Source organism: Bradyrhizobium sp. UFLA05-125 (assembly GCF_059803515.1).
Genome location: NZ_JBANBJ010000007.1, coordinates 1 through 199,473, shown reverse-complemented (window position 1 = coordinate 199,473; position 199,473 = coordinate 1). Strand labels below are relative to the sequence as shown.

The 199,473-nt window shown below is 58.0% G+C and carries 153 protein-coding genes, 25 pseudogenes and 1 riboswitch; of the genes and pseudogenes, 73 read left to right on the top strand and 105 right to left on the bottom strand.

Going from position 1 to position 199,473, the window contains the following annotated elements; translation table 11 throughout:
• Positions 1-581 (top strand): annotated as a pseudogene (locus SO156_RS10705) (IS110 family RNA-guided transposase); the annotation flags it as partial.
• A gap of 255 nt (positions 582-836) precedes the next feature.
• On the opposite strand, the pseudogene SO156_RS10700 reads toward SO156_RS10705, so the two are convergent.
• From SO156_RS10700 to SO156_RS10680, 5 genes and pseudogenes are all read right to left on the bottom strand, one after another.
• A pseudogene (locus tag SO156_RS10700) lies at positions 837-1,271 on the bottom strand (DDE-type integrase/transposase/recombinase); the annotation flags it as partial.
• 131 nt (positions 1,272-1,402) lie between these two features.
• Positions 1,403-2,728 carry a CapA family protein gene (locus tag SO156_RS10695; protein WP_498534759.1) on the bottom strand — a complete coding sequence of 442 codons (1,326 nt, stop codon included), beginning with the start codon at positions 2,726-2,728 and terminating at the stop codon, positions 1,403-1,405.
• A gap of 403 nt (positions 2,729-3,131) precedes the next feature.
• Positions 3,132-4,793: a GMC family oxidoreductase gene (locus SO156_RS10690; RefSeq protein ID WP_498534758.1), complete on the bottom strand. Its 1,662-nt coding sequence runs from the start codon at positions 4,791-4,793 to the stop codon at positions 3,132-3,134.
• A gap of 2 nt (positions 4,794-4,795) precedes the next feature.
• Positions 4,796-6,220, bottom strand: coding sequence for an aldehyde dehydrogenase family protein (locus SO156_RS10685; protein WP_498534757.1), 1,425 nt, complete (start codon positions 6,218-6,220; stop codon positions 4,796-4,798).
• A gap of 511 nt (positions 6,221-6,731) precedes the next feature.
• Positions 6,732-7,793: an ABC transporter substrate-binding protein gene (locus SO156_RS10680; RefSeq protein ID WP_498534756.1), complete on the bottom strand. Its 1,062-nt coding sequence runs from the start codon at positions 7,791-7,793 to the stop codon at positions 6,732-6,734.
• A gap of 335 nt (positions 7,794-8,128) precedes the next feature.
• On the opposite strand from SO156_RS10680, the pseudogene SO156_RS10675 reads away from it, so the two are divergent.
• The 6 genes and pseudogenes from SO156_RS10675 to SO156_RS10650 all read left to right on the top strand — a co-directional run.
• A pseudogene (locus tag SO156_RS10675) lies at positions 8,129-8,328 on the top strand (GntR family transcriptional regulator); the annotation flags it as partial.
• Positions 8,329-8,679: 351 nt separating this feature from the next.
• Complete coding sequence (locus SO156_RS10670) at positions 8,680-9,411, top strand: site-specific integrase (protein WP_498534755.1); 732 nt, start codon at positions 8,680-8,682, stop codon at positions 9,409-9,411.
• On the top strand, positions 9,411-9,875 hold the full coding sequence (locus SO156_RS10665) for a tyrosine-type recombinase/integrase (protein ID WP_498534754.1): 465 nt from the start codon (positions 9,411-9,413) through the stop codon (positions 9,873-9,875). The genes SO156_RS10670 and SO156_RS10665 overlap by 1 nt, the downstream gene beginning before the upstream one ends.
• A gap of 34 nt (positions 9,876-9,909) precedes the next feature.
• Complete coding sequence (locus SO156_RS10660) at positions 9,910-10,359, top strand: hypothetical protein (RefSeq protein ID WP_498534753.1); 450 nt, start codon at positions 9,910-9,912, stop codon at positions 10,357-10,359.
• Positions 10,298-10,831 (top strand): tyrosine-type recombinase/integrase, encoded by a 534-nt coding sequence (locus SO156_RS10655; protein WP_498534752.1) that lies wholly within the window; start codon positions 10,298-10,300, stop codon positions 10,829-10,831. The genes SO156_RS10660 and SO156_RS10655 overlap by 62 nt, the downstream gene beginning before the upstream one ends.
• Positions 10,828-11,772: pseudogene (locus tag SO156_RS10650) on the top strand (tyrosine-type recombinase/integrase). Before SO156_RS10655 ends, SO156_RS10650 begins: the two are co-directional and overlap by 4 nt.
• A gap of 577 nt (positions 11,773-12,349) precedes the next feature.
• Here the strand turns inward: SO156_RS10650 and tnpB (SO156_RS10645) are convergent.
• The 3 genes and pseudogenes from tnpB (SO156_RS10645) to SO156_RS10635 all read right to left on the bottom strand — a co-directional run.
• A complete protein-coding gene (gene tnpB, locus SO156_RS10645; protein WP_498534771.1) occupies positions 12,350-12,439 on the bottom strand; it encodes an IS66 family insertion sequence element accessory protein TnpB in 90 nt (29 codons plus the stop codon).
• 69 nt (positions 12,440-12,508) lie between these two features.
• A pseudogene (locus tag SO156_RS10640) lies at positions 12,509-12,968 on the bottom strand (transposase); the annotation flags it as partial.
• Between the two features lie 90 nt (positions 12,969-13,058).
• A pseudogene (locus tag SO156_RS10635) lies at positions 13,059-13,193 on the bottom strand (integrase core domain-containing protein); the annotation flags it as partial.
• A gap of 75 nt (positions 13,194-13,268) precedes the next feature.
• Here SO156_RS10635 and SO156_RS10630 point away from each other — a divergent pair.
• Positions 13,269-14,290, top strand: a pseudogene (locus tag SO156_RS10630) (IS110 family RNA-guided transposase).
• Between the two features lie 257 nt (positions 14,291-14,547).
• On the opposite strand, the pseudogene SO156_RS10625 reads toward SO156_RS10630, so the two are convergent.
• The 6 genes and pseudogenes from SO156_RS10625 to SO156_RS10600 all read right to left on the bottom strand — a co-directional run.
• Positions 14,548-15,455: pseudogene (locus tag SO156_RS10625) on the bottom strand (IS3 family transposase); the annotation flags it as partial.
• The gene (locus tag SO156_RS10620) at positions 15,452-15,889 is read right to left on the bottom strand and encodes an aminopeptidase P family N-terminal domain-containing protein (protein WP_498534770.1); all 438 of its coding nucleotides are present in this window, start codon (positions 15,887-15,889) and stop codon (positions 15,452-15,454) included. The gene SO156_RS10620 and the pseudogene SO156_RS10625, both read right to left, overlap by 4 nt.
• Positions 15,890-16,020: 131 nt before the next feature.
• On the bottom strand, positions 16,021-17,607 hold the full coding sequence (locus SO156_RS10615; protein ID WP_498534751.1) for a S10 family peptidase: 1,587 nt from the start codon (positions 17,605-17,607) through the stop codon (positions 16,021-16,023).
• Between the two features lie 142 nt (positions 17,608-17,749).
• Positions 17,750-19,297 carry an AMP-binding protein gene (locus tag SO156_RS10610; RefSeq protein ID WP_498534750.1) on the bottom strand — a complete coding sequence of 516 codons (1,548 nt, stop codon included), beginning with the start codon at positions 19,295-19,297 and terminating at the stop codon, positions 17,750-17,752.
• A 7-nt stretch (positions 19,298-19,304) separates the two neighbouring features.
• Positions 19,305-20,075, bottom strand: coding sequence for an enoyl-CoA hydratase/isomerase family protein (locus SO156_RS10605; protein ID WP_498534749.1), 771 nt, complete (start codon positions 20,073-20,075; stop codon positions 19,305-19,307).
• Positions 20,076-20,907: 832 nt separating this feature from the next.
• A complete protein-coding gene (locus SO156_RS10600; RefSeq protein WP_498534748.1) occupies positions 20,908-21,963 on the bottom strand; it encodes an ABC transporter substrate-binding protein in 1,056 nt (351 codons plus the stop codon).
• A gap of 592 nt (positions 21,964-22,555) precedes the next feature.
• Between SO156_RS10600 and SO156_RS10595 the strand changes: the two genes are divergently transcribed.
• Complete coding sequence (locus SO156_RS10595; protein ID WP_498534747.1) at positions 22,556-22,891, top strand: hypothetical protein; 336 nt, start codon at positions 22,556-22,558, stop codon at positions 22,889-22,891.
• Between the two features lie 1,191 nt (positions 22,892-24,082).
• Here the strand turns inward: SO156_RS10595 and SO156_RS10590 are convergent.
• The 8 genes and pseudogenes from SO156_RS10590 to SO156_RS10555 form a co-directional block, all read right to left on the bottom strand.
• On the bottom strand, positions 24,083-25,087 hold the full coding sequence (locus SO156_RS10590) for a LysR family transcriptional regulator (RefSeq protein WP_498534746.1): 1,005 nt from the start codon (positions 25,085-25,087) through the stop codon (positions 24,083-24,085).
• Between the two features lie 512 nt (positions 25,088-25,599).
• A pseudogene (locus tag SO156_RS10585) lies at positions 25,600-27,313 on the bottom strand (MFS transporter).
• A 104-nt stretch (positions 27,314-27,417) separates the two neighbouring features.
• Positions 27,418-28,431 carry a saccharopine dehydrogenase NADP-binding domain-containing protein gene (locus tag SO156_RS10580; protein WP_498534745.1) on the bottom strand — a complete coding sequence of 338 codons (1,014 nt, stop codon included), beginning with the start codon at positions 28,429-28,431 and terminating at the stop codon, positions 27,418-27,420.
• Positions 28,413-29,207 (bottom strand): enoyl-CoA hydratase/isomerase family protein, encoded by a 795-nt coding sequence (locus SO156_RS10575; protein ID WP_498534744.1) that lies wholly within the window; start codon positions 29,205-29,207, stop codon positions 28,413-28,415. The genes SO156_RS10580 and SO156_RS10575 overlap by 19 nt, the downstream gene beginning before the upstream one ends.
• 11 nt (positions 29,208-29,218) lie before the next feature.
• A complete protein-coding gene (locus tag SO156_RS10570) occupies positions 29,219-29,599 on the bottom strand; it encodes a hypothetical protein (protein WP_498534743.1) in 381 nt (126 codons plus the stop codon).
• Positions 29,600-29,710: 111 nt separating this feature from the next.
• Complete coding sequence (locus tag SO156_RS10565) at positions 29,711-30,811, bottom strand: ABC transporter ATP-binding protein (protein ID WP_498534742.1); 1,101 nt, start codon at positions 30,809-30,811, stop codon at positions 29,711-29,713.
• A gap of 154 nt (positions 30,812-30,965) precedes the next feature.
• A complete protein-coding gene (locus tag SO156_RS10560; RefSeq protein ID WP_498534741.1) occupies positions 30,966-31,778 on the bottom strand; it encodes an ABC transporter permease in 813 nt (270 codons plus the stop codon).
• A gap of 11 nt (positions 31,779-31,789) precedes the next feature.
• Positions 31,790-32,614, bottom strand: a complete 825-nt coding sequence (locus SO156_RS10555; protein ID WP_498534740.1) for an ABC transporter permease — start codon at positions 32,612-32,614, stop codon at positions 31,790-31,792.
• A gap of 1,249 nt (positions 32,615-33,863) precedes the next feature.
• On the opposite strand from SO156_RS10555, the gene SO156_RS10550 reads away from it, so the two are divergent.
• The 4 genes and pseudogenes from SO156_RS10550 to SO156_RS10535 form a co-directional block, all read left to right on the top strand.
• Positions 33,864-35,369, top strand: a complete 1,506-nt coding sequence (locus SO156_RS10550) for an amidase (RefSeq protein WP_498534739.1) — start codon at positions 33,864-33,866, stop codon at positions 35,367-35,369.
• A gap of 580 nt (positions 35,370-35,949) precedes the next feature.
• Entirely contained in the window at positions 35,950-36,171 is a 222-nt protein-coding gene (locus SO156_RS10545; protein WP_498534738.1) for a helix-turn-helix domain-containing protein, read from the top strand.
• Positions 36,138-36,215: pseudogene (locus tag SO156_RS10540) on the top strand (hypothetical protein); the annotation flags it as partial. The gene SO156_RS10545 and the pseudogene SO156_RS10540, both read left to right, overlap by 34 nt.
• Positions 36,216-36,242: 27 nt before the next feature.
• Positions 36,243-36,400: pseudogene (locus SO156_RS10535) on the top strand (IS630 family transposase); the annotation flags it as partial.
• Positions 36,401-36,578: 178 nt separating this feature from the next.
• Here the strand turns inward: SO156_RS10535 and SO156_RS10530 are convergent.
• The 5 genes from SO156_RS10530 to SO156_RS10510 form a co-directional block, all read right to left on the bottom strand.
• Positions 36,579-37,607 carry an ABC transporter substrate-binding protein gene (locus SO156_RS10530; RefSeq protein ID WP_498534737.1) on the bottom strand — a complete coding sequence of 343 codons (1,029 nt, stop codon included), beginning with the start codon at positions 37,605-37,607 and terminating at the stop codon, positions 36,579-36,581.
• Between the two features lie 545 nt (positions 37,608-38,152).
• Entirely contained in the window at positions 38,153-39,427 is a 1,275-nt protein-coding gene (locus SO156_RS10525; protein ID WP_498534736.1) for an IS701 family transposase, read from the bottom strand.
• A gap of 1,000 nt (positions 39,428-40,427) precedes the next feature.
• On the bottom strand, positions 40,428-41,246 hold the full coding sequence (locus SO156_RS10520) for an ABC transporter permease (protein WP_498534735.1): 819 nt from the start codon (positions 41,244-41,246) through the stop codon (positions 40,428-40,430).
• A 79-nt stretch (positions 41,247-41,325) separates the two neighbouring features.
• Positions 41,326-42,150, bottom strand: coding sequence for an ABC transporter permease (locus tag SO156_RS10515; protein WP_498534734.1), 825 nt, complete (start codon positions 42,148-42,150; stop codon positions 41,326-41,328).
• Positions 42,151-42,198: 48 nt separating this feature from the next.
• Positions 42,199-43,341: an ABC transporter ATP-binding protein gene (locus tag SO156_RS10510; protein WP_498534733.1), complete on the bottom strand. Its 1,143-nt coding sequence runs from the start codon at positions 43,339-43,341 to the stop codon at positions 42,199-42,201.
• A 1,291-nt stretch (positions 43,342-44,632) separates the two neighbouring features.
• On the opposite strand from SO156_RS10510, the gene tnpB (SO156_RS10505) reads away from it, so the two are divergent.
• The 4 genes from tnpB (SO156_RS10505) (at position 44,633) to SO156_RS10490 (ending at position 47,467) form a co-directional block, all read left to right on the top strand.
• Positions 44,633-44,920 (top strand): IS66 family insertion sequence element accessory protein TnpB, encoded by a 288-nt coding sequence (gene tnpB / locus SO156_RS10505; protein WP_498534732.1) that lies wholly within the window; start codon positions 44,633-44,635, stop codon positions 44,918-44,920.
• A gap of 257 nt (positions 44,921-45,177) precedes the next feature.
• Positions 45,178-45,330, top strand: coding sequence for an IS66 family transposase zinc-finger binding domain-containing protein (locus SO156_RS10500; RefSeq protein ID WP_498534731.1), 153 nt, complete (start codon positions 45,178-45,180; stop codon positions 45,328-45,330).
• A gap of 233 nt (positions 45,331-45,563) precedes the next feature.
• The gene (locus tag SO156_RS10495; protein WP_498534730.1) at positions 45,564-45,764 is read left to right on the top strand and encodes a hypothetical protein; all 201 of its coding nucleotides are present in this window, start codon (positions 45,564-45,566) and stop codon (positions 45,762-45,764) included.
• A gap of 677 nt (positions 45,765-46,441) precedes the next feature.
• Complete coding sequence (locus SO156_RS10490) at positions 46,442-47,467, top strand: ABC transporter substrate-binding protein (protein ID WP_498534729.1); 1,026 nt, start codon at positions 46,442-46,444, stop codon at positions 47,465-47,467.
• Between the two features lie 531 nt (positions 47,468-47,998).
• Here the strand turns inward: SO156_RS10490 and SO156_RS10485 are convergent.
• The 4 genes and pseudogenes from SO156_RS10485 to SO156_RS10470 form a co-directional block, all read right to left on the bottom strand.
• Positions 47,999-48,358, bottom strand: coding sequence for a DUF4387 domain-containing protein (locus SO156_RS10485; RefSeq protein WP_498534728.1), 360 nt, complete (start codon positions 48,356-48,358; stop codon positions 47,999-48,001).
• A 1-nt stretch (position 48,359) separates the two neighbouring features.
• Positions 48,360-49,703 carry an acyclic terpene utilization AtuA family protein gene (locus SO156_RS10480; protein ID WP_498534727.1) on the bottom strand — a complete coding sequence of 448 codons (1,344 nt, stop codon included), beginning with the start codon at positions 49,701-49,703 and terminating at the stop codon, positions 48,360-48,362.
• 22 nt (positions 49,704-49,725) lie between these two features.
• Positions 49,726-50,103 (bottom strand): aldehyde dehydrogenase family protein, encoded by a 378-nt coding sequence (locus tag SO156_RS10475; RefSeq protein WP_498534769.1) that lies wholly within the window; start codon positions 50,101-50,103, stop codon positions 49,726-49,728.
• Positions 50,104-51,206: 1,103 nt separating this feature from the next.
• Positions 51,207-51,456 (bottom strand): annotated as a pseudogene (locus tag SO156_RS10470) (transposase); the annotation flags it as partial.
• A gap of 68 nt (positions 51,457-51,524) precedes the next feature.
• Here SO156_RS10470 and SO156_RS10465 point away from each other — a divergent pair.
• A pseudogene (locus SO156_RS10465) lies at positions 51,525-51,862 on the top strand (IS110 family transposase); the annotation flags it as partial.
• A gap of 955 nt (positions 51,863-52,817) precedes the next feature.
• Here SO156_RS10465 and SO156_RS10460 read toward each other — a convergent pair.
• The 8 genes and pseudogenes from SO156_RS10460 to SO156_RS10425 form a co-directional block, all read right to left on the bottom strand.
• Positions 52,818-53,805: pseudogene (locus SO156_RS10460) on the bottom strand (IS91 family transposase); the annotation flags it as partial.
• Positions 53,806-53,909: 104 nt separating this feature from the next.
• The gene (locus SO156_RS10455; RefSeq protein ID WP_498534726.1) at positions 53,910-54,374 is read right to left on the bottom strand and encodes a tyrosine-type recombinase/integrase; all 465 of its coding nucleotides are present in this window, start codon (positions 54,372-54,374) and stop codon (positions 53,910-53,912) included.
• Positions 54,371-55,801 carry a site-specific integrase gene (locus SO156_RS10450; RefSeq protein ID WP_498534725.1) on the bottom strand — a complete coding sequence of 477 codons (1,431 nt, stop codon included), beginning with the start codon at positions 55,799-55,801 and terminating at the stop codon, positions 54,371-54,373. Before SO156_RS10450 ends, SO156_RS10455 begins: the two co-directional genes overlap by 4 nt.
• Entirely contained in the window at positions 55,801-56,007 is a 207-nt protein-coding gene (locus SO156_RS10445; RefSeq protein ID WP_498534724.1) for a tyrosine-type recombinase/integrase, read from the bottom strand. Before SO156_RS10445 ends, SO156_RS10450 begins: the two co-directional genes overlap by 1 nt.
• A gap of 1,163 nt (positions 56,008-57,170) precedes the next feature.
• Positions 57,171-57,365 (bottom strand): annotated as a pseudogene (locus SO156_RS10440) (transposase zinc-binding domain-containing protein); the annotation flags it as partial.
• 9 nt (positions 57,366-57,374) lie between these two features.
• Positions 57,375-58,234, bottom strand: a pseudogene (locus tag SO156_RS10435) (site-specific integrase).
• A 275-nt stretch (positions 58,235-58,509) separates the two neighbouring features.
• Complete coding sequence (gene pruA, locus SO156_RS10430) at positions 58,510-60,147, bottom strand: L-glutamate gamma-semialdehyde dehydrogenase (protein ID WP_498534723.1); 1,638 nt, start codon at positions 60,145-60,147, stop codon at positions 58,510-58,512.
• A gap of 415 nt (positions 60,148-60,562) precedes the next feature.
• Complete coding sequence (locus tag SO156_RS10425) at positions 60,563-61,642, bottom strand: AMP-binding protein (protein ID WP_498534722.1); 1,080 nt, start codon at positions 61,640-61,642, stop codon at positions 60,563-60,565.
• A gap of 939 nt (positions 61,643-62,581) precedes the next feature.
• Here SO156_RS10425 and SO156_RS10420 point away from each other — a divergent pair.
• From SO156_RS10420 to SO156_RS10410, 3 genes are all read left to right on the top strand, one after another.
• Positions 62,582-62,887, top strand: coding sequence for a hypothetical protein (locus SO156_RS10420; RefSeq protein ID WP_498534721.1), 306 nt, complete (start codon positions 62,582-62,584; stop codon positions 62,885-62,887).
• Between the two features lie 72 nt (positions 62,888-62,959).
• On the top strand, positions 62,960-63,145 hold the full coding sequence (locus SO156_RS10415) for a hypothetical protein (protein ID WP_498534720.1): 186 nt from the start codon (positions 62,960-62,962) through the stop codon (positions 63,143-63,145).
• A 1,500-nt stretch (positions 63,146-64,645) separates the two neighbouring features.
• Positions 64,646-65,005 carry a pantoate--beta-alanine ligase gene (locus SO156_RS10410; protein ID WP_498534719.1) on the top strand — a complete coding sequence of 120 codons (360 nt, stop codon included), beginning with the start codon at positions 64,646-64,648 and terminating at the stop codon, positions 65,003-65,005.
• Between the two features lie 1,209 nt (positions 65,006-66,214).
• Here SO156_RS10410 and SO156_RS10405 read toward each other — a convergent pair.
• Positions 66,215-66,586 carry a nuclear transport factor 2 family protein gene (locus SO156_RS10405; protein WP_498534718.1) on the bottom strand — a complete coding sequence of 124 codons (372 nt, stop codon included), beginning with the start codon at positions 66,584-66,586 and terminating at the stop codon, positions 66,215-66,217.
• A gap of 412 nt (positions 66,587-66,998) precedes the next feature.
• On the opposite strand from SO156_RS10405, the gene SO156_RS10400 reads away from it, so the two are divergent.
• The 3 genes from SO156_RS10400 to SO156_RS10390 all read left to right on the top strand — a co-directional run bounded on the left by SO156_RS10400 (position 66,999) and on the right by SO156_RS10390 (position 69,490).
• Positions 66,999-67,220, top strand: coding sequence for a hypothetical protein (locus SO156_RS10400; RefSeq protein ID WP_498534717.1), 222 nt, complete (start codon positions 66,999-67,001; stop codon positions 67,218-67,220).
• A gap of 1,152 nt (positions 67,221-68,372) precedes the next feature.
• Positions 68,373-68,906 carry a thiamine pyrophosphate-binding protein gene (locus SO156_RS10395; protein WP_498534716.1) on the top strand — a complete coding sequence of 178 codons (534 nt, stop codon included), beginning with the start codon at positions 68,373-68,375 and terminating at the stop codon, positions 68,904-68,906.
• Entirely contained in the window at positions 68,894-69,490 is a 597-nt protein-coding gene (locus SO156_RS10390) for a thiamine pyrophosphate-dependent enzyme (protein WP_498534715.1), read from the top strand. Before SO156_RS10395 ends, SO156_RS10390 begins: the two co-directional genes overlap by 13 nt.
• A 474-nt stretch (positions 69,491-69,964) precedes the next feature.
• Here SO156_RS10390 and SO156_RS10385 read toward each other — a convergent pair.
• The 5 genes and pseudogenes from SO156_RS10385 to SO156_RS10365 form a co-directional block, all read right to left on the bottom strand.
• Positions 69,965-70,443, bottom strand: a pseudogene (locus tag SO156_RS10385) (IS66 family transposase); the annotation flags it as partial.
• A gap of 404 nt (positions 70,444-70,847) precedes the next feature.
• The gene (locus SO156_RS10380; RefSeq protein WP_498534714.1) at positions 70,848-72,107 is read right to left on the bottom strand and encodes a D-amino acid dehydrogenase; all 1,260 of its coding nucleotides are present in this window, start codon (positions 72,105-72,107) and stop codon (positions 70,848-70,850) included.
• Positions 72,104-72,283 (bottom strand): hypothetical protein, encoded by a 180-nt coding sequence (locus SO156_RS10375; protein WP_498534713.1) that lies wholly within the window; start codon positions 72,281-72,283, stop codon positions 72,104-72,106. Before SO156_RS10375 ends, SO156_RS10380 begins: the two co-directional genes overlap by 4 nt.
• Positions 72,284-72,290: 7 nt before the next feature.
• Positions 72,291-73,017, bottom strand: a pseudogene (locus SO156_RS10370) (enoyl-CoA hydratase/isomerase family protein).
• A gap of 695 nt (positions 73,018-73,712) precedes the next feature.
• Positions 73,713-74,114 (bottom strand): hypothetical protein, encoded by a 402-nt coding sequence (locus SO156_RS10365; protein ID WP_498534712.1) that lies wholly within the window; start codon positions 74,112-74,114, stop codon positions 73,713-73,715.
• Positions 74,115-74,814: 700 nt separating this feature from the next.
• On the opposite strand from SO156_RS10365, the gene SO156_RS10360 reads away from it, so the two are divergent.
• The 3 genes and pseudogenes from SO156_RS10360 to SO156_RS10350 form a co-directional block, all read left to right on the top strand.
• Positions 74,815-75,075: a hypothetical protein gene (locus tag SO156_RS10360; protein ID WP_498534711.1), complete on the top strand. Its 261-nt coding sequence runs from the start codon at positions 74,815-74,817 to the stop codon at positions 75,073-75,075.
• A gap of 783 nt (positions 75,076-75,858) precedes the next feature.
• A complete protein-coding gene (locus SO156_RS10355) occupies positions 75,859-77,298 on the top strand; it encodes an MmgE/PrpD family protein (RefSeq protein ID WP_498534710.1) in 1,440 nt (479 codons plus the stop codon).
• A 401-nt stretch (positions 77,299-77,699) separates the two neighbouring features.
• A pseudogene (locus SO156_RS10350) lies at positions 77,700-78,206 on the top strand (transposase domain-containing protein); the annotation flags it as partial.
• 504 nt (positions 78,207-78,710) lie between these two features.
• On the opposite strand, the pseudogene SO156_RS10345 reads toward SO156_RS10350, so the two are convergent.
• Positions 78,711-79,176 (bottom strand): annotated as a pseudogene (locus SO156_RS10345) (transposase); the annotation flags it as partial.
• Positions 79,177-79,560: 384 nt separating this feature from the next.
• On the opposite strand from SO156_RS10345, the gene ectB reads away from it, so the two are divergent.
• Complete coding sequence (gene ectB, locus SO156_RS10340; protein WP_498534768.1) at positions 79,561-80,829, top strand: diaminobutyrate--2-oxoglutarate transaminase; 1,269 nt, start codon at positions 79,561-79,563, stop codon at positions 80,827-80,829.
• Between the two features lie 1,514 nt (positions 80,830-82,343).
• Here the strand turns inward: ectB and SO156_RS10335 are convergent.
• Positions 82,344-83,744, bottom strand: a complete 1,401-nt coding sequence (locus SO156_RS10335; RefSeq protein ID WP_498534709.1) for an aminotransferase — start codon at positions 83,742-83,744, stop codon at positions 82,344-82,346.
• 9 nt (positions 83,745-83,753) lie between these two features.
• Positions 83,754-85,268, bottom strand: a complete 1,515-nt coding sequence (locus SO156_RS10330; protein WP_498534708.1) for an NAD-dependent succinate-semialdehyde dehydrogenase — start codon at positions 85,266-85,268, stop codon at positions 83,754-83,756.
• 156 nt (positions 85,269-85,424) lie between these two features.
• On the opposite strand from SO156_RS10330, the gene SO156_RS10325 reads away from it, so the two are divergent.
• On the top strand, positions 85,425-85,901 hold the full coding sequence (locus SO156_RS10325; protein WP_498534767.1) for an Lrp/AsnC family transcriptional regulator: 477 nt from the start codon (positions 85,425-85,427) through the stop codon (positions 85,899-85,901).
• Positions 85,902-86,855: 954 nt separating this feature from the next.
• On the opposite strand, the gene ald is transcribed toward SO156_RS10325, so the two are convergent.
• On the bottom strand, positions 86,856-87,968 hold the full coding sequence (gene ald, locus SO156_RS10320) for an alanine dehydrogenase (protein ID WP_498534707.1): 1,113 nt from the start codon (positions 87,966-87,968) through the stop codon (positions 86,856-86,858).
• A 308-nt stretch (positions 87,969-88,276) separates the two neighbouring features.
• Positions 88,277-88,876 (bottom strand): annotated as a pseudogene (locus tag SO156_RS10315) (transposase); the annotation flags it as partial.
• Between the two features lie 1,102 nt (positions 88,877-89,978).
• Between SO156_RS10315 and SO156_RS10310 the strand changes: the two are divergent.
• The 3 genes from SO156_RS10310 to SO156_RS10300 all read left to right on the top strand — a co-directional run bounded on the left by SO156_RS10310 (position 89,979) and on the right by SO156_RS10300 (position 92,464).
• Positions 89,979-90,713 (top strand): LuxR family transcriptional regulator, encoded by a 735-nt coding sequence (locus SO156_RS10310; protein ID WP_498534706.1) that lies wholly within the window; start codon positions 89,979-89,981, stop codon positions 90,711-90,713.
• Positions 90,714-90,850: 137 nt separating this feature from the next.
• On the top strand, positions 90,851-91,477 hold the full coding sequence (locus tag SO156_RS10305) for an acyl-homoserine-lactone synthase (RefSeq protein WP_498534705.1): 627 nt from the start codon (positions 90,851-90,853) through the stop codon (positions 91,475-91,477).
• Between the two features lie 30 nt (positions 91,478-91,507).
• Positions 91,508-92,464: a LysR family transcriptional regulator gene (locus SO156_RS10300; protein WP_498534704.1), complete on the top strand. Its 957-nt coding sequence runs from the start codon at positions 91,508-91,510 to the stop codon at positions 92,462-92,464.
• On the opposite strand, the gene SO156_RS10295 is transcribed toward SO156_RS10300, so the two are convergent.
• From SO156_RS10295 to trbB, 11 genes are all read right to left on the bottom strand, one after another.
• The gene (locus tag SO156_RS10295) at positions 92,440-92,679 is read right to left on the bottom strand and encodes a DUF2274 domain-containing protein (protein ID WP_498534703.1); all 240 of its coding nucleotides are present in this window, start codon (positions 92,677-92,679) and stop codon (positions 92,440-92,442) included. The genes SO156_RS10300 and SO156_RS10295 overlap by 25 nt on opposite strands.
• Before the next feature lies 1 nt (position 92,680).
• Positions 92,681-93,889 carry a TraB/TrbI/VirB10 family type IV secretion system protein gene (locus tag SO156_RS10290; protein ID WP_498534702.1) on the bottom strand — a complete coding sequence of 403 codons (1,209 nt, stop codon included), beginning with the start codon at positions 93,887-93,889 and terminating at the stop codon, positions 92,681-92,683.
• Positions 93,886-94,857, bottom strand: a complete 972-nt coding sequence (gene trbG, locus SO156_RS10285) for a P-type conjugative transfer protein TrbG (RefSeq protein ID WP_498534701.1) — start codon at positions 94,855-94,857, stop codon at positions 93,886-93,888. The genes SO156_RS10290 and trbG overlap by 4 nt, the downstream gene beginning before the upstream one ends.
• Positions 94,857-95,540, bottom strand: coding sequence for a conjugal transfer protein TrbF (trbF, locus tag SO156_RS10280; RefSeq protein WP_498534700.1), 684 nt, complete (start codon positions 95,538-95,540; stop codon positions 94,857-94,859). Before trbF ends, trbG begins: the two co-directional genes overlap by 1 nt.
• 80 nt (positions 95,541-95,620) lie before the next feature.
• Complete coding sequence (trbL, locus tag SO156_RS10275) at positions 95,621-96,862, bottom strand: P-type conjugative transfer protein TrbL (protein ID WP_498534699.1); 1,242 nt, start codon at positions 96,860-96,862, stop codon at positions 95,621-95,623.
• A 3-nt stretch (positions 96,863-96,865) separates the two neighbouring features.
• Positions 96,866-97,243, bottom strand: coding sequence for a putative entry exclusion protein TrbK-alt (trbK-alt, locus tag SO156_RS10270; RefSeq protein WP_498534698.1), 378 nt, complete (start codon positions 97,241-97,243; stop codon positions 96,866-96,868).
• Positions 97,243-97,977 (bottom strand): P-type conjugative transfer protein TrbJ, encoded by a 735-nt coding sequence (gene trbJ / locus SO156_RS10265; protein WP_498534697.1) that lies wholly within the window; start codon positions 97,975-97,977, stop codon positions 97,243-97,245. Before trbJ ends, trbK-alt begins: the two co-directional genes overlap by 1 nt.
• A complete protein-coding gene (gene trbE, locus SO156_RS10260) occupies positions 97,977-100,415 on the bottom strand; it encodes a conjugal transfer protein TrbE (RefSeq protein WP_498534696.1) in 2,439 nt (812 codons plus the stop codon). The genes trbJ and trbE overlap by 1 nt, the downstream gene beginning before the upstream one ends.
• Before the next feature lie 8 nt (positions 100,416-100,423).
• Positions 100,424-100,684 carry a VirB3 family type IV secretion system protein gene (locus SO156_RS10255; protein WP_498534695.1) on the bottom strand — a complete coding sequence of 87 codons (261 nt, stop codon included), beginning with the start codon at positions 100,682-100,684 and terminating at the stop codon, positions 100,424-100,426.
• Positions 100,684-101,010, bottom strand: coding sequence for a TrbC/VirB2 family type IV secretion system protein (locus SO156_RS10250; RefSeq protein ID WP_498534694.1), 327 nt, complete (start codon positions 101,008-101,010; stop codon positions 100,684-100,686). The genes SO156_RS10255 and SO156_RS10250 overlap by 1 nt, the downstream gene beginning before the upstream one ends.
• Positions 101,007-101,975, bottom strand: coding sequence for a P-type conjugative transfer ATPase TrbB (gene trbB / locus SO156_RS10245; RefSeq protein ID WP_498534693.1), 969 nt, complete (start codon positions 101,973-101,975; stop codon positions 101,007-101,009). Before trbB ends, SO156_RS10250 begins: the two co-directional genes overlap by 4 nt.
• An 899-nt stretch (positions 101,976-102,874) precedes the next feature.
• Between trbB and SO156_RS10240 the strand changes: the two genes are divergently transcribed.
• The gene (locus tag SO156_RS10240; RefSeq protein WP_498534692.1) at positions 102,875-103,597 is read left to right on the top strand and encodes a cupin-like domain-containing protein; all 723 of its coding nucleotides are present in this window, start codon (positions 102,875-102,877) and stop codon (positions 103,595-103,597) included.
• Positions 103,598-103,896: 299 nt separating this feature from the next.
• Here the strand turns inward: SO156_RS10240 and eutC are convergent, their stop codons facing one another.
• The 8 genes and pseudogenes from eutC to SO156_RS10200 form a co-directional block, all read right to left on the bottom strand.
• Complete coding sequence (eutC, locus tag SO156_RS10235; RefSeq protein ID WP_498534691.1) at positions 103,897-104,889, bottom strand: ectoine utilization protein EutC; 993 nt, start codon at positions 104,887-104,889, stop codon at positions 103,897-103,899.
• The gene (gene eutB, locus SO156_RS10230) at positions 104,889-105,875 is read right to left on the bottom strand and encodes a hydroxyectoine utilization dehydratase EutB (RefSeq protein WP_498534690.1); all 987 of its coding nucleotides are present in this window, start codon (positions 105,873-105,875) and stop codon (positions 104,889-104,891) included. Before eutB ends, eutC begins: the two co-directional genes overlap by 1 nt.
• Positions 105,876-106,785: 910 nt before the next feature.
• Positions 106,786-107,349, bottom strand: a pseudogene (locus SO156_RS10225) (ATPase, T2SS/T4P/T4SS family); the annotation flags it as partial.
• Between the two features lie 249 nt (positions 107,350-107,598).
• A complete protein-coding gene (locus SO156_RS10220) occupies positions 107,599-109,071 on the bottom strand; it encodes an MFS transporter (protein WP_498534689.1) in 1,473 nt (490 codons plus the stop codon).
• Complete coding sequence (locus tag SO156_RS10215; protein WP_498534688.1) at positions 109,007-109,660, bottom strand: ribbon-helix-helix domain-containing protein; 654 nt, start codon at positions 109,658-109,660, stop codon at positions 109,007-109,009. The genes SO156_RS10220 and SO156_RS10215 overlap by 65 nt, the downstream gene beginning before the upstream one ends.
• A gap of 629 nt (positions 109,661-110,289) precedes the next feature.
• Complete coding sequence (locus tag SO156_RS10210) at positions 110,290-110,646, bottom strand: group II intron maturase-specific domain-containing protein (protein ID WP_498534766.1); 357 nt, start codon at positions 110,644-110,646, stop codon at positions 110,290-110,292.
• Positions 110,643-111,686 (bottom strand): group II intron reverse transcriptase/maturase, encoded by a 1,044-nt coding sequence (ltrA, locus tag SO156_RS10205; RefSeq protein ID WP_498534687.1) that lies wholly within the window; start codon positions 111,684-111,686, stop codon positions 110,643-110,645. Before ltrA ends, SO156_RS10210 begins: the two co-directional genes overlap by 4 nt.
• 783 nt (positions 111,687-112,469) lie before the next feature.
• Positions 112,470-114,272 carry an ABC transporter ATP-binding protein gene (locus tag SO156_RS10200; RefSeq protein WP_498534686.1) on the bottom strand — a complete coding sequence of 601 codons (1,803 nt, stop codon included), beginning with the start codon at positions 114,270-114,272 and terminating at the stop codon, positions 112,470-112,472.
• Positions 114,273-115,544: 1,272 nt separating this feature from the next.
• On the opposite strand from SO156_RS10200, the gene cysD reads away from it, so the two are divergent.
• From cysD to SO156_RS10180, 4 genes are all read left to right on the top strand, one after another.
• Positions 115,545-116,480, top strand: a complete 936-nt coding sequence (gene cysD / locus SO156_RS10195) for a sulfate adenylyltransferase subunit CysD (RefSeq protein WP_498534685.1) — start codon at positions 115,545-115,547, stop codon at positions 116,478-116,480.
• On the top strand, positions 116,480-118,372 hold the full coding sequence (cysN, locus tag SO156_RS10190; RefSeq protein WP_498534684.1) for a sulfate adenylyltransferase subunit CysN: 1,893 nt from the start codon (positions 116,480-116,482) through the stop codon (positions 118,370-118,372). The genes cysD and cysN overlap by 1 nt, the downstream gene beginning before the upstream one ends.
• 1,013 nt (positions 118,373-119,385) lie before the next feature.
• Positions 119,386-120,777 carry an FAD/NAD(P)-binding protein gene (locus SO156_RS10185; protein ID WP_498534683.1) on the top strand — a complete coding sequence of 464 codons (1,392 nt, stop codon included), beginning with the start codon at positions 119,386-119,388 and terminating at the stop codon, positions 120,775-120,777.
• A 313-nt stretch (positions 120,778-121,090) separates the two neighbouring features.
• The gene (locus SO156_RS10180; RefSeq protein WP_498534682.1) at positions 121,091-121,480 is read left to right on the top strand and encodes a DUF930 domain-containing protein; all 390 of its coding nucleotides are present in this window, start codon (positions 121,091-121,093) and stop codon (positions 121,478-121,480) included.
• Between the two features lie 387 nt (positions 121,481-121,867).
• Here the strand turns inward: SO156_RS10180 and SO156_RS10175 are convergent, their stop codons facing one another.
• From SO156_RS10175 to SO156_RS10145, 7 genes are all read right to left on the bottom strand, one after another.
• Complete coding sequence (locus SO156_RS10175) at positions 121,868-122,377, bottom strand: GNAT family N-acetyltransferase (RefSeq protein WP_498534681.1); 510 nt, start codon at positions 122,375-122,377, stop codon at positions 121,868-121,870.
• Between the two features lie 70 nt (positions 122,378-122,447).
• Entirely contained in the window at positions 122,448-123,650 is a 1,203-nt protein-coding gene (locus tag SO156_RS10170) for a hypothetical protein (protein ID WP_498534680.1), read from the bottom strand.
• The gene (locus SO156_RS10165) at positions 123,651-125,135 is read right to left on the bottom strand and encodes a coproporphyrinogen-III oxidase family protein (RefSeq protein ID WP_498534679.1); all 1,485 of its coding nucleotides are present in this window, start codon (positions 125,133-125,135) and stop codon (positions 123,651-123,653) included.
• A 723-nt stretch (positions 125,136-125,858) separates the two neighbouring features.
• Positions 125,859-128,186 carry a M15 family metallopeptidase gene (locus tag SO156_RS10160; RefSeq protein ID WP_498534678.1) on the bottom strand — a complete coding sequence of 776 codons (2,328 nt, stop codon included), beginning with the start codon at positions 128,184-128,186 and terminating at the stop codon, positions 125,859-125,861.
• 164 nt (positions 128,187-128,350) lie between these two features.
• The gene (locus SO156_RS10155) at positions 128,351-129,439 is read right to left on the bottom strand and encodes a DUF3616 domain-containing protein (protein WP_498534677.1); all 1,089 of its coding nucleotides are present in this window, start codon (positions 129,437-129,439) and stop codon (positions 128,351-128,353) included.
• A gap of 620 nt (positions 129,440-130,059) precedes the next feature.
• A complete protein-coding gene (locus SO156_RS10150; protein WP_498534676.1) occupies positions 130,060-130,977 on the bottom strand; it encodes a hypothetical protein in 918 nt (305 codons plus the stop codon).
• Positions 130,978-132,006: 1,029 nt separating this feature from the next.
• Entirely contained in the window at positions 132,007-132,273 is a 267-nt protein-coding gene (locus SO156_RS10145; RefSeq protein ID WP_498534675.1) for a hypothetical protein, read from the bottom strand.
• 4 nt (positions 132,274-132,277) lie between these two features.
• Between SO156_RS10145 and SO156_RS10140 the strand changes: the two genes are divergently transcribed.
• From SO156_RS10140 to SO156_RS10130, 3 genes are all read left to right on the top strand, one after another.
• The gene (locus SO156_RS10140; RefSeq protein ID WP_498534674.1) at positions 132,278-132,835 is read left to right on the top strand and encodes a hypothetical protein; all 558 of its coding nucleotides are present in this window, start codon (positions 132,278-132,280) and stop codon (positions 132,833-132,835) included.
• Between the two features lie 243 nt (positions 132,836-133,078).
• Positions 133,079-133,402, top strand: a complete 324-nt coding sequence (locus SO156_RS10135) for a hypothetical protein (protein WP_498534673.1) — start codon at positions 133,079-133,081, stop codon at positions 133,400-133,402.
• A 217-nt stretch (positions 133,403-133,619) separates the two neighbouring features.
• Positions 133,620-133,952 carry a hypothetical protein gene (locus SO156_RS10130; protein WP_498534672.1) on the top strand — a complete coding sequence of 111 codons (333 nt, stop codon included), beginning with the start codon at positions 133,620-133,622 and terminating at the stop codon, positions 133,950-133,952.
• 379 nt (positions 133,953-134,331) lie between these two features.
• On the opposite strand, the gene SO156_RS10125 is transcribed toward SO156_RS10130, so the two are convergent.
• The 3 genes from SO156_RS10125 to SO156_RS10115 form a co-directional block, all read right to left on the bottom strand.
• Positions 134,332-134,631, bottom strand: a complete 300-nt coding sequence (locus SO156_RS10125) for a hypothetical protein (protein ID WP_498534671.1) — start codon at positions 134,629-134,631, stop codon at positions 134,332-134,334.
• Positions 134,631-134,915: a hypothetical protein gene (locus tag SO156_RS10120; RefSeq protein ID WP_498534670.1), complete on the bottom strand. Its 285-nt coding sequence runs from the start codon at positions 134,913-134,915 to the stop codon at positions 134,631-134,633. The genes SO156_RS10125 and SO156_RS10120 overlap by 1 nt, the downstream gene beginning before the upstream one ends.
• 447 nt (positions 134,916-135,362) lie before the next feature.
• Entirely contained in the window at positions 135,363-135,623 is a 261-nt protein-coding gene (locus SO156_RS10115; protein WP_498534765.1) for a DUF6471 domain-containing protein, read from the bottom strand.
• A gap of 970 nt (positions 135,624-136,593) precedes the next feature.
• On the opposite strand from SO156_RS10115, the gene SO156_RS10110 reads away from it, so the two are divergent.
• Positions 136,594-137,460 carry a radical SAM/SPASM domain-containing protein gene (locus SO156_RS10110; RefSeq protein WP_498534669.1) on the top strand — a complete coding sequence of 289 codons (867 nt, stop codon included), beginning with the start codon at positions 136,594-136,596 and terminating at the stop codon, positions 137,458-137,460.
• Between the two features lie 491 nt (positions 137,461-137,951).
• Here the strand turns inward: SO156_RS10110 and SO156_RS10105 are convergent, their stop codons facing one another.
• Positions 137,952-139,715, bottom strand: coding sequence for an alpha,alpha-trehalose-phosphate synthase (UDP-forming) (locus SO156_RS10105; protein WP_498534668.1), 1,764 nt, complete (start codon positions 139,713-139,715; stop codon positions 137,952-137,954).
• Positions 139,716-140,391: 676 nt separating this feature from the next.
• Between SO156_RS10105 and SO156_RS10100 the strand changes: the two are divergent.
• From SO156_RS10100 to SO156_RS10080, 5 genes and pseudogenes are all read left to right on the top strand, one after another.
• Positions 140,392-140,613: pseudogene (locus tag SO156_RS10100) on the top strand (NAD(P)-binding protein); the annotation flags it as partial.
• A gap of 51 nt (positions 140,614-140,664) precedes the next feature.
• Positions 140,665-141,054, top strand: coding sequence for a GMC oxidoreductase (locus tag SO156_RS10095; protein WP_498534764.1), 390 nt, complete (start codon positions 140,665-140,667; stop codon positions 141,052-141,054).
• Between the two features lie 29 nt (positions 141,055-141,083).
• Positions 141,084-142,394 (top strand): aminotransferase class III-fold pyridoxal phosphate-dependent enzyme, encoded by a 1,311-nt coding sequence (locus tag SO156_RS10090; protein WP_498534667.1) that lies wholly within the window; start codon positions 141,084-141,086, stop codon positions 142,392-142,394.
• Between the two features lie 29 nt (positions 142,395-142,423).
• Positions 142,424-143,365: a sulfotransferase family protein gene (locus SO156_RS10085; RefSeq protein WP_498534666.1), complete on the top strand. Its 942-nt coding sequence runs from the start codon at positions 142,424-142,426 to the stop codon at positions 143,363-143,365.
• The gene (locus SO156_RS10080) at positions 143,362-144,609 is read left to right on the top strand and encodes an MFS transporter (protein WP_498534665.1); all 1,248 of its coding nucleotides are present in this window, start codon (positions 143,362-143,364) and stop codon (positions 144,607-144,609) included. The genes SO156_RS10085 and SO156_RS10080 overlap by 4 nt, the downstream gene beginning before the upstream one ends.
• A 620-nt stretch (positions 144,610-145,229) precedes the next feature.
• On the opposite strand, the gene SO156_RS10075 is transcribed toward SO156_RS10080, so the two are convergent.
• The 3 genes and pseudogenes from SO156_RS10075 to SO156_RS10065 form a co-directional block, all read right to left on the bottom strand.
• On the bottom strand, positions 145,230-145,739 hold the full coding sequence (locus tag SO156_RS10075; RefSeq protein WP_498534664.1) for a hypothetical protein: 510 nt from the start codon (positions 145,737-145,739) through the stop codon (positions 145,230-145,232).
• A 1,270-nt stretch (positions 145,740-147,009) separates the two neighbouring features.
• Positions 147,010-147,420 (bottom strand): winged helix-turn-helix transcriptional regulator, encoded by a 411-nt coding sequence (locus SO156_RS10070; protein ID WP_498534773.1) that lies wholly within the window; start codon positions 147,418-147,420, stop codon positions 147,010-147,012.
• A 152-nt stretch (positions 147,421-147,572) separates the two neighbouring features.
• Positions 147,573-147,797 (bottom strand): annotated as a pseudogene (locus SO156_RS10065) (Fic family protein); the annotation flags it as partial.
• A gap of 801 nt (positions 147,798-148,598) precedes the next feature.
• Here SO156_RS10065 and SO156_RS10060 point away from each other — a divergent pair.
• Entirely contained in the window at positions 148,599-150,146 is a 1,548-nt protein-coding gene (locus SO156_RS10060; protein WP_498534663.1) for a Fic family protein, read from the top strand.
• A gap of 247 nt (positions 150,147-150,393) precedes the next feature.
• Positions 150,394-150,630: a hypothetical protein gene (locus SO156_RS10055; RefSeq protein WP_498534662.1), complete on the top strand. Its 237-nt coding sequence runs from the start codon at positions 150,394-150,396 to the stop codon at positions 150,628-150,630.
• On the opposite strand, the gene SO156_RS10050 is transcribed toward SO156_RS10055, so the two are convergent.
• A complete protein-coding gene (locus tag SO156_RS10050) occupies positions 150,528-150,962 on the bottom strand; it encodes a hypothetical protein (RefSeq protein WP_498534772.1) in 435 nt (144 codons plus the stop codon). The genes SO156_RS10055 and SO156_RS10050 overlap by 103 nt on opposite strands.
• On the opposite strand from SO156_RS10050, the gene SO156_RS10045 reads away from it, so the two are divergent.
• The gene (locus SO156_RS10045; protein WP_498534661.1) at positions 150,867-151,076 is read left to right on the top strand and encodes a hypothetical protein; all 210 of its coding nucleotides are present in this window, start codon (positions 150,867-150,869) and stop codon (positions 151,074-151,076) included. The genes SO156_RS10050 and SO156_RS10045 overlap by 96 nt on opposite strands.
• Positions 151,077-151,870: 794 nt before the next feature.
• Complete coding sequence (locus tag SO156_RS10040; RefSeq protein ID WP_498534660.1) at positions 151,871-153,121, top strand: hypothetical protein; 1,251 nt, start codon at positions 151,871-151,873, stop codon at positions 153,119-153,121.
• A gap of 914 nt (positions 153,122-154,035) precedes the next feature.
• Here SO156_RS10040 and SO156_RS10035 read toward each other — a convergent pair.
• The gene (locus tag SO156_RS10035) at positions 154,036-154,545 is read right to left on the bottom strand and encodes a hypothetical protein (protein WP_498534659.1); all 510 of its coding nucleotides are present in this window, start codon (positions 154,543-154,545) and stop codon (positions 154,036-154,038) included.
• A gap of 902 nt (positions 154,546-155,447) precedes the next feature.
• Between SO156_RS10035 and SO156_RS10030 the strand changes: the two genes are divergently transcribed.
• A complete protein-coding gene (locus SO156_RS10030) occupies positions 155,448-156,365 on the top strand; it encodes a LysR family transcriptional regulator (RefSeq protein WP_498534658.1) in 918 nt (305 codons plus the stop codon).
• Positions 156,366-158,393: 2,028 nt separating this feature from the next.
• Here SO156_RS10030 and SO156_RS10025 read toward each other — a convergent pair.
• Positions 158,394-160,649, bottom strand: coding sequence for a T3SS effector XopP-like protein (locus SO156_RS10025; protein WP_498534657.1), 2,256 nt, complete (start codon positions 160,647-160,649; stop codon positions 158,394-158,396).
• A gap of 586 nt (positions 160,650-161,235) precedes the next feature.
• Between SO156_RS10025 and SO156_RS10020 the strand changes: the two genes are divergently transcribed.
• Genes SO156_RS10020 through SO156_RS10010 form a run of 3 tightly spaced genes read left to right on the top strand, consistent with a single transcriptional unit; the run spans position 161,236 to position 164,075 of the window.
• A complete protein-coding gene (locus SO156_RS10020) occupies positions 161,236-161,955 on the top strand; it encodes a response regulator transcription factor (protein WP_498534656.1) in 720 nt (239 codons plus the stop codon).
• Positions 161,910-163,442: a type II and III secretion system protein family protein gene (locus SO156_RS10015; protein ID WP_498534655.1), complete on the top strand. Its 1,533-nt coding sequence runs from the start codon at positions 161,910-161,912 to the stop codon at positions 163,440-163,442. Before SO156_RS10020 ends, SO156_RS10015 begins: the two co-directional genes overlap by 46 nt.
• Positions 163,443-163,451: 9 nt before the next feature.
• Positions 163,452-164,075, top strand: coding sequence for a CpaD family pilus assembly lipoprotein (locus tag SO156_RS10010; protein WP_498534654.1), 624 nt, complete (start codon positions 163,452-163,454; stop codon positions 164,073-164,075).
• A gap of 189 nt (positions 164,076-164,264) precedes the next feature.
• Here SO156_RS10010 and SO156_RS10005 read toward each other — a convergent pair whose 3' ends face one another.
• The 11 genes from SO156_RS10005 to SO156_RS09955 form a co-directional block, all read right to left on the bottom strand.
• Entirely contained in the window at positions 164,265-165,302 is a 1,038-nt protein-coding gene (locus SO156_RS10005) for an EscU/YscU/HrcU family type III secretion system export apparatus switch protein (protein WP_498534653.1), read from the bottom strand.
• Positions 165,299-166,114, bottom strand: coding sequence for a type III secretion system export apparatus subunit SctT (gene sctT, locus SO156_RS10000; protein ID WP_498534652.1), 816 nt, complete (start codon positions 166,112-166,114; stop codon positions 165,299-165,301). The genes SO156_RS10005 and sctT overlap by 4 nt, the downstream gene beginning before the upstream one ends.
• Positions 166,115-166,369: 255 nt before the next feature.
• The gene (locus tag SO156_RS09995) at positions 166,370-166,645 is read right to left on the bottom strand and encodes an EscS/YscS/HrcS family type III secretion system export apparatus protein (RefSeq protein ID WP_449378454.1); all 276 of its coding nucleotides are present in this window, start codon (positions 166,643-166,645) and stop codon (positions 166,370-166,372) included.
• A 1-nt stretch (position 166,646) separates the two neighbouring features.
• Entirely contained in the window at positions 166,647-167,312 is a 666-nt protein-coding gene (sctR, locus tag SO156_RS09990; protein ID WP_449378453.1) for a type III secretion system export apparatus subunit SctR, read from the bottom strand.
• Positions 167,305-168,312, bottom strand: coding sequence for a type III secretion system cytoplasmic ring protein SctQ (gene sctQ, locus SO156_RS09985; RefSeq protein WP_498534763.1), 1,008 nt, complete (start codon positions 168,310-168,312; stop codon positions 167,305-167,307). The genes sctR and sctQ overlap by 8 nt, the downstream gene beginning before the upstream one ends.
• Positions 168,313-168,406: 94 nt before the next feature.
• Positions 168,407-168,943, bottom strand: a complete 537-nt coding sequence (locus SO156_RS09980; RefSeq protein ID WP_498534651.1) for a hypothetical protein — start codon at positions 168,941-168,943, stop codon at positions 168,407-168,409.
• Positions 168,919-170,274 (bottom strand): type III secretion system ATPase SctN, encoded by a 1,356-nt coding sequence (gene sctN, locus SO156_RS09975; RefSeq protein WP_498534650.1) that lies wholly within the window; start codon positions 170,272-170,274, stop codon positions 168,919-168,921. Before sctN ends, SO156_RS09980 begins: the two co-directional genes overlap by 25 nt.
• On the bottom strand, positions 170,271-170,894 hold the full coding sequence (sctL, locus tag SO156_RS09970; protein WP_498534649.1) for a type III secretion system stator protein SctL: 624 nt from the start codon (positions 170,892-170,894) through the stop codon (positions 170,271-170,273). The genes sctN and sctL overlap by 4 nt, the downstream gene beginning before the upstream one ends.
• Positions 170,891-171,511: a nodulation protein NolU gene (locus SO156_RS09965; RefSeq protein ID WP_498534648.1), complete on the bottom strand. Its 621-nt coding sequence runs from the start codon at positions 171,509-171,511 to the stop codon at positions 170,891-170,893. The genes sctL and SO156_RS09965 overlap by 4 nt, the downstream gene beginning before the upstream one ends.
• 32 nt (positions 171,512-171,543) lie before the next feature.
• Positions 171,544-172,398, bottom strand: coding sequence for a type III secretion system inner membrane ring lipoprotein SctJ (sctJ, locus tag SO156_RS09960; RefSeq protein WP_498534762.1), 855 nt, complete (start codon positions 172,396-172,398; stop codon positions 171,544-171,546).
• Between the two features lie 10 nt (positions 172,399-172,408).
• Complete coding sequence (locus SO156_RS09955) at positions 172,409-172,897, bottom strand: nodulation protein NolB (RefSeq protein WP_498534647.1); 489 nt, start codon at positions 172,895-172,897, stop codon at positions 172,409-172,411.
• 193 nt (positions 172,898-173,090) lie between these two features.
• Here SO156_RS09955 and SO156_RS09950 point away from each other — a divergent pair, with 193 nt between their 5' ends.
• The 9 genes from SO156_RS09950 to SO156_RS09910 all read left to right on the top strand — a co-directional run bounded on the left by SO156_RS09950 (position 173,091) and on the right by SO156_RS09910 (position 182,189).
• Complete coding sequence (locus SO156_RS09950; protein ID WP_449378447.1) at positions 173,091-173,771, top strand: secretin N-terminal domain-containing protein; 681 nt, start codon at positions 173,091-173,093, stop codon at positions 173,769-173,771.
• A 714-nt stretch (positions 173,772-174,485) separates the two neighbouring features.
• Positions 174,486-176,174 (top strand): HrpF/NolX family T3SS translocon protein, encoded by a 1,689-nt coding sequence (locus tag SO156_RS09945; RefSeq protein WP_498534761.1) that lies wholly within the window; start codon positions 174,486-174,488, stop codon positions 176,172-176,174.
• Positions 176,175-176,849: 675 nt separating this feature from the next.
• The gene (locus tag SO156_RS09940; protein ID WP_498534646.1) at positions 176,850-177,134 is read left to right on the top strand and encodes a hypothetical protein; all 285 of its coding nucleotides are present in this window, start codon (positions 176,850-176,852) and stop codon (positions 177,132-177,134) included.
• Between the two features lie 70 nt (positions 177,135-177,204).
• The gene (locus SO156_RS09935; protein ID WP_498534645.1) at positions 177,205-177,432 is read left to right on the top strand and encodes a nodulation protein NopA; all 228 of its coding nucleotides are present in this window, start codon (positions 177,205-177,207) and stop codon (positions 177,430-177,432) included.
• 113 nt (positions 177,433-177,545) lie between these two features.
• Positions 177,546-178,439 carry a SctD/MshK family protein gene (locus tag SO156_RS09930; protein ID WP_498534644.1) on the top strand — a complete coding sequence of 298 codons (894 nt, stop codon included), beginning with the start codon at positions 177,546-177,548 and terminating at the stop codon, positions 178,437-178,439.
• Positions 178,440-178,471: 32 nt separating this feature from the next.
• Positions 178,472-179,008, top strand: coding sequence for a hypothetical protein (locus SO156_RS09925; protein ID WP_498534643.1), 537 nt, complete (start codon positions 178,472-178,474; stop codon positions 179,006-179,008).
• A 2-nt stretch (positions 179,009-179,010) separates the two neighbouring features.
• Positions 179,011-179,433, top strand: coding sequence for a type III secretion apparatus assembly chaperone SctY (sctY, locus tag SO156_RS09920; protein WP_498534642.1), 423 nt, complete (start codon positions 179,011-179,013; stop codon positions 179,431-179,433).
• A gap of 8 nt (positions 179,434-179,441) precedes the next feature.
• Positions 179,442-181,577, top strand: coding sequence for a type III secretion system export apparatus subunit SctV (gene sctV, locus SO156_RS09915; RefSeq protein WP_498534641.1), 2,136 nt, complete (start codon positions 179,442-179,444; stop codon positions 181,575-181,577).
• A 168-nt stretch (positions 181,578-181,745) separates the two neighbouring features.
• Positions 181,746-182,189 carry a tetratricopeptide repeat protein gene (locus tag SO156_RS09910; RefSeq protein WP_498534640.1) on the top strand — a complete coding sequence of 148 codons (444 nt, stop codon included), beginning with the start codon at positions 181,746-181,748 and terminating at the stop codon, positions 182,187-182,189.
• A 433-nt stretch (positions 182,190-182,622) separates the two neighbouring features.
• Here SO156_RS09910 and SO156_RS09905 read toward each other — a convergent pair whose 3' ends face one another.
• Entirely contained in the window at positions 182,623-183,423 is an 801-nt protein-coding gene (locus SO156_RS09905; RefSeq protein WP_498534639.1) for an effector protein NopP, read from the bottom strand.
• A 313-nt stretch (positions 183,424-183,736) separates the two neighbouring features.
• Here SO156_RS09905 and SO156_RS09900 point away from each other — a divergent pair, with 313 nt between their 5' ends.
• Entirely contained in the window at positions 183,737-183,919 is a 183-nt protein-coding gene (locus SO156_RS09900) for a hypothetical protein (protein WP_498534638.1), read from the top strand.
• A gap of 728 nt (positions 183,920-184,647) precedes the next feature.
• On the top strand, positions 184,648-184,905 hold the full coding sequence (locus tag SO156_RS09895; protein WP_498534637.1) for a hypothetical protein: 258 nt from the start codon (positions 184,648-184,650) through the stop codon (positions 184,903-184,905).
• 235 nt (positions 184,906-185,140) lie between these two features.
• Here SO156_RS09895 and SO156_RS09890 read toward each other — a convergent pair whose 3' ends face one another.
• Complete coding sequence (locus SO156_RS09890; protein WP_498534636.1) at positions 185,141-185,299, bottom strand: hypothetical protein; 159 nt, start codon at positions 185,297-185,299, stop codon at positions 185,141-185,143.
• 220 nt (positions 185,300-185,519) lie between these two features.
• Here SO156_RS09890 and SO156_RS09885 point away from each other — a divergent pair, with 220 nt between their 5' ends.
• Positions 185,520-186,308 (top strand): hypothetical protein, encoded by a 789-nt coding sequence (locus SO156_RS09885; protein ID WP_498534635.1) that lies wholly within the window; start codon positions 185,520-185,522, stop codon positions 186,306-186,308.
• Positions 186,309-186,514: 206 nt separating this feature from the next.
• Here SO156_RS09885 and SO156_RS09880 read toward each other — a convergent pair whose 3' ends face one another.
• Positions 186,515-186,946 (bottom strand): NlpC/P60 family protein, encoded by a 432-nt coding sequence (locus tag SO156_RS09880; RefSeq protein ID WP_498534634.1) that lies wholly within the window; start codon positions 186,944-186,946, stop codon positions 186,515-186,517.
• Positions 186,947-187,161: 215 nt separating this feature from the next.
• On the opposite strand from SO156_RS09880, the gene SO156_RS09875 reads away from it, so the two are divergent.
• A complete protein-coding gene (locus SO156_RS09875; protein WP_498534633.1) occupies positions 187,162-187,428 on the top strand; it encodes a hypothetical protein in 267 nt (88 codons plus the stop codon).
• Positions 187,429-187,867: 439 nt separating this feature from the next.
• On the opposite strand, the gene SO156_RS09870 is transcribed toward SO156_RS09875, so the two are convergent.
• Positions 187,868-188,095, bottom strand: coding sequence for a hypothetical protein (locus SO156_RS09870; protein WP_498534632.1), 228 nt, complete (start codon positions 188,093-188,095; stop codon positions 187,868-187,870).
• A 4-nt stretch (positions 188,096-188,099) separates the two neighbouring features.
• Positions 188,100-188,426 carry a PilZ domain-containing protein gene (locus SO156_RS09865; RefSeq protein WP_498534631.1) on the bottom strand — a complete coding sequence of 109 codons (327 nt, stop codon included), beginning with the start codon at positions 188,424-188,426 and terminating at the stop codon, positions 188,100-188,102.
• Positions 188,427-189,660: 1,234 nt separating this feature from the next.
• On the opposite strand from SO156_RS09865, the gene SO156_RS09860 reads away from it, so the two are divergent.
• Positions 189,661-190,137 (top strand): Lrp/AsnC family transcriptional regulator, encoded by a 477-nt coding sequence (locus SO156_RS09860; protein WP_498534760.1) that lies wholly within the window; start codon positions 189,661-189,663, stop codon positions 190,135-190,137.
• Positions 190,138-191,070: 933 nt separating this feature from the next.
• Here SO156_RS09860 and SO156_RS09855 read toward each other — a convergent pair.
• The 3 genes from SO156_RS09855 to SO156_RS09845 all read right to left on the bottom strand — a co-directional run bounded on the left by SO156_RS09855 (position 191,071) and on the right by SO156_RS09845 (position 194,440).
• Positions 191,071-192,156: a GSU2403 family nucleotidyltransferase fold protein gene (locus tag SO156_RS09855; RefSeq protein WP_498534630.1), complete on the bottom strand. Its 1,086-nt coding sequence runs from the start codon at positions 192,154-192,156 to the stop codon at positions 191,071-191,073.
• Positions 192,157-192,511: 355 nt separating this feature from the next.
• Entirely contained in the window at positions 192,512-193,012 is a 501-nt protein-coding gene (locus SO156_RS09850; protein WP_498534629.1) for a hypothetical protein, read from the bottom strand.
• A 3-nt stretch (positions 193,013-193,015) separates the two neighbouring features.
• Positions 193,016-194,440: a short-chain fatty acyl-CoA regulator family protein gene (locus tag SO156_RS09845; RefSeq protein ID WP_498534628.1), complete on the bottom strand. Its 1,425-nt coding sequence runs from the start codon at positions 194,438-194,440 to the stop codon at positions 193,016-193,018.
• A gap of 170 nt (positions 194,441-194,610) precedes the next feature.
• Between SO156_RS09845 and SO156_RS09840 the strand changes: the two genes are divergently transcribed.
• From SO156_RS09840 to SO156_RS09820, 5 genes and pseudogenes are all read left to right on the top strand, one after another.
• Positions 194,611-195,024 carry an acyl-CoA thioesterase gene (locus SO156_RS09840; RefSeq protein ID WP_498534627.1) on the top strand — a complete coding sequence of 138 codons (414 nt, stop codon included), beginning with the start codon at positions 194,611-194,613 and terminating at the stop codon, positions 195,022-195,024.
• Positions 195,025-195,039: 15 nt separating this feature from the next.
• On the top strand, positions 195,040-196,557 hold the full coding sequence (locus SO156_RS09835) for an MmgE/PrpD family protein (protein WP_498534626.1): 1,518 nt from the start codon (positions 195,040-195,042) through the stop codon (positions 196,555-196,557).
• A gap of 39 nt (positions 196,558-196,596) precedes the next feature.
• Positions 196,597-197,778 carry a bifunctional 2-methylcitrate synthase/citrate synthase gene (gene prpC, locus SO156_RS09830; protein WP_498534625.1) on the top strand — a complete coding sequence of 394 codons (1,182 nt, stop codon included), beginning with the start codon at positions 196,597-196,599 and terminating at the stop codon, positions 197,776-197,778.
• Positions 197,779-197,788: 10 nt separating this feature from the next.
• Positions 197,789-198,712 (top strand): methylisocitrate lyase, encoded by a 924-nt coding sequence (prpB, locus tag SO156_RS09825; protein ID WP_498534624.1) that lies wholly within the window; start codon positions 197,789-197,791, stop codon positions 198,710-198,712.
• Between the two features lie 32 nt (positions 198,713-198,744).
• Positions 198,745-198,969, top strand: a riboswitch (cobalamin riboswitch).
• 105 nt (positions 198,970-199,074) lie between these two features.
• Positions 199,075-199,473 (top strand): annotated as a pseudogene (locus SO156_RS09820) (5-methyltetrahydropteroyltriglutamate--homocysteine S-methyltransferase); the annotation flags it as partial.

Below are 199,473 nucleotides of genomic sequence, written 5' to 3'. Positions count from 1 at the left end.
GGAGTTATCGTTGGGCAAGGCCGACAAAGCGTGGATGGTTTGCTGCAAATGTTGGACGACGATCGGGTACCGCTGCCGACTACGGCGCGCATGCGCTGGCAGCGCTTGTAAACCAGATGAAGGAAGTCGACCGGCAGATCGAAGCCATCGAGCGAGAGTTGGCTGAGATCCAGAGAGCGCATCCGGTGGCGAGATTGCTTGCTTCCATCCCCGGCGTCGGTCCCATAACGGCTACAGCCCTTGCTGCCACCGTCTCCGATCCGACCATGTTCCGCTCCGGACGGGAGTTCGCAGCTTGGCTCGGCCTAACGCCAAGGCAGAACTCGACTGGTGGAAAGGATCGGCTCGGCCGCATAACGAAGCAGGGAGATTCTTATCTTAGGCACTTGCTGGTCATCGGAGCACGTAACGTCGTCCGGTTCCCAAAGGCACGCTCACGAGTCGGAGGCGGGTGGATCGACGCTCTGCTCGAGCGACGTAGACCCATGGTTGTCGCAGTCGCCGTTGCCAACAAGTTGGCTCGGATCGTCTGGGCGATGATGACGACGGGGGAGTATTATAGGCCTACATCTGCTGCGTGAAGTTTGCGGATGGGGCTAACTTAAGGTGTGAGGGCAGATGACAGCGTGATGGAAACCGGCGGAGCTGGGGATCGAGAAAGCCCGAAGAGTTTTAAGCGCAACAAGCGCGACCCGTTGATGAGGCCTCGATCCGCGATCTCCATCAGGGCCAGCGGCCATGCATCGGTCGCACTAACAGGCCGTATACCTGAACGCACCCGACCGTGGTCCAAAATGTTGTCGAAACCTCTTGCACCCGCGGGGCCGTCTATACATAAAACTCTCGATGAAGCCGTTCTGCATCGGCTTGCCGGGCGCGATGAAGTGCCAGTTGATGGCGGCGTCCTTGCACCAGGCGAGCATGGCATTGCAGGTGAACTCAGTGCCATGGTCGGACACGATCATTCCTGGCTTGCCGCGCTGCTCGACGATTGCCGTGAGTTCGCGGGCGACACGCCGTCCGGAGATTGACCTATCCGGAATGGCGCCCAGGCATTCCTTTGTGACGTCGTCGACAATGTTGAGGATGCGGAAGCGCCGGCCGTTGGCAAACTGGTCGTGGACAAAGTCCAGCGACCAGCGCGCGTTGGGCCTGGCCTCGACCAGGATCGGGGCTCGGGTCCCCACGGCCTTGCGGCGGGCCCGCCGCTTGCGGACGACGAGTCCTTCCTCCCGATAAAGCCGGTAGATCCGGTTGATCCCCGATGGCTGAGGCTTCTCTTGAGCCTAAACGATTGATGCGGCTACGCACCGTCCCAGCCGCACTCAAATGCGCTTCTAAACGGACGACCCGCGTCAGCACGGTATCGCCTTATCCGCAACGATTTTGCGTGATCCAGTTCTCAGGACCTATTTAAGACGAGATCAGCATAAATTCTCAGCTGTCCAATAAATGAATTACGCTCATCTGAGGATCGTGCGCAATCAGCCAATGCGTCGTTAAGCTTCTCGATTTGTATCAGTTGCGTGTCCCCTCGGCGGAAGCAGTTCTGGAAAACCGGAATTGGCTCTACGGCGGAAACATAAGTGCAACGTGCGCCCCTTGAACGTCCCGTCGCCAGCTTTATTCTGAGAATGAGGCCCAAGGCTATATGGGGAGCTGCATCCCACCAACTCGTCAAACCGCCCAACGAATAAGCGATTACCCCAACGCGATCTGGATCTCTTTTCGGCCGGTAGTACTCAATCGGCTGGACTACATGCGGATGGTGGCCTAAAATTAAATCTACTCCGTCTTCTATTAACGTATGAGCGGTGTCGATCTGCTTCTGTCGCGGAAAGAATTCAAATTCGTGACCCCAATGAAGAGAGGCAACAATGAAGTGGCAGCCTTGACTTTTGCAGTCGTCGATCTGCTTTCTTAGCAGATCGAGCTCTGGCTCCACGAATTTGGATGATATTCTAGCTGTATGTACGCGATATTTCTGCTCGCCTGAAGGCTGATGACCATTAAGCCCAAATGTTACTGAAACAAATCCGATCTTAGTTGCTGCCTTCGTTATAGTAACCGCGCGCCCATATGCCTCGTGAGTTCTCGGCGTGCCGACGCCCGCGATTCTACATTTAGCAAAATGGTCTTGTGTTGTCTCGAGACCTTCAATTCCCATATCAAAGCTATGATTGTTGGCGAAATTGAGAGCAGTAAAGTATCTTTCCTGATGCCCCGCCATTGCGAAGAATTGATCTGGCGAAACACACATCAGAGGCGGGCTATCCGGACCGCGTCCGGGGATAAAAGACGTGCTTATCTGTTGTTGAGTTACGGGCGCCTCCAAATTCGCAAATGAAATATCAGCATCGAATAGTGATTCTGCAACTTTTGCAAATAGTACGTCCTTGGAAGCCTCCATGCCGTCTAGCGGGATTAGGTCTCCGGCCGCGCTTAGAGTGACCTCGGATTCGATACGGAGGTCACGAGGCAACTCCAAAATAGACCCGTTATGCTTGAATAAAACGTCAACCACATTTCGTTCCGCTCTCACAACAGGATTTTTTAATTTGTAGTACCAGTACGCCCGATCTGTAATTGTCATCTCTGCGCGATCAGTGGCTGCATCCTGGAGCGGACACTCCCACTGGCCGGACAGCTCGGCTTGTCTGATAGCGGCGTTTATTTGCTCCTGGATCGCAGACGCTTCGCTTTGGTCGGTCTCTGTCTTTCCTTGCATAACTCTGGCTCCTGTTGCTGGCTCGCGTAGGGCCGCTCGATTCAAATTGCTGTTCAAGAACGCCGCGCGCTACCATCTGCATAGGAGGTAAGCGGGCATTGCGTCTTCAGGCGTCCTGCATGTTCCGGCCGGGCCCGATGCAAATCGCAATATATAGAGGTTACTTACAATTTTTATCGCAATTTCCGGGCTCATGCCGGAGATCCGCGATTTTTTCGCCGTCAGTTCCGCGAGATTCTGCGTCCACTAGCATCCCCATATGAGGTTGGCCGACCCACGTTCCCGTCTCGCCCTATAACGAAGTATAGTTCCGTTCTGATTTCCTGGGCTTTTCCGAGCGCATCGCCGAGCCGCTCCGTTAGCGATGTGGTTTGGCTGACGGACCGGCGGCGGCTGCTGGCTTCTATCCGGGAAGCAGCTCCTTGCGAACATCAGCCGATGGTGCTGCATCGCGAGCATTTGCGCGAATAAGATCGGCCGCTTTCTCAGCGATCATAATCGTCGTTGCATTTAGGCCGCCAGCAACGATTGTAGGCATGATCGATGCGTCAACGATTCTTAGTCGCTCGACGCCTCTAACGCGGAGTTCCGGATCAACCACCGCCGCATCGTCGCTGCCCATGCGGCACGTGCCACAAGGATGTTTTCCGCTGCCAGCGGTGGCGCGAATCCAGTCTGCGATTTCACCTGCGTGCTGGATGCCCGGACCAGGAGCAATCTCCTCTTCAATAAACGGCACGAGTGCAGGTTGCGCGGCGACCTTGCGCACCTCGCCAACCGCCTCGACCAAGGTGTGCAGATCATCCGGCACAGAGAAATAGCCACTTTCAATTTTAGGGTTGACGGAGGGGTCAGAGGAGACAAGCGAAACTGTGCCGCGACTGTCGGTATCCAGATGATTTATGGCGATACTGAAACCTTCACGGCTGAGCTTGTCGCCCCCGAAGCCGGGCCACCGCAGAGCTGTCAGTCCGAGACCGAGGACGAAGTGCCATTGGATATTAGGGCGAGAGAGGTCTGGACGTGTCCGACTGAAACCACCAGCTTCGACCGGGAAGCTGGTTCCAGGGCCTGACCGCAAGAGCACCGCCTGCGCCATCATCAACGCAGCGCGGTCGACTCGAACCAAGCTGTGCAAAGTAAGCGGCTGAGTGCAGCCGTACTGCAAGGTAATCGTCGGATGGTCTTGAAGATTACTACCCACCGACGGTAGATGAGTAATGGACGGTATGCCCAACTTCGACAACGCGTCCGTGTCGCCGATGCCCGAATGAAGCAGAAGGAATGGCGAATGGATCGCGCCGGCGCAGAGTATCACCTCAGCATCAGCAAATGCTTGGACAGTTTTTCCAAACCGGCTGTACTCGATGCCGATCGCACGTCGCCCTTGGAAGACGACCCGCTTAGCATGTGCTCGAGTTACCACGCGCAGATTCGGACGTCGACGGGCCTGATCCAGGAAGGCTCGGGCGACTGACCATCGACGCCCGCTACGAATTGTGAACTCGTAGCGCCCAAATCCGTCTTGCGTTTCGCCATTGAAGTCATCGCATGCTGAAAAACCCGCCTCGACCGCAGCTCGAATGAATGCCGGGTATAGCGGATTGGGAGAAGATGCCTTCTGGACGTGTAGTGGACCTCCCTGGTTGTGGTAGGGCAAACCTCTTGATTCATGCCCCTCAGATTTAAGGAAGTACGGCAAGACGTCCTTGTAGCCCCATCCTGGATTTCCCATGTCACGCCAACGATCATAGTCCGCGGGATTGCCACGCAGGTATTGCATGCCGTTGAGCGATGAAGATCCACCAATTACGCGCCCACGCGGCCAGAACTCACGTCGCCCTGCCAGCGCAGCGCTGGGTTCCGTGAAGAGCGACCAACCATGCACGCCGCCGCGGCGCAGCATTTTACCCGTCCCGATCGGGATCCGTATCAACGGGCTCCAGTCTTCGCCACCGGCCTCCAAAAGTAGGACTCGGTTCGAGGTCTCTTCGGAGAGCCGCGATGCCAGGGCACATCCGGCAGAGCCTGCCCCCACGATAATATAAGAATAACGTTTTGACATTGTTATTTCGTCCCGTAGCCAAGTATCGCCTTTACCTCGAGGTATTCCTCCAGCCCCCACCTGCCGTTTTCGCGCCCGTTGCCCGATTGTTTGTACCCGCCCACCGGCGCGGACCTATCGGATGCTGGGTAGTTGATATGGACGGTGCCGACGCGAATGCGGCCTGCAACTCGCCGCGCATTCGCAAGATCGCTCGACTGAATATAGGCCGCCAAGCCGTAGATCGTATCGTTCGCGAGTTCGACCACCTCTTCTTCATTCCTGTAAGGCAGGATCGACAGAACCGGTCCAAATATCTCCTCGCGCGCAATAGTCATGTCATTCCGCACATTGGCAAACAGTGTCGGACGCACGAAATAGCCAGACTTGAGATGCTTGGGCCGATCTCGACCACCAGTGACGAGCTCTGCTCCCTCGTCGATTCCGACCTGGATCAGGCGCTGCACTTTATTGAACTGAGTCTCATTGACCACTGGACCAAGATCTGTGCTGGGATCGCGAACATCACCAACCACAAGTTTTTCGACGGCCGCTTTGGCGATCGCCTTCACCTCGTCGTGCCTGTCTGCCGGAACGAACATTCGCGTGGGCGCGCTGCAGGCCTGGCCACTATTGCGCATTGCTCTGAGCACGCCCTGCGTGACGGCATTTTTGAAGTCAACAGCAGACAACAAAATATTGGCCGACTTTCCCCCGAGTTCTTGAGCCACACGCTTGACCGTTCTTGCGGCACCTTGGGCAACCCGGGTGCCAGCGCGCGTCGAGCCGGTAAACGACATCATGTCAATGCCAGGATGGGCAGACATAGCTTCGCCAACAGCACCACCCTCGCCCTGGACCATATTATAAACACCTTTAGGCACGCCAGCCGCATGCATCACCTCCGACCAGATGATGGCGTTCAAGGGTGCCACTTCAGAGGGCTTCAGCACCATGGTGCACCCAGCAGCGATCGCTGGCGCTACCTTCATTATGATTTGGCCTATAGGCCAGTTCCATGGAGTGATCAAGCCGACTACCCCGATCGGCTCTCGGACGATTTTGGTACCTCCTCTAAGTTCTTCAAACTGATAGTGTTGCAGCACGTCGATCATGCTAATCAGATCGGCGGGCGCCGACTGCTGGTCGCGTGCAAGCTTCAGGGGGGCGCCCATTTCCCGACAGAGAACTTCGGCAACGTCGTCGCGCCGTTTCTCGTACTCCGCAAGTATGCTCCGCAGAAGCTCGATCCTTTCTTGCGGAGCAGTGCGAGAAAAAGAGAGAAACGCAGCGCGAGCGGCGGTGACAGCGCGGTTGACGTCCTTTGGTCCACCCAAAGCAATACGAGTGAAGACTTCCTCAGTCGAAGGATCGGTCACATCCAGGAGCTTTTGCTCCAGAGGGGCAACCCAAGCTCCGTCTACATAATGCTCGCGTTCGTGCACCATTCCACCCTAGAAGAACTGATCCGTTTGACGCACTTGTGCGCTACTGGCCTTCGGCGGCGCCAATACCAATTTCGGAGAGATTAATTCCGCATTGGAATTGATCGCACTCTTGGAAATGCCGTGTAATCCAATGGTAAAGCGCAACGAGTTAGGTGCACTCCTTGCAGGAGCGTGCGTGATGCAGGCGATACTCCTCCTGCAATAGGTAAGGGGCGAGGATATCTTCCCCGACGACGGTGTTTCGGAGCCACTCCTTGATCCTCGATCGTGCCGCCCAATTGAGAAAGCTGACAACCGGTTCAACTACAGCACACTCTTCGGGCAGTTGCGGCCTATCATTGCGCCATCCTCCATCGCAGGATGAATGGCAGCTGCGTGCTCAAACTCCCAAGCCGATACGTTCTCGCCTGCATCGGACGCTGTCAGTGATGCGACCGTAGAACCAGAGATTTCTCACAATATCTCCCATCACTAGAGCTTCGTCAGTCGCATCTTGATTGCAATCGGGCAATCAAGTCAGGACCCATTCCTTGAAGCGGCGCGATATGGCCTGCAGGTTGTCGGCCCAATACGCACCGTCGAGAACGACATTGTTGGGATCGTTCATATCAGGCATCCACTTTCTCGCCTCAGCGTTTAACATGGACATTGCCTTTTTTGAGTTCGGAACTGTGGGCGTCAGGTTGAATAGTCGCGCCTGAACTTCCGGGCGCATGTTGTAGGCAATAAACTTCATCGCGTTCTGCCTGTTCGGCGCCCCTTTGGGGATCGCGAGCTTCTCGGTGCTGAGCAAGTTCTGTTCAAATGAGAATGCCAACGGCATTCCACCTCCCGGCTCATTCGTGCTTTTGACGCGATTGGCATACGTATAGCTGAAATCGACCTCGCCCGTCTGCAAAAGAGAGATCGTCTGAGGAGTCGCAGTTATCCACGAGGCAATGCTAGGCTTGATACGATCGAGTACCTTGAACGCGCGATCAACATCGAGCGGATAGATGCTTGTCGGTGCGACGCCATCGGCAAGAAGCGCGGCCTCAACCGTCTCGTTGGGACGATTGCGAAAGGTGCGGCGGCCAGGGAACTTCTTCAAGTCGAAATAACCGGCGAAATTGGTCGGGTGTTTTCCTTCACCGTATTTGCTCGGATTCCATGCTACGCCGCCTGCGAACATATCCCATGTGACGTATTCGCTAGTCGGTGGGATTGCCATATCTTCCATCTCAACGGTTGAAAGGTCGAGCTTTTCCCAAAAACCCTGCTTGGATCCTGTTGCAGCCACTTCTGCTGTCACGTTAAAAAGATCGACATCTACATTACCTGTGAGCTGCTGCGCCTTCACCTTTGCAAGGTCCGGTGTAGGGACAAAATTGACCTTGATACCCGTTTCCTCGGTGAAGGGATTGGTCACGGTCTTGACCAATGCCTCTTCGAAACTTCCGCCCCAACTAGTGAACGTTAGCGAGCCAGAGTTGGTGGCGGCGCGCGAGGCCCTCAGCAGCAATGGCGCGGCGAATACGCCGGTGGTTCCGGTCAAGAACGAGCGACGCGAGAGAGTTGATATTGATTTCCGCATGACTATCTTTCCTGGGCCATTTCGGGGCTTTGTGCGCGGATGACAGTCGTAAGAGGCCTAGTTCGATCTTCAAGCAGGCAGCTTGCGAAGCCAATGGTTCGTCGAAACCGAATAACCGGCCCGATAAAGCAAGAGAAGCAGCAGCGAGAGCTTTCCGCGCATACTTTTTCCGTTCTTTGAATTTATCAACTTGGCTCGATCAGTGTGAAATGTGACCACCCCCTTTTCAACGAGGCCAATACCAACTTCGGATAGATCAATACCAAATCGGAATTAACGGTCCTGGATAGCGACGCTGCCCTTTCTTCTCCTTCGCTGCGAAACTCGGTGAATAGATTGCCGAAGTTCGCGCGGCACTCGAAGTCGTGGCGTTGCGGAATGCCGGGCCGAAGCTCATGTCCAATCATCTCGCACGAATTGAACTCGTCCTGATTGAAGGAGACCGTGCCGAGACGATTGGGAATTTGAGGCCACCAACCGCGCTTTTCATCAGCCGCTAGTTGAGTGTGCGTTGCCGCGACTACCCGTCAAATGTTGACGTAACGGTTACGTTAGTTCTCGATTGCTGCTCGCAATGGCGCGAAATGCCGGTGGCCCCTGGTTAACCATCTTGAGCGGATGACTGACCGCGCTTATGCGGCGTGAGCGATGTTCTGAGTCGCCTAATTCCAAGGCATGAGTTCGTGGATGCGCTCGGCAGGATGATCCGGCAGGCAGCCAGCAGGTCGCAAGCCTGTAGATCGATGTCATTGGGCTTTGCGGTTTATGCCGCCCGCCAAACTATGCCGAGTCGGGTCGTTTTCCCCAGATTTCTCGCTGGCCGGCGTTTGGTCGGTTCGGCATAGTTCGTTCTGTGCCTCTGCTTTCAACAGCGGAGAACAGGAAGATGGAAGTCGAGGAGTACTTGGGTAGAAGCCGGCTGTACCGGCGTCTCAGAAGCGGGCCGCACGGACAGTTCGTCGAGCGCTACGCCGCTCGTCTCGTCGAAGAGAGGCTCGTTCGGCACGGCACGTGGCGTTGCCTCAACGTGGTCGGCGGGCTCCTTGGTTGGATCGCGAGCCGTCGCTACAAGTTGGTCGATCTCGATGAGCAGGTCGTTGAGCGGTACCTCCAACATCGAGGCAGGAGGCAGTCTATCCAACCCGGTGACCGAGCTGCGCTCAAGCGATGGCTGACGGTGCTGCGCGAGGAAGGCGCGATCACGCCGTTGGTGCTACCGCCTCTCACCCCGCACGAACGGATCTTCAAGGAGTTCGCTGCCTACCTGCGATCAGAGCGCGGCTTGGCCCCGAGGTCCATCGTCCGCCATCTCCCAGTCATCCGCAGGTTCCTGCACGAAGTGTGCTCCGGCGGCGCCGGCGCCCTGGGCAAGATCAGCCAAGAGGACGTGATCCGCTACGTTGAGCGCCACGCCCAGGACGGGAGTCCGGGGACAGGCAAGGCGATGTGCTGGTCGTTGCGTGCCTTTCTCCGTTACCTCCACCATCGGGGGCTGAACTCGCGCCCGCTGGCGGATTGCGTTCCATCGATGCGCCGATGGAACTCGCAACTCTACCGACCTATCTGCCTGCCGCTCAGGTGCAGAAGGCTCTCGACGGTTGCGACCGAGAGACGGTGATGGGACGGCGCGACTACGCCATTCTGTTGTTGCTGGCCAAGCTCGGCCTGCGGGCCGACGAGGTTGCGACGCTCACCCTCGACGATATCGACTGGCGCGCCAGCGAGATACTCGTTCGCGCCAAGGGCCGACAGCGTGCACGAATGCCGATACCGCCAGACATTGGCGCGGCTATCGTTGCATATCTGCGCAATGGCCGCCCAAAGTCGTCGTGCCGACGGCTGTTCGTCCGCACACTCGCGCCACACGTCGGCTTTGCTTCCGGATGCGCGATCACCATGATCGCCAAGGCCGCCCTCGATCGCGTTGGAACCGACGGTTGCGCACATCGCGGCGCCCATATCTTCCGACACAGTCTCGCTACCGAGCTTCTCCGATCTGGCGCGACCTTGTCGGAGATCGGACAGTTGCTGCGGCACGAGCCACCACCCGGATTTACGCAAAGGTCGACATCGATGCGCTGAGAGCATTGAGCCTGCCCTGGCCGGGAGGCTTGCAATGACCGATCTGCGCTCCGCACTCGATAGGTACCTGAGCATTCGCAAGGGGTTGGGATACAAGTACGAGCACCAGACCCGTCGGCTCGCCGACTTCGTCGCCTTCATGGAGAAGCGCAAAGCCAGGATCATCACGACAAAGCTGGCAATGGAATGGGCAACGCTGCCGCCCAATCGTCATGCATCCTGGGCGCTGCGATTGAGCGACGTGCGAGGGTTCGCGCGCCATTTCGCCAACTTCGATCCGAGAACGGATGTGTCGCCCGTCGGCATGCTGCCCGGATGGAAGCGCGCCAAGCCCTATGTCTACAGGGACGCGGAGATCGATGCGTTGCTGACGGCAGCGCTGGCTTTGCCGCCAGCAGACGGGCTGCGCCGATGGACCTACCTTGTTCGGGCTGATCGCGGTGACAGGCATGCGTATATCCGAGGCGATGGGCCTGGAGCGTGATGCGGTCGACCTCGACGCCGGCGTGATGACGGTCCGGCTGACCAAGTTCGGCAAGTCGCGGCTCGTGCCATTGCATCCGACGACGAGAACCGCGTTGCGCGAGTACGCCCACCGGCGCGACACGATGCTCGGATCACGCTGCGGCTCGACCTTCTTCGTTGCCGAACAGGGAGGCCGCTTGCTGCACCAGTACGTTCATCGCGTCTTCTGGCGATTGTCCCGAGAGATCGGGCTGCGGCGCCCAGGTGATCGTACCGGGCCACGCGTGCACGACTTCCGTCATCGCTTCGCCATCCGGACGCTGCTCGATTGGTATCGCGAAGGCAAGGACATCGAGCAACAACTCCCAGTGCTCTCCACTTACCTCGGCCACGCCTGCGTGCGCGATACCTACTGGTATCTCTCGGCCTGCCCCGAGTTGATGGAAGAAGCGGCGCGGCGTCTCGATCGGCGATGGGAGGTGACGCAATGAAGCCCGCCTGCAACGTCGCCACGTTGATCGAGCGCTTCTTCACCGAGCGCCTCATGCGTCAGCGCAATGTTAGCGGCAACACGATCGCCTCCTACAGAGACACGTTCCGGCTGCTGTTCATGTTCGCGCAGGTGCGGCTGCGGAAGTTCCCATCGGCCCTGACGCTCGCCGATCTGGATGCAACGTTTATCGGCGCGTTCCTCACCGATCTCGAGGTAAAGCGCGGTGCCAGCGCGAAGACGCGTAACCTGCGTCTGACGGCCATCAGATCCTTCTTCAGGTTCGTGTCCTTCGAGGAACCGGCACACAGTGCGCTGATCCAGCGCGTGCTCGCCATACCGAGCAAGCGCCATGACAAGCGACAGGTGCACTTCCTGACGCGCCCCGAGATCGAGGCAGTTCTCGCCGCGCCCGATCGAACGACGTGGCTTGGTCGCCGCGATCACACCTTGCTGCTGGTCGCGGCCCAGACAGGCTTGCGCCTCTCAGAGTGCACACGTACGATGCGTCGGTAAAGGGCGGAAGGAGCGGACCACTCCGCTGACCACACTCGCTCGGTGTGCGCTCCAGGCATGGCTCAAGGACCGTTGCGGAAAGGAGCAACAGCGTTGTTCCCGAACGTGCACGGGGGCCGACTCAGTGCGGATAGCGTCCAGTCCCTGCTGGGAAAGCATGTTCGTGTCGCTCACAAGAGTTGCCCGTCTTTGAAGGCCAAGAGCGTGTCGCCGCACGTGCTGAGGCACAGCGCTGCGATGGAACTGCTGCGCAAGCCGGCGTCGACTGCTCCGTGATCGCGCTGTGGCTCGGTCATGAATCGCGAGACGACGCAGACGTACCTGCACGCCCACCTCGTCCTCAAGGAAGCTGCCCTGGCGAAGCTCAAGCCGTACGAGCGCGGCAAGCGAATCCGCTTCCAACCGAACGACCTCCTACTCGCCTGAACGACCAGACTATGCCGAATGGAATGGGGCCGCCCTGCACGCGATCGACGCGTGCCAGAGTGACAACGGCGTGCCATACCAAATCCGTTCGGCATAGTTCGGTGGGCGGCATAATCCTGCCTAGGTCGCAATCGGCATAGGGCAGTGGCGATGAGGGTGTAGATCGCGGCCGCGCACCGGCCGCCCTCATCGGAGCCGGCGAAGGTCCAATTTCATCCGCCCATGGCGACATATCTCCCCGATTCGAATCGCGATATCCCAATGCGCGCCCATCGATGGGCGACGCCAACTCTGCCTCGATGAGGATATGTGGAGGCGGAATCGCCCTGGATCTGGGGAAGGCGCTAATCGGATTGTTGGCGAGCTCGGGTCTGCGATCGGGCGAAGCAGTCAGGCTCGATCGTTCCGACGTCGATCTCGCCAGTGGGGTTCTCCTCGTTCGGAAACCAAGTTCCGCAATGATCGTCTCGCTCCAGTTCACGCTTTCAATCCATCCCATCCAGCAGTGCCGTCAACTGCGCCGGGGTTGAGCTGCACCCGGTGACGCCCAATCCGCGGCCAACAGAACTTCGCCTTTTCACACGCCGGAGCCATCCCACCATACGATCTTTATTTTGTCGGCTCTCTCGGCCCGGAAGACATAAAGCGCTCCTGGCCAGCCATCCAGTCGACTTCCGCAAGCGTATCGATGGCCTTGTTGCGCTTGTGCGCGATGTCGGCTCAGATCCCACCTTCAAACGCGGCGATAGACGTAGCGAACGCGAACATGACAGATCTCCTTGATCCGATCTTCGAGGGCAGCCTGGCCGGAGCGACGCGACTTGTAATGGTAGGTCGATCGGTCGAACTCGAGGGCTTCACAAGCCTTCCGGATCGAGACCTGCCACTCACCGCAAACCTCGTCGACCAGCTTGCGCTTCCGTGCAGGCCTCATAACTTTCGGCGGATCAGGTCCTGCAGCATCTCCCTGTCAGCGACAATTCCGCCACCAGCTTCTTCAGCTTGGCGTTCTTATCCTCGAGCTGTTTCAACCGCCGCATCTCGATCGGCAGCAGCCCTTCATACTTCTTTTTCCAGTTGAAGTAGGTCGCCTGGCTGATCCCGGCCTTGCGGCAGACCTCCGCCACCGCAACCCCGTCATGGGCTTGGTTCAGGATGAACGCCTTCTGGGCGTCCGAAAATCTTGAGGCCTTCATCGTCGTCCGCTCCTCCCAGCCGAGGGGATTCGGCAGGCGCAAACTCTAGCCAAAAATGGTCCAGTTTGCCGGCCTCAGATCAGTCACGGTGGTCAGGTATTTCAGCGACGAGTGAGGCCGCCGGATATTGTAGTCGGCGACCCAGTTGGCGATCTTGGTGCGGGCGTCGTCGAGATCGAAGAAGAGGGTGTCGTTGAGTAGCTCATCGCGCATCCGGCCATTGATGGGGAAGACGGCCCCGCTCTCTCGGCGCCGATGAAATGATGCCAGATATGCTGGCGGCAGAAGGAGTCATTCAAGATGAACGTCGCGACGATTGGGTTGGACATTTCGAAGTTCGCTTTTCATCTCCATGCGGTTGATGACGCAGGTCGGTGACCTGTCGCCAACGCCTGCGGCGTGGTGAGATCATCTCCTTCTTCTCAACACTGGCCACCCTGTCTGGTCGGCATCGAGGCCTGTGCTTCCGCGCACCACTGGGCACGCGAGATCCAGCGGCTTGGGCATGATGTGAGATTGATTCCACCGGCATATGTAAAGCCCTACGTCCGGCGAGGAGCCAAGAACGATGCCACTGATGCGGCCGCAATCTGCGAGGCGGTTGCTCGCCCTAACATGCGGTTCGTACCAATCAAGAGTGTCGAGAACCAAGGCTTCCTGATGCTTCATCGAGCGAGAGGCCTGCTGGTTCGCCAGAGGACCAGGACGGCTTGCGCCATCCGAGCCCATTTTGCTGAGTTCGGAGTTATCGTTGGGCAAGGCCGACAAAGCGTGGATGGTTTGCTGCAAATGTTGGACGACGATCGGGTACCGCTGCCAACTACGGCGCGCGTGCGCTGGCAGCGCTTGTAAACCAGATGAAGGAAGTCGACCGGCAGATTGAAGCCATCGAGCGAGAGTTGGCTCAGATCCAGAGAGCGCATCCGGTGGCGAGATTGCTTGTTTCAATCCCTGGCGTCGGTCCCATAACGGCTACAGCCCTTGCTGCCACCGTCTCCGATCCGACCATGTTCCGCTCCGGACGGGAGTTCGCAGCTTGGCTCGGCCTAACGCCAAGGCAGAACTCGACTGGTGGAAAGGATCGGCTCGGCCGCATAACGAAGCAGGGAGATTCTTATCTTAGGCACTTGCTGGTCATCGGAGCACGTAACGTCGTCCGGTTCCCAAAGGCACGCTCACGAGTCGGAGGCGGATGGATCGAAGCTCTGCTCGAGCGACGTAGACCCATGGTTGTCGCAGTCGCCGTTGCCAACAAGTTGGCTCGGATCGTCTGGGCGATGATGACGACGGGGGAGTATTATAGGCCTACATCTGCTGCGTGAAGCTTGCGGATGGGGCTAACTTAAGGTGTGAGGGCAGATGACAGCGTGATGGAAACCGGCGGAGCTGGGGATCGAGAAAGCCCGAAGAGTTTTAAGCGCAACAAGCGCGACCCGTTGATGAGGCCTCGATCCGCGATCTCCATCAGGGCCAGCGACCATGCATCGGTCGCACTAACAGGCCGTATACCTGAACGCACCCGACCGTGATCCAAAATGTTGTCGAAACCTCTTGCACCCGCGGGGCCGTCTATACATGAACTCTCGATGAAGTCGTTCTGCATCGGCTTTTCTAGGGCTGAAGTGCCAGTCGATGACCGTGTCCATGCTCCAGGCCAGCATGGCGTTGCAGGTGAACTTGGTGCAATGGTCGGACACGATCATTTCTGGCTTGCCACGTCGTGCGACGATCGCCGTCAGTTTGCGGGCGACGCGCCCTCCCGAGATCGACGTATCCGGAATGGCGCCCAGGCATTCCTTGGTCCCTTCATCGACGATGTTGAGGATGCGGAAGCGCCGCCCGTTGGCGAACCGGTCGTGGACGAAGTCCGGCGACCAGCGGGTAGTGGGCTTAGCCTCCACCAGAATCGAGGCCTGGGTCCCCACGGCCTTGCAGGCTCGTCGCTTGCGAACCGTGAGCCCTTCTCGCGATAAAGCCGGTAGATCCGGTTGATCCCCGACGGTTCGCCTGCCCGCCGCAGCAAGACGAACAGCCGGCGGGATCCGAAACGCCGCCGCTCGTTGGCGAGATCGCGCAATCGGCCACGCAGCTCCGCATCCGGAGGGCAACTGGAGTGATAGCGGATCATCTTCCGATCCGCGCCGACGATCGAACAGGCCCGCCGTTCCGACAGGCTCATGACGGCCTGCAGATGCGCGCCCGCAGCGCGCTTGGCGGCGGGCCCTACCATTTTGAAAGGAGCTCGCGCAGGGCGGCCACATCAAGCATCTGCTCGGCCAGAAGCTTTTTTAGCTTCGCGTTCTCCTCTTCCGGCACCTCTAACCGCTTGGCCTCAGAGACATCCATGCCGCCGAATTTGGCCTTCCAATTGTAGATTGTCGCCTCGGAGATTCCATGCTTGCGAGCCAGGTCGGCTGTCTTTGTCCCAGTCTCACGCTCCTTCAACACAGCGATAATCTGCTCTTCCGTAAACGTTGCTCGCTTCAAGCGAGGCTTCCATTCCGGCAATGTGCGCGTTGTGAACCCGGCGCAGGCGCTCCGATGGTTTGCCAAGCCCGCATCATCGCCGCGTCCGAAATGGCGGCAGCGTCCCGCATCGTGGCGGCTTCAAGGTCTGACTTACCGATCCGGATCCAGGTAACAGCATTGGAGCAATCGACGATCCTAGCGTCTGGGAGGCGGGCTCTAAATTTCGCCGCTGCTAGAGATCCTAAGTTCCCGAACTCAATTCCCATGCCGCGACCTGCAAGGTTCCTATCGTGTAGCAGATCAATGATGTTGTCATAGCCATCCCTCTCAGGGTTGCCGATGAGCGCTTCCGGATAGCTGATAACACTCATACACGTTTGATGAATCGCTGCGGGTGCATCCATCTGGCGCAGGATAAAGGTAGGCTCCTCTTCATCGATCGAAACAACTATGCCTTCTTGCAGGCCTTATGCTGGTTAACTCGAGGCCTTGCCACGAAGGAAACCGAAGAACAGCGCTTAGTTCTGTCAATTGCGTCCAAGCCTCTGAATTTGAGAGAGAGAGAGGCCGGATCCCAAGCCCCTCAACCAGCCTTATTCTGCGCAGCTACGTCGTAGAATTGACTGAGGTCGGCGTGCATCTGCTTGAGGCAATCGAGGTCGAGATAAGCCATGTGGCCCGACGGATAATATCGGATGGACAGGTTGGCCTTAATCTCCGGATCTAAGAGCATTTGGTTGATATCGCATTCGGTCTCGAAAAAGAGCGTGGATAGATCGTACAATCCGTTTAGCGATAGAACCTTCATGTGGGGGTTCTCACGCATGGTTTGGGCCAAATCGAGGTAGACTGGCGACACAATGTCTTGTGAAAATACCCGCTTGCCGCTGCGGTTTATGACGTTGCGGCGGTAGTCCCAGGTCGCGTAAGCTCTGTCGTTCCAGAAGCGATATTCCAAGTTGGTTTTGTAGTTAAGTTCGCCGGCAATGTAGTCGCCCGCCGCGCCAATGAAGGCGCCGGAGATGGCCACAGTGGACGGATCGTAGCTGGCAGCCTCGCTGATGCTATCCTCTTCCCGGCCGAGATAGCGAGTATCAAGGTAGCCGATAATGCGACCTTGGTCCCGTAGCAACTCGCGCCTGAAGCGCCGTTCGCTCACGCGCAGCTTGGCCTTCTTGATGTAGTCAGCCGATAGGCCAGTAAAGGCGGACATCTGCTGGGCAATCTGATCGAACTCCTGCTGGCCGATCGCGTGCCCTTTGAATAGCGCGGCAGCATAGACACCGCTGGCCCATGCGCGAGCATCGGCCAGGAAAACAGCGATGTCGTTCGGCTTGTTCGGAATCTTGTTATGGAACCACGCTGTTGCCGCATAGGTAGGTAGGTATTTCACGTAGATGAGGTCGTCTACCCCGATCTGTGCAGCAGGATTCAGCCAGCACGCCAGCAGCACCACGCCGTTAAGGTCGATACCACATCGGTGTAGTTTATAGGCTAGGACCGCCGAGCGTGTGGTGCCATAGGATTCGCCGAACAAGAACTTGGGTGAATTCGCGCGGCCATTCAGCAAGATGTAGCGGCTAATGGCGCGGGCGAAGGCGTTTGCGTCCTGTTCGATGCCCCAAAAAACCTTGATGTTGGCCTCGCTGAGCTCGCGCGAATAGCCAGTGCCAATAGCGTCGATGAACACCAGGTCAGTCTTGTCGAGTAGGGTGTCTGCGTTGGCGCCAAAGTCGAACGGCGCCGAGCCCATGTGGTCGGGGCCGGTGGTCTTAACCCTCATCGGACTGAAAGAGCCCAAGTGCAGCCAGATGCTTGAGGAGCCTGGGCCACCATTGTAGATAAAGGTCACGGGGCGATGGTTCAGGCCGCCCTTTGGATTGTCGAGCGTGTACGCGACATAGAACACGCTGGCAGTTGGCTTGCCGTCGTCGTCGCGGATGGTCAGGGTGCCTGCCGTGGCCTTATAAGCTAAGGTTTGGCCATGAGCCTGGATGGTGTGGCTAGTCACCGAGTTCTGCTCGTCAATCGGTGCTTGGGCGGTAGCGGCATTGATCTTCTCGTCCACGCCCGCGACGCCAGATGTGGGGTCATCGCCTGCAAGCGCGCGTGCGGCTAGGGCCGCCGGAGCGACGGCAAGCAATTGTGCAGGGACCGCAATGGGTTTCATCGGATTTCTCGCTATAATTATAGGGAGCTGGATTGTTAAATACCGCGCGTCTGACACCAGCGCTTCGAGCCGCTCAACTTTGGCGCGGGTCGCAGAGCTATTTCAGATCATTCCGAGGACTGCCGAATGGAGCTGAGCCCGCCTAGATCCGAGCTGATTGTCGCGCCGCCAGCCGATCCCAACAGCTGCCCAAATCCTTTGAAAGCAGATGCTTCAAGATCCTTTGACTTGGCGTGCGCTCGAACTCACCGACGATTTCGATGTATCGTGGATTCTGATACGATGCGAGGCGTTCGGAGAGCCAGTAAGACAGACGTTCCGGTTCGATTGACTTGCCTTTCTTGGCTTTCACGAACAGTTTGATATCCTGTTCGCCGAGTTCCGCAGCTACGCCGATCATTGCGCAATCCTCCACAGCAGGATGATTGGCCGCTACGTGCTCAACTTCCCAAGCCGATACGTTCTCCCCCTTGCAACGGACGCTGTCCGTGATGCGTCCATGGAACCAGAGATTTCCTTCTGTATCCAAGATGCCCGAGTCGCCCGTGCGCAAAGCTCCCACTGCAAGAGCTTTATCGGTCGCTTCTTGATTGTCCAGGTACCCTTTGAAAAGCGCCCCCTCCAATGAGGACCGAACAACAATCTCCCCTCTGCAGCCGGGAGCAATGGGATTGCCGCTCTCATCTACAACGTCAACAGTGTACCAAGGCATCGGCTTGCCAACCGAACCGACCACTCCTTCGGTGTTGCAAGTGGTAATGCTCGAGGCTTCGGTCATGCCATAGCACTCCCGGATTTCCACACCGAAGCGATCCCTGAATTTTGGCCAAACGTCTCTTGGGCAGCCGCCCCCCCAAGCAATGCGAACGGAGTGTTGACGATCAAGATGGCTTTCTGGCTGCTTCAACAGAAGCTGCAAAACGCCGCCCAGATAGTGAATGTACGTCGCGCCAGCGCTTCGCGCCTGACTCCAGAAAGTACTAGCGCTGAAACGATCGACCATTGCCAATGTGACATCTTCAATGATCGGCAGCGTGATCAGTTGAGCGCCGCCAATGTGGAAGAGCGGCTCCCAAACGAAGAATACATCCCCCGACCTCATCACCGTCAGGATGCGAACGGCCTCTCCGGCAAGCCGCAACATGCCATGCGTGACGAGAACACCTTTTGGTCGTCCGGTCGTGCCCGACGTATACATTATCGCGAACAGATCATCAGCTTCGAGGCGAGCATCGGCGAAAGCTAGTTCCTTCTGCAGAATTGTCTCGAGTGAGTGTTCATCATGCGGCTCACCGATCGTGATCAGCGCATCAACTGAAATCGCGGCGCCGCAATCTGCAATGATCGGATCAAACTCGCGATCGCAGACCACCAGTCTCGGCTTACTGTGATCAAGAATGTAGCGTAGCCCCGCACCTTTCTGCTGTGCATTTACTGGAACCCAGACGGCGCCTGCTCGGCCGATCCCGAAAAGTACAGGTAGGGATAGCCGCGAATTCCGCATCATCACGGCGACCCGATCACCTGGCTGTACGCCTCTAAGACGTAGCTCGGCCGCAAATGTCGTAGATTGCTTCTTCAACGTCGCAAACGTGATCGCTTCACCGTTGAACTGGGCAAAGAGCTGGTCCGGCTTCTGGTCCGCCTTCTTGTTGAAGTCTGCGATAAAGCCTTTAAGCGACTCGACCATGGGAAGGTTACGCCTTCTTGGCTGCACGTTCGGCCAGGAATTTTTCCATCATCCGAGCTGTTTCGCCTGAGGCGTAAGCCTCTCGATGGATCCGCGCTGCCGCATCGAGACACTCGCGGAATCTGACCTCCGTCATCTCGCGAAGCCACTGCTTGTCTAGGCGCATGGCAACAGGAGGCTTCGCAGCCAATTCCCGCGCTAGCGAAAGAGAAGCGTCGAGGACGCTTTCCGCTGGAACAATCTTGTTGATGATTCCAATTGAGTGACACTCCGCTGCATCCATCAAACGGCCGCTGAGCGTCAAATCTGTGGTGCGAGCGAGTCCTAGGATTTCCCGCATAATCCAGGGCCCAGTGACACTCGCAATGCCGGAATTGATTTCGGGCTGCCCCATCCGCACTCCAGCATGACCAATGCGGAAGTCGCAGAGAAGCGCAACTTGGAAGGCCGAACCGGCAGCAACACCATTCAAAGCCGCGATCAGTGGCTTAGGAAGCGACCGAATGACATCGTACAAACGCTCCCACTCTGCGATCCATTTGGAACCGCTGTCACCGTCGAACGTCTTCGCTTCGTTGAAATCTTGACCTGCACAGAATGCCCTGTCTCCCGCCCCTGTCAGAACAATCGCACCGACTGCATTGTCGTTCTGAAGCTCCAGGAGGGCATCAACGAATTGGCTCCGCATTGGAGCGTGCCAGGCATTGAGGATCTCCGGCCTGTTTAGCGCGATCACAGCAACCGGATCTTGTCTATCAATGAGAATGTAGCGCTCCACGGCTCCGCCTCTCGTATTGCTATCCCTAATATCGAACGTCGTATCCTTCATCCAGGGATTTGTGGACGAACCGTTCCGGTCGAGCCAATACCAATTTCGAAGTAGCCAATACCAGATTGGAATTTATGCCGCCCGGTGGTCTGTGGCTAATCAATTCAACTTTCATGTGTGATCTCGCCACATGGCAAGTGCGTGCCGGCTCCGTTGCCGCGATGGCCTCGCTATGGGTCCGAGGGCCGGACGCCTCCGGTCCCACTTAGCCTGAGACCGGCGATCGAACTTCCCGCTAATGCGGATGAGTTTAGCTGCCGGGACATCCGCGCCGAGTTTTCGAGACGCCGATGCAGTCGAGTCGAGCGCCAATTGCTCGCTCGCAATACTCGTCCGCCTCCTGCTCCAGGATTACACTGTCGAGCAACCGGACGAATCCGACGCAGGCCGCCGCGTAAAAGCGCCGCAGGACGACTCAAAGGTTTCGCGGCCGGCTTGAGGGTCTCGACATCGACGAGCTCGAGATACTGCAGCTAATCGACCTCGTGCAAATGCCGGCAGGATTGCTATGAGCTTCGACCTCGCGCTCGACTGCTAGCAATTACGTTCGCGCGGCGAACAGACCTGTTCGCAAGCGCCTGCCGGAGCTCTTGATGGAATAGCGATCGCGGTCCCTCATCGCGAGCCCGTGCGACGCCCGAACCGGAAGCACCGTGATGTTTTCAATTGTAGGGCCATACGACGCATGACCGTACAAATGAGGTGCTAGCCTAAGTCACAACCGAGTTTCTATTTAAAGCGTGACCGGAACGGGACTGACTCGTCCTAAGAATCTGAGCACTCAGGTCAGAATCCATTCCTTGAAGCGACGCGATACCGCCTCCAGATTGTCTGCCCAATACTTGCCGTCGAGAACGAGATGGTTGGGATTGTTCATATCGGGCATCCACTTTCTCGCTTCGGCACCTAACATTGACATTGCCTTTTTGGAATTTGGAACCGAAAGGAACGTATTGAATAATCGCGCCTGAACCTCCGGCCGTGCGGAGTAGGCGATAAATTTCATCGCGTTCGCCGCGTTCGGTGCGCCCTTAGGTATAGCGAGGTTTTCGGTGGTAAGCAGGTTCTGCTCAAAAGAGAACGCCAAGGGCTGACCGCTGCGACCAGTCTCTTTGACGCGACCGGCGTATGAATAACTGAAATCCACCTCTCCCGCCTGCAACAGGGAGATCGTCTGAGCAGTCGCAGTTATCCACGAGGCAACGCTGGGCTTGATGCGATCGAGCACCTTGAACGCGCGATCAACATCGAGCGGATAAATGTTCTTCGGTGCGACGCCATCGGCGAGAAGCGCGGCCTCGAGCGTCTCGTTGGGACGATTGCGAAAGGTGCGGCGACCCGGGAACTTCTTCGGGTCGAAGTAATCGGCAAAATTGGTCGGGTGTTTTCCTTCACCGTGTTTGCTCGGGTCCCATGCTATGCCCCCGGCGTACATGTCAAACGCGACGTACTCACTGGTTGGCGGGAATGTCATGTCCTCCAAGTCAAGCTTTGAAAGATCTAACTTTTCCCAAAACCCCTGCTTGGATCCAGCTGCGGCCACTTCGGCTGATGCGCTAAAAACATCCATAGCTACATTACCTGTGAGCTGCTGAGCCTTCAGTTTTGCGAGGTCCGGTGTAGAGACGATACTGATCTTGATTCCTGTTTCCTCGGTGAAGGGATCGGTCACAGCCTTGACCAATGCCTCCTGAAAGCTTCCTCCCCAACTCGTGATCGTTAGCGAGCCAGAGTTCGCTGCGGCGGGCGAGGCCCTGAGTACCAAGGGTGCCGAGAGTACGCCAGCCGCTCCGGTCAAGAACGAGCGACGTGAGAGTGTTGACACTGATTTCTTCATCCCTGCTGCACCTTAGCTTGGTTGGTTGGTTCGGGTCACGGTTTTACTTCGTGAGGCACCGCCTCGCGATTTCCGGATCGTACTGGACAAGCATCCTAGCCCTGAGGGCGGTTAGCGCGGCATCTTAGCGCAGGGCTCCCAGGGACGACCTGCTCATGAGCACCGAAAGAGCTTGATGTCGGCTCCAGGCACAACTTGCGAGACCTCCGCTTGAGAGTCGGTCAATGTGAGGAGGAGGACCAACGACGAACGCGCCGTTCCCCTCCTTCAGATTATCAATTCTGATTGATCCCGGTGCAATCTCGCCAACTGCCTTCAGTGAGTCCAATACCATTTTCAGGCAGATCCATGCCAGATTGGAATTGATTCGCTCTTTCCGAGATACGCCAAAGGACAGTGACGTTGTTCGAGCTGGCGGCCGACAGCGCCGCGCGATAATCGTGGGAGGCGTATTGGGCGGATTCAATCGATCGTCGCAACACCAGACTTTTTCCCTCATGGCAGCAATGACGCGTTCTACAGCAACGACGCCGTCCCCTAGACCGGCGGCGCCGAGAAGAGCAAGGGCTTCAACCCGGCGCGCGGCGCCAAGGTGATTGCCTGGGCTAAGGATTTCCTCGACCAGTCGGTGCCGCTGGCCACGGGCAACTGGGCCGGCGTCAACGTGCTCTCACTGGTGAACGACGCGCTGGAGGCGAGCGTCCGGAGCCACCAGGCTTGCCGACTCGAAACAGTTCGCCGGCTATCGCGGCGAGGCCGCCAATCCAGAAGCCGTGCTTTTGGTCAAGAACGGCCTGCATATCGAGATCGTTATCGACCGCCAGCGGCATCGGCAAGACCGATGCGGCCAGCATCGCGGGCGGAATCGGCACTGACCAGGATCCAGGACTGCGAGGATTCGATCGCCGCCGCCGATGCCGAAGACTAGGTCGTCGTCTACCGGAACTGGCTCGGCCTGATGGAAGGCGTGCCGAGGAGATCACCAAGGGCGGCAGGACGTTTACCCGCAAGCTCAACCTGGATCGCCGCTATACGGCGTCGAATGGCGGCCAGCTGCTGGCCGGACGCTCGCTGATGCTGGTGCGCAATGTCGGCTACCTGATGACCAATCCGGCGATTACCGACCGCTGCGACCACGAGGTGCCGGAACGCATCATGGATGCCGCGCTCACCGCGCTGATCGCGTTTGCATGATCTGTCGTGAAGCCCAAGGTACATGGGCCGGAAGAAGTCGCCTTCACCGTCGAGATATTCGAGGCGCTGCTCGGCATGGAGAAAAGCCATCAAGATGGGCATCATGGACGAGGAGCGGCGCACCACCATCAACCTCAAGGAGGCCATCCGCACCGCGAAGGAGCGTGGTGTTCATCAAGACCCGCTTCCTCGACCGCACCGCGGACGAGATCCACACCTCGATGGAAGCCGGCCCGGTAATCCGCAAGGGCGATGTGTAGCAGGCCGCTTGGATTTCCGCCTATGAGGCCTGGAACGTCGACACCGACCTGGAATGCGGGCTCGCCGGTCATGCCCAGATCCGCAAGGGTATGCGGGCGATGCCTCATTTGATGGCAGCGATGCTGGAACAGAAGATTGCCCACCCGACGCTGGTGCCAACACGGCCTGGGGCCATAGCCAAGGGCGACGACCCTGCATGCCACGCACTATCACAACGTCGACGTGCATGCAGTGCAAGCTGCGTTGAAGAGCCGACCGAGGCGAAACTAGACGAGATTCTGTCAGTACCGCCAGGGCGTCGGTTGCTCGAAGGTGCCTGTATTCGCTATTTCACTCTCGTCCCGGCCGACGGGGTCGCGTCACTATCGTACCGGACATCGGCCGCGGCTTGAGCAACAAGCTTGGATTAACGATCTGCGCTCCTGGCCATCCTCAAGGCGGGAAGACGAAGGTACATCACTCGTCAAAGGACTCTAGGCACGTTGAGTCACTAGCCGAAGGATATGATCACTCCCTTGCGCCAGATCGTCGCCGATCTGGTCGCTTCGTCTACTATCGATTAACCACTCGGCCGCTGAGGCAAGGGCAACAACTACAATCCGAGATCAACGACCATATACGAAGAGGCTCGAGGCGATCACTCTTTGTCAACAAAGCGACCTAATTAGCCTCGACTCAATGCGCGCTTAGGGGCGCCACGCGTTGCTGAGTGGGCCCTATCTATTCTGAACTGCGTTTCACCCCGCCGACGTTTAGCTGGCCGAGCCATAGGAATCCAGTTTTCGTGTTGCTGTAAAGAGGCGGATATGACGTCGACAGCCATGCGCTTCAGTCCGGCGAACTCATCTGACCTGCACACCACTGAAGTCCACCATCGGATTGGCGTGCCTTCCAGAGGCCTCCAGACGAATTCTTGAGACTCGGCGTCACCACGCCGCTTTGCCATCCGCTCTGAGGCAAGTGCCACGGCGGATTCTGTTCTCAAAATCGCCTTCGCCATTCTCGTGCTCTGAAGAACACGCGAGGGAACGTAGCCTCCAGCGCGGCAAAAATCGAGCACTTCGTCGAAAAGACCCGGGTTCATTTCACGCGGAAACAGTACAAACGCATAGGGTTTTAGATCTGTAAGATGCAGCTTATCTTGCATTGCGAGGGGATGCCCAGCGGCAACAACCACCCCCAACGGCAGCGCAAGTGGCGCCGAGACCCTAAGCCCCCGTTGCTCGAACGGATGCCGTAGAACCCCTATATCTATCTCTCCGGCCGCCAGCAGACGTTGTTGCTCCGATGTAGACGCCTCAACAACTTGTACTTCCGCCTGCTCCTGCTGCAGACGGCCTACGACGCTCAAGACTGTACTTCGCGAAGTTTCCGGAGGAAATGCGATCCGAAGCCGCCGTGATTGGCTTGGTGAGAGTGAGCGCACTTCACGTAGAGCAGCGTCAAACGCCTGCACAGCATGGCGCGCTTGCGGCAGAAACTTCTCGCCCGCCCTAGTCAAACTGGTCTTTTTGCTGGTACGGTCAAACAACTTTACGCCCAGCTCGCCTTCTAAATCCGCAATCCGCTTCGAAAGAGGTGGCTGGCTCATGTTCAGACTGCGAGCGGCCCTCGCAAAGCTGAGAGCTTCAGCGACAGCCACGAAATAGCGGAAGTGCCTGATGTCCATCTAATGACTATAATGCGACAAAAGGCTGGCATCAAGAAGGGCAATCCGCCTAGCTGACGTCAGGCCTGTCTGAGCTTATAGGCTACCAGGGCATTGGTATCGAGGAGACTCGGTCCCTTCATTAGCGCCGTTCGAATGGAGCTCGGTATCTACCGATAATTCAGCGCGAAGGTCTCGATGCTCATCACCTGGCCGGTGAGCTAGCTGGCGACCAGTTCGCATTGCATACCGGTGCGCGAGCCAGGGAAGCAGCTGCTCGGCGACGTCACCCAGGTGACCGAGAGGCCGTACCGATCCGGCGTCTATTGAATAGAGCACGAGGAAAGCCCGGAACACGTCTCCACCTCGCCTCGCCGACGGAGCCCTTAGGCAAATCAATCAAGGGTAGCGCCGCACCTGCCGTTGAACCGGTGATTGCCACGTAGGGTCAATCTATTTCCATCGTACGGAGCCGCTAAGTCTCTCTTCGGCCGCAGGCGCCGCTGGTTCCTCCCTCTCATTGGCGCACTTGCTCACCGCCACGAACGCGCTCCAAATAGACTTCTTTTTCTCGCGGCTTGCGCCGCTTTGATCGTCGGCGGTATTTCGGCGGTGCCACGGTCGGCCGTGTCGTCGCTCGACGATCCGAACGGCCGCTCCAGCATGCGGCGGACACGCACTGGGTTGGGGCCGATGTGGAAAGCCATCGCCTGCTGTTCCATCGCGCGCTCCGACTGCGTCGAGCGGCTGCGCTGGCGCAAATAGTCGAGCCAAGTCGGGCAGTGATACCGTTCGGTCCACAGTTCGGGATCGGCGATGTCGCGCGCAATCGACCAGCCAAAGGCGCCGTTGCGTTGGCGCGCCAGCTGCACCTCCTGCATTACATTATGAAACGCCCGCGCGTTTTCCTGCAGCACCCGATATTCGATTTCGATCACAATCGGGCCACTGCGCCCGGTGAGCGCAAGCCGCACTGTGGGATCGGTCAGCACCTCCACTTCCTCGCCCCGCGCGCTGATCCGCGGCATGCGCAGCCACTATGCCGATCAGCGGTGAGGCAAGCATCAGGGCGACCGACACCAGGAGAGCCGTGTTGACTCCAGCGGCGTCGGTCAAATGGCCCCAACCCCAGCTACCGACAGCAATCCCGCCTGAGCTCGCCGCCCGGTAGGCGGCGAGTGATCGGCCCGCTACCCAACGAGGTACCGACAGCTGCACAGCAATGCCGAACAGCACCCACGCCATCATCCACACGGCGCCCGCCAAGACCAGTGCGGTCGCCGTCAAGATCGGCTCGCCGCTCATCGCCACAGCGGCAACGGACCCGCCCATCGTCAGCGCACAGGCGCGAATCGCTGCCTCTCCGCTCATGCGCTTTCGTATCTCAGTGATGTTGAGCGCACCGATCACGGCGCCCAGACCAAAGGCGCTGAGCATAATGCCATAGGTTTGCGCGCCGCCATGGAGGAGATCGCGCGCCACCAGCGGCATCAGCGCAATGACAGCGCCACCGATCATGCCTGTAACCATGGAGCGGACCAGCACGATCTTGATCGCCGGCGAATGGATAATGTAGCGCACGCCGGAAACGATGGCGCGGCTAAGCTTTTCAGGCGGCAGGCGCGAGGGTTCGGGTATGCGTTTCCACATGAACAGAGCGAGCATCAGCGGCAGATAAAGCAGAGCGTTGAGCGCGAATGCGGCCACCGCCCCTGCGGTCGCTACCACAATGCCGCCAAGCGCAGGACCCACGCTGCGCGCGACATTGTAGCTGATGCTATCAAGCGCGATCGCAGACGGCACCGCCTCCGCGGGCACCTGCTCAGGAACTGACGACTGCCAAGCCGGTCCCATCAACGCCATACCGCTACCGACGGCAAAGCACAGTGCCAGCAAAATGTTCGGCGTGACCAGGTCGAGCCAAGCGAGTATAGTCAGCACCGTCGCGCCAGCGAGCGTGATGCCGAGCGAGACGAGAGCCACAATGCGCCGATCATATATATCGGCGATGGCGCCGGCCGGCATCGCGATCAACATAACAGGGAGCATTAGCGCGGTTTGTACCAGTGCGACTTTGTCGGCTGTCGTCGTCATCTGCGTCATCGCCCAAGCCGCGCCGACGCCCTGAATTAGGAGACCGAGATTCGAGAGCAGGCTTGCAAGCCATATGCGGCGAAAGGTGAGATTGCGCAGCGGCGCGGTAATGCGGTCCGCGCTGAACGTCTGGGGCCTGGGCAGATCAGTCATATTGACTCAGTGGCTCGCTGCGGACTTCGCAATAGCAGCAAAGTCATTTGGACACCCCGCACCTCGATGCCCAAGGCATAAATGGCGTGGATCTTGTCCGGCCACTACCTCCGACCTGGCTCAAGCGAAACGCCCAAACCTTTTCGCTTCGCGTTGGCGATGGCACGGGCGCCTAGCGCGACGTCGAGCACACCAATCCCGAGGAGAACGAGATGAATTTGCTTGTTACATGGCGGAAGTTGGAGTTGACCCGACATCACGCTGGCCAAATCTCCAGCGATCCGATTCCAGCCCGCTCCACCTTCGCGGAAATCACTGCGCCGCTGCCTTATGCCGTCGGCGTCGTCAACGACGATCCACGCTTTGGAAAGAAGTTGGAGATCGACCTCTCGACGCGAGCCGAGCGAGCAAACGATCGCATCATCTTGAAGCCACTCAGCACGAACGACATCGGTATCTTCAGGAACGCCAGTAGACGTAAAGACAACGTCGGCGTTACAGACGGCGCTGCGAACGTCCGAAGTAGCGAAGAATGTCACGTCGCGCCGAAGTGGCGCAACTACACCTTCGCAAGCGGCTCGTGCGCTTGCCTCTCTTCGAGACGCCACGGTGATGCGTTCGAACGACTGTGTCGCAGCCAAGAATTTCACCAGCGCGCGTCCGATCGCTCCGGCGCCAACCACGGCCGCCTCCTTCAGAGGACGTCTGCCACATGCAGATGCAGCCGTGACCGCCATGGCAGCTGTTCGGTCGGACGTCAGCTGCGTGGCATCCAACACTCCGTCGAGCAGCCCTGTTTCTGCGTCGCATACCAGGATCGTGGCCGGCACACGTGGCAAGTGCCGCGAGTGATTCCTGTCGGAGACTGTGAACCACTTGATGCCTGCTGCAGAGCTTGAGAGCACGCATCCGGAAACGCTGCCCATGTGGAGGTGGCTATCATGGATGTCCACTCCAAAACCCGTCTTTGGGCCCTTGACCACACACGTACTGTTCAACTCACGCAACGTTTGGCTTACGATTTCATGGATTTCCTCCACACTAAGGCAAGCTTGGACAGTCGAGGCGTCCAGATATAGAGGTGAAGGTGGGGCCGTCTTTAGAGGGTCAATTGGCATGCGGACTGTCCCATCAGGCGTTGCGTCTCTCGAAAAATTGACTGATCTTTCTGAGGAGCACCGGTGTTGAAAGCTTCACGGTACGCTGCAACAGCCGTTTCCATGGCGCTGGAATAGCGCTCCTGATCAAATTTGCGATTTGCGGCTTTAGAAAGCTTATGCGCGACGCGAGGTTGTTTCGAGAGACGTCGAGCGGCATCAACTGCGGCGTTGAGCACTTTCGACTGCTCCACGACCTCCTGGATGAAGCCGAGTTGTCTCGCTTCCTCGACAACCATCAGTCGGCCCTGCAGTGCAAGTTCAATCGCTCGACGGGCGACCCGCTCCCACATCAGCCACGTGCCGAAGATGCTGGGTAGCCTAGAGTTCACCTCCGTTTGGCCCACCCTGACGGCAGGATGAGCAACCACATAGTCACAAGATTGGGCTATCTTGAATCCGGATCCCGCCGCAACGTCATTGATCGCAGCGACGAGCGGCTTACTAAATTGCCTCATTGTGGTATAACAAGGCCTGGGGCGATTCAGCCACGCCTCGATGTGCACCGTTAGATCCTGACCGGAGCAGAACGCTCTGTTGCCTTCTCCTGTCAGGACGACTGTGGTGACATTCGTGTCCGCGTCGGCGGTGAGTAGTTTGCGCGCGAGTTCGTCACGTAGCGCAGTGGTCCAGGAGTTGTAGCTTGCCAGCCGGTTGATCGTGAGCACCAGTACGCGCTGATGCATCTCGGAAAGCAATTCCTCCGGGTTGTGGGCGAACTTCTGGCCTTCTGTCATCGTGTCATCCCTTAGACAGCTCGCGCCGGCCTGTCCCGGCTTGCTCGACATTCCGGCGTTGAGGTCGGCATGGCTCTTCTGGAAGCGCGTTCGTCGACTTGCGTGAGAATTTCATCGACGAATCGAGTGAATCGCAAAATTAATCTATAGGCGATGCGGAGTTCCAGGTTGTCTGCGCACAACCATTTGCCTCCTAGATAGGTGCATCCATATTCCTGGATTATGGGCTCCCCGCCCTCGGGGATACCAATATCATTTTCGTCGGGATTAATTCCATATTGGAAATGATCCCGCATTGGGCGCGGGCTCACCGTCGTGACGTTTTTAAAGCTGGGGGGCAGGTACATGAAGTCATAGATGCTAGGAAGAGGACGCCCGGCCATAGCATCCATCGGTCGGCTTCTCCGTCAACGGCGTCCGACTCCCCTACCACATCTCCGACTCCGAAGTTACGTAACTGTTGCAGGAGCTCTGACTTGCTACTTTGAGTTGACGGGCGATCGTCATTTGTCGAGAATCACCATATCGGATGGTGACCAGCAAAGTCGCACCCGCGCCCCAGGATCGGGCCTCGACGCGGCCCGCTCGGAAACCATTTTGGCTATCATGTTCAGACCGTTCTCAACGTTGATGCTCACGCGGGTCAAACCGCCGATGAAAGAGCTGCTTGCGACCTCCCCGCTCAAGACATTGGCGTCGTCTGTGACAGGCTGATCGACGCTGTCGATCCGCACCTTCTCGGGTCGGACCATCACCAGGAGCTCCGAGCCTTCGGTCCGAATGGCTCCAGGAATGGCAATCGACTTGTCTCCCGCGATCAACATCCGACCAGCAGCATTCGTTCGTCCAGTGATCAGATTTGATTCTCCGATGAACTCCGCCACGAAGCGGTTGCGAGGCTGGAAGTACAACTCATCCGGTGTCCCTAGCTGAGCGATTTGTCCTGTGCTCATGAGGCAGATGCGGTCGGACATGTTGAGCGCCTCTTCCTGATCGTGAGTGACGTAGATGACGGTTGTTCTCAGATCCTTGTGAAGGCGCTTGATCTCTCCCTGCATCTGCTCGCGCAAATTCTTGTCCAGCGCCCCGAGTGGTTCATCCATCATGATGATAGCCGGGGAATAAACGATACAGCGCGCAATGCCGACGCGCTGCTGCTGACCACCCGATAGCTGGCGTGGCTTCCGATCTTCAAAGCCACGCAAGCCGACTCGCTCAAGCGCCTCTGTCACCTTGGCCCGGATTGTCTGCGCGGGTTCACGGCGCACGCGCAACGGATAAGCCACATTTTCAAATACGGTCATGTGTGGCATCAGGGCGTAATTCTGGAACACCATCCCAATCCCCCGATCGCGTGGAGGCATTCTTGTAATGTCACGCCCGTCCAAGCGTATTGTGCCCATGGTTGGCGCGGTCGCGCCTGCGATCAGATTGAGGAGCGTGGTTTTGCCGGAGCCTGACGGACCGAGCAGGGTCAGAAACTCGCCTTTCGCTACGCAAAGATCGGTCGGATGCAGCGCCGTGACCGAACCATACATTTTCGAAATGCTCTTCAGCGCGATCGTATGGTCGATCTGAGTACCGAGAACGGTATTGTCCTGCATGGTACTCACTCCTTTGCGGGAGGGGTGCGCCCCTGTCCGCCGCTCCCGCACAAAGTGTTGCCGGCCATGTAGCTGAACTTTCTTAATAGATTGCTCTTTCCCGATCTGGCGGCTCATCCGGAAGTAACTCCTCTGAACGTCGAGTGGATGTGGATCAGCCATCGATCGGCGTGGATTTCTTGAATGCGATTGCGATCATGCAGACTAAAACAGAAAGCATCGTCAGTAACGTGGAAACGGCGGCGATCACAGGAGATATTTCCCATTGGAGAGCGCTGTACATCTTAACGGGGAGAGTGACCGTGTCGGGGCCGACCAGGAACCAAGAGATGATAACTTCATCGAAGGATAGCAAAAAAGCGAAGAATACAGCGCTCACAATGGACGGAACTAGTTGTGGTACAACGACTGTAGTGAACATGCGTATCGGACCTGCTCCCATCAGTTCTGCGCCGAACTCGAGATTGCGATCCAGTTTGTTCACTCCCGCCACGATCATGACGACGACATAGGGCAAGGTGACCATGACATGGCCGAGCACGATAGAAAGCGTCGACCCGGCTATCTTGAGATAGGAAAAATAGAGATAAAGTCCGAGGCCTGTAACGATCGTAGGAACGATGAGCGGGCTCATGATAATGCCGGTAACGAGCCCCTTCCCGACGAATTCGTGGCGCGCGATCCAGTAACCTGCAGGAACACCGGCAAGCATTGCCACCGTTGTGGATGCCAGCGACACCTTGAGGCTCTCGAAAAGCGGCCCTAACCAGTACGGAGACGTGACGAAAATTCCGAACAACTCGAGCGAGTAACTGGTCGGCGGGAAAGTCAATTCGTTTGTCGGGCCGAATGCCATCGGGACAGTGACGACTATCGGGGCCAGGAGAAACAAATAGACAGCCCCAGCCAGTCCCGTCCCGAGGGCACGGTATCGACGCGAACGCGGATCGTGAATGAGTTCAGACACCGTGTAATCTCTCAGGCCTTGCGCCGGCGCCAGAGCGTAAACGGAACGGCGAAGATGAAAACCATGCCGAATAGCACCACGCTGATGGCAGCCGCCTGGGGCCAGTCCAAGACCTCTCGGTTGTAGAAGTCGACGAGATTCGACAGCGTTTGATCTTGCGGTCCGCCGAGCAGTGATGGGACGACGAATGCCCCCAAGGACATGACGAAGATGCTCAACAGAGCGGCTATAACGCCGGGCAAACTCATGGGAATGGTAACGGTCCAAAAGATACGGGCCGGCTTGGCTCCCATGATACGGGCCGCGCGGTAGATGGCTTGATCGATCGCGAGCAGGCTGGCGAGAACCGGTAAAACGACAAGGGGAATCAGGTAGTTCGTCATTCCGACGAGGAGACCGATGCGATTGAGCACGAGGGGCAGTTGGATTTTCGTACCGAAGATCCAAGTGAGCACGCTGTTAATGATTCCGTCACGCCCCAGGATGATCGTAAATGCAAAGCATTTCACCAGAATGCTGGTCCAGAAAGGAAGGAGCACCAGAATTATCAGAGCGGCTCGGCGGCGCGCAGGTTGGCGGGCAAGGTGCAACGCGACAACAAATCCCAGAAGCAAGCTCAGCAGAGACGACAAGCTGGCGATCACAAGTGTCGTGACGAGCGTTTGCCTGAACAATCGGCCCGCGAATACGTCGCCGTAAGCAGCCAAGGACAGCGCTGGTCCATGGACGCTGGTAAAGAACACATACAGGAGCGGCGGCAATACAATGAAGGCGGCCACCAGGACAGCTGGCGACATGAAAATAGCTTGGGTACGAATGTTACTGATCTGATGCATGCGCTCCCTGGAAGTTGCGAGTAAAGATAGCAGTTCTATAGCGCGCCTGGAACAACCCGAATGGAGCTACTGCGGGACAGCTGGGGGTGGCAGTCCTGACGAGCCTGCTGTCGCGGGTGGGGCCTGCAAAGTTGGGTAACTCACGCGCATTCCCGCCTCCTCCTTCCCTCAAAATTCCATTTTGGTTTAACAGGAGTGTCGGCTAACGCCTAAGGCAACGCCAATACCAAATTCAGACCGATTGATACCAGATTGGAATTGTTGCGTGACTGCGGTGTTTGCTTGCGAAAAGCGGCGCTAGGTCATCCTTCCGCGTGCCGATCGGGCCCGAGTTCGGTTCCCTTTGATACAGCGAACTCGGATCGTGGTCGAGCAGATCGGCCATGTGGCTTGTCACGCAGATCTTGGTGACGACATTCCTGTACCTCGCCTTATCCGCCGCAATGTCACTTGGTCAGGTCGTTTCCTCTATCCGACTGCATCGCAACGCGCGTCAGGCTGACAACGCTGCATGAATTTGAGATCGGGTACGGCTGTCGACGAGTAAAGTTGGCGAGGCGCTTGATGGCCCAACTTGGTCGCGTTGCCCGTGCAGGCCGCCGAGAAGAAGTTCGACCGGGCGATGACGGACAGCGATTTTGGAGGACCCGACGCTCACTCGCGGGCGCAACGCGCAGGCGACTACGTCGCGCCAGAGCAATCGTGTTTCAGATTTCCCGTGCGCTCGCCGAGTTCTTCACAAGCCGCGATGTGTTCTTGGGTCTGACAATGTTTGCTCCGCCCTCTGCTTATCGGCGAGATCCATCGCCTGAGCGAGGATCTGTCCCACCGACAATCGACGCGTCGGCGTATCTGGCCCGGGCAGCTCGAGCAGCAGCGCCCTGGCGGTCAAAGGCTCACGGCACCGGTCGCGACAGCGGAGATTGCGTCGATCTTCCGCTCGTAAAAATCCACAGAAAGTGATCAGGCTGACACTGTCAAGCTACTGTACCGATGTGCGCCAGCAGACACGCGAACATCCATCGCAAGGACCGATCGTCGCCGTTAAGACCCCTGCCATCGAAGACGCTTGAAAAGCAAGGGAATACCGATCCGCCGGTGCGCATCAAGATCAATACCACACTGGTATTGATCCATTTTGCAATTGGTATTGGAACGAGCTCAGAGCTTCCTTTTATAGTCGCTTTACTACAGCCTAATAGTGCGCTCGTGCCAATCTCACGCGAGAGCTCGGCTGGTCCGAGTTAGAGTGAAGTCGCCATTCTTCAAAACGTCAGCGCGAGCTTACTTCGGGCATTCTTGGTCGATAACCGGGGTTAGACAGTTGAGCTTCCACCGATATGATGACTACGACGCAATTGGTCTGGCAGATCTCGTTCGGAGGAAAGAGGTCAGCCCTAGCGAGCTTCTTGAAGAAGCGATCGCTCGTACTGAGCGAGTGGATCCAAAGATCAATGCCGTTGTGGTGAAGCACTATGAATACGCACGGCAGCAGATTGCGGCGACGTTGCCCAATGGCCCGTTCAGGGGGGTGCCGCTACTCCTGAAGGACGCCACTTTGCTCGCGGGGACGCGTACAACCTATGGGGCGAACGCCTACAAGGAGTTTGTCGCTGATCACAACACCACGCTCGTGGATCGGTTTTTGAACGCAGGCTTCGCAATCTTCGGAAAGACGGCGATGCCTGAGCTTGGTGGGCTCGGCACGACTGAGTCACGTCTGCACGGCCCGACCCGGAACCCGTGGAATACGTCTTACTCGGCAGGAGGATCTTCAGGTGGCGCAGGCGCTGCTGTTGCAGCGCGAGTTGTTCCCGTTGCACATGCCTCGGACTCAGGAGGATCTACGCGTATTCCTGCGGCCGTATGCGGAGTTTTCGGACTGACGCCGACACGCGCACGCAATCCCATCGGGCCGGATCGCGGGCAAGGATGGGAGAACCTGGTCACGTGCCCTCACGTGCTCACCCTGAGCGTGCGCGATAGCGCGGCGCTGCTGGATGCGCTCAGCGGGCCGGAAATCACGAGCCAATACCATGCTCCCCCGCCAGAGCGCCCGTTCCTCGATGAAGTCACACGTGATCCAGGTCGGCTCAGAATCTTCTTCACGACCAAGACGCCGTATGGCACGGAGATCAATCCCGAAATTGCAGGAGCAGTACGTGATGCTGCCCTGCTACTTGAGAAGCTCGGACACCATATTGAGGAAAAGTCGCCGGTGCTGCCCGCAGACCCAACCGAAGTTGGCGAGGTAATCGACGGGGCCAATCTGATCGCTGCGTCTGTCCGCGCTGCGGAGCAAAGACTGGGGCGGACAGTGACCGGTGATGACTTCGAGGCGCTCACACTGCTGCGCGCGAGAAACGCGCAGTCAGCCACGGCGGTCGAGTACGTTCTGGCAGAACACGCCGTTTACGGGATCGCGCGGGCACTCGCCGAGTTCTTCACTGGGTGCGATGTGTTCCTTAGCCCCACCCTTTGCGATGAGACGCCTCGTTTGGGCGATCTGGATGGAATGAATCCCGATCTGGATCGGATTCAGAGTATCCGTCGGCGTGCCTGGCCTGGCACTTTCATGTTCAACATGTCTGGCCAACCATCGATTTCCGTTCCGCTGGCTTGGAGCAAAGCAGGACTCCCGATCGGAATGATGTTCTCGGGGCGATTTGGGGATGAGGCCACCCTTTTCCGCTTGGCCGCACAACTTGAGCACGAGCGCCCTTGGCGTTCCAAACGCCCACCAATCTGCAGTTAATTTTCCTTCGATCTGGGCTTCGCTTTCGCTAGCTCCGGCAAGCGCGTCTTCAATGCTCGCCACCTTGAACACGCATCCCTCGCTGCGCTTCACCAGTCAGTTCAACCCGAAGCGCAGACAGTGGGGCCTTCTTGATTGCGATCCTAACGTCGCTGATGAGGTGAGAGATTTCAGGGCCCGGCGATCTTACGAGGCATTTCCTCTGCGGCGGCGAGGTAGGCCAGGATCTGCTGTTACGTCCGGAGAGGCGCCTGTAACAATCGCGTTGCCCACGAGCCGCGCGATCTATGCCGTATTCGTTCACGCCGCCAAGGGATCAACCCTGCGAAATGCCCGAAGATTTCGATCGAATCGTGCGGTCAATCGCAGCCAAAATTTCTTGACGACAAGTGCCGGAACGCTTCGGAGTCGCCCGAGATCCAGCGGCCCGACTCACAAGTTCGCATTCATAGATTCGCAGTAGATTCGCGTCGACGTGCCAAGCATGGAGACAAACAGCGACGGAGTCTCCAATGGCGGTCCAGCAACTCGCCCCCTTGATGTTGAGCAATGACGAGCGCGCCGAATCGACGTCCTGACGATGCGGCGGAAGCCGGCGCAGGCGCTGGCTCTGAGAGCCCGAATAGTGCTGACCTGTGCGGAAGGTGGTCAGAACATGGAAGTAGCGGCCAGGCTAGGGCTGGACCGGCAGACCGTAGGCAAGTGGCGGCCGCGTTTATGGAGCGGGGCTTGGCCGGGCTGCACGATGAGCCGCGTTCCGGCGCGCCGCGCACGATTGACCAAGCCCGCATCGAAGTCGTGATCGTGGGAACGTCGGAGAGTTGCTCTGAGAACGCCACCCATTGGAGTTCTCGCGACATGGCGAAGACCAGCGGCCTATCGGTCTCGACGGTACAACGCATCTGGCGGGTCTTCGAGCTCAGCAGCACCGGATGGAGACGTTCAAGCTCTCGACCGATCCGAACTTTGTGGCCAAAGTGCGCGATGTCGTGGGCCTCTACGTCTCACCGCCGGAGCACGCCATCGTTCTGTGACGCGAACATGGCGAGTGGCCGCTATTCAGAATTCCCGCAGCACCGTTGGAGCCTCTCGGACATGCGCGAGATTTTCGTCGAACTTGAGCGTGTTCACTGAAATGTTGAGCGTGTCGTCTGTCGGCATGCCTGCCTTGAGCGCACCGGCGTCCGTCCATAGACGATGCCGATGTCCTTACGTCAGGATCCATTCCTTGAAGCGTTTGTCGAGCTCCACATAACGATCCGCCCAGAATTCTGCATTATAGATCACGTGCTTCGTGCTGGAGGGATCCGGCCCGTAGTTCTGAACACTCGGATTCAGAAGGCCTTCGGTGCCCTTGAGCACCGGGGGGGCGGTCATGTAACCTACCTTGTTCACCCAATTTGCGGTCTGTTCTGGCCGCGTAATGAATTCGAGGAACCGCATCGCGGCCTCCTTGCGCGGCGTTCCCTTCAGCACGCAAAAATACTGGACGGTGCTGATGCACTGATCGCGTGAGAGTTCGATAGAAACCCCCGTCTTCTTTGCATCGAACACCCGGTTCGCAAAGGTATAGGTATAGTCGACCTCCTTGGTCTGGATGAGCGACGTGCCTTCGGCGGTGGCCGCAAACCATTTTTTGACGTGGGGCTTGATGCGATCCAGCGATCGGAAACCCCTTTCGACGTCGAGCGGATACAGTTTGTCCGGCGCTACGCCGTCCGCGAGCAAGGCCATTTCGAGCATACTGGTCACGCCATTCCGAAGGCCACGGCGCCCGGGGAAGTTCTTGACGTCCCAGAACTGAGCAAAGTCCTTTGCCGGAGCCGGCGTGCGGGTTGGGTCGTAGGCGATGCCCCCTGAGTAAACGCCCGCCGGGACGCCAAAGGGGGAGACCTTCACCGTGAATCGATCAGGGTTAACAATTTTGAAGTCGATCGGCTCCAGCAGGCCTTCTTTTGCTGATATATATGGGTCACAGTCGATGACGTCCCACAATATGTTATTGGTTTCGACTTGGGCCTTCATCTTCGCTAGTTCAGGACCAGTCACGGACTGCACGGCAATACCTGTCTCGGCTGTAAAGGGTTCGAGCCAGAATTGCCGCAGCAGCTCGCCGTAGGTCCCCCCCCAACTCACGACCGAAATCGTCGTGGTGGCACCGGCCCGGCGCGGCAGAACGAAGGGAGCTGCAATCAGAGGCAAGACCGCCCCGATCTTCAGGGCGTTTCGACGGTTCATAGGAGTCATCCGCGTTTCCTCATTTTAAAAACCAGCTGATCAGACGAAACTCTGAAACCGCAACGCCACCCTGCGCAATGTAGCGAAAGCCGCTTCCGTCGGCGTCGAATGATATGGTACCGCACTACGGCATCGGCGCTCGAGGGACCTAACTGCGATTCGCTCGAACCGCCTGCGTTTTAATAGCTTTCATGCAGTCTCCTGGGCGGTCCGTCCGACAGGCCATTCAAACGCTATATATGCCAGATTGTGTTCGTTATCGGCGCGCAAACTCTGTGCGAAACGGACTAACGCACCAACTTTCAGTAAAGTGTATTCCAATCACCTCACAATGGCACGCTTCGTACGGTGGAGAGTCAATGGCCTTTCTGAGCCGATTGATCTCTGAGCCACCATGCCGAGCAAGTGGGGAGCCGGGCACGGCCGGCTTTGTGATTGCCAGTTGTGCATTCATGTGCACCAGCTACAAGCCTCGATACACCCGGGCGATGAAGATGCTCTCTTTCTAACACTACTTTGGCAGAATCGGTCTGCGCCAGTGTTTTTCAAGGATTTTTTTTCGGCAGTGTGGACACCGTTGAGACGACGGCCGAAGGATGAGATCGACGATGGCGTGACGTACGGCGGGCATGGTTGGCTGAGGCGGAGGTCCGTTGATTCTTTTTTTTCCGCCCCGCATGTGCGAGGCGACGATGCTGCAGGAAGGCGTAGGCAATCATTGTCATCAGGGCGTGGCGATGAAGACCCTGCCATGATCGCCCCTCGAAGTGATCAAGTCCGAGCTCCTCCTTCAACTGCTGATGCGCCTGCTCACAAATCCATCTTGCCTTGATGGTGGCGGCTAGTGTGCGCAGATCCGTCGCCGCAGGGAGATTGGCAAGATAGTATTTCTTCTCCCCTGAGGCGCGTTGCTCGCCGATGAGCCAAGCTTCGTCGCCCGGGAGATGCTGCTGACCCTTATCCCAAATCCGCTGAGGAGGGCCGTCGGCGGTGCGGACACGGAGAGCAGCAAATCGGGCTTTCAGCCGACCTTTCGTCCCGCTGCGCCAGCTCACGGCTTTCCATTTGGCGCTGGCCAGCATTTGTTCTGCCGCAATCGATAAGATATCGGGCACGTGCCGGGGGATGCCGACAGCCCAAGTCAGCCCGCGCTCTGTTAGCCCTTGTCGAAACGGTGCGCTAAGTCCGTATCCTGCATCCGCCAGCACACATCCCAAGCGCAGGTTGGCTGCCATGGCTCGGTCAATCTCGGCCAAAGCAATTTCCGGCTTGGACCGTGGCGTTTGGTGTTCGACTGGCACGCGAGCGCGCTTCAAACGAGACACGTCGCTTGTCCAACCGTCAGGCAGAAAGAGACGTAACGCGACCATCACTGGCACTTCGCCGCGCGCAAGCGTCAAAGACACCAGCGTTTGGCAATTTGCCATTTTGCCAAGAGCGGACGCATATTGAGCCGCAACACCAACCGAGCGTTCGCCCTTCTTCGGCAGTGAGGTGTCATCAATAACCAGCACCGCATCCCTACCGCCGACAAGTCGGTCCGCCTGGTTGAGCAGCTCCGTCTCGAGCGGCGTCGTGTCCCAGACACCGTCCGCAATGAAATGGTGCAGCTGGTCGTAGTTGCCCGTGGCAAGGCGCTCCGCCATCGGCTGAACGCTCTTGCGATCGCCAGGACCGATCAGTCCCGCAACATACAGAGGACACATCCGCTGCCGAGTCTTATGACCCAGCCGGTCCAAGAACGGCATCAGCCAGCGTTCAAGTTCGTCTTCCCATCCCGCCATGGTCAGCCCTCCAAGAGCCGACCACCCATGAATCATTGAAAAATTGATTCGGGAATCCTATAAAGCACGGCAAAACCGACAATCTGCCAAAGTAGTGATAGGGGCCGGACTCAATTTGATCCATCAAGTGACGGCGGCGACCAAGAGGATGGCGGAAAGGAAGTTGTCGGCTCGTTTGTCGTAGCGGCAACACATGCGCTCGATGAGATTGCGTCCTTTGTAGACTTTAGCGTCGTATCGGTGCGGACGCTTGCGAGTTGGGTTAGGCGGAATTACTGTCTTTGTTCCCCGCTCGGCCAACCACTCACGCAGGCTATTGGTGTCCTCCGTCCTGTCAGCCAACAATCGTTGAGCAGGAGAAGACAGCAGGCAGCAGCTAGCGTGCCGCCGTGGCACTTGCCGAGCGTGATCACGAAGGCGATCGGACGTCCGTGATCCTCGTCAGCGTGTGGATTTTGGTGGTGCGTTCGTCTCGCGAGTGGCCGACCGCCTGCTGGAACTGCCCCCTTTTGCGCTCGCCGCCGAGCGGTGGGAGATTTGATGTGTCGGGTTGATGGACACCGCCCTGATCCGGGCGGTTGAGCTGGTCGGCGCGTAGAAATATTGCCCCACACGCCTTGGCGGCTCCAACGATTGAAGGGGTATATTGCAGCATCTGGAGGATTCCGCTGATCACACGTCGGTCATCGATGGGATGAGCGCTGAGCCGCCCATGCGGCAACAGCCCTCCGCCCGTACAGCTTCTGCCCCATCAAGTCCCCCTTCTTGGAAGTCTTGAATCACAGCTCTGCTCAGCGAGAATCTCCTAGACCCTAGCTAGTCAAACGAGCCTCGGCTAGGCCGAAGGCGCGAACGCCCGTTTGAACAGCATGACCATCGCCGTGGTGTCGGCCCGGTTGAAGTCGGTTTGACGCCTCTGGAGATGCCGTCGTGGTGCAGCTCGCGTGCTGTGCGCTGCTCTTTTTCGACTATCCCGGCGGGAAAGCCAAGCTTCGGCGAAACAACAGGAGCCTGCGGCATCAGGAGTGTAAGTTGATTAGCGGGCTGTGCTCATCGAGCTATAACCCTCATGGTCCATTTCTTCCTCACTTGCGATGAGTTTGTTGTGCTGGGCAGTCCGGCGAGAGCTACCTTGTTTCAATGCATACGCGAGGATACAGGCGATGATCGAAACGGCGGTAAGGAGCGTCGCGACGACCGCCAGCACCGGTGAGACCTCCCACTTGATGCTCGAATACATCTTCACCGGAAGCGTCAACGTGCTCGGCCCCGTGACGAACCATGCGATCACAACTTCGTCGAAAGAGATCAGGAAGGCAAACAATCCGGCCGAGACCAAGGACGGAACAAGCTGTGGGAGCACGACCTGGCGAAACACACGCCACTGAGTCGCGCCCATGATGACCGCCACTTTCTCTAGTCGGTCATCCAGATTCTCGATGCCGGCGGACACTGTCAGGACAACGTACGGCGTCGCGTACATGGCATGCGCAAGTACAACGCCGATGACGGTACCGGTCAGCGAAATTCGTAAATAGTAGAGGTATAGCCCAAGCGAGATGACCACCACCGGCACCAGCATGGGGCTGAGGACCAGCATAACCAATAGCCGCTTGCCGGGAAAGCTCGTGCGCGACAACGCGTATGCGCCTGGCACTCCCACCACCATCGCCAAGGTGGCGGCCATTAGCGCATACACGGCACTGCGGCTTGTAACCGTGAGCCAGTCCGATGAACCGAAGTACTCGCGATACAGATCGAGCGAATAGCTGTCCGGCGGAAACACGATCTCTGTTCGGTTGCCGAAAGACAACGGGACGATGACAAAGCTTGGAAAGAGCAGGTATATGTACATGAATGTGGCCAATCCGACCACGATCCATGCATTAGAGACTGAGGACTCTGACGATTCCGGATTCAATTGGGTCGCTCCTTCAGATCAGCGCGTTCGCGCTTCGTAGGCGGCTGAGGAGGTACAACAGCGTGCAGCTCAGAACGAGCAAGATCATTGCGATGGCCGATGCGGAGGCCCAATCAAGGGATTCGCGAGTGTAAAAGTCGATTAGGTTGGCCACCATTATATCTTTCCGCCCGCCGAGCAACGCCGGTGTCACGAAGGAACCTGTTGCGCCCACGAAGCACATGATCCCGCCGGCAAGCAGACCCGGCAGGCTCAAGGGAAAGGTAATCTGCCAAAAGATGCGAAAGTCGGACGCCCCCATCACCGCGGCTGTCTTGCGGAGGTCGGGGCTTTGGGCCAGCAGGTTTGCAAGAAGCGGAAAAACGACCAAGGGAATTTGGAAACTGGACATTCCCACCAGTACGCCCACTCGATTGAACATCATCGGCAATGTCGGCAGGCCAACCGCTGAGAGCACGTTATTGACCAAGCCGTTCTCGCCAAGCACGACGATGAACGAATAACTCTTGACTAAGATGCTCGTCCAGAACGGCAGCAGCACGAAGATCAGAAAGATCGGTCGCCACCTCTGGGATAACCGCGACAGGTGCAAAGCGATCGGGTAACCGAGCACCATGCTGACCATTGTCGATGACAAGGAGATTTCCAGTGTAGTCAGCGCGGCGCGGGTGAACAGACGGCTATTAAACAAGTTAGCATACGCCTCCAGCGAAAGCTGCTTCCCTCCGATGCTGCTGTAGAACGTAAACACGAGGGGAACGACCAGAGCGAACGCCATCAAAGCGGTCACGGGGGCTAAATACCCGGTCAGTTCGCGTCGATTCATCTGGATCGACATTGGCACTCCATCCCATTCAGCTAATAGTGTTGCACGCTGCAAAGAACGTCATGAACCTGCTTGAGGCGCGAGCGAAATCGCGTCCGCCGGAGACCAATCGACCCAAACCTGCCTCCCGGGCTCGAAGATCGGTGTCCCGGTGCCGCTGGTCTGCAAACCCGTCAGCCGCTGGTCGCCGACCTTCACGGTGTAGCGGATCGCGTGACCCACAAATGCGAGGTCTTGAATGATGCCCTGTACGCCGAGTTCACTTCGTTGTTCAAGCCTCGACAGCCGAATAGACTCTGGGCGTACCATTACCTTGATCTGATTGGCGGTGGGGACGCCGCGCTGCAAAGTGCACGCAATCAGAGAGCCGTCCTGAGTTCGGATACGCGCGACGTCCCCAGAGGACTGATCTACTGCCCCTGGAATGAGATTGGCCTCACCCAAGAAGTCCGCCACGAATTCGTTTGTGGGCCGAAAGTACAGTTCATTAGGCGTACCAACCTGCTCAATGCGGGCGCGGTTCATAACACAAATTCGGTCGGAGAGGACCAGCGCCTCCTCCTGATCGTGGGTGACGAAAAGGATCGTCACTCCGAGCTCCTTGTGCATCTTTTTGATTTCGAACTGCAATTGGTGTCTCAGCTTCTTGTCGAGCGCACCGAGCGGCTCGTCCATTAGGATGAGCTTGGGCTTATAGACCAAGCATCGCGCTATCGAGACGCGTTGTTGCTGGCCACCCGATAGCTCACTGGGCTTGCGGTGGGCGAGTTCTTTGAGCCTGACCAGTTCAAGTACACTCGTGACATGTTGCTCAATATCCCGTTTAGGCATCTGGCGTATGCGAAGCGGAAAAGCCACATTATCGAAGACCGACATGTGCGGCAGCAGGGCATAATTCTGGAATACCATTCCTAGATTGCGATGCCGTGGGGGAATATTCGTGACGTCGTGGCCGTCGATCAGCACGGCGCCACCTGTCGGCGTCACCATTCCGGACACGATGTTGAGCAACGTCGTCTTTCCCGACCCGCTGGGTCCTAATAGTGTAAAAACTTCTCCCGCCGAGATCGACAGGTCGATTCTATCAAGCGCAACTGCTGCCCCGTAGGTCTTCCTCAGTGAGCGAAATTCGACCGCAGCCTTCCCCGACTCGGTCCCGCGAGAATTGGCATGGCGATACGATAGATAATTGTCAGGCTTCATCCGTTCTCCGCGAAGATCGTGTGCTTGCTGAGCCCTGCAGACGTCCGGCATCAGGCGGTTCATACGCTTTGTCTCCATTCATTGTCTAAAAGAGAAAGGGGTCCAGCTCAGCGTCAATGGCCCATATCTCCGATCCCGAAGATGTACTGCTGTCATTATTTTTAGTCGCGAAACGATCGTCATTTCTCGAGAATCACCATATCGGCTAAGGACGAAGCAAGTCGCCCCCCTGGGTTCGGGCCTCGACTCGGCCCGAGACGAAAACCATTTTTACTGTCCTGTGAAGGCCGTTCTCGGAGCGTTGATGATCGCTCGGGCCATGCCGTCGATGAAAGAGCTGCTTGCAAATCCTCGTTCAGGACATTGCTGCGCCGCCTGAGATAGAGTCATCGATGCCGCTTGCCCGCACCCTCTGGGTGCGGAGCATAACCGCTAGCTTCACCCCTTCAGCTCGCATGGCATCAGGAGCGGCAATCGAGTTTTCTCCAGTAACCATCATCCGACCGGCAACGACGATACGTCTGCTGAGCAGATTCGCAATGAAATCTGGCAAAGCGCGGTTGCGCGGCAGGGAGTACAACTCATCCGGTGCACCAAGGCGAGACGAATTTGCCCACGCTGATCTGGCAGGTGCCGCCGTAGATATCGGATCCATCTTCCTGACCATAAGCGTAGATCAAGGCTGCTCGCGGCTTGTTGCACATACGCTTGATTTGGCCCCCGCATCTTCTCGCGGAGATCTTATCGTTGACGGAGCGAGACGATTTCAGAGCACATTGTTCCCGTGAATTCACGGCGCCGGCGCAGGGGACTGCCTCGTCGTCAACTACGGTCATGTGCGGCATCAGTGCAACGCCATGCCGAGGTTGACGCACATCGCGGGTGAAGCGTGCCGCTCGCATACCGTCTCCTCCTTGAAATTATCAATTTTGATTGATCACGATTCAAGGTGACAAACCGCCTCCTCCGACACCAATACCAATTTTGGGTGAATCAATACCAAATCGGAATTATTGCACATGCGGCAAACCCCGACCTCTCAATAAGCGCGCGCAAAATTTCGAGATCAAAGTCGATCATGGCCGCCGAAGCGCCGTTCGGCGAGTTGCACATACATTAGAATGTGAGCGCTGAAGGTTAGTTAGTAGCACCTCAACCGGGCGCGCGTTCTCGACTTGTCCAGGAGCACGGCAATGCCGCACACAGTTGCCGCAATGGAGCGATAGTATAGCCAGAGCTACTTGTCGACAAACGCGATGCGTGGCGCCCCCGCGCGCTCACTTCTCCACAAATGGCCACCGCGCATCTCCCAAGTGATAGGCGCGTGGCTTGGTCGCGTTGGTGTCGGAAGCGCTGCAGGATTCCTGACTGCGGTGGCATTTCCGTTTTTCGATCCAAACGAAATGATCGCCTGAAGCTGATCGTTTGGGATGGGAGCGGCATGTTGCTGATGACGAAATGGCTCAAGGGCGGCCGTTCTACGTCCGATGATCCAGGACGGTGTGGTGACGCTGAGCGCAACGCAATTTTCGATTTTGTTCGCGGGCCCGGATTGGTGTCGGGTGCCCTCGCGCGTTGAGGCTGCCGGCAGAAGTTGCGTAAACCCGCGTTCGGGCTTTCGCTTGATGCGGTATTGTGCCAGTAGCTTTTTATGGCGCTTCGTCCAGACGATTTTCCTTCAGCGGCTTTCGACGATGGTGGCCGAGTAACTTGCGCTGATCTTGTCGCGGTGCCGGCACCGGCCAACGACGACGCGGCGACGCCGACTTAAAGCAGGCCGCGATCGAGGAGGAACGCAACATTGGATCGCTGCCGAAACATCGGCCACGCTGTGACGTGGTGATCGAGCCGACGACGAACATCTGTCTGTGCTGTGCAGGCGAGCTGCATCGCATTGGTGAGGAGGTCAGCGAGACGCTGGACCGGATTCCAGCGGTGGTGCGGATCCTGCGCACGATGCGTCCCAAACTATGGTTGCCGCGCATGTGAAAGCGCAATTGTTCAGGCGCAAGCTTCGCCGTGTTTGATCGAGGGCGGCATGGCTTCGACGGCGCTGATCAGTCAGATCGCGGTGGCGACGTTTGCCTGGCGCTGAGCCGTGGCCGCAGCGGTGCGCCGCCATGGCGGCGCCCAAGAGGGGCCGCTGGCGACCTCGCTGGCGATGCTCGACGGCTACGATCGGTGACCGTCGCCGGCCTGCTGTCGTTCGCATCCCGAAATGAATGTGTCCGCTGTTCGGCGTCGCGCCCGATGCGTTCAACCACGACACCGAAGAGTCTGTCACGATCTCGGCCGTGGGCATGCGCCATAATGTGATCAGCGACACTGACGACCGCCCCGAAACGTCTGTGCCACTGTTCAGCCACAACTCCACCGGCGCGCTCGATCTGCTTCCCTGGTTCACTGGATTTGTACCGCAATGAGGTTGCGTCGCTCCGCTTGGGCGCGCTGTTGCGCGGCAATGGTGCTCATGCTGCGGCCGATCTTGCGCCATGCGACCAGCACTCAGCGCGCTATGCCGTACCATCTGAACTGACCGAACAGGACCGGTACGCCATGTCACTCGTTTGCTGGGATACCCATGCTTACCCGCTTACGCAGCGACGCAATCTCGCGCGATTGCTCCCGCACGTAGTTGGCAATCGCCCTTAAGCTGCTCCATTCCAGACCACATGTCCGTCCGCAGACCAATAGGTGCTGAACGTGATTGCTCAAATAGCGCCCCCAACTACCTTGCGCACTATCGAGAAACGTGCGCGCGAGACGTCGCATCGCTGTGGCAAGCTGCAGTTCGCGGATGTGCATCGGGCGATCAGTTTACCGACGACTCGCGTGCGGTGAGTCGGATCCCAATGATTCTACCGAGAGCGAAGTTGTCGGCGGTTCGCAAGCTGGCCAGATCGGTTCTCAGCATTGATTCACTACGCCAATTTCCGCAGGAGGGCCTAGCTAGCTAGGATAAGCCAGCGTAAACCGGAAACGCAATCACCGATGCGAATGACTTCCATCTATTCCAATCTGGTGTGGCTTTGTCTCCATTTGGTATTGGACAATGCCATGCCTGTTTTCACACTCTTTCGTCAATCAAGGGGTAATTCACATGACGCAGATAAACCGCCGGAAGCTGCTGCGCGCTGGTGCTGCGACGCTCCTGTCCTCTCCCTTCGTCATCTCTCAGCCTGCGCGCGCGGCGACAACGATTTCGCTAGTCAGTTGGGGAGGAACGTGGGGGGAGTTCGTCCAGAAATTCTGGATCGAACCCTTTACGAATGAGACTGGAATATCCGTGACAATGATCTCCGGCCCCGATTTAGCAAAGGTGAAAGCCCAAGTCGATTCAAAGAATATTTTGTGGGATGTCGTCGAGGATTTGACGTTCGAAGGTCTCAAGCAGGATCTTTGGGAGCCGATTGACTACAATATCATCGATCCCTCACGTTTTACGTTGAAATCAAATCAATTCGGCGTGCCTAGTGTCGGCTACTACGGTGGAATCGCCTACGATCCGATCCGCCCAAAGCCACCGAAAGATCTCGCTGGGTTCTGGGATGTTACGAATTTCCCCGGCCGCCGGACTCTTCGCAATAGCGCGACAGGAATGTTGGAAATCGCGCTGGTCGCTGATGGTGTTGCACCGAGCGGTCTTTACCCGCTCGACGTTGAGCGCGCATTCAAGGCGCTTGATCGGATCAAGCCCCATGTCAAGAAGTGGTACTCCGAGACTGGACAGGGGACTTCACTGATACAGACCCACGAGGTCGACTACTCGTGGAGCTATTTGAATCGCGTCCTGTCCGCGAAGGATGCGGGCACTTCGATCGAATTCTCTCTGGAGCAGTGCATAATTTTCACCAGCTATTTCAGCGTGGTGAAGGGCAGCCCTCGCAGAGAAGCCGCCATGCGATTTATCGAATTCACAACGCGTCCGCAACAGCAGGCCACAATGATGAACCGCGTAAAAGGTAATACCGCAGTTGTGAAGGGTGCCGAAGAATCCGTGGACCCGGCAGTGAGGCGTCTCGCTCCCGACTTTAGCAGCCCAAAGCATGCTTTCTACAATTACGAGTATTGGGCAAACAATTACACAACTCTTAGTGGACGCTTCAAGGAATGGGTTTTGATTTAATGTGCATGCCGTGATCGTGATGACCGCTTGGGTATCACTCTTGGTCGAATTTCGCGGGAGATGGTCGGTTGGAGTAGCAATTGCGATCCGTCCCGGTCTCCTTGGCGCAGGGATTGAGCCGCATGCCCTTGTCGTTGGCGAGCGCGACCATTTCGTTCGAAGGCTTGGGATCGATCAGGCTGATTCCCTTCAGATCGATACCGATGAGCAGCCAGCTTCCAGCATCGCGCCGTTTAGAGAACGTGATTGTTCGGATTGGCTAGATCAGGCATGGAATTTGGCACGCTAGCGGTCGCGTCGCACAGCCGGCCTTGAACTTCTGGGCAGTAGCCAGGCAGCTATACTGCGCGCTTTGGCAATCGCGTCCCTTCTGCTTGTGCACCTGCGCGCGCGGTTCGGGTTCGTCACTAAGTGACGGCCGCCGCCCGTAAATTCCGCTCGACGCCGCGCAAAGGTGCTTTCGAGACCGTGCCTGACGCGCACAACTAGTGGGATGCGCGACGAGCGGCATCATCTACCGATCGAGACTGATCAAATGTCGTGATATTCCGAGACATCGACGGGAACCGGGATCAGCATGTTCATAAAGGGCACGTGCTGCTGCATCCCATAAACGTCGCTTTCTCCTAACGAGCATTGAGCGTGCGGCCGGATCAAGGTGACTTTGAACGCTCGAGCAACCGGCACTTCGAAGAAGGACGAGATCATGGCAAGATCCACGCCATAAGCGCGAGCTACGCTTTCAGGGCTGAGGCTGCCACTCTTCGAAACCGCGGAGAAGAGGTCATCACGATCAAAGAGCGCGTCGAGCGTCAGCCGGTATGGTCCCGCATTCTTGCTGCGGACGATCGCTGCCAAGTTGCCGAGTTTCACGAGACGAGTTTGCGACATATCACACCTCCTCCATCACGACTGGGAAGCATTCGAGCGCAGACTTAACTTTCATGAGGTGATACGCCCCGAATTCATATTGCAGGCCTACGTTCAAAGTTCGCGGCGAATACGGAAATGCGACATTGCCAGAGGTATTTTTTTGACCACGGTACTCCGCGTGGGCCAGCTTCGCGCCAAGTGCATTGCATGCGTCGAAGGCGATGTCCTGGTTCTTTGCGGTCGTCTCGATCAGGAGACAAACCTCGTGGGGAAGCGATTTTTCGAATTCGAGCTCGCGCATAACAGCGTCGATACCGTACTTGCGGAAGAGAATTCGAAGAGAAGGATCTTGGACTCGTTTGTGAGCCGCTTCACGCGTCTGTTCCAGCACTTCGTCGAGGCGCGAAATCATTGTAGGGCATCGGATACCCGCGATGCAGACTGACCGATAGCCAACTGGCTTCGCTGCTTCCAGCTTGATCCAATAATCGGAGGTCTTTTCGCCACGTGTGCCAGACACTCTTACACGCCGCTCATCGAGCTGATCGAATTTGCAGTTAGACAAATCCAGTACCCGCCCAGGCCCGTGTTGAACATAGGGGTCCTCCCGCTCGTACAGTGAATGCGCCGCCACGGACTTCAGCGAGGCGCGACGCGCGAGGCTGCCTGGCTCCAGAATAAAACCTCCTTCGTCGACGGTACCGAGCATGACGTCCATCGCGAATGGCTCTGCACTGAAAGCGCCACACTCTAGGATCTTGCCCATATGAGTGGCCAGAGCCTCGTCAGCGCCCTTCCAAATTGCAAAGGACGCAATTGCGCTATCGTCACATGCCCGTCCGGCGATCACCACGTCGGCGCCCTGGTCGAGTGCCTCACGGAACGGCTCGTCTCCCATCTGGGCTACCAGCCCGGAGAACGCCTGCACATCCTGCTCGGTCAGCTCGAATCCGGTCCCGAGGTCGCGGACCTCTCCCGCCTTGATCGCCGCAATAACGCGCTCCTTCGGAATATCCGAGTAAATCTTGGCCAACCGGAATTGCAACCGGTGCTCACGGGCAACTTCCTTGGCAAGCTCCGCGACCCGATCGACCTGCGCGTTGGTCCCCGCCCCGCCCGAACTGCCAACGATCAGTGGGATTCGGGCCGCACGCGCCGCAGGGATCAGGGCCTCAAGCTCGCGCTTGATAATCCGGTCGGAATACAGCGGCGTGCCAGAACCAAGATGGTAGGGTCCCGGATCTTGGGAACCTGCATCAACCGCAATGACGTCGGGCCGCAGCGCCATTCCGCGTTCAAAGGCGTCAAGCCCAAAGCCTGCACCTAGCATTCCTGTGGGCGCGAGTATTGTCACGGATGCCATGATCTCTCCAGTACTCAGTGTTTCATTGCCGTCGCCGCCGGGGCGCGAATTGCTTGAATCGGGTCTTGTGAGAGCCAGCTGCCAAGGCAACAGCGTCACGATAAATAAAAACCGATTGCCACTCGCGCGCAAATTGCAGGGGGACACCCATCTCTCGACATAAAAATTCGGTCACGTCGCTCGAACGTCTCTCATACGCTGAAAGGATATTCCGCCGTAGTTGCAATCTCTGTTGCGGAGTAATGCGAGAACGGCAGGGAAAAGTCGCGCGAGCAGCGGTGACATTCCTGTCAACGTGCTTTATGGCCCCCACCTCAACACCGGTGAAAGCTTCCTCGGTCGAAGGTCCGATAACGCCCCGGAGCTTCGGCTCCAAGGGGGATACCCACCCCCCATTCACGTAATGCTGGAGTTCCTGCAGCACTCATCCTCCAATTAAGATGGATCAATTTAGAGCATTGTGGTCTACCCGCCTTCGTTAAAGCCAATACCAATTTTAGAGACGCCGATACCACATTGGAATTGATGCATGTAATAGTTACGGCGCCTCTTGGGCCTTGCATTCGGAGTCGCGGCGCGCCAGCCAGCGGGTAGGCTGGCCACGGCAGACGTGCCACGCAAACTCCTTTGCGGAGCAAGAGTGAAAGCCATCATATCTGTGGTTCCGTGCGCACCTGTCGGATGGTGCCGCGCATCGCGGTCAATATCAATCCCGGAGCTTCGAGCCGTCAGCGGCCGCTACGATCTTGGTTTTGGCCCGCGTATGGAGCGCGCACCTGGATGAGTCGTCGAGGGTCACTCTGATAGTAGTTTTCCTCTGCCGCCTCGTGCCAGCAAGTCGCTCGCGCTTAGGATACGCTGAACAGTAGCGGTCATGGCCGCGAGAACTACGTCTCGTATGCGATCTCACGTTTGCTCTTGTTGATGTTTGGAGCCGGTACCGGCTTCCTTGCGGTTTGTAAAATTCATCGGCGATGAAGGTACCGCGGAAGGTACCCCGAGCGCGTCTGGAAGCTAACGATCTCCCGCCGGCGCCCCGGGCTTTTCGCAACCACTTCGGCCATATGGTTCATACCGATGGAGAACTTCGGCTCGTCGGATGCGGGCTCTAGGTGCGGGCTCGCCTCCCCCAAACTCGCCAAAATGCTGGTGCGTTCGGAAGCCAAGTTCTCTTGGGATTCGCTTTGCTCTTATGATGCGAGCAAGCACTCGTCAGTCTTGTGTTGCAGTGCGAGCCCCGTCCACCGTTGGTCGCGGCAGAGATGTCCATCTGCCCCGGAAATTTTACACGTCAGATTGCGCGTGCGCGGAGTACCTGACTGCGGCCCCTCTGAGGACAGGGTCACGCCTCTTTTCTCGCGGCCCGCGCATCAGATCATCTCAGGACGAGGCCTTGCGATTGAACCGTCGCTCCCCTCAGGCGAGGTAGCGGAATCTCATACTAAGCTTTCGTTCGCGCTCGGCTCGCGAACAAAACCGGCCGGCCCACGAAGCGTGATGTCATTAGCTTCGATAGCCTGAATTTTCGAGGTAGTTCGCGCATTCCTCACGGATGAATGCTGTCAGGACTTCAACGACGGCGTTGCAGACGGCATCGACGGTTCGGGCGGCGGTCTTTCGGAGCAGATGTTTGAGCTTGGCAAAGACCTCTTCGATTGGGTTCAGGTCGGACTAGTATTTTGGCAGGAAGAACAGCTTGGCGCCGGCGGAACGAATGAGCTGGCGCACGCGCTTGCTAGTGGCTACCGAGATTGATGGGGTGGACGCGCCCTCTCGCTGTGCCAAGGTGGTGTCTTGACCATCACTTGAACGGAGGCGTCCATGTTGGAACCTAGCATAATCGGGTTCGATCTGGCGAGAACATATTCCAGTTGTATGGCGCGGATGGATCATGAACCGTGCTCTTCCGCAAGAAGCTGCGCTGAGATCAAGTGCTCAAATTTCTTGCCGTACAGCCGGCTTGCAGGGTCGCCATGGAAGCCTCCGCCAGCAGCCACTACTGGGCGCGTGAGATCGCGAGGCTGGGGCAGGAGGTCCGACTCATTGCGCAAGGCTATGTAAAGCCCTTCGTGAAGCGACAGAAGAATGACGCCGCCGATGCGGAAGCGATCTGCGAAGCCACCCAGCGGCCGACTATGCGTTTCGCGGCGATCAAGAGCGGACGATGACACCGACACTCCTGAGCTGGCCCGACAAATTCTACGCCTGCTTGTGAAGCAACTGCGCCTACTTGATGAGAGAGTGGCGTTGCGACCGTGAGCTCGCCCGGCGCGCCAAGGAGAACGCCGACGCGAAGCGGTTGGTGACGATCCCCGGAATCGGGTCGATCACAGCGACGGCGGTCATTGCCTGGCGCCAACGACTCCGTGCGCTGGCAATGCATAAAGGCTCAACAGCAAATCCTTGGCTTGCGCATGCTGGCCCGCAAGCCGTCCATACTAGTGATCGTCGCCCTGGCCACAAGATGGCACGCACCGCCTGGGCATTGATGGCGAGAGGCGGAACTTATCGAGCTCCTGCTGCGGCGAAGTAGCGGACAGAGCTAGAGAGTGTGAGAAGCTCAATCGGAGAGTATGGCGGAGCGGTCGACGAGACGGGATCGGTAAAACCAGATCACGGATAGTTGCCTCGAGCAGGCGAGATTGAATTGTTCCGCGAGCTCCACGCGACCTGGATACTTTGCCCAGTGGGCTCGCTGGCGGGCTATCTCGGGGCGATCGCGTTCGCCAGCATGGCGAATCAGAAACCCACCGATTTGGGAATCTTGAGGGTTGTGTGAGGTCGCGTGGCAGGCTCGAGCCGCGCGCTCGGTCGTGCGTGCGACCTTCACAGAAGCCGGATTGAACGAAGCTGCGGAGTTGTGGGCGCTATGGGAATAGTGCCGCGGATGCGGCTTCTGGGAAGGCGCGCCTGAGGTCGCCGCGCGTCGGCGACACATTCATCGGATGTGAAGGGCCCAATTGATCGGGCTGGGCGCGATCCAGTGCGGTTTGCTGCGCTGGAACGCGTGGCCGAACGATTGGCGGGGTATTTGGTGACGAACGCGGCCACGGCGACATCGAACGTCGCCGCTGAGAAGCGGACCACGGAAGGGGTGGATGGTGCAGGTGTTGGTCATGACGTATCACAACGAAACGGTTGGTCGCGCGCGCTCGCTCGTGGGACGACATCGACGCGCCGCATGGTGCCGCCGCAATGTGGGCAGACGGGGATCTCGCATGTGGCGAGGGGATCGGGGGCGGCTTCTTGATCAGTTGGCGCGTTGCGGACAGCAAGGAGTTGACGGCAGAGGGCGATCTTATCGTTGCGGCCGCCGTTGGCGAGGAAGCCGTAGTGCCGGATGCGGTGGAAGCCGTCCGGCAGAATGTGCAGGAGAAAGCGGCGAATGAACTCGTCGGCATCAAGCGTCATGACCTTGGCTTTGCGATTTTGCCGATAGTCGTTCCAGGAAAAGCTCACCTTGCCGTCGGCAAGCAGATCAGCCTGCTGTTGGCGATGGCGACGCGATGCGTATAGCGGCCGAGATAAGCCAGCACCTGTTCGGGCCCGCCGACTGGTGGCTTGGCATAGACGACCAGTCGGTCCGTCGAAGTTGATTAAGGCGCGCGGCGAATGCAGCTGGATCGGCGAGATGGGCGAGAGCGCCGAAGAAGCCCAGCTCGCCAGCCGCGAAGGCAGCTTGCAGCTCTTGCAGAAACAAGCGGCGGAACAGCCGGGAGAGAACGCGCACTGGCAGGAAGAAGCCGGGCCGGCAAGCGACCCAGCGTGTGCCGTCGAGCGAGGGTCCACCGCCCGGCACGACGCAGTGGATATGCGGATGGTGTTGCAGGGTCTGACCCCAGGTATGGAGGACGGCAGTCACGCCGAGCTGAGCGCCGAGATGCTTGGGGTCGGCTGTGATGGTGGTGAGCGTCTCGGCCGCGCAGCGGAACAGGATGGCGTAGACGACGGCCTTGTTCTGGAAGGCGATCTCTCCGGCGGGGGCCGGCATGGTGAAGACGACGTGGAAATACGGTACGGGAAGGAGTTCAGCTTGCCGTTCGGCGAGCCATTGCGCGCGCGCCGCGCCCTGGCACTTCGGGCAATGCCGATTGCGGCAGGTAATGGGTGACGCCCATTACCTGCCTTATGGGCAAAGCCGGTAATGGGGAGCTGGCGGCAATTTGATCGTGCTTCTGCACCAATCACCGCCAACCCCGCTCTCCATTACGAGGTACGCCTGAGGAGTTCGATCAGCTGGTCGGTGGGCTGGAAGACGCCGCGCCGCAGGTGGGGCGGCACGATCGCCTCCATCGCATCGAGCTTCTCGGTTGGATCGCCGCGCGTGTACACCTCGGTGGTCGTCAGCGTAGCGTGGCCCAGCCACAGCGACACCTTTCGGATGTCCCCGGTCGCTTGCAGAACGACCATCGCGCAGGTGTGCCTGAGCACGTGGGGCGAGACGCGTTTCTTGGCGAGACCGGGCTGCTTGCGAGCCGCAGTCGCGGCGTGCTGCCTGAGCAGATAGGCAAAGCCCCATCGGCTCAGCGGCTCACCACGGGCGTTGACGAACACCTCGGGTGTCGCGACCTGCCCGCGGATGGCCAGCCAGGCACGCAGTGCAGCGGCCGCCGGCTTCCACAACGGCAGCGACCGCTCCCGGCGTCCCTTGCCGAGCACGCGGATGCTCATCGAAGGCAGGTCGATGTCATCGACACCTTGAGGCCCGTCAGTTCGGAGACGCGCAGCCCTGCGCAGACGGCCACGTGCAGCATTGCGCAATCGCGGATGCCATCGCGTGTCGCCGGATCGGGAGCGTCGAGCACGGCTTGGAGCTCTTCGCGCAGAAGGTAGGGCACCAGGCGCGTGTCAGTTTTCTTGAACGGGATCGCCAGTACACGGCGGATCTGCTCGAGCGCGGCCGGCTGCCGGTACTCAAGGAAGCGGAAGAACGACTTGATCGCCGCCAGGCGAACGTTGCGCGTCACGGCCGCGTTTTTGCGCTCGTCCTCCAGATGTTCAAGGAAGGCGCTGACGAGCCCGGCATCGATCTGTTCGAGCGTCAGCGCCGAAGGTTTGACCTTGAGCCGGTCGGCGGCGAACACGAACAGCAGCTGGAAGCTCGAGGCATAGGAGTCCCTCGTGTGCCGGCTGGCGCCCCGCTGGCAAGCGAGGGTGTCGCGCAGGAACGTCTCGATGAGGGGAGCGATCGGCGTCATGCTGACCTCCCTTCGGACATGAACGCTTCGCCGGCCATGGCGACATCGCGCAAGAGGTCGGGCGTGGCCTCGAGATACCAGTAGGTCGCATAGATGTTGACGTGACCCATGTAGGTCGCGAGTGCCGCCATGTGCGCCCCGCACCGGCCTCGGCCGGTAGGGCTGCCTTGCAGCGCGCGCACCGCAAACGTGTGCCGTAGATCGTGCAGGCGAGGTGCGAGCCGACGTCGATCTGATGCCAGCCTTGTCGACCAGCCTGTCGAAGGTCTCCTTGACGGCAATGTAGCGTAGCGGCCGACCGCGCTTGTCGATGAAGACCGGATCATCGTCTGAGCCGGGCCCGCGACGTGCCAGGTATCGCTGCAAGCCGGCGACCGCCGTGTCGTGCAGCGGCACCAGTCGCGTCTTGCGGAACTTGGTCTCGCGGATCAGCAGACCGTCGCGGGCCACATCCGCGATCGTCAGCTTCAGGGCTTCGGAGATCCTGAGCCCGGTGGATGAGAGCAGCGCGATCAAGGTCGCTTGCGTGTGCGGGCGCAAGCCGCGCGTTGGCCGAAGCCGCAGCGCAGCTTCGACCAGCCGACTGATCTCGTCTTTCGTGTAGATGTGCGGCGTGCGACGCTTCTTGCGGGCGCCGAAGTGATTTGCCGGCGGCAGCTCGTGCCCGACGTCCTCCACCCGGACATGTCGTACGAAGCGACAGACGGCTCTGAGCCGTGCATCGCGTTGCGCGACGGATGGTCCGAGCGCGGCCCAGTCGATCGCTGTTTTTGTCTCGACGTACGTTTGTCCGCGCTCGGCCGCGAAGGCGGCAAAGCTCTTCAGCAGGTACTCCGCGGTCGACATCGCGAAGCCCGTGGTGCGGCGGAGCGCGAGATAGGTCTCGATGGCGTCGAGCATCAGAGCGCCTCCGGCCACGGCTGAGCGACCTGCTTCAGCAGCGCGACGTCGGCCTTTGCGTAATAGGCCGTCGTGTCGATGCCGCGATGCCGAAGGCCGAGGCCGATCTTGTCGAGCGGCACGCCATGGCGCAGCATCTCGGTTGCCACGGTGTGCCGCAGAGCGTGGGCCCCTTTGACCGGCGCCACGATGTCGGCCCGCTTCATGATACGCTTGACCACCGACGAGATGCCGTCGCCTCGTCGGAATGGCCGGCACGGTGCGATCGTGTGCGCAGGAACAAGAGATCGTTCCGGCGGGTAGACGGCCGGCATTCGAGGTAGGCGGCGATCGCATCCCCGACGTCTTGCGGTAGCGGCAGCCGGACCTCGTAGCGCGACTTGCCGCAGACCCGTAGCGATCCCGTTTACCACTCGATATCCGCGAGACGCAGTTGCGCCACGTCACCGGCGCGCAGGCCGAGACGCACCAACAAAAGTACGATCGCACGATCACGCCGGCGCCCACCGACGTCGCCGTCACAGGCAGCGATCAGCCGGTCGACCTGCTCGATCGACAGATACCGGGGCATGTCGGCAAGCTGCCAATGAGCGTAGGCTGGAACGGCGCCGTCGAGACCTGCCTGACAACGGCCTGCGACTGCGAGATACCGCAGGAAGGCCCGCAGGCTCGTCGTCATCTTCTCGATCGTGCCACTCCCGCTATTGCTCGCCCGCTCCAGGAAGTAACTGCGGACATCGTTCGGCCTCCAGCCGTCCGGGGCAGATCGAAGCTCCATCATCAGGCCCGCGGCGTCGCGGGCGTAGAGCCTGACGGTGGCATCGGATGCGCCGCGATGCTTGCGCAGCCACGTCTTGAAGTCGGCGACCAGCTGCGGCTCGGCGGGTGCCCCCACGGCCGCGGACCGGCAAAGGCTGAGCTCGACGAGGTGCCGACGAAAGAGCCTGGCACCGTAGATGGTGTGGTGGTTGCGCCGGCCGCCTTTGGCGCGTGGACACCGGCAAGTGCGCAGGTGCTCGCCGAACGCGGCGAGATTAACGTCCGTCAGGCCCGCGCCTTGCTCAGCCATAGCATGGCCGATGTGAGCCGCCGCTCGCAAATAGCGTACCGCTGTCTCGGGGCCATAGCCCTGCCGCTCCAGCGCCGCTGCAAACCCGTCAAGGTAAGGCCCGCTCGGCCCACTGCGCAGATGCCCCAGCATCTTTCGCTGCCGAGAAGTACGTCTCCAACATGTCCGTCTCCGAGCCATCAGTGGCCGACCCAACGGGGCCGCACGGGCGACTTGTAATGGAGAGCTCGAGAGCGGCAATACACAGGAAAATACGGTGATCGCGATTGGCAGCTCCCCATTACCGGCTTTGCCCATAAGGCAGGAGTTATAGGCGATGCGTTTGGCGCCGCAGTCATCGCACTGCTCGACGTGGCCGCCGAGCACAGCCGTCCGGCATGCCGTGATCGAGCCCATGACGCGCCGCTCGACGCGGCCCAGATGCTCGGCACGGGCTTGCCGAAACGCTTCGCCGTGGCGGCGGAAGATATCCGCCACTTCCAGAACCGGAGCCATCAGGTCCGCTCAGCCGGGCGGCACGACCTCCAGGCGGAGCCAGTCAAGCGGACTTGGCGTGTTGCTGATGGTCTTTGTGGCGACCTGAGTATAGCGCGCCGTGCTGGCCAGACTGGCATGGCCGAGCAACACCTGGATGATGCGCACGTCGGCCCCGTTCTCCAGCAGATGGGTCGCGAATGTGTGCCGCAACGTGTGCACTGTCACCGATTTGCTCAAGCCGGCTGCCGCACAGGCTGAACGGCAGGCGGCGTGCAGCACGTTCGGGACGAGCGGGCGTTCGTCGTCGCGGCCGGCAAACAACCATCGCTTTGGCCGAGTGAGCCGCCAATACGTCCGCAGAATCCTCAAAAGCTGCGGCGAGAGCATAACGTAGCGGTCCTTGCCGCCCTTGCCGTGCTCGACCCGGATCAACATCCGTTGGCTGTCAATGTCGACAACTCTTCAAGAGGACCACTTCCGATACGCAGTCCGGCGGCATAGACCGTGGTCAGCGCGGTACGGCTCTTCAGGCTCGGGATCGCCTCCAGAAAGCTCACCACCTCGTCGGCGCTCAGCACGATCGGCAACTTGCGCGGTTGGCGCGCATAGGCGATGCGTTCCGGAACGGTGTCATGACCAAGCGTCACACCGTAGAAGAACCGCAGCGCGCAGACGATTTGGTTCAGCGCCGGCCAGGACATTCCCGTCGCCACCAGATGAACCTGGAAGGCACGGATATCCTCCAGGTCAAGGCGGTCGGGAGAGCGCCCGAAATACCGGCTCAACTTCGCTACGGCGTTGAGGTAGGATTGCTGCGTCGCCGGTGACAGATTGCGGACCGTCATGTCCTCGATCATGCGGCGGCGAAGTGGGCTGATCTCAGCCATCGGAAAACCTCCTGTCTGAAGGGTTGGGCTTCGAAAACTCCTCTCAGACAGGAGGCAATCCTTGCTATGCCTCCCTACATGCCGCGACAGCGGCTTCGTTCAATCCCTAATCGATTCAACCTGACCCCATCCCGCTTTAGTGGCCGGCCAGTGCTGTCCATCGCGGGAGATATGCTTCCGACGAAGAAAATCAAAAGAGCAAGCAAGCCCTCAACTTGATCCGAAACCGCCCATTCACCAGGCGCAATGTTCGATTCGGATGGCGGGTGCTCGACTCAGCTGGATAAATAAGGATAACGATAATCCTGTGGAGGGACGAACGCTTCCTTGATGCTTCTTGGTGAGGTCCATCGAATCAAATTCCACATTGATCCGGCTTTGTCGTTGGTGCCCGATGATCTTGCCCCGCCGAACGGCTGCTGGCCCACAATCGCGCCGGTCGGTTTGTCATTGATATAAAAGTTGCCGGCGGCGGACCGCAGCCCGCCCAAGGCGCGATTGATGATGCGACGATCCCTCGAGAATATCGCGCCAGTGAGCCCATAGGTGCCCGACCGATCTATCTTCTCGAGAATAGACTCGAACTCGCTGTCGCGGTAGACATATGCCGTAACGATGGGACCAAAGAACTCCTCGCGAAGGAGTGGCGATCCCAGATCGTCAGTTTCGATCAGGGTCGGAGCAACGAAGTAGCCGGTTCTGTCGTCGCCTTCTCCTCCTCGGAGAATCTTCGCGTTCGACGATCTTGCTTCCTCGAAAACACGCATGTGCTTGCGCCAGGCTTTTTCGTCAATCACCGCGCCCATGAAGTTGCCGAAGTCGGCGACGTCACCGACTCTGACCGTCCCGATCTCGTCGCACAAGATCGTCTTCAGGGCTGACCATAGCGATGTCGGTACGAAGATCCGGGATGCCGCAGAGCACTTCTGCCCTTGATATTCGAAGCCGCCTCTGATGATCGCAGTCGCCAGAGCGTTGAGATCTGCACTCTGGTGAGCTAGGATGAAATTCTTCCCGCCGGTCTCTCCGACGAGCCGTGGATAGTTTCGATATCGATCGATATTCAATCCGATTTTGCGGAAGATGTTGTTGAAGACCTGCGTCGATCCAGTGAAGTGAACGCCAGCAAGGCGCTCGTCGGCCAACGCAATATCGGCGATCTGAGCACCATCTCCGTAGACAAGATTGATGACGCCATCCGGGAGGCCGGCTTCCTGCAAGATCTGCATGATCAGGTGCGCAGAATATTTGGCGGTTGCTGCTGGCTTCCAGACGACCGTGTTGCCCATCAAAGCAGGCGCGGTAGGCAAGTTCCCCGCGATCGCGGTGAAGTTGAATGGTGTAATCGCAAGAACGAAGCCCTCCAGCGGCCGGTAGTCGCTGCGATTCCAGACACCGGGAGTCGAGATCGGCTGATCTTCGTACAAGCGCCTCATGAATTCGACGTTGAACCGCCAAAAGTCGATCAACTCTACCGCAGAGTCGATTTCCGCCTGGTGGACCGTCTTGGACTGACCGAGCATCGTCGCCGCATTGAGACGATCGCGCCAGGGGCCCGATACCAGCTCGGCAGCTTTCAGGAAAACCGCGGCCCTTTCCGTCCAGGGCCATGTGGACCATCCATTCCATGCGCTGTTGGCCGCATTGATGGCGGATTTCACTTCGGCTTCGGAGGCGAGATGAGCTTCTGCAAGAACGTGATCGTGCCTATGAGGCATCACTGCCGTCTCACGACGTCCAGTCCGCAGTTCGCCACCGTTGATGATAAGGGGCAACTCGATACTCTGCTTGCTTATTTGCTTCAGCGCAGCCTGTATCGCCAATCGTTCGGGACTGTTTGGGGCATAGTCGCGAACGGATTCATTGCGAGGAAGCGGGGGGCTCGCGTTCGATGCTTCGACAACCGAGTTCATATCTGGGACCATTCTGAGGGGCAACCGATGTTCTTTGAGCTGGATTCGTGGTGCATGTGCGGACTTCAACCGATTCCCCGTTGTGCACGAGCGTTGCCCCCGTGACCCGAACTCTTGACATCCCAGCTTCTCGCGAGACTAGTCGGCAATTCGGCCTTACGAATTCGTTGCGTCTTCCGCGAGGAAACTCGTCGACGAAATCTAGGTATCGTGGGACTTGATAGCAGGCGAGCCATGCTTCGCACCATTTGATGAGATCGAGCGGCTCGACCTTCGCACCTGATGCAGGTTTGACAAACGTGTATGTCCGGTTCAACCATTTCGGAAGGGACACCGACGACAGCGGATTCGTCCACACTGTGATGCGAGTTGATCACCTGCTCTATCTCCCAAGCAAAAACGTTTACACCCCGCCTTAGCAAGCTGTCACTCGGCCTTCGAGATTGAGGTGCGTCAAATTCTGCGCCTCCGAAATTCCATACCCTTCGTGAATCTTCACGACGAACCCTTCTTCAAAGGCGCGCCAGCTATGTTTGGGTGCTGCTGTGCCCCAGGCGATGCGGATTGGATTGTCGCGGTTGTCCGGACGAGCTGGCTGTTTCAGGAGGATGTTCATCGCTTCGCCGAGATGATGCAGAATCGTTGCCCTTGACGCGCGGATTTGATTCCAGCATTGCGCCTCGCTGAACCGCTCGACCATCGCAATTGACACGCCGCGTTGCAAAGCGATGGCGACGGTCATCCAGCCAGTAACATGATAGAACGGCTCCCAGAGAAATAGGACGTCTCCAACCCGGACATCAGCGAGGATAGCGGCATTCTTTGCACCGGTTTGAAAGCAACGTTCGGACATGACGATCCCCTTTGGCTGCCCGGTCGTTCTGGACGTATAGGCGATCGTATGTACTCGACTGAGCGTTGGGGGAAAGGGCTCGCATCCCGCAGCATGTTTTGCGAGAGAGAGCATGCCGAACGGTCGTTCGAGATCGAGATCGACGGCATTGCGCACCAATATCTGCATACCGACAAATCGGATATCATCCAGGGCTGCTCTTGCCTCTGGCACAAAATCGGCATCGATGATGAAGAATTGTGGCTCGGCGTTGTTCAGCTGGAGCGCAATGCCCATGCCCTCCAGATGCGTGCTTAGCTCGACACTGATCGCACCGATCCAGGCCTGAGCAACAACGACGTGAGCGGGGTGATTCCTCATCATCAGCGCGATCCTGTCGCCCGATTTGGCGCCCATCTCGCGAAGCTTCGACGACACGGACGAGACCCGCTGTTTCAAGTCCGAGAAGCTGACAACGGCGTTTTCAAAGTGCAGAAAGTCGTTGTCCGGTCGTTCCCGGCATTGTTTGGTGATCAACTCGTGAAGCGTCAGCATTGGAGTTCCGCGCTCGCCAGGAATTCTTCGAGAATTCGCGCACTCATCGGCCGAAAGGCCAATACCAAATTCGGAAGCATTGATACCGGATTGGAATTGGTCAGGCAAAATCGGAACAATCCCCGGTATGAGGGCCGCCGGAATAACTGCCCCCGCCTAGACCACAAAGCCGAAGTTGGCCTTGCGAAGGGACCCGGGCTGATCGTCCGGCGATCGGCGGTTGGGCTGACGAACACGAGCTTGCGGTCTTGGCCATTTTAGGGCGAATGCTTCGTACGATGATGGCGCTGGATTTGAAGGAGTCTCATGGGCCGATCACGGCGGCCGAAGGACGGACATTGGTACTCGAAAACACATTGCTGGTGCGTCCCGCCGCGCTCTCCTGATTGACGCGCTGCTGTTCGGCATCGACCCCGAGCGGACTGGAGGTCGAAGAGCACTGTGCTGCGACGACCGGCCGACCCGGATCGCCACCCAGACCCGGCACGTCCTTGGGGATCTCCGGTATTGTCCTTCCGGCAGGCGCTGAAACCGAAATAACTATGCTTACGAAGACGCAGTGGCATCGAACTGGGGGGACGTTCGAGGGGATCACCCCTTCGAGTTGCGTCGAAGGCCGCTGAGGGAGTTGAGGCAAGGGCGGAACTCGCGAAATCCTGCACTATCAGATCAGCTGGGTCAAAGGCTGTTAAAGCCGTGTCGAGCCAAGAAGACGCCCGGCGCCTGGTGGAATCGGCCGATGCTCGCGACACTCTTAGAGATCTATTCCGTCAGCTCTACGGTGTCAGCGAAACCATGATCGCAAATGACGGTTAGGTGTACAAGTGACCCGAACAAGTGATCGATCTGATACCGGTTAAGTTCTTGTTCGCCACAAGATCACGGCTTTTGAGGTGGTCGAGACAGGTCCGTCCGATCTGGTCCCAAGAATAGGCCGAAAACAGTTGAAATTGGCTCGACGAGCCAGAAGGGTTAGGCCACCAAGCTTGCCGCCGCAAAGGCCTTCGACTGAAGGGAGGCCTCGACGGCGCGTGTGCCGTTACCGAATTGCTGAAGACGCAGGCTGATCGCGCCGCAGCGAAGGTCAAGGAGCTCGCCGACAGCAAAGTCGTCCTGGAGAAGAACCTTCCCGACAAGGTCACCGCCGTCATGGAGCAGGCCGAATCAGCAGGCGGCGTTCGCCAGCGCCGAGTCTCCCGCGAGCGCGCGTCGGCTCGCCGCGATCAACCCGTCCCGCGATATCTTCGTGCCGATCATGCATGCGCTCAGTTCCGCACACCTCAGCTGAAAGGCGTCCTCTTCGAGTGTTATCCTAGCTCTTTCGGTATCAGCGTCAATTTGGCGGCCGCCTAGCGGGTGCGCCAAGTTTCTCACGCTCGATGACGTAACGTCGTGCTCTGACTCCGGGGCCATCAGTTTCATCTGATGAACGTGATCAAAGGACAATTTGCCCGGCCCGGCGTCCTCAATGGTCCGCAGCTTATTCTGCTGAGCCACGACACCGTCCTGGAGAAGCTATCCAATACGGATGCCAACGAGAGCGGCTGGTGGCATCAGTGCATTCACGCCTTGTTTATACGGGAAACACCGATGATGCCCGCCCCCGGCTAGACAACACCTCGAGTTCAAGTTCGAAGAGGATCTCTAAAATCGGCATTCCCGTGCCGATCGGCATCGCTTACAATAACGATAAGCACAGGCGAAAACTCTGATAGACGCTATCAAGGCAACCGTCGACCTTCACGAGGCCGCTTGGCGCCTGATCTTTTTTGTCTGCCCAACTCGCCGGCCTCGGCACTTCCGTCGCAACCATTGTAAGCAACTACCTATCGCACTGGTCGACGGACAGACCCACACTTTCACGGCACCGCCCCTAAAGGTTATGCAGGCGATCCAGAAGCTCGATTACTCGGTCTGCGCGGAAGGACGTAAGTGGCACGCGTTCGTTGGCGCGGGAGCATCGGTACTTGTCGGATGCACGACATGGGAGCAGCTCGTTGAGAGAGAGCTAAGGGCTGCATTGCTGCGAACAAGTCTCCCCATGGCCAAATGGACCAAATTCGGAACTTCGGGCCGCGCGTGAAGCCTTCCATCAGCGGACCGTTGAAGCAGGCGCGGATTGAAAATCGAATCCGCAGAGACTGATCAATCCGACCAAGGGTATCCAGAACAATGACATGGGGCGGCGCGTCTAACGCATCCTCGGCACAGCAGCACCTTGTCGCGACGACCTACGATGCTTGGCTCGACGAAGGTTTTCAGATGTGCCGCTATCGTCAAATGAAGGCCGACCTGCGCAAGATCACGTCGTTGATGGCGCGAGGTAGGTAATCACATTATTCCCCAGTGATTGGCGCCGTCTACCGATGAGCAACGATGCAGCTTCGCACCGAAAGAAAACACGATCGCGAGAAAGCGCGAGAGCAAGCGCAAGTCTTTTGCATTCGTTCGGTACGCTACGTACGCAAGTTCTTCTTCTAATACGAGTTCGATTGGACTACTTCACTGAAGAAATGTTGTTCGAGGCATGTGATCGATTTACAAGGCAGCATTCGAATCCTCGGTCCTGGTGTTCGAATCTGACTTAGCCAAGATCGCCGAGTGATCGGCGGTACCTTGCGGTAGCCCCGCTGCCGCTGCCCACATGGGCGTTTCCTCCCTTAACTTGGCCGCCGGTTTTTCCACCGGCGGCCCTTTTTCGCGTCAGCAAGCCAACGTACGCGACTGACGTCGGTCTTCCAGAAATACAGCGGTTGGTTGAATGCCGGTAATGACATCACGCCACTGGTCAGCTTGCAGCCCAACCTGACTGAGCAATCGTCACTAGCATGGGAGCTGGTAAAGAACAGGGACGGGACGTCCAGCACACCGCGCTTCCGCGGTCCGGATCTCGACAGCGCAAGACCGGCTAAACCGACCCGCTGCGCCGACTCGGCTCAGGCTGGCGACTTTCCTCGGGTCCAGCGCATCGCCGCCCAGACCTATCAGCACACCACCTCTCTCGGACGCCGCATCAGCGCTGGTCGTTCTGGAACGGCAGGACGCATTCGAGGAGGTCCGAGCGCATTTCGCGAGATGCTGCGTACGTGACTTTGCGAATATGCCCTGAAAATGATCTGCGTCATGCGTTGCGTGCGGGCATATTCGCGCTTACTGATCGAGACTGTCAGTCTGGCGCCCTCAGGCCGGGGCATTTTTGAGAAGTGCGACGGTGGCCTGCAAACTGTCAACGCAGCGCAGCCAAATCTCACCTTTTTCAGACAAAAAGATTTGCAGCAGTACTCAGTGGTGCGGCGCATAGCTGTTGATCGCAATCCTCCGATCGAGATCGTTACGGTACCAACCGTGCGCGAAGCTGACGGATTAGCGATTAGTCGCCACAATCGATATGTTCGCGGCGAAGAACGTCACAGGCCCTTGCCATCGACCATGACCTATTCGATACGTTTCGCGCTGGCGAGCACAATGTGATGCTAGTGGGCCCGAGTCTGCCGAAAAATCCTCCGGAACGTCCGGTGGTTTTCGGACCGCAGCTGATGTAGGCTCAACACAACTGATCGACAATGTAATTCCATCATCGCAGGCTCTGAAGGTCTTCACCAACTCGCTGACCGAATCAGCGATACTTGTCCGGTGACGGCCCTAGTTGCGTCATCTTGAACAGATGGCTGACCGCGCTTACGCGACGTTAGCGACGTTCTGAGGTCGCTAATTCCCGGGCATGAGTTCTTGGATACGCTTGGCAGGTGATCCGGCACGCGCGCCAGCACGGCGGCAAGCCAAGCACCAGCAAGGACAGCGAATTCATGCCGCGACGGACATCGGTGTAGTAGGTCGCAATCCACACCAGCACGCCCGACGCAATGGCGATCACCGTAGGCATCTATCTGCCAGCGCCGCCACGGCGGCCTTATCGCCGCGTCGACCGTACCCGTGATCGCATCCCAGCCCCGGCAGCAAACTCGATCTCGATCGACCCGTCGCTGCTGGCCAGCGCGACTGCGCAAAGCATCGGCCCTGATTCCGCTACATCATCGCCACTACAAAGCCAGGATGGGCGGCATCCTTCGGATCAGGCCGAAACGATCGTGGCCTTCGCAGCAGCAATGAGCGCGAACCGCCATATCGCAGCGCTGTTGCCGCAGCCTGGCGCGGCCCTTGTAAGCTCTCCAGGACGATCTTGAGCTTCTCATCCTCGGACCAGCCGCCCCCGTCTCCACCACCTCAAGCCGTTGACCTAGGCACAGCGCCCATCACTGCCCATAGGGACAGTTCTCAACTACACACCTCATTTCGGTAAGGCGGCCGTTATCGGCATTCAATTACCCAATACTTTGGCCACTCCGACTGTTCCGCTGGTCGGCGAAATCTCGAGTCGAAAGAATCACTTGTGATTCCTTGCTAAGCACCTGATTCGCGAGGGGGCTCGACGGGCTGACAATAAGGGATCGATCGGCAATGTCCATTTACGATCATTGGAAGGTGAATGTTGGATTGATCGAGAGATTAGTCGATGCAAGTTTCGGGATGCGCGGCTCGGCGACAGTTTCCGTAAACTGCTCACGCAGATTCGAACCACCATAGACAAAGCATTCCGCTCATGTGTCAGGATTGGGCAAATACCTAGGCAGCCTATCGCTCCGCGAAATCTGCCCGAGTTCATAGGCAGGGTTCCGAACCTCACCAAAGCGCGGATGTTTTTGATATGATTTTCCATCCATCGGCCAGCTTCATTAGCACCAGATAGTCGGTGAAGTAGTGTGGAGGAATCGACATTTGACAGCGCACCTTCACAGAGGCCGTCGCTTTATCATGTTGGTCGATAGTGAGGATAAGGTCTTCGCGCGGATACCCCAGGGCTTTTGAGGATTGACGCGCCCTTACGACGTCCAGCCATTCGGCCAATGAACGCACTTTCAGCTGGCCATTTTCTTGCCAGCGTAAGTCGAACATCGGATGACAAGCAGCAGCCAACTTATCGGTGTTGCCCTCGTACAATCCATCGAAAAGAAGCTGAATAACAGCCTCGATGCTTGAAAGATTAGTCGTCACGACTGGCCTCCCTTCTCTTCCGGTCGATGAAGATAGCAATTGGTACCTCAATCGCTAAGGAATTGCCGTATGACAGATCGCCTTTCGTCGCAAGTTCTGCGAGCTGGAATATTCGCGCGGGCAACGCATGAAGTAGATCATGATCCCAGGGGTGTATTCGCAAAATCACATTTTCGTTCGAAGCGTACGTAGCATCTCGTCTGTTTCCTCCAACAGCGTCGTCACCGGCTCCCTTACGATAGCCACCAAGCGCTGCATGCAACCCTTCACAGAACTTGCTTGTAACCCGTTGCGACTAAACATGGCGTCACCCCTCCGCGTTGCCGGTCCGGCTCGCGCCATCTGCTCTCTCTCGTCGTTAGGTCACGAGCAGTGTTGGCCAGCGACATCGCCACCTAAAGGCACTCTCGAGTTGGTAGGCGACCTATTTGTTGCAGCGCTACGCAATTTCACCGACCCGGAGAGCCGCATCCTGAGGACCAAGGACGGTTACATCCAGGGCTACAACGCCCAGGCCGTCGTCGATGGTACCCATCAGATGATCGTGGCGAAGACGCTGACCAGTTCCTCCAGCGATCAGGCGCAACTGGCGCCGTTGCTCGAGGAGATTAGAGCCAATTTGGAGGCCAACTGACGAAGTGTTGGCCGACTCCGTCTCCGCCGCCAATCTTCGCGTCATCAAACGGCGGCGGCATTGAGGGCCACATCGCCACCGGGAGGCAGAAGCACGGCACCACGTAAAGGCTTCAAGAGCCGGATCGTTGATCGCCAGGATGAGCACCAAGCTCAAGCGCGCCGGCTATCGAGGCCGCACTGGCAAGACTATTTTCCAGCCATGATACCGCGCCGACCGCGATCCTGTGAGGTCAGCCCACCAGGTAGGGTAGGTGCGTAGTCAATGGAGACATGTAACACTAGCCGCCAGCGACGATATGAAGCAAGCCATGTTCGACGACGAGCCAACGAGAGGCGCTGACCTTGATGCCCGATAAGGCCACACGCCGGAGAGCTTGCAAGAGCCGAGCTGGCGCGCGTTGGTTGCGAGTGAATCGGTCGCTATCATTGATTCGCGCGGCGGCTCGGGGCGGACGGAGACATTCGTCGTACAACATGAGAAGAGTTCAATTCTCGAGAATTTTGGCTCCGTTTTCCGGTTCCCGAACCGCATTACAGGCAACCGCCCTCCCGCAGCGCAATCGCGTCTCTATTCTGAGCGCAGATTTGGAGATCGATAATCGGTGCGACGCTCAGTAAGACTTTATGAGGCCGGCGACACGCAATAGCCAAATTGTATGTTGGACCGGTCAGCTAAATGCATGAATGCCCTTCGTGTCACAGCTGAATAGCTTGGTCTGGCGAAAACAACGCAACCTTGGAGAATACCACCATGGATGAAACGGCTGCGATCGATAATGTCATTCCGCGTACTGATATTGTCATACGAGCGGCGCGCATCGAGGCTGAGATCCGGAATATTGAGCTGTCGCGCGATTGGCGGACCAAGCTATCGCTGCAGGCCTGCTGCTTCAAGGTCATCTCCCCGTTGAACCGGAGGCTGGCAATTCGTCTTCACGCTCAGAAATCTTCTGCGACTCACCAGCAGCCGACACACGGATTTGAATTGGCGACTCGGGAGTGCAGACATTGGACGGAGGTCCGATCGCCGTCGGAGATCGTCTTGAGATCGTCGGCCTAAGCGTGATCCGCGGGCAACCCAAACATCGGAAGTGCGATGGGCGTGCCTCTCGGTGCGACGAGCGGCCCCTGACCCTAAAGGAGCAATACAATGGGTGCAGCAGTAGCTGGCCAGGAAGGCTGGCAAGAAGATGTGTTCCGCGTACTGAAGCAGCATGACGTGAAGCACGTCGTCTACGTTCCGGATAACAGCCATTCCACGGCGATCCGCTTGGCCGAGGCAGACAAAGAGATCAACGCGGTCGTGCTGACGACAGAGGAGGAAGGCATCGGCTACCTGGCCGGAGCGTGGCTGGGAGGCGAACGCGGCGCGCTTCTCATGCAGTCGAGTGGTGTAGGCAATTGCATCAACATGCTGGCACTCCAGTCCTGTGTGCGCTTTCCGCTTCTGATGGTCGTAGGCATGCGCGGAGATTGGGCGGAGTTGAATCCATGGCAGCGCCCCATGGGACAGGCGACCGAGAAGACGTTAAACTTGATGGATGTCATGACTTGGCAGGTGGACTATCCCAAGGACGTCGTACCCCTTCTGTATGGCGCCGCCGCCATGGCATTCAACGGGGATCATGCCTGTGCCGTACTGCTCGGCCAGCGATTGATCGGAGGACAGCAATGGGTGAAGTAGCTCAGTACGGTACGCTCGACCGCCGCGAGGTAGTAGCCCGCCTGCTTGGAGGTCGGAAGAAGATGTTGGTCGTAGGTGGTATCGGATGGGCATCGTTCGACGTCATGGCGGCCGGCGATCATGATAACAATTTTTACCTGTGGGGTGCCATGGGCAGCGCTGCGATGATCGGCCTGGGACTCGCGACGGCCCGCCCCGATCACTCGGTACTTGTCCTCACCGGCGACGGCGATATGCTGATGGGTTTTGGGGCGCTTGCGACCATCGCGATCTGTAACCCCGCCAACCTGACCGTGGCCGTTCTCGACAACGGCCATTTCGGTCAAACCGGATGGCAGGAAAGCCACACCGGACGGGGGCTTGCGCTCGAGCAAGTCGCGAAAATCTGTGGGTTCTCGTGGAGCGGCAGAATCACGAATCTCGCCGGCGTCGACGATTTGCGCGATCGCCTCAATAGCCGGTTTGGTGTGAAGTTTGCTGCGATCAAGATCGCGGCTAACGCTTCCCCACGGGTTCCGCCGCCTCGCGACGGGTCCTACGTCAAAAACCGCTTTCGTTCTGCACTCGGATTTGAACCTATCTGAGGCACATGTCATGGCAGCTGCGCGATTCCTCAACGTGGTCGACAGAAGGCCGTTGACGAGCGCGAGCGGGCGCTGACACTCGAAGATTCTCGTCACGGCTAAAACGTGACCGAGATGCCGCATTGCTCCGTCGAGGGCAATGGACTCGCGATTCAGGGCGCGCACTGCGCGTTCGTCGCGGGGCCTGACCGACAATGAACTCGAGCGGCGAACGGATTTGTGCGCCGGCTGGGCTATCTAATCATCGCGCGAGACGCCGAAAGCTCGCGCGCTGTAGGTACGTGGCAACGCCAAGCTACTTGCCAGATTGAAAGACAGGGGCGCGACCGCTACCAGGAGGCTGTTCAGTTAGCTCCGGGAAGCGGCACTATCCTAATGATAGCGGCTCATGCGGCGTCGCCTACTTGACGAGGTTGTGAGCGGTGCAGATCAGAGCCATTCGCCTTTGTCGATGCCGCGCAGCGGGGACTCTGCCTAAGCCTGTTTGATCTGTCCGAACCTAGGTGGCAAGCTGAGGCCGTCATCGGAGCGCCATGGCATAAGCGCGTCGATCTCGCTGCTCGGCCGTTGGCGATACGCTAAAGTGTTAGGGCGAGCCGCGCGAACAGATCGACGTGGTTCATCTTCGCTGTCGGCCGCAGTGTCGCGGTGGTCCGCCGCCATCGCTGCCAGCGAAGAGGCATTTTTTCTCGTGATTATTTGCGGCCTGACGGCGCGTTAGACAATGTTGGAGTCGAGCTCGATGCCACCATCGGTCAGGAAGCGCTCGAAGAAGGTACGGCGCGAGACGGCGTAGCGGATCGCCTCGGCGAGTTTTGGTTTGCCGGAGATCCGCCGCAAGGTCTGCTGCCAGGGGTCGAAGAGATCGCGACGATCGCCGCGGAGGCTTGCTGGCGCGCGGCAACGCCCGCGTCGGGGCTTTGAGTACGCACGATTTTCTCGACCTGCCAGAGTGAGAAACTGGCCAGTGTCTGCACCACGATGATCTGATGGGCACCATCGACGGCGGCCTGGGCGTTGCAGCCCTGGGTGTAACCGTCCTTGGTCCTCAGGATGCGGCTCTCCGGGTCGGTGAAATTGCGTTGGGCATCCGGGGAGCTGCCCAGGATCCGATAGATCAAGGCTTTTCCCGACCAGCAACACGATTAACCGCGAAACGGAACTTGCGGCACATAATCCTGCACAGCAGAGCTGGGCCTCATCGATTTTCCAGAGACTAAATTCCTTGCGCATCGCTGTGTAAGGAATCAGACTCGCATCCTCTCGACCGGTCACTACTCAGATAGTCTCCTGCTCGAACTTGCATCGCGAACGGCTCAGCTAATCACCCGGCACGAGGGAGCGAACTCGCGCCATGTCACAGCGCGTAATCCGTCGGATCGACGCAGCTGGTTAAAACTCGCCTCGCAATGATATCGGCAATCAGCTTTGCGGACCCGCATGCCATGGTCCATCCGAGTGGGCCGTGACCGGTGTTCAGGAAGAGGTTCGTATAAGACGTGGGTCCAACCAAAGGGGGCCCACCAGGCGTCATCGGCCGTAAGCCAGACCAATTCAGTGCAGCACTGGCGTCGATGTGAGAGCTCAGGGCGGGCAAAATTTTCAGGATGTCGTTCAGAACACGCCGACCTTCCTTCGCATCAACACGCGTGTCGTATCTAGTAAATTCGGCTCGACCGCCCATTCGTAATTGATCACCCATAGGAACCATCATTGCATGATATCCATCATCCATAATCGGGCGTGTGGGTCCTCCCTTCCACCCGTTTAGCGCAACGGTGACGGAATACCCCTTAACTGGAATGATCGGCAATGAAATACTTAAAGAGCGAGCCAAGATTGGGCTGTAACTGCCCAGGGAAAGAACATACGCATCCGCATAAACATCGCCTTGTGAGGTCGACACGTGTGAGATCCGTGAACACCGTCCTTTAACTATCTTTAGAACATCGGTTTTCATCAAGAACTGAGCGCCGAACTCAATGGCCAACCTCGCCATTTCATTCGTAAATTTGTGAGCGTCGCCACTTTCGTCATCCGGAAAGATGACAGCGCCAACGTAGCGATCAATAACAGCTCGGAGGCAGGGTTCCTTCTGAAGGATCTGATCTTGATTGAGCACCTCAAATTGGACCCCCCATTCCTCCATCTCGCGGCACACATCCAGGAACGCAGACATACGTCCACCCCGGGGAAAAACCCGCATTGTGCCACACGTCGTTTGATCATAGTTGAGGGTTGCGGTCTCGCGGATGCTGCGCAAGACGTCCAAACTCAACCTCGCGATTCTAATGTTGGAAATCATGTTGGCCTTGTGTCGCGCTTTAGTCGAGTTGGCAAGAAATCTGAGCCCCCAGCCCACGATGGACGGTATAGCGCTTGGGTTAATCTTCAAAGTCGAGTTGCGATCGAACAGCATCTTACCTAGCTGCCTCACCGTTCCTGGTGAATTCCACGGGCTGGCGTCGCTCGGTGTCATCAAACCGCCGTTCGCGAAACTCGTTTCCAATCCTGGTCTGTCGCGACGATCAACGACCGTGACCTCGTGCCCCTCCTTTGCAAGCATATAGGCTGTTGTGCTACCCACGACACCGGCGCCTAGAACGACAACTTTCATTTCACCACGACCTTTTCCATGTTCCGATACAAGCAGCGTGTGCGAGAGCTGCTGCCCCCACCACCGAACGTGGCAAACGTGATCGCTTCACCGTTGAACTGGGCAAAGAGCTGGTCCGGCTTCTGGTCCGCCTTCTTGTTGAAGTCTGTGATAAAGCCTTTAAGCGACTCGACCATGGGAAGGTTACGCCTTCTTGGCTGCACGTTCGGCCAGGAATTTTTCCATCATCCGAGCTGTTTCGCCTGAGGCGTAAGCCTCTCGATGGATCCGCACTGCCGCATCGAGACACTCGCGGAATCTGACCTCCGTCATCTCGCGAAGCCACTGCTTGTCTAGGCGCATGGCAACAGGAGGCTTCGCAGCCAATTCCCGCGCTAGCGAAAGAGAAGCGTCGAGGACGCTTTCCGCTGGAACAATCTTGTTGATGATTCCAATTGAGTGACACTCCGCTGCATCCATCAATCGGCCGCTGAGCGTCAAATCTGTGGTGCGAGCGAGTCCTAGGATTTCCCGCATAATCCAGGGCCCAGTGACACTCGCAATGCCGGAATTGATTTCGGGCTGCCCCATCCGCACTCCAGCATGACCAATGCGGAAGTCGCAGAGAAGCGCAACTTGGAAGGCCGAACCGGCAGCAACACCATTCAAAGCCGCGATCAGTGTCTTAGGAAGCGACCGAATGACATCGTACAAAGGCTCCCACTCTGCGATCCATTTGGCTGTCACCGTCGAACGTCCTCGCATCGTTGAAATCTTGACCTGTACAGAATGCCCGGTCTCCCGCCCCTGTCAGAACAATCGCACCGACTGCCTTATCGCTCTGAAGCTCCAGGAGGGCACCAACGACCTGGCTTCGCATTGGAGCGTGCCAGGCACACGGAGCAGCCACATAGATCATTGCATATTGCATGTAGACTTACCTCCTACCAGAATTACGGCTCCTACAACCGATCGGGTTTTCAACCTTCGTGCCGACTCGGTCCGCGGACCCATGATGGGCCTTCTCTTTTTCCGGCCAATGGGTTAGCTGACCAAAAGCTTTGCTTGCAGAACACGCCACCGTCGCAGAACCGACAGCGGCGGGACGGTGATGTCGGAAATCGCGCCGGAGCCCCTCTAACGGCTTCTCACGAAGGACAATCTTAACAGTAGCTCATGAGCGCCGATGGGCGCAGTCTCTATGCGATTTCCCAGAAGAAGGGGGAGCGGTTGGCGTTCCGGGCAAGCATCCGGCGAAGGCTCCGAAGACGACACTTCTTCGCTTTAGTCATTATGAAAGCCTGATTGAAAGGCCGAGAATTGTCGCGCGCTCGAGGAAGTCTGATCCAGTGAGCATGGCTGCTGACCGCATCGACCAATGGGCGTCAGGATCGCCTTTGAGGCGCCCATGCGTCGGCTTTGGCAAAGCGACTATCGCCATCGACGCGCAACAAGCTTGACACTTTATCGCTCGGGCGCTCCACTAGCTCGGGCCCGTCGCATCAGTCCGCGGATTCGCTAGAGCTAGGTTCGGTAAGAACGAGACCACGACCACGAATACTCGCAGCCCGTTCGATGGCTTTGAGAGCTCCTCCATGGTCAATATCTCTAGCTCCGCTGCCTCGTTCAGCCGCCTCCCATTGCAAGTTCGGGCTTTATGACCTGAAGTTGAATGCTTGCGCCACTGTGCTGTGCAATTCCGTTTACGCTCCTATCGATAAGATCGATCAAGTCCTCAAGAACGGCGCTCCGCTTTCCTCTTTTCCCACTCCGGCAAAATTCTCCCAGCAGTAACAACGCGCAATTCTTGTCAGGTCCAGCGCAGAAAAGCAGGGCGGTGCCATCCTCATCCCAAATAAGGAATGTATCGTCAGACGATAAGCCATGAAGCAGCCTATAAGCTTGAAGCAGCCTCGATCGAATCACCAGATAATCCTCAGAGGTCTCAATCACCCCCGCCAACGATAGATAGGGCAACCTCGGCGTGCTCTGCAGCCAGACTTCAGTTCCGTCCGCTTTAAGAAACATTTCGCACTCCTGGAGCTCGCTCAGCTCTTGATCACCGAGGTTCCGATTGGATTTGCGTGCAGGTGTCATTGTAACGCACCTTGAGCAGTCGCGATCTCAGTCGGTCGATGAGCTTGGGTTACCTGCATACGCCGTACCAATGCAGGCAGTCACAAAAACACCAAGACAACGAACTGACGGCGTGATGTCACATAACGAACATCGTGTATGCCTAGCTCAAAACGGTGCCAATCAGCTTGGTCGTCGGCTGCGGCCACCGTACGATTCTCTCCGCAGCAAATATTGCCTTCCATGTTAAGACCCACCGGCTGAATGAGCGTTGCCGGCTTCAGTTAGACATTTACATGAATTGATCTGCACCGAACAAACGTTCGATTGTCCTTGGGGTTCGCTAATCCGTTGATCCAATCAACGCGCACAAGGGACACGCGCGTTCATAAAGCAACGCGCATCGATTTCGCAGGTGGCACGCCGATTGCTGAAACGAAAACGAAGGAACCGCAACGGTGGATTTACTGCGGGAATGCCAATGAAGCTTGTCCGATCGATCTTGATGAGTGCGCTCTGATGAGACTTTTAAGTGGCAATGCCAAAGCAACCAATTATCAACATCGCGGTTGCCGCGGCCTCGCCACGCCGAACAGCATAAATGCGGCTAACGTCGGCTGAAGAGCATAGCATTCGAGCTCATGAAAGGACTATGACCATGACGCTCGTCAAAGCTCCTTTATGCAGCCCCGCAGCGCCGACCGTCTATGTTGGCAGAAATCGTCTTGGCAACTGGATTGTTTGCGAACAGAACGGAATTTTTGGCGGCCTCTTCGCGGGCCGCGCCCAGGCGTTCAAATACGCACTGCGCAAGAATGGCTATCATCGAGAAAAGATCGTCGAGCTGTCGCATGAAACGGAACTCGATGTTTCTGCCAATCCGGAGCTTGCGGGCACAAGGCGCGAGGCCTGATAGGTCCGCGCGCAATTGATCAGGACGATCGCATGAGTTTGCCGCCCGTCCACGAGGAGCAGGCGCCGATATCTCGATATTCGATCACGCGACTATCCAGTTTGGATATCTGATCATCACGAAGCATCGAGACAGATTCCTTACCCAACGCGCTGTACCATTTGCTCCGAACTCCGAAGCGACGAGTTTCGTGGGCTACCACAAGGAAGCCAATGAACACCCATGTAGCTAACAGTCCGCTGGCTCCAAGATTGAGTATGTCCACAATCCGATTCTAGTTGGGCCGGCGGCGGCTTCTCCTATGGCTCACACTGAGCACGATGCGTACCGGCCACGCCGCACTCTTCGACGTGCACGTATTCTTCAAGCGCGAAGTCCTTGATAGAACCGTCTCACCTGACCAACAGAGCATCGTAGCCGCTGCGTCGTTCAGCACGTCCATTTGGTTCAACGGTCAAGCTGACCGCAGATGATCCTCTCACCGCGGTTTGTCGTCAACCACACGCTCGACGATGTGCAGGTCAGAACTCTTAAGACGACTAACCTGACGCGATTTCAGGCGCTGCACGAGATTAGTATGTTCTTGCCCTTCCTATCATATTGGATGGTGCAGATACACGAGCATGATAAAACCCTAGCAGCCCGAAATATCCCTCCCAGAATTGGTAGCGTCACGAGCCTGGACAACTCGGCGTGACGCCGCTTTAGATGCGCACCACCTCAACTAGGCGACACTGATTACAACGCGAATGTGAAGCCTAGTCCTCCGCTCGGGTTCTTTTGATGTTAGATACATCTTTCGATCTGACTAGCTCGCTGGCTCGATTTACTTCAACTCTCAATATAGGCGACGTGCCCGCTAACATAAAAGCGGAAGCTCGTCGCCTTCTGCTCGATTCAATCGGCTGCATGATCGCCGCCACCCGCACGCGCATGGCGCCTATCGCCTACGGCGTAGCTGACTTTTTGGGAAATGGCGACGTCGCCTCTGTGGTGGGTCGAGATCAGCGCGCGAGCCTCGCAGGCGCCTTATATGCCAACGGCCGTCTCGCGAACTGTATGGACCTTGACGAGACCTTTCCGGTCGACCATCATTTCGGCGCGGCTGCTGTTGTTGCCGCTCTCGCGCTTGCGGAGATGCACAAAGCAACGGGTTCACGGTTCCTGCAGGCCGTGATTGCGGGATATGAACTGGGCGGGCGGGTGGCGAGCGCGTTAGGGCTGCCCATGCTCTTCGCGGAGAGCCGCCTAACTGGCTTTCCGGTTCTTTACAGTTGCTCCGCGCCGGTGGTATTCGCGGCAACAGGCGCGGCGATCCAACTGGAGATGCAGGACGCAACTCTGGCTAAGCAAACGCTTGGCATAGCCGGTTCGAATACCCCGCTGCCGACGACGGGAATGTGGGCATCGTCAACGACCGATCTGCCGGACTGCAAATACGCGGACGCCGGTTGGGCGGCACTTGCCGGTGTGTTCGCCGCGCAGTCAGCCGCTCTTGGCGCGACCGGCTTTTCTACAATCTTTGACGGTGATCGCGGCTTGATCAGAATGTCCGGCACGGATCAGTTCAACCCAGATAACCTGGTCGGCGCTCTTGGCTCTCGCTGGATGCTCGCCGATATCGCTTACAAGCCATGGCCGACGTGTCGTTGGGCGCATCATCCGCTCACCGCACTCATTAAGGCCATCGGCAAGGCCCGTATCGACGTCCAGCAGATTGAACGCATCGTCATCGGCACCAATGTGCTGACATGTACTCGGCGCTTTGGCAATCCGAGCCCGCGCACCTTTAGCTCACGACAGTGGAGCATTCCGCACGCTGTCGCAATGCTGCTGCTCGGAATTCCCGTGGGCCCGGCATGGTTGGACCCGGCGCAGGACGATAACCAAGACGTTAGGACACTGCGAAGAAAAGTAAGCATCGAGCATTGGGGCCCGGCAAATGCTTTCGCAAGTCACATCATGCGCGAGCAGTGGCGCAATATGCCCACACGTGTCGTGATTGTGATGCGCGATGGTACTCGTCTTGAGGCTGAAACGGAGTTCGCGCTGGGCGATCCGTGGACGAGCGATACCGCATACGGCGACGAACACATAATCGAAAAATTTCGTGCGGTAAGCGGGCTATCGACTGCGCGCGCTAACGACGTAATCCAGGCCGCGCTGAATATCGAAGCGCAACCGGACGTCGAGGCGATCGTATCCGTGCTGCGTCATGCTTGAGACTCGCGCGATTGAGAACAGTCCGCGGGCCGATCCGCAACTCCTTTCGCGTCTTAGATGGAACAGCTCGCGTCTTAGATGGAATCTGCGCGCAAGCAAACAGATGGGCAAATGGTTGCGCAGCCACTTGTGTTGCGATGCACCGGAACTTTTCAGTCTGTCAAATGGCGCTCGCCATGCGCCAATAACTGCGAGCGCCGTGCTCCGATGACGCTGTTGCAACGTCAGCGGTCGCCTGAGGCGCCTAACCAGACCACACGGTGCGCCCGGTTTAGCCAGGGCAGCAGTTTTGGCCATTGCCGAACTAGGGCTCAAGCCTCAAGAAACATAGCGTCCAATGCGAGTTGATAGCAATTTGCGGTTGAGCTTGCCAGCAAACATGATTCGCTGCCTTCACGAGTTTGAAGCCGGATGATCTTCTCTTGGATCTTGCCGGCGTCCAGTCGCACTGCTGGTCGAGCGTGACTCGTCGCGAGCTGACCGCGAAGCTCGGCTGAAGGTCGAGGTTGAGCGCGATGCGTCCGTTGCGCAAGCCGCCAAGATACAGGCCGAGGCCATCAATTCACAAGTCGAATCCGCCGCCAGTGCGCAGGCGAAGTTGTCCGACACAGAAGCGCTGATCGCGCATCTGCAGCTCACGATCGAGAAGTTGAAACAGAGCTTCACAGGCCGCACTCCGAACGCACGGCGCGACGGATCGAGCAGTCGGACTTAAAGACTAGTGAGGTCGGCGACCGAGGATGAGCTTGCAGCACAGGCTGGCGGCCCTTCACGCGCAAGCGGCCGATCCGCAAGCCCTGGCCGGATGATATCGAACGCGAGCGCGTCGTCGTCGGTCCCCGGCCCGCTGCGCCTGCTGCGGCGGATCGCGGCTCTCGACGGTGGACGACGATGTGATCAGAACATTGTAGGCGATCGCGCGACGTACCGCAGTTTTTCTATTCACCGCGAACCGTCAAACTTAGGGCACAATATGAATTTGGGGCATATTATCTTATGAAGTTCGTTCCGGACGAAGGCGCAGTCCTTGCTAGGAGAAGCCGATGTATATGGGCACATTAGCATATTTCGCTTATGTTGATTCCGGTGCCCACCACTCTCTCAGAGTATCACGATATTTGACCCTCTGATGATTGCCGATCGCACACCAGTCAAGAATGAATAGGTCTCACAACTCGGATCGTCTTTTTCGCCTACCGCCGCATGTCTAGCAGAACAACACCAACGGCCGCTCCGCGATCGATGGTCGCACGCCGCGCTAGCCAAGTTATCGGATCAGCACGGATCAGGGCGCCAAGCGCCGTGAAGAAGGGGTCGGCGGGAGCGAGGCCGTCGATGGTCCGCGCAAGAGACCCCATTGCCGAACGATGCAGGTGAGATGATCTCGTATGCTCGCGGCGACCGCCTGCAAACTAGTCAAGTGAATCTGAAGTTCCGCCGCATAAGGTCTGCTGAGCTTTGTGGCAGAAGCTTTTGACGGAGGCCAAAATCTGGTCTGCGGACTTGATCCATTTGAAGGGCTTCGGGTTTCTGTTGTGCAGGTCGATGAAGGTACGGATGTCAGCCTCAAGCTGCCTGACGGAGGTGTAAACACCTCGTTCGATCTGCCTCCTGGTGAGTTCAGCGAACCAGCGCTCGACCTGATTGATCCATGACGCGGAAGCTGGCGTGAAGTGGACATGATAGTGCAGTCGACGCGCGTGTCTTGTGGGGTGGCGTAGTTATCCATGACAATATGGACAATCGAGCCCTGCAGGAACTTGCAGCTTCGATCTCTTTTAAAACCTTCAAGAACTTGACCGCTCGATGGCGCTTGTAGCATTTTCCGATGACGACCTCGAGGCGACATCGAACGGCAGCAAACAGCGAGGTAGTACCCCGAGACTCTAACCGCTGCTGGATGCAAGTTCAGCGGCAGGCAACAGCCCCCTCATGTAAGGATCCGTGCGTCATAGCGATGCATCCCAGAACGAAGTCCTCATTCGACCGAGCAGTCTAAGAACCTGGGACGGACGCCCATATAGCAGGGCGTTTACCATCTCACCTAAACCCTACCAGCCTAGGTAGGCGCGACAATTACCTTTTGTGGGGTAACTGGAGTGGACCTGTTCTATGAAAGGCGCTCGCGCAACATAGGGTTTGCCGAGAGGAGCACGTTCCGGTCTCTATCTCCATAGGACGACAATTCTGAGAGCAGGCGTGTTGCAGTGAACCAGTCACGGGGAGATGACGATGGACGGAATGATTAAACAGTCACGAAAAATGGAACGTCTGGAAGCGCTTGAATCAAACGTCCGCTCGTACTCACGTTCTTTCCCGGCAATTTTTAGCCGCGCCCGCGGCTCGACCATGCTAACTGAAGATGGCAGAAAGGTCATTGACTTTCTCTCCGGTGCTGGAGCGCTGAACTACGGCCATAACAATCATGGGATTAGGAACGCCATCACTGAATATCTAGCATCCGGTGCTGTGGTCCACGGGCTTGATATGGCTACTCCTGCAAAACTAGAGTTTATGGAAAGTTTCAGCTCTGCTATACTTCTTGAACGAGGTCTGCAATATCGATTCCAATTCACAGGGCCAACAGGAGCAAACGCCATTGAGGCGGCTTTAAAGCTCGCGCGCAAAGTCTCTGGGCGTCAAAACATCATTTCGTTCACAAATGGCTATCACGGCATGAGCTTGGGAGCGATGGCGGCGAGCGGTAATCGCTTCTATCGCGCAGCCAGTGGCGTTTCGTTGTGGGGGGCAACCTTCATGCCTTTTGATGGCTATTTTGGTCCAGGTGTCGATACTGCTGACTACCTGCGAAGAATATTGACGGACGAGAGCAGCGGCGTCGATCGTCCAGGTGCCATTCTTGTGGAAACAGTGCAAGCAGAAGGTGGCATGAATGTCGCTTGCGAGCAGTGGCTGAAGTCAATTCAAGCGATAGCAAAAGATATTGGCGCTCTTTTCATAGTTGACGACATTCAGATGGGTTGCGGTCGCACGGGTGACTTCTTTAGCTTCGAGTTTGCGGGACTGTCGCCCGATATTGTTGCGTTGTCCAAGTCACTAAGCGGGTACGGTCTCCCATTGTCAATGTTGCTGATCAAAGAGGAGCTCGACGCGTGGCAGCCTGGGGAACATACTGGAACGTTTCGAGGGAACAATCTCGCACTTGTGTCTGCAAAGACAGCTATAGACATGTATTGGCGCAGCCGAACGTTCTCGCAGCAGGTTCGGCAACTGGGAGAAGCTATGCGGCGCCGACTCGAGGCAATTGCATCAAAGTATCGAAATAGCTTTGCTGTACGAGGTCGTGGCATGGCACTTGGGTTTGATTGCCAAAGTGCCGAAATCGCAGCGGCTACGACGCGCAAGGCATTCGAGAAGGGATTGGTTATCGAACGATGCGGGCCCGTTGATCAGGTCGTAAAGTTCTTGCCTGCACTCACTATCGACCACGATACACTAGATCAAGGCCTTGAGCTATTCGAAGAAGCTTTAGCCGAAGCACTTTGCGGGGTCAGGGGGCTGGTGAATTGAGGTCAATCTTAGTAACCGAAGAGATCTCACCGTTACTCGGAATTGCTCCTGGGGGTTCATCACGGCCAGCATGCGGCAGCAATAACGTGTCCTGCGCCGATGACTTTTTCGGGACGACCTAACTAGCCCTATGTTCGCCCTTTGAGGCGACGGGCCGCCGCCCCGCGGCAAGCTCCTGTCGAGGGTCGCGCCGGATCCTCCGGCGCCGAGGCCTCAAGCTGGTCAAAGAGTCTGATGGACGATAGCATTTTCTTGGGGCTGGCCGCGCACAAGTGACGTTTTCAGTCGAGGCGGCCCCTTCGCGCTCCTTTTCGACCGTCTGCTTGACGCATTCCAGGATCCCCACCGCGGACGGCCGCACTGAGCGCGTCACCGGAGCTGTTGACCGTGACGACCCCGATCTCGTCATGACGCTCAAGCTTGACCACTTCACTCACACTGCGCTCCCCGACGAAACAATAAAATCGGGTGGATAGCCGAACTGGCTGGCCAGCCGCTTTGGGCGAGTGCTCGGACCGTACTAGCTCGTTACAGAGCTGCATCAGATTGGACTGCCACCAGATCATTTGCTGCATATCGCTCCTGCTGCGTCGACAATGTTTCGGTATGCTTGACCGTGCGGAGCCGGTAGAGGTGTCTAATCATGTTCAGCTGCTAAGTCGTCTCGCATCGAATCCCTACCCTGAGCGGCTTCAGGTGCGAACGGATTCACCGCATCATCGGCCTCGTGCGCTGACCGACACTGATCGGCAGATCGCCAGATGATGGCCGAGTTTCCATTATCCCGCACCGCGCTTGCTCGTCTCAGCACAAGCCGTAAACGGTATCGTCCAGCGCTGGGCATAGTCGATAACGAGCGCTGATAGCGCCATGCCACTATCCAACCCTTGGCGACGAGTTCTGAGAGTGCCTGAGCGATGCCACGGCGCGCGATGCAGGCATGGTCATAGATTCGTTCGACCGCGGTACCATGGCCGGAACCGCCGACACAAACTTCTTCAGAAAGCGGACGCTTGCGCGAGTAACGCTGGTTTGCACGGTTTCCATGAAGATGCGCTGCAGAGAATCGACCTGACAGCTCTCAATGTTCGCGCGACCTAGGATATCGGAGTAGACGCTACACGGTCTCGTGGTATTTTTCGGCAATGCGAGGCAGGCTTTCAGCGTCAGATCATCCTCACTGCGAAGGCCTTGGAATGCATGGTCCAGCGCTTGGGCATCGCCCGTATGGCGGATCCAGTCACAATACGGTGCGATCAAACGATACTTGCTCACTCGCAACGTCCCGCACGCTTCGCAGCTTAGCCACCGCATCCCGGCAACAACTAGATCATCTCATGGCTCGCACCGGAGAGGCGCAGACTTCCTAGATCAGATGCTCATGCGTGTCCACGAACGGAGTCTCGTCGACCCATTACATGATCTGCGGGTCTGAATTCGTAACCGTTCTCCCTTCGTTTGCTCATGTAATCCGGTGGGCACAAAGGATGTCGATCAGGGATGGAACTCCGCGCTCACGAGAGCGCAGACCCCTTTGCGAGTTCATCCATTACCTGTTTGGTCGCCTGATAAGCTAGGTCGACGATCTCATCGATCTCGGCCTCGGATACAACGAGGGGCGGGGCAAAGCCTAGAATGTCTCCATGTGGCATTGCCCGTGCAATAAGCCCGCGATCGCGCGCGGCCTTTGAAATCTGCGCCCCCACCTTCAACTCCGGATCAAAACGCCGTTTCGTCTGACGATCCGAAACAAACTCGACCGCACCGAGCAAGCCTACGCCTCTAACCTCCCCGACGATCTCCAGCTTTGAAAACTGCTCCTTGAGTCGTCTTTGGAAGCGTTCGCCGACGGTTTTGGCGCGGTCGCTAAGCCTTTCCTTATCGACAATGTCGAGCACCGCGTTGGCAGCCGCGGCAGCAATTGGATGGCCGGAGTAGGTGTATCCATGTGAAAATGCTCCAACGCGGTCGGCGGCGTCCTCCATGACCCTGTACACCCGTTCACCAACGATCGCAGCCGAAAGCGGCATGTAACCGGAGGTCAGTCCCTTCGCGACCGTCACCAGATCTGGCTCGATGCCGTACAGAGTGCAGCCGAAGTCAGCGCCGGTTCGGCCAAATCCACAGATGACCTCATCGGCAATCAAAAGAACGTCATAGCGTCTGAGCACGGCCTGAATTTCACGCCAGTAACCCGCAGGCGGCGGCGTAATGCCCCCTGTGCCCAGCACTGGTTCAGCAATGAAAGCGCCGATTGTTTCCGGCCCTTCTCGCACGATTAGCTCTTCGAGCTCGGCGGCGCGCCTTCGAGAAAAGTCCTCTTCCAGCTCTCCTGGCTCCGCGCCCCAATAGTGATGCGGTGCGCCTGTGTGCAAAATGCCCGGAAAGGGAAGGCCCATATGATCATGGTAGAACGACATCCCGGTCATCGATCCGGAAATCACTGAGCAACCATGATAGCCGCGCTCGCGCGAAATAATTTTCTTTTTCTTAGGCTGGCCACGCAAATTATTGTAGTACCAGACTAGCTTTGCTTGTGTCTCGTTGGCATCCGATCCAGACAGTCCAAAGAACACCTTGCTCGGTTCACCAGGTGCCATTCGCACGAGGCGATCTGATAGCGTGGCCAGCTCTTCGGTCGTATGCGCCGCATACGTATGGTAGTATGCCAAGCTGTAAGCCTGACGCGCGATGGCTTCCGCTACCTCTGTACGGCCATAGCCGATGTTTACACAGTAAAGCCCAGCAAATCCGTCGATGTAGTTTCGTCCCTCTGCGTCCTTGATGCGAATGCCTTTTCCACTTGTGACGATCGTCGGATCGCCGATCTTACCACGTGCGAATTCCTTAAGCTGGGTGAACGGATGCAGGACACTCGCGCGATCTCGTTCAGCAATGGTCTTGATGTCAATCATTAGTGCCTCCTAAGCTACGAGATCGCCAAAGCAAACGTATTTTAGTTCCATGTATTCCGCTAAGCCGTGCCGCGACCCTTCGCGTCCAAGCCCAGATTGCTTCCACCCCCCGAACGGAATGGGCGGCCCAGTGAATGAAGCCGTGTTGATACCGAGCATGCCGCACTCGATTCGTTCAGAAAGTCGCAGCGCACGACGAAGGCTGTCCGTGTAGATGTAGCCAGCCAGTCCCATTTCGCCGGCGTTAGCTCGGGCGATGACTTCTTCTTCAGAATCGAAGGGAAGTACAGCTGCGACAGGCCCAAATGTTTCCTCGCGAGCGATGAGCATGCCATCAGTGACGTCGCTAAGTAGCGTCGGAGGAACGAAGTTCGGGCCTAAGCTAGCGCTTTGTTTGGCCGAGGCAGATCGCGCCCCCTTCCTTATCGCATCATCGATTTGGGACCTGCATTTGTTGGCAACCGACATTTTGGTCATTGGCCCAATATCCGTTGCGGGCTCCAAACCATGCCCGACCCTGAGTTGCGCCACCGCGGCAGCGAATGCGTCGACGAAAGCGCTATAGATGCTTTTTTGCACATAGATGCGATTTGCAGCCAAACAATCCTGACCAGACGTAGCAAATTTTGCCGCCATCGCCCCCTTCACCGCCTTCTCAAGATCGACGTCGTCAAAGATGAGAAAAGGGGCATGGCCGCCCAACTCCAGCGACACCTTCTTGACGCTCTCGGCCGCTCCCTTCATAAGCAAACGGCCCACCTGCGTAGAACCCGTGAATGAAAGAGCGCGCACTCTTGTATCGCTCAACAGTGGCGCCGACAGTTCGATCGAATTACCGACGAGCACTTGGAAGACACCGGGCGGGAGCCCTGCCTGTTCGGCCAATCTAGCGAGGGCCAGCGCAGACAGAGGCGTTTCGGGAGCAGGCTTCACAACGATCGGACAGCCCGCAGCAAGAGCGGCCCCCGCCTTACGGGTAATCATGGCCACAGGGAAATTCCACGGCGTGATCGCGGCCGCGACACCTATAGGCTGCATCCGTACCTGCAGCAGGCTTCCAAGCTTGTGACTGGGGATCGTGTCGCCGTATGCTCGCTCCCCTTCTGCCGCGAACCACTCAAGAAAGCCAGCACCGTACGCGATCTCGTGACGCGCCTCAGCGAGGGGCTTGCCTTGCTCGCTCGTCACAAGAATGGCGAGCTCTTCCGCGCACTCAAGCATCAATGAGGCCCAAGCCTTAAGGATGGCGCCTCTCCTTGTTGGCACTAATTCCCTCCAGGCCGGAAAAGACCGCTGGGCTGCGGCGATCGCCACTTCTATTTCGGCCGTACTGCAACGAGCAACATCCGCGATCTGCTCGCCAGTCGCAGGATCGATCACAGCGTCTCTGTCTTCGCCGGTCATCCATTGGCCATCGACGAGCGCTTCCCCCGCCAGAAAATCTCGACGGCGCAGGTTTTGCAAATGCCGGGTAGCAAGACCGACCGGGTGCGAGCCTTTGTGCCGAGTCGTTTGAAACGTCATTTGTGGGTCCCGCATGGTCAATTGTTGAAATACTCCATGCAATTAGGATACTGCTAAGTGCACAGAGATTTGCGTCGCATTTCCTCATCGCTTGAAGGATTTCCTGCAACATCCACGCGCTTTGCGACGGAATCGCCTAAAGGCTGGAGCCCAAATATGCAATATGACCGGATCGACGCCCGTATCCTGGAGATCGTTCAGAAGAATAATCGCCTGACATCCGAGGTCATCGGCGAAATGGCTGGGCTTTCAGCTACCGCGTGTCAACGACGGCTAAAGAGACTCCGCTCGGAGGGAATAATTGAAGCCGATGTCTCGATTGTCTCGGCGAAAGCGGTCGGAAGGCCTATTCAGATGCTTGTGCTGGTGAGCCTAGAGCGAGAGCGTTCAGACATCATCGACAAATTCAAGAAGGCCATCAAATCGTCAGTTGAGGTGGTCAATGGATTCTACGTCACTGGCGATGCTGATTTCGTCCTCTACATTTCAGCCCGAACCATGGAGGATTATGAGCAGTTCACACGGCGTTTTTTTTATGAGAACTCGGACATAAAGGGGTTCAAAACCATGGTCATAATGGACCGCGTGAAGGCGGGTTTTGCCATTCCGATCGAGTCGCCGACCGAAGATTGACGGACGGTTATTCTTTTTGATTCAATATTTCGTGAAGTTATTCAATCGCTCATTCCCGTACAAGGCCTGAAACTATCGCCTAGATGCTCTACTCTCTTGATTTAAGAGATTGAGCAGTGCGATTTTGCATCTAGTCAGTCCCGTGGCTCATCCACTCTGACGAGATGCAGAAAACAAGTTCGGCCGACGAATTAACTCATGCTGGTCCGGCAAACCGTGATGGCAAGGCCGACGTCTAGCTCTTCACAACCGGCATCAATTTTGAGGGCGAGATCGCGGCGAATGGAAATCGCCGCAGCTGAGATAACTCGGTTGCCCGGAGCCCGCGAAATCCTGAAGACGTCGCGGCTATATCGCGGGAATTAGCCAGCCAAATGGGCCGCTCATTCGTAACCATCTTTAACGGAACAGAGACAGGTTCTCGGGCGAGCGCGCCTTAGATCGACAGGCCCATTGGCTTTTCACATCGATCCGGAGACCATACGGATCCGGCGAATGTAGAGCAACTCGTTTGGCTCTGTGCGCCGGAAGGAAGATGAGCCTGATCGCGCTGCGAAGAAAGTCGTTCACGGTCAGGGCTGATCGGCGAAGAGCTCGCAGAAGCGGGGCGTCGGACAGGCAAGCTTGGGCAAAAGCAAAAGTCACTCTAGCAGGTGCTCTGATGACGTTTAGACTCGTTGATAGCTCAAATTACCGCCGCAGCCTAGCGAGCAAAGCAACGGAGCCAGCCGTGACACTGTCCTTCCCAGAACGGAGTTATGACGCCCACAAGAGCTGCCCCGGGAGAATAGTCCCTCGGGAAAGGCCCGTACCAGAAGACGGGACTGGACGGAGTAAAGCGGCGAGCGAAATGCCGACCTCAGGAATTCGGTTCTGCCAGGTTACGAAAAAAGGGTCCCCCAAAAGAGTCGCGCCCTTCAAGTCAGGGAGGAACGCCCATACTAGGCCTCTGAATTAGGCAGCTGCCTGTTCGATCGGTGAGTATGGCAGACCGAGGCTTTCGGCTACGGCCTTATAGGTGAGCCGGCCTCGATAGACATTAAGGCCCGCCCGGAGGTGCGGGTTCTCAAGCACGGCTGCGAATCCCCTATTGGCCAGAGCCAGACCAAAAGGTAGCGTCGCGTTATTCAAAGCCTGACTTGAGGTGAGCGGGACAGCTCCCGGCATATTGGCGACGCAGTAGTGAATCACGCCGTCTGCTTCGTAGGTTGGATCAGCATGTGTCGTCGGGCGAGATGTTTCGAAGCAGCCGCCCTGATCGATTGCAACGTCGACGATGACCGAGCCCCTCCGCATTGAACTTAACATGCTGCGGCTGACTAGTTTCGGTGCGCTCGCGCCAGGAACGAGCACGGCCCCAATTACGACGTCCGCAGCAAACACCTCTTCCTCAAGGGCATCCATGGTCGATAGCCTGGTACGAACCCGACCTTCGAACAGCTCGTCCAACTCGCGAAGACGAGGTATCGAGCGATCAAGGATTGTGACCTCGGCCCCCAACCCGACCGCCATTCTCGCTGCGTGCGTACCGACAACGCCCCCCCCGATCACGACGATGCGGGCCGGTTGGACGCCGGGCACACCACCAATCAAGAGGCCACGACCGCCCGCATATCGCTTAAGAGCCGCGCCGGCTGCCTCGATCGAAAGCCTACCCGCGACCTCACTCATGGGCGCAAGCAGGGGAAGCCCGCCGTATGTATCGGTGACCGTTTCGTAGGCGATTGCGGTGCACTCGGATTTGATGAGACCCTTGGCCAGCTCCGGGTCTGGCGCCAGATGCAGATAAGTGAAGAGAATCTGATCTTCGCGCAGCTGGGTCCACTCGTGCGGCTGGGGTTCCTTGACCTTGATGATCATCTCGCTAGTTGCAAATACCTCGCTAGCGGAGGCCAGGATCGTAGCTCCTGCCTTGCGATAATTCTGATCTGTCGCGCCAATGCCAACGCCGGCATTGGTCTCGATCAGTACACTGTGACCGGCGGCGACATACTCGCGGACGGCTCCGGGCGTCAGACCCACGCGGTATTCGTGCGTCTTGATTTCCTTGGGAACACCGACCTTCATTTGCAATCTCCTTAGCGAACGGCTCTTTGTAATCGGAAGAGCGGTACGAACCTGCAACTCGAAAGGCCAAATAGCGCAGCAATCCTGCGATCTCCTCGCCCGCGCGCAGGATTTCGAATGACAGATCACAAAAACACTCGCCGCAGCAGTTGTTTGGGCGCCGCCAGTGCGAGAAGCAGCGGAAGTCATTTCGAAGAAGAAGTACAGTTTGTGCCGGCGTCCCGTCTTGGCAGATTTCGTTGAAAAAAACCGGCAGTATTTCGTTGTAATGGCTCCGTCGCGATGTGGCCGAACCGCTCTAGCGGTCCCTATGCGAGCCTCGGGGTGGGCATGGGGATCAGCTTGGCCATTTTCCGAAGGTTCTGGGCGGTTGCTGCGAGGATGAACTCGTCACGCGCGCCGTTTGGTCCTGGTAACCGTAAATGGTCTAGCTTGAGAATGCGCTTGAGGTGCGCAAACAGCATCTCGATCTTCTTGCGTAGCCGGCGCGAGGTGCACCTTCCCAAGATCGCGCGATCTCGCGCGCCATGTCACGGGCGCCTTCATAGGTCGACCGCGGCACGTATCGAGCCGGCTCCTTCGGACAGCACCGGGGCTTTAGACGGCAAGCTTGGCAATCATAACTACTCGCCCGGTAGCGCAATGTCGTACCGTCGATCAATGAGCCGGTCGTCGACAGCAACTTGTTGCCGGGGCAGACGTAGACATCGCTGGCATGGTCGTAGGTGAAGTCGTCGCGTGAGACGGTGCCATCCTGGCGCGCTGACTTGTCGAACACCGTCACATGCGGCTCGATGCCATGCATAGACCAGCCAGCCGAGCATCTTAGCCGAGCCGTAAGCGCTGTCGCCCATGAGTCTGGCAGGATAGGCGTCGAAGCGCCCCATCGAACGTTCGATCATGCGCTTGCCACAAACCTATCGATTGACCGGAGCCAGGTGGTCGGCGGGAATATGCTTCTCAAGCGAGAATTCATAGAACAACGCAGCCTGTTCGACTTGCCGGTACCCCATCATGATCTTCAGTCCTACCGACTAGACAGACTGAATCATTTGATCCCTCTGCGTCGCAACAGCCGCCTTTTTCAACGAAATCGGCCCGTTAGCGCAAAGCTGCCCAGCTTGGTTGGAGCGCGCGGCGTAGGCTTTCGGCGAGACGCGTGTCGCGCATAGTTGTGATCTCGTCCAAGGAGGCACACGTCGAACTGATGACGTGCAGCGGCTGGCTGAAGGTGACATGGCTTGCATCGGTCGGTGTCACGTCGTGACAACCAGGATAGTTGTTGGCGGCGTGCACGAAGTGAGTCAGGAGCATCGGCCAATTAAACCGGCAATGGCCCCGGCAGACTATCGACGCTTTCGGCAAGAGATCAAAGTCGTTCATACCAAATAGGGAACAGTCAGCTCAAGTCTTGTCGAGCGATCAAATACTGGATTAGAGCCATACTGGCGTGGCGTCATTTTCTCCGAACGGCACGTTCAATCCATAAACAAACTCATACATCGAGCGGCGCGACGAGCGTGGCCAGCGCTCTTCGGGTCGTCTGTTAGATATCTCGCTCGCCACAGAGAACCCAGCGAGCGCCCCTGCTAGATTACCGATCGTGTTCCACTGGTCGAACTTGGAGGGGGCTGTTTGAAACAACCGATTTCATTAGCGCGAGTAAAGTGAATGCGATCAATCAAGCAATGCAGTCACGATCAGCGCTGAGGATCGAAAACGAGCGGGCCATTTGCATCGCAATGGAACGATAAGTGGGCGGCAGCATAACGACATCAGCGGAATCAACGAATTCTGCGACAAAACGCAGAATTCAACCCACTACCATTTGGAACATTGGCGAATAGCAATTATACCAGGAACAGGCAAACCGTACCTCTCGCGCCGAGACTGCGCCGGGAGCGCGGAAGGATGTAAGATAATTAACCCAGGCCCTTTGCCCTTCAAACAGCGGCACGCACCTGTCGGGAACGTTCGGCATGCTTTTGATCCCTCAAGAAATCGTCGCGGATGACCATGCATCGCATATTTCAAAGGTTTATCGATCTTCTCTCGAGCGCTGAATATGCGGATGCCTTTGCAGACGCGATGGCCACCACAGCAAGCGAGCTTGATCTTTCTTGCTTTGCATACCTCGCGATGCCGCGACAGCCTGGCAAAAAGCCATTGGTAATATCAACCTATCCGAACAGCTGGGTCGGGCATTATATCCGCAGTCACTACGAACGTCTGGATCCGATTATCGCGCGCTCGTCGGAGAATACTGAACCATTTCAATGGGGCTCAGACGTACCTTCGAGACCAATCTCTCCGGCGCAACGAAGATTCTTCGAGGAAGCGAGCGAATTCGGAATTCGGCTGGGTTTCACAATCCCAATTCACGATGAAGATGGCTCGGTTGCTGCTCTGACCTTTGCAACTGACCAAAGGCGGCCGCAGTTCGAGAGGTGCATCGATCTGAATGCCTCTGCCCTTCAGCTTATGGCGAGATGCTTCCATTCGCAGGTGCGCCGCAAGGACTTGCATCAACTAACGATCGAGGGAATCGTACTGTCTCCCCGTGAAGTCGAATGTTTGAAGTGGGTCGCAAAGGGCAAAAGTGTTTGGGAAATTGGCCAGATTCTCGGCATATCCCACCATACCGTGGCTTATTATTTAAGGAGCGCGAGAGACAAGCTGGGAGTTCGTAAAGTCGCTCAGGCCCTCATGCGATTGGCCGCTGCCAAACGAGATAGGCAAGATTAAGGCTCTGATCCCGCATAGTTATGGGGGATGATGTTGGCGGGCAACTTCTCCAGAGTCTCCTCTCCTGTGGGAGGGGGCCATGATTCAGCTAATCACGGAGTCACCGTACAACGCGTTCTTCTCACACTTTAGCATCCATGGATAAGCTTCACTATCGCGTTTTTAAGCGACCGTTGGAGTGGAGCGTTCAGAGCTGCGGCGGCTTGGTCGATGATTTCGATGGGCGGCGTCCGACCTACCTGGTCCAAACGTCTCTCGACGGGCTTGTGGAAGGTTCGATTCGTCCTTCGACGATGGTGCGCGATACGTTTCTTGGGGGACTTTCTTTTCCGGCAGATCCGGTTGCCTGGCAGAGCAGCAGATTCGCAAGTGATGCTTCTCCTCATGCTCCAAAGGGCGACTACGAGCTGGCCAAGTCGAGCTACGAGCTTTTCGCTGGGATGATCGAATTCGGACTCTCCAGTCGACAGAACAACATCGTCGCCGTCACCGACGTTCGGATGGAGAGAATAATGAAACGCGCGGGCTGGCCCCTCTTCCGTATTGTCTTTTGCTGTAACATCGGAAACACCCTCGCTGTGCCAGGACATCAGGAAGTTTCTGCGGAGGCTCTTCGGAAGGCACGCAACTCTGGCGGCCCCTCTAAGCCGGTTCTCTGGCACCAGTTTTGTTGGAGCCCGCGTGAACAGCCCAGTCCTTGCGCCCAATTTAGACTGTCGATGATTGCCGTTCACGGCTGCAACGGATGTAGTTGTCAACCTTAATTCACTTTTCCGGATTTCCGCGGTGCTGCAATGACGCGACACGCAAGCTTTGCCGGTCTAACGGCAGGAATTCGACGTCTTAGACTGGATCTCGGTCAACTTCAGTTGGCAGTTGCTGCAGCAGACTATGGAAGCTTTCGTCGAGCCGCTGACGGTCTTTCAATCACGCAATCAACGCTTAGTCGCTCTATCCGGCTACTGGAGCATTCGCTTGGAGTAACCATTTTCGAGCGATCGACCGTCGGGGTGAAGGCCACACCGGCCGGACATCAGGTTCTGCGAACGGCCCGCTCCATCATCGAACAAATGGATACGCTCGTCGCGAGGACGAAGACGGCTGGCCGTGGGGAATGCGGCCGCCTGGTTATCGGATTTTGCACGTCGCTTACCGCTGGTCATTTACGAGCAATGCTGCTCGATTTCCAATCGCGATTTCCTCAGGTAGAGCTTGGAGCGGTCGAACGATCCAGAACAGGATTGGTCACTGCGCTCCGCAATGGCATGATTGACCTCTATGTCGCAGCACGAGATCCGATCGATATCGGGAGCAGGAACACTCCGCTCTGGAGCGAACAGGTCTTTGTTGCTCTCCCTCAGGATCATCCCCTGGCTCTGCAGGACGGAATTTCATGGGTCGACTTAAAGAACCAGATGATTCTGACGAGCCAATACGACGCGGGGTGCGACCTTGAAACGTTGCTGGGTGCAAAGCTTATCGCCTCGACGGAGGGCCCGTGGATCGAGCGCCGCGACGTCAGCCGCGGAGAAATCAAGAATCTCGTGAGTATGGGCCTCGGCATCGGCCTCGTGCTGGAATCCGACGTGGGCGTCAATGTTTCTGGCTTGGTCTATCGGGAATTGCGCGACGGCATAGGACCATGCCGCATCGGCTTTTCCGCGGTCTGGCGCCATGACAATGAAAATCCGCCCCTAGCCAATTTCCTTAAATTGTTGGCCGAACGCTATCCTTCGCCCTCTGTGCGGTGAAGGCGCTTTCGCGCTCGAGCAAAGGCCCGGTCCGTTGCCATGAAGCGTGCCACCATCGGCGCGATTAGTTTGTTCGGGTCGCTGATCTTCTGCCCGGTTTCGCGCGAGAGGATCTCGGCATACAAAATTAGATCCCGATGTACGGCACCAGGCAAGTCGATAGCGATCCGAACAGGTTTCTCATCTGCAATCGCTCCAATCTTTAGTCTAGTCATTTCATCCTCTGTATGGTTCGAGTACGAGATCGCGATTGACGATGACCCTCACCGGAAACCCCGGCCGGATAGTCAATGTCGGCTGGATGTTGAGGTTACGCCGAACCACCTGTTGTCCGGCCTGATTGAGGGAGTCCCCTGCGCCACGGCGCAGCGCTGCGATGATGTCGCTATTGGAGCTATTGGCGTCCGCCCCGGAGTTCACCTCAGTCCCAACAGCGAGCAATGTCGATAGCGCCGCAGCTCCCAGCAGCTCCTTCCAGTGGTTATCGACCTCATCCTCGAGGCCGGCGTATCCAGCTGCGTCCGCTCCCGCCTGTCGCTCGAGCACGATGGAACGTCCGTTGGGCATGATCAGACGCGTCCAGACGAGGAGCATGCGCGACTGTCCAAAAGCGACCTGGCTGTCGTAGGTCCCAATGAGTCGCGCGCCCTGGGGGATCAGGCGCGCCCGGCCCGTGGGAGTATCGAAGACATTCTCGGTTACCTGTGCGGTGATCTGGCCGGGCAGATCGGACCTGATCCCCGTGATGAGAGCAGCGGGAATGACCGTGCCTGCCTGGACAACAAAGGGAGATGCCGGCTTAACGAGGCGATCAGGGCTCGTCATTCGGCGATCTACGGCCGCATTGACGAATGCAAGTTTACGATCCTGTCCGTTCTGCGCAAAGGCTTCATCGGAAGACGTCGCCGTGTTGCCTGACTTCTCGCTGGAGGGGGGTGTTGCTGCCAATGGGCGGACGTTGGTCGAGGCGAACACCTTGCTGGTGCGGGCTGCCTCGGATTCCTGATTGAGGCGCTGCTGTTCGGCGTCGGCGACGAGCGAGCCTGATTCCATTCGGCTTTGAGCTGCGAGAATGGGCCGACCCAGATCTCCGGGCAACGGCGGTCCGAGCCGCGGCACATCGTGGGGCATTCCGGCATAGTCCTTTGGCAGGGTCGAAAGTTGGTCGGCAATGGTATGGTGGTCGGTCGAATAGAGCTCCTCAGAGGTGGGGTTGCGCTTTTCAGGTCTCTGCAGAGCCCAAAAGGCCGCACCAGAGATAGCCGCCAGAGCCAAAGCGGTGCTGACAAGGAGGGCCCTGCGGGAGAGGCGCGTTACTCGCGGCCGTTCAGGTCGCAGTCGCAAGGATTGGGCAATATCCTCTCGTGCATCCGCCTTCGCCCGCTCGGTGTCCCGAACGGCGTGATCTCCTCCGGTATCGGTCATAGCGGCCTCCCATCGCTTCTCGCGATACGGACTTTCTGTTGTCCATCCCCGCCGAGCCGCAATTCGGCGGCGGCAAACAGCCGGTCAACAATGAGGACATTGCCATAGACACGGTAGTTGACGATCTCGGCCTTGCCATCCGGTCCAATGACAAACAACGGCGGCATCTCGCCCTGGGTAATACCCCGAGAAAATTCGATGTAGACCTTGCGCCCATCGTCATAGGCGTTCACCGGCCGCCAGGGCGGGCTGTCTCCTCCAATCGTATAGCGATAGCGACGCTCGGCCGGATCCGGAATGTAAGGTGTGGGCGACATCGTTTGGTCGGGAGCGGATCGAGCTTTCGGATAAAACCAGGCAACCGAAGGCATGTAGGGTTTTTCCCGGGAGCGGAGCTCAATCAGATAGGTCCGGCGGTCAGTGTTGACGACGAGATTGGTCGTGATCGCGGCGCGCGTTGGCTTGACCATGATGTGGACGCGGCGCGTATCGCCCCCGCCGCTTTCGGTATCGCCCACCACCCAGCGCACGGTATCGCCGGCAGCCACAGGTCCCGAGCCGATCAGTTGTTCCCCCGGCTCGAGCGCAATGTCGGTGATCTGTCCTGGTGAAGCATAGATCTGGTAAAGCGCGCCCGGGCTATAGGGAAACACCTGCACAGCATTGAAATACCCGGCCTTGCGAGGTTCGACCCGCGCAGCATCATTGGCGGTCTCGATCCGCTCGACCGGTTCCTTGGCTTCAGTCTTCTTGCCGCCGCGCGCCGGCGTCCAGGTCGGCGGGACGTGAAGCGGTTTTGGACGGTCGTCGACAAATGCTGGCAGATCAGGAGGCGGTGGGATCTCCTCATCATAGCTGATCTGCGGCGGCTTGGTGGTACAGCCACCAAGGATGCATACACTGAGCAGGAGCGCGGACACGACGGCTTGTCGGAAGCTCTGGAGGCTCAGTACGAGAACTTGAGGCATTACGATCCGAACTCCTTCGACCAGTTGATCGCGTTGACGTAAATGCCGAGCGGATTTTTGCGCAGCCGCTCGATATCGCGGGGTGGTTCGATGACGATGGTGAGGATCGCACTCCAGCGTTCGGTTGCCGCTAACTGCCCGTTGTCGTAGTGCCGCTCGCTCCAGGTTACGCGGAAGCTGTCCACTGAGGCCCGAATGACACTCGAGACCTCCACGGCAACTTGCGCTTTTCCTACCTTAGCGAAAGGATCGTTGTTACGGGCATAGTCGTTGAGCGCGGCTGCGCCCCGATCGGTGGTGAAATCATAGGCGCGCAGCCAGTCCTGCCGCAGCACGATGGCGTCCAGTGGAAGGCCGCGCACATGCTCGATAAAACGCGCCAGATGAAAGGCAATCTGCGGATCGCTCGCCTGGTAGGCGGCATTTGCCGGCGCGATGGTCTTTGCCTCGCCCAGATGATCAACTTCAACGACCCAAGGCGCAATCGTCCCCTGCGCCGACTGCCAAACGAGGGCGCCCGCAAATCCTGCGGACAGGAACAGACAGCCAAACGCCATCAGTCGCCAATTCTTGGCCTGCACCCGCGCCGAGCCAATACGGTCGTCCCAAACCTGGGCCGCCCTCTGATAGGGCGTGACCGGTGCGGGCGTACGGCCATAGTGAACGGCCGATCGTTTGAACATAAAGTGATCTCCCTGAAACTAAAGGCGCCGCGTTGAGTGTCGTCGGCCGGGAAGGATGGAAGAGGTCTTAGCGGCCGTGGTCAGTCTTTCTCCTTGAGATCGACCGATGCGCCACCACTTCCGTGATCGCCGGCACGAACCGCATTTGTCGCGGCTGTCGCTCCCTGCTGGATCGTTTGTGCGCGCTTTGCACGGCGCGCCCAAGCAGGCACGTTCTCGGATGCCGCGCCGGACGGATCTTCGTTAGCCACATCGCGAGCCGCGCCGCCGCTTGCGCCAAGTCGAGCAGCGAGAAAACGCAAAGGACTTGCCGCGGCGGAGGCGCCGGCTTGCGCAACTCCGCCAAGTCCTCCTGCCCTAAACGCGCTAGCGGTTCCGCTCGCGATGGCCGCCCCGCCTCTTGCCGCAGTGGCGAGGGCGCCGCCCGCAAGTCCAACTCCGCCTGCAGCAAGGCCGGCTGCGGCGGTAACCACTCCTCCTGCGGCGAGACCGGTACCGGCGGCTGCACCTGCACCGAGCTGCGGACCGCCGGAAACGATGCCGTTCGCAATTCCGGGACCGAAGATGCCGAGGCCCAGCAGCGATAATGCCGCAAGGACCAGCGCCATGGCGTCCTCGACCGTCGGCTGGTTACCTCCGAAACCGGCGGTGAACTGCCCAAACAGTGTCGATCCGATGCCGACAATGACCGCGAGCACCAGGACCTTGACGCCGGAGGAGATGACGTTGCCAAGCACCCGCTCGGCCGCAAATGCCGTCTTTCCAAACAGCCCAAACGGAATCAGCACAAAACCGGCGAGCGTCGTCAGCTTGAACTCGATCAGGGTGACGAACAGCTGGATCGCCAAGATGAAGAAGGCGAGCAGCACCACGATCCAGGCAAACAGCAGGACGGTGATCTGAACGAAGTTTTCAAAGAAGCTGACATAGCCCATCAGCCCCGAGATCGAATCAAGGATCGGCCGCCCGGCATCAAGTCCAACCTGAGCGATCTTTCCTGGCCTTAAAAAATCCGCCGAGGACAGGCCGGTCCCTGACGCCTTCAGTCCAAGACCGGCGAAGCTCTCGAACACGATCCGGGCCAAGCTGTTCCAATTGCCGACGAGGTAGGCGAAGACACCGACAAAGAGCGTTTTTCTGATAAGGCGGGCGATGATCTCCTCATCAGCACCCCAGGACCAGAACAGGCCGGCGAGCGTGATGTCGATTGCAGCGAGCGTGGTCGCGACATATCCGACTTCACCCCCGACCAGCCCGAATCCGGAGTCGATGTAGCGGGTAAAGGTTTCCAGGAATTGGTCGATGACGCCAGTACCGCCCATCGTTCACTCGTCATCGTTGGGAATGGAGGGATAGCCGGACGGCAGGCGGCTCTCGTCTTTGCCGCGCAGAGGCGATGATGCGTCCGGATTAGTTTGGCTAATACTCGCTCCTGAGGATCCGCGGCCAAAGCCTAAGAATTGACGGCGCTTCTCGGCCCAGAGTTTCTGGCACGCGAGCAGAGCATCTTTCTGCTCGTATTCGACCGTCCGGCATTGCTTGAGCTTTGCGTCGGTCGGGTCAGATGCCCCTTGGGCGATCGACGCCTCAGACGGAGCCTGGTCTTGATCGCTGCGTAGCCGGATCGCGCAAGCCACAACAACCAGGACAGCAAGCGTCACCGCCAGTACCATCGGGAGCTTTTCAAGTCTGTTTGTCGACATTAGTGGAACATCTGCACTGTTGTGGATTGGTAACCTTGCCCTTGGTTGAGGAAACGCCTAAGCTGCTCTCTGCCCTGATCCTGGGCGGCCGCGCGCCCCGCCTGCTCCAAAGTCTGAGCACGCCCCTGCGCTGCAACTGCCGCGGTGAGATCTGCGAGCTGCTGGCTTTGAAGTGCGAGCAGTTGATTGCCAGCTTGGCTTGCCTGCAGCGCACCACTGGCGCCCTGGCTGGCACTCACGAGAGCCGACATCTGGGTACGGTTGGTGTCGAGATTGCTGACCACGGTCGCCTGCACGCGCATGGCGTCCTGCAAGCCCGCAACAGCGTTTTGCCAACGTGTTTGCGCATTCACGATCAGCGCTTGATCGGACTGGCCGCCAGAAGCCGGTGCGTAGGTGGATGAGAAGGCGCGATCGATCTGCCCGATATCATAGGCAATACGCTGGGCCTGGCCGAGCAACTGCTGGGTACGCTGGATCGACTGCTCCAGCTGCTGCAATGAAGAATACGGCAGGCTGGCCAGATTTTTTGCCTGATTGATCAGCATCATCGACTGGTTTTGCAGCGATGTGATCTGGTTGTTGATCTGCTGCAATTCGCGCGCGGCTGTCAGCACGTTCTGCGCGTAATTGTTGGGATCGAACACGATCCACTGTGCCGTCGCCTCGCGTGGCATTTGGACCGCGGCAGCAGCGATCAAGCCCACTGCTATTAGCTGAGCTAATCGTCTCATCAGAGGCTCCCCAGCTTTGCAAGTTGCGGAATTAGGTCGCAGGCCCAGGCGAGCTCGCGCGCCTCGAGCCAACCCGTCACGAAATTCTCCCGGCCGTGCTCGGCTAGGACACGGTCAATCAGTGCCTGGTCGGCCTTCGAGGAGCTTGCTGTGAACGCGAGCGCGACCTCGCCGAGACCAAGCTCGAACAGGCGGTTGCCCCGACGGCACTGGCAGTAGTAGTCCCGCTTCGGTGTCGCGCGAGCCAGGATCTCGATCTGCCGGTCATTCAGTCCAAAGCGGCGGTAAATTGCCGTGATCTGCGGCTCAATGGCGCGATCGTTTGGCAGCAGGATCCGGGTCGGACAGCTTTCGATGATGGCCGGCGCAATGGCCGAGCCATCGATATCGGCAAGCGACTGGGTCGCAAAGACAACTGAGGCGTTCTTCTTGCGAAGCGTTTTTAGCCATTCGCGCAGTTGCCCGGCAAAATGGGCATCATCGAGCACGAGCCAGCCCTCATCAATGATGAGAAGGGTCGGTCGGCCATCAAACCGCTCCTCGATCCGGTGAAACAGATAGGAAAGGACGGCAGGAGCAGCCGCGGTCCCGATCAACCCGTCGGTCTCAAACACCTGGACGGAGGAGCCACCAAGGTGCTCGCTTTCCGCATCGAGCAAGCGATCATATGGTCCGCCCAGACAATAAGGCTGCAGCGCCCGCTTCAGGATATTGGACTGAAGAAGCACCGATAGCCCTGTGAGGGTGCGCTCAAGGGCTGGCGCCGAAGCCAAGGAATTGAGCGCGGACCATATGTGCTCTCTGACCTCAGGCGTGAGCTCGACCCGTTCGCGGGAGATAATCGAGGCGATCCATTCGGCGGCCCAGCCGCATTCGGAGATTTCATCGATCTTGGCGAGCGGCTGCAGGGCAACGACATCGGATGATTCTCCGGCGACCGCGCCACCGAGATCATGCCAGTCTCCGCCCATTGCGATGGCCGCGGCCCGGATCGAGGCGCCAAAGTCGAAGGCAAAAATCTGTGCCTCGGGATAGCGGCGGAACTGCAAGGCCATCAGCGCCAGGAGAACGGATTTCCCGGCCCCGGTCGGCCCTATAATAAGAGTGTGCCCGACATCGCCGACATGCAGGCAAAACCGGAACGGTGTCGATCCTTCCGTCTTGCCAAAGAACAGCGGCGGCGCCTTGAAGTGATGATCCCTCACCTCCCCAGCCCACACGGCCGATAGCGGGATCATATGGGCCAGGTTAAGGGTCGAAATCGGCGGCTGGCGGACGTTGGCGTAGACGTGTCCGGGCAGGCTGCCGAGCCAGGCCTCGACCGCGTTGACGGTTTCGATCATGCAGGTGAAGTCGCGGCCCTGGATAACCTTTTCGACCAGCCGCAGCTTTTCGTCGGCTACGCGCGGATTGGTATCCCACACGGTAACAGTCGCGGTGACAAAGGCTTCTCCGATCTGGTCCGACCCCAATTCCTGGAGGGCAGCGTCGGCATCGATCGCCTTGTTGCTCGCATCAGTATCAAGGAGAGCTGAGGTCTCGTTGGTCATCACCTCTTTGAGGATCGCCGCGATCGACTTGCGCTTGGCAAACCACTGACGGCGGATTTTGGTGAGAAGCCTTGCCGCATCGGCCTTGTCGAGCATGATGGCCCGGGTCGACCAGCGATACGGGAAGGCCAGCCGGTTCAGATCGTCCAAGATCCCAGGCGTCGTGGCGGTCGGAAATCCGACCACGGTCAGAACGCGGATGTGGGCGTGGCCCAGCGTCGGCTCGAGCCCGCCTGTCAGCGGTTGATCGGCGAGCAAGGCATCGAGATACATGGGAATCTCGGGCACTCGGACCCGATGCCGTTTGGTCGAGATGGTGGAATGCAGGTAGGTCAGCGTGGCCTCGTCATCGAGCCAGCCGCATTCCGGCATGAACCCTTCGACGAGCTGAAGCACGCGATTGGTGCGATCGAGAAAGCCGCTCAGTACTTCCCGCGAATCTGCATTAGCCGTCCGATGACCGCCCTCATAGAGCAGCCGTTCTGCCACCGCGGCGCTCTCGGCCGGCGGCAGATAGAGCAAGGTCAAATAGTAGCTCGACTCGTAATGAGCGCCCTCCTCTTCGAACTGGGCCTTTCGCTCGGCATCGACCAGAGCGGATGCCACGTCGGGAAAGGTGTTCGGAGGATAGGCGCCTGCGGCATGGCGCTGCGCCTCGACGAACACCGACCAGCCGGATCCGAGGCGGCGCAGGGCATTGTTCAACCGGCCGGCAACGGCGACAAGTTCGGCCGGCACGGCGCTGTCGAGATCTGGCCCCCGAAACCTTGCCGTCCGCTGAAACGAGCCATCCTTGTTGAGGACGACACCCTCATCGACGAGCGCTGCCCAGGGCAAAAAGTCTGCAAGACGCGCGTTTGAGCGCTGGTATTCGCTAAGATTCATCATGGGATAATTCACGTGTTGAGGTGACCGGGAATGCGGACGTGACGGCGCCCGACTTCGACGAAATCGGGATCGCGCTTGGCGGCCCAGACGGCAGACATATGGCCGATGAACCAGATCAGCAGACCCGCGATCCAGAGCCGCAAGCCCAGGCCAAGCGCCGCCGCCAGAGTGCCATTGAGGATCGCGACCGACCGCGGCGCACCACCCATCAGGATCGGTTCCGTCAAGGCGCGATGGACGGGTGCGACAAAACCTGGAACTTCATCCATCAGATCACCACTCCGCCGCCGAAAGAGAAGAACGACAGGAAGAAACTCGAGGCGGCAAAGGCGATCGACAAACCGAACACGATCTGCACCAGCCGCCGAAATCCGCCCGAGGTGTCGCCAAATGCCAGCGACAGCCCGGTCACAATGATGATGATGACTGCAAGGATCTTGGCGACCGGCCCCTCAACCGATTGCAGGATCTGGTTGAGCGGCTGCTCCCATGGCATGTTCGAGCCAGCAGCCCAGGCGGGAAGCGCACTGCTCAAACTGAAGGCAAATGCCGCGATCGCAGTAATCCCCGCGTTGCGCGGCGCTCGAGAACTCATGAATGATCTCCTATTGCTGAAAGACAGTAGTCACCGGAGGGTCCGAGCCTCGAGACGCGAGCAAGCTCGGCCAGGCGTCGATCGGCGCCGCGGCCAACAAGAACAGCGATAACGTTGATCGTTTCGGCAATCAGCGCGCGCGGGACCGTGACAACGGCCTCCTGGATGAGCTGCTCAAGCCGGCGCAACGCACCAAGAGCGGTGCCGGCATGAATGGTCCCGATGCCGCCGGGGTGGCCGGTCCCCCAGGCCTTGAGGAGATCAAGAGCTTCGGCCCCACGCACCTCGCCAATCGGAATACGATCGGGCCGCAGGCGCAGCGAGGCGCGGACAAGATCGGATAACGAGATCACCCCGTCCCGGGTGCGCAACGCAACGAGGTTCGGTGCCTTGCATTGAAGCTCTCGTGTATCTTCAATGAGAACCACGCGGTCCGACGTCTTGGCGACCTCAGCGAGAAGCGCATTTGTGAGGGTGGTTTTCCCGGTGGAGGTACCGCCAGCGACCAGGATGTTGAGGCGATCGGCGACAGCCGTTCGAAGAGCGACAGCCTGTTCCTTGGTCATGGTCCCGGCGGCGACATAGTCATCCAGAGTGAATACAGCTACGGCCGGCTTGCGGATCGCGAATGCCGGGGCGGCAACGACGGGCGGCAGTAGACCTTCAAATCGCTCCCCGGTCTCCGGTAGCTCGGCCGAGACGCGTGGCGCACCCGCATGAACCTCGGCACCGACGTGGTGCGCGACAAGCCGAATGATCCGTTCTCCATCAGGAGCGGACAGGCCTTCGCCTGCCTCGGTCAGGCCACTCGACAGTCGATCGATCCACAGCCGACCGTCCGGGTTGAGCATCACCTCAACAATCGAGGGATCTTCTAAAAAGCGTGCGATCGCAGGGCCAAGCGCAGTGCGCAGCATGCGTGCTCCGCGCGAGATTGCCTCCGGCTGAAACGGCTGGATTGTCATCGATGTCCCAAGAGCCGAGGCACCCCAAGCGGCCTCAGATGGGTATGATTAGAAAAGCAGATCCTTCATTGGCGCAACGCGCGGCACGCGGTGATCGTAGACTAGCGTAGGAAAAGAAAGTGCGCGGAGCATAGCCGGCCTACAGATTTTTCGGGGCTCGCAAAGAGGTTGAGTAAGCATTCGATCAGCGTTCAGTTCGACTGGATATCTTCGCAATCGGAATATGCTCAGAAAGACTACGCTACCTACCAACTTTGGGTGTGGCCATCAGCGAACTCGCAAATACAATCTGTTAGGACTCCAGATGACCTTTCATTTCGCTATCAGCGAGGGGGTGTTACACTAAATCATCGTTCTTGATCGCTTGCCTAGTTTGAGAACGACTCAATAGCATCGGGAGCAGTGGAGACGACAGTTGGGCCCGGATCTTCTGCGAGCGTTCGTGATGGTCGCGCCCCCCGTCTTCGCGAAGGCGAGTGAACGGCTGTTCGGCAAGAGGCATCGGACGCTGATCAAACGTGCTGATCAAACGTCTGGCGAACTACTTCGATGAGAGCAAATCCACTGGATTACCTCGACAGATAAGTCGCCGCATCAGATTCGCTCCGCTCGCAGCAAAAGTCGTAGTTCAATGTAGTCACCTTGAAAGGATCATCAAAAGATGGCTGATATCAAAGCAGCAACATCGCCGCAGGCAGCGCGTGATTGCTCATTGCTAACGAGAGACGATTCACGATCGTCCTGGGTCCCGACCGTAACGCAGCTATCCGACCGGGACTTCGCGCGGAATTACCGCGACGCAATGCAGCCGGTCCTTCTACGAGGTGGCTGCGAGGGTTGGGGCGCTTGTCGACGCTGGACCCCTCAGTATTTAGATCAGGTCGCCCGGGTCACTTACGGTGCAGGTCAAGACAATCAGCAGTGGCGACATCAAAGTCTCTTCTTGGCGCCTCGCAGAATACGTGCGGTTAATCATGGAGCAGGCGCCGGGCGGCGATGAAGTCCCACCTAACGTTGAGACAATTCCGTACTGCCACGACATTCCGTTACTGGGCTTAGTGGAACGTCTGGCAGGAGATTGTCAGCCCTTTCCTACAAGATTTCTCAGCCCGTGGTACCGCCAGCATTGGTGGCGCTACTCGCAGTTCTTCATGGGTCCAGCAGGTACAGTCACTCCGCTCCACTTCGATAGCCTACTTAGTCATAACCTCTTTTTTCAGATCTATGGCGCGAAGCAGTTCACAATACTGCCGGCGAGCCAAGCTGCGTATTGTGGGCGCCGCGGTTGGAGGTGGTTTGATGTGGACCCCGAGCAACCGGACTATGTACGGTTTCCGCAGTACCGGCAAGCAACGCCCGCCGTCATCAAAGTAAATGCTGGCGACATGCTGTACATGCCACCCGGAACCCTCCACCATGTCCGCAGCCTATCGGCCGCGATTTCCTTCAACATCGATTGGCACACCAAACGAAGCGTATTGTATGCGCTGGGGCAATCGCTCAAGGGACCGCCGAGAAAGGTCACTTATTACAATTCGATTACAGCTTTGGCGCTAATCACCAAAATACCTGAAGCCATTACGTTTCCGTTGTACCGACCCTACTTGAGCTATGTGAGTTGACGGTGCGAACTCGCAGAGAGCCCGCTAGCAGCACGCAATCGAGGTCACAATGAGCACGATTTTTCCAGAACACTTGTGTTAGCTAACAGATGCATTCTCGGAGACCGATTCGAGGATCCAAGGGCAAGGCTGCCTCACCCATTAAGCCTTGCGTTATTAATCTAAAGCGTGATGGCATTAGAAGCGCAGGTACTTTGTTCTCGGAAATGCCCGGGGTCCCTGCTCGCTGTCGTTGTCTTAGCTCGATTGGGTTCGATTAATAGTCCAACGAAAGTCGATTTCGACTCGCGCCCGCTTTCTCAGCTCTCGAATGCCATGCCAGCCCCCGCAGCCTCCGCCCGGGCGTTTGCAAGCGTGGCGATGGCGGTGTCCTGGATGCCTGTGCCGGTGAGATCGACGATGGTGATCTGTATGTCGTTCGTGCGTCCCGTTTTCGATCCGGCAATGACCTCCCCAAGTTCTGGAAAGTTTGTGTCGCGCGCTACGGCGCCGACGGCAATGGCATGGTGGAGTTCGCCAATGCGCCGCGTCTGCCTAAGGCTGTCGGCGACATAGAGATCCGCACGCGCGACGGCGGCGGGTTCGATTTCGTTCTTTTGTTCGGCGTCAGATCCCATCGCGGTCACGTGCTGTCCGGGCTCAATCCATGTCGCACTCAGGATCGGTTGAACGGCCGGCGTCGTCGTTACAATCACATGGGAGCCAGCTATCGCGTTTCTCGGTTCCGCATATGCGGTCACGCGAAATCCCAGCTGCACTGAGAGCTCCTGCGCAACGGTCTCCGCCTTGGAGGTATCGCGCGCCCAGATGCGAGCCTCAGAGATGGGCCGGACCAGCGCTAGCGCCTGCAACTGCAACCTCGCCTGCATTCCAGCACCCAAAACCGCGGCCACGGAAGCGTTCTTACGGGCGAGATGGTTTGCTGCCACGGCACCTGCCGCGGCCGTGCGCACATTAGTCAAATGGCCGTTGTCCAACAACAGCGCTTGCACCAGCCCGGTTTTGCTGGAAAGCAGTACCATCATGCCGTTCGTACTCGGCAGACCGATCTTTGGATTGTCAAAAAAGCCGGGGCTGATTTTGATGGCAAAGCCGTCGAGGCCCGGCACATAGGCTGTCTTGACGTCCACCTCGCCTCGATATTCGGGAATGTCAAGCCGCAGGATGGGCGGCATCGTCACTGCCTTGGTGGCGAGCGAACGGAACGCTTCCTCGACGCATTCTACCGCCTTGAGATCAAGCGGTACGATTTCCCTAAGATCGCGCTCTGTCAGAATCCTCATACTTCGCATCAGATCCCCTCCCCAAAGGGATTGCTCATCCCGTTTACGACGCGCCGATGCAGTTCCATATCGATATTGCGGCCCGACAACACGAGCGCGACAGGCCCGCGCAATCCTGCGACTTTGCGCGCGAGCAGCGCCGCAATGCCGACGGCGCCTGCGCCTTCGAGGACTTCGCGTTCTTTGTCGTAAGCATGACGAATGCCGGCTGCGATTTCACTCTCGGTTAGCAAGATTACGTCATCTAGCAGGGCTCGACACATAGCGAAGGTGACCTTGTTATCGAGGCCAATGCCGCCACCGAGTGAGTCGGCAAGGCTTGGAATTTCTTCGACCTGTACCGGTCGACCTGCGTCGAGGCTCGCCTTCATCGCCGCGCCGCGTTCCATAGTAATCCCTACAACCCTGGCACGGCGCCGCAGGCCCTTGACCGCTGCTGCGACCCCGGCCACCAGGCCGCCGCCGGAGAGCGGCACGAGCACCGTGGAGACATCCGGCATTGCTTCGATGATTTCGAGGCCGATCGTTCCTTGTCCGGCGACGATGTCGGGATGATCGAAGGCTGGCAGCATCACGAGTCCTTGTTTAGCCACCAAGCGCTCGACCTCCTGCTGCGCTTCGTCCTGCGAACCGCCAATGATCCGCACGTCCGCGCCGAGCCGCCGTATTGCAGAGACCTTGTTGTCGGGCACTAGCCGCGACATGCAGATCGTTGCACGCGAACCCACTGCGTGTGCTGCATAAGAGAGCGCTCGGCCATGATTGCCGGTAGAGGCTGCGACGACTCCGCGTACCCGCTCGGCTTCGCTGATCCTAAGGATCGCATTGGTCGCGCCGCGCAACTTGAAACTTCCTGTAGCTTGGTGATGCTCAAGCTTCAAGCCGACCGTGACACCGCAAACGTCTGAAAGCGTCGCCGACTGCACGAATCGCGTCCACAGGATGTGCGGGGTTATCCGCCTGCGCGCATCCTGAATTGCATCTAGACCAATCATAGACACTTTCGGGTCAAGAAGAGTTTGGCTAACGTTGACTGCACCACGAACGTGCTCTTTTGCGCAGGGATGATGCTTGCCAAATTTGGGCGCCGGATCAGAGATCCGTCCGGAATAAGCAAGAACCAGCCACTATGTAGCGCTTCAGTATCCCCGTCCTCCGTTTTCGTCGTCGGACTCTTCATCCAAAATCTCACCAACCTCCGACTCCAAATCCAGCCTTAGAACGCCCGCACGTGGCGCCCGCCGTCCAACCCGTAGCCGCTTGAGAATACGCAATGCCACGACGGACGGCACAAAGGAAAGCACACCAATCATCGCCTTGACCCCGTTGGGCGGCAGTTGAGTAGGCAACTACACGCGCCTGAGACATCAACTCGATTATAGCAGCGAACTTTCCCTAAGAAATGGCAATAACATTAGCTGGCGAACGCTGGTACGATTGGAGCGAACCGCAGAACGATGAGATGCGTACGCATGGTCCGGTCAGGCATGTTAATCGGTTGCGCAACTATACTGAGTTCCCAATTTGAATTTCCCTAATTTGGGAGCCTCTGTAGCGGAAATCGGCGTCTATAGCGGGAATGCGAAGCTTTCATGCGATCAAGCTCCGACTTTTCGCGTCTGCGAGCAGCACATTTCGAGGTGATCTGAGCCTTCGAAGATCGAGCCCGACACGTCGCAGCGGCGCCTACACAATATTGGGCCGGTCCCAGCCATCGTTCCGTTCGTGCGAGATCATACCTAATCGCGGGGGCAATGCGCCAGCCGCATTCGCGGATCGAGCTGAGAGCCCGAGCGCCAGCTCGGGGAGTCAGGGTGACTAATTCTTGCTCTCTTCGAACCACTCTGGAAGTTGTGATAAGCTTCGACATGATGTGACGAAAGACGGCTTGTTTGAAGAAGGTCGAGCTGTGCCGTCCCGGGTGCGCAGCGCAACGAGATTCGGCGCCTTGCATTGAAGCTCTTTTGTATCTTCAATGAACGCGGTCCGACGTCTTGGCGACCTCAGCGAGAAGCGCATTTGTGAGAGTGGTTTTCCCGGTGGAGGTACCGCCCACAACCAGGATGTTATGGCGAGCAGCGACGGCAGTTCGAAGAGCGCCAGCTTGCTCGGCGGTCATGGTCTCGGCGGCGACATAGTCGTCCAGAGTGAACACAGCTACGGCCGGCTTGCGGATCGCGAATGCCGGGGCGGCAACAACGGGCGGCAGCAGTCCTTCAAATCGCTCCCCGGTCTCCGGTAGCTCGGCCGAGACGCGTGGCGTACCCGCATGAACCTCGGCACCGACGTGGTGCGCGACAAGCCGAATGATCCTTCTCCATCAGGAGCGGACAGGCCTTCGCCTGCCTCGGTCAGGCCACTCGACAGTCGATCGATCCACAGCCGACCGTCCGGGTTGAGCATCACCTCAACAATCGAGGGATCTTCTAAAAAGCGTGCGATCGCAGGGCCAAGCGCAGTGCGCAGCATGCGTGCTCCGCGCGAGATTGCCTCCGGCTGAAACGGCTGGATTGTCATCGATGTTCCAAGAGCCGAGGCACCCCAAGCGGCCTCAGATGGGTATGATTAGAAAAGCAGATCCTTCATTGGCGCAACGCGCGGCACGCGGTGATCGTAGGTTGGCGTAGGAAAAGAAAGATCGAACCGGAATGTCCGGACGCACCGGAATCGTTGATGGTCTCACGATTAAGCGAGGAGGGGCAGCGCATGCGGCTCGCACTACCATTCCTCGTCCTCAGGCTCGCGTACGTCAGCTTCTGCTGAGGTCACGGATACCTCAATCGCGCCTCTATTTGTTTCGAGATTGCGGAGAAAGAGTTTGGCGAGCCGTCTGCCCAAGTCTCCAAACCATGGGATCATGAACCAGCCTAGCGACAGCACCTGCACCCCGACGGCGCATGCGAACGCGACCTGGTAAGCAATGATCGGATAGTGACCTTCCTGAACGGACCATTGGTCAAGGATGAGTCCGGTCCCGTATTGGACGATGAAACACCAGCCGAAGTGAAGAACGTTCAAGCCGGCATTTGCTCTGCCGGTGAGCTCTCTTGGGAAATATTCTGCTACGATCGCATAGCTGAGAACCGTCGCTGCGCCGACAATCGAGATGACGATCCATGGCAATAGCGATGGCAATGGGAGGCGCAGGATCAATGCAAGCTCAGCCCCTACAAACAGCGCAGTCACTGCCGCGAACAGGCCTTCCGACCCTATCCCACGTCGGCGTAGCCGGTCAGCCAAAGTACCAAGTAGCAGCGCGCCGCCGCTGATCCCGAGTGCCATGATGAAGAGATGGGTGATCGAGGACTCGCGGGTGAGACCTTCGACGTTTGTCATCCAAGGTGCTGCCCACAAGGCCTGCAATGACCAGGCTGACCCAATACAGCTTGCCGAAAGCGGTGCTATCCGCCAGAAACGCCGATCTCTGTAGATCGCACTTAGTTTTATGGCGGTCGGCTGGGTCACCTGTGGTCGCGCGGCCTCAGGAACCATCCAAAAGATGAGGAGGGCCGAAGCGAAGGTGGCAAAGGCCAAGAGCTCAAACAGCCCACGCCAGCCCGTATATTCCAACAGCCACTGGGCTGGGGTTGTTGCAGTCACCGCACCCAATGCGCCGAGCATCATCAGGTAGCCATTGACCAAGGCAATACGTTCCCTTGGAAACCAGGTGACAATTGCCTTCAGCCCAGCCATGGCTGCAGCCGACACACCGATGCCGATCATCGCACGGGCGACCAGAAGCTCTAGAAATCCTGTGGACGCTCCAAATAGAGCCGCCCCGCCGCCGGCAATCATGAGGAGCACGCTCTGGACCCGCCGTGGGCCAAAACGATCCAGCAGTGTCCCGATCGGAATCTGGACGCCTGCGAAGACCAGGAAGTAAACCGACGTCAGCAGGCCAAGATTGGCAGCATCGAGGCCCAGATCAGCTGAGAGCTGCCCTGAGATCAGCGTGTTGATGGTGCGGAACAGATAGGAAAGGTAATAGCCGGCGACGAAAGGAAGAAAGACGCAGCCGATCAGGCGCCAAGTCGGAAGTCGGGGGCTGCCCTCGGATTGCGATGGATTAAGATTGGATAGGCCGTTCGCTGTCTCTTGTGTGCGGATCCCGCGATCGCCGGCCGATTTAGCAGAACGCGTTTGGCAGATTGTGAAAGTTACGGTTGCTGCCGCCCTCCTCGGCGGCAGCACTCGTATCGGCAGTTGGGTCTAGAATGGTAGCCGCGGGGCGTTTGTCGGCAGAATCCGCAGAGACTTGCGAAAGATTTTCGGCCGCATGATCGAAAGCATTGGCGGCATCGATTTTGTCGACCGTCTCTTGCAGTAAGGGCCGGTTCGAGCGCACGCGCCGGTCGACCTGTTCGGCCAGCGCCTTGAACCGTTCTTGGCCGAGTGCACAGGCTTCACGCTGCTGAGATCGTGCCATGTGAGGCGTGACGGTGAGATGATAGCGAGCATGCAGTGCAACTGTCTCGGCGATGATACGGACGTCGATGTCCAGACGTTCAAGTTGCCCGTTTATCCGATCGAGCGCCTCATGAATGAGACCTTCGATTGGCGGCGCTGGATCAAGGAAACGCTCAAGAGCGGCCTCCACGACCATACTCTTGCCAACTCCGGGCCGACCCGTTGCAACTTCGAGACGGCGGAAAATCGGTTCGGAAAGCTGGACGCTGACTTTTCTCGTTACGGCAGGGTTTTGCTGCCCCGTCCCCTCGCTAGCATCGGCTCGTTCCAAATTTGGCTCGTTCGTTTCGTCGAGCGCTGTTTCGAAGCTCATGCCCGCTCCTCCCGGATACAAAAAAGGTCCAGCCCGCCCATGGCTGAGCGCGGCGAAATCGGTTCGAAATGACAGTGATTGCCCCACCGATAATGGGACGTCACAAAGGGCAGGACGGCTGCTCGTTTCAATCGCGGGAAATTCGAAAGCGTAGTCTGGCGTAGCCAAAGAAAGGAACGGCGGCTTCGTGGGGTAGGCTGCCGCCGACGCTTTTGGGAAGTGGCGCGAGCGCAATCGAATCTGGCTGAAATCCGGATCGTCAACGGCTATCTCTTTGCACGGCCGGCCCCCGGACCGAGGACTCAGCGTTCCTCGATCCGAGCCGGCGGGCTGTAACGCACTGCGAGCAGAAAAAGAGGCGGCCATGACCAATCATGGCGGCCGGCAAAAGTCTGTCTACGCCAATGCCTACTGCGTTGGCGTTTGGCAGGTCGGAGCATGGGCGCTCCCACTTCCGTCCTTTCGGGGGCGACTAGACCTCATTTTTGAACAGTTTGGGCACGGCCTCGGCTCGAGTGGATCGGGGTATCGAAGGGCTCAGTCGGGACGATCGGGATAGGGGGGCGTCTCGCGACGCCGCCCCTCCCGCACCACCGGACGTACGGGTCCGTATCCGGCGGTTCAGTGGATTATGCATGCCGCTGTACCTCGACGGAAGGCAAGCCGAGTGAGCTGAAGAACGCGATTGGCATGGCAATGGTGAGCGCGGGACTGTTCGCGAGCCGCCAGGGGCCATGTGGGCTTCCGGCGGTTTTTGCCGCCCGATTCCGGCCGACGCCGCGGCATCGTAGCTCCGCAAAACGAGTGCTTCCGCACTTCCATTGTTTCCAGGCGATGGCGCGCAACCGCCGCCTGAGCCATTGGTCAAGGTCGCGCAATCTCGACGGGGTTTGGCAGAAGCCGAAGTAGCCGCGCCATCCAATCAGATAGACGGACAACTCCTTGACAATCTGCGCAAGGCTTCGACCACGCGTGCGCCGTGTCAGCTCCCGAACTTTCGCCTTGAAGCGGGCGAGCGCCTGCGGCGCGATGCGCCGTCGCGGTGCCGTCTCGCTAGTAAAGCTAAAGCCCAGGAACGTCCGCGCACTCGGTTGGGCAACCGCGCTCTTGGCCTTGTTGATCCTGAGCTTGAGGCGCATTCCCAGGAACTTCTCGATGCCCGCCAACACCCGCTCACCCGCCTTTTGACTGCGCACATAGATGTTGCAGTCGTCAGGTAGCGCACGAAGCGATGGCCGCGCTTCTGAAGTTCCTTGTCCAGCACATCCAGCATCAGGTTCGACAATAGCGGAGAGAGCGGTCCGCCCTGTGGCGTGCCTTCCTCCGTCGGACTGACAAGTCCTCCCTCCATCACACCCGCAATCAAGAATGCACGGATGAGCTTCAGAAGGCGCTTGTCAGCAACCCGCTTGGCCACCAGTCCCATCAGGATATCGTGGTTAACCCGGTCGAAGAACTTTTCCAGGTCGATGTCCACGACGACGGCGTGCCCGGACGCGATATACGCCCGCGCCCGTTCCACCGCCTGATGCGCCGAGCGCCCCGGCCGGAAGCCGAAGCTTGTGTCGGAGAACGTCCCGTCCCAATCCGCCTGCAGCACCTGCATCACCGCCTGCTGAATGAAGCGGTCAAGCACCGTCGGGATGCCAAGCGGCCGCCGGCCGCCCGATGCCTTCGGTATCTCCACCCGCCGCACCGGCCGTGGTTTGTAAGTGCCCTCAAGCAACTGGGCTCGGATCGTGAGCCAGTGCTCCTTCAGGTGGGCCGGCAGTTCTTCGACAGTCATCCCGTCGACCCCTGCCGCGCCCTTGTTGCGCTTCACTCGCGCCAACGCTTTCTTCAGATTTTCACGCTCGATTACTGCTTCCATCGACAGTACTGCGACTGCCGGGCGTTCGAGGTTGGCCTTCGACGCGCTTGCTTCGGTCTCTCGGGCGGCGGCGTATTGGGTTTCACCCACCGTTCCGGTGCCCGAGTTCAGCTTAATCTGATTCTTCTGCCGCATGGCTCGCGCGAGATCGACCACTCTACTAACCACTTCTACTGTTCGGGCCTTCGACGGCGCGCCGCCGCCTAATATGCCCTCTGCTGACTTCTGCGCCGCGGTCAGGCCTTCTTACGATGGCCTCAGTCCCGTCACCGGGACACAGCGCAGACCTCCCGAGGTAAGATCGACCGCCTTCTCCGCACACCCGCCGGATCTACCCTCCCGACCCTTGATGGCCTTGGACTTCGCGATCATTTGCTCGCTCGTCCTCCGGGTAGGCCTCGTTATCCGGTTCTTGTCCATCGGGTCGCGGATTTGCTCCACGCTTCCTTCAGACCTCACCTCACGGTAACGCCCTTGCGCTTCGCTAACCCTTCGCCGCCATCAGGCTGGATAAAGGACTTTCACCTCCAAGCTGTCGATCATGCTCGGCACACAAAAAGGGCCGCCCCAAAAGGGGCGGCCAGAGTGTGTTCGTCGCGGGAGGGAAAATACGACGAACGAGTTCAGCCATAGCTCGCCAGAGTCTCACCCAACCGACCAAGGCCGTGCAGCTGCGGCTTTCTGAGATCAGAACGCCACAGCGGCATATCGCCTTCTGTCGCCCGGAAGTGCGCGTCTCGAAATCGGGCGCACATCCCGCTGCACCGTAGCCAATTGTCGATGTTGATTGATGCAATGGTTCGTACGTTGACGCCGAAATTCGGCACAGAATGCTCATTTTGAGGGATTTCCACCCATTCTCTGGCTGCTTCTATTGGATTTCAACGACACTCAATTCGTGTTCCCGGCTCATCGACTGAGCTCTCAGTTCACTATTCGCTAACCCGCCGCTGAGATCCGGCCGAACTCGGTGGCTTGGCTCTCGAGCAGCCGCCGATAGATTCCCCCGGGCCGCTTAGTCAACGCGGCGTGCGTGCCCTGCTCAGCAATGACACCATCGTCAAACACTAGAATGCGGTCGAGGCTGCGAACGGTCGACAGCCGATGTGCGATCACAATCGAGGTCCGGCCCTTCATCAGCCGCTCCATCGCTTCCTGAATAAGGGCTTCCGATTCGGAGTCGAGGCTTGAGGTTGCCTCGTCTAGTATGAGGACCGGCGCATCCGCCAGGAAGGCGCGCGCCAAGGCGATGCGCTGCCGCTCTCCGCCTGAAAGCTTGACGCCGCGCTCGCCGACGAGCGTGCCATAGCCCCTGCGCAGGCGCAAGATGAACTCGTGCGCATTGGCCAGCTGCGCCGCCCGCTCGATCGCCCCCATACCAGCTCCGGGCCGGCCATAGGCGATGTTCTCGGCAAGCGAGCGGTGGAACAAGATCGGCTCCTGCTGCACGACCGCTATCTGGCTGCGGAGCGATTGCTGTGTCGCTAGAGCGATGTCCTGGTCGTCGATTAGAATGCGGCCGCCCGAGACATCATAAAGCCGCTGCACTAGCTTGACGAAGGTCGTTTTGCCGGAGCCGGAGCGGCCGACCAGACCAACTCGTTCTCCGGTGCGTATATTAACTGTTAGCTTGTCATAGAGGGGCGCTCGGTCACTGCCGTACTGGAAGGTCACGTGGTCGAATACGATCTCGCCGCCATCAATGGCGATCGGCCGCGCATCCGGCGCGTCCACTATCCCGATCGGCTCGCGATGGATGGCGACCAGCTCCTCCATGTCGTCGACCGAGCGCTGGAGGTTGTTGATGTAAAAGCCGACCTCGCGCAGATACCCGTGGATCACGTAGTAGCTGGTCAACACATAAGTGACGTCGCCCGGCGAGGCGAGCCCTGCCATCCATAGCAGCACCGAGCCGCCGATCACCGACGCCCGCAAACACAACAGGAGCGAGTGCTGAGACATGGCGGCGTAGTTGTAGCGTAGCCAGGTTCGCCGCAGCCGAATGCGCCAGCGGTCGATGGTGCGGACGAGCCGAGCATCCTCGCGCGCTTCAGCGCCGAACGATTTCACCACCGCATTACAAGTGAGGGCATCCGCCAGCGTGCCACCGACCTTGGTATCTAAGGCGTTGGAGATCCGTGCGGCCGGCGCGATATAGTGGACTGTGAGTGTCAGCGTCACCGCGACATAGATCGCCATACCAATCGCGATCACGCCACCCAACGCAGGCCAATGCAGCCCGAGCAGGATCATCGAGCCGACCAGTACCGTCAAGGACGGCATCAGAGAAATCAGAATGGTATTGTTCAGCAGGTCGAGGGCCCACATGCCGCGCGTGATCTTCCGCACGCTCGAACCGGCGAAAGAGTTGGCGTGCCAATCGGTTGAGAACCGCTGGATGCGCATGAACGTATCGCGCGCCACGTCCGACATCGTCTGAAGTGTGAACGGAGCGATTGCGTGCAGAGCAATGAGGCGCAGGATGACCGAAAGCAGACCGAGCCCGACGATGCCGCCGAAGGCGGCCAGCGCGGCATGTCGCGCTGCCTGATTGTAGGGGCCTAACGTCAATGCGTCGACCAGCTGGCCGGAGTAGACCGGCATGAATAGGTCTGCCGCCGTTGAGCCGAGGAAACCAACCAGTACAAGGGCGGCGCGGTAGGGCTGAAGCAACCAACGGCGAAAAACGAAGGGAAGAACTGCCCGGATCGCGATAGGACGTTTGTCAGCCAGAGCAGTCATGCCGCAATCCGGCCATCGCTAGTGCGCAAATCAGCTCCATCCGAATTGAGCCCTGCGTCGCAACGGCGCGATCGCGCACCGGCATTCGGTTGGCATTCCTTCTTCAAGCGAAGCGTTCGATGCCAACCGTCTGAGCCGCTCGGACCGGGCTCCATAGCTTTCCGCGGAAGCCTGGCGCCCTCACACGAGGGAGAACGCCTCTCCTCATTCGCCATTAGGGGCCTTAAGAATTCGTTCATTGTGACATCTGTGCGTGAGGACGACCTCTGCCTGTAAAGATTACGGTCGCCGCAATGCAGATCTCGCACGACGACGCCCCGCTTGCTTTGTGAAGCTTCCGTGCAGCGTGAGCGGTCGGCGGCACAACGAGCGTCCATGGTGTTCGAGGAGAAGAACGGATTGCATTTCATGACAGCCGGCGGGGAGACAGCACACCCATCAGGTTCGGCGGGCGAGATTTATGTTGGTTCCCGAAGACGCGCGGGATGCTCATGCTGTGCCAGTGTCGGTCATCTCAATCAATTGCTAAGGCTGGTAGTTGACTTGGGCGCAAGGCGCCGCAAGCGATGTCCGGCAAAAGGCCAATTTTGATACGTATCCACTCGTTACTTACGTAACGGGCTATCTACGGATCGGCCCATGAGACTACCTTCAGTTATCAGAATATTGAGTGCGACCAGAAGATTGAGACCAAGACCTCGGAAGCGTCACTATCCGCGATCTGAATGCGTCGCATCCAAAAAATCGATTTCACCAACCCACATTCTGCCGGGTAGGAAAAGTGCCAGCCATTGAGCAAGATGGTAGATTTCCTGTCGGGAAAACTACGATGAGTATGTCATCATGGACGCGGCAACCCACTTATAGGCGCGGTCTTCGACGACCCTGCACCAATAGCTGCAATGGCGGCCGGGCGCCTGCAAGCGCGAAAAGCGATGTTCATGCCCTTCCATTCAGCTAGACGGGCCGATCGCGCTTCGCCGGCCCCCGCCCGCAACAGCTTTGCGACACTTTAAACCAGCGTATGTTGAGGCAGCAACCAAGGGATGAATTGACCGTCACGCGGGCTCGCCCCCAGAATTCTATGTCCTTGGCGACGGTGAAGCTAACCTCTATCCCCGCTTGGACCGACCATGAATCAGATACCGCGGCGGGCCGAGCGATCCTTCTCCCAAGCGCTGCGACCACTGATCTCATAGGTAAGCCCTCACATGCGGCACGAGTACCGCAACGGCAATTTCATTGCGCGGGCACATCTCGAGGATGTTCAAGATGAACGTGCAGGACTTAATCCGACTCAAAACACACACACTGCCCCAGCATTTGCGGCGGCTCGAGGCTGAGTCGATCGAGATCATGCGCGAGGTTGTCGCCGAGTTCAAGAAACCGGTGATGCTCTACTCGATCGGCAAGGATTCCAGCGTCATGCTGCACCTTGCCGTGAAAGCCTTCTATCCGGCACAGCTGCCTTTCCCGTTGATGCACATCGATACGACCTGGAAATTCCGGGAGATGATCGCCTTTCGCGACCAAACGGCCAGACGCATCGGGGGCGATCTGATCGTTCATGTGAACAAGGACGGCATCGCGCGCGGCATCAATCCCATCGAGTCCGGCTCCGCGCTGCATACGCAGGTTATGAAGACCGACGCGCTCAAGCAGGCGCTCGACCTGTACGGATTTGATGCGGCATTTGGCGGCGCACGGCGGGACGAAGAGAAAAGCCGTGCCAAGGAGCGCATATTTTCGTTCCGCTCGGCAGGACACGCCTGGGATCCGCGCAACCAGCGGCCCGAACTTTGGAATCTGTTCAACACCCGCATCCGGCGGGGCGAAACGATGAGGGTGTTTGCGATGTCGAACTGGACGGAGCTCGACATCTGGGAATACATCATGTTTGAACGAATCTCCGTCGTCCCGCTCTATTTTGCGAAACAGCGACCTGTGGTGCATCGGAACGGCACGTTGATCATGATGGACGACGAGCGGCTCCCGCTCCGGCCAAATGAGACCGCCGAGATGCGGACGATCCGCTTCCGCACCCTTGGGTGCTACCCCCTGAGTGGGGCCATTGAGTCGGAAGCCACAACCATCGAGGACATCGTAGCCGAAATGCGCCTTGCGAAAGTATCGGAGCGCCAGGGGCGTCTCATCGACACGGATGAGGCAGCTTCGATGGAGAGGAAGAAGCGGGAAGGATACTTTTGATGGATACGGACGCTGTTCGCTGCATCGGCGAGCCCGTTAGCAAAGATCAATTGCGGTTCATCACTTGTGGCTCGGTCGATGACGGCAAATCGACGCTGATCGGGCGCCTCCTGCACGACAGCAAGATGATCTATGAGAACCATCTGCAGGCGCTTGCGCGCGACAGCGTTAAGCACGGCACGACGGGCGAAGAGATCGACTTTGCCCTGTTGGTCGACGGCCTTGAAGCTGAACGCGAACAAAGTATTACCATCGACGTCGCCTACCGGTTCTTCACCACGTCGCGCCGATCGTTCATGGTCGCCGATACGCCAGGTCACGAACAATATACCCGCAATATGGCGACCGGCGCCTCCAACGCGCAGCTCGCCATCATCCTGATCGATGCGCGCAAGGGAGTCCTGGTGCAAACCAGGCGCCACTCGTTCATCTGCTCGCTATTGGGCATCCGGCATGTCCTTGTCGCAGTTAATAAAATTGACCTCGTTGACTACCGGAAGGATGTCTACGACGGCATCGTGAGCGACTACGTCGGCTTTGCTTCGGCGCTCGGCTTCAAGTCGATCGTTCCAATCCCGATTTCTGCCAGACACGGCGACAACATCATCTACCGATCCGGCAACACCGATTGGTATCACGGCCAGTCCCTGCTGGATTACCTCGAGACTATCGACATTCAGCCCGAGACGACCGACCTGCCCTTCCGCTTTCCGGTACAGTGGGTGAACCGCCCCAATCTGGATTTCCGGGGGTATGCGGGCACGATCGCCTCGGGAAATATCGCGGTTGGCGACGAAATCATCGTGGCTGCATCGGGTCGCAGCTCGCGCGTGATGCGGATTGTAACCGGTGATGGTGATCTTGCGGGTGCAGAAACTGGCGATGCAGTAACCATCACGCTCGAAGATGAGATCGATATCAGCCGCGGCGATGTGTTGGCAGGTCCGACGCGGCGCCCCGAGGTCGCCGACCAGTTCGCCGCTCATCTGATCTGGATGGATGAGGAGCCGATGATGCCGGGCCGCTCCTATGCATTTCGGATTGGCACGCAATCGATTGCTTCCGGCCACGTCACGCGTATCAAATACAAGATCGACGTTAATACCCGTGAGCCTCCCCTTGCGGCGACCACGCTGGGCCTCAACGATATCGGCTTCTGTCACGTCGCGACCACTCGGCCTGTGAGCTTCGATCCGTACCACGTCAATCGGCGCACTGGGTCCTTCATCGTGATCGACCGCTACACCAACCGTACGGTTGGTGCGGGAATGATTGATTTTCCGCTGCGCCGCTCGAGCAACGTCGCCTGCCAACCCCTGACGATCGGCATGCAAGAACGTGCCGCGCTCAAGCGGCAGAAGCCGTGCATCATCTGGCTGACCGGTCTTTCCGGCTCCGGCAAGTCGACGATTGCCAATATCGTCGACCAAAAGCTGTTCGCGATGTCGCATCACACGATGCTGCTGGACGGCGACAATCTCCGTCACGGCCTCAACCGCGATCTCGCTTTCACTGAAGCAGATCGGATCGAAAACATTCGACGAGCTGGTGAAGTGGCGAAACTGATGCTTCAAAGCGGCCTGATCGTCATCTGCTCGTTTATCTCACCCTATAAGGCGGACCGGGACATGGTCCGCAACCTCGTGGGGAAGGGCGAATTCGTCGAGGTCTTTGTGGATACGCCAATTGACGAATGCATCCGGCGCGATCCAAAGGGCCTTTATTCCAGAGCAAAGTCAGGCAATATCAAGAACTTTACAGGCATCGATGCCCCGTACGAAGCGCCGAACGCGCCGGAGGTGCACTTGAAGACACTGGACGAGCCACCGGAGCAGTTGGCGGATCGGGTTCTGGATGCGCTTGCCACACAAGGGATTATTTCCCTGACATAGCCGGACAGAGGTACCCAACCCGAACAAATGGGGCGAAGTTCGCTTCGCTCCATTTCAGCTGCTTAAATCTTCGGCTGGAAACTAATCACGGGTCGTGGCGGAGATCGCAATTCAGCTGACCAGTCCAGATTTGCGAAAAGCGCTGTAAAGTCCGCGTAGTTAGCAGCTCTAGCCAATCTGGCAACAAGCTGACAAGCTGATGTTGCGTTTGTCGCAGGCCGATGTTGAGCCGCGGTCGCCTTACCTCGAAGTGTGGAGCGCCGATCTGTAGCTGGAGTCTTTGGACTTGCTGACTGACTTAATTGCATGTGGTGCAAGTGCAGGGCAGCATAGAGACGCTCTTGAGACCGGCGAACACGATGGAATGACTGAATGACCAAAAGAGCATTAGCCGGAAGCGCAGGGCTTACTTGGTCAAGTGAAGCGCTTCATCCTCGTCGGCCAGCCACTTCTCTTAAGAATTCACTGCACATTGTTAGCGCCCAGCTCCAGGCAGACAGTAGCCCACCCATATGAAACGCGTTTCCGTTTGCAAGCTTGAATGGAGAATTGCTTGGCCTCAAAAGATGTCCGCGCACGTTAAAACTTCCGAAATTCTCATAGCACCATCCTTTCTCTCTCGATCAGAGCAAAGACGTGTTATTGTTCGCGCTAACTAGAAGGAGGAGGTTCATACGGCCCAAGTCTCCTTGACTTTGCATTTTTGGCCGGATGGGCGTGATTAACGGAGATGCGCGCGGCAACCACGATCTGTAGCTCGCGGCGCGCCTGACAATCTCCAAAACATTTTTTCATGACATCTTCCTGTTGGACTGAAACCGCGGTTATCGCGTATTCTTAAGGCGAAAGCACAATTTGAGGCGCGGGCGATATCCGCAGCATCATATTGAAGTGATAGCGCATATCGACGGAACTTCAGAAGGATAGGCTTCGTTCAGAAAAGTGAAGCTTGTTCAATGATGAGCCTTGGCAACCGCACATGAGCTCCAGGCCTTGATCGATAGAGTGGTAGCATGACGATTTCAAGCGCGCGGCACGTGATGATCATCGGTGGCGGCGCCAGCGGCGTCCTGCTCACCTATCAATTGCTGCATCAGCCAACCAGCGATCTACGCGTCACGCTGATCGAACAGCGTTCCGACATCGGACGCGGCATTGCTTATCACACGGGCAATCCTGATCACCTGCTCAACGTACGCGCCTCAAATATGAGCGCGCTGCCCGACCAACCGGATCACTTCCGGCGTTGGCTGAACTCGCGTGACGCGGACGCGTCGCTATATCGCGATCCCTATTGCTTTGTGCCACGACGCGTCTATGGCGACTACATCGCCAGTTTGCTCGAGCAGCAGACATCTGAGCCGACGGACGCACCGCGTTTGTCGATCGTGCACGGGACTTGCGTCGATATCAACGAAGGTCCAGCCTGCGTGTCGGTCAAGCTGGCTGACGGCCGATTGCTGATGGCCGACACAGTCGTTCTCGCAACCGGACATGATACGAGAGCTAACCGGCCGGCTCATGCGAATCCCTGGGCACCACCGTCGACTGCTGGCGTCGACATCGATGCCACCGTACTGATCCTGGGTACGGGGCTTACCATGGTCGACTATGTTCTGTCGCTATTGCGCGACGGCCATCGCGGGCCGATCATCGCTATGTCACGGCGCGGCCTGCTCGCAAAACCCCACCGCCACGTCGATGCTTTGCGAATTGAAGAGGGGGATGTTCCTTTCGGTGCCAGCATTAGTAACCTGCTGCGCTGGCTTCGTGATCGCATAGACCGGAATGCGGCCCAAGGCGGCGACTGGCGCAGCGTCATCGACGGCCTTCGACCCTATACCCAGCGACTGTGGCATGAGCTTCCGCTGGCATCGAAACGCCGCTTTCTCGAGCACGCGCGCGCTTGGTGGGACGTGCATCGTCATCGGATGGCTCCGGAAGTCGAAGCACGCATCGGCGAGACGCTTGACAGAGGTCAGCTCACCCTGATGGCAGCAAAGGTGATCAGCGTCGAGCCCAACACGACCGGCGCCAGAGTCAAGTGCCGCAGGCGGGGCAATGCCAATCCTCTCGACATACAGGTCGGCGCCGTCGTCGATTGCACCGGCATCGTCAAAGATCCGCGCGCTACGCTCAATCCGGCCGTGCGCAGTCTATTCGATCGTGGCCTTTGCCGCGTCGATCCGCTCTGCATTGGCATCGAGACTGATCGCAATTGTGCGGTCATCAGCAGCGCCGGCACGGCTTCGCACCGGCTATTCGCGGTGGGTCCGCTCACGCGCGCGGCCTTTTGGGAGATCATCGCGATACCAGACATTCGCAACCAATGCGCGGCACTCGCGGCGCTCCTCGCTGACACCGCCGGCGAGCATCACCCCGTCGGGTACCTTGAACGCGTCTGACTGCTGACGCTCCCGCGAACGATTGCTTCGCCCCCCTGCTGGGGTCGCCCAGCATGAGCGGCCCTATTCCCCTTACCTGAACTGCTCTGCTGCGTTCAAAACAGAGCGTCTAGCTCTCCGATACTGCCAAGATTTCAAAATCCGTCAGGTACGGCCGTAATGTTGCCGAACACAAGCATTGTATGGGTGACTGCTGTCTCCCTTCAAAAGGTGCCGCCCGCACAGACATTCGTGAGAGCGGCACGACTTCCCGCGGCGAGCACGCCGTTCCAGATTGAGGTGATAACCGTCGACCTCGATAACAAAGATGAACATGAGACGATACCTCCTATCGGCCTACCTCGTCCTTCTCGCCCTGCCTCGGATTGCCCATGCGGCCAAATCCACCGAAGAGCAGATGCTGACGCTTTCTCCGGAAACGCGACTTGAACAGCGTTGCGATGCACGCGCGATGGGAGCGATCGGCCGCGAGCACCAGGGCTTTCGGCCGGATGAATTCGTCGCCTATGCGTTCGCCGATCCGGTCATTCGCGGCCATGCCATAGCCGCGGGCGGCGCCGCATTGCGAAGCCGCGGCGTGTGGTACCATGTCGCGTATCACTGCGAAACGAGCGACGACGGCCTAACAATTCGGTCATTTAGCTATACCCTCGGGACGCCAGTGCCCAGACCCGAGTGGGATCAGCACTATTTGGTGCCTTAAGATGACAAGCGCAGAGAGTTCAGAGCTGCGAAGCAAACTCCGCGCGGTGTTCGCATTGGCTCGCCCATCAGCAGCCCCTGCCTGGATCGCCGCGTCCGGCTCATCCATTGCTCCAGGTGATGCCTAAACAAGCTGACGTGCAGGTGCGCTTGGCTTAGAGGGCAAGACGAAGGGGACCGTTGACCGGCATCTGACCGAAGTGAGCAGCAAGTTTCTCAAGGTCAAGGGGAGCTGCGACATGAGTGGGCGAATAAGCGTGCGCGCGGCTTGCGCGGCGGCGCGTTATCTGTTGATAGGCCCGCGCCACAAACGCAGCACCTCAGGTTGCTTCAATGCGTCATGAAGCTGGTCTACAGCGCTGGAATGGAACGTTCCAGCCTCACAAACTTACTTGGTCAAACGGCGAGCCTCATCCTGGTCTGCCAGCCGCTTCACGTAGAAAATGACTGAATATCCGTGCAGCATCCCTTGCCTGCGGCGAACATAGCCAGCGGTCTCATAGAGTTTTTGAGCCGCTACTTGGATCGTTGTCGTATCGAGCACGATGCACTTGAACCCCAGAGCAACGGCTCTCAATTCCAATTCACGAAGGAGGCGCCTTCCAAACCCTCGTCGTCGAAAGGCCGGATCGACCCGCATGCGCTTCAGCTGTGCAACATCAGAATCGACAGGCTTCAATCCTCCCATGGCGACTAAACGGGAACCAATATGGGCAGTTAAGAAGTCGCCGCCCGACCTGATATATACTTCGCCTACATTACTTAAATCATCCTCCCACGCGCCTTCTGGGCCACGTGCACCACCATGTTCGGATGCAGCTCTATGCAGATGCCACACATCATCGGCATCCCCTGACTCAAACCGACGAAAGATCACCTCGTCTTGAGACATCGACATCCGCTACGGACTCGCATCAGAGGCCTGCTCCTTTCCCGTCATTATCCTTTTGCCCACGCAGATAGCACCCTCAAGCTGATTGACGCGCCGTCGGCAAGAGCCGCTGCAAAAGGACAGCGTCAATACTTTCGGATGCCTCAACTCCGACAAGTGGTCGACCAGGCTCGACCGTATATTTCAAAGCCGTGGTATGGTGCATCAGGGTAAACCGATCCAACGCTCCAACACAGGAGTCGCACAGCCTTCGGATTTCACTGTCGCCGTGCTCAATGACGGGCGAAATGGTTGCACCCCCAGGAAAGTCGGCTTTTCCTTCCAGCCAACCTGGCTTGAGACACGCGCCTTCCTTGTCCTGCGCCAACCAGCGGAATACCTCGTGAATGTACGTTTGCGGATAGTATTCGGACAGCCGATACACATCCGTGAAGAATTGCGGTTTCTGGAGGAAAAGCTCTTTGCCGATCAGCAGCACTGAGACAGCCACAATACGGGCAGAGAATCTGCCGCTTGGGCCAAGCCTATTCTTGTAAGGATTCTTTGCGTAAAACACGCGGAATTGGCCAAATAGATCCGGCGACATATGTTCAAAGCGCCTCAGGACATGATTCGCTGCCTCAAGGTGCTCCACGCACAGCCCAAGACATTGACGCGCATCCGCGTCAGCGGCATCTCGCAACGCGAGTAGAGCGTCGATCGCCAACTGTAATTCGCTTTCGATGAATTGATGGCCTAAGCAAAAATCTCGTTCCTCGACGCCGGCCGCTCCGAGGCAGTATACACGCGGATCGTTCTGCACCGGATTCGTAAGTATCATATCGTCATAGGAGAGGACATCAATGCCAGGCAGCCGCTGGCGGGTTAAGCGGGCAAGACGACTTAGCGCTTCCCCCACCGTCAATTCGGCGTCCCCGAGATGCAGGCCGGCAAACGCGGACATGTGATAGGCACAATTGGTGAGATACTGGATGTCTGTCTTAGCGATCTCGAAATCGGACTGCGGTAGCCGGCGCAACAGCGCATCATAGTCCGTGTCCGCCACAATCACGCTGATAGCGCGACCGAGTGCCCTAACCGCTTCATCCGGCCGCTCGCTGCCTTTGATCGCCGCAATACGATGTGGCAATTCATCGACGACAAAATTGCTGAGTCGCCCAAGCGGTCGTTTTCGTTGTCGAGGACCAATGCTATCGGTTACATGAGAAAATATGTCTTGAGCGCAGTAGCGCAGCGGTTCTTGGGCGGAAGGGGAAATAGTGCCGACCACAGCGCGCACTCACCGGCCCTGGCTAAAAACAGCTTGCATTTCGGCAGTCGCCCCGTATCGGGCGGCCGGTGAGTAGTCGTGCTTCTCGATAAGATCTTTTCGTTTGTCTAAGATCCTGCTGTCGGTGCGCGCGACGCGCTCAAGCACCGCGTTGGAAAAGAATTGCAGCGATACCGCGCCCGAATTGATGATGCCCGAAGTGGTTAACGTCAGCACGCCTTCGTTCGAAATGGTGATGAGTCCTGCCTCATTTAGTTTCTTAAGCTCGCGACGAAAGTATTCTTCCATGGACACGCCAAATTCCTTCTCGAAACGAAAGAGCGACACTCCACTACTTCGCAACGCGAGCATGACGGTTCTGCGCATCAGATCGTCTTGCGACAGGACGACGCCCTTCCACACTGGCTTCGCGCCAAACTCAACCCGTTGTAAGTAGCGGTCTAAATCGGCCTCGTTGTAGAACTGGCACTGACTCATGTAGCCAAATCCGCCAACCCCAAACGGCACCAGATTATTGTCGTTCCAGGAATCGTATTTGCGGCGCTGCTGAACAGAGTGCGGCTGAGACTTCTTGGTCCAATAGAAGATCGGGCCATGACGATAGCCAAGCCTCGTAAGGATGTGCTCCGCCATGAAATGCATGATGATGCGCTCCTTTGCCCCAGCGAATTGGTAGCGCCCTTTGCTCAAATGGCGGGCTACGGGGTCCGTCGATTTGAACAACAATGGGAAGATGTTAAACTTCTCCGCTCCCATATCCAGTAGACCGATAAGCGAATCATACCAACTCCGGAGCGTTTGCTGCGGCAGCCCATAGATAAGGTCCAGCGATAGATTCTGAACGCCCAGCTCATCCAGCAATTTTACGAGTTGTCTCACCTCGTCCACACGGTGCCCGCGGTTCAATATCCGCAGAATGTTTTCATCAAGACTTTGAACGCCGAGCACGAAGCGGTTTACGCCGCCTGTTAGCATGGTGGATATGCGATCTGCGGCGTCCACCTGCTTTCCAAGAGAAGGGTGCAATTCGAAACTTACTTCGGACTTCGATAGATCGAAGCGCTGTTTGATCATGTCAAATAGCGTCTTGAGTTGTGGGTTGGTCAAGATTGAGGGGGTGCCACCTCCAAAGAATGCTGTCTCAATTTCCCTACCGGCAAGCGCCGCGTCCGACCAACTCATTTCCTTATTTAGAGCCGCCAGATAACGCTCCACTCGCCCGGAACGCGGGTTGATTTCCTTGGCGAAGTGACAAAAGGTGCAATACTGATTGCAGAAGGGGATGTGAAAATAGAGATCAATTGACGAGGTAATCTCACTCAACAATTTTTCGGCATTCAGCTCGCCCATTGCTTTGAGGGGTGGATATGTGCCGACTAGATAATCGTTGTAGGTGTCAAGGTGCAGTTTTCGCGCCCTCAGCATGTCGAGGTTGATTTCGTACGAGCGGTCGATCGCGAACTCCAGTGCCTCGGAATAGCTTGGCGCGCGCATTATGGAGAATCCTTTAGCGTTCGTGTGAAGGCAGGGCGCGACGATACGCAGTCGTCAGAGGGACGGCATTCTGTTCGGGTTCGATAAGGGCGCCGTGCACCCTAATCAGCACGCAGATTCTCTGCCCCTGGCCTCGCGCAGATCACATCCTGCGTTGCCATCGGCTCGGCGACACCGACGCGACTATGATAGTTCGGCGCGGATAACGACGGCGGCACCTACGTGCCGCAGCGAACCTCCAGGCGCCGCAACGGGCGGTGCAGCGTCCATCGCATTCACTTAAGATCAGTCGAGCACACTTAATTCACATCCTGGACAAAGAGACCACCACATGTTGCGCATCCTTCTCCGTGTCCAGCAATTGGCGTGCCATCGAAGACGGCCCGCGAGTCCTGCTTGAGAATGAGCGAAAACTATCTGCTACGCACCGCACCGACGAAAGATTTGCACGCAAGCGTTCGGTTGAGGACATAAGCGTCTAAAGTCGAACACGGCTAGAACACGACAACGCGAAAATATCGAGTGACGACGGTTTCCCTCAATTCGGTTACCCGCGCATGAGCTTTACCAGAGATCGCATCGATATTCAAAGAAGTGTGTTTTGACCGAGCGAGGTGACTGGCAGATCAGGGCGCCCAAGCAGCATTCAATGGAAAATTCCGCCTCGCTCAAGAAACCGGCCTTATCGCAAGTTCGAAGCCGGTTTCATCTGTCGGTTAGCCGTCATCTGAATACGTGATCGTTCGACCATTTCCGGATGCGCTCTTCTGAGACTTCGAAATGCATCGTGTCGCGGAAGCCTACTCCGGAATACCATCCCGCGGCATTGAGCAAGGGGATTAGGATCGCGATGAACCGCGGCACCGTCCTGCCGGTATTGGCCGGGGCTTCGAACCCGACGATCTTGAAATCAACTGCCGTTCCCCACGCGTGATTGGAAATTTTCGTGCTGACGGAGCCGTCGGTCGGCTTGCGCCTACGCACGCAGAGCATGCCCTCGGTCGACAATACGCTCTCAAGATCCGGCTCCGCGGCGAAAGCTTGCGCTAGAACGATCTTCAGGTCGGCGATCGCCGGCTCTAGGCCCTGCAATCGGAAGAGCGGCGACATGCGTTCGATGACGAGGTTCCGCTTGACGAGGTCCGATGCCCGCTCGTTCTGGCAATGGGTCGTCAGCGGGAGGTGGGGAGCGCCGAGTAGCGAGATCATGGTCTGTTCTTTGGCGCTTGAAAGATGCTTATTGATAGGCAACAGGTCGGCTAGATCGACGCGCTGCGAATAGAACCGGGCGATCTCCGGACGGCTACGGCCGCCTTCCATGACGGTTGCATCCAAAGCCGTTATCACGCTCTCGGTTGCTGCGGTCATCGGCGCGTCAATGATCCCCTCCACGGTCAGCAACAACTCCTTGCTCGCAGATCGCACCTCGGCGGCATGATTGATGATCGGCCCCCAGTGCCCCGCCTCTTCCCGCAGTCCCAGGGCGGCGATCTCGACTGTCATCGCCGGACATTCCTTGCTGAGCTTCTGGAACGCAAAGCCGGGCGAGGTGGAGGGACCGAAATTCTCGCGGTCCTTTGCTCGTGGAGGCGGCGACATTTCTTCTTCAAAAGTCTCGCGTAATCCCTCTTCCGGATTGCTCTGATAGTGGTGAAAGATGTCAAGCAGCTCCGCACGCCCGGCGAGCAAATCGAAGCTTATCTGAAACAGACCCGCCTCGGCCGTGTCGGCACTTGTATTCTGTGCGCTACGATCTCGGCCCTCGCAGTAGCGCCCGCTGCTTTCACGCATTCCGAGGCCAAGCAGCAGCACGAATAGCCGCCGCAGCCGCTCCAGCGATGTCGCAGCGCCCATGCCAATTGTCTTAAACTGGTCATTATACCACGTCAGCGCATCGCCCTTCAGATGCCCGCGGGGGTCACGAAAAGCCGGCTCCAGCGCGCGCGACATCCGGTCTGCAACCGCATCATGCGCCTGTAACCTGGCATACGCTGCCGCGTAGGCGACCGCCATCCCGGCCGTGTAACCGATGCAAGCCGGACCGCGGTTCTTCCAGTCGTATCGAGCGATCGCCGAGGCCTTTGCGGTTGCAATGATGCGAGGAGTGATGGCGGCTAACGCCGACGCAGTATCGAACTGCGGGGCGATGAGGTCGAGCGGTTGGGCTTCTCCGTCCAACGCCAGTAAGGTTGCCGGTACGACGGAAGGCTCTTCCCCAGCAATAGAGACGGCACCTAGCTTGGCCTGGAAATCAGCAGCCGCAATCAGTTCTTCCATGGCGGGCGACATCGCCGCGTTGCCTGCCAGATGCCACCAGTTGAGCCCCGCAATTTCGTCGTACCGTTTGAAGCCCTTTACGAACTCCTGAAGTTTATTCTCAGCATCCTGGCGCCCCCATTGCTGGTTTTCTCCCCAGTAGGCCTGGGCAGTGATGATGATCGGCTTACGGGTGATGTGGCGCCAAACGTCGAGGCACAGACTGGCGTATGCGGCGGCATCGTTGGTCTTGTAAGGTCCTTTTGCGCCCGGCTGCGATAACATCCTCTTGTTCGGATACCAGAACCAATAAACCTGCGGTGCGAAGGCATCGACAAATGGATCGGCCGCGCGCATCAGCTCGGGTTCATGGTAGGGCACGAAACCGTGCGTGGACAGGATCAGCGGCTTGCCACCTAGCGCAGCCCTAGTCGCCGTCAAAAACGTCTTGATGCCTTTCGCCGTCCATTCCGCCCCGTTTACGCCCTGCTCAATATCGGCGACGTACCCGTCGGGGTCAAATTTGGCGATGGCATCTGCAGCGTTCTTGATGTCTTTGTCGAGTTGGCCGTCGCCCTGACACCAGCCCCATACAAGGACTTTGATATCAGCTTTACGCAGGGCCCCAACCAGGCCGAGATTATCTTTAACCTCGAACAGGCCATCCTTTCCGTGCCCTCTGATCCAGGCATGATTCATTTTCATTTTGAGAAGGGCGCTCGCTACACCATCCCAATTGCGATATTTCTTTGATGCTGCAGCAGGTTCGAAAATAAAAGCTCCGTGCCCATACATGACAGTCACCTATCAATTTTTGGAATCAAAGATTAGAAATCGGCCTCCACTGAGCTTTAGTCACCACCGTTGCGGGCTCCGCTTCTGCTGCGAGAACGACCGCGGCCATCCCAAGCATTCCCCGCGATGACGACCGTCCGGTAATTCCAGCGTCGCAAATCACTTCAATTGATATTGTATCGCCTCGGCGCGCCGCTCTTCGGCCCATCGAACATGATCATGACCTCTAGACCGGACTGGTCTTGTCCAAGGACGTGAAGCCCTTCTGCCTTCCAATCGGGTGGGATATCATCGATGATCGCGACAGGGCTGAATGAACTATTCTTTGGGTCTATTGCATGCAGCGCAAACGAAATGCCCTCGGCCTGGGCCGGTCCACTCAAAATAAGGAGCCGACCGTCTGCCAGAACTGCAAGATCTCTGATGCCACGCCCTTCAAGGAAATCGAGTTCGATCTCACGAACTTCTTTTCCAAGCGACATTGAGCGACCCGCATCGAAAAGCGCGTCCAGATCCACTTCGACCAGATACGCTTTCATCCCGATCACCGGCGCTCGCAGTCCCGCGTAAAGCTTGCCAGTGACCACGGCGAGGCCTTCGACGTTAAGGCCGTTGCCCGTCATCAGATCCCGCGTGAAGAATGCCTTCGCATGAGGTGCGATCAGAAGCGCCTCCGACAAGCGATAGCTCGTGGCGACCTGGCCCTTCTCGATCGGCGCTTTCGGACCGGCGGCCGCCGCCTTCGCAACCATGTCGTCTGGAACTCGCGCCAATATGAAGGACGAGGCGCGGAATTTGTTGCTTTTGCGCGAGCATCCGTGTGATCCGACAACGTAGAAGTCATTTTGATAATGCGCGACGGCTTCGCCGTCCAAATCCTTGAACTTGTCGACCTTGTTCGAGCACTCGTGTATGTCCGGTTCTTTTCCCACAATGTCGGCGGGCGCGGCGTCCTTCTCGATGATCCGGATCTTGCCCGCACCCGTGAGCCTCGATCCCTCGCTTGTCGCAGCCTGCGCCAGCCGTCCTTGATCATCGATCGTGAGGCAAACGTGCTTTTCGCCGACGGGCGGCAGGCAGCTCACGCCGCTGATGTTGGTGGCTTCCTCTCCATCGTCATCGGTCAGCGGCGCGATGACCTCCATTATTGTCGATTTGATTGACGCTGCGTGAGCGGCGTACGGCGCTGAGACGACCAGAAAGGCCGACGCGAAGAGGTAAACGACTTCACAAAGATTGGTTTGACGGGGCACAATCTACCTCCCCACAATCTGAAATCGAAACATCAAAAATGCTGTGTAACTATGGACGCAATTCTAAATCGCGTAAACGAGCCATTTCGCCTCACGTCTTGTTATCGCTGAAGGCGCTCGCGACCTTTCCTTAACCTTCCGCATGCGATGACGATTTTTTCCTGCGTAGCAATCGCTTCCCAAGCCGCGATCCGACCGATTTCTATCGGCACAAGTGGAATCTCAGCAAAGTCTCAAATCAGCTGTCAAAAATGACGACGGCCCTCGTCAGAGAAAAAAGTGCCCGCCGCCTCTCTCCTGCCATGCCACGAGGCAAGGTCTGAAACAGCGGGCTTTCTCCGCGAGATGGTAGGGCACGGGCACCTCAGTCGAGACGAAGCAAAGCCGCTAGCTATCCTCCGGCTTTGGCTTCTCGCGCCGTTTCCTTTCGACGAAATCGTGCGGGCTCTCGTCCTCCGGGGGCGTATCACCGCTCGTTCTATCCTCGACTTGTTCGATCAAATCTCGCAGCTCGCGTTCCCGGTCCGCATGCTCTGCCTTTTTGCTGGGCTTTCGTGTCGTCCGCTTATTCATTGCTATCTCATGCTCGCATGACAATTCCAGCAAGCGGCACGCACACATCACGCGGCTTTGGGGGCTCGCGGTGGGCGGCGGACCGCTTCAAGGGGGCGTTCCTCCCTTCGGCTGTCTCCCTTACCGCACAGTCTCTCCAGGAGCTCCTCCCAAACTTGTGCTTGCGAGTTCGTTGCATGGTCGAGCTTTTCCGGACTGAGGTTCGACGCCATGGCGGCCGACTTTCGTCCGACGCCGATCGCCTCGCTCGTGAACCTGTCCATCATTCTGTCTATGAACTCACGCGGGGTCATCCTGGCGTCCGTCGGTATACCCAAATCCTCGAATTCCGGTTCGTCCGTGTCAATTCTTCGCTCTTGGAAAAAATGGCTCGAAGTAGGGTCTTGCCAGGACAGATAACCGCCCTCAAGTACCTGCCTTGGCTCGGTTATCGCTCCAGTGAAGGAATATCTCACGCCGCTCGACTGCACCGGATCGAAATAGTGCGGCGTGTAGAAGTCTGATACGAGTAGGTTATTGACCGTGTATCCGAACTGCGCTGCTTCGGAGGGATCGCAAGCCTCGAGGAGGAAGTTCACCCGCCCCTGATCCGGCATCGGAGAGTCGCCCGGAACGAACCGGCTCCCGAACGGATCGACCAGCATTTCGATCATTTCGTGGCTACACGTTTGGCAGAGCACGTCAATATCGGGATTTGCGCGCACGAGCGATAACGGCTGGCCGTTTTTGTCCGTGTGAAAGCCGCCAGCACCGGGAGGGACTTTGCCCCCTATGACGATCGGCCATGTCCCGACCGGGACCTGGCCCAACTGCTCAAAGGCGTCGACGGTCGCCGAAATCTCCCACACAGGACCAAGATCTCGCGTAGCCTGCTTTTGCAGGGCGGCTGATATCTTCATCACAGCGCGCGCGGGTACAGTGTGGGATAAAGAAACCAGAGCTACCTGTCTAATCAACGCGGACATGCAATCCTCCTTGTCAGTTTCCCAAGGAGCGCCCGGCACTCAGAATAGCTCACGCGGTTAGGTTGTCAAAGGTCTCTTACACGTCGAGCATCAAAGATTCACTTTGCATGAAGCGCAAGGAGACTTTGTTGAAGTAAGCCTCTGAGTATGTCAGCCGCTCTTACTCTTGGAGCTTAAAACACGGGAGCATCTGCTCTTCGTGAAAACTTCGAGGCCAAGGGTTGGAATTCAAAGCGGCAGACTTAAGGACGGCTCTTCGATCAGGAGTATGAGAAGCTCTCATCCACCTTCCGAAGAGACGGGAATGCGCGGCGTTTCCGGTCGACCTGGGTCTCGCATGCATGCTAACGAGTCCTAAACGAGCGGTGCGCATCCGCCGGGTGATGGATGAAGGCAAGGTGCTGATCGCAAAACTGGCGAGGGGCAACCGGAGAAAATAGCTCATCACATTTTGGCAGCCGGCTTGAGTGCGTCATCGGAGGCGTCGTGGCGGTCTGTCCAATCTGCAACACCGAAGCCTCACCTATCGACAGGACCGGCGATTCCGAGGGCTACGACTGCCCTCGGCACGGCAAGTTCAAGGTCTCCGGAAGCATTCTTGCGAGCCAGACCAGTCCTAGTCGTGAGAAGTGGGAATCTGCGCTCGAAAGGGCCAAGGAGGAGGCGAAGCCGGGCGAATTGCCCTGCATAACAACGTACGATTTCTGACGCCGGTCCAGGATTTTCAATCCTGACTAGATCTGGTGTATCCTGATCTGACGACTCATACGTGGAGAGGGCAATGTTCCCAGTCATCGAAGTGAAGACGCGGATAATGGGCAATGTGGTGACGACGGAGTTGGTCGCCATGTTCGATTGCGGGGACGCTGAAGCAGCCCTTGCATCTTTCCCCAGGCAACGATGTCAGACGATCAGGTTCGCAGGGTGGGACAACCGGTATTGGGACTACGGACAGGTTGAACAGTAAGAATGACGAAAGCCCCGCCCTATGGTGGGCCTCTTACCAAGAGGTTCGACGGAGCGAGGACGTTACGCCGCCGCCGCAACCTGCTCGGCGTCCAACTTCAAAATCATCGAAATCAGTTGTCTGAGGTCGATTGAGTCGGCCTTGGCCGTGAAGCGCCTCTTGGCATCGATGTCAGCCTTGGTAGCGGCGCGCGTGGCTACGATCCGGCTTTCAAGATCCATCGCCTCGCTACTGGCGGCTCTGTATTCGAGCCCGTCGATTGCCTCGTCACCGCCGACAGCGTACAGGCGATCCATCTCGCGATGGAACTCGCCGTGGCGGCGGATCATTTCTATGATGCTCGACCTTGCGGGGGCGGAGGAGTGGCAGAATACTTTCGTGGCCTTGGGCATGGGATGCTCCGTACTTGAGGAAGGGCTGCCTGATGTTCTCAGCACCAGGTCGACCCGCCGCTCGTCGGCGGTAAAGCCCATTGAGCAGTACGCGAACAGTGCGTCAAATCGCGGTTGCACCACAGTGCTGCTGCAATTCACGTGCATCCAGTTTGCTCGCTGCTGGAACACTTCGATGCATAACTTCTTCGAGATTTTCAGCGCTGCAATGCACCACTCTGGTGCATCAAAACCCCGTGAGTTCGGCATGAGCGACGATATCGAGCATGAGATCGCGAAGCACCTTGAAGCGGTACACGACCTTGCGATTAGGATCGTCGACTCGAGCGAGACTGGTCAAAAGGCCTTCATGACGGCGGCCGGGGTGCTGGCCGCGGTGATCCACAGCACCGTTGTCGACGGGACCAGGGAAGAGGTTATCGGCGCAGCTATGGACGCGATCCGCGACCACCTGAGACTGTTAGACGAACTGGCGGGCATTGGCGCAAGCATGAATTGAGGCACCAGCCGGATGCGGGAAGAAATCGAAGAATGGCTCCGTCTGAAGACGGTGACCGGGAGGTACTCGGCCGGCCTCGTGTCAGAATTGACCACTCATTGCGTGAACCGGACGATGCACGTCCACATGATACTAGACGAGATCGCAGCGCTCGAAGGTCTCCCTGGATCTAAACCATCTCTCACAAAGCCGCCGACTGAGTTTCGCGGCCGGCTATTGGCGAGGCTTTGGGACAAGCACTTCATGCAGCCAAAGTACATCTGGAAGAACCTCGACAACCACTGGACTGACGAACGGCTTGAGCGGCTAGCACGCGAGAAGCCGGCGGCCAATGTGCCCTATCGTCTTGTGATCGACGGCTATTCCGAGCGAGGTGGCAACGCTGCGCCTAATTCGCAGCCGGCGCTCACGGGCGAATGGATCGTCTTTGCCAATCACCAGGGCCGCAACTACTATCTCACGCTGGGCGTCCACGGCGACGATCGTCGGATCTGGGATCGCTGCAGCGCTTGCGCCAACGAATTCGCAGAGTTGAGCATTCTCAAAGAGGATAGACTGCGTGCGTAGCGCCTGGCGAAAAGGGGCAGCGAATGGACGTTCTCGAATATTGGGCACCAAAGCTTCACTGGAGCCGGTTCTCCCAGGGCGAAATCTCTAACCCAGTGTGGAGCGCGTTCGTTCAATTGGTCCAGTTCTGCCACTCTGTCGAGCATTGGCGCGACGTCCTGCGGTCACGAGGCTAACGAGGCCGCCTCAACCGTATTACACTCCAGAAAGCCGGCACATGCGTAAGAAGAGGTTGGACGAATGGAGGCGCCCGATCAACGAAGCTGAACCGCACATGCACCGCGCGGCGCATCTAGCGGATTCGAAGGTCGCCGAAATATCTCATCTCTTCACCGAAAATGGGGCCTCGGACTGGCGGCTTTTCAATGCCGCAGCCCTATCGATCGGTCGATCTCTGGGTCACGAGCGCGCTCGCTACAAAGCGTTGCATTCGACGCGTTTGACCCGGCCGATCTCTCCGAACATGACCCAGGCGTCATCGCTCGCCAATGGCTTCTTAGAGCAGGCTACACCGACGAACAGCCTTCCTTGCACTGAGGTGCAGCTATGATGCTGCTCTGCCGCGTCCTGCCGATCGCGCGGTGATGGCTGTGACATGGCTATCGCTTCCGACTGCACCTTCCAAACCGTTCACGGTGTACTCGATACTGTCGCGCAGCTCACCCGTGCGTAGTAGCGGTGCCGGTGTCTTGAAGCCGTGGCGCTGCTCATCCTCGATGGTCGCTGCCGCGAGAGGCGCCCATTCTTCGTATTGCTTCCCGATCGCAGACCTCGATTTTTTTTCTGCAACCTTTGACAGTAGCGCTCGACGATCTTCGGCCCAGCCACCTGAAGGTCGCGCTCGATCGCCGGCAACTCCGCCGCAAACCCTTGCGGCCACCGAAGAGGCGGCACAAGTAGGTGGTCGACATAATGTGTTCCTTTCGCGGTTATGAAATCAGCTCCAAGGCGCGACGACGCCGCCTGTGCCAAGAGCTGTGCCTGTCGCCATGACGCGGCGGACCTGAAGGTCGAGTTTGTAGGTGCCGACGGCGCGGGATGGAGACCGGCGCACTGTCGCGCAGCTCATTGGCGCTGAGGACCGCGATGCCGGTGCGGCCGGAGCCGATCGTCACGATCAGGCTGGACGTGACCTGGACCAAGTCCTGGCTGTCGCTCGGCGTGACGGCGGCAAAGTTTCGGTCGGGCGCATTGGTGCCGAACAAGCGATCGATCGCGGTCTTGCGCATCAGGCATCATCCATGACGACGTGAGAGCGAAGCACCGCGGCGATGCGATCCTCCACTTCAACTAGTCCGTCTTTGCCGACGACGAGCTCCTTGCCCTCGTGCGAAATGCTGGTAGTGCCATCGGGTGTGCGTTCGTCACGATCGCCCGCCACCTCAGCGCTGGTGGAGGCATCGGCTTCCCCAGCGCCTTGCTGAGGCGTCGCGAGCCGCTGCATCACGGCGTCGAAGTCCTCGGTCTGTGATGGTGTGGCGGGAAGGTTCAGAGCGGCGATCGCCAGCTGCATAGCGTTCTGCATTCGAACCAGGTCGTTCGATGAGACGGCGCCCCAGCCAAGAGGCTGGCGTTCATCTGCTCGGTGATGGCGGTCAGCTCCGCGGCATTCCTGATGAGCACCACCTGATGCGGCGCTGGCTGAGCGGGAAACGCGGCAGTGAACTCGCGGACCGGCGCCTTCACTCGGCGAACGGCCGGTTGCGATCATCCAAATCGTTGATGCTGAGTGCTTGGGCCTTTGTCGCGGCGGACATCGATCGTATCCGGGCTGCATCGTGCAGCGAACTGCCCGCGATCGTAGTGACTATCGGATACGAAATCCAACGACGCTTTGCGCTTACTCGATGACGCCCACCTTGCAGCACGCCGGCTGCTTTGCCTGCTCGTTTGGTTCAAACGATTGGTCATCGATGCTATTATCGCGCAAACGCCACAAAAGGTTTCAGCGTCGTTTTCCCTAAACTTGGCAAGCCGCCAGATGCCGCGCGGACACTTCCGCGTCCGTACCCCTAGCTCGCTTAAGTGCCGCCCGTCGAAAATTCTTGATGGCTTTTTGGCCGCGCTCTGTGGCGACGCATTTTATGCAGACGACGGCAGGAAAGGAAACTTTGGCGCGCACGCATCCAAGGCGTACCTTTGGGCGCTTAGCCTCAAGCTCCATTGCTGCAAGGCACGCAAGGAAGAACGTCGCGGAGAACGTCCCGCGCTTGAGCTTCATTGTGATCCCGGCTTCCGTTTCCTCTTTGAAGCCATGCTTTTTCACTACTAACAATGACCAACGGCCCGCGACAAGCGCGTGCGCAATGGATGCTTGCAGAAAACGTCATTTGCGGGCGAACTATGCTTCAAAGTGCAGACGCCTCGACTTTCTTGCATCGAACAATTCTCAACAGAATCAAGGCTTGCCTAGCGAGCGTTGTATGGGTCCGCTTTTGTCGTGCCGATTCGAAGCGCATCATCCGCCGTTTCGTCGGCGAGCAACTTAGCGAAGCGCCTTTGACGCGAGCGAGCTCTCGCAATTGCGCCACGATGATAAGTTTTTGCATGAAATCTTTACACCACAAGGTTCGTCTCGTTCTGCACCACCGGTTTGAGCTTTAGTCCAGATGACGCATCAGGCACTCCAGGGTCCTTTCATGGCTATCGAGCGCATTCCCACGGCGAAGCAGTCAGGTTTAATGGATCGAGCGCTCTCTTTCCATTCCGCGCCTTTTCGAGAGAGCTTGAATCGTACGTAACGTCATATTGTACGATCTCGAACGTATGAACGGCCGACGCCGGTTGTGACAATCCTCGGGATCGTATTTGACTGCCCATTGGTACGCAGCTGCCAATGGCATGGCCAACGTCTATCGCAAGAGGTAGAACAATGACCAATGTCGGCGTACTGGGGAGTAGATCTTGCGCCGGCGGTTACCGAACTTACCGAAACACCGACGATGATTAGGTCCCGGGCTTGGCGCGCTTAACTCCCGCACATCCGCACCCCTTACCGGCATTTCAACTGGATGCAGTGGAGGGAAGCCCTAGAACGTGGAATAACCTCGATCCAGCTGCGTTTTGGCCCCAGCTGTGTCGCCTTTATCGCCCATCGTCCGAGAACACGCATGAGCAAGCCCTCATGAAGGACGCAAGTCGGCCGCGTCGGGACGCTCGATGTTCCAAACATTTGGAAGAACACACCGCAAATGGTTGATTCATACCCGACGAATTTACAGGACCTGCGCGCTGCAATCCCCCTTGGCGGCCGGGTTTTGGAGATAACGACGACCACGGGCTGCGTCGTCGGATGCTCCTATTGTCCGCAGGCCAAGTTCGCCGAACGGCAAAGAGTCGTGTCTCATGCAAAGCATCTTCGTCTCGAAGATTTCAAGAGATGCCTGGCGCACGTACCAGCAGCTGTCGATATCAGCTTTTCCGGGTACTCGGAGCCCTGGCTCAACCCGGCTTGCACCGAAATGGTTGAGCATGCTTACGAAGCTGGCCATGGCATTCGGATTTCCACGACACTCGTAGGAATGAACGAGCGGAATCTACGACGCTTGCAGGCGCTGCAATTCCGGATTTTCCTGGTGCACGTCTTCGATGACGGCGCGCACATGAACAGCCGCCTCGTCAGGCGCAAATTTGTCGATTTGATACGTCAATTGGTCGACGCAGACATTTCATCCATGCTTTTCGTCGTCATGGGTGAAGTCCATCCCGACCTTGTCGAGATAATCCCCGAGGAATCGTTGGTTCGCTCGCGACCGCTGAGCAGTAGGGGTGGAAGTGTCGATCCAAAGATCGTTGAGGCACGACAGCCGATCGTCGGAGCACTGACATGTGCCGACGAACGAGAGCATCGTAATCTTCTTCTCCCAAACGGCGACGTTACGCTCTGCTGCATGGATTTTGAACGACGCCACATCTTGGGCAATCTTCTTCGAGATGAATATCAAGATCTCTTCAAAGGACCGACTTTCTGCGAAGTTGTCGATCGTATGCATGGAATGGACGGCTTTCTGCTTTGCCGAACCTGCGAATTCGCCCAACCAATAGCATCGGCCGCCTGATTTGTAAGAAGTCGACGCCTGCCCAGTCCAACACGAAGCTGGGCATGCATTGTTTAGTTCAATAATGGTTTAGTTCTACTCTGCCCGGCTGATCTGCAAGACCCGCAGGTCTAGCAAGCTCAGTACCGGTGGGGCGTTTACACCTGATGCGGCGCCCGGAGAACACGCGGTTCACAGACAGCGGCTTGTCGGCGCCGCTGCAGTCGGGATCGCCCACCTTGTCAGGCGGCAACGGCGCGATCCGACAGTGCACAGCGTTTCACACCCATCCACGCAGCCCGAACAATAATCCGGAAGCCATTGATTCTGGACTCAATGCAGACATTCCTGAATGTGGATTGTCCTAGAGCATGATCCGGAAAAGGTGAAGCGGGTTTGCTTCGCGACAAAATGCGGAACGCGTTTGGGCGGAGATCACGCTCAAATAACCTAAGGCGCGATGATGATTCACCCCAATCTCATCGCGCCTTAATGAACCGGACCTTGGTTGATCAGATGGGCCCGCCTCCCCTCTGGTCTGCGCGCATTCTCGAAGACAAGACCCAACGCATATCCTGCACATGATTCACCGCGACATTCAACTCATCAGCCGTCGCGTAGATGGGCATTTGGGCATCGTTGATCCAACCGAACCCGAGATATCGAAACTGATCAGCTGGCACTCTCACCCGACTGTGGCCGAGCTCGCGAAGAAAGTCCTTCGACCAGCCGTGGATCGTATACGCCTCGAGTTTGTCGCTCATCGCTCGCCAGCGTTCGATGCGCTCCTCGCGTGGCATCTCCATGGCTGTTGAAATCGCGGCCGCAATGTTCTCAGGAGAGGTTGGATCTACATGCAGCGCCTCATCTTCGTTGAGGTCTTCTGCCGCGCCTGCGAACTTCGATAATACCAGCACACCTGGATCGTCCGGATCTTGCGCAGCAACGTATTCTTTCGCCACCAGGTTCATGCCGTCACGCAACGGCGTCACCACACCAACCTCCGCGGTGCGGTAAAGGCCCGCGAGCTCCACCTGCGAGACGTGATCCTTCTCATAGAGAATCGGCTTCCAGCCGTCGTTCGTTCCATGCTTACGATTGACGTCGTCGACGAGGCGGTCGATATCGCCCTGATATTCACTGTATGCTGGAATATCGCTGCGCGAAGGGGTCGCGATCTGCAACAGCGAGATGCTGTGCGGCTTGTCTGTCTGTAGCTGATCGAAAGCTTTGATCCGGTTGTCGATACCCTTCGTATAGTCGAGGCGGTCGACGCCAATTGCTAGCCTCGTGCCAGCGAGTTTTGACTGCACCGACGAAATCCTCTCTCGATGCTTGGTCAGCGATTCCACAACATAGTCTGCGAACTGCTTCGGATCGATACCAATCGGAAACACTTGGCACCGGGTCAAGCCGCGGGCCGAGATCACAACATCGCTCCTGCTCTCCAGGGCGAGATGCGATTGGAGGCAAGAAAGGAAATTATCGAGATCCCAGCTGGTTTGAAAGCCGACAAGATCGTACGCCAGCATCGATTCCATCAGTTCGTCATGATGGGGCACCTCTTCTATCACATCAGGCTTCGGCCATGGCGTGTGCAGGAAAAAGCCGATCGGCTGCTCAATATTGAGCTCGCGCAGCTCGCTGCCGAGGGGAAGGAAATGATAATCATGCACCCAGATCGCGCCTCGACTTTCAAGGCGCGACAGCGCGCGCGCCACGGCGCAGTTGACGTCGCGATAGCTCTTATAACTTTCCTCCGAAGCGGGGGACATCCGCTCGGTCAGCGAATGAAATGCCGGCCACAGAGTAGAATTTGAAAATCCATAATAGAATCCGGCATAGTCGTTGGCCGGCACCTCTATCTTTGCAACTTGACCCTTGCCGTGCTGTTCGAAGGCAGTTACCTGCTCGCTGCCCTCGCTTAGGGTCGGCGAAACCCCAATCCAAACAGCGCCAGAACGTTCAACGACGGGTTCAAGGGCTGCGGCAAGACCGCCCGTCTTGGGTTTGTTAGGGTCGAAAGTCGAAACACGGTTGGAAACAACGATCAGTTTCTCATCTGGCTGCTGAGACGCTGTGCCTATCTCGGCCGCGTGCAGGGCAGAAGCAATATGAGGGGAGAGCTCCGCATCGGCTTGCCTTGGCCGCCCCTGTACGGCTTTCCTCAGGCGCGGCTCAAAGGCGGCTTGGTTTACTTGCAGCCGTTCTGGCCTTGCGCGCGACATGCCAGAAGAAGCCGTACTTGAAGCCTTCATGACGTTAAACGGGTCCATTCCACACCTTCGATTGAGCAATCAGAACGGCTAGCTCCGGACTCCCCCGCTTCTCATGTTAGGAGCTCAATCCTTCAAGAAGCTGACGAGACTTAGATCGAATCATGGCGGCCGCACAGAAGGCTCGATGCGGCGGCAAGCTCGATCATGTCCTCGATGCCGGGAGGGCAGTCGAGGCATCCTATGACGACCTTTCTTGCAGCAAGGCCAATGCAAATCGCGCTTCGAACTCAAAAGCCGGCGTATGGAACGAAAGGTATTTTCGGCGGCCACCCTGCAGCAGGTGCCTTTTGGCATAGCTGCTGGTGGCATAGCTGCTGGTCTATGGTTCACAAGACCCAACCGTATAATCGTGGCGTGCGCACAACAACAAGGCGGTCTCTCGGGATGGATATGCTTGAGCTACCCGCTGCCACTGCTCCATCGCCACGCGGCCGTCAGACGCCTTGAGCATAACGGTCATATCTTCATACTTTTTTGCTTCAGCCGATCTTGAACGTATTCACCCGCCCCGCGCGCTCAAGGCACTTGAATCGCACGGAGCGTCATATTGTACGAGTTCAAAGTAGGTCGCGACGGTCTGACGCGTGCGCAAGTTCAAAGCTGTCGCTGACAGTTCTCGCTAGCCGTCTTGACTTAAGTCTTTGTGTGGGCACGTCGCCATGACGCATGGCCGATGTCCCTTGCCACAGGTGGGACAATGACGTCCAACGCCGTTGACGTATGCGTAGTCGGCAGCGGTGCCGGTGGCTCGATCGTTGCCCACGAGATCGCTCGGAACGGATTCGGTGTGCTCGTCCTCGAAGCGGGCCACATGCTTCCCATCGGCGCCTCACTGGCAACTGTCCAAAATGGCGGGGATGACGCGGTCCTGGTGCACTCTCCGGCCGGCACATTGACGCCGTTCGGACAGCCATGGACCGTGTCGGCGCCCGGCCGTGGAATGACATTGTACGCCGAGATCGCTTTCCGATATCGCACCGTTGATTTCGACGCGGAAGCGCATGTCGCGGGCGACGCGCTTGACCCGATCTGGCTCATCGATGGCGCCGACCTATGCCCTGACTGCGAGGAGCTCGAACTTCGGATGGGGATGGCCCGGCCGGCCGGCGCAGATCCACTCGAGCCACCCAGCGATTCAGCCGTTCTGCCGCCGCACGGCTGTCGAGCGGGGATTGATCCGAAGGCCTCCGCGGTCGACCGCTGGGGCCGCGTGCACGATATCGACAATGTTTACGGCACTGACGGCCGGTTCTTCCCGTATCCCGGGGGCGTCAATCCAACCTTCACCATTCAGGCGAACGCGCTGGGATTGCTCGGAGAACCCTCACGCAGCTGACCTGATCGGCCGCGACCGGAGAATCGCTGATGTTCACCAGCACACCCAGTGGCACGTTGGTCGCGACGGATAGGCACAAATCCGCCCTACGCCGCGCCTTGCGGATCACGGCGTCGGAAAAATGGGATCTCAATCGGCGTTTTCCGGTCGTGATGAGCCGTGCTTGCGGTGCGCATGTCTGGGATGTCGACGGAAGACAATATGTGGATCTCACCTCCTGTGGCGGGGCTGCGCCGCTTGGAGCCGGATATGAACCGGTCGTCGCTCACGTGACTGCCGAAATGCGCCGCACCGGCGGCATTCTGCCCGGACCGTTGTCGGTGCATCGGATCGAGGTCGCCGAGCGGTTGGCGGAGATATTCCCCCTCGCGCAACGCTCGATATTTTTCCGCACTGGCTCCTGCGCCACGACCGCTGCAGTCCGCCTTGCTCGCGCGCATACCGCTCTTAATCTGGTGCTTACCAGCGGATATCACGGCTGGCACGACTGGCACTTACAGGACCGTCCCGGGATGGGACTACCTGACCGGGACCTCGACAGTATCGACTTCCACTACGACCTCGACCTGCTCAAGAGACTGACCAAAGGGCAGCTTGTCGCTGCTGTGATCATCACCCCCGAGGTCAACTTCTTCCCGCCCGAATATCACCGGGAATTGCAGAATCTCGTGCACCGGTACGGCGCCCTGCTGATCCTGGACGAGGTGATGACGGGATTCCGCTACGGCCTCGGCGGCTATCACACCGCGATCGACCTTGCGCCCGACCTGATCACACTTAGCAAGGGACTGGCCAACGGCATGGCACTGTCGGCGGTGGCAGGTCGGGCAGACGTGCTCGACGCCGCCGAAAAGACCTACATGGGCAACACCTGTCAGGGCGAGATCAGCCCCTTCGCGGCAGCGCTCAGCACCCTCGAAGCGCTTGCCGATGGCACCGCGCTCGCGCGGATGCGCCGGGTTGGCGAGCAACTCATGAGCGGCCTCAACGAGGTCTTCGTCCGTCAAAAGGTTCAGGCGCGCGCGTTCGCATGGCCCACGATGTTTGACGTGGTGTTTGCCAATGCCGACCTGGGTCATGCCTTCTTTCAGGAAATGTCGTCGCGCGGCTTTCTCATGCAGTACGGCGGCCGTTTTATGCCTTCCGCGGCGCTCTCCGATGCCGACGTGCGGGCCGCCATTGAAGCCGCCGCACACGCCCTGCCGGCGGTACTGACTCAGGTAGAGGCTACGTCCGACGATCCGGATCCGACTGCCGCTGCCGTGCGGTTCGCCGGTGATCACTTCATTGCCACTGCAGATTCGATCCGGCGTTGGTTTTCCGCGCCGAGCCGCGCATGAGCACCAACCGTCGAACAGGGAACACTGCCATGCCCGAGGCCGACCCGTTCTCCACCTCGCCAGTGCTGCTCGGTGGCGATAACCGGTCCGGCATCACCTTGCTGAGCGTCATGCTGGACTCGCATGCCGATTTGGTGGTGGGGCCAGAGATCGACTTCCTAGAACCTCCGAACCTCGGCTCGCACATTCTGGGAGCGACCGACCTGCTCGCAGCTCACGATCCCGGGGTCACCGGCACGATCAAACGTGTGATCGACCCGTTCTGGTATGACGGCGCGCACTTCGTGGTGCAATGCCAGCGGTTTGGCCTCCACTTCGATGACGTACGCAAGCTCGTCACCATGGTGATGGATGAGACAGCCGGCGACATCGTTTCATTCGCCGACAGGTGCAGGCTGATTAACGAGATCGGGGAGCTCCGTAAGGCACGAAAGGGCGCGCGGCGCTGGGGACTGAAGCTGCAACGCAAGATCACCCAAATCGACGTCTTCGCCCAGCTATGGCCGGATGCGCATTTCGTGCACATCGTACGGGATGGTCGGGACCTTGCCGCCTCGCATGTAAAAACCGTGCCAGACTGGGGTTACCAGTCCATACCCGAAGCCGCGCGGGGATGGCTAGAATTGGTATCTCGGCCTCATTTGGTCGCACCGCCTGAGCGCTATCTCGAGGTGCGCTATGAGGATCTGGTGACTTGCCCCCGTGTCTGCCTGATGCAGATCCTAAATCACCTGCACCTGCCCTGGGACGAAGCGGTTCTGCGGCATGCCGAACATGAGCACGCGCTGTTCGAACGGCCGTACGGCCACCCAGCGGCCAAGCCCGCAGGCAAGCCGCTGCATGCCAGCCGTCTTGGTCGCTACACCCAGGATCTCACACGCGCGGAGATCGAGGAGTTCGAGCGCATCGCCGGCGGTGAATTAGCCCGGTTGGGTTATTTGTCGGCCTCGAGCCCAGCCGTCGACGCATGAATCCCATCGAGATCTCCAGCCCATCTCGCAGGCTATCGGGCGGCTACTGGGGGCTGCTCGTCGGACGCACGGTCTCTGAATTGGGATCCGAAGTGACGCTGCTGGCGCTACCGCTGACGGCGATCACTCTGCTGGGAGCGGGCCCGGCGCAGACCGGGCTGCTGCTCGCCTGCGGCCGGGCGCCGTACCTCATTATTGGCCTGTTCGCCGGGGTGATCGTGGACCGCCTCCCGCACCGATGCATCCTGTTGACCGCCAATTTAGTGATGGCAGCAACGCTCGCAACGATTCCGCTGCTCGCCAGCCTTGGCCAACTGGGAATGGGCCAACTGTGTATGGCAACCACCCTTGTCGGGACGGCTGCAGTGATCGGCGACGTCGCCTATCTGGCGTACGTGCCAACGGTCGTGGATCGGGCTCTATTCGTTAGAGCGCAGAGTTCCTGGCAACTCAGTAGGTCTTGCGTGGTGACCGTCGGTCCGTTCCTGGCAGGCTGGCTGGTCAGCGCGTTCTCCGCGCCAACCGCGATTCTCGCCGACTCGGCCTCCTTCGTGCTGGCCACTGTCTTGCTGTTGCTAGTGCCGGCACGCACGGCCGAGCTGCCGACATCTGGCTCGGGCCCGGTCATCTGTCAGATCGCAGAAGGTCTGACGGCCGTGTTTGGCAATCCTTTTCTGCGAGCGGTTACATTTGCGACCGGCAGCTTCATCTTCTGCTCCAACGCTTACTCGGCGGTTTTTCTGCTTTACCTGACCCAACAGCTTGGTTTGGACGGTTGGACCACAGGTTTGGTCCTCAGCGTCGGAGCACTGGGTGGTATTGGGGGCGCGGTCACCTCAGGGTGGGCCGCCCGCGTGATCGGCCTCGGCCCGGTATTGATGGTCACCTTGGCGCTCAGCGGCGCAGGCATGACTCTGGCAGCGCTGATCACGCAGCCACGGTCGGCGGCCGTCATTTGCGTGGCGCTGTCCCAGTTCGTGCTGTCGTTTGGTCGAGAGATCTACAACGTGCACCAGGTCTCCGTTCGATACGCGCTGTCCCCGCCTCGGCTGCTGGGCCGCGTCAATGCGAGCATCCGGAGCCTGGTGTGGGGGCTTGCGCCACTCGGCGCGGTGCTTGGCGGTGCGGTCGGTGCCGGATCTGGCCTGCGGACTGCGCTACTGACCAGCAGCGTGCTGAGCGCGGCCTCCGTGCTATGGATCTGGCGATCGCCCCTGCGCCACACCCGCAGCTTGCATCTGTGAACTTACGGACTGGCTGGCGGGACTGCGTATTAAGATCAAGAGCTCGGGACCTCGAGCTGCGGCCGGGCCGGCCGACCTTGGGGCGCATCAGCGTGCCCGGCACTGTTCAACACGGCTCGCTCAGCGCGACATCGACGATCATCCAAGTCTAGTGAGCGGCGAAATCACGGTGCCGCTCCCGTGATATTGGCCGGTGTTCTTGTCGGCGCCGCACTCGCCGCAAAAGTTGGCATGCAGTGCGGTCACGCATTCATCCGCGTTATCGCCGCCACGCTTTTGGCGCGGGGACGATCGTGGGATCGGCAAGTTGATGGAACGGTGCACGCTCGCCGGCGGCCGTCTGCCCGCGCGCGAGCTTCCAGCCTCTCGATCGAGGCGCCAGGGCTCCTGGCCATCCGGACGCAATGAGCGCGCGTCTCGATTTGGTCCCCGCTATAAGGTCTAGACGTCGCTGCGAGCCTGGGCCTTGGACAGTCCGCGTCGGCAGAGGCGTTGAGCAGATTCTCACAGTCAACTTAGCAACATGACCAGCATCATAAGAGGCGTTCGAGCTGCGATTTCCGGCCAGACCACACTGGTTTGACCTACCCCGAAAGCCAACCGGCCAGCGCGACGCCTATTCATTTCGGACCAGCGGCTTCAGGCCAATCTGCGAACTCCATCTCGAATCGACCAAATCCGGCCGGCTTGGTCGTGAAATTGACGGTCTTTCCCGACAGAGCCGCCAATGAGCCGGATGCGAATTTAAAGACCATCTTACCGGACGCGGCTATGCCAAGAGATCTCTCGTCCCGCATGACAAGGAAGGCGATCCCCTCCAGGAGCTGTCCAACTGCAAATCCGTCGCTCGTACGGTGAATATCGAGAGACGCTAAAGATGTCCCTTTCTCACCGTTCAACTCGCTGACCGAAATCGCCGTAATGCCCGCATCTCGCAATGTCCCGTCGGCCACGTGGCAGGTATATTGAAGGCTGACAATGACGTGATCATCTCGATCACCTATTGGCTCTCTATCAACCCCGTCTATCGAGCAATCGTAGCGCCGGATCGTGTCCGCAAGCGCTCCCCCGCCGAGCTCAAGCAAACTCAAAGCGGAACATAGCACGATCGCGAGAAAGGACGTCTTCATCTGCCTATGCCTTCGTGGGATATCCTCCGTTTGATGCGTACAACTTGACGCAGCGGCCGATTCAAGCGCCTTCGGCGGCTTGCGGCCCGGACGGTCGTCAGGTGCCATCGGTCATCGGCAGCGCCGCAAGATCGGAACGCGCCCAAGCGAACAGCTACGGTGAAAGCTCGCGTTCGGCCTGCGCACTTATGGGGGTTTCCCGAGCTAGGCGTAGCACAGTATTTTCGCATCGGACGCCAGACAACAAATGGCGGAGCGCGCCGCTTCCGCTGGCGTCACAACTCGGATGAGGCGCAGCGATGCCGGTCTCCAGGCGCTGACTTCCTCATCGAGGCTGAAGTCCGCGCCATCGCTGCGGTAGAGCGGCGGCCAGCCGTTTTGGAAGGTCTCGCCAGTCTCGGTTATCAGGTCTCGGAAGGCTGATGACAGCATAGGTCACGGGCGGTCGGGTTGTTCTCCGAAAGCCCGCCAGTCCGAGATATGGGGTCCGAGCTTTCGGGCGGATCCCAAGCGGACAACATGTAGGTAGCCGTCCGCATCGGAAATTCCACAGAGAGGCACGATCCGGTCCGAGATGGGGACATTGAAACGACTTGGTACGGTGAGTTCGAACGCCTGCAGTCACTGGTCGCAAAAACGCGAGAAAACGTCTCCATCGAATCTGGCGGGCTCTTTGGCCAATATCCTCGCAAGGTCGTTGCCGACCTCGCAACGCATCCGGCGGATAGTGACGCTATCGCGACGCGACAGCGTACGCGCAGAGCGGTTCATCGCCGATCTTGACCGTCGTGGGCGCGCGCGTAGTGTATGAAGCTGCTCGGGCCGCTCGATAGCGCGCTGCGATGTTAGCAATCTCCGCGTTTCCGTCATCGGTCGTGCCCGACCATGCTTGACTTTCGAGAATTAGGCTCCTCCTTTGCGGTCCGCCTCAAACGCTTGCTTCCCCTTTGCGGCCCTTCAGAGGAACGACGGTCTCCAGCATGGCCTCATCACTGCGCGCGCCGCCTTCCATGAAGAGGTCTGCCTGCCATTGGGCTCGCCTAGCCGCCGACAATGAGTAAACAAGTCTACCTGCAGTCCAACGGCTTCGCGCTGATCATGCTTTGGTACGAGCCCGCGGACGATCCTGACTTCGACGCGGACGGCAAACGGACGGCCGAAGAACGCCTGCAGTATCGTCGCGCGGTTCTCCTGAATGCCGCCAGCGCCTTTTGGTCTAGGATGCGACGCGCCGGAGCGCGCATTCCGCAGCGATCGACTCTCGCGCGGGTCACGGCCCCCTGGGTCCGACTGGCTCTTCTTCTAGATCCAATTGATTGGGAAGTAGAGGCTCTTCGCCGAACGGACGATTGATGATACTGAGCGCTTCGGTGGCGGCATAAACGCGGTTGCGCGAGTAACCGGTACGCTCTTTCAGAATACCCGCTTCCTCCAATTGCGCGATCGCCTGATGGACTTGCGGCGGACTGATGTCCAGCAGTTCGCCAAGCCGCTTGGCGGTCACGATCGGATAGTTGTGAAGTTCGTCGAGAGCGCGCGCGGCCGCCGACGCCTTGCGGAATTTGCGGCGCTCCCGCCAGACACCGGATAATTCGGACAACGCCTCACGGGTCCGAGTGAGTTCTTCAACCGTGCCGGTAACGACGTCGGCCATGAAAGTGATGATCGGCTGCCAGTCCAAACGTTGTTGGGCATCCTTGAGCGAGGCGTATACCCCTTTTTGCTCTCGATATATGGCGACATGTACAACGGCACATGCTTCTCGGCCGCCATCATGAGCGGAAGGAGGAGACGACCGACACGGCCATTGCCGTCGCGGAAGGGATGGACCGCTTCGAAATGAGTATGCGCTATCGCCATTCGCGTGACGAATCCTTGTGTCATCTGCTGCATTCCCTCGTTCCGCAGAAAGTCGACGGTTTGAGCGAGGCAGCCGGGGACCTCTTCAGGAGGCGGAGGATTCAGACTCGAATACGCGATGTCCTTATTTCCACCGATCCATACGACGCGCGTGCGAAGGTCGCCCGGAACGTCCTTATAATCCCGATTGTCCTTCATCACGGCGCGGTGGAGATCGCTGATCAGATCCATCGTGAACACGCCGTACCCGTCCTTTGCCGCCAGCGGAATGAATCCGTCGAGTGCCACGGCGTAGTTGAGTACTTGACGCGCTTCATCCCTGGCCCCGTCGTCCCTCGTCTCCTCGACTGACAGCAGTTCGTCGAGAGTGCTCTGGGTACCTTCGATTAACCGCCTCACGCCTGGTAAGCACTCGGCTGACGACGTAGGGATCTTTCATCGGGGCGGAGATGGCATCGACCTTACCGAAGGCCACTTGGGCGGCATCCAAGGATTTCGCCGGAGCGGCTACCGATACGCCCTCCTCCGGGGGTGCCGGTGGAATGATTCCGTAATGGGTATCGTACGGCGGCGGCAACCGTTTCAAGGTTTCCCGGATGGTATGGCTGAGGTCGCTATGCTTCATGGGAAACCCAAATTAAGTGATATATTTTCTACGTATAATTAGGGTTTCCTGAAAAAGCCGTAGCATGTTGCGACCTAAGGCGGCGAATGTAGGGCTCGATTATAAGGTGTCCATGCCGCTGCTCTGGAACCCCAAGATCAATCCTGGCTGAGCGGCGAGGCGCTTTTTCGTCCAGCGCCGACAACGCGATGCCCGGTCATTGGCGGGATCCATACGCTTGGCCGGAGTGGCCCTATTGGCCCGGACCAATTGAACGTTTTTCACGAAATCTGCATGGAGAAATTGTTTTTCATGGGATATGATAGAAATTCGACCGATGGGGGCTTCCGCGAAGGAAATTCGAGGTCAGAGATCATTTTTCAGGAAACCATCAAGTGAGCGTGCGATTTTCAGGGGCGGTGAGCGTTTTTCATGACCGGCGGCTGCCTGAAACGGCGGTCCCAGCGGGTTACGCTGCCCTGATCGACGCTTACAAGCTGCCCGTTCCCGTCCCTAGGACCCTCTCGGGGATTGGCATCAAGCACCGTATCATCGAGCAGGGCGGCTGGCGCATCTACACGCCGCGACACGCCCCAGAGGCATCCCTTGAGGGGCATCTGACTTTTGCCCTCAAAAACGAGGGGTTGGACTTGGCCGTTCTGAAGCGGCTTTTCCTCGCCGTGAAGGAAGGAGAGATCGCGGAGCTCGTACGGCAAAAGCCTACCGGCCTCTACACCCGCCGCATCTGGTTCCTGTACGAGTGGCTGCTTGGCCGTGAGCTGAAGCTGCCGCCCGCCGACAAAGTCTCATATGTGGACGCGGTCGATACCGAACTCCAGTTCGCAGGGACCGGCGAGAATTCTGCCCGGCATCGTGTCCGTAACAACCTTCCCGGTACGCCGGAATTCTGTCCGCTCGTGTTCAAGTCTGCTGCGCTGAATGAGTTTATTGCGCAGGACTGGAAGGAGCGCGCGCGCGCGGTCGTCAGCGCAGTTCCGAAGGACCTGCTCGCGCGGACGGTTGCGTTTCTTTTGTTGAAGGATTCGAAGTCCAGCTACGTGATCGAAGGAGAAAGGCCGCCACAGGATCGTATTCAGCGGTGGGGCCGTGCCATCGGCGAAGCGGGCCGTGCGCCGCTCGATGAGCAGGAATTTCTGCGCTTGCAGACCATCGTCATCGGCGATGAGCGCTTTGTGAAGATGGGCTTCCGCCAAAAAGGCGGCTTTGTCGGTGAGTACGACCGAGACACGCAGCGGCCCATTCCCGACCATATTGACGCCCGCCATGAAGACATTCCCTCGCTCATGGCGGGTTTGATTGCCTTCGATCATAGCGCCGAGAACGATCTTGATCCCATCGTAGCCGCAGCGGTACTGGCATTCGGGTTCGTCTACATCCATCCGTTCGAGGATGGCAACGGACGCATCCACCGTTACCTGATGCATCACGTTCTCGCGCGTCGAGGGTTTAATCCTGCTGGACTACATTTTCCGGTATCGTCGGCAATCCTGGACAGGATCACCGAATACAAGGGCGTGCTGGAGAGCTATTCCGCACGACTGCTTCCCTGCGTCCAATGGGACGCTACGCAGAAGGGCAATGTAAAGGTCCTCAACGATACAGCCGACTTTTATGGGTTTTTCGATGCAACGCCGCACGCTGAGTTTTTGTACGAATGCGTGCGCCAGACGATTGAGCAGGACCTGCCGAACGAGACGAGCTTTCTCCGTAACTTCGACGCTTTTCGTGCAGGCATCGAGAGCATGATCGACATGCCGGAGCGAACGCTCAATAACCTGTTCGGCTTTCTGCGACAGAATGATGGAAGGTTGTCGAAGCGGGCACGAGAGAACGAATTCGCCGAGCTCACTCAGGACGAAGTCTCTACGATTGAGCAACTATACACGGACTCATTCGGTCAAAGCAGAGCCGCAAGTGGCTGACGGCGCATCTGGTTCAGATACAGGAAAGCCCACTCTTTCCAGCGGTGGCACGTCCCTTGAAGGGGATGGTTCGTCATTGGAGGGGTGATGAAACGCATCAAGATCGACGCCGTAAAGCCAGGGGGCATTCTCTTTACAGCGCGCCCTGGAAAGATCAGCAAGACCATTCGGGTCACGACGGTGGTGTAGTATCTCACGCAATGATCTGCGTGCAGCATGGTCCTTTATCGACTCGACTTCTAGCGGAGTGCAGGCACGTAATTTGCAGCGTGAGTTATTTGAAAACGATGAAAAGGCGTTTCACTTCCGTCTGAAGAATCCACCTGATCGCAAGGTGCTTGAGCAGATTGTTGACTATGCTCGATCTGAAATCGGTGCGCGCTATTTCATAAGCGAAGCGGCACGGTCAGTCGCCGCAGCCATCACCGGACGTATGAACTCCCGGATTTCGGACTTCGATGCGGGCGTGGCCGCAGCTTTATGAGCATGGCATTGCTGGCACAGATGCGGGACGCTCAAAATGAGCTGGGCAAGCGCGTTGATCAGCGGGCTGGAAAGCCAGCGATGACCGTCGTGCCGGTGCAAAGCGACTTGGCCGCCTTTGTCTGAGAGCTCGGCGATGATTGGAAACAAGGTGAGCAGCGGGGCATTCATCGGCGCCGCTATGTGCGGCGCAAACCTGTGCCACGTCGGCCATCGATGCTCGATCCTTACATTCCCATGATCGAGGAATGGCTCGCCGCGGCCCCGCACTTGTTCGCGGTCGATCTTCTCTCCCGGCTGGAAGCGCATGCGCCCGGTCAGTTCAGTGGCCATCAGCGGCGTACGGTGCGGCGGTTGGTGAAGAATTGGCGATCAAAGGCCGGTCGACAGCTCATCAGCAGCACAGAAACCATACTATCGGTCCAACCTTCGTGCCTCGGTGTCTAATCCCACGGGTTGCTTCGCCGAATCACCGCAAGCCGCTCGCTCGCTACGGCGCTTTGGAGGGCGCGCTTCGCGAGCGGCTTGCTCGGACTCGCGGCGTCCAATTCGGGCGACGGCAGGGGGCACTTCGGTAACATTGTCATCTGAGGCAATATGAGGGGCAGTTCCGGGTGACGTTTGACACGCAGATAAGCGGACGTTGCCTTCAGTTTGTGGGGCAAAAGAGACTCCACGTAATTTGAGCCGGTGCCAATCATTATGCTGTAGCCGCGCTTTCAGAAAGCGGCGAGCCGGGCGCAGTAGCCTCAGCTTGCTCCAAGTCGTTAGCCGCTTCACGTCATGCCCCCAATTCGGCCCAACTGTCATATCGCGTCACACGCGGGGGCAAAAAAGGATCACTAATGTCCAGCGTCTAGCCTACCCCCGCATATCAACAGCCCGACCCACGGTAGGCTGGCCGCATTCCCGATCCCCGGAATCGATATTTCGCCTGAATTTCCCGAGGCCGCTTTGACAGCGACATGCCCGGCCGCACCCGCTGAGACTGATGTCGACGGCATGCCAGGGTTGGGCAGATGGGGAGAAAGCTCCCGTTAAGCATGACCTTTGCCCAGACAGCCAGACGCCACCCGAAAGGGGGCGGCTTGCGCATCAGTCCACACATCTGGGACGAAATAGCCGGGACTATTGGTGGGCCACTTATTCTGGCGCAGCTTTTCGTCCTAAAAGCCGAGCATTCCGCCGCAAAGCACTAGCTCGGACAGGTTAGTTTCTCGCCTCCGTTGAGGGAGGCTAATTTGTCAACTACAGCGATTGACACTAGGCGCGAGACCTATATCGCGCCTGGGGTCGTAATACTCGGCGTTCTCTTTGCCGTGTTCTACCGCAACCCGCTACTCCTGACCGACCCGCAGATGTTCAGCGAGGACCTGTTCATCTATTTCAACGAGGACCGCCTGTTCGGCGCGGCCGCGCTGGTACGGCCGTATGCTGGCTATCTCCAGATCTGCTGCCGGATTATCGCTTTCGTCAGCGGCTTTTTCCCAGCTCGATATGCCGCAGAGTTATATGCGACGTTTTTCGTGGGAACGATCTTCGCGACCGCAGCGGTGATCTATGCCTCGCCGATCTTCACTGGCTGGGGAAAAGTGCTTGCCGCCCTGGCATTGGTCTACCCACCGACCGGCTCGGAAACCCTATTCGGGATGCCCTACACCCAATGGATCATGGCACCGGTTGCGGGGCTGGCCTTGAACGAAAGTCCTGCGTCCAATGGACGAACGGTGGTTCTGCTCGGCTATTTCGCCTTGATCGGCATGTCCTCTCCGATGGTCATCCTTGCCGCGCCCTTCGTGCTCTGGAAGACCTTCAGCGAGCGCACCCGCTACACGCTCTGGCTTTGCGCAATCACCGCGCTCTGCGTCGCCGTTCAACTCCACGGTATTATCAGCCGATCCGCAGCGAATCCGGCCGATGGGACTGTGGTCGAGCGCGCCTTCGCGGCCAGCAGCATTTTCTATAGTTGGCTTACAGGTCCACACTATCCCGGCTTTTGGACTGCGTTGGCGATATCACTGCCGACATTCGTGCTCGCCACTTGGTATCTCTGGGTCAATAGAACACAGCGGGCCATCATCTATTTGGTCGGCTACGGCGGGCTCGCACTGATCGCCGGTTGTTTGCAGGTCGACGCCTCACTTCACGCCAATCAATTCCTGTTCGGCGCGAGATACTTCTATCCTCCAATAGTTCTATTCGTTCTTGCCTTTATTGCAATCGAGCAGAAGACCGGGCGCGACCTTGTGACATTGCCGATCGCAGCTGTCGCGTTAGGGCTCATCTACACGGCGCGCGTCACCAACATGAACGTTCACTTCACCAACAGAAACTGGACTGAAACGGCCGCGTGCGTGGAGCACAGCGCCAACTGCATCACAGGGCTCAATCCCGGCAACACCGGCTCCGTGCGCGTGCCCTCCGACTCCGAACTCAAGATCATGTCGAGTGAAGAGCGTACAGCCTTTCGGGATTCTGAAAGAACCCCATGAAGGGATATGCTCAGGGCGCGAGCGTCGTACCGATGTTTGCGCTGGTCGTCGTGGTTGTCGCGCTCATCGCACAAGCGGGGGGATTTTGAGCGTTAATGTTGCTGAAAATCGAGCCTGTGAGGACCGATCGCTTGTTACCGCGTCGGTAGCTGCGATACGAAATCCCGCATGGCCGCGATATCGGATCTGCCTATTCCTTCATTTCGACAGGCAGTGCCGTATAGACCCACATGTGGTCGATGCCTGCCTCGCCAAGGCTTGCACGAAAATGCGAATTTCCGGACCGAATTATAACTGCGAGGCCGACATCCCACGCTAGAGAAAGGAGGTCATATCCTAGAGCTTGAGGGTTCTGCCACGGTGAATTTATCCAACGGAAAAACGATGGCCTCCCATAGGGCCGTGATTGCCAGCTCGGCAGGCGCACACTCGGATCTCACGAACTCTTACGTGTGAACAAGAACCGCGGAGCATTCGTCGAGGCCTCTGCAAGCGAGCCTGGCAAACGCGCACTGATCGCAAGGCGCTAACGCGAAATTCGCTCCGAGCGGCCGCCGATTATGCAGGGTAAGAATAAATCGTACTTGTATCGTCAGTCCAATTGACTGGATCGCGCTCCGCGACAGGGACGAGAAGCTCGCGAGAGTGGCTTCAGAGCCCGGCGTTATGGAAAGTGCTGTTGCACCTCGATCATCGACCATCGTATGAGTTGCTCTCAAGTGCTTGAGGGAGCGGATGTGTTGTGACAAACTATCTGTTCATCCCTTTGGCCTTCACCAACAAGTTGTTTTGGATTGACGGAACATCAAACACCTGCTCGCGATTGGCTATCATCGTCGAGCAAGGCGTAATGCCCATTCACGTCGCAGCCGGTTCTTCGGAAATGGCGTGATGGGAGCCGCCGCGGCGCGGCGTCACTTCGGTCGAGCAGCGTCAGGCCAATCTGTGAACTCCAACTCGAATCGACGGGAACCGACGGGCTTGGTCGTGAATTTGACGGTCTTCCCTAAAAGAGCCGCCAATGAGCCGGATGCGAACTTAAACACTGTCTTACCTGAAGCCGCGATGCCCGCGGCTCTCTTGTCCTGCATGACAGAGGAGCCGCTCCCCTCCAAGAGCTGTCCAACTGCAAATCCTTCGAGCGCTCGGTGAACGTCGAGGGAAGCCAAATACCTCCCTTTCTCGCTATCCCACTCGCTGACCGATAATGCTGTAATACCGGCGTCCTTCAACGGCCCATCCTCGACGCGGCAGGTATATTGAAGGCTGACGACGACATGCTCGATCCGATCGCCGATTGGCTCCCGATCAGTCCCGTCGATAGTGCAATCGTAGCGCCGGATTGTGTCCGCGAGCGCACAGCGCTTCACCTCGAGCAGACCGAAAATGAAAAGCACTACAATCGCAGAAAAGAGCTCCTTCATTTGCCTATGCCTTTGCGGGTAGCCATATTTTATATGTACAACTTGACGCCACGACCGATTCAAGCTCGTTGCAATGGCTCCTCTCGTGTGGACATCTCGTCCAACTCGAAATCCTCGGCGCTGCGGCAATCGAGACCGCGCGAGGGCTTTGCATAGTGACAATGAGAGGTTAGTGGGGCCGGCCTGCAATAGTGCCGACATAGCTTCGCCGATGTACTGACCACGCTGAGCGTAGTCGGCGAATGAAGCATGCTGGATTTCATAGCAATAGGACGCAAAGGCCGGCGCCTCGTTGTAAATTGTCACGGGGCGTGCGCGTTCCAGACGATGGTGATCACCAATTCCAGGGGATTGTGATCGCAATTTCCAGCGGATCGTGATCGGGGACAGCGAGGCGCACACCACTGACAGTCTGCAACCCAGGTAGCTTGGTCTTTTGCGCAACCGCAGAGGATCGAGATGCCGACAGAGAGTAGGATAAAGTCGGGCCACTCGAACAAAATCGCTTGAATCGTACGCTGCGTCAGGTTGTAGGAAAGCCCGGCATTCGCGATCATCAAAGCTACAATGGCGCAGACGAAGACAACTTCGAGGGGCTGCCGGCACACTATTCCTAGCGGATCAGCGCCGACGTTCATGAGTGATCATGAATCGAGCAATCGGACCGTTAAGAGCGCACTCAAGACTAAGAAGCAGCCTGTCGTGTGGTCGCGCGCTGCTGCGAATCGGGCCGGTCTGACTGCCGCTGTCGGCGAGCTGGCGCATGCGGCGACAGTGGTCCGCCAGGAACCAACCTCTGTCCTACGCTTTGGGCGCTCTCGGCCATGAGACTGCAATCGCAAATGGCAGGCAATTGAGTTGCTCAAACGTGCGACGCACCGCGATAAAACGGAGCAAGAGACGTGCGTTTTAAGGGTCTTGATCTAAATCTTCTGGTCGCGCTCGACGCTCTGATGACAGAGCGCAATCTCACCGCAGCAGCGCGCAGCATCAACTTAACGCAGCCGGCCATGAGCGCCGCAGTCGCCCGGCTGCGGGTCTATTTTTGTGATGAACTATTCACGATGAGGGGGCGCGAACTTGTCCCAACTCCGCGAGCTGAAGAGCTCGCCGCTCCAATTCGGGAGGCTCTGGTACACATTCGGGTCTCCATTATCTCCCGGACCGTGTTCAACCCAGTGGAGTCGACCCGCCGCTTCAAGATTATCCTTTCCGACTTCATGGCGGTCGTCTTCTTCCGTAACATCGTCGACCGGGTCGCGCGAGAAGCACCCGGCGTGCGTTTTGAATTGCTCTCACGCGCCGACGAACCCGATGAGCTTCTCAGGCGCGGCGAAGTCGACTTCCTGATTCTACCGGAATTGTTTCTGTCCAGCGCGCATCCAAAAGCGCAACTGTTCGAAGAAACTCTGGTGTGTGTGGGCTGCCGCATGAATAAACAGCTATCAGGCCAACTTACGTACGAGAGATTCGCGTCAATGGGACATGTTGCGGCCAATTTCGGACCGACACACAAGCCCTCCATCGATGAATGGTGCCTGCACGAGCATGGGTTCAAGAGGCGCATTGAGGTCATTGTTCAGGGCACTAGCATGATCCCGGCTATGCTATCGGGGACTGAACGAATAGCGATGCTGCCGTCAAGGTTAGCGAAGCTCGTCGCAGAGACGGCACCCTTGCGGGTTTTGCCGCCCCCATTGCCGTTACCAGCTTTCACCGAGGCCGTTCAGTGGCCTACACTTCAGAATGCAGATCCGGCAAGCATTTGGATGAGGCGCATATTATTGGATGAGGCGTCCCACATGGCTTGCGGTGCGTGAGACCAGTCAAATAAGTAGCCCTCCTAACGCAATCGAAGCGCCTCGTCACGCTCTATCGTCATACAAGCTCTAGCCGTTCGAGCGGCTCGAGGAACAACTATGTTCAGAAAGAGACTCTTAGGAGACGATCAGAGAATGGTTTCGTTATTAGCAACATTTCCCCTTTCTGGCTTCTTTCGGAGATCGTCATTTTCGAAGCTCACGTTCGCGAAACACTCGCCGGGATCGGTCACCGGGCTCGGAAAGTCTCGGAAGCATTCCTTGTGCAAGTGCAACTCTTCCGCCCAGAAGGTTGTAGGCGATGAGCTCGCCGCTTTGCACCTACCATTTTTGGGTGTTCTCTCGTTTAGAGTTCCGAGTGCTTGTGAACACAATGGTGCAGCGGCCGTGCGCTCTTGTTAATGTTGAGTCGCACCTCAGGAACCTGCAATAAGCTTCTTTGAAGCGTGCTATTCAGGTTATCGAACACAGCACCTCCACTCATGTCGAGCGCGAACTCGATTTGGGGTTAGCCGCTAGGTCTGAGGGAAGGCAAAAAACGCTCTGTTGCACGACTGCCTCACTCGAGCAGTGCTGCCGTGTTATTGGTGTACGCCGCAAGTCTGTCTTGTTTTAGTCCTACCGGAGCCAAACGCCTTGGTCAGGTGCGCGCTATTGCGCGTTGGTAAGCAAGGACGCGAGCGTGCAGCAACGCATAGGTGTCTACGATCCAGAAAACCTCTCGCTCTTAGGAAAGATTTTTGACGAGACAATCGCCGCGCTGCCTTGTTGCCTCCCGCTCCTTGACGGGCGTCGACCACAGTTTTGGCGGAGTTCGAGATTCCACCTATGATGTCGCCGATTTCGGCAAGGGCAGCCACCGACTAAGACGCCGCTGCCTGAATGCCGCTGATGTGTTCGCTGATCTCAAGGTTCGCGTAGGCGGTTTGTGCAGCAAGAGATTTGAGTTATTCGGCCACGACTGCAAACCCATTGCCAGCACCCGCGGCTTCAAATCGCCGCGTTCAGTGCGAGCAAATTGGTTTGGCGCGCGATCGCGTCAATCAGCTGCACAACGTTTCCGATTCGCGCCCGCCCTGCCGTCACACTCGGTATGCACTTGTCGCTGAGTGGCCTAGCGGACGGCTTCGCCGGCCAGATTGGCCACTTCCCCAACGGTCGGCCGATGTTGGTGATCGTGGCCACCATTTCGTCGGTCGCGGCCGCGACACGCTGAACATTAGCGGACGCATCCTCCGACGAGGAGGAGACTTCGACCAAGAGCTGCCGGCTCTGATCCGCTGTCGAGGCCAGGTCGTGCGGAGCCTTCAACTTCTGAAGATGCAAGCTTCGGCCATTTGCCCAAGCTCATCTCTTCGGCCCAAGGCCCTGAACGACATCGGTGACCGTTGCCGAGCTGGCGCATTGCCGCTGCCATGGAAGTTGGGCCGGTGAGCTGACCAGCGTCCATTTCGACTAGTCTGGAGCAACTCGAGGAGTACGCGCGGAAACCTTCGCAAAGTTCCGGTTGAGATGCTGGTGGAGGGACTCCGTCGGCTCTCAACCGACTCGCCGAGGCATTATTTCGAGAGCGCTCGTCATCGCGGATTGCAGAACGAATCAGATTTCTCGCTCATTAATGGAAGCGCTCCAAAAGTGCAGCCTGTCCATGGCATCTGAAACTCCGAACGAGAGATATCTCTTTACACGAAAGTCGTTTCTGATGTCACCAAGCCCGGTACCGGTCTCGATTCACCCACGATTGTTCTTTGTTCTGCGGAACTGGATCATTTGCTTCGCTTCTCGCAGTAGCCTTTGGAATCGACCTGAGCGCTGGAGCCTTTTAGCGGCGTTTGCGGCAACGGCGACGCCCCGAACTCGCGGAATAGATTTCATTCCTCAGTCGAACGCGCTCGGCGTCACGAGCCGGTCCCCCGAAGATGATGCCCGAATTAGAAGAGCGCTGTGAGGCCAGCCAAATGATATCGAGCGCGTAAAACCGGCATCAAGCTTCGTGGTGCATAGGACTGACCGCGGGAGATCCCCATACTAAATCCCGTGTGAATCGTCCCAGGTCGATCGGTGTTCCGGCTCGGCAAGCCGATACTGAGCAGTGCCGCTAAGCACAGTGGGCAACAAGGACTTGCAGAATGCAGGTGTGAGCTTGCCGCGGTGGACCACGACGTTCTCGTGACCCGTGGCGGCCCGGGCGTTCTGCCACTGCCGATTGAAGCCGCGTTGTGAATTGGACTTGACGTGGCAAGCGGCGAAGTCAGCGTCGTCCAGCGTCGCTAACTGCCACCCATGTACCGGCCGCTTCGTATGGATGTGCACCCACATGGGATTCGGCATTGTACCATTGCGCAGCGCCTTGGGTTGCAGCTTGATCTCAAACAGCGCCCCAGGCTCGCCCTTTAGCGCGCGCGGTAGATCCGGGGATGCCAACTCCTCGGCCGTCCGCAACTGTTCAAGGTATTTCTGCGAGGGGAAGGCGTAGGTCTTCATGCAATCAATCCTGGTGGTGGCCTTTCGCTTTTCCAAAGAATCGGCAATCCCCTGGGCTTGGGACGACACCTCTCTGAGTCCGACTATCTTGCTGTGTACTTGGGGCAGTTGTGCAGGCGTGAGTAAGCGCAGTCGACCGGGCTCCTGCAACGCGCCCACACAGGCCTGCATCTCGGCGACCTGCATCCGCAGGCGCTCGACGACTGTGTCCACGACGTGGTCGGCATCCTCTGGTTTCATCTGGCGCGCTCCCGAGGCTGCCCGTTGCTGACCAGCCAGATCGAATTGCAAAAGTTCATCCAACCGGTTGAGGAGTTGCGGCAATTCTTCGATCGAAGGCGAGGCCTGCCAGATCCCCAACTGTGCCGTCAGCGACGATGATGCCCGCGCATGCGCTTCTTCCGCCCTCACGAGCTTCTTCGTACCTAAATCCGTGAGCACGACAACCTTAGCTGGTGGCGCGGTTGCCTCGTCGGCTGTAGCGGCCTGCGGTTGCGCGCTCCCGTGAGCCGAGCTTTTGGCGCCGCCGGCCGACGTGCGCTTGCTTTTCCCCTTTCGGCGCGCTGGTGCGCCTTCGGCCGCTACAGCCTTCTGGGTAATGTTGGCCCGTATCGCAGCTCCAGCGTCGGCCAATGGTGCGGTGGCCGGCGTATTCGGCTGCAAGGCCAGGAGGCGCATGACCTCATGCGCAGTTACCCACGCGCCTTCGACGATCTGGCCCGAAAGTTCCAATGGGAGGTCGGCATCTTTTCCGAGATCGCTTACGTTGGCAACGATGTCGTGCCACGCGGCCCCAAATTCAGAAAGCCGCTCCATGACTCCTTCCAGAACGGCACAGTGCTCTGCGTCGAGTGCGCGTCCTTTGCTCTGTAAGACAGCATCGTTCGTCGAGATGAACGCCGGGAAAACGTCTTGGACGAAGGTCCCCAACAGACGCGCCCGCCCGTTCTCATCCATGAGGATTTTTTTCGTGGTTGGTTCGAGCGTGCTCGCCAGCGGCTCAATCATGACCTGCGCGAGAGCGATCCGCTGCTGCAGATGCATGCACTTCGTATTGAGTGCCCAACCCGTTTGCAGGCGGAGTGCGGCCTCTTCAGCCTGCCGCATCTCGGCCGTTGAACTCGGGAAATTGGCAGTGGCGGCGCAGACGGACTGCATCCATTCCGAGCGCAATGCCTTCTTTCCCCACCACTCCATACAGGCCGCATAGTGCTTTGCTACACTGGAAACCGCTCGGCTCAGCTGGTCGGATGGAGCATCGGATTTGCGCAACCGGTCGAGCACGGTTGCCGCACTCACCCTCTTCTGCTCCAAGAGGTAGATTGTCGGGGTGGCCAGCTCGTTGCATCGGTCCGCCGCACGGAGCGCCTCGTCGCGGATTCCGCGAGCCTGATCGTCGGACACAGTCCTGCGCGCCACATGCGAAGGCAGGCTCGCGCGGTACTCCAGAACGTTTGAGCTTGCTTTGACAAGCTTATCGAGCTGCTCTTGCATCTCTGACGAGTTCTGCAGTTGCATGGCCGCAGTACGGCAAATGTCGAGCTCCTGAAGCAGCCTTTCCATTTCTCGCTTTGCCGCCTTGATATCCTCGGCTGACGACGAAATGGGGACTGCCATTCCCGAGCTTCGCGTCGTTGTATCTTGAGGCCCAGAGCGCATCCGCTCGACGACGGAATCGAAAAAATGTCTAGCTTCCCCAGGGGGAAGACCCGACTCCGAGCGCGAACTGCTCGATACCCATGTGCTGTCGGCTCTAGTAGCCTCACCGTGCGAGTTGCCAGCTTGGCCAATGCCCTTCATACTCCACTCCGATGCAAGCGAAATGCGCAGCCGGGTTAGATAAAGCGCCTGGCTGACAATTAGCTGACGAACGAGCCCGACCCGTCACGGAAATCTCTTTCCTCCTCGTAGTCTACGGAACCGTTCCTGAGTCTGCCCCGGTCGAGGGGGCGGACGAGCCTTTTGGTCGGCCGACGGGACGACTTTCCCCGTAAGGAGGAGCGTCATTCCGTGAGTCCATTCCGCGATGCCAAATGCAGGCGTCTTAATCACGGATGTGCAGATGTTCCCATGAGCGGTTGGACCTGCTGGCGCACGCACGTGCTCGTGGGTACCGCGTTCATTTTCATCACTTTCTTTCCAGATGATGACGTTCGCGCGATCCATTCGCCGGCTGGATGCATTACATAAAAACAATAGATTTTTCTCACCTTACCTGAAGGTCCATAAGGCACTCGCCATTCTTTACAAGTAGGAGCAGGAACGTCGTGCGAACCGATTTCCCCTTCAGTTGGGCGGCTAGTTCGACCAGGTGGCCGATTCGCCAGACTTCACTGTCGACCGCAACGCGCTCAGCTTTCGCTATGGATGTACGCTAGGCTATCGAATGCGAGTTCTCCTGGTTGATCGTGATGCGGCTTTTGCGCGCGCCGTAAAGACAGGGCTATTGGACCGCGGTTTTGCCGTCGATGTAATCGAGACTCTCGACGAGGCGCAGACCGCGCTAGATTGCGCGAACTTTCATATTGTCTTGCTCGAATTGGTCTTGCCGGATGGAAATAGCTTGGACTGGCTGAAGCAGCTGAGACGCCAGGGATGTCCAACGCCAGCCATGATGATCAGCAACCTGAACGATGTAGCCACGCGAATTGAGTTCTTCAATGGCGGTGCGGACGATTTCCTGCGAAAACCGGTGTCTATCGATGAGCTCATCGCCCGCATGCGCGCCATTTTGCGGCGATCGACGCAAATGACGGCACCTGTCGTAAGCTTCGGCAATCTACATTTCGATCCCATCGGCCGGCAAGTTACAGTTGAAGGTCGGCCATTGCGGATTGCGCGCCGCGAAGTCTGCATTCTTGAACTTCTGCTCAGTCGGGCAGGCCGCACCGTGCCGCGAGCGTCTCTGGAGGAAGGTCTCTATGCGTTTAACGAGGAAGTCTCGACCAATGCTTTGGAGGTCGCGATCTATCGCTTACGCACACATTTGAGCCAGTCGGGTGCGACGCTACGAATTAAAACCGCGCGCGGCATCGGCTATGGACTTGAACTGAAGGCAGCATGCGCTTCCCAGCCGATCACCTTGAACACGAAGCAGCTACCTTGAACTTCGCCCTTGATCCTCGCATAAGCGGACGGCCAATCGCCGTCACATCCGCTATTCTGCTCCGACTTCTGTATGCCTTTTGCACGGTCGCCCCCATATTTCCTCTCACTGCCGCAGCTCAGATAAAGCGGAATGGCAGTCAGGAGGCGCCGCGCGCAACTGCCGGCAGCGTTAGCGGAACTTTAAATCTTACCTCCTCTCAGGGAAAGACCGTCCATCTTTCGGCGGCGGCGGCCAGCATATTTGTTGCCGACCCAACGATCGCCGACTACCAGGCGCCGTCGAACACAACCCTCTTCGTCTTTGGCAAAAAGTCGGGACGGACCAGCCTGTTTGCTTTGAACGATAAAGGCGAGGCGTTGGCCGAGCTTCGTGTTGTGGTCACCCAACCTGTCGAGGATCTTAGAGCCACCCTTAAGGCCGAGCTCGGAGACTATCCCATCCAAGTCACCTATACACCACGCGGCGCGATTCTGAGCGGGACAGCACCTAATGCCGAACTGGTCGACCAGGCGAAGAAGGTTACGGAGCAATTTCTGGGTGCTGGCGCGCTGGTCGTCAACAAGATCCAGGTGGCCGGCTCACTACAGGTCACTCTGAGCGTGCGCGTGGCCGAGGTATCGCGCACCGCCATGAAGGAGCTTGGCATTAGCCTCTCTGCGAAGGCACAGAACGGGGCGGTTGTTTTCGGCTTTAACAGTGGCAAAGCGAGCAGTTCCGGCAGCAGTGGCGGTTCCACCACGAGCAGCGGCTCCGGCACGAGTAGCGGTGGTGGCGGCACGGCAAGTATCGGATTCGGCGTTCCCGGTGCGAACGTTAGTGCTGTTCTTGACGCACTCGCCGACGACCATCTCGCTTCAGTACTGGCTGAACCGAATCTTACCGCCATGTCAGGCGAATCAGCAAGTTTCCTGGCAGGTGGCGAATTTCCAATTCCGATCATGCAAGACAATCGGCAAGTCTCAGTGCAATTCCGTCAATTCGGGATCAGCTTGGAGTTCGTTCCGACCGTTCTAAGCAATAATCAAATCAATATTCACGTGAAGCCTGAAGTCAGCGAGCTATCGAAAGAAGGTGAGGTCAGCGTCAACGGAATATCCGTGCCTGCTCTCTCGACGCGTCGTGCCAGTACTGTCGTGGAGCTTGCCAGTGGTCAAAGCTTTGCAATAGGAGGCCTCATCGGACGCAATTTCAACACTGACATTAGCACGTTTCCTTGGCTGGGCGATGTGCCGATTCTAGGTGCACTTTTTCGCTCCTCCTCATTTCAGAAGCAGGAGACCGAATTGGTCATCGTTGTCACTCCCTACATCGTGCGACCGGCATCGACCCCCGGCAACATGAGCGCGCCCACCGACAGAATCCGACCGCCCTCAGACGCGGGGCGTACGTTGACGAACACGCTGGCAAGTCCGCCGCGAGGCCGCAACGCGTCCCGCACGCCTAACCCAGGCGCGACAGAGGGAGCCGGCTTTATTATCGAATGAGGACCATGAATGAGCTTTCGACATCTGTGCCCTTTGATCGCTATTGCGGCAAGTGTAGGCGGATGCACAAACAGTGCTCCGATTTATTCTGCGCCAGCTGAACAAGCGATTGAAGTGGAGCAGAAGACCAGTGTGTTACTATTGCAGCGCCTTCGTCGCAGCGAAACGTATCGTCTGCGGGATTTTATCGCAAATGCCAGTCGCGGTCGGCGGGATGCACTCCATCTCGAAGTCTCCGGCTCACCCCGACTTATCGCGCAGGCGGCCCATGAAGCGCGAGCGATGGGCGTTGCCCCCTACAATATACATCTGATGCCTTCCTCAGCCGATCTGTCTGGTCATTTCGGGGTACGGATCGAGGCGATTGTCTACCAAGCACGTCCTCCCGTCTGTCCATCGCGTCCCATTGTTGGCCCTTCCGTAGACGACAATTCTTTCGATCCAACGCTTGGCTGCTCGGTCCGAAGCAATCTCGGAGCGATGGTGAACGATCCCCGCGACTTGCTGGGCAATAGCGCAGTCAGGCCAACCAGCGGTGATCGTGCGGTGCTTCCCCTTAGCGCACACGGAAGCCTCCCGGCCGCCGACAAAAGCAACTTGCAAGACGATGCTCACAAGTCACAAACCCAATGAGCGGCCGAGCCCGCGAGCAGCGCTAAGCCATAGACTGGTCAATGAAGGTGTCGCGGAGGGGACTAGTCGCCATAGAGAGTGCGTTTCGCTTTCCACTTTTTTTAAGAGTGCGCCGCTTGCATTTCAGGTTCCGCAAGTTGAGGTTGGTTGCTAAAAGGCCGGATTGAAGCCACTTTTTTGCGCGCCGAGCTAGGCCAAGCCCGCGGCAAAGACTGCCTTTGCAACCCGCTCGAAACACTCCATCGGAACGGCCTTGCCCATCGTAGCCTTTCGGATCAGTTGCCGCGCCAAAATGGGGTCCTCGACGATACTCAGATTCAGCCCTCGCGCACGTTCAAGCAACCGTGAGCCAAGTTCGCCCTCACCGCGACACACTAATACGGGCACTCCAGTTTCGGCGCGAACGTAACGCAGCCCAACCAACAGTGCAGGCCCGGTTACGATCATTGTGGCGCGATGCACGCCAAGCGGCGACTCTTGCGCCGTCTCCCGTCTGAGACGGCGATGTTCACCCTTTATCTGCGGATTTCCTTGCTGCTCCTTAGACTCGCGCTTCGCCTCACTCTGCGTCATGCGCATGTCGCGCAAGAATAACCACCGCTGGATTAGCAGATCGATCAAGCCGCCGATCAGGAACGCGCCGGCCGCAATTTCGATCAGAGCTCTGATATCCTTGAACACAAGGCCAAAACAATCCAAACCGCAGGCGGGTAAGTATACCAGTGCTCTCCAACTTGCGAGTGCCGTGGAAAGAAGAGTAACACCGAGTATGAGCACTTTGATCAGCGATTTACCAAGCTCGAGAAGCGCTTTCTGCGACACAATCCGCTTTAGCCCTTTGGTAGGATCCAATTTCTGAAGACTTGGCTTCAGCGACTCCAGGGAAAAGGTTAGCCCACCGGCAGCCAAAACACTGGCCAGAATGGCTGCAGCCACGGCGGCTGCGATGGTTGGGATGACGGTGATCATCGAAAGTTGAATCAATCCGACCACCGCTCGCTGGACCGCACTGTTGAAGGGCTGCCCCTGGAGCTTGTCAATGAGCCGTACTGCTTCATGCCACTCATCTTCGATTGAGCTCGCTGTGAGGCAGAGGCAGCCGAGACCGGCCGATACGCTGAGCGCGCTCACAAAATCGGCGCTGCGCGGAATCTGCCCTTTCTTACGCGCATCGCGCAGCTTCTTGGGAGTTGGCGGAAGCTTTTTCTCTTCCCTCGAATCGTTCATCTCAAAAACTTCTCGAGCCACCCCAGCACGCCATGGAACTGGATAATCTCCGCTCCCATGTAGTCAATGAGGAAGACGGTGTAGCTGGTCATGACGATTCCAAAGGCGACATTCTTGATAGTCGGCGAGAGATCGTTCAGCTTGATTTGCGGCGCAAACCGCCCAAGCAACATAAGGGACACGTCGATCAGGAGCAGGAGAGCGACCACCGGCCCCGAGACGAGCAAGGCCGTATGCATGATATGATCGAGAATGCCTAAGAATTCCATTGCCCCTTGCGTGCTCAGGGTGGGCAGTGCCCGATAGACAGGCCAGATCAGATAACTGTCATAGAGGCATGTGACCAGTGTCTGCAGACCGCCAGATACCACGAAAATCGTAACTGCAGCCGTCCCGAGAAAAAGGGCTGTGGCCGAGACTTGGCTGCGTGTCGCAGGATCGTCCACCTGGCTTGAAACACCTCGCTGGGTGTCGATGATGTCACCAACTGCCTGGATGCTCCATAGCGGCGTGCTCAGTAGGAAGCCAAACAGCAAGCCGATGAACATCTCCTTGAGACCGAGGAGCGCGACGGCGACCACACGGGTACCCGGATCTAGCGTCTGTAAGCCGTCCTTGATATGTGCCAGACATGGCAGCCCGATCGCGATCGCTAAGCTTGCGCGGATCATCCCGCCAATGCGCGGGCGCGTAAATACCGGGAGCACGAACATGATGCCTAGGGCCCTAGCCGAACAAAGCCCTGCTGCAGCGGCGTAGTCGATAGCAGCCCTGACCACAGTTTGCGTCTCGGTAGGTGACAAGCCATCCATTTGAGGTGCTAGTTGCTTGCTTGTGTCAATAAGCCGGCTCCGCTCGACGTGCGGAGATGTTTGACCTCGAAGGGCTGAGGACAATCGGTTGCTGAGTTGCCATAACTGGTCAACAGAGCATCAGCCAAACTGCCCCTACGCGGGTCCGACGGTCTCTATACCCGCATGTTACTGACCCTACCTTTGCACTATCTGTCTCTTGGCAATTCATCACGGATGACTCTGACCAGACACTCAGCGGCCTCCTTCGAGGCATCAATAGTTCGCAGTGAGGATAGGGAAATCACTGAAAATCCGCTGAGCTTGTTCGATAAGCGGGGCGCTCAGTACCGGAGCAAACATCACGAGCACGCCGAGAACGACGAGAAGCTTGACAGTCAGGGGCAACGTTTGGTCCTGCAGCTGCGTTGCGGCCTGAACGATGCCGATCACCAGTCCGGCCACGAGAGCGGCGACGAGCGGCGGCAGGACCCAGATCATGAAGACAACGAGCGATCGGCTCAAGTGAGTGAGGATGCTAGCTTCATCCATGTTAACCTCCCGGCGTCGCGTAGCTTAGGACCAGCCCGTGCATGAGCCGCGACCAACCGTCGATCGTGACGAACAGAAATAGCTTGAAAGGAACAGAAATGAGTGTTGGCGTTACCATTGACATGCCCATAGCCATCAAGATCGTCGTCACGATCAGATCGATCGTGATGAATGGAAGATAGAGCAGGAAGCCGATTTCGAAGCCACGCTTAAGCTCGGAGATCAGAAAGGACGGTATAAGGATCGCGAAATCATCAGCGCTTGCGTTTGCGCGCATGTCGTCCGACCAGACACGTTCAGCGGATGACAGGAAGAACGTGCGCTGCTCCTCATTGGTAAACTTTTTCAGGTGGGCGCGCAGCGGCTCGCTCGCCTGCTTGGCTGCTGTTACCCAGTCGTCTAAACTTTGATAGTGAAGTTGCGGGTCGCTGACGCGGCTGTAGATCCCCTCTAACAGCGGAGCACTAATGAAGACGGTAAGAATCAGTGCAGCGCCATACAGAACGATGTTCGGGGGTATGGACTGTGTCCCGAGCGCGTTACGAACGAGGAAGAGAACGACCGAGACCTTTATAAACGCCGTCGTGGTGACAACGGCAAACGTCAGTAGACCAAGGCCGACTGTTACCGAAATAAGCGCAAGGATGTTCGGTTGAATCTCAGTCATTGACCGCCAACTCGCCGCGTAGCCTGATAGCCAGTTGTTCACCGACACGCACGATATCGCCGTGGCCGATCACTCTTCCATTCGCAATAATATCGATCGGGCGATCGATGGAGCGGCCAAGTTCGAACACGTGGCCTTCGTTGATGGTTCTCAACGCACCCAGCGGGATGGGCCAACGGCCGCATTCAAAGACGAGCGTGATCTCAATGCTATCGACATCGGCTTCCGAGGGCGGCATTGCTGGCTGTGCTTGCGGTTGGTTTGTCATATCTGCGCACCTTAGTGGGTGGAATTGCTGGCGGAATGGGCCCCGCAGAATCACTCTTCCACCAGCGACCTGCGAGGGGGCCCACAGCGTTCCGGCAGTGAGGATGAGCTGGCCGCGTGCAAAAGGAATGACGTCCGGCAAAAGCGCGTCGCCAGTTCGTGCTTGGCGAAGTAGCGCGAGGGGAATGCGCAACGAGCCAATCTCTGCGGCAAGCAACACAGGCAATTCCGGAGAAGGCTTGCGCCTCTCTTGCGGCAATTGGCCAAGCAACTTTCGCATCATAGAGAACGCGGACGGAACCAAACCGTCTAGTGACGAGAATAGGAACAGGCGCGCATTGCCCGTAAGCGGTCCACAGGCGATCTCGAGCTCCAGATACGGGCCTTGCATCGTTGCTTCGTCTATGCGGATTACTTGTACCTCCTCGGCTAGCAAGTTCTCCAGACGAGTGAGCCACGCTTCTAGGGCCAGTTCGAGAAGGAGAGAACGGGCTGGATCGGAAGGTAAAGCAAGGTCATTCTGCACAATCGAGATCAGTGTCTCGACCATCGGGCGAGGCAACGACAACACAAGCTTTTCGGCTCCGACGCGGAATACACAGTCAAGCATGGACATGGCAGATGGCTGCGGTTGCCACACGATCCGGTTCACCCGAACTGACAGCGGCTTATCAGCAAGGCGACTCTGCAGGACCATCCGCTGAGGCGCGATATCGTTCAGCCACAAGACCACCTCATGGGACAGTCTGAGCGCTGGCTCGAACGGTGCAGAGTCACCCCGCATACTCGCTGGCCTCATTCTGACACCGATACAAGAGGAGCAGTCATTAGATGGACTTGCCGAGCGTCTGGCTACGCGAACCATTCTGATATCGGACCAAGATCTCATCCTCTGTTTCGAGTTCAGCCGCGAATTCCGAATGCGCGGTGCTCGTGCGCTGAACGTCGCACTCGATCTGCTGCCACTTTTGACTCGCCGCCGAACGCGTGGCCCAAATGGTCTGCGCCTCAACAAGCTCTGCCGTGACCTGCTCTTGAGCGATGCGCGCCTGCTCAACTGCTTGGCGTGCTAATGTGACCTCGGCTGTGAGCCTCTCAAGGGCGCGATGGCAGCGACGATCGAGTTCCGTTGCAGACATCGTGTCACGCGATGTCAGCTCCAGATAAAGTTCAGTTTCGAATCTTGCGCGGCGCTGCTCGACCTTTGCAAGATCCTTTGAGGCACGGTCCATGGCATCGACCGCGATGCGGCGCTTGGCTTCCATGTTGGATAACTCACGTAGCGCGCTGCGCTCCCTCATGTCCTTAACACGCCGCAGTTTCGACGTTTGAACGGAAGTCAGGCGGTCAGATGCGACATCCACGTGATGGTCTCCTCAAAAGTGGACGGCTCGTCCTGCCCCTGGCGCAAGAACTTGTGTAATTCCTCGATGGAGGCGATTGCCCGATCAGTTAGCGGATCGGAACCCGGGCTGTATTCACCGACCTTGATTAGGAACTCAGTCTCGTTGTAGCGCGAGAGCAGATCACGGAATAAAGAGGCCGCCTTGCGATGTGGCACAGAGACGACGGCATCCATCACGCGACTTCGGCTCGATAGCACGTCGATGGCCGGGAAATGCTCACGGGAGGCGAGCGCGCGTGAGAGAATGATGTGACCATCGAGAATCCCCCGCGATTCCTCGGCGATTGGATCGCCCGTACCGTCTCCTTCGACAAGCACGGTATAGAAGGCGGTGATCGACCCGGTCTCGCCCATACCGGCGCGCTCTAACAAACTAGGCAGCATTGCGAAGACGGAGGGAGGAAAGCCGCGTCTGGTGGGCGGTTCTCCTGCGGCAAGGCCGATTTCGCGCATCGCGCGGCTAAAGCGCGTCAACGAATCCATCAACAGAACGACGCGCAGCCCCTGATCACGAAAGTACTCGGCGAGTGCAGTGGCCATATGAGCACATTGCGCGCGCTCCATTGCCGAGCGATCGGACGTCTCGACGACCGCGATCGTACGATCAATGGCATTTCCAATATGGCGCTCGATGAACTCGCGCACTTCACGCCCACGCTCTCCTATAAGCGCAACGATGGTCACGTCGGCGGCCGCGCCTTTTACGATTTGCGACATCAGCGTGGACTTGCCGCAACCGGCGTCCCCATAGATTCCTATCCGCTGGCCTTCGCCGCACGTCAGAAGCCCATCCAGCACACGGACGCCTAACGGAAAGGGCCGCTCGATGCCACGCCTCGTCATTGGGTTAGGCGCCCTGCCGCGGAGGGGGCGAGTGTGGGCCGTCTTTATTGGACCCTTGCCGTCGAGCGGACGGCCGAAGCTATCGATGACGCGCCCGAGCAAATCGGGGCCGACTGAAGCTTCCTGCATTCGCCCGGTGGGAACCACCTCCGCGCGGCTAGACAACCCCACCATATCGCCGATTGGCGTGAGTAATACCCCGTCCGGCAGCAGACCAATGACCTCGGCTTCAAGCGACCGTCCGGTAGCTTGATCCTGCAGCAAGCACAGCTCTCCAACGCGGGCTCCAGGCAATACGGCATGAATCAGCGTACCAATCGCCCGCGTGATGCGTCCGCGTACCGCACGCGTGTCGATATGCTTTGCTGTAGACCTCAGAGATGATAGCGCCGCATGCACAGATCCTTCGCCAACCGCATCGTCGTAGCTTGCTTGGTGGGTCGTCACTGTGCGCCCTCCTGGGAAGACGGATTAAGGCCGAGGCGCAATTCCCGGAGTTGGGCCGAAAGCCCTAGATCGACATTGCCAAACTCACTCCACAAGACGCACTGGTCCGGCGACAGAGCGGGGTCAGCATCAATGGTAACTTTTGGCCGACCATCCCTTCCATCGAATGCCGCGAACTCGCGTGTCAATGCATCCGTTTTCACAGGAGACACACGAAGACACACTTCGCCACTGCCATATTTTTGGTCAATGGCGTGGCGAACGGCCTTCACCAGCATCTCACCGGGATCAAACGAACCTAACAAGTCGCTCAAGATTTCAAGGACGAGCTGGGGCAACGCCTTTTCCAGAGTGGCTTTCCGACGCGCCACCTCGCAAGCGGCTCGGGCAACGAGCCGCGCCATTTCGTCCGAGCCTGTCTTGAGGCCCTCAGCGTGGCCGCGCGCTCGCTCGCGCTCATAGGCTTTCGCTGCCCAGCTGCGAACCTGTCGTATATACCGCTCTGCTAGCGCGCCCGTTTGTACGGCATCGTACCAGATCCCCAGTTCCGCAGCTGGTATGAGTGGACCCAGCGGGCGTATCTGCGGGCTTTCCGGCAACCCAGGCTCGTTGGCGGTCATTCTGCCCCTGCCTCTCCGGCTAAATGGGCCATCACCAACGACAACAGCTGGCCTGCGGCCTTCTGGTGCTCGGCTGCCGGGGCGTCAGCGGCCGTTCCTACAGGTAAGCGGAGAAGCACGCGCCTACGGTCAAGCTCCGAGGCTTCCGCGAGCCAAGCGCCCAGGCAGGCATAACCGTCATGTTCAATCTGGTGCGTAAGTTGCTCCGGATCGCCAATCGATTCCGTTGCGACGGCGTTCGATAAGTGTCTGATCGCGAACGCATGTGCTTCCGCACCAATGTCTTCGATTAGCAGCTCGAGATCACGCTTTGACACTCGCTTTACCAACGAACGAGCATGCCAAACACTGCCGGCGAGGAGTGCCGTCCGATGCGGATCATGCCCGAGCAGTACATCCCTTCCCCAGCTACCTTCATTGACCACCAGTTCACCGCCTAACAGCAATTTGGCTAGTCTTTCCTGCAGCCTGGTAGCCTTCTGCAACTGCAACACTGTGGAAGGCGACAGCCGCGGATCAAGACGGGCGGCAAGACGGCTCGGATCACTCAAAGCCGTAAGCTCACGTAGGCGATTGCAGCGTGGGCTGACTGAATAGTTTTGTTCCTTGGATGTCATCGATACCGACACTGGATTCCGCTCATCGCGCATCAAAGTTCAGCTTTTGCCGGCGGCTTGGGTGCGGGCATCCTCGCGCCTATGCCAAGATTTGCCAGCTTGCGCCAAGATTGACCGAGCCGGCGCGCACGTGTGCTCAGCAGGACGTAAGACAGAACGCCGAACGCAGCGCCAGCACCTCCGACGCCGACTGCAACAAAGGGAGTTGACATGAACTTCGTTGGTTGAACCGAAACAGCTGCCGGCGCAGACGTGAGCTCACGTTGAGTCCGCTCGACCGGCACGAACACAACCGCCACTTTGTCGTATGCCAGCCCCTCAATGCTGTTGGCGACGAGCATCTTGATCTGGGGCAGCAAGGCTGAGAGCTTTGCATTGGAATCATGTCGGATGAACACCGAGGCCGATGACGGGGTGGCATCTTGCCGCAAAAGGTCGTTCTTCGGCAGAACAACATGAACACGCGCGGAGATAACCCCGTCGATATCGCTGATCGTGCGCGATAATTCTTCGCTAAGGGCGTAAACGTAGCGGGCGCGCTCCTCAACCGGGGATGCGACCAGACCGGATCCCTTGAACACCTCGCCAAGGCTCTTGAAAGGTTGGCGGGGCAGGCCCTGGTCATTCAGCACGTCGATCGAAAAAGCCAGTTGCTTTGCTTCGACTTGAATCGTGCTGGTACCATCCTTGCCAACAACACGGACGGCATCGACCCCCTTGCTAAGGAGAACAGCAAGCATCTCGTTGGCTTCACGCTCCTGGACCTTCGTATAAAGATCGGTCTTGCAACCGCCTAACGACAGCAGAAGCGGCAATAAGGCTAAACCATAAAGCCGCCTCCCCGTGGCCACGCTACGGCCGATCTTTGTTTGCGCCAAGACAATCATCACCCGCCGCTCAGCCCGCTGACATTAGCTTATTCATAGAGGAGCCGACAGCACTGGCACCCTTGGAGATGAGCGACACCTGAATGACCCCCTCATAAACATTCCGCAGATTCGCCAATGTCGATTCGAAGTGATCCACGCCTTGCGGCCCGCCGACCGGATGCACCTCGACTTCGTGCGATCGCAGGATGGGCTGCGCGGCCGGCCCAGGCGGAAGGCTCGGCACAATCGGCTCGCCACTAACCTGCGAGGCAAGTGTGCTGGCAGGAAATGGCCTGCCTTCGCGCACGGCAGAAAGGTTGTGAAGAAAGTGATCGCCAAGCGGGCCGGCGCGCGGTGTTGCACGCTCAACCTCGGACACTGGCGAAGCCAATGCGCCATGGTTCACCGCGGCTAAACTCTCTTGAAACTTCACCTGCGCGGACGAACAGGCATTGGAGAGACATTCGGCGGGGTTGGCAGAGATCGGCGTAACGCCTAACGTTGTGGAAGAGATCATGCTCGCACGTGATGAGATTAGCTGTTCGTTGGCGTGAAAGGGCACCCTAGAGACGCCAGCTGACAAAAAGCTGACGAGAATTAGGATCCAAAATTCACGCGCCGGTCCACCTAGCGACGAATTCTCCGCTCCCAATTTTGGACGAATTTTGGTGCGTCTTCTCGCGCGCGAAATGAGGAATCCTTACCGAGCCATGACGCTGCACATATTCAAGAACGTTCTGAATGTCGGGGTTTTCCTTTTCGTGGGTCTCGCCGGGCTGCACGGTGCTGAGCTGGCGCTCCCAACGACGCCTTATAGCTACACGGTCCTGGATCAGGATCTCGCGTCCGTACTGCAGGAATTCGGCAACAACCTAAAAATTCGAGTCAATGTCAGCCCAGAGGTCAAGGGACGGATTCGCGGGCGCATGCCGGATCTTGCACCGCGAGAGTTCCTCGAACATTTGGCCAATCTCTACAATCTTCAGTGGTACTACGATGGACTCGTACTTTACGTATCCGATGCGCACGAGGCGCAGAGCCGTCTATTTGTCTTGAATCCGATCACGTTCGATGCATTCAAGTCGGCACTGGATTCGCTTAAGATCTCCGATGAGCGCTATGTCGTGAAAGCGGCAACCGGAGATGGCGTCGTCTTTGCTTCCGGTCCGCCTCGGTTTATGGCGCTTGTGGAGGAAACGCTGAAAGGCCTAATGGCGGAGGCGCAGGCGCGGCGGAACCCTGCGCCAGTCGAAAAGCCGCGCGAATCGGCCTTGATGTTGTTTCGGGGGTCCTCAAGCATGATCATTCGTGGTGGACCGGAGAGTTTTCTCTCGCCCGACGCGCCGCATCAAGACAGCGTGATTCACGGGCCTGGTCTCAGCGAGAGATAAGCTGACGCCAAGACTGACATGCGAACGAACTCAATGCGCTCGCCTACCCTCTGTCCCTTCTTAGAAACCTAGTACTGGCCTCACGATGGAGCGTTATGTACAGGATGATCAGCGCGGGCGCACAATGACGTTAACGTCGGGCCACGGATGCTCCAACTGGAACTCCGCCAACTGGCTGAGCATATATGAACGCGAGGTGAGCCCAATCAGCTTCGATGACTCAAGAGCTACTTCCTTAGCCCATTCCACAGCGCCAACGATCGCAATCATTAAAGCTATACACCGCGAACATCTCACGATGCCGAATTGCGCTGATTGGAAGGGCAGTAAAACAGCCTTGCAGGATTGCGCAGCCCTTGCGACGGCTAATCGGGCCTACCAAGAGGCCCCGCAGCTTCGGGCAAGACCGGTTTTTTGTCTCAATTCTTCTGAGCGCCGTCAGCTTCTGGAAAGCTAACTGGTCCTATCATAGCCAGAGGACGATCTAGATTGTAGCGGGACTGAGAGCTTAATCAGAAGTATCTGAGCTCTTGGACTCTGCCCGTCCACGCTATTTCTTCGTCTCGAGCTCCGGCCGCACCACATGACGGGATGTGGTGCAATTTCCTGTCAAAGGACGCATTGATGTCAGTCACCAACTTATCCGTGACCAACGCAACTACGGCTTTCTACGGGCCTGCTCCCTCGGTGCAGGAGGTTTCGAGTTTCGAGGCGATGCTGGCCGGTTACTCCTTGAAAGACACGAGCTCCGATCATTCCGTACCGCCTGACGATGGCGCAGCAGAGTCGATCAAAGAACTTACGGCGGGGCTCTCGCAGGAGGCGCAGAATATCCTACCCCCAGATCTCAGGGCTGCACTGGAAGCATCTGCCCAGGCCCCGCAGCCATCCCCTGCTGCGAGCCCAGCTCCGATTGCGGCCGCGCCAGTGCCCAGCTCGAGGGTTACGTGGAACGGCGGCACCTTGACCAATTCCGAGTTGCAGATTGTATCCATTCTGAACCGCCACAAAGACAAATGTCCGCTCGATTGGAACTCTCTTGGAGATTTGGCCAATGATCCCAACACGCCTTCGGATCTGAAGCTGGCACTCGAGGAGCTGCAGCAACACCCGGAACTCTTCTATGCCATAGGCTCGCAAGGCGACGGCCGCTGTGGCGGGAAGATCAAGGCAGGTGATCTCTCCGCCTTCTCCGATCATCACCCACAGGTTGCCGCGTTCCAGGAGCAGCGGGCGCTGAGCTACGAGAACAACTACATTCCTTCGGACGGCACAGGAAATGGCCAGCCATCGGTCATGACTGAAACCGATGCATTGCGCGAGCTATATCGGTATTCCGACAACCTGCCCAAAAATCTGAGCCTCGCCGATTTCAAGCAGACCGTCGACGGCGATGCCAACAGTGGTAAATGCCCGCCTCAGGTTCTCGCGGCCGCTCAATACTTCCTCAGCCATCCCGACGAGTGGAAACAATTGTATGGCGGCTCGGTAGATAAGGTCCACAAAGAGGACTTCTTGCAGGTTGCCTCGTCAGTGATGAATCTCACGCAGGCCGAGCTGGATACGCTAGACACGATCAACAGGAACCAGGGCGCTTTTTTTGGAAAGGGGGACCTGACCCGGGACAAGCTGGCGAGCATGGCCGATGACAAGGGTCTCGCCCCGGATGTGCGAAAGGCCGCTTCGCAGCTGCTCTCGGATCCTCTCTTGTTCGGCTTGATCAACAATTCGATCACAGGCTACAAAACCCACCACAAGTTCTTCGACTTTGGCGGCGGCCATACTGTCGATTCCGGCAACATCAGCAATAAGGATTTCACGCACTTCTTCAACAATATGTCGGCCGCAAACCGCACGGCTCACCTGTCGAAGACGCACGTCGCTCAAACGACTGCCGAGCAATCTGCTGTCGCGGACATGGAGATGGGCGCGGCGGATCAGCCCGACATCAAGTCACCAAAGAAAAATGGAGGCGCCTTCATGCACGGACTTGATGACGTGCTGAAGGTTGGCTCAAAGGTCCTCGACTGGGCTGCCACGGCGGTTGGTGTACTTGGCTTCGTTCCAGGCCTAGGCGAATTAGCGGATCTGGCGTCAATGGAGCTCGAGAGCGAGGCGCAGATAGCAAATCTACTGCACACCGCGATCACAGGCGGAAATATCAAGCAAGCACTGGAAGAAGCGGGCCTCGGTATTGCAGCGCAGGCGGTGGGCTGCATCTCCGGACCGGAGGTCAAGCTGGCCATGCGCGAAGGCTTGGCGAAGCAGGCAATTCAAGAAGCCGCGACGGCCGGCGTCGACCTGCCGGTTTCGGTGGCCCAGTCCTACGCGGAGAATTATTTGCAGAACCTGAAGGAACGCGTTGCGTCCGAGCGTACCCAAGTTGTAGGCGCTTACACCTAGTCAGAGCGACGCAAATCGTCTCAGATCACCGCCTGACAAAGACAGCTTGCGGAGCTCCGCCAGGTGGGTCCGCGAGTCCCGCAAGCTTTGCCAGTCTCACGTTCTTTCGTCCAGGCCAGACGATTTTTTATCGCCCGTTCGCGCCGCGTTGCTGTTAGCTGTATAGATCGCCGACTTCACGATCAGCTTCAACGCAGTCCACCGTTGCCACGATTCTTTGGAAGCCCGTCCGAACCGGTCCCTTGACTATCGGCTCTTTTAGATGCGCCGAGGTAGAACTCGAATGGAGCCAGTGTCGAGGACGAAGCGCCTAACAAAGCGGTCCGAAGCCGAATGTCACCACATGAGCCTTGGACGTCTGCGGCGGAGCGGCAAGCTGACCCATCGCAGTTCGGTTGATCGGGAACTATCGCTCTTCGCGCGCAGATCGTCTGAGCAAGACTCATAGCTCATTTCTTATCGTATCAAGACAATCCGCTGGTTCTGGGAAGCAAATTCGCACAAGAGCTGCCACCGACGCCGGCCACGCTGTAACGGAGCCAAACGCGGCAACTAAACTTCGGCTCAATTGTATTTTCTCTGGAGGTCGTCAGCTTGCCGAAAGCTAACACGGGCAGAATAGGGACAGCGGAGACAGCCTCCATCCGCATGACTTAAATTGCAAAGGAGAACCCGATGCGCATTTCCGGCTTAGGCCACGCCGCGCCAATAGACAGCGAGCTGCGTGCGGCTCATGGGCACAAAGAGCCTTCGCCCACAGCTGGCGCGCATGACGAGCATGCGAGATCAGCTAGTGCAAGCAGCCCTGCAAATGGCGTGTCCAGTCCGGACAGCTACTCACATGAGGCCGCTATGCGCCAAGCGTTCAACTCCGTCCTCGGATCCATCGCTTTCCAAATGATGGATGGAGAAATGGCTTCCTTCTCAGATGCCATGGCCGAGACGGATGAAGATACCTGACGTCGCATGTCGCGACCAGGTAATACGAGCCGCTAGTGGCGGCGAACTTTCGAGCAAACAGGAGAAACATATGCCTCACTCACCCATCAGCGGCTCGACCGCAGCTGAGACAGCTGGCACTGCTGCTGCTGCGGCAGGTGCAACGGCTTCCGATGCCGCCGCAGAGGCCGCGTTCCAAAAGCAACTCGGCGCTCTGACTGCCACGAGCATTCAGGCCAGTGAGAGGGATGTGGAGCTTCGCGTCGTCTCGACGAACCTTACGACCATCAAGAAAGCAGCCGACGAGCGCGTGCAGTAATGGTCGAGGAGGGACGACACCTCTCGTCCCGCTTTCGAGCTGCGTAAGGTGCAAGTAGTAGCGAGCCGTACGGCTTTGCCGTACGGCTCCGTTCGCTGTTCAGGAGATTGACCGTGAATGGACCAAATTCCCCGCATTTCGAGGTGCTGTCGGGGCTTTACTCCGGGCTTACCGGCAACACCGGTATGGAATCGAGCCTGATTGGTAGCGGCCTAGATGCCGACCTGGTCTTTGTCGAACAAGGGCTCGAACCTCATCATATTCGTGTCACGCCACATTGCAATTCGATCGAAATCGAGGCTTTCGCCAGGGACGTTAGGATCGCAGGGCACGAGCATATTCCTCCGAGCGAGCCCGTTGTTGTCCCGCTTCCCACCATCATTCATTTGGGTGAGATGTCCATTCGCTGGTCCATTGAGGGTTCTAAGCAAGCTGGCTCTCTTAGCCGCTGGCTCGTACCGACGGTCGCCGTCGCCTCAGTCCTGATCAGTTCTTTCGCGGTCGGCGCAGTCTCAACCAGTTTTTCCCAGACGGACGATGCAGTTGGTTTGAGCGCCGATGTGGCCCGTGGCAAGCAAGTCGCAACGAAGCCGGCGCCCAACGCTCCGAATGCTCCGACGACCGATGCAGCTGCCGAAGAGCTGCAACAGGAGGTCGAGAGCGCAGGCCTTTTCGATATCAAAGTCAAATCTGAGGCGGGTGTTCTTACCGCTGACGGCACGGTTACGCCAGCCTCGCTGCCTAAATGGCAAGAGCTCCAGCACCGGTTCGATGACCATGGCAATGGCGCTTACGTGCTCATCAACACAGTCGCGGTAAAGGAGGTGAAGACGCCCTCCTCCATAGCTGTCGAAGCTGTCTGGCGCGGCAGTGACCCTTATCTGGTCATTGCGGGCCAGAAGTATTTCGTGGGTGCGCTGCTGAATAACGGATGGACCGTCAATGGGATCGAGGAGGGACGCGTGCTCCTGAGCCGGAATGGCCGGCTGGTTGCACTCCCCTATTAGAGTTTCGGCCCGCTGCTCAGAAGGGAAGTGTCATGACTAGGCTGCCCCAGCATTCCGTTGCGCCTGACGCCTCGTTTCAGAGGATTACGGTCGACGATCATCTCCCTGTCGCTTCGCCCAGGATTCCTCAGTCGCGGGCCAACGAAGTCAAGGGAACGCATGCGAATAACGGCCAGAGCTCAACGATTTTTCAGGATAGCCCCCTGCAAGATCGGCTTGTGGAGGCGACGGTCGAGACCGCATTGGAGCTACACTCGATCGATCGTGTCTCGCGCATCGACCTCCACGGGGCTCAAGCCGAGCCCGGCGAGATTAAGTCAGGATCAGAACATGAATGGCTCAACGGTCCGACTCTGGCGCAGAACCTGCTTTCTTTCATAACACCGCGCTTACGCGATTCGGATGTTCTACGGCCAGAAGCACACGGCCTACTTCTGGAGCGTTTGGCCGATGCAGTATCTACCGTGCCAGAAGCAGCGGTGGCGCGTGAAGGAGTCGCCATCTTGCAAATGGAGCTGCGCGAGTTGGTCCTACTCCGGCAGAATAAGAACGGCTTGATCAAAGCCTAGCAATGAGCCAGCCAGAGGAGCACAGCACATCTACCCCGACAGCACGCGTTTCAACAGCCGGTGACGTCTTGCTGATCTCGACGAGCGAACGTGATTTACTTTGCGCACTTTCGTATGTCCATCTTGCGTGCGGGCAAAGCGCAAAGTGTCTCGCTTTGTTGCGACTCGCAGCTCACGAAGATTCTGAAGACGTCGAGCTGCTTCGCATTCTGGCTTATGCCCTCATCGCGGAGGGCCGCGGCGACGAGGCATTGGCAGCTTTGGATCGCCTGGACAAACTTGACGACCAGCCGTCTTCACGTCTGCCACTGATGCTATTGCGCAGTCACGCCCTGCGTCATGCCGGCCGCATGGCTGAGGCCCGGGCTGCGTTCAAGAGCTATGTTTCACTGCGGGGCAGTACCGCTCCAATAAAAGAACAATAGACCCCTTCATGTCCAACCTCCTGCGTAGTCTCATCGTACGCGCGCCGGCTAACCCGGACTTAATGGTCGCGGTGATGCTCCTTCTGGCGGTCGCAATGATGATCATGCCGATCCCGATCGTGGTGATCGACATGCTGATCGGTTTCAACCTCGGTTTTGCCGTACTGCTGCTGATGGTTGCGCTCTATCTCAACACACCAGTTGACTTTTCGTCCTTGCCGGGCGTTATCCTCATCTCCACCGTCTTTCGTCTCGCTCTTACGGTCGCAACAACGCGATTGATTCTTGCCGAGGGTGATGCGGGCAGCATCATTCATACCTTTGGCGATTTCGTCATATCAGGCAACATCGCCGTCGGAATTGTCATATTTCTGATCGTGACCATGGTGCAATTCATGGTTCTCGCCAAGGGCGCCGAACGGGTCGCGGAGGTATCAGCGCGCTTCACGCTTGATGCATTGCCTGGGAAGCAGATGGCCATTGACGCCGAGCTGCGCAACGGACACGTCGATCAGTACGAAGCTCGCCGTCGGCGGGCCGGCTTGGAGCGAGAGAGCCAGCTTCATGGCGCCATGGACGGCGCTATGAAATTCGTGAAGGGCGACGCCATCGCCGGGCTCGTAGTCATCTGCATCAACATGCTGGGCGGCATCACAATCGGTTTGCTCTCCAAGGGCATGTCGCTCGAAGATGCGCTCCATCAATATACGATCCTGACCATAGGTGATGCGCTAATTTCGCAGATTCCGGCTTTGCTGCTGTCAATTACAGCCGCAACCATTGTCACTCGTGTCAGCGGTCCTTCCAAGCTGAACCTTGGTGCCGACATCGTGAGCCAACTTACGGCCAGCACACAAGCGCTAAGGCTAGCCGCCTGCGTGCTGGCTTTGATGGGCCTCGTCCCAGGGTTCCCCTTGCCACCGTTCATGATACTAGCCGCACTCTTTGGCGGGGCGAGCCTTGTCAAGGCTGGTGCGCTGGGCGCCAACACCGCGGCCAAGGCGGACGCCAAGACGGGCGCCAAGACGGGCGCCGATATCACTGGTTCGGCTCCAGCTGCCGCACAGACTCAGACTAAAACGGTGCCTGCGGAGGCACTTCCGATCACACTATTCCTCGCACCAAACCTGACACATGCAATCGACAAAGAGGAGCTCGAGGGTTCCATCCGAGACGTTTCTGCGCTGGTCTCATCTGATCTTGGCATCACAATCCCACGTATTCCTACCCGAGTCGACCAGCGCCTATCGGACTCGCAATTCAGGGTAGATGTCGAGGGGGTGCCTGTTGGCGGGGATTTTGTTGACCCCACGCAACTCGTGCTCGACGACGACGTGGCGAACATTGAATTGAGCGGTATCCCCTTTCGGCAAGACCCAGAGAAGAACCGGATTTGGATCGAACAAAGTCATGCGCCAGCTCTCAAAGCTGCCGGAATAGGGCATCGCGCTCCAAGCGAAGTCATCGCCTTGCGAGTAAAGTCGGCGTTGACACGGTATGCACAGCGGCTGGTTGGCATCCAAGAGACGCGACAATTGCTGGCGCGAATGGAGCAGGAATATGCTGATCTCGTTAAGGAGGTGCTGCGCACGACCCCGGTCCCCCGGATAGCCGATGTTCTACGTCGATTACTAGAAGAGGGCATCCCTATTCGCAACACGCGCCTTGTCCTCGAGGCGCTGGCAGAATGGAGCGAGCGCGAGCAAAATGTCGCCCTGCTCACCGAATATGTTCGCTCCGGTCTCGGACGTCAGATCTGTCATCGATATGCCAATGCCCACGGAGTTGTGGCTGCGTTCATTGTCGAGCGTGAAACCGAGGATATCGTGCGCGCGGCGGTGCGCGACACCGCGGTCGGTCCCTACCTCGTTTTGGAGAACCACGAGAGCGAGATGCTGCTTTCACAATTCCGTCAGATCCAATCAACGATCGCACGCAGTCAGAGCCCGCCCGTCATTCTCGGGCCAATGGACATCCGGCGGTTTCTCCGGGGATTTCTCACGCGCAACGGGATCGATCTGCCGGTTCTGTCTTATCAGGATCTCGCCTCGGATTTCACGGTCCAGCCGATTGGATCCGTCAACCTCGGTGCCGCCAAGCATAAGATCCCCTCAGGAGCGCGCCTTGGCGCGACGGCCGATTAGCTAACAGAGCACGGCAGCCGGTCGTAAGGTCATGCTATGAATTCATATCAGATGAATACCCCGCGGACGTTGTGCTCCCGTAGCGCGAACTTGCGCCTAGCTATCCCCCTACTTCTGCTGCTTGGAAGTTGCACGAGCTGGGATAAGCCAGGACTTTCAACACAGCAGATGCCGGCACCAGAGCTGCAGGGCACCAGGGAGATCGATGCTGCTACGCGCGAACGCTCTGCATACGCCGTACGCGGGGACGTTGACGAGGAGGCTTTGCGTGATGCGTTGAAGAAGCAGCCCGACAACGTCAACGCTGCTATTCCCCTTGCGCGCGCTCTGCTGGCGCGAAAGTGCCCGGATCAGGCGCTTGAGGTACTTGACAAAGTCTTACTCGCTGCCCCTGGCGACTTGCGCATATTGAATGCGAAGGGTGTTGTCCTTGACAACGAGGGGCATCACCAAGAAGCACAAGCGCTATATCGGCAAGCTCTCGCAATGGCTCCTGACAGCCCGATGCTGACCAACAATCTCAAGCTCTCGCTTGCCCTCGATGAGAAGGGCAAAGCCGGGCGCACGAATCTACAACCACTGTCCGACTCGTCTAACCAGACAGTACAATAGCCGTAGTCGCCTCTTCGCCGCAGGTTCTTGCACATTAACCGCGCCGTCAGGTTTATGCCTCTCAGCCCTCATCTGGTTAGGTCTGATGGTCGCATGAGACCCTGGATGCAAACGGGAGGATCCCGAGCCATTATGATGGTGTACCGCACACGATAACTGGCCGGAAGCGGACACACTGACGCTCGCACCCGCCATAGCCACTGCTCTTCCCGTCCGGGATGTGCAATCGAAAACCCCGGCCGGAAGCCGGGGTTTCCTGTTGCCTTGTTCATCGGGTCTCGTAACCGCCGCGGTGCGTCCGTATAGTGCACCTCGCGAATTCAGCCGAATTGGTTTCGGCTTCGTTCGATCCTAGACTCGATCGTAAGCCGCAGATGTTCGTTGGTCTGCGCTCCTTGCTCCACCTCCTTCATGGATTGGTGGAGATCTCACGTCACATAAAGTCTCCATCCGAGTCGGACGCTGCTGAAGATTCAGTATCGCTGGCCTCTTTGGAGAGATACCCCGAATGATGGGTTGTACGCTGCCATCCACCATCCCTGTAGCTCCAGGGTCCGGACCGGGTTGGGTCAAGTACCATATCGTCTCGGTCCACATGGACGAAACCCATTTGTTCTGCACGGGTCCTCGCATCATCATTCGCAGGACGCCAGTTCACCAGAGGCCGTTCGCCGTCTTGCCGAAGTTGATGCTCGAGCAGAATATCGCCGGCATTCGAAACGAGCGGATGAGCAACCTGGAAATCCACGATTGAGGTGACGTCAGTTCGTCCGGGGAACTGTTCTCGCCAGCCTTGGCTGTTGAAGTCAGTCATAGGAAATCCGCCTTCCGTTCTTTGGAGACCGACACTCCTATTTCCGAGTTGGTAGCTGTAATATCGGGCGGCGTCCGAATCTCTTCGGATGCCATACTCGCTAGCGACGTCCGATGTGCGCCTAGCCCTTTCGGATACACGTTCTGAGTATTCCTGTGGATTGTTGGCGATATGATTGATCTCGTCGCCGTGAAAGGTCCTCACCTCTCGCCGGAATGTCGCCTGGTCGATCTCGACAATAGGAGGTCTTGAACTGTTGTAATAACTTGGACGCGAGGATGAGCTGGCACCGGAATCCTGCATTCGCATTCTAGCGAATGCGTCCGCGAAGTCGTCGGCATTCCCGTGCTCCGGGGAGCCTGCGCGATGATATTCATCATCGGATGGAACATCCGACCAATTGTTGATTCGACCGTACATGACGACCACACTCCTATGGATGTTGCATTGTGTTCAGGTCACTAGACCTGACTTCGCTGATAAGCAGCTTAGCTGTCCGTAAGCTGACGAGCCGCTGACTTCGATGCGTTCCATGCCAGGCCGCACCGCATCGAAACGTCCTGATCACGGAAAGGCCTCAAGAAAGCACAAGGAGTAAAACCCTTGCTCGTGCTTGAGGTGGATGATCTGATCCAACTTGACGCGAAACAGATCGCCTTCCCCCGCCGTCTGCCGATTCGAGATTGCAGGCTTTTGAGGTCGGAGGGCCGGAAAGCTTGCAGAATCGCCAGCCGTGATTCCGTTCGCAGCGGAGGCGCGCAATGCGACCGAAGAAGCCGGAGCGGATGAGCGGAATCGATCGCATCAGGGCAACGTAGCTACGGACGAACTGGCGCAGAGTGCGGAGCTCAAAGTGTTGCACGAGCGCGAAGAGCGTTCCAAGAAGCATTCCGATCAGGAAGGCGGCAGCCATTAGGGAAAACGAGAAGAGCAATCCTGACGATAGATAGGGCCACGACTGTGCGATAATCGAGAACTCGAGGCTGTTTATTTCACGACCGCCATGCTGCCAGGCATGGCACTTTGCAACTTCACGTCGTCAATATCTGATCCCTTGTCCTACTTACCCGATGCGGTACCCGGGATCCGCACAGCTTTGTCGATGAACACGATCGTCTGGTAGGCGATCAAAGCGCTGGCCATCTGTGGTCTACTTAAAAAGAACTCCGAACATCGCGAGCCTCACAATTGCGGATGTACACGACGCTATGCTCCGCATGGTCGGTCGTCGTGCGCGCTGCGCCGGTACTAATCGATCGCGTCACCAAACTGCGCGATCTATTCCTTCAACATGTCAGTAAGTGGAAAGGCGTGATGCTCGTCCTTGGGCGGGATCAGGCTGCTGTCTACTTCGCGTGTGGCTTACCGAAGTGGTCCATGCAAAGTCCTAAGCGGCGCTGAAGGACTTTTTTGATTGGCGATCGCGGATGAGATGCACCAGACAATCCATATCGTCGACCGTGTTGAGCATGCCGAACGATATGTGGATGCCGTCGCATTCGGGGGAAACATGCACGCCATTCTCTTCGAGGTAGCTGAGCCAGTCTGTCGCGGGCAGACCGACGACATAGATGTGGGCGAGCGATGTTGCCGCCGACTCGGACCGACGAGACCAACGGCGAGTTCGTCCAGTTGAGCGGTGAGATGATCGCCCAGATCGAAGCAATGGTTCTGAATGTTCTTCACGCCGATGTGTTCGACCATGTCGAGCGAGGCCCCAACGCGTCAATTGCAAGAAGATTGACGTTTCTCAGCTCAAAACGTGATGCGGCGGGAGACGGCGCCAAGCGATGCGCCTTCTTAAGGCCTTCCTTGCGCCTTCCACCGATCGATTGCGAGCAACAATGGATGGTTCGTTGTCGACCACCGTCCAAGCGTGATAGTTCGCTGCAAGCGCGGTGAGTTCGTATACGGCTTGATAGGCAAGAAGTTTCACGTGCTCGCGATCGTTTTCGCCGACAAGCCTTTCAAGGGCTCGTTTCGCACGGAGTGTATTTTCTAGCATCTCAGACGCGAGCAGGGCACGATTGAGTTGGTGTGAATCCCTCATTGCAGGATTCAGTCGCCAATTTTCCTCTCCTCCCTCTGGGCGCGCGATTTCTTCGAAAGCGGCGAGATTTCTCTTGGACAATTCGAGTCAGTTCGGGCCGAATGTGATGATCTGCTCACCCTGGCTGCCGGTGGTCGTAGTGAAAGACACCAGCGGGTTTTGTGCAGGAACACGGAAATTCAAGGTCGGGCCCGGCTCTGTTCGGCGCGTCATCAGTCCCTTCGGGCTCGACCGCTTCTTGGGCATTATGCCACCTCCTCACCAGCCGGACGTCATCAGACCATGACTCCGCTACGTGACGTTTGCGAACGACTATTGCCTCGCTCATACCTTCTTGCCGCGAGGGCGCTTCTTGCGCGCCTTCGCCAACAGGTTCCCGGCGTTGATACTGCTTCGTTCATGCCGCATAATGTAGCACAAGCGTTCGCATGGTATCGTCCTCACCCATTGCCGAATCGGGGCATCCTTGAGCGATTTCTCGAATTTTCGTGCGGTCTACAACGAGCTGACTGACGCCGTGACCGGCGCAAAGTATCAGTTCTTCAAGGACCACCTAGACAATTTCTTTCGCAACATCGACGACACGCCGAGGGTGCAGCGGATCGTCGTTGCAGACCTCGAAGCGCGCATTGACTTTCCGAGGTGGTATGCCGAGTGCAAGGAAACGGTCGGATCCATAAACGGCAGCGGCACACTATCATGGCCCCAGGACAAGACCGACCGGCTGGCTCTGCGCGTTGCCCTGCTTCGGGCGTTGCGCAACGGTGAACTGGACATCTACGATTTTTGCAGGGACTTCCTCTACACGGACAACAATTACGACATTCATGTTTCCGACGTATCGCGGCAGATTTTTCTGCCGACAACGCGCGAGCTGCTGCGCTATATCGAGGAGCATTTCGATAAGATCGTGCCGGCATCGGATCGCACCGTCACGATCAACCACAACAGCAAGGAGTATACTGACGCCGACGCAGCGATGGAGAAGTTGGAGAAGGCAATCCGCGAGGCCAACGACTTCGACAATCCGCTGGAGAAAGAACAGCGCGAGGCCGAAGTTTCAGCCGCCCGGTGTCTGTTGAAGGCCACGCGGGTTCGCGTCGATGTACTGGTGGCGCTTCCTGAACCCCATCATTACCCAGTATGGGACGAAGCTGAAGGACAGCCTGATCGGAATGGCTGTGCGGGGGACGATCGGCGCGCTCGGGTACCTCTTGGGGAAGATATTTTAGCTGTCAGCGATGTGGCGCAGTGACCGAAAAGCTGCAAGAATGTCAGCTTGTTCTCGATACGGATATTGTAGTGCGGATCGCGTGTCGGCATCTGGATTCCTCCCGGCGCCACTACGGGCTGGTTATTTTCGTTGGCTGGGAGCGCCGTGCAACGAGGCGAACTAACGAATGTCGCTCGCCGCATTCTTGGAGTGTAGGGCTTCGCCTTATAGTGCCCGACTTCTAGAGTTTAGCGACCGGACGCGAGAGCTATAGCCCGCTTCGCCCCGACCAGCACCTGATATTCTGGACGCTGCGCGAAATGCGCAAGCGGCCATACAGCCGCGTGGCCGAGCCTTCGGCTCAAATGGACTGCCCGATCGTTACCCGCGTAGACGGCAACATGCGCGCCCCAGGCGCTCTGATTCCGATTGAAGAGCAGAAGATCGAGTGGCTGATATTGATCGACCTCGATCGTATATTCTGTATCGTCCCACAGATTGCTTGACCGCAAGTTGGGAACGTAACGGCCGAAATGCCGCAGCAATTCGTAGGCGAAATTTTGGCAGTTTGCCCCGCATTCAATTCCCAACAGCGTTGGCGAGTCTGCGTCGTGGTTCGGGTCATAGCGTATCTGCCAGAACCATTCGGGAATTTCAGGAACTAGATCTACAACTGACATCGACTTGAGGCATCTGCACAATGAAATAAACTAACTCCCGCAATGTAGCAGAAAAGATCCTCCTCTCCACAATGTTGTGAGGGTCAGCCGACTGACTTGATAGCGCTAACTTGAGGAGATCAGTTGCGGCAAGCATTTTAATCTCGCACACGCGAAGGTTGATTGCGTGGGAAATAAAGTGGTAAATGTATCTGCTCGGCTCACAGCGAGGTCTCATGACAGAACCTGTACCGCCCATGCTAGCGAAGCCCTCAGGCGATGAGCTTGCACGCGCAAAGATGCTGGCCGAAACGATGGCGGCAGTGCTTATGGACGAAGACGTTACGGACGCGGCAGTTGCCATTGCACTTCTGACATGCAGCGTCGTCAATTACTATGCGCGCGATCGTGCCGACGCCGCCGAACTATTGAGCAAAATCTGCCGAGTCGAAGATTGGCTCTTGGCGAAGGCGGGGCAGGCCGCTAAGCGGACACTGCAATAATGCTCCTCCCGTCCTACCGCTGCGTCGGTCGAAGGAAACATTCGGCCGCGGTCAACCCGGGCTCAAACGTCCACAGATCACGAAAACATCGACTGATGGCGGAACGGTGAGAGAAGGATCCAGACGATTTCCGCTCACTCTGACCTCGGAGGCAACCTGTTTTCAAAATCGACGTATTTGACGGAGCATGGGTTGCAAGCTGGCAGACGAACGTCTCTACCGGACGATAAAGGCTTCCTTTCGAGATCGCGACCTTCGTGCTCAGGATTTCGATCTCCTGGCCCTTGATCTACATCCGAAGTCTTGTGATTTGGCGGCCACGCGGACAGTCTCTCTTCAATATCCTTAGAAAATAATCTCGTCTCATAGCGCGGCTGCCTCTCAAAACCGGCATCCCAGGACCTTCGATTAGGCAATTGCCGCAAGAGTGCCCCCCAAGCTAACGCCAAAACGAACCTTGCTCTTCCGGCGTCTCATTCAGCCAGATCAACGCCTCGCGCGCCTCAAGTCGAAGAAGCCTCTCCTCTTTAAAAGCAGAACGGGATAACCCCTTGGTGAGATATAGAAGAAAACCGTGGTGATCGCGAAACAGCGCCTCCCGGGCTTCGAAAGGCAAAAGGGACTCCGTATCCAGCGCAGGTATACTGCGCGAGCAAATCAATTCCATTGAATTAATCCGCGGCAGAGCTAGGCGACCTGTCGGAATGCAACGCGCGTTCACCACGAGTCCGGCTCATTACGAATTCGACTCCGACTTCGGAGCCGTCCAGCCGGACCAACTCGCATCTGCGGTAGACCAACCCCATCGTCGAAAGCAGCAAAAAGAACTGCCGCGCCTTGAGGACTTCCGGTGATCCATCTATCCGAAGCCGTGCTCCCGTTTGGGAAACATCAAGGAGAACGCAATCGCGGCGCCATGTGCCGTCGGCGCCTACCAAAGTTGCGCGATATCGATGATCGAGCTGAACGCGTTTGGCTCTTCGCTGATCCCAACTCATAGACTTAAAGCGACCTCGGCCGCCCCCCTGAAATAATCTTCTGAAAAAACTTAGCCGGTGCCGTAGAGCCAAAACGGTTCCCTCGACGGCTTAATCTTGAAAAACGATGACGCGAATCGAACCAGTCAGCCTATTACCAAGGGCAAGTTAATAACTCTTACCAGCACGCAACTATCAGCGAACCGACGTGCAGTGCGTTGTGACGAACATCGGCGACAGGCAAAGAGAATCTGGTTTCAGCTATTGCATTCATTCGGAAAGATACGAGCACGTCCAAAGGACGCTACGCCAAAAAACGCGTATCTCGAGAAATCGCGAAGATAAACTGCGTCTCGAAACGCTTTATCACCAGCTCCGGAGTGCAAGGGCTTCGAACTCGCCACGCGTAAACAACACCCGGGGCCCTGCCAGCGCCGATATGCCGCCCGATGGGCCGGCGCTGACGGTCTAAGGCATCGAGCGATTTACGACCTGCTCGCGTCTACAGGGCGCGTTGGCGGATGATGCCGTTGGCAGAATATCGCGCAGACGGTGTGCTCATCGTTTCGGAACGCGAGCCTGATCGCGCGCAGGTGTATAAAAGTGATGTTGGCATTACCCGGGCTTATAACGGCTTCTGCTTCTTGCCCGTCTTCGCCGACATCGCTTCACAACTTTCGATTTGGCTTTCGTATCAGCCACGAACGATCCGATAGTCACAAGCAGACCAAACGCCAGCCTATGAAGATCTCCGAGAGCGGACGCGCGCGCGCGGTGGTAGCGCTATCGGCAATCTCTTGAGCTTTGGTTTGTGGATGGCTCCAACGCCGAACAACAATGATCGCGTTTCTGGTTTCGGAAGCACGACCCCTTGAGAAAAGCCTATTTGAACATATGAGAGCTCGTGCTAAGCGAGCGCCGTTTCAAGCAGGCCGCGAGAACGCTGGATGCGGTTGCGATTGAAGCAGGTCTGAGAGCGAAAATCATCGTTTGTGATCGTCGCTCCTCGGCTGTCCTGGGTCGCCGCGTCGGCTGACAGCCAACTCTCGTTGCTCGGGATACAAGGCTTCAAGCATGTGAGCTCCGCGGCTCCCTGCTAGGGCTGCTCGGGCATGGAAGTTGCAGCGCTTGAGAGCGTCAAGCAGCGCGATCAGCCGATGCACGTGCCTTCGCGACTTGGCATCGTTCAAGAGACTTTTTCTACCCGCAAGGATCTTTCGTGGTGAAGCTCACCTCCAAAGCATGGCCTCCAACTATGCGGTACGATCGGATCGACGCCCGCATCCTGGAGATCCTGCAGAAGAACAACCGTCTTACGACGGAAACCATCGGCGAACTCGCCGGCCTTTCTTCTACGGCGTGTCAGCGCCGTCTGAAACGGCTGCGTTCGGAGGGCATTATCGAAGCCGATATCTCGATCGTTTCGCCAAAAGCGGTCGGCAGATCCATCCAGGCGCTTTTGCTCGTGAGCCTGGAGCGAGAGAGCTCGGAGATCATTGACGGGTTCAAAAAGGCCATCAAGACTTCGGCTCAGGTTGTGAATGGATTCTATGTGACCGGAGAGGCTGACTTCGTCCTCTACGTTACCGCACGCACAATGGACGATTATGAACAGTTCACCCGCCGTTTCTTGCAGAAAAACCTCCATATCAAAGGATTCAAAACCATGGTCGTCATGGACCGGGTGAAGGCGGGCTTTGCCATTCCAGTGGAGCCTCCCTTAGCCGACTGACGACGCGCTCATGCGAGATGTATCGGCGCCTCCGCAAGGTGGCAGATGGTGGTCGGGCCTGCTTTGCTGCAAATTCCTACAGGATTATTGGGTGCAGATACCGGGCCTCGGGTGAGCAACGCTGGGCCTCGTCGACGCTGAGCCCAATCTGCTCCGCCCGCGGCCTTCCCAGGTTCGATTTCGAACCAATCGACGTGCCTCGTACGGCGTTCAGGGGATGGTGTCATTGATCCTGAGCAGCTTGGTCAACATTGCCGTGTCGCGAACCCTTTGATGGCGACGTCTTGCGGGGTTTGCGGCCCCGTGCGGTCTGCCTAGGTCATGCAAAACGGGTTAGTCGGGTCCTGGTCGCGATAGCTCACGCTACCGCGCGGTCAATCGCCGTTCATGTAGAGCCACACCAAGAGGCTTGTGACGTATGAACGATAGTCGATCTTGATACGAGGCCGTCCGGCCTGCCCGAGCCGGCAACTGTCCTTTCCCGGGGTGAAGATGCCGGCCGCGAATAACGACAGGAGCGTTTGTAGGTCCACTAAAGAACGAGTCGCCCAGATTATAAGAGCGATCGATTCAACGACTCGATTTTGTAAGTTGATGCCCCTCATGGAAGATTAGCGGCCAGGTTTTAGGCCAAACATTAACGCCGCGAAGATTTCGCCGTGAGTACCGCTAGCGGTTTTGCGGTGACTGCAAACCGTCTTTGATCGGTATCAAGTCGCCACCAATCGCAAGCTGCCGGCAATGCTGGCTGCGCCGATCGCGATGCTAATCCTGGTGCTGGTATCGCTGCTGGCGATGACGATGCCGGTTATCGTGGCAGTCACGATGACCCTAGTCACGTCGATTATGGCGCGATGATCATGCCGACGAGCAGCGGCATCATGCTGATCATCATCCTGGCGCCGCCGATGATCGGCGCCGGCTTTGACGACCTCATTCTTCTTGAGCCTGACTGCTAGGCTCGCGCCGCGGCATCTTTCTTAACGAAGAACGGCGCCCGCTGTCTACCACTTCTTTCGGAAGCATCCTCAACTGCCCTGCGTCGAATGGCAGGTGAGTGAGATAGTTTGCGACCAGAGCACCCACGGCTTCCGCCTGTGCTGCATCTCGTTGGCGCTTGAGCGGCGCCCTGTCCGCACGCCGGGACAACCAAATCTTATGGGCCGTCCAAACCCGCGGATCTGGAGCGACGATGCGCACCGGTTCGCCCTTTTTGTCGATCGCGACCGCCTCGAAAGCCGGAGAGTTCTGCAGCCAGTCGAGTCCTTCGATTTGAACGGCAGTCAGGTCTTCAGGGTCAGAGCCGATCTTGTCCGGAGCCTTCTTCCAAGGAGGACTCTGCATCGGCTTGATCAGATCGACGATATAGCCGTCCCGGTTCACAGCCCGGAACGTCTGCTTGGCGCGTTCGAAGCTAGTGTCGACACGTTGGAGTACCTTCAGGAGCGAAGACGCGCAGACGTCGTCGTCCCCCACGAACGTAAGTGCGCGGCGCGCGTCGAACAGAATATCGATGTCTTCCGTTGTTGCTAAGCCCGGATTGATCCTGATGCCGGAAGAGGCCTCATAACCGTAGATCGCGTTCGTTTCGACAATCCGAATGCCTGAACCTAACATCCCGAAGCGGTCGAGAGCGCGCATGATCCGAGCTCCAATCAGCGGTACGCGACCCAAGCCGAGCGCTCGATTGACCGCGGCTTGTCGCTCCATCGTGTCGCGTATATTCTTCAATCGGTCTTCTGACGCAGCGCGCTTAGCGTCGAAGTCAACCTTGATTTTTTCGGTTTCGGGAGAGCGCACGCCGAGCGAGCTTTGCTTCCTGAGGCCCGCTTTGTTGTAGTAGCTACGGACGAGGTATTCACGACCTTTGGACACCGCCCAAGTCAGGGAACCGCGATGAGCGTCGTACGCCCCCTTGGCATCCCGCAGGGCCTGAAAGCGCTGCTGGCTGTTGACCATCTCGCGACGCTGATCATTGTTAAGTTCTTGAAAATCCATGGTTTCAACATTCGGATCCATTTTAGATCGCCACTGTTGAAACCGTGTTTCTCATTAAAAATCAATAGCTTCAATAGCTTTTCCAGAAGCAAGCCAAAACTGTTGAAACTTGGAACTTTTACCTACTTTCCGGGCGACCCTTCGTGCCGCCTTGGAGCTGATTTAAGAGGGGTATTCGGCGAAACCGAATGGGTAAGCCCCCCAGAGAACCGCTGGCGTGCCGCACAGCGAGGAGAACGGTGGGAAAAATGAAGCTTGAAGCGAGAAGAAGCGGCGCCGGACAGCGGCAGAAACCGCGTTCCCTGTTAATCCCCGAAGAGAGCCATCGACACAACGGTAGGCGTTTGGGTTTGGCCGACAGTCGGCAATACCCCCTTCAATGCCGGTGCTGCCGATCCTGATTTCGCCATCGCATGATTTGATCAGGACGCGACGACAATTCGCGGATCGCCTCAGGCGAGTAAAGAAACAATCCAACCTGCTTCCTGCCTTGGCCAAAATAAGCCCGGCCGCTGGTTGATATGCGACCGTCCTTTGACCAGCGACGAAGCTCGGCGCTGGAGACCGCGAGAATCTCTTCGACCATCTTGGCGGCGAGCGGCTCGTTCTTCAGCCGCTCCAGTTTTTGCTCCACGACAATGCATAAATTCAGGATTGCACACTCGGTCGCCTCCGGACATTCGATAACGATGCCCGATTTGACTTGCGTCACGAGGCATTTGAATTTGTCGCGAAAGGTCGATTTGACCAACCTAATCGACTGATTTGCCTTGTGCGTACTGCCCGCAGTCAAATGCTCAGAAGGGAAGAAGCCGACGAGATGCGCGGCAACACCGGACGTGTCGAGATAGCGGATATGGGCGGATTCCTCGTGCATGCGTCATTGGGATTTGGACGCTGCATATGGCGAAAAGAACGACTGTCTCTCGTCTACCATCAGGGAACGCCCGACCGGGGGAAAAGCGCGTTGCGGACAATCGATACGTTCGCACACCTTGCATCCCATGCCAATGGGGACCGCTGACGCAGGGTCGTGAACGTCCAACCCTCGCGAATAGACAAGCTCTTCCGCGTGCCTAATGTCGCACCCGAGGGCAACGGCGAAGGTCTTGCTCAGGGATTCATAACCACCGCTCCTGTGGGAGACGGTTCGTGCGATCCAGAGATAAGCGCGGTCATCGGGCATCCGGGCAAACTGGGTCACGATGCGGCCAGGGGACGCGAACGCCTCGTAGACGTTCCAGAGCGGACACGTGCCGCCAATCCGCGAAAAGTGAAAATCTGTCGCCGACTGACGTTTCGAAATGTTCCCCGCGCGGTCCACGCGAATAAAGAAGAACGGCACACCGCGCGCGGACGGCCGCTGCAGCGTGCTCAAGCGATGGCAGATCGTCTCGAAGCCAACCCCGAACGCCTCACCGAGAATGTCGATGTCGTAGCGCTGCGCCTTCGCTTCGGCCAGGAATCGCCCGTAGGGCATGATCAGCGCGCCCGCGAAATAGTTGGCAAGCCCGATGCGTGCGAGCCCGCGCGTCTCCTGATTGGTAAATCCCGCAGCTTCGACGAGCGCACCCAGTTCGCGATCCAGGCCGAGCATCGCAATCTGGGTCGCGAGCTGGAAGGCGCGCTGCCCGAGTTCAAGCCTGCGCGAAAGGTGCAGTGTCCTGTTCTGCGAGTCGTAGCGGCGATGAACATCATCGGCTTCGTCACCGATCAGGACCGTGACGTCGAATTTGGCCCTGAGGTGGTCGCTCAGAATGGCGGGAGTGATCGCGTCCGACGGCGCCAAGTCCTGCGCCAGACGTTCGGCAGCTTCATCGAGCTCGGCGATGTAGTTGTGGCGCGCATAGAAAAAATCGCGCACCTCTTCGTAAGCCGTCGACGGCAGGATTGCCGTCTCAGCCTGCCGATCCTCGCCCAGCCGCGCCGCGAGCGCCGCACTTTGCTCGATCGCCTGCCGATAGCGGCGACTGATGCTGACCACCGCCCTCCCCAGCGCCGGCATGTTGAGCGCGAGCTCGCGCAGCTCGGCGGACGATACCGTCTCGCCGACCTCAGGATCGGACAACGCCTCGCGCAAATCGGCGACGAGCCGGGCTTCGTCATCCTCCGAGAACAACTGAACGTCGACGCCGAAGGCGGCGTTGAGCTTGAGCAGCACGGCGATGGTGAGCGGTCGCTGGTTGTTTTCGAGCTGATTGAGATAGCTCAGGGAAATTCCAATGGCCGAAGCGAGCGCCTGCTGTGTCAATCTGCGCTCCTCGCGCAGACGCTTCAGGCGCACGCCCATGAATGCCTTCTTCATCCGGCGCCCCCTGTCGAATTTGCAACTTTTGCAAACTTTGCAAATTCACGACCATTGCTTCGCAAAGCTTCACCTTTTCAGTGCTATACGCGGGTTTTGGCTTTGCAGATATTGCGAACAACAGATCGAGTTGCAAGGGTCCTTGAACAAGGGTCACCGGATATCGCGCCATGCAGGCCGCCCTCAAACCAGCTGCCTGGGCGAACGAGCCGACGCGTTTCGTCGAGGTCGTTTTCCCCGAGCAGGCCAACCATTACGGCACACTGTTCGGCGGCCATGCGCTGAGCCTCATGGGCAAGGCCGCCTTTGTCGCGGCCACCCGCCGAGCCCGTTGTGCGGTGGTGATGGCGACTTCCGACAAGGTGCAATTCCACGAACCCGTCCGCGTCGGCGAACTCGTCGAGCTAACGGCCCAAGTCGAGCGGGTCGGCCGCTCCTCGATGACGGTCGCGGTCGAGGTTGTTGCCGAAACGCTCGCCACCGGCTCTCGCCGCATTGCCATGCAAGGATCGTTCGAAATGGTCGCGGTCGACGCGGCCGGAAAACCGACGCCGGTGGATCCGGCTTCTTCAAATCACGCCTAAAGAGGATTTTTGATCGTGAAATCGCACAACGTCCGCACCTACAAATCCTCCGAGCATCTGGCACGTGCGGATCAACTTGCCTGGAAGATCGCCGAGGTCGCCTCCGATCCGGTCGCTATCGAGCCGGCCGTGATCGAGATGATTGGCAACCGCATCATCGACAACGCCGCCGTTGCCGCGGCTTCCATTGCGCGTCGGCCGGTGGCGAACGCACGCGCCCAGGCCGTCACGCATCCGTTCAAGCCCGGCGCGACCGTGTTCGGGCTGACCCAAGCGCAACGCATCTCGCCGGAATGGGCCGCCTGGGCCAACGGCGTTGCGGTGCGCGAACTCGACTTCCACGACACCTTCCTCGCTGCCGACTATTCGCACCCCGGCGACAACATTCCGCCGATCCTGGCGGTGGCCCAGCATTGCGGCCTTGACGGCGCCGCACTGATCCGGGGCCTTGCGACCGGGTACGAGATCCAGGTTAATCTCGTGAAGGGCATCTGCCTGCACGAGCACAAGATCGACCACATCACCCATCTCGGCCCGTCAGCGGCAGCCGGCATCGGCACCGCGCTTGGCTTGCCGATCGAGACCACCTATCAGGCCGTGCAGCAGGCGCTGCATGTCACCACCACCACGCGCCAGTCGCGCAAGGGCGAGATCTCGAGCTGGAAGGCCTACGCACCGGCCTTTGCCGGCAAGATGGCGATCGAGGCGGTCGACCGCGTCATGCGCGGCGAAGGCGCCCCCTCGCCCGCCTGGGAAGGCGAAGACGGCTTTATCGCCTGGCTGCTGTCGGGTCCGAAGGCGCAGTATGCCGTGCCCTTGCCCGAGAAGGGAGAGCCGAAGCGCGCCATCCTCGACACCTACACCAAGGAACATTCGGCGGAGTATCAGAGCCAGGCCCTGATCGATCTGGCGCGTCGGATGGGACCGAAGATCGGCGATCTCACCAAGATCGAGAGCATCGTGATCCATACCAGCCATCACACGCATTATGTGATCGGCACCGGCGCCAGCGATCCGCAGAAGATGGACCCGAAGGCCAGCCGCGAGACGCTCGACCATTCGATCATGTACATCTTCGCGGTCGCCCTCGAAGACGGCGGCTGGCATCATCAAAAGTCCTACGCGCCAGAGCGCGCAGCCCGCCCCGAAACCGTCGCACTGTGGCACAAGATCTCGACGGTCGAAGATCCGCATTGGACACAGCGCTATCACAGCCACGATCCGAAGCATAAGGCGTTTGGCGGTCGTGTGGTCGTTTCACTCAAGGGCGGCTCGGTCATCAGCGACGAACTGGTTGTCGCCGACGCTCATCCGCTTGGCGCACGTCCGTTCGCCCGGCCGCAATATGTCGCGAAGTTCCGGAGCCTTGCCGACGGTGTCATCGCGCCCGCCGAGCAGGATCGCTTCCTCGGCCTGGTCGAGCGCCTGCCGGAACTGAATGCCAACGACATCACCGGGCTCACCTTCACCGTCGATCCATCGCAACTCGGCGCGAAAGGATCGACGGGCATCTTCGATTGGTTGGGCCGCTAAGGCCACCCCAGCGCTTTCGTAAATCAAGGGATTGGCATTATGACGAACGAAGGATCTTCAAAGCCGGCGCCTAAGAAATCAGTCGCCTTGTCCGGCATCGTCGCCGGCAATACAGCGCTCTGCACAGTCGGCCGCACCGGCAACGACCTGCATTACCGCGGCTATGACATTCTCGATGTCGCAGAGACCTGCGAGTTCGAGGAAATCGCCTATCTCCTCGTACACGGGACCCTGCCGACCCGAGCCGAGCTCGCCGCCTATAAGGCCAAGCTGAAGGGCCTGCGCGGCCTGCCCAACGCGGTCCGGATGGCCCTGGAAGTCCTCCCGGCCGCGGCGCATCCGATGGACGTCATGCGCAGCGGAGTCTCGACGCTCGGCTGCGTGCTGCCGGAGATCTCCGATCACCATCATCCGGGAGCGCGCGACATCGCCGATCGCCTGATGGCTTCGCTCGGCTCCATGCTGCTCTACTGGCATCATTTCGCCCAGAACGGCCGTCGCGTCGATGTCGAGACCGACGACGACACCATCGGCGGACACTTCCTGCATCTCCTGCACGGCCGCAGACCATCGGACTCCCATGTCCGCGCCATGCACACCTCACTCAATCTCTACGCCGAGCACGAGTTCAACGCCTCGACCTTCACCGCCCGCTCGATTGCCGGCACGGGCGCCGACATGTACTCGGCGATCACGGGCGCGATCGGCGCGCTGCGTGGGCCGAAGCACGGCGGCGCCAACGAGGTCGCCTTCGAGGTGCAGAAGCGCTACAGTGACGTCGATGAGGCCGATGCGGACATCCGCCGCCGGATCGCAGCCAAGGAAGTCGTGATCGGGTTCGGCCACCCCGTCTATACGATCGCCGACCCACGCAACAACGTGATCAAGGAGGTCGCGCGCCGCTTGTCGCGCGAGGTTGGCTCCATGAAGATGTTCGAGATCGCCGACCGGATCGAAGCCGTGATGGCCGAGACCAAGAAGATGTTCGCCAACCTCGATTGGTTCAGCGCCGTTTCCTATTACATGATGGGGGTGCCGACGGCGATGTTCACGCCGCTGTTCGTGATCGCGCGGACGTCGGGATGGGCCGCCCACATCATCGAGCAGCGCGTCGACAACAAGATCATCCGGCCGTCGGCCAACTATGTCGGTCCGGAAAACCTGACCTTCGTGCCACTAGACCAGCGCGGCGGATTGCACTCGTCGGTCCGCGCCGCATGAGGATGCCTCGATGCCATATCTCGTCGCCGACAACCTGCCCCGTGACCCCGCCGGCCGCCGCCTTCGCGAACTGCTGAAGCGGCCGGGCATCCTGAAGCTGCCCGGCGCGCACAACGGCATGGCAGCGCTCCAGGCCAGGGCCGCCGGCTTCGAGGCTTTGTATCTGTCAGGCGCAGCGATGACGGCGTCGATGGGCTTGCCCGATCTCGGCATCATCACCGTTGATGAAGTTTGCTTCTTCATCCGCCAGATCGTTCGCGCCTCGGGGCTGCCCCTCCTCGTCGACGCCGACACCGGATATGGCGAGGCGCTCAACGTCATGCATGCGACCCGCGTCTTCGAGGACGCCGGCGCCGGGGCGCTCCATCTCGAAGATCAGATCCTGCCCAAGAAGTGCGGACATCTCAACGACAAGAAACTCGCCGATGCGCATGACATGGCGGCCAAGGTCGCGGCCGCATCAAAAGCCCGTCGCGATCTCGTGATCATCGCCAGGACCGATGCCGCCGCAAGCGAAGGTCTCGATGGCGCCGTGGCGCGCGCGAAGCTTTATCTGGAAGCGGGTGCTGACGCGATCTTCCCGGAGGCGCTCAACACGGCTGAAATGTTCCGTGCCTTCGCCCAGCGATTGCCCGGCGTACCTCTCCTCGCAAACATGACAGAGTTTGGAAAGACTCCATTTTTCACCGCGGCCGAATTCGAGGCCATGGGCTACGCGATGGTGATCTGGCCTGTGTCCTCGTTGCGCGTGGCAAACAAGGCGCAGGCAGAACTTTATGCTGCAATTTCGCGCGATGGCGGCGCACACAAGGTCGTCGAGCGGATGCAAACGCGCGCGGAACTCTATGCGACGATTGGTTTGCACAATTACGAATCGCTCGATTCATCGATCGTGGAAACCGTGATCCCGGCGGGTATGCCGCAGCGGAAATGATCACCCGAGGTTGACGCAGCCCCTCGGTTGCGGATATTCGAAGCTGTCGAGGTTCTCCGGGTCCCGCTTGACCCGGAGCTAAGAGGGAAGCCGGTGCGCTCCCGGTCCATTCGGACTGGCGCAATGCCGGCGCTGCCCCCGCAACTGTAAGCGGCGAGCCCGTATCCAATCGTGTCACTGAGGCGAAAGCCTCGGGAAGGCCCGGATGCAGGCGACGACCCGCGAGCCAGGAGACCTGCCCCGACAACATAATCGTCCACGGGCGGGGTGTCCCGGTGGTACGCCAAGCAGCTGCCGCAATCGCGGCACTCCTGCCAGCGTCCGCCATGGCCTTTTGCCCCCACCACAATGGGGTTAAAGCTATGACTTCTCTTTCACTTCCAGTCGCAACACTGGGCACGCCCCGCATCGGGCCACGCCGCGAACTCAAGCTCGCGCTCGAAGCCTTCTGGGCCGGCAAGATCAGCGAGCAGGAGCTTCTCGAAACCGCAGCCGGCCTGCGCGCTGCCAATTGGGCACGCCAGAAATCGCTCGGCGCAACCATCATCCCCTCGAACGATTTCTCGCTCTACGACCAGGTGCTCGACACCAGCGTCATGGTCGGGGCAATCCCCGATGCCTACGACTGGAAGGGCGGCCTGGTCTCGCTCAAGACCTATTTCGCGATGGCACGCGGATCACAGCGCGACACACACGACGCGAGTTGCGGTCACGCCCATCATGGCCATGGCGCGACAGCACAGGAAATGACCAAGTGGTTC

Coding starts and splice junctions, on each gene's coding strand:
- sctL (WP_498534649.1), bottom strand. CDS start 170,894: ATGACCGCCAACGAGCCTGGGTTGCCGGAAAGCCCGCAGATACGCCCG.
- SO156_RS10135 (WP_498534673.1), top strand. CDS start 133,079: ATGCAGCCAAAGTACATCTGGAAGAACCTCGACAACCACTGGACTGAC.
- SO156_RS10545 (WP_498534738.1), top strand. CDS start 35,950: ATGCGGCGGAAGCCGGCGCAGGCGCTGGCTCTGAGAGCCCGAATAGTG.
- SO156_RS10020 (WP_498534656.1), top strand. CDS start 161,236: ATGCGAGTTCTCCTGGTTGATCGTGATGCGGCTTTTGCGCGCGCCGTA.
- SO156_RS09945 (WP_498534761.1), top strand. CDS start 174,486: ATGCTGGCCGGTTACTCCTTGAAAGACACGAGCTCCGATCATTCCGTA.
- SO156_RS10615 (WP_498534751.1), bottom strand. CDS start 17,607: ATGAAACCCATTGCGGTCCCTGCACAATTGCTTGCCGTCGCTCCGGCG.
- SO156_RS09855 (WP_498534630.1), bottom strand. CDS start 192,156: ATGGATCCGAATGTTGAAACCATGGATTTTCAAGAACTTAACAATGAT.
- SO156_RS10580 (WP_498534745.1), bottom strand. CDS start 28,431: ATGCCAATTGACCCTCTAAAGACGGCCCCACCTTCACCTCTATATCTG.
- SO156_RS10075 (WP_498534664.1), bottom strand. CDS start 145,739: ATGAAGACGTCCTTTCTCGCGATCGTGCTATGTTCCGCTTTGAGTTTG.
- SO156_RS09865 (WP_498534631.1), bottom strand. CDS start 188,426: ATGAGTTGGGATCAGCGAAGAGCCAAACGCGTTCAGCTCGATCATCGA.
- SO156_RS10110 (WP_498534669.1), top strand. CDS start 136,594: ATGGTTGATTCATACCCGACGAATTTACAGGACCTGCGCGCTGCAATC.
- SO156_RS10250 (WP_498534694.1), bottom strand. CDS start 101,010: ATGAGTTCTCGAGCGCCGCGCAACGCGGGGATTACTGCGATCGCGGCA.
- SO156_RS10445 (WP_498534724.1), bottom strand. CDS start 56,007: ATGAAGCGGGCCGACATCGTGGCGCCGGTCAAAGGGGCCCACGCTCTG.
- SO156_RS10310 (WP_498534706.1), top strand. CDS start 89,979: ATGACCATGCATCGCATATTTCAAAGGTTTATCGATCTTCTCTCGAGC.
- SO156_RS10015 (WP_498534655.1), top strand. CDS start 161,910: ATGCGCTTCCCAGCCGATCACCTTGAACACGAAGCAGCTACCTTGAAC.
- SO156_RS10610 (WP_498534750.1), bottom strand. CDS start 19,297: ATGGTCGAGTCGCTTAAAGGCTTTATCGCAGACTTCAACAAGAAGGCG.
- eutC (WP_498534691.1), bottom strand. CDS start 104,889: ATGCGAAGTATGAGGATTCTGACAGAGCGCGATCTTAGGGAAATCGTA.
- SO156_RS09950 (WP_449378447.1), top strand. CDS start 173,091: ATGACGCTGCACATATTCAAGAACGTTCTGAATGTCGGGGTTTTCCTT.
- SO156_RS09935 (WP_498534645.1), top strand. CDS start 177,205: ATGCCTCACTCACCCATCAGCGGCTCGACCGCAGCTGAGACAGCTGGC.
- SO156_RS10050 (WP_498534772.1), bottom strand. CDS start 150,962: ATGGCCACTGAACTGACCGGGCGCATGCGCTTCCAGCCGGGAGAGAAG.
- SO156_RS10175 (WP_498534681.1), bottom strand. CDS start 122,377: ATGTCGATGTCTCAAGACGAGGTGATCTTTCGTCGGTTTGAGTCAGGG.
- SO156_RS10355 (WP_498534710.1), top strand. CDS start 75,859: ATGTTAGATACATCTTTCGATCTGACTAGCTCGCTGGCTCGATTTACT.
- SO156_RS10090 (WP_498534667.1), top strand. CDS start 141,084: ATGTTCACCAGCACACCCAGTGGCACGTTGGTCGCGACGGATAGGCAC.
- trbL (WP_498534699.1), bottom strand. CDS start 96,862: ATGGGCGGTACTGGCGTCATCGACCAATTCCTGGAAACCTTTACCCGC.
- sctV (WP_498534641.1), top strand. CDS start 179,442: ATGTCCAACCTCCTGCGTAGTCTCATCGTACGCGCGCCGGCTAACCCG.
- prpC (WP_498534625.1), top strand. CDS start 196,597: ATGACGAACGAAGGATCTTCAAAGCCGGCGCCTAAGAAATCAGTCGCC.
- SO156_RS10455 (WP_498534726.1), bottom strand. CDS start 54,374: ATGAGCATCCGCGTGCTCGGCAAGGGACGCCGGGAGCGGTCGCTGCCG.
- SO156_RS10680 (WP_498534756.1), bottom strand. CDS start 7,793: ATGCGGAAATCAATATCAACTCTCTCGCGTCGCTCGTTCTTGACCGGA.
- SO156_RS10305 (WP_498534705.1), top strand. CDS start 90,851: ATGGATAAGCTTCACTATCGCGTTTTTAAGCGACCGTTGGAGTGGAGC.
- SO156_RS10150 (WP_498534676.1), bottom strand. CDS start 130,977: ATGTCCGCGTTGATTAGACAGGTAGCTCTGGTTTCTTTATCCCACACT.
- SO156_RS10025 (WP_498534657.1), bottom strand. CDS start 160,649: ATGAAGGGCATTGGCCAAGCTGGCAACTCGCACGGTGAGGCTACTAGA.
- tnpB (WP_498534732.1), top strand. CDS start 44,633: ATGGCCACCGCGCATCTCCCAAGTGATAGGCGCGTGGCTTGGTCGCGT.
- prpB (WP_498534624.1), top strand. CDS start 197,789: ATGCCATATCTCGTCGCCGACAACCTGCCCCGTGACCCCGCCGGCCGC.
- SO156_RS09940 (WP_498534646.1), top strand. CDS start 176,850: ATGCGCATTTCCGGCTTAGGCCACGCCGCGCCAATAGACAGCGAGCTG.
- SO156_RS09910 (WP_498534640.1), top strand. CDS start 181,746: ATGCCGGCACCAGAGCTGCAGGGCACCAGGGAGATCGATGCTGCTACG.
- sctJ (WP_498534762.1), bottom strand. CDS start 172,398: ATGATTGTCTTGGCGCAAACAAAGATCGGCCGTAGCGTGGCCACGGGG.
- sctY (WP_498534642.1), top strand. CDS start 179,011: ATGAGCCAGCCAGAGGAGCACAGCACATCTACCCCGACAGCACGCGTT.
- SO156_RS09845 (WP_498534628.1), bottom strand. CDS start 194,440: ATGAAGAAGGCATTCATGGGCGTGCGCCTGAAGCGTCTGCGCGAGGAG.
- ald (WP_498534707.1), bottom strand. CDS start 87,968: ATGAAGGTCGGTGTTCCCAAGGAAATCAAGACGCACGAATACCGCGTG.
- SO156_RS10080 (WP_498534665.1), top strand. CDS start 143,362: ATGAATCCCATCGAGATCTCCAGCCCATCTCGCAGGCTATCGGGCGGC.
- SO156_RS09890 (WP_498534636.1), bottom strand. CDS start 185,299: ATGCCCAAGAAGCGGTCGAGCCCGAAGGGACTGATGACGCGCCGAACA.
- SO156_RS10665 (WP_498534754.1), top strand. CDS start 9,411: ATGGGACGGCGCGACTACGCCATTCTGTTGTTGCTGGCCAAGCTCGGC.
- SO156_RS10380 (WP_498534714.1), bottom strand. CDS start 72,107: ATGAAAGTTGTCGTTCTAGGCGCCGGTGTCGTGGGTAGCACAACAGCC.
- SO156_RS10010 (WP_498534654.1), top strand. CDS start 163,452: ATGAGCTTTCGACATCTGTGCCCTTTGATCGCTATTGCGGCAAGTGTA.
- SO156_RS10120 (WP_498534670.1), bottom strand. CDS start 134,915: ATGCAGCTGGCGATCGCCGCTCTGAACCTTCCCGCCACACCATCACAG.
- SO156_RS10180 (WP_498534682.1), top strand. CDS start 121,091: ATGAGACGATACCTCCTATCGGCCTACCTCGTCCTTCTCGCCCTGCCT.
- SO156_RS10330 (WP_498534708.1), bottom strand. CDS start 85,268: ATGACGTTTCAAACGACTCGGCACAAAGGCTCGCACCCGGTCGGTCTT.
- trbJ (WP_498534697.1), bottom strand. CDS start 97,977: ATGAGACGATTAGCTCAGCTAATAGCAGTGGGCTTGATCGCTGCTGCC.
- SO156_RS09880 (WP_498534634.1), bottom strand. CDS start 186,946: ATGTCAGTTGTAGATCTAGTTCCTGAAATTCCCGAATGGTTCTGGCAG.
- SO156_RS10005 (WP_498534653.1), bottom strand. CDS start 165,302: ATGAACGATTCGAGGGAAGAGAAAAAGCTTCCGCCAACTCCCAAGAAG.
- SO156_RS10520 (WP_498534735.1), bottom strand. CDS start 41,246: ATGTACATATACCTGCTCTTTCCAAGCTTTGTCATCGTCCCGTTGTCT.
- SO156_RS10660 (WP_498534753.1), top strand. CDS start 9,910: ATGACCGATCTGCGCTCCGCACTCGATAGGTACCTGAGCATTCGCAAG.
- SO156_RS10485 (WP_498534728.1), bottom strand. CDS start 48,358: ATGTCGCAAACTCGTCTCGTGAAACTCGGCAACTTGGCAGCGATCGTC.
- SO156_RS10555 (WP_498534740.1), bottom strand. CDS start 32,614: ATGCATCAGATCAGTAACATTCGTACCCAAGCTATTTTCATGTCGCCA.
- ectB (WP_498534768.1), top strand. CDS start 79,561: ATGGAACGTCTGGAAGCGCTTGAATCAAACGTCCGCTCGTACTCACGT.
- SO156_RS10130 (WP_498534672.1), top strand. CDS start 133,620: ATGCGTAAGAAGAGGTTGGACGAATGGAGGCGCCCGATCAACGAAGCT.
- SO156_RS10510 (WP_498534733.1), bottom strand. CDS start 43,341: ATGAAGCCTGACAATTATCTATCGTATCGCCATGCCAATTCTCGCGGG.
- SO156_RS10105 (WP_498534668.1), bottom strand. CDS start 139,715: ATGGACCCGTTTAACGTCATGAAGGCTTCAAGTACGGCTTCTTCTGGC.
- SO156_RS10145 (WP_498534675.1), bottom strand. CDS start 132,273: ATGATCCGCCGCCACGGCGAGTTCCATCGCGAGATGGATCGCCTGTAC.
- SO156_RS10690 (WP_498534758.1), bottom strand. CDS start 4,793: ATGTCAAAACGTTATTCTTATATTATCGTGGGGGCAGGCTCTGCCGGA.
- SO156_RS10490 (WP_498534729.1), top strand. CDS start 46,442: ATGACGCAGATAAACCGCCGGAAGCTGCTGCGCGCTGGTGCTGCGACG.
- SO156_RS09875 (WP_498534633.1), top strand. CDS start 187,162: ATGACAGAACCTGTACCGCCCATGCTAGCGAAGCCCTCAGGCGATGAG.
- SO156_RS10600 (WP_498534748.1), bottom strand. CDS start 21,963: ATGAAGAAATCAGTGTCAACACTCTCACGTCGCTCGTTCTTGACCGGA.
- SO156_RS10415 (WP_498534720.1), top strand. CDS start 62,960: ATGAACGTGATCAAAGGACAATTTGCCCGGCCCGGCGTCCTCAATGGT.
- SO156_RS09925 (WP_498534643.1), top strand. CDS start 178,472: ATGACTAGGCTGCCCCAGCATTCCGTTGCGCCTGACGCCTCGTTTCAG.
- sctR (WP_449378453.1), bottom strand. CDS start 167,312: ATGACTGAGATTCAACCGAACATCCTTGCGCTTATTTCGGTAACAGTC.
- SO156_RS10410 (WP_498534719.1), top strand. CDS start 64,646: ATGATCTGCGTCATGCGTTGCGTGCGGGCATATTCGCGCTTACTGATC.
- SO156_RS10125 (WP_498534671.1), bottom strand. CDS start 134,631: ATGCGCAAGACCGCGATCGATCGCTTGTTCGGCACCAATGCGCCCGAC.
- SO156_RS10365 (WP_498534712.1), bottom strand. CDS start 74,114: ATGTTTCTTAAAGCGGACGGAACTGAAGTCTGGCTGCAGAGCACGCCG.
- sctT (WP_498534652.1), bottom strand. CDS start 166,114: ATGGATGGCTTGTCACCTACCGAGACGCAAACTGTGGTCAGGGCTGCT.
- SO156_RS10565 (WP_498534742.1), bottom strand. CDS start 30,811: ATGCAGGACAATACCGTTCTCGGTACTCAGATCGACCATACGATCGCG.
- SO156_RS10325 (WP_498534767.1), top strand. CDS start 85,425: ATGCAATATGACCGGATCGACGCCCGTATCCTGGAGATCGTTCAGAAG.
- SO156_RS10160 (WP_498534678.1), bottom strand. CDS start 128,186: ATGTATGGGCACGGAGCTTTTATTTTCGAACCTGCTGCAGCATCAAAG.
- SO156_RS09860 (WP_498534760.1), top strand. CDS start 189,661: ATGCGGTACGATCGGATCGACGCCCGCATCCTGGAGATCCTGCAGAAG.
- cysN (WP_498534684.1), top strand. CDS start 116,480: ATGGATACGGACGCTGTTCGCTGCATCGGCGAGCCCGTTAGCAAAGAT.
- SO156_RS10335 (WP_498534709.1), bottom strand. CDS start 83,744: ATGATTGACATCAAGACCATTGCTGAACGAGATCGCGCGAGTGTCCTG.
- SO156_RS10360 (WP_498534711.1), top strand. CDS start 74,815: ATGACCATGACGCTCGTCAAAGCTCCTTTATGCAGCCCCGCAGCGCCG.
- SO156_RS10300 (WP_498534704.1), top strand. CDS start 91,508: ATGACGCGACACGCAAGCTTTGCCGGTCTAACGGCAGGAATTCGACGT.
- cysD (WP_498534685.1), top strand. CDS start 115,545: ATGAACGTGCAGGACTTAATCCGACTCAAAACACACACACTGCCCCAG.
- eutB (WP_498534690.1), bottom strand. CDS start 105,875: ATGATTGGTCTAGATGCAATTCAGGATGCGCGCAGGCGGATAACCCCG.
- SO156_RS10495 (WP_498534730.1), top strand. CDS start 45,564: ATGTGTCCGCTGTTCGGCGTCGCGCCCGATGCGTTCAACCACGACACC.
- SO156_RS10695 (WP_498534759.1), bottom strand. CDS start 2,728: ATGCAAGGAAAGACAGAGACCGACCAAAGCGAAGCGTCTGCGATCCAG.
- SO156_RS10140 (WP_498534674.1), top strand. CDS start 132,278: ATGATGCTCGACCTTGCGGGGGCGGAGGAGTGGCAGAATACTTTCGTG.
- SO156_RS09870 (WP_498534632.1), bottom strand. CDS start 188,095: ATGGAATTGATTTGCTCGCGCAGTATACCTGCGCTGGATACGGAGTCC.
- SO156_RS10395 (WP_498534716.1), top strand. CDS start 68,373: ATGGGTGCAGCAGTAGCTGGCCAGGAAGGCTGGCAAGAAGATGTGTTC.
- SO156_RS10295 (WP_498534703.1), bottom strand. CDS start 92,679: ATGACTAGACTAAAGATTGGAGCGATTGCAGATGAGAAACCTGTTCGG.
- SO156_RS10515 (WP_498534734.1), bottom strand. CDS start 42,150: ATGTCGATCCAGATGAATCGACGCGAACTGACCGGGTATTTAGCCCCC.
- SO156_RS10575 (WP_498534744.1), bottom strand. CDS start 29,207: ATGACAGAAGGCCAGAAGTTCGCCCACAACCCGGAGGAATTGCTTTCC.
- SO156_RS10165 (WP_498534679.1), bottom strand. CDS start 125,135: ATGCGCGCGCCAAGCTATTCCGAGGCACTGGAGTTCGCGATCGACCGC.
- trbG (WP_498534701.1), bottom strand. CDS start 94,857: ATGCCTCAAGTTCTCGTACTGAGCCTCCAGAGCTTCCGACAAGCCGTC.
- SO156_RS10390 (WP_498534715.1), top strand. CDS start 68,894: ATGGGTGAAGTAGCTCAGTACGGTACGCTCGACCGCCGCGAGGTAGTA.
- trbB (WP_498534693.1), bottom strand. CDS start 101,975: ATGACAATCCAGCCGTTTCAGCCGGAGGCAATCTCGCGCGGAGCACGC.
- SO156_RS09905 (WP_498534639.1), bottom strand. CDS start 183,423: ATGTACGGTCGAATCAACAATTGGTCGGATGTTCCATCCGATGATGAA.
- trbK-alt (WP_498534698.1), bottom strand. CDS start 97,243: ATGTCGACAAACAGACTTGAAAAGCTCCCGATGGTACTGGCGGTGACG.
- SO156_RS10255 (WP_498534695.1), bottom strand. CDS start 100,684: ATGGATGAAGTTCCAGGTTTTGTCGCACCCGTCCATCGCGCCTTGACG.
- SO156_RS10570 (WP_498534743.1), bottom strand. CDS start 29,599: ATGGATGCTATGGCCGGGCGTCCTCTTCCTAGCATCTATGACTTCATG.
- SO156_RS10525 (WP_498534736.1), bottom strand. CDS start 39,427: ATGATTCATGGGTGGTCGGCTCTTGGAGGGCTGACCATGGCGGGATGG.
- SO156_RS10115 (WP_498534765.1), bottom strand. CDS start 135,623: ATGAAGCTCAAGCGCGGGACGTTCTCCGCGACGTTCTTCCTTGCGTGC.
- SO156_RS10185 (WP_498534683.1), top strand. CDS start 119,386: ATGACGATTTCAAGCGCGCGGCACGTGATGATCATCGGTGGCGGCGCC.
- SO156_RS10590 (WP_498534746.1), bottom strand. CDS start 25,087: ATGGACATCAGGCACTTCCGCTATTTCGTGGCTGTCGCTGAAGCTCTC.
- SO156_RS10290 (WP_498534702.1), bottom strand. CDS start 93,889: ATGACCGATACCGGAGGAGATCACGCCGTTCGGGACACCGAGCGGGCG.
- SO156_RS10045 (WP_498534661.1), top strand. CDS start 150,867: ATGATCGAGGAATGGCTCGCCGCGGCCCCGCACTTGTTCGCGGTCGAT.
- trbE (WP_498534696.1), bottom strand. CDS start 100,415: ATGATGAATCTTAGCGAATACCAGCGCTCAAACGCGCGTCTTGCAGAC.
- trbF (WP_498534700.1), bottom strand. CDS start 95,540: ATGTTCAAACGATCGGCCGTTCACTATGGCCGTACGCCCGCACCGGTC.
- SO156_RS10035 (WP_498534659.1), bottom strand. CDS start 154,545: ATGAAGGAGCTCTTTTCTGCGATTGTAGTGCTTTTCATTTTCGGTCTG.
- SO156_RS10375 (WP_498534713.1), bottom strand. CDS start 72,283: ATGGTCGAGTCGCTTAAAGGCTTTATCACAGACTTCAACAAGAAGGCG.
- SO156_RS10215 (WP_498534688.1), bottom strand. CDS start 109,660: ATGAGCTTCGAAACAGCGCTCGACGAAACGAACGAGCCAAATTTGGAA.
- SO156_RS10670 (WP_498534755.1), top strand. CDS start 8,680: ATGGAAGTCGAGGAGTACTTGGGTAGAAGCCGGCTGTACCGGCGTCTC.
- SO156_RS10450 (WP_498534725.1), bottom strand. CDS start 55,801: ATGCTCGACGCCATCGAGACCTATCTCGCGCTCCGCCGCACCACGGGC.
- SO156_RS09995 (WP_449378454.1), bottom strand. CDS start 166,645: ATGGATGAAGCTAGCATCCTCACTCACTTGAGCCGATCGCTCGTTGTC.
- SO156_RS09965 (WP_498534648.1), bottom strand. CDS start 171,511: ATGACATCCAAGGAACAAAACTATTCAGTCAGCCCACGCTGCAATCGC.
- SO156_RS10085 (WP_498534666.1), top strand. CDS start 142,424: ATGCCCGAGGCCGACCCGTTCTCCACCTCGCCAGTGCTGCTCGGTGGC.
- SO156_RS09840 (WP_498534627.1), top strand. CDS start 194,611: ATGCAGGCCGCCCTCAAACCAGCTGCCTGGGCGAACGAGCCGACGCGT.
- SO156_RS09955 (WP_498534647.1), bottom strand. CDS start 172,897: ATGATCTCTTCCACAACGTTAGGCGTTACGCCGATCTCTGCCAACCCC.
- pruA (WP_498534723.1), bottom strand. CDS start 60,147: ATGAACTCGGTTGTCGAAGCATCGAACGCGAGCCCCCCGCTTCCTCGC.
- SO156_RS10200 (WP_498534686.1), bottom strand. CDS start 114,272: ATGACTGCTCTGGCTGACAAACGTCCTATCGCGATCCGGGCAGTTCTT.
- SO156_RS10530 (WP_498534737.1), bottom strand. CDS start 37,607: ATGAACCGTCGAAACGCCCTGAAGATCGGGGCGGTCTTGCCTCTGATT.
- SO156_RS09895 (WP_498534637.1), top strand. CDS start 184,648: ATGATCGCCCAGATCGAAGCAATGGTTCTGAATGTTCTTCACGCCGAT.
- SO156_RS10685 (WP_498534757.1), bottom strand. CDS start 6,220: ATGGTGCACGAACGCGAGCATTATGTAGACGGAGCTTGGGTTGCCCCT.
- SO156_RS10480 (WP_498534727.1), bottom strand. CDS start 49,703: ATGGCATCCGTGACAATACTCGCGCCCACAGGAATGCTAGGTGCAGGC.
- SO156_RS09850 (WP_498534629.1), bottom strand. CDS start 193,012: ATGCACGAGGAATCCGCCCATATCCGCTATCTCGACACGTCCGGTGTT.